The organism is Achromobacter sp. T5-5, assembly GCF_055397965.1.
Genome location: NZ_AP027919.1, coordinates 4,510,220 through 4,735,673, shown reverse-complemented (window position 1 = coordinate 4,735,673; position 225,454 = coordinate 4,510,220). Strand labels below are relative to the sequence as shown.

The 225,454-nt window shown below is 66.3% G+C and carries 207 protein-coding genes, 4 tRNA genes and 1 other RNA gene (2 of these 212 cut by a window edge); 142 read left to right on the top strand and 70 right to left on the bottom strand.

Annotated elements, in window-relative coordinates:
• From ACZ50Q_RS21515 to ACZ50Q_RS21500, 4 genes are all read left to right on the top strand, one after another.
• Window positions 1–32: the 3' end of a DUF3649 domain-containing protein gene (locus tag ACZ50Q_RS21515; protein ID WP_076519471.1), read on the top strand. The gene continues 250 nt to the left of window position 1, outside the view; the window shows 32 of its 282 coding nt (coding positions 251–282); the start codon falls outside the window, past its left edge; it ends in the stop codon at window positions 30–32.
• Window positions 29–1,765, top strand: coding sequence for a PepSY-associated TM helix domain-containing protein (locus ACZ50Q_RS21510; protein ID WP_464079500.1), 1,737 nt, complete (start codon window positions 29–31; stop codon window positions 1,763–1,765). The genes ACZ50Q_RS21515 and ACZ50Q_RS21510 overlap by 4 nt, the downstream gene beginning before the upstream one ends.
• Window positions 1,762–2,085 (top strand): DUF3325 domain-containing protein, encoded by a 324-nt coding sequence (locus ACZ50Q_RS21505; RefSeq protein ID WP_464079499.1) that lies wholly within the window; start codon window positions 1,762–1,764, stop codon window positions 2,083–2,085. The genes ACZ50Q_RS21510 and ACZ50Q_RS21505 overlap by 4 nt, the downstream gene beginning before the upstream one ends.
• A gap of 67 nt (window positions 2,086–2,152) precedes the next feature.
• Window positions 2,153–3,508, top strand: coding sequence for a tryptophan--tRNA ligase (locus tag ACZ50Q_RS21500; protein ID WP_464079498.1), 1,356 nt, complete (start codon window positions 2,153–2,155; stop codon window positions 3,506–3,508).
• A gap of 69 nt (window positions 3,509–3,577) precedes the next feature.
• Here the strand turns inward: ACZ50Q_RS21500 and ACZ50Q_RS21495 are convergent, their stop codons facing one another.
• Both ACZ50Q_RS21495 and tex read right to left on the bottom strand, forming a co-directional pair.
• Window positions 3,578–4,084 carry a TMEM165/GDT1 family protein gene (locus ACZ50Q_RS21495; protein ID WP_092577934.1) on the bottom strand — a complete coding sequence of 169 codons (507 nt, stop codon included), beginning with the start codon at window positions 4,082–4,084 and terminating at the stop codon, window positions 3,578–3,580.
• 342 nt (window positions 4,085–4,426) lie between these two features.
• Window positions 4,427–6,799: an RNA-binding transcriptional accessory protein Tex gene (tex, locus tag ACZ50Q_RS21490; RefSeq protein WP_092577936.1), complete on the bottom strand. Its 2,373-nt coding sequence runs from the start codon at window positions 6,797–6,799 to the stop codon at window positions 4,427–4,429.
• Window positions 6,800–7,037: 238 nt separating this feature from the next.
• Between tex and ACZ50Q_RS21485 the strand changes: the two genes are divergently transcribed.
• Window positions 7,038–9,128: an ATP-dependent DNA helicase gene (locus tag ACZ50Q_RS21485; protein ID WP_076519483.1), complete on the top strand. Its 2,091-nt coding sequence runs from the start codon at window positions 7,038–7,040 to the stop codon at window positions 9,126–9,128.
• Window positions 9,129–9,238: 110 nt separating this feature from the next.
• Here the strand turns inward: ACZ50Q_RS21485 and ACZ50Q_RS21480 are convergent, their stop codons facing one another.
• Entirely contained in the window at window positions 9,239–9,997 is a 759-nt protein-coding gene (locus tag ACZ50Q_RS21480) for an outer membrane protein assembly factor BamD (RefSeq protein ID WP_254791946.1), read from the bottom strand.
• Window positions 9,998–10,134: 137 nt separating this feature from the next.
• On the opposite strand from ACZ50Q_RS21480, the gene ACZ50Q_RS21475 reads away from it, so the two are divergent.
• The 10 genes from ACZ50Q_RS21475 to ACZ50Q_RS21430 all read left to right on the top strand — a co-directional run bounded on the left by ACZ50Q_RS21475 (window position 10,135) and on the right by ACZ50Q_RS21430 (window position 19,528).
• Window positions 10,135–11,133, top strand: coding sequence for an RluA family pseudouridine synthase (locus tag ACZ50Q_RS21475; RefSeq protein ID WP_464079497.1), 999 nt, complete (start codon window positions 10,135–10,137; stop codon window positions 11,131–11,133).
• Window positions 11,121–11,885: a peptidoglycan editing factor PgeF gene (gene pgeF, locus ACZ50Q_RS21470; protein WP_092577941.1), complete on the top strand. Its 765-nt coding sequence runs from the start codon at window positions 11,121–11,123 to the stop codon at window positions 11,883–11,885. The genes ACZ50Q_RS21475 and pgeF overlap by 13 nt, the downstream gene beginning before the upstream one ends.
• 124 nt (window positions 11,886–12,009) lie before the next feature.
• Window positions 12,010–13,641, top strand: a complete 1,632-nt coding sequence (gene phaC / locus ACZ50Q_RS21465; protein ID WP_092577942.1) for a class I poly(R)-hydroxyalkanoic acid synthase — start codon at window positions 12,010–12,012, stop codon at window positions 13,639–13,641.
• Between the two features lie 77 nt (window positions 13,642–13,718).
• Complete coding sequence (gene phbB / locus ACZ50Q_RS21460; protein WP_076519492.1) at window positions 13,719–14,456, top strand: acetoacetyl-CoA reductase; 738 nt, start codon at window positions 13,719–13,721, stop codon at window positions 14,454–14,456.
• Window positions 14,457–14,573: 117 nt separating this feature from the next.
• Window positions 14,574–15,140 (top strand): polyhydroxyalkanoate synthesis repressor PhaR, encoded by a 567-nt coding sequence (gene phaR, locus ACZ50Q_RS21455; RefSeq protein ID WP_076519493.1) that lies wholly within the window; start codon window positions 14,574–14,576, stop codon window positions 15,138–15,140.
• Window positions 15,141–15,376: 236 nt separating this feature from the next.
• Entirely contained in the window at window positions 15,377–15,913 is a 537-nt protein-coding gene (locus ACZ50Q_RS21450) for an iron transporter (protein WP_008161772.1), read from the top strand.
• A gap of 2 nt (window positions 15,914–15,915) precedes the next feature.
• The gene (locus tag ACZ50Q_RS21445; protein WP_464079496.1) at window positions 15,916–16,269 is read left to right on the top strand and encodes a cupredoxin domain-containing protein; all 354 of its coding nucleotides are present in this window, start codon (window positions 15,916–15,918) and stop codon (window positions 16,267–16,269) included.
• 14 nt (window positions 16,270–16,283) lie between these two features.
• Entirely contained in the window at window positions 16,284–17,132 is an 849-nt protein-coding gene (locus tag ACZ50Q_RS21440; RefSeq protein ID WP_092577943.1) for an FTR1 family iron permease, read from the top strand.
• Between the two features lie 42 nt (window positions 17,133–17,174).
• A complete protein-coding gene (locus ACZ50Q_RS21435; RefSeq protein ID WP_464079495.1) occupies window positions 17,175–18,581 on the top strand; it encodes a 4Fe-4S binding protein in 1,407 nt (468 codons plus the stop codon).
• Between the two features lie 74 nt (window positions 18,582–18,655).
• A complete protein-coding gene (locus ACZ50Q_RS21430; RefSeq protein WP_464079494.1) occupies window positions 18,656–19,528 on the top strand; it encodes a PhzF family phenazine biosynthesis protein in 873 nt (290 codons plus the stop codon).
• Between the two features lie 97 nt (window positions 19,529–19,625).
• On the opposite strand, the gene ACZ50Q_RS21425 is transcribed toward ACZ50Q_RS21430, so the two are convergent.
• From ACZ50Q_RS21425 to cphA (ACZ50Q_RS21405), 5 genes are all read right to left on the bottom strand, one after another.
• Window positions 19,626–19,964 (bottom strand): BON domain-containing protein, encoded by a 339-nt coding sequence (locus tag ACZ50Q_RS21425; protein WP_092577946.1) that lies wholly within the window; start codon window positions 19,962–19,964, stop codon window positions 19,626–19,628.
• An 84-nt stretch (window positions 19,965–20,048) separates the two neighbouring features.
• Complete coding sequence (locus tag ACZ50Q_RS21420; protein WP_006389411.1) at window positions 20,049–20,213, bottom strand: DUF1328 domain-containing protein; 165 nt, start codon at window positions 20,211–20,213, stop codon at window positions 20,049–20,051.
• A gap of 27 nt (window positions 20,214–20,240) precedes the next feature.
• A complete protein-coding gene (locus tag ACZ50Q_RS21415; protein ID WP_008161759.1) occupies window positions 20,241–20,441 on the bottom strand; it encodes a CsbD family protein in 201 nt (66 codons plus the stop codon).
• 616 nt (window positions 20,442–21,057) lie between these two features.
• A complete protein-coding gene (gene cphA / locus ACZ50Q_RS21410) occupies window positions 21,058–23,628 on the bottom strand; it encodes a cyanophycin synthetase (protein WP_076519501.1) in 2,571 nt (856 codons plus the stop codon).
• Window positions 23,629–23,690: 62 nt separating this feature from the next.
• Window positions 23,691–26,306 carry a cyanophycin synthetase gene (cphA, locus tag ACZ50Q_RS21405; RefSeq protein WP_464079493.1) on the bottom strand — a complete coding sequence of 872 codons (2,616 nt, stop codon included), beginning with the start codon at window positions 26,304–26,306 and terminating at the stop codon, window positions 23,691–23,693.
• Window positions 26,307–26,566: 260 nt separating this feature from the next.
• Between cphA (ACZ50Q_RS21405) and ACZ50Q_RS21400 the strand changes: the two genes are divergently transcribed.
• A complete protein-coding gene (locus ACZ50Q_RS21400) occupies window positions 26,567–28,852 on the top strand; it encodes a cyanophycin metabolism-associated ABC transporter (protein ID WP_464079492.1) in 2,286 nt (761 codons plus the stop codon).
• Window positions 28,853–28,879: 27 nt separating this feature from the next.
• Window positions 28,880–29,350, top strand: coding sequence for a cyanophycin metabolism-associated DUF1854 family protein (locus tag ACZ50Q_RS21395; protein ID WP_076519506.1), 471 nt, complete (start codon window positions 28,880–28,882; stop codon window positions 29,348–29,350).
• A gap of 97 nt (window positions 29,351–29,447) precedes the next feature.
• Here the strand turns inward: ACZ50Q_RS21395 and ACZ50Q_RS21390 are convergent, their stop codons facing one another.
• Window positions 29,448–30,578, bottom strand: coding sequence for a GNAT family N-acetyltransferase (locus ACZ50Q_RS21390; RefSeq protein ID WP_092577951.1), 1,131 nt, complete (start codon window positions 30,576–30,578; stop codon window positions 29,448–29,450).
• A gap of 179 nt (window positions 30,579–30,757) precedes the next feature.
• On the opposite strand from ACZ50Q_RS21390, the gene ACZ50Q_RS21385 reads away from it, so the two are divergent.
• The 5 genes from ACZ50Q_RS21385 to ACZ50Q_RS21365 all read left to right on the top strand — a co-directional run bounded on the left by ACZ50Q_RS21385 (window position 30,758) and on the right by ACZ50Q_RS21365 (window position 35,031).
• Window positions 30,758–31,558 (top strand): ferritin-like domain-containing protein, encoded by an 801-nt coding sequence (locus tag ACZ50Q_RS21385; RefSeq protein ID WP_092578065.1) that lies wholly within the window; start codon window positions 30,758–30,760, stop codon window positions 31,556–31,558.
• A 13-nt stretch (window positions 31,559–31,571) separates the two neighbouring features.
• Window positions 31,572–32,288 carry an MOSC domain-containing protein gene (locus tag ACZ50Q_RS21380; RefSeq protein WP_464079491.1) on the top strand — a complete coding sequence of 239 codons (717 nt, stop codon included), beginning with the start codon at window positions 31,572–31,574 and terminating at the stop codon, window positions 32,286–32,288.
• Window positions 32,285–33,496 carry a lytic murein transglycosylase gene (locus ACZ50Q_RS21375; RefSeq protein WP_464079490.1) on the top strand — a complete coding sequence of 404 codons (1,212 nt, stop codon included), beginning with the start codon at window positions 32,285–32,287 and terminating at the stop codon, window positions 33,494–33,496. Before ACZ50Q_RS21380 ends, ACZ50Q_RS21375 begins: the two co-directional genes overlap by 4 nt.
• Window positions 33,497–33,612: 116 nt before the next feature.
• Window positions 33,613–34,026: a YidB family protein gene (locus ACZ50Q_RS21370; protein ID WP_076519513.1), complete on the top strand. Its 414-nt coding sequence runs from the start codon at window positions 33,613–33,615 to the stop codon at window positions 34,024–34,026.
• 15 nt (window positions 34,027–34,041) lie between these two features.
• Complete coding sequence (locus ACZ50Q_RS21365) at window positions 34,042–35,031, top strand: DUF4434 domain-containing protein (protein ID WP_464082025.1); 990 nt, start codon at window positions 34,042–34,044, stop codon at window positions 35,029–35,031.
• A 16-nt stretch (window positions 35,032–35,047) separates the two neighbouring features.
• On the opposite strand, the gene ACZ50Q_RS21360 is transcribed toward ACZ50Q_RS21365, so the two are convergent.
• The 11 genes from ACZ50Q_RS21360 to wecB are packed head-to-tail and all read right to left on the bottom strand — an operon-like array spanning window position 35,048 to window position 50,239.
• The gene (locus ACZ50Q_RS21360; RefSeq protein WP_464079489.1) at window positions 35,048–36,178 is read right to left on the bottom strand and encodes an acyl-CoA dehydrogenase family protein; all 1,131 of its coding nucleotides are present in this window, start codon (window positions 36,176–36,178) and stop codon (window positions 35,048–35,050) included.
• 10 nt (window positions 36,179–36,188) lie between these two features.
• Window positions 36,189–36,863, bottom strand: a complete 675-nt coding sequence (locus tag ACZ50Q_RS21355; protein ID WP_464079488.1) for an alginate O-acetyltransferase AlgF — start codon at window positions 36,861–36,863, stop codon at window positions 36,189–36,191.
• Window positions 36,860–38,332: an AMP-binding protein gene (locus ACZ50Q_RS21350; RefSeq protein WP_464079487.1), complete on the bottom strand. Its 1,473-nt coding sequence runs from the start codon at window positions 38,330–38,332 to the stop codon at window positions 36,860–36,862. The genes ACZ50Q_RS21355 and ACZ50Q_RS21350 overlap by 4 nt, the downstream gene beginning before the upstream one ends.
• A 25-nt stretch (window positions 38,333–38,357) precedes the next feature.
• Window positions 38,358–38,597 carry an acyl carrier protein gene (locus tag ACZ50Q_RS21345; RefSeq protein WP_464079486.1) on the bottom strand — a complete coding sequence of 80 codons (240 nt, stop codon included), beginning with the start codon at window positions 38,595–38,597 and terminating at the stop codon, window positions 38,358–38,360.
• A gap of 26 nt (window positions 38,598–38,623) precedes the next feature.
• Window positions 38,624–40,204, bottom strand: coding sequence for an MBOAT family O-acyltransferase (locus ACZ50Q_RS21340; protein WP_464079485.1), 1,581 nt, complete (start codon window positions 40,202–40,204; stop codon window positions 38,624–38,626).
• Window positions 40,205–40,213: 9 nt separating this feature from the next.
• Window positions 40,214–41,323: an alginate O-acetyltransferase AlgX-related protein gene (locus tag ACZ50Q_RS21335; RefSeq protein WP_464079484.1), complete on the bottom strand. Its 1,110-nt coding sequence runs from the start codon at window positions 41,321–41,323 to the stop codon at window positions 40,214–40,216.
• A gap of 4 nt (window positions 41,324–41,327) precedes the next feature.
• Window positions 41,328–42,341 carry an alginate O-acetyltransferase AlgX-related protein gene (locus ACZ50Q_RS21330; protein ID WP_464079483.1) on the bottom strand — a complete coding sequence of 338 codons (1,014 nt, stop codon included), beginning with the start codon at window positions 42,339–42,341 and terminating at the stop codon, window positions 41,328–41,330.
• A 35-nt stretch (window positions 42,342–42,376) separates the two neighbouring features.
• Window positions 42,377–45,127, bottom strand: coding sequence for an NfrA family protein (locus tag ACZ50Q_RS21325; RefSeq protein WP_464079482.1), 2,751 nt, complete (start codon window positions 45,125–45,127; stop codon window positions 42,377–42,379).
• On the bottom strand, window positions 45,124–46,818 hold the full coding sequence (locus tag ACZ50Q_RS21320; protein WP_464079481.1) for a glycosyl transferase family protein: 1,695 nt from the start codon (window positions 46,816–46,818) through the stop codon (window positions 45,124–45,126). The genes ACZ50Q_RS21325 and ACZ50Q_RS21320 overlap by 4 nt, the downstream gene beginning before the upstream one ends.
• Window positions 46,819–46,837: 19 nt before the next feature.
• Complete coding sequence (locus ACZ50Q_RS21315; RefSeq protein WP_464079480.1) at window positions 46,838–49,051, bottom strand: hypothetical protein; 2,214 nt, start codon at window positions 49,049–49,051, stop codon at window positions 46,838–46,840.
• 36 nt (window positions 49,052–49,087) lie between these two features.
• Window positions 49,088–50,239, bottom strand: coding sequence for a non-hydrolyzing UDP-N-acetylglucosamine 2-epimerase (gene wecB / locus ACZ50Q_RS21310; RefSeq protein WP_464079479.1), 1,152 nt, complete (start codon window positions 50,237–50,239; stop codon window positions 49,088–49,090).
• A gap of 471 nt (window positions 50,240–50,710) precedes the next feature.
• Between wecB and ACZ50Q_RS21305 the strand changes: the two genes are divergently transcribed.
• Entirely contained in the window at window positions 50,711–50,959 is a 249-nt protein-coding gene (locus ACZ50Q_RS21305; protein WP_092577977.1) for a hypothetical protein, read from the top strand.
• 93 nt (window positions 50,960–51,052) lie between these two features.
• On the opposite strand, the gene ssrA is transcribed toward ACZ50Q_RS21305, so the two are convergent.
• The 5 genes from ssrA to ompA all read right to left on the bottom strand — a co-directional run bounded on the left by ssrA (window position 51,053) and on the right by ompA (window position 55,262).
• Window positions 51,053–51,441: a transfer-messenger RNA gene (ssrA, locus tag ACZ50Q_RS21300) on the bottom strand.
• Between the two features lie 86 nt (window positions 51,442–51,527).
• The gene (locus tag ACZ50Q_RS21295; RefSeq protein WP_464079478.1) at window positions 51,528–52,706 is read right to left on the bottom strand and encodes an MFS transporter; all 1,179 of its coding nucleotides are present in this window, start codon (window positions 52,704–52,706) and stop codon (window positions 51,528–51,530) included.
• A gap of 428 nt (window positions 52,707–53,134) precedes the next feature.
• Window positions 53,135–53,809, bottom strand: a complete 675-nt coding sequence (locus tag ACZ50Q_RS21290) for an HAD-IA family hydrolase (protein WP_076519546.1) — start codon at window positions 53,807–53,809, stop codon at window positions 53,135–53,137.
• Window positions 53,806–54,534 (bottom strand): bifunctional 2-polyprenyl-6-hydroxyphenol methylase/3-demethylubiquinol 3-O-methyltransferase UbiG, encoded by a 729-nt coding sequence (gene ubiG, locus ACZ50Q_RS21285; protein WP_092577980.1) that lies wholly within the window; start codon window positions 54,532–54,534, stop codon window positions 53,806–53,808. The genes ACZ50Q_RS21290 and ubiG overlap by 4 nt, the downstream gene beginning before the upstream one ends.
• A 146-nt stretch (window positions 54,535–54,680) precedes the next feature.
• A complete protein-coding gene (gene ompA / locus ACZ50Q_RS21280; RefSeq protein WP_076519549.1) occupies window positions 54,681–55,262 on the bottom strand; it encodes an outer membrane protein OmpA in 582 nt (193 codons plus the stop codon).
• Between the two features lie 412 nt (window positions 55,263–55,674).
• Between ompA and gyrA the strand changes: the two genes are divergently transcribed.
• The 15 genes from gyrA to cysM all read left to right on the top strand — a co-directional run bounded on the left by gyrA (window position 55,675) and on the right by cysM (window position 72,379).
• Entirely contained in the window at window positions 55,675–58,335 is a 2,661-nt protein-coding gene (gyrA, locus tag ACZ50Q_RS21275; protein WP_076519551.1) for a DNA gyrase subunit A, read from the top strand.
• A complete protein-coding gene (gene serC / locus ACZ50Q_RS21270; protein WP_175493111.1) occupies window positions 58,335–59,465 on the top strand; it encodes a 3-phosphoserine/phosphohydroxythreonine transaminase in 1,131 nt (376 codons plus the stop codon). Before gyrA ends, serC begins: the two co-directional genes overlap by 1 nt.
• Window positions 59,458–60,543 carry a prephenate dehydratase gene (gene pheA, locus ACZ50Q_RS21265; RefSeq protein ID WP_076519555.1) on the top strand — a complete coding sequence of 362 codons (1,086 nt, stop codon included), beginning with the start codon at window positions 59,458–59,460 and terminating at the stop codon, window positions 60,541–60,543. The genes serC and pheA overlap by 8 nt, the downstream gene beginning before the upstream one ends.
• A gap of 14 nt (window positions 60,544–60,557) precedes the next feature.
• Window positions 60,558–61,679 (top strand): histidinol-phosphate transaminase, encoded by a 1,122-nt coding sequence (gene hisC / locus ACZ50Q_RS21260; protein WP_464082024.1) that lies wholly within the window; start codon window positions 60,558–60,560, stop codon window positions 61,677–61,679.
• Window positions 61,676–62,578 (top strand): prephenate dehydrogenase, encoded by a 903-nt coding sequence (locus tag ACZ50Q_RS21255; protein ID WP_464079477.1) that lies wholly within the window; start codon window positions 61,676–61,678, stop codon window positions 62,576–62,578. Before hisC ends, ACZ50Q_RS21255 begins: the two co-directional genes overlap by 4 nt.
• 5 nt (window positions 62,579–62,583) lie before the next feature.
• The gene (gene aroA, locus ACZ50Q_RS21250; RefSeq protein WP_464079476.1) at window positions 62,584–63,906 is read left to right on the top strand and encodes a 3-phosphoshikimate 1-carboxyvinyltransferase; all 1,323 of its coding nucleotides are present in this window, start codon (window positions 62,584–62,586) and stop codon (window positions 63,904–63,906) included.
• Window positions 63,907–63,927: 21 nt separating this feature from the next.
• Window positions 63,928–64,632, top strand: coding sequence for a (d)CMP kinase (gene cmk, locus ACZ50Q_RS21245; RefSeq protein ID WP_464082023.1), 705 nt, complete (start codon window positions 63,928–63,930; stop codon window positions 64,630–64,632).
• 257 nt (window positions 64,633–64,889) lie between these two features.
• Entirely contained in the window at window positions 64,890–66,602 is a 1,713-nt protein-coding gene (gene rpsA / locus ACZ50Q_RS21240) for a 30S ribosomal protein S1 (protein ID WP_008164031.1), read from the top strand.
• 3 nt (window positions 66,603–66,605) lie between these two features.
• Window positions 66,606–66,968, top strand: coding sequence for an integration host factor subunit beta (locus ACZ50Q_RS21235; RefSeq protein WP_076519561.1), 363 nt, complete (start codon window positions 66,606–66,608; stop codon window positions 66,966–66,968).
• Window positions 66,969–67,178: 210 nt separating this feature from the next.
• Window positions 67,179–67,493 (top strand): LapA family protein, encoded by a 315-nt coding sequence (locus tag ACZ50Q_RS21230; protein WP_076519563.1) that lies wholly within the window; start codon window positions 67,179–67,181, stop codon window positions 67,491–67,493.
• 48 nt (window positions 67,494–67,541) lie between these two features.
• Complete coding sequence (lapB, locus tag ACZ50Q_RS21225; protein ID WP_092577987.1) at window positions 67,542–68,756, top strand: lipopolysaccharide assembly protein LapB; 1,215 nt, start codon at window positions 67,542–67,544, stop codon at window positions 68,754–68,756.
• Window positions 68,753–69,694 carry a D-glycero-beta-D-manno-heptose-7-phosphate kinase gene (gene rfaE1 / locus ACZ50Q_RS21220; RefSeq protein WP_464079475.1) on the top strand — a complete coding sequence of 314 codons (942 nt, stop codon included), beginning with the start codon at window positions 68,753–68,755 and terminating at the stop codon, window positions 69,692–69,694. Before lapB ends, rfaE1 begins: the two co-directional genes overlap by 4 nt.
• Entirely contained in the window at window positions 69,691–70,680 is a 990-nt protein-coding gene (gene rfaD / locus ACZ50Q_RS21215; protein WP_076519570.1) for an ADP-glyceromanno-heptose 6-epimerase, read from the top strand. Before rfaE1 ends, rfaD begins: the two co-directional genes overlap by 4 nt.
• Before the next feature lie 170 nt (window positions 70,681–70,850).
• Window positions 70,851–71,390: a ComEA family DNA-binding protein gene (locus ACZ50Q_RS21210; RefSeq protein WP_464079474.1), complete on the top strand. Its 540-nt coding sequence runs from the start codon at window positions 70,851–70,853 to the stop codon at window positions 71,388–71,390.
• Between the two features lie 80 nt (window positions 71,391–71,470).
• On the top strand, window positions 71,471–72,379 hold the full coding sequence (gene cysM, locus ACZ50Q_RS21205) for a cysteine synthase CysM (protein ID WP_464079473.1): 909 nt from the start codon (window positions 71,471–71,473) through the stop codon (window positions 72,377–72,379).
• A 122-nt stretch (window positions 72,380–72,501) separates the two neighbouring features.
• On the opposite strand, the gene mltB is transcribed toward cysM, so the two are convergent.
• The gene (gene mltB, locus ACZ50Q_RS21200) at window positions 72,502–73,662 is read right to left on the bottom strand and encodes a lytic murein transglycosylase B (RefSeq protein WP_092577994.1); all 1,161 of its coding nucleotides are present in this window, start codon (window positions 73,660–73,662) and stop codon (window positions 72,502–72,504) included.
• A 10-nt stretch (window positions 73,663–73,672) separates the two neighbouring features.
• Here mltB and ACZ50Q_RS21195 point away from each other — a divergent pair, with 10 nt between their 5' ends.
• From ACZ50Q_RS21195 to ACZ50Q_RS21120, 16 genes are all read left to right on the top strand, one after another.
• Window positions 73,673–74,596, top strand: a complete 924-nt coding sequence (locus ACZ50Q_RS21195) for a histone deacetylase family protein (protein ID WP_464079472.1) — start codon at window positions 73,673–73,675, stop codon at window positions 74,594–74,596.
• Window positions 74,597–74,668: 72 nt separating this feature from the next.
• A complete protein-coding gene (locus ACZ50Q_RS21190) occupies window positions 74,669–75,418 on the top strand; it encodes an electron transfer flavoprotein subunit beta/FixA family protein (RefSeq protein ID WP_092577995.1) in 750 nt (249 codons plus the stop codon).
• 1 nt (window position 75,419) lies between these two features.
• Window positions 75,420–76,349, top strand: a complete 930-nt coding sequence (locus tag ACZ50Q_RS21185) for an electron transfer flavoprotein subunit alpha/FixB family protein (protein WP_076519574.1) — start codon at window positions 75,420–75,422, stop codon at window positions 76,347–76,349.
• A gap of 179 nt (window positions 76,350–76,528) precedes the next feature.
• Window positions 76,529–78,220, top strand: a complete 1,692-nt coding sequence (gene aspT, locus ACZ50Q_RS21180; RefSeq protein ID WP_464079471.1) for an aspartate-alanine antiporter — start codon at window positions 76,529–76,531, stop codon at window positions 78,218–78,220.
• Between the two features lie 105 nt (window positions 78,221–78,325).
• A complete protein-coding gene (locus ACZ50Q_RS21175) occupies window positions 78,326–80,176 on the top strand; it encodes a bifunctional aspartate transaminase/aspartate 4-decarboxylase (RefSeq protein WP_464079470.1) in 1,851 nt (616 codons plus the stop codon).
• 24 nt (window positions 80,177–80,200) lie between these two features.
• Window positions 80,201–81,901, top strand: a complete 1,701-nt coding sequence (gene aspT, locus ACZ50Q_RS21170) for an aspartate-alanine antiporter (protein ID WP_464079469.1) — start codon at window positions 80,201–80,203, stop codon at window positions 81,899–81,901.
• 191 nt (window positions 81,902–82,092) lie between these two features.
• Complete coding sequence (locus ACZ50Q_RS21165; protein ID WP_076519581.1) at window positions 82,093–82,734, top strand: peroxiredoxin; 642 nt, start codon at window positions 82,093–82,095, stop codon at window positions 82,732–82,734.
• Between the two features lie 213 nt (window positions 82,735–82,947).
• On the top strand, window positions 82,948–83,997 hold the full coding sequence (locus ACZ50Q_RS21160) for a sulfate ABC transporter substrate-binding protein (protein WP_464079468.1): 1,050 nt from the start codon (window positions 82,948–82,950) through the stop codon (window positions 83,995–83,997).
• 24 nt (window positions 83,998–84,021) lie between these two features.
• Complete coding sequence (gene cysT / locus ACZ50Q_RS21155; RefSeq protein WP_464079467.1) at window positions 84,022–84,912, top strand: sulfate ABC transporter permease subunit CysT; 891 nt, start codon at window positions 84,022–84,024, stop codon at window positions 84,910–84,912.
• Entirely contained in the window at window positions 84,909–85,808 is a 900-nt protein-coding gene (cysW, locus tag ACZ50Q_RS21150; protein ID WP_464079466.1) for a sulfate ABC transporter permease subunit CysW, read from the top strand. The genes cysT and cysW overlap by 4 nt, the downstream gene beginning before the upstream one ends.
• Before the next feature lie 27 nt (window positions 85,809–85,835).
• A complete protein-coding gene (locus ACZ50Q_RS21145; RefSeq protein WP_464079465.1) occupies window positions 85,836–86,900 on the top strand; it encodes a sulfate/molybdate ABC transporter ATP-binding protein in 1,065 nt (354 codons plus the stop codon).
• Window positions 86,897–87,643: a phosphoadenylyl-sulfate reductase gene (locus tag ACZ50Q_RS21140; RefSeq protein ID WP_464079464.1), complete on the top strand. Its 747-nt coding sequence runs from the start codon at window positions 86,897–86,899 to the stop codon at window positions 87,641–87,643. Before ACZ50Q_RS21145 ends, ACZ50Q_RS21140 begins: the two co-directional genes overlap by 4 nt.
• Before the next feature lie 38 nt (window positions 87,644–87,681).
• Window positions 87,682–88,590, top strand: coding sequence for a sulfate adenylyltransferase subunit CysD (gene cysD, locus ACZ50Q_RS21135; protein ID WP_076519593.1), 909 nt, complete (start codon window positions 87,682–87,684; stop codon window positions 88,588–88,590).
• Window positions 88,591–88,631: 41 nt separating this feature from the next.
• Window positions 88,632–89,930, top strand: coding sequence for a sulfate adenylyltransferase subunit 1 (locus tag ACZ50Q_RS21130; RefSeq protein ID WP_464079463.1), 1,299 nt, complete (start codon window positions 88,632–88,634; stop codon window positions 89,928–89,930).
• A 211-nt stretch (window positions 89,931–90,141) separates the two neighbouring features.
• Window positions 90,142–91,578, top strand: a complete 1,437-nt coding sequence (locus tag ACZ50Q_RS21125) for a PA0069 family radical SAM protein (RefSeq protein ID WP_464079462.1) — start codon at window positions 90,142–90,144, stop codon at window positions 91,576–91,578.
• Window positions 91,579–91,654: 76 nt separating this feature from the next.
• Complete coding sequence (locus ACZ50Q_RS21120) at window positions 91,655–92,119, top strand: hypothetical protein (RefSeq protein ID WP_464079461.1); 465 nt, start codon at window positions 91,655–91,657, stop codon at window positions 92,117–92,119.
• 27 nt (window positions 92,120–92,146) lie between these two features.
• On the opposite strand, the gene ACZ50Q_RS21115 is transcribed toward ACZ50Q_RS21120, so the two are convergent.
• A complete protein-coding gene (locus ACZ50Q_RS21115; protein WP_076519601.1) occupies window positions 92,147–93,019 on the bottom strand; it encodes a DMT family transporter in 873 nt (290 codons plus the stop codon).
• 350 nt (window positions 93,020–93,369) lie between these two features.
• On the opposite strand from ACZ50Q_RS21115, the gene rplS reads away from it, so the two are divergent.
• Both rplS and ACZ50Q_RS21105 read left to right on the top strand, forming a co-directional pair.
• Complete coding sequence (gene rplS, locus ACZ50Q_RS21110; protein WP_464079460.1) at window positions 93,370–93,750, top strand: 50S ribosomal protein L19; 381 nt, start codon at window positions 93,370–93,372, stop codon at window positions 93,748–93,750.
• A gap of 123 nt (window positions 93,751–93,873) precedes the next feature.
• Window positions 93,874–94,605: a CoA pyrophosphatase gene (locus ACZ50Q_RS21105; protein ID WP_076519603.1), complete on the top strand. Its 732-nt coding sequence runs from the start codon at window positions 93,874–93,876 to the stop codon at window positions 94,603–94,605.
• Between the two features lie 3 nt (window positions 94,606–94,608).
• Here ACZ50Q_RS21105 and rsgA read toward each other — a convergent pair whose 3' ends face one another.
• Complete coding sequence (rsgA, locus tag ACZ50Q_RS21100) at window positions 94,609–95,511, bottom strand: ribosome small subunit-dependent GTPase A (protein ID WP_092578016.1); 903 nt, start codon at window positions 95,509–95,511, stop codon at window positions 94,609–94,611.
• Complete coding sequence (locus ACZ50Q_RS21095; protein ID WP_464079459.1) at window positions 95,508–96,758, bottom strand: M48 family metallopeptidase; 1,251 nt, start codon at window positions 96,756–96,758, stop codon at window positions 95,508–95,510. Before ACZ50Q_RS21095 ends, rsgA begins: the two co-directional genes overlap by 4 nt.
• A 60-nt stretch (window positions 96,759–96,818) precedes the next feature.
• Between ACZ50Q_RS21095 and orn the strand changes: the two genes are divergently transcribed.
• Together orn and ACZ50Q_RS21085 are read left to right on the top strand one after the other, a co-directional pair.
• Entirely contained in the window at window positions 96,819–97,364 is a 546-nt protein-coding gene (orn, locus tag ACZ50Q_RS21090) for an oligoribonuclease (RefSeq protein WP_076519609.1), read from the top strand.
• A gap of 72 nt (window positions 97,365–97,436) precedes the next feature.
• Window positions 97,437–98,078 (top strand): NAD(P)H-hydrate epimerase, encoded by a 642-nt coding sequence (locus ACZ50Q_RS21085; protein ID WP_464079458.1) that lies wholly within the window; start codon window positions 97,437–97,439, stop codon window positions 98,076–98,078.
• Window positions 98,079–98,113: 35 nt separating this feature from the next.
• Here ACZ50Q_RS21085 and paaX read toward each other — a convergent pair whose 3' ends face one another.
• Window positions 98,114–99,043: a phenylacetic acid degradation operon negative regulatory protein PaaX gene (gene paaX, locus ACZ50Q_RS21080; RefSeq protein ID WP_092578020.1), complete on the bottom strand. Its 930-nt coding sequence runs from the start codon at window positions 99,041–99,043 to the stop codon at window positions 98,114–98,116.
• 172 nt (window positions 99,044–99,215) lie between these two features.
• Between paaX and paaA the strand changes: the two genes are divergently transcribed.
• The 9 genes from paaA (at window position 99,216) to paaK (ending at window position 107,475) form a co-directional block, all read left to right on the top strand.
• Window positions 99,216–100,205: a 1,2-phenylacetyl-CoA epoxidase subunit PaaA gene (paaA, locus tag ACZ50Q_RS21075; RefSeq protein WP_464079457.1), complete on the top strand. Its 990-nt coding sequence runs from the start codon at window positions 99,216–99,218 to the stop codon at window positions 100,203–100,205.
• Between the two features lie 193 nt (window positions 100,206–100,398).
• Window positions 100,399–100,683: a 1,2-phenylacetyl-CoA epoxidase subunit PaaB gene (gene paaB, locus ACZ50Q_RS21070; RefSeq protein ID WP_006388300.1), complete on the top strand. Its 285-nt coding sequence runs from the start codon at window positions 100,399–100,401 to the stop codon at window positions 100,681–100,683.
• A 16-nt stretch (window positions 100,684–100,699) separates the two neighbouring features.
• On the top strand, window positions 100,700–101,464 hold the full coding sequence (gene paaC / locus ACZ50Q_RS21065) for a 1,2-phenylacetyl-CoA epoxidase subunit PaaC (RefSeq protein WP_464079456.1): 765 nt from the start codon (window positions 100,700–100,702) through the stop codon (window positions 101,462–101,464).
• Entirely contained in the window at window positions 101,461–101,967 is a 507-nt protein-coding gene (gene paaD, locus ACZ50Q_RS21060) for a 1,2-phenylacetyl-CoA epoxidase subunit PaaD (protein WP_092578070.1), read from the top strand. The genes paaC and paaD overlap by 4 nt, the downstream gene beginning before the upstream one ends.
• Window positions 101,968–101,981: 14 nt before the next feature.
• Entirely contained in the window at window positions 101,982–103,070 is a 1,089-nt protein-coding gene (gene paaE / locus ACZ50Q_RS21055; RefSeq protein WP_076519619.1) for a 1,2-phenylacetyl-CoA epoxidase subunit PaaE, read from the top strand.
• Window positions 103,071–103,117: 47 nt separating this feature from the next.
• A complete protein-coding gene (gene paaN, locus ACZ50Q_RS21050; RefSeq protein WP_092578022.1) occupies window positions 103,118–104,782 on the top strand; it encodes a phenylacetic acid degradation protein PaaN in 1,665 nt (554 codons plus the stop codon).
• A gap of 16 nt (window positions 104,783–104,798) precedes the next feature.
• A complete protein-coding gene (gene paaG, locus ACZ50Q_RS21045; protein WP_464079455.1) occupies window positions 104,799–105,587 on the top strand; it encodes a 2-(1,2-epoxy-1,2-dihydrophenyl)acetyl-CoA isomerase PaaG in 789 nt (262 codons plus the stop codon).
• On the top strand, window positions 105,587–106,057 hold the full coding sequence (gene paaI, locus ACZ50Q_RS21040) for a hydroxyphenylacetyl-CoA thioesterase PaaI (protein ID WP_076519624.1): 471 nt from the start codon (window positions 105,587–105,589) through the stop codon (window positions 106,055–106,057). Before paaG ends, paaI begins: the two co-directional genes overlap by 1 nt.
• Window positions 106,058–106,158: 101 nt before the next feature.
• Complete coding sequence (gene paaK / locus ACZ50Q_RS21035) at window positions 106,159–107,475, top strand: phenylacetate--CoA ligase PaaK (RefSeq protein ID WP_464079454.1); 1,317 nt, start codon at window positions 106,159–106,161, stop codon at window positions 107,473–107,475.
• A gap of 62 nt (window positions 107,476–107,537) precedes the next feature.
• Here paaK and ACZ50Q_RS21030 read toward each other — a convergent pair whose 3' ends face one another.
• The 6 genes from ACZ50Q_RS21030 to radC all read right to left on the bottom strand — a co-directional run bounded on the left by ACZ50Q_RS21030 (window position 107,538) and on the right by radC (window position 113,660).
• Window positions 107,538–108,938 (bottom strand): MATE family efflux transporter, encoded by a 1,401-nt coding sequence (locus ACZ50Q_RS21030; RefSeq protein ID WP_092578026.1) that lies wholly within the window; start codon window positions 108,936–108,938, stop codon window positions 107,538–107,540.
• Window positions 108,935–110,665 carry an ArnT family glycosyltransferase gene (locus ACZ50Q_RS21025; protein WP_092578028.1) on the bottom strand — a complete coding sequence of 577 codons (1,731 nt, stop codon included), beginning with the start codon at window positions 110,663–110,665 and terminating at the stop codon, window positions 108,935–108,937. Before ACZ50Q_RS21025 ends, ACZ50Q_RS21030 begins: the two co-directional genes overlap by 4 nt.
• Before the next feature lie 127 nt (window positions 110,666–110,792).
• Window positions 110,793–111,059, bottom strand: a complete 267-nt coding sequence (locus ACZ50Q_RS21020) for a type B 50S ribosomal protein L31 (RefSeq protein WP_076519632.1) — start codon at window positions 111,057–111,059, stop codon at window positions 110,793–110,795.
• 210 nt (window positions 111,060–111,269) lie between these two features.
• Window positions 111,270–112,118: a tryptophan 2,3-dioxygenase gene (kynA, locus tag ACZ50Q_RS21015; RefSeq protein ID WP_076519634.1), complete on the bottom strand. Its 849-nt coding sequence runs from the start codon at window positions 112,116–112,118 to the stop codon at window positions 111,270–111,272.
• Window positions 112,119–112,263: 145 nt separating this feature from the next.
• Window positions 112,264–112,890, bottom strand: coding sequence for an arylformamidase (kynB, locus tag ACZ50Q_RS21010; protein WP_076521980.1), 627 nt, complete (start codon window positions 112,888–112,890; stop codon window positions 112,264–112,266).
• 92 nt (window positions 112,891–112,982) lie between these two features.
• A complete protein-coding gene (gene radC, locus ACZ50Q_RS21005; RefSeq protein ID WP_076519635.1) occupies window positions 112,983–113,660 on the bottom strand; it encodes a RadC family protein in 678 nt (225 codons plus the stop codon).
• 49 nt (window positions 113,661–113,709) lie between these two features.
• Here radC and ACZ50Q_RS21000 point away from each other — a divergent pair, with 49 nt between their 5' ends.
• From ACZ50Q_RS21000 to maiA, 3 genes are read left to right on the top strand one after another with little or no spacing between them, the layout of a single operon-like run.
• Window positions 113,710–114,186 (top strand): FKBP-type peptidyl-prolyl cis-trans isomerase, encoded by a 477-nt coding sequence (locus ACZ50Q_RS21000; RefSeq protein ID WP_092578030.1) that lies wholly within the window; start codon window positions 113,710–113,712, stop codon window positions 114,184–114,186.
• Entirely contained in the window at window positions 114,186–115,163 is a 978-nt protein-coding gene (ispH, locus tag ACZ50Q_RS20995) for a 4-hydroxy-3-methylbut-2-enyl diphosphate reductase (RefSeq protein ID WP_076519640.1), read from the top strand. The genes ACZ50Q_RS21000 and ispH overlap by 1 nt, the downstream gene beginning before the upstream one ends.
• 49 nt (window positions 115,164–115,212) lie before the next feature.
• Entirely contained in the window at window positions 115,213–115,857 is a 645-nt protein-coding gene (gene maiA, locus ACZ50Q_RS20990; protein ID WP_076519642.1) for a maleylacetoacetate isomerase, read from the top strand.
• A gap of 13 nt (window positions 115,858–115,870) precedes the next feature.
• Here the strand turns inward: maiA and ACZ50Q_RS20985 are convergent, their stop codons facing one another.
• From ACZ50Q_RS20985 to ACZ50Q_RS20970, 4 genes are all read right to left on the bottom strand, one after another.
• On the bottom strand, window positions 115,871–117,316 hold the full coding sequence (locus ACZ50Q_RS20985; RefSeq protein ID WP_092578033.1) for a DegQ family serine endoprotease: 1,446 nt from the start codon (window positions 117,314–117,316) through the stop codon (window positions 115,871–115,873).
• 63 nt (window positions 117,317–117,379) lie between these two features.
• Window positions 117,380–118,708: an ATP-binding protein gene (locus ACZ50Q_RS20980; RefSeq protein ID WP_464079453.1), complete on the bottom strand. Its 1,329-nt coding sequence runs from the start codon at window positions 118,706–118,708 to the stop codon at window positions 117,380–117,382.
• Window positions 118,705–119,364, bottom strand: a complete 660-nt coding sequence (locus ACZ50Q_RS20975) for a response regulator (protein ID WP_076519648.1) — start codon at window positions 119,362–119,364, stop codon at window positions 118,705–118,707. Before ACZ50Q_RS20975 ends, ACZ50Q_RS20980 begins: the two co-directional genes overlap by 4 nt.
• A 119-nt stretch (window positions 119,365–119,483) precedes the next feature.
• Window positions 119,484–119,559 (bottom strand) — tRNA-Thr (locus ACZ50Q_RS20970).
• 215 nt (window positions 119,560–119,774) lie between these two features.
• On the opposite strand from ACZ50Q_RS20970, the gene ACZ50Q_RS20965 reads away from it, so the two are divergent.
• From ACZ50Q_RS20965 to ACZ50Q_RS20955, 3 genes are all read left to right on the top strand, one after another.
• Window positions 119,775–119,850, top strand: a tRNA-Asn gene (locus tag ACZ50Q_RS20965).
• A gap of 111 nt (window positions 119,851–119,961) precedes the next feature.
• On the top strand, window positions 119,962–121,029 hold the full coding sequence (locus ACZ50Q_RS20960; protein ID WP_464079452.1) for a CobW family GTP-binding protein: 1,068 nt from the start codon (window positions 119,962–119,964) through the stop codon (window positions 121,027–121,029).
• Between the two features lie 102 nt (window positions 121,030–121,131).
• Complete coding sequence (locus ACZ50Q_RS20955) at window positions 121,132–122,037, top strand: LysR family transcriptional regulator (protein ID WP_464079451.1); 906 nt, start codon at window positions 121,132–121,134, stop codon at window positions 122,035–122,037.
• An 882-nt stretch (window positions 122,038–122,919) separates the two neighbouring features.
• On the opposite strand, the gene ACZ50Q_RS20950 is transcribed toward ACZ50Q_RS20955, so the two are convergent.
• Window positions 122,920–122,996 (bottom strand) — tRNA-Met (locus tag ACZ50Q_RS20950).
• A 63-nt stretch (window positions 122,997–123,059) separates the two neighbouring features.
• Here ACZ50Q_RS20950 and scpB point away from each other — a divergent pair.
• From scpB to typA, 8 genes are all read left to right on the top strand, one after another.
• A complete protein-coding gene (gene scpB / locus ACZ50Q_RS20945) occupies window positions 123,060–124,289 on the top strand; it encodes an SMC-Scp complex subunit ScpB (protein ID WP_464079450.1) in 1,230 nt (409 codons plus the stop codon).
• 17 nt (window positions 124,290–124,306) lie between these two features.
• Window positions 124,307–126,127: a 23S rRNA pseudouridine(2605) synthase RluB gene (gene rluB / locus ACZ50Q_RS20940; protein WP_464079449.1), complete on the top strand. Its 1,821-nt coding sequence runs from the start codon at window positions 124,307–124,309 to the stop codon at window positions 126,125–126,127.
• Between the two features lie 475 nt (window positions 126,128–126,602).
• Window positions 126,603–127,103 (top strand): ribosome maturation factor RimP, encoded by a 501-nt coding sequence (gene rimP, locus ACZ50Q_RS20935; RefSeq protein WP_092578040.1) that lies wholly within the window; start codon window positions 126,603–126,605, stop codon window positions 127,101–127,103.
• Entirely contained in the window at window positions 127,100–128,578 is a 1,479-nt protein-coding gene (nusA, locus tag ACZ50Q_RS20930; protein ID WP_076519655.1) for a transcription termination factor NusA, read from the top strand. Before rimP ends, nusA begins: the two co-directional genes overlap by 4 nt.
• Before the next feature lie 96 nt (window positions 128,579–128,674).
• Complete coding sequence (gene infB / locus ACZ50Q_RS20925) at window positions 128,675–131,740, top strand: translation initiation factor IF-2 (RefSeq protein ID WP_464079448.1); 3,066 nt, start codon at window positions 128,675–128,677, stop codon at window positions 131,738–131,740.
• Window positions 131,741–131,764: 24 nt separating this feature from the next.
• A complete protein-coding gene (rbfA, locus tag ACZ50Q_RS20920; protein ID WP_076519658.1) occupies window positions 131,765–132,166 on the top strand; it encodes a 30S ribosome-binding factor RbfA in 402 nt (133 codons plus the stop codon).
• Window positions 132,167–132,205: 39 nt separating this feature from the next.
• Complete coding sequence (gene truB, locus ACZ50Q_RS20915) at window positions 132,206–132,958, top strand: tRNA pseudouridine(55) synthase TruB (RefSeq protein WP_464079447.1); 753 nt, start codon at window positions 132,206–132,208, stop codon at window positions 132,956–132,958.
• Entirely contained in the window at window positions 132,955–134,778 is a 1,824-nt protein-coding gene (typA, locus tag ACZ50Q_RS20910; protein WP_076519662.1) for a translational GTPase TypA, read from the top strand. The genes truB and typA overlap by 4 nt, the downstream gene beginning before the upstream one ends.
• Before the next feature lie 91 nt (window positions 134,779–134,869).
• Here the strand turns inward: typA and ACZ50Q_RS20905 are convergent, their stop codons facing one another.
• Window positions 134,870–135,268, bottom strand: coding sequence for a tautomerase family protein (locus tag ACZ50Q_RS20905; protein WP_092578043.1), 399 nt, complete (start codon window positions 135,266–135,268; stop codon window positions 134,870–134,872).
• 106 nt (window positions 135,269–135,374) lie between these two features.
• Between ACZ50Q_RS20905 and ACZ50Q_RS20900 the strand changes: the two genes are divergently transcribed.
• Window positions 135,375–136,238 carry a LysR family transcriptional regulator gene (locus ACZ50Q_RS20900; RefSeq protein WP_464079446.1) on the top strand — a complete coding sequence of 288 codons (864 nt, stop codon included), beginning with the start codon at window positions 135,375–135,377 and terminating at the stop codon, window positions 136,236–136,238.
• A gap of 70 nt (window positions 136,239–136,308) precedes the next feature.
• Here ACZ50Q_RS20900 and ACZ50Q_RS20895 read toward each other — a convergent pair whose 3' ends face one another.
• Window positions 136,309–136,989, bottom strand: coding sequence for an LOG family protein (locus ACZ50Q_RS20895; RefSeq protein ID WP_464079445.1), 681 nt, complete (start codon window positions 136,987–136,989; stop codon window positions 136,309–136,311).
• On the opposite strand from ACZ50Q_RS20895, the gene polA reads away from it, so the two are divergent.
• The 3 genes from polA (at window position 136,988) to ACZ50Q_RS20880 (ending at window position 141,564) form a co-directional block, all read left to right on the top strand.
• Window positions 136,988–139,705, top strand: coding sequence for a DNA polymerase I (gene polA, locus ACZ50Q_RS20890; RefSeq protein WP_464079444.1), 2,718 nt, complete (start codon window positions 136,988–136,990; stop codon window positions 139,703–139,705). The two genes, ACZ50Q_RS20895 and polA, sit on opposite strands and share 2 nt — an antisense overlap.
• Window positions 139,706–139,879: 174 nt before the next feature.
• Window positions 139,880–140,719, top strand: coding sequence for a ZIP family metal transporter (locus ACZ50Q_RS20885; RefSeq protein ID WP_464079443.1), 840 nt, complete (start codon window positions 139,880–139,882; stop codon window positions 140,717–140,719).
• Window positions 140,720–140,775: 56 nt separating this feature from the next.
• Entirely contained in the window at window positions 140,776–141,564 is a 789-nt protein-coding gene (locus ACZ50Q_RS20880; RefSeq protein WP_464079442.1) for a dienelactone hydrolase family protein, read from the top strand.
• Window positions 141,565–141,693: 129 nt separating this feature from the next.
• Here the strand turns inward: ACZ50Q_RS20880 and ACZ50Q_RS20875 are convergent, their stop codons facing one another.
• Window positions 141,694–143,355: a Na/Pi cotransporter family protein gene (locus tag ACZ50Q_RS20875; protein ID WP_464079441.1), complete on the bottom strand. Its 1,662-nt coding sequence runs from the start codon at window positions 143,353–143,355 to the stop codon at window positions 141,694–141,696.
• A 173-nt stretch (window positions 143,356–143,528) separates the two neighbouring features.
• On the opposite strand from ACZ50Q_RS20875, the gene ACZ50Q_RS20870 reads away from it, so the two are divergent.
• The gene (locus tag ACZ50Q_RS20870) at window positions 143,529–144,920 is read left to right on the top strand and encodes an L-serine ammonia-lyase (RefSeq protein ID WP_464079440.1); all 1,392 of its coding nucleotides are present in this window, start codon (window positions 143,529–143,531) and stop codon (window positions 144,918–144,920) included.
• A 73-nt stretch (window positions 144,921–144,993) separates the two neighbouring features.
• Here the strand turns inward: ACZ50Q_RS20870 and htpX are convergent, their stop codons facing one another.
• Window positions 144,994–145,875: a protease HtpX gene (gene htpX, locus ACZ50Q_RS20865; protein WP_076519676.1), complete on the bottom strand. Its 882-nt coding sequence runs from the start codon at window positions 145,873–145,875 to the stop codon at window positions 144,994–144,996.
• Window positions 145,876–146,029: 154 nt separating this feature from the next.
• On the opposite strand from htpX, the gene ACZ50Q_RS20860 reads away from it, so the two are divergent.
• Complete coding sequence (locus ACZ50Q_RS20860) at window positions 146,030–146,884, top strand: DMT family transporter (protein WP_464079439.1); 855 nt, start codon at window positions 146,030–146,032, stop codon at window positions 146,882–146,884.
• A 41-nt stretch (window positions 146,885–146,925) separates the two neighbouring features.
• Window positions 146,926–147,777, top strand: a complete 852-nt coding sequence (locus tag ACZ50Q_RS20855; RefSeq protein ID WP_464079438.1) for a sulfurtransferase — start codon at window positions 146,926–146,928, stop codon at window positions 147,775–147,777.
• A 58-nt stretch (window positions 147,778–147,835) separates the two neighbouring features.
• Here the strand turns inward: ACZ50Q_RS20855 and ACZ50Q_RS20850 are convergent, their stop codons facing one another.
• Both ACZ50Q_RS20850 and ACZ50Q_RS20845 read right to left on the bottom strand, forming a co-directional pair.
• On the bottom strand, window positions 147,836–148,405 hold the full coding sequence (locus ACZ50Q_RS20850) for a phosphonate degradation HD-domain oxygenase (protein ID WP_092581698.1): 570 nt from the start codon (window positions 148,403–148,405) through the stop codon (window positions 147,836–147,838).
• Between the two features lie 53 nt (window positions 148,406–148,458).
• Window positions 148,459–149,322 carry a LysR family transcriptional regulator gene (locus tag ACZ50Q_RS20845; RefSeq protein WP_076519682.1) on the bottom strand — a complete coding sequence of 288 codons (864 nt, stop codon included), beginning with the start codon at window positions 149,320–149,322 and terminating at the stop codon, window positions 148,459–148,461.
• A 144-nt stretch (window positions 149,323–149,466) separates the two neighbouring features.
• On the opposite strand from ACZ50Q_RS20845, the gene ACZ50Q_RS20840 reads away from it, so the two are divergent.
• The 5 genes from ACZ50Q_RS20840 (at window position 149,467) to ACZ50Q_RS20820 (ending at window position 155,547) form a co-directional block, all read left to right on the top strand.
• Entirely contained in the window at window positions 149,467–150,540 is a 1,074-nt protein-coding gene (locus ACZ50Q_RS20840) for a putative 2-aminoethylphosphonate ABC transporter ATP-binding protein (RefSeq protein ID WP_076519683.1), read from the top strand.
• Window positions 150,518–152,338, top strand: a complete 1,821-nt coding sequence (locus ACZ50Q_RS20835) for a putative 2-aminoethylphosphonate ABC transporter permease subunit (protein ID WP_464079437.1) — start codon at window positions 150,518–150,520, stop codon at window positions 152,336–152,338. Before ACZ50Q_RS20840 ends, ACZ50Q_RS20835 begins: the two co-directional genes overlap by 23 nt.
• An 18-nt stretch (window positions 152,339–152,356) precedes the next feature.
• Window positions 152,357–153,187 (top strand): phosphonoacetaldehyde hydrolase, encoded by an 831-nt coding sequence (phnX, locus tag ACZ50Q_RS20830; RefSeq protein WP_464079436.1) that lies wholly within the window; start codon window positions 152,357–152,359, stop codon window positions 153,185–153,187.
• A gap of 117 nt (window positions 153,188–153,304) precedes the next feature.
• Complete coding sequence (locus ACZ50Q_RS20825) at window positions 153,305–154,327, top strand: putative 2-aminoethylphosphonate ABC transporter substrate-binding protein (protein ID WP_076519687.1); 1,023 nt, start codon at window positions 153,305–153,307, stop codon at window positions 154,325–154,327.
• An 89-nt stretch (window positions 154,328–154,416) separates the two neighbouring features.
• Complete coding sequence (locus ACZ50Q_RS20820; RefSeq protein WP_464079435.1) at window positions 154,417–155,547, top strand: TIGR03364 family FAD-dependent oxidoreductase; 1,131 nt, start codon at window positions 154,417–154,419, stop codon at window positions 155,545–155,547.
• A gap of 92 nt (window positions 155,548–155,639) precedes the next feature.
• Here the strand turns inward: ACZ50Q_RS20820 and ACZ50Q_RS20815 are convergent, their stop codons facing one another.
• The 3 genes from ACZ50Q_RS20815 to ACZ50Q_RS20805 form a co-directional block, all read right to left on the bottom strand.
• On the bottom strand, window positions 155,640–156,785 hold the full coding sequence (locus ACZ50Q_RS20815) for an aromatic ring-hydroxylating oxygenase subunit alpha (RefSeq protein ID WP_464079434.1): 1,146 nt from the start codon (window positions 156,783–156,785) through the stop codon (window positions 155,640–155,642).
• 289 nt (window positions 156,786–157,074) lie between these two features.
• Window positions 157,075–158,085, bottom strand: coding sequence for an acyltransferase (locus tag ACZ50Q_RS20810; RefSeq protein ID WP_464079433.1), 1,011 nt, complete (start codon window positions 158,083–158,085; stop codon window positions 157,075–157,077).
• Window positions 158,086–158,310: 225 nt separating this feature from the next.
• Window positions 158,311–159,279 (bottom strand): Bug family tripartite tricarboxylate transporter substrate binding protein, encoded by a 969-nt coding sequence (locus ACZ50Q_RS20805; protein WP_464079432.1) that lies wholly within the window; start codon window positions 159,277–159,279, stop codon window positions 158,311–158,313.
• Window positions 159,280–159,446: 167 nt separating this feature from the next.
• Between ACZ50Q_RS20805 and ACZ50Q_RS20800 the strand changes: the two genes are divergently transcribed.
• The 12 genes from ACZ50Q_RS20800 to ACZ50Q_RS20745 all read left to right on the top strand — a co-directional run bounded on the left by ACZ50Q_RS20800 (window position 159,447) and on the right by ACZ50Q_RS20745 (window position 169,562).
• A complete protein-coding gene (locus ACZ50Q_RS20800) occupies window positions 159,447–160,301 on the top strand; it encodes an IclR family transcriptional regulator (protein ID WP_076519695.1) in 855 nt (284 codons plus the stop codon).
• A gap of 83 nt (window positions 160,302–160,384) precedes the next feature.
• Window positions 160,385–160,651 carry an exodeoxyribonuclease VII small subunit gene (locus ACZ50Q_RS20795; protein WP_076519697.1) on the top strand — a complete coding sequence of 89 codons (267 nt, stop codon included), beginning with the start codon at window positions 160,385–160,387 and terminating at the stop codon, window positions 160,649–160,651.
• Between the two features lie 7 nt (window positions 160,652–160,658).
• Complete coding sequence (locus ACZ50Q_RS20790; protein ID WP_076519698.1) at window positions 160,659–161,570, top strand: polyprenyl synthetase family protein; 912 nt, start codon at window positions 160,659–160,661, stop codon at window positions 161,568–161,570.
• Window positions 161,571–161,621: 51 nt separating this feature from the next.
• Window positions 161,622–163,484: a 1-deoxy-D-xylulose-5-phosphate synthase gene (gene dxs / locus ACZ50Q_RS20785; protein ID WP_464079431.1), complete on the top strand. Its 1,863-nt coding sequence runs from the start codon at window positions 161,622–161,624 to the stop codon at window positions 163,482–163,484.
• Between the two features lie 196 nt (window positions 163,485–163,680).
• Window positions 163,681–164,478: a GTP cyclohydrolase FolE2 gene (folE2, locus tag ACZ50Q_RS20780; protein WP_464079430.1), complete on the top strand. Its 798-nt coding sequence runs from the start codon at window positions 163,681–163,683 to the stop codon at window positions 164,476–164,478.
• Window positions 164,479–164,484: 6 nt separating this feature from the next.
• Window positions 164,485–165,408 carry a DUF817 domain-containing protein gene (locus ACZ50Q_RS20775; protein WP_464079429.1) on the top strand — a complete coding sequence of 308 codons (924 nt, stop codon included), beginning with the start codon at window positions 164,485–164,487 and terminating at the stop codon, window positions 165,406–165,408.
• A 194-nt stretch (window positions 165,409–165,602) separates the two neighbouring features.
• A complete protein-coding gene (gene rpsF, locus ACZ50Q_RS20770) occupies window positions 165,603–165,977 on the top strand; it encodes a 30S ribosomal protein S6 (protein WP_076519704.1) in 375 nt (124 codons plus the stop codon).
• A gap of 51 nt (window positions 165,978–166,028) precedes the next feature.
• Window positions 166,029–166,352, top strand: coding sequence for a primosomal replication protein N (gene priB / locus ACZ50Q_RS20765; RefSeq protein WP_092581689.1), 324 nt, complete (start codon window positions 166,029–166,031; stop codon window positions 166,350–166,352).
• Window positions 166,353–166,472: 120 nt separating this feature from the next.
• Window positions 166,473–166,745: a 30S ribosomal protein S18 gene (gene rpsR / locus ACZ50Q_RS20760; RefSeq protein ID WP_006218308.1), complete on the top strand. Its 273-nt coding sequence runs from the start codon at window positions 166,473–166,475 to the stop codon at window positions 166,743–166,745.
• 14 nt (window positions 166,746–166,759) lie between these two features.
• Entirely contained in the window at window positions 166,760–167,215 is a 456-nt protein-coding gene (gene rplI, locus ACZ50Q_RS20755; protein ID WP_076519707.1) for a 50S ribosomal protein L9, read from the top strand.
• Window positions 167,216–167,343: 128 nt separating this feature from the next.
• The gene (locus tag ACZ50Q_RS20750; RefSeq protein WP_092581688.1) at window positions 167,344–168,183 is read left to right on the top strand and encodes an RIO1 family regulatory kinase/ATPase domain-containing protein; all 840 of its coding nucleotides are present in this window, start codon (window positions 167,344–167,346) and stop codon (window positions 168,181–168,183) included.
• Complete coding sequence (locus ACZ50Q_RS20745) at window positions 168,180–169,562, top strand: replicative DNA helicase (RefSeq protein WP_076519712.1); 1,383 nt, start codon at window positions 168,180–168,182, stop codon at window positions 169,560–169,562. The genes ACZ50Q_RS20750 and ACZ50Q_RS20745 overlap by 4 nt, the downstream gene beginning before the upstream one ends.
• 72 nt (window positions 169,563–169,634) lie before the next feature.
• Here ACZ50Q_RS20745 and ACZ50Q_RS20740 read toward each other — a convergent pair whose 3' ends face one another.
• The 5 genes from ACZ50Q_RS20740 to ACZ50Q_RS20720 form a co-directional block, all read right to left on the bottom strand.
• Entirely contained in the window at window positions 169,635–170,612 is a 978-nt protein-coding gene (locus ACZ50Q_RS20740) for a bile acid:sodium symporter family protein (RefSeq protein ID WP_076519714.1), read from the bottom strand.
• Between the two features lie 136 nt (window positions 170,613–170,748).
• Window positions 170,749–171,729 (bottom strand): 4-hydroxythreonine-4-phosphate dehydrogenase PdxA, encoded by a 981-nt coding sequence (pdxA, locus tag ACZ50Q_RS20735; RefSeq protein WP_464079428.1) that lies wholly within the window; start codon window positions 171,727–171,729, stop codon window positions 170,749–170,751.
• A gap of 68 nt (window positions 171,730–171,797) precedes the next feature.
• On the bottom strand, window positions 171,798–172,106 hold the full coding sequence (locus ACZ50Q_RS20730) for a hypothetical protein (RefSeq protein WP_083714273.1): 309 nt from the start codon (window positions 172,104–172,106) through the stop codon (window positions 171,798–171,800).
• 84 nt (window positions 172,107–172,190) lie between these two features.
• Window positions 172,191–172,649, bottom strand: a complete 459-nt coding sequence (locus ACZ50Q_RS20725; RefSeq protein WP_076519719.1) for an Lrp/AsnC family transcriptional regulator — start codon at window positions 172,647–172,649, stop codon at window positions 172,191–172,193.
• An 84-nt stretch (window positions 172,650–172,733) separates the two neighbouring features.
• The gene (locus tag ACZ50Q_RS20720) at window positions 172,734–173,339 is read right to left on the bottom strand and encodes a hypothetical protein (RefSeq protein WP_076519720.1); all 606 of its coding nucleotides are present in this window, start codon (window positions 173,337–173,339) and stop codon (window positions 172,734–172,736) included.
• Window positions 173,340–173,543: 204 nt separating this feature from the next.
• On the opposite strand from ACZ50Q_RS20720, the gene ACZ50Q_RS20715 reads away from it, so the two are divergent.
• Both ACZ50Q_RS20715 and ACZ50Q_RS20710 read left to right on the top strand, forming a co-directional pair.
• Window positions 173,544–173,789: a hypothetical protein gene (locus ACZ50Q_RS20715; protein ID WP_076519722.1), complete on the top strand. Its 246-nt coding sequence runs from the start codon at window positions 173,544–173,546 to the stop codon at window positions 173,787–173,789.
• Between the two features lie 278 nt (window positions 173,790–174,067).
• The gene (locus ACZ50Q_RS20710) at window positions 174,068–174,301 is read left to right on the top strand and encodes a hypothetical protein (RefSeq protein WP_092581685.1); all 234 of its coding nucleotides are present in this window, start codon (window positions 174,068–174,070) and stop codon (window positions 174,299–174,301) included.
• A gap of 14 nt (window positions 174,302–174,315) precedes the next feature.
• Here ACZ50Q_RS20710 and ACZ50Q_RS20705 read toward each other — a convergent pair whose 3' ends face one another.
• Together ACZ50Q_RS20705 and ACZ50Q_RS20700 are read right to left on the bottom strand one after the other, a co-directional pair.
• Window positions 174,316–174,879 (bottom strand): DedA family protein, encoded by a 564-nt coding sequence (locus ACZ50Q_RS20705; RefSeq protein WP_464079427.1) that lies wholly within the window; start codon window positions 174,877–174,879, stop codon window positions 174,316–174,318.
• Window positions 174,876–176,315: an aminotransferase-like domain-containing protein gene (locus ACZ50Q_RS20700; RefSeq protein ID WP_464079426.1), complete on the bottom strand. Its 1,440-nt coding sequence runs from the start codon at window positions 176,313–176,315 to the stop codon at window positions 174,876–174,878. Before ACZ50Q_RS20700 ends, ACZ50Q_RS20705 begins: the two co-directional genes overlap by 4 nt.
• Window positions 176,316–176,484: 169 nt before the next feature.
• On the opposite strand from ACZ50Q_RS20700, the gene ACZ50Q_RS20695 reads away from it, so the two are divergent.
• The 4 genes from ACZ50Q_RS20695 to ACZ50Q_RS20680 all read left to right on the top strand — a co-directional run bounded on the left by ACZ50Q_RS20695 (window position 176,485) and on the right by ACZ50Q_RS20680 (window position 179,123).
• On the top strand, window positions 176,485–176,865 hold the full coding sequence (locus ACZ50Q_RS20695; RefSeq protein ID WP_464079425.1) for a hypothetical protein: 381 nt from the start codon (window positions 176,485–176,487) through the stop codon (window positions 176,863–176,865).
• A 20-nt stretch (window positions 176,866–176,885) separates the two neighbouring features.
• Window positions 176,886–176,962, top strand: a tRNA-Met gene (locus ACZ50Q_RS20690).
• A gap of 224 nt (window positions 176,963–177,186) precedes the next feature.
• A complete protein-coding gene (locus ACZ50Q_RS20685) occupies window positions 177,187–177,531 on the top strand; it encodes a hypothetical protein (RefSeq protein WP_076519728.1) in 345 nt (114 codons plus the stop codon).
• A 356-nt stretch (window positions 177,532–177,887) separates the two neighbouring features.
• Complete coding sequence (locus ACZ50Q_RS20680) at window positions 177,888–179,123, top strand: TIGR03862 family flavoprotein (protein ID WP_464079424.1); 1,236 nt, start codon at window positions 177,888–177,890, stop codon at window positions 179,121–179,123.
• A gap of 49 nt (window positions 179,124–179,172) precedes the next feature.
• Here the strand turns inward: ACZ50Q_RS20680 and ACZ50Q_RS20675 are convergent, their stop codons facing one another.
• Both ACZ50Q_RS20675 and ACZ50Q_RS20670 read right to left on the bottom strand, forming a co-directional pair.
• The gene (locus tag ACZ50Q_RS20675) at window positions 179,173–179,580 is read right to left on the bottom strand and encodes a hypothetical protein (RefSeq protein ID WP_464079423.1); all 408 of its coding nucleotides are present in this window, start codon (window positions 179,578–179,580) and stop codon (window positions 179,173–179,175) included.
• A 65-nt stretch (window positions 179,581–179,645) separates the two neighbouring features.
• Window positions 179,646–179,918 carry a hypothetical protein gene (locus ACZ50Q_RS20670; RefSeq protein WP_254792087.1) on the bottom strand — a complete coding sequence of 91 codons (273 nt, stop codon included), beginning with the start codon at window positions 179,916–179,918 and terminating at the stop codon, window positions 179,646–179,648.
• Between the two features lie 277 nt (window positions 179,919–180,195).
• Between ACZ50Q_RS20670 and ACZ50Q_RS20665 the strand changes: the two genes are divergently transcribed.
• From ACZ50Q_RS20665 to ACZ50Q_RS20645, 5 genes are all read left to right on the top strand, one after another.
• Complete coding sequence (locus ACZ50Q_RS20665; protein ID WP_076521982.1) at window positions 180,196–180,330, top strand: entericidin A/B family lipoprotein; 135 nt, start codon at window positions 180,196–180,198, stop codon at window positions 180,328–180,330.
• Window positions 180,331–180,459: 129 nt separating this feature from the next.
• Window positions 180,460–180,891, top strand: coding sequence for a BPTD_2524 family lipoprotein (locus tag ACZ50Q_RS20660; protein ID WP_076519732.1), 432 nt, complete (start codon window positions 180,460–180,462; stop codon window positions 180,889–180,891).
• A gap of 3 nt (window positions 180,892–180,894) precedes the next feature.
• Entirely contained in the window at window positions 180,895–181,305 is a 411-nt protein-coding gene (locus tag ACZ50Q_RS20655; RefSeq protein WP_092581680.1) for a hypothetical protein, read from the top strand.
• Between the two features lie 101 nt (window positions 181,306–181,406).
• On the top strand, window positions 181,407–182,699 hold the full coding sequence (locus tag ACZ50Q_RS20650) for an aspartate carbamoyltransferase (RefSeq protein ID WP_076519734.1): 1,293 nt from the start codon (window positions 181,407–181,409) through the stop codon (window positions 182,697–182,699).
• 124 nt (window positions 182,700–182,823) lie between these two features.
• Window positions 182,824–184,257, top strand: a complete 1,434-nt coding sequence (locus ACZ50Q_RS20645) for a diguanylate cyclase (RefSeq protein ID WP_464079422.1) — start codon at window positions 182,824–182,826, stop codon at window positions 184,255–184,257.
• A gap of 53 nt (window positions 184,258–184,310) precedes the next feature.
• Here the strand turns inward: ACZ50Q_RS20645 and ACZ50Q_RS20640 are convergent, their stop codons facing one another.
• On the bottom strand, window positions 184,311–185,210 hold the full coding sequence (locus tag ACZ50Q_RS20640) for a recombination-associated protein RdgC (protein ID WP_076519736.1): 900 nt from the start codon (window positions 185,208–185,210) through the stop codon (window positions 184,311–184,313).
• 150 nt (window positions 185,211–185,360) lie between these two features.
• Here ACZ50Q_RS20640 and ACZ50Q_RS20635 point away from each other — a divergent pair, with 150 nt between their 5' ends.
• Entirely contained in the window at window positions 185,361–185,570 is a 210-nt protein-coding gene (locus ACZ50Q_RS20635) for a hypothetical protein (protein WP_008164281.1), read from the top strand.
• A 375-nt stretch (window positions 185,571–185,945) separates the two neighbouring features.
• On the opposite strand, the gene ACZ50Q_RS20630 is transcribed toward ACZ50Q_RS20635, so the two are convergent.
• The 3 genes from ACZ50Q_RS20630 to ACZ50Q_RS20620 all read right to left on the bottom strand — a co-directional run bounded on the left by ACZ50Q_RS20630 (window position 185,946) and on the right by ACZ50Q_RS20620 (window position 189,981).
• Complete coding sequence (locus ACZ50Q_RS20630) at window positions 185,946–187,607, bottom strand: MFS transporter (RefSeq protein ID WP_464082022.1); 1,662 nt, start codon at window positions 187,605–187,607, stop codon at window positions 185,946–185,948.
• A 195-nt stretch (window positions 187,608–187,802) separates the two neighbouring features.
• Window positions 187,803–189,179, bottom strand: a complete 1,377-nt coding sequence (locus ACZ50Q_RS20625) for a sensor histidine kinase N-terminal domain-containing protein (protein ID WP_464082021.1) — start codon at window positions 189,177–189,179, stop codon at window positions 187,803–187,805.
• A 112-nt stretch (window positions 189,180–189,291) separates the two neighbouring features.
• Complete coding sequence (locus ACZ50Q_RS20620) at window positions 189,292–189,981, bottom strand: response regulator transcription factor (RefSeq protein WP_006225021.1); 690 nt, start codon at window positions 189,979–189,981, stop codon at window positions 189,292–189,294.
• Window positions 189,982–190,304: 323 nt separating this feature from the next.
• Between ACZ50Q_RS20620 and recA the strand changes: the two genes are divergently transcribed.
• Window positions 190,305–191,366 carry a recombinase RecA gene (gene recA / locus ACZ50Q_RS20615; protein ID WP_063952854.1) on the top strand — a complete coding sequence of 354 codons (1,062 nt, stop codon included), beginning with the start codon at window positions 190,305–190,307 and terminating at the stop codon, window positions 191,364–191,366.
• A gap of 134 nt (window positions 191,367–191,500) precedes the next feature.
• Window positions 191,501–192,205 (top strand): recombination regulator RecX, encoded by a 705-nt coding sequence (recX, locus tag ACZ50Q_RS20610; RefSeq protein ID WP_464079421.1) that lies wholly within the window; start codon window positions 191,501–191,503, stop codon window positions 192,203–192,205.
• A gap of 47 nt (window positions 192,206–192,252) precedes the next feature.
• Here recX and ACZ50Q_RS20605 read toward each other — a convergent pair whose 3' ends face one another.
• The gene (locus tag ACZ50Q_RS20605; RefSeq protein ID WP_092581676.1) at window positions 192,253–193,170 is read right to left on the bottom strand and encodes a LysR family transcriptional regulator; all 918 of its coding nucleotides are present in this window, start codon (window positions 193,168–193,170) and stop codon (window positions 192,253–192,255) included.
• Window positions 193,171–193,371: 201 nt separating this feature from the next.
• On the opposite strand from ACZ50Q_RS20605, the gene metE reads away from it, so the two are divergent.
• The 14 genes from metE (at window position 193,372) to ACZ50Q_RS20535 (ending at window position 206,848) form a co-directional block, all read left to right on the top strand.
• The gene (metE, locus tag ACZ50Q_RS20600) at window positions 193,372–195,669 is read left to right on the top strand and encodes a 5-methyltetrahydropteroyltriglutamate--homocysteine S-methyltransferase (RefSeq protein ID WP_464079420.1); all 2,298 of its coding nucleotides are present in this window, start codon (window positions 193,372–193,374) and stop codon (window positions 195,667–195,669) included.
• A gap of 254 nt (window positions 195,670–195,923) precedes the next feature.
• On the top strand, window positions 195,924–196,526 hold the full coding sequence (locus ACZ50Q_RS20595) for a DUF2889 domain-containing protein (RefSeq protein ID WP_076519742.1): 603 nt from the start codon (window positions 195,924–195,926) through the stop codon (window positions 196,524–196,526).
• A 10-nt stretch (window positions 196,527–196,536) separates the two neighbouring features.
• On the top strand, window positions 196,537–197,697 hold the full coding sequence (gene sucC, locus ACZ50Q_RS20590) for an ADP-forming succinate--CoA ligase subunit beta (protein ID WP_076519743.1): 1,161 nt from the start codon (window positions 196,537–196,539) through the stop codon (window positions 197,695–197,697).
• Between the two features lie 21 nt (window positions 197,698–197,718).
• On the top strand, window positions 197,719–198,600 hold the full coding sequence (gene sucD / locus ACZ50Q_RS20585; RefSeq protein ID WP_076519744.1) for a succinate--CoA ligase subunit alpha: 882 nt from the start codon (window positions 197,719–197,721) through the stop codon (window positions 198,598–198,600).
• Window positions 198,601–198,864: 264 nt separating this feature from the next.
• A complete protein-coding gene (locus tag ACZ50Q_RS20580) occupies window positions 198,865–199,563 on the top strand; it encodes a TerC family protein (RefSeq protein WP_076519745.1) in 699 nt (232 codons plus the stop codon).
• A gap of 113 nt (window positions 199,564–199,676) precedes the next feature.
• On the top strand, window positions 199,677–200,396 hold the full coding sequence (locus ACZ50Q_RS20575) for a TerC family protein (RefSeq protein ID WP_092581674.1): 720 nt from the start codon (window positions 199,677–199,679) through the stop codon (window positions 200,394–200,396).
• Window positions 200,383–200,505, top strand: a complete 123-nt coding sequence (locus tag ACZ50Q_RS20570; RefSeq protein ID WP_042792647.1) for a hypothetical protein — start codon at window positions 200,383–200,385, stop codon at window positions 200,503–200,505. The genes ACZ50Q_RS20575 and ACZ50Q_RS20570 overlap by 14 nt, the downstream gene beginning before the upstream one ends.
• A 9-nt stretch (window positions 200,506–200,514) precedes the next feature.
• On the top strand, window positions 200,515–201,459 hold the full coding sequence (gene hemC / locus ACZ50Q_RS20565) for a hydroxymethylbilane synthase (RefSeq protein ID WP_464079419.1): 945 nt from the start codon (window positions 200,515–200,517) through the stop codon (window positions 201,457–201,459).
• On the top strand, window positions 201,459–202,277 hold the full coding sequence (locus ACZ50Q_RS20560; protein WP_464079418.1) for a uroporphyrinogen-III synthase: 819 nt from the start codon (window positions 201,459–201,461) through the stop codon (window positions 202,275–202,277). Before hemC ends, ACZ50Q_RS20560 begins: the two co-directional genes overlap by 1 nt.
• A gap of 37 nt (window positions 202,278–202,314) precedes the next feature.
• Window positions 202,315–203,505, top strand: coding sequence for a uroporphyrinogen-III C-methyltransferase (locus ACZ50Q_RS20555; protein ID WP_076521984.1), 1,191 nt, complete (start codon window positions 202,315–202,317; stop codon window positions 203,503–203,505).
• 5 nt (window positions 203,506–203,510) lie between these two features.
• Window positions 203,511–205,133 carry a heme biosynthesis HemY N-terminal domain-containing protein gene (locus ACZ50Q_RS20550; protein WP_464079417.1) on the top strand — a complete coding sequence of 541 codons (1,623 nt, stop codon included), beginning with the start codon at window positions 203,511–203,513 and terminating at the stop codon, window positions 205,131–205,133.
• Between the two features lie 29 nt (window positions 205,134–205,162).
• Window positions 205,163–205,693, top strand: coding sequence for an inorganic diphosphatase (ppa, locus tag ACZ50Q_RS20545; RefSeq protein ID WP_076519750.1), 531 nt, complete (start codon window positions 205,163–205,165; stop codon window positions 205,691–205,693).
• 287 nt (window positions 205,694–205,980) lie between these two features.
• Window positions 205,981–206,676 (top strand): fumarylacetoacetate hydrolase family protein, encoded by a 696-nt coding sequence (locus tag ACZ50Q_RS20540; RefSeq protein ID WP_092581671.1) that lies wholly within the window; start codon window positions 205,981–205,983, stop codon window positions 206,674–206,676.
• A gap of 40 nt (window positions 206,677–206,716) precedes the next feature.
• Complete coding sequence (locus tag ACZ50Q_RS20535) at window positions 206,717–206,848, top strand: entericidin A/B family lipoprotein (protein WP_008164311.1); 132 nt, start codon at window positions 206,717–206,719, stop codon at window positions 206,846–206,848.
• A gap of 84 nt (window positions 206,849–206,932) precedes the next feature.
• On the opposite strand, the gene ACZ50Q_RS20530 is transcribed toward ACZ50Q_RS20535, so the two are convergent.
• Genes ACZ50Q_RS20530 through ACZ50Q_RS20520 form a run of 3 tightly spaced genes read right to left on the bottom strand, consistent with a single transcriptional unit; the run spans window position 206,933 to window position 209,618 of the window.
• Complete coding sequence (locus ACZ50Q_RS20530; RefSeq protein WP_464079416.1) at window positions 206,933–208,639, bottom strand: PhoH family protein; 1,707 nt, start codon at window positions 208,637–208,639, stop codon at window positions 206,933–206,935.
• Between the two features lie 56 nt (window positions 208,640–208,695).
• Complete coding sequence (locus ACZ50Q_RS20525) at window positions 208,696–209,160, bottom strand: peroxiredoxin (RefSeq protein ID WP_076519753.1); 465 nt, start codon at window positions 209,158–209,160, stop codon at window positions 208,696–208,698.
• Window positions 209,157–209,618: an Mth938-like domain-containing protein gene (locus tag ACZ50Q_RS20520; RefSeq protein ID WP_076519754.1), complete on the bottom strand. Its 462-nt coding sequence runs from the start codon at window positions 209,616–209,618 to the stop codon at window positions 209,157–209,159. Before ACZ50Q_RS20520 ends, ACZ50Q_RS20525 begins: the two co-directional genes overlap by 4 nt.
• 233 nt (window positions 209,619–209,851) lie before the next feature.
• Here ACZ50Q_RS20520 and alaC point away from each other — a divergent pair, with 233 nt between their 5' ends.
• The 4 genes from alaC to ACZ50Q_RS20500 all read left to right on the top strand — a co-directional run bounded on the left by alaC (window position 209,852) and on the right by ACZ50Q_RS20500 (window position 214,433).
• On the top strand, window positions 209,852–211,039 hold the full coding sequence (alaC, locus tag ACZ50Q_RS20515; protein WP_175493234.1) for an alanine transaminase: 1,188 nt from the start codon (window positions 209,852–209,854) through the stop codon (window positions 211,037–211,039).
• 167 nt (window positions 211,040–211,206) lie between these two features.
• Window positions 211,207–212,511: a homoserine dehydrogenase gene (locus tag ACZ50Q_RS20510; protein ID WP_076519756.1), complete on the top strand. Its 1,305-nt coding sequence runs from the start codon at window positions 211,207–211,209 to the stop codon at window positions 212,509–212,511.
• A gap of 111 nt (window positions 212,512–212,622) precedes the next feature.
• Window positions 212,623–214,032, top strand: a complete 1,410-nt coding sequence (thrC, locus tag ACZ50Q_RS20505; RefSeq protein WP_464079415.1) for a threonine synthase — start codon at window positions 212,623–212,625, stop codon at window positions 214,030–214,032.
• A 179-nt stretch (window positions 214,033–214,211) separates the two neighbouring features.
• Window positions 214,212–214,433 (top strand): YgdI/YgdR family lipoprotein, encoded by a 222-nt coding sequence (locus ACZ50Q_RS20500; RefSeq protein WP_056567306.1) that lies wholly within the window; start codon window positions 214,212–214,214, stop codon window positions 214,431–214,433.
• A 100-nt stretch (window positions 214,434–214,533) separates the two neighbouring features.
• Here the strand turns inward: ACZ50Q_RS20500 and ACZ50Q_RS20495 are convergent, their stop codons facing one another.
• Both ACZ50Q_RS20495 and pepN read right to left on the bottom strand, forming a co-directional pair.
• Window positions 214,534–215,565, bottom strand: a complete 1,032-nt coding sequence (locus tag ACZ50Q_RS20495) for a class 1 fructose-bisphosphatase (RefSeq protein WP_076519758.1) — start codon at window positions 215,563–215,565, stop codon at window positions 214,534–214,536.
• Window positions 215,566–215,575: 10 nt separating this feature from the next.
• Entirely contained in the window at window positions 215,576–218,281 is a 2,706-nt protein-coding gene (gene pepN, locus ACZ50Q_RS20490; RefSeq protein ID WP_464079414.1) for an aminopeptidase N, read from the bottom strand.
• A 147-nt stretch (window positions 218,282–218,428) separates the two neighbouring features.
• On the opposite strand from pepN, the gene ACZ50Q_RS20485 reads away from it, so the two are divergent.
• Window positions 218,429–219,064 carry a DUF4136 domain-containing protein gene (locus ACZ50Q_RS20485; protein ID WP_464079413.1) on the top strand — a complete coding sequence of 212 codons (636 nt, stop codon included), beginning with the start codon at window positions 218,429–218,431 and terminating at the stop codon, window positions 219,062–219,064.
• A gap of 88 nt (window positions 219,065–219,152) precedes the next feature.
• Here the strand turns inward: ACZ50Q_RS20485 and ACZ50Q_RS20480 are convergent, their stop codons facing one another.
• Complete coding sequence (locus tag ACZ50Q_RS20480) at window positions 219,153–219,536, bottom strand: H-NS histone family protein (protein WP_076519761.1); 384 nt, start codon at window positions 219,534–219,536, stop codon at window positions 219,153–219,155.
• An 832-nt stretch (window positions 219,537–220,368) separates the two neighbouring features.
• Between ACZ50Q_RS20480 and tldD the strand changes: the two genes are divergently transcribed.
• The 4 genes from tldD to ACZ50Q_RS20460 all read left to right on the top strand — a co-directional run.
• Window positions 220,369–221,829 (top strand): metalloprotease TldD, encoded by a 1,461-nt coding sequence (gene tldD / locus ACZ50Q_RS20475; RefSeq protein WP_076519762.1) that lies wholly within the window; start codon window positions 220,369–220,371, stop codon window positions 221,827–221,829.
• A 268-nt stretch (window positions 221,830–222,097) separates the two neighbouring features.
• Window positions 222,098–223,171, top strand: coding sequence for a 3-deoxy-7-phosphoheptulonate synthase AroG (gene aroG, locus ACZ50Q_RS20470; RefSeq protein WP_076519763.1), 1,074 nt, complete (start codon window positions 222,098–222,100; stop codon window positions 223,169–223,171).
• 102 nt (window positions 223,172–223,273) lie between these two features.
• Window positions 223,274–224,683, top strand: a complete 1,410-nt coding sequence (locus tag ACZ50Q_RS20465; protein ID WP_076519764.1) for an FAD-binding oxidoreductase — start codon at window positions 223,274–223,276, stop codon at window positions 224,681–224,683.
• 180 nt (window positions 224,684–224,863) lie between these two features.
• Window positions 224,864–225,454, top strand: the 5' end (the start) of a protein-coding gene (locus tag ACZ50Q_RS20460; protein ID WP_076519765.1) for an FAD-linked oxidase C-terminal domain-containing protein. Its footprint extends 909 nt past the window's final position; 591 of the gene's 1,500 nt are visible here — the first part of the coding sequence; it begins with the start codon at window positions 224,864–224,866; the stop codon falls past the right edge of the window.

Sequence of the window (225,454 nt, the reverse complement as noted above, 5' to 3'; positions counted from 1 at the left end):
TCCTGGCCCATCGCCTGGCGGCGGCCGCATGAAGGCCGCCCAGCCCAAGGCGCCAGGCGAAGAGGGCCTGCGCCAGTCCATGTCCTGGCTGCACACGTGGGCGGGCCTGATCTTCGGCTGGGTGCTGTTCGCCATGTTCCTGACCGGCTCGCTGGCCTTTTTCCGGCCCGAGATCACGCGCTGGATGCAGCCCGAGATCCAGGTGCAGCCGGTCCCTGCCGTCCAGGCGGTCGAGACGGCGCAGCGCTATCTGGCGGACCATGCGCCCGACGCCAGGCGCTGGTTCATCACGCCGCCCTCGGATCGCGAGCCGCTCATCCAATTGCTGTATCAGACGCCCAAGCCCAAGCCGGGCGAACGCGGCTTCGTGCGCGTGAAGCTGGACCCGGCCACCGGCCAGGCCGTGACGGCGCGGCAGACGCGCGGCGGCGACTTCTTCTACCGCTTTCATTTCGAGCTGGAAACCGCGTTTCCGTGGGGACGCTGGCTGGCCAGCATCGCGGGCATGTTCATGCTGGTGGCGATCATCAGCGGCATCATCACGCACAAGAAGATCTTCGCCGACTTCTTCACCTTCCGGCCGAAAAAGGGCGGCCAGCGCGCCTGGATGGATGGCCATAACGTGTTGTCGGTGCTCGGCCTGCCGTTCCACCTGATGATCACGTTCAGCGGCCTGGTGCTCTTCATGGTGATGCTGATGCCCGCGGGCATCCTGGCCGTGTACGACACGCCGCGCGACTACACGAACGAGGTCTTCAAATCCTCCCGGGTCACGCCGCCGCAGAACCGGCCCGCGCCGTTGGTTGCCATCGCCCCGCTGGTGGAACAGGCGCAGCAGCATTGGCAGGGACGGCTCGGCCGCGTGACCGTCAATAACCCAGGCGACGCGGGCGCCACCATCACGCTCGTGCGCAGCGTGAGCGATGGGGTGTCGTACGGCCTGTTGGCGCCCTATATGCGTTTTGACGGCGCCACGGGCGCGCTCCAGGAGGCCCAGGACGAACGCAGCGCCACCGCGGCGACGGCGGGCGTGATCACCGGCCTGCATCTGGGCCTGTTCGCCGAACCCGTGCTGCGCTGGTTGTATTTCCTGGTCAGCCTGGCCGGCACGGCCATGGTGGCGACGGGCCTGGTGCTGTGGATCGCCAAGCGTCGCCAGAAGGCGCGGCCGGGCGACGCGCGCGAAGCGTTCTCGCTGCGCCTGGTGGATGGCCTGAACGCGGGCACCATCGCCGGCGTCGTGTTCGGCGTGGCCGCGGTGTTCCTGGCCAACCGGCTGCTGCCGGCCGACATGCCTGGCCGCCAGGTCTGGGAGGTTCGTGCTTTTTTCCTGGCCTGGGGCGGGTCCCTGGTCTACGCCTTCCTGTTCCCGCGCCGCAAGTGGCGCGACCTGCTGGCCGTTGCCGCGGCCGCACTGGCCCTGGTGCCGGTGGTCAATGCGCTGACCACGAACCGGCACCTGGGCGTCTCCTTGCCGCAAGGGGACTGGGTGATGGCGGGTTTTGACCTGACCTGCCTGGCGAGCGCCCTGGTGTTCGGCTGGATGGCGCGCAGGGCAGCCATGGCGCGCCAGGCGCCCGCCAGGACGGCGGGCAAGCCGCGCGCCGCGCGCAGCGAAACGGTCAAGGCCGCCGTTGCCGCCGCGGCTCCTGCTGCGACCCCTGCTGCTTCCTCCGCAGCCGCCGTTTTCCCAGCCCCGCACGAACCGGCCGTCCCGGCTGCGCGGCCGCAGACCCCACTTGAACCGCGAGGTGAGACGCCATGACGCTGGCCGCCTTCTGCCTGGCCTACGCGGGGTTTTCCGCGCTGTGCCTGGGCATGGACCGTCACTACGAAGACCTGTTCGACCGGGCCCTGCCGCGCCGCCATCGGGTGCCGCTGCGGCTGTTCGGCTGGGGCGCGCTTGCGCTGTCCTTGTGGGCGTCGGCGGCGGTCTGGGGGTGGAGCTACGGGACGGTCGAATGGATCGGCATCCTCAGCATCGCGGGCCTGCTGCTGATCTGGTTCCTGACGTTCCGGCCGCGTGCGGCGCTGACCGCCGGCGGCCTGTGCGCGCTGGCCGCGCCGGTGCTGGCGGTGTGGTAGGCGGCGGGGCCGCCGCGCCGCGGCACGTTACACTGACGGCTTCCCCAGCAAACCGCCATTTCGCCTCATGAATACCCGCGTCCTTACCGGCATCACCACCACTGGCACTCCCCATCTCGGCAACTACGCAGGCGCGATCCGCCCGGCGGTCCAGGCCAGTACGCAACCCGGCGTGGACGCATTTTTCTTCCTGGCGGACTACCACGCGCTGATCAAATGCGACGACCCGGCGCGGGTTGCCCGCTCGCGCCTGGAGATCGCCGCCACCTGGCTGGCGGTGGGCCTGGACCACGAGCGTGTGACGTTCTACCGCCAATCGGACATTCCCGAGATCCCCGAACTGAGCTGGCTGCTGACCTGCGTGACGGCCAAGGGCCTGATGAACCGCGCGCATGCGTACAAGGCCTCGGTGGACCAGAACGTGGCCAAGAGCGTCGATCCGGATGACGGCATCACCATGGGGCTGTTCTCGTACCCCATCCTGATGGCCGCCGACATCGTCATGTTCAACGCGAACAAGGTGCCGGTGGGCCGCGACCAGATCCAGCACCTGGAAATGGCCCGCGACATCGCCCAGCGCTTCAACCACCTGTACGGGCGCGATTACTTCACGCTGCCCGAAGTGGTCATCGAGGAAGACGTGGCGACCCTGCCGGGCCTGGACGGCCGCAAGATGTCCAAGAGCTACAACAACACGATTCCCCTGTTCGAAGGCGGCGCCAAGGCCTTGCGCGCTTCCGTGATGCGCATCGTGACCGACTCGCGCGAACCCGGCGAGCCCAAGGACGCCGAGTCCTCGCACCTGTACACGCTGTACCGCGCGTTCGCCACGCCCGCGCAGTCGGCGGCGTTTCGCAAGCAGCTCGAAGAGGGCATGGGCTGGGGCGACGCCAAGCAGGCGCTGTATGAACACTTGGAAACCCTGCTGGCGCCCATGCGGGAAAAGTACGTCGAACTGATCGCCAATCCCGGCCGCATCGAAGACATTCTGCAGGCCGGGGCGGCCAAGGCCCGCAAGCTGGCCGTGCCGTTCATGCAGGAACTGCGCGAAGCCGTGGGCCTGCGCAATCTGGGCGCGGGGGCGGTGGCGGGCAAGGGCGCCCCGGGCAAGAAAGAAAAGTCCAAGGGCGCGCGCTTCGTCAGCTTCCGCGACGAGGACGGCGGCTTCCGCTTCCGCCTGCTGGCGGCCGACGGCGAGGAATTGCTGCTGTCGCAACGCTTTGCCGATCCCAAGCAAGCCGGCGCCGTGATGCGCCGTCTGCAGTCCGAGCCCGCCGACAGCGTGCTGCAGGCCGATGCGCAAGGCGTCGGCGCGGTGGTCGATGGCGTGACCGTGGCCACGGCGCCTGCCGGCGCCCAGGGCGAGCCCGCCACGCTGCTGGCGCGTACGCGCGACGCGCTGCTGTCGCTGTCGCAGGAATAACCGTACGGAACGGGGCGGCGCGCGCCATGCGCGCGCCAGTTGCGGCCTGCGCTTCGCGCAGCCGCGCCCCTAGTTCAGGCGCGCGCTGGCCACGATGCGGCCGTCGCGCACCTGGAAGCGCTGCACGTGGCCCTGGCCCGCGATTTCAAGCAGATCGCCCTGCGAATAGCCCGTGACATTGGGGCAGTCCAGCCATTCCGGATTGATGAACGGAAAATACTTGAGCGTGCCGCTGCCCTGGCTGGCGAAATCGAACGTGGTGTTGGCGACGACTTCCGGGTCCCATTGGCTGGCGTCGTAGGTCAGCACGCATCCGGTGCCGATGCGGTAGACGATGCTGGCGCCCATGCTGGCAAAGCCCAGCGCGCCGACATGCAATTGCGCCTGGTTGCGCAGTTCGATGACCCGGCTGCCCAGGCGTTCCAGCGTGACGTGCTTGAAGGTCACGTTGGCGCCGTCGACGATCAGGTGCGAGTACTGCCCCAACGTGACGTCGCCGTACACGCCGCTGGGCGCGGCTTCTTTTTCGGTAATGATTGCGGTTTCGTTGGCGGCAAGCGTAATGGTGCTGAGCATGGCGGACGGATCTCCGGTCTATCAGGGGGGCGCGCTCTTGTTCTGATGCTGCTACCCGATAGACGTTTCGCGCCGCAACTCGCCTGATCGTGGATTTTTGCGTCGCCGGAAGGAAGGTCATCCGGTTCTCACCCTTGCGTGTGATTTTTATTATTTGGACACAATTCGATATTTTCACTTATTTTTGGAACGTCGAATTGAGCGAACGCAACGAAAGCGGGCGATTTACGGGAAACCCCTAGGTGCTGCGGCGTGGCCGGGGCGAAAAAAAACCGGTGCGCGAGGCACCGGTTTTTTGCGGAAGGTCGGACGCCGGAGCGTCGGAACCCATGGATCAGCGGATCAGCGCTTGAGCTTGGCGAACGCGTCGGCCATGGCGCTGTTCATCGACCCCGCGGCTGCCCCCGCCCCGCGGCCGCCGTCGCCCTGGCGGCGCGGACGGTCGCCGCCCTTGGGGGCGTCGCCGCTGCGGCGGGCCGGCGCGGCGGTGTCGTTCAGGCGCATGGTGAGGGCCACGCGCTTGCGCGCCGCGTCCACTTCCAGCACTTTGACGCTGACGGTCTGGCCCACGCGCACCACATCGCGCGGATCCTTCACGAACTTCTCGGCCAGCGCCGAGATGTGAACCAGGCCGTCCTGGTGCACGCCGATGTCGACGAAGGCGCCGAAGTTGGCCACGTTGGTCACCACGCCTTCCAACACCATGCCCGGGTACAGGTCGTTCAGCGTTTCCACGCCTTCCTTGAACTGCGCCGTCTTGAATTCCGGACGCGGATCGCGGCCGGGCTTTTCGAGTTCGGCGAAGATGTCCTTCACCGTGGGCAGGCCGAAGCGTTCGTCGGTGAAGTCCGACGGCGACACGCCCTTGAGCGCTTCGCGCTGGCCGATGATCTGCTGCACGTCGGCCTTGATCTTGGCGACGATGCGCTCGACGACGGGATAGGCCTCGGGGTGCACGGCCGATGCGTCCAGCGGGTTGTCGCCGTTGGGAATACGCAGGAAGCCGGCGGCCTGCTCAAACGCCTTGTCGCCAAAGCGCGGCACCTTGCGCAGGATCTCGCGCGTGGGGAAGGCGCCGTTTTCGTCGCGGAAGGCCACGATGTTCTTGGCCAGCAGCGAGTTCAGGCCCGACACCCGTGCCAGCAGCGCCGCCGACGCCGTGTTCACGTCGACGCCCACGGCGTTCACGCAGTCTTCGACCACGGCGTCCAGCGAGCGCGCCAGCTCGCGCTGGTTGACGTCATGCTGGTACTGGCCCACGCCGATGGCCTTGGGGTCGATCTTGACCAGTTCGGCCAGCGGGTCCTGCAGGCGGCGGGCGATGGACACGGCGCCGCGCAGGGTCACGTCCAGGTCGGGGAATTCCAGGGCGGCGGTTTCCGAGGCCGAATACACCGAGGCGCCCGCTTCGGACACCACCACGCGGGTGACCTTTAGGTCGGGGAAGCGTTCCATCATGTCGCCCACGAGCTTTTCGCTTTCGCGCGAAGCCGTGCCGTTGCCGATGGCGATCAGGTCCACGTTGTGGCGTGCGACCAGCGCGGCCAGCGTGTTGATCGTGCCTTCGCGGTCGCGGCGGGGTTCGAACGGGTAGACGGTGGTGGTGTCGACGACCTTGCCGGTCTTGTCGATGACCGCGACCTTGCAGCCCGTGCGGATGCCGGGGTCCAGCCCCAGCACGGCCTTGGGGCCGGCGGGCGCGGCCAGCAGCAGGTCTTTCAGGTTGGCCGCGAACACGCGGATCGCCTCGGCTTCGCCGCTTTCGCGCAGGCGGCCGATCAGTTCGCTTTCAAAGGCCGTCAGCAGCTTCACGCGCCAGGTCCAGCGGCAGACCTCGCCCAGCCAGCGCGCGCGCGGCGGTGCATCCAGGGCGAACAGGCCGTTGCCCAGCTTCAGGAAATTGGCGATGCGGGCCACGCACGGGTGCGGGGTCTGGGCCTCGAGGTCGGCTTCCAGGCCCAGGCGCAGTTCAAGCACGCCTTGCTGGCGGCCGCGCAGCAGCGCCAGGATGCGGTGCGAGGGCAGGGTGCGCAGCGGCTCGTTGAAGTCGAACCAGTCGCGGAAGTTGGCGCCTTCGGTTTCCTTGCCCTCGATCATCTTGGAGTAGAGCAGGCCCGTGGACCACAGGTGCTCGCGCATGTCGGCCAGCAGGTCGGCGTTTTCCGCGTAGCGTTCAGCCAGGATGTCGCGCGCGCCGTCCAGCGCCGCCTTGGCGTCGTTGATGGCGGCTTCGGGATTCAGGTATTGCGCGGCCAGCGCGGCGGGATCGCAGGCGGGATCGTCCAGGATGGCGTCGGCCAGGGGCTCGAGGCCGGCCTCGCGGGCAATCTGGGCGCGCGTGCGGCGCTTGGGCTTGTACGGCGCGTACAGGTCTTCCAGGCGCTGCTTGGTGTCGGCGGCGGCGATTTCCTGCTGCAGCTCGGGCGTCAGCTTGCCTTGCTGGGAAATGGACTCCAGGATGGCGCCGCGGCGCTCTTCGAGTTCGCGCAGGTAACCCAGGCGGACTTCCAGGTTGCGCAGCACGGTGTCGTCCAGGCCGCCGGTCGCTTCCTTGCGATAGCGGGCGATGAAGGGCACGGTTGCGCCGTCATCCAGCAGTTCCACCGCCGCAGCGATCTGGGAGGCGCGCGCGCCCAGCTCGGTGGCGAGCTGCGCGACGATGCGGGCGTTGTCGACGCCGGCGGCGACGTTCGTGATAGTGGAAGTTTCAGACATCTCTATACGACGGCAAAAAGGGAAAACGAGGGGCGGATTGTGCCATAAGCCGTTGTTACAGAACGTGCCCGGAGGGACCGATCTGTCCCTCTGGCAACGGCCTTGCGGTAGCCCGCAAGCCGAAAAGCGCGGCGGCAGCGGGTATCATTTGGGTCCTTCCCAATTCAGTGTCTGGCGCCCGAACCGATCGTCCCGGCACCGGTTCACCCCATCCTCCGACCGACACTAGGCTGCTGTAATGCTGGACCTGGACATTTCCGAATTCTTCGACGACGACGGGCCGCTGGCCACCGCCATGCCCGGCTACAAGCCGCGTCCTTCGCAGGTGGAGCTGTCGCAGGCCATCGGCCAGGCCATCCAGGACCGCGCCACGCTGGTGGCCGAGGCCGGGACCGGCATCGGCAAGACCTGGGCCTATCTTGTACCCGCGTTCATCCAGGGCGGCAAGGTGCTGATCTCCACCGGCACGCGCACCCTGCAGGATCAGCTCTACACGCGCGATCTGCCGCGCGTGCGCGCGGCGCTGGGCGCGCCCGTGACCGCCGCGCTGCTCAAGGGCCGCGGCAATTACGTCTGCCACTATCACCTCGAACGCCTGCAGGGCGACGAGCGCGCGCTGAAGTCGCGCACCGAGATCCAGCAACTGCGCCAGATCCAGGTGTTCGCGGGCATCTCCAAAACCGGCGACCGCGGCGACCTCGCGCAGGTGCCGGAAGACGCCGACATCTGGCAGCGCGTGACCTCCACGCGCGAGAACTGCCTGGGCCAGGAGTGCCCGCGCATCCGCGATTGCTTCGTCGTCAAGGCGCGCCGCCAGGCACAGGAGGCCGACGTGGTGGTCGTCAACCACGCGCTCTTCATGGCCGACCTGATGCTGCGTGAAGAAGGCGTGACCGACCTGCTGCCCGAAGCCGACACCGTCATCTTCGACGAAGCGCACCAATTGCCCGACACCGCCACGCGCTTTCTGGGCAGCAGCGTGTCCACGCACCAGTTGATGGACTTCGGCCGCGCCCTCGAAGTGGCGGGGCTGGCCTATGCGCGCGAAGCGGCCAAATGGAGCGACGTCAGCCGCCACCTGGAAACCGCCGCGCGCGAATTGCGCCTGGTCTGCGCGCCGCTGGACAAGATGCCGGGCCGCAAGGCCACCTTCGAGGCCATTCCCAATCCCGAGGAATTCGACGAGGCGCTGCTGGCGCTGCGCGAAGCCGTGGACGGTGCCACCAAGGCGCTGGGCGCGGTGGCTGAAAAACACCCGGACCTGCTCACGGCCGCGCGCATGGGCGCCGAAATCTCGGTCAAGCTCAAGCGCTGGGCGACGCCCGGACGCGGCGGCGCCGCGCTGGACGACGAAGGCTGGGGCCGCGACGACCAGGCGCCCGCGCAGGACGCGCTGGGCGACGGGCCGTCCACGCCGGCCGCCCTGCTGGAAGGCGCCGCGCTGGCCGAGCAATGGACCGGCCCGGCGGTGCGCTGGGTCGAGCACGGCCTGCATCACGTGCGCCTGCACTCGGCGCCGCTGTCGGTGGCGCAGGCCTTCTCCAAGTTCCGCAAGCCTGGCCAGGCCTGGATCATGACCTCGGCCACGCTGTCGGTGAATGGCGAATTCACGCACTTCACCAGCCAGCTCGGCCTGGACCGCGCGCGCACCGGCAAGTGGGAGTCGCCGTTCGACTACCCCGAGCAGGCGCTGCTGTTCGTGCCGCGCGGCATGCCCGAGCCCCAGTCCCCGCAATTCCTGGACCGCTTCGTCCAGACCTTGATGCCGCTGCTGGAAGCCAGCCCCGGCGGCACGCTGGTGCTCTGTACCACGCTGCGCGCGGTGGACAAGGTGGCGAACCTGCTTGCCGACGCCTTCGACGACGCGGGGCACGACTGGCCGCTGCTCAAGCAGGGCGAGGGCACCCGCCGCGATCTGCTGGACCGCTTCTGCAAGCTCACGCATCCGGTGCTGGTGGGCAGCGCAAGCTTCTGGGAAGGCATCGACCTGCCGGGCGACGTGCTGACGCTAGTGGCGATCGACAAGCTGCCTTTCGCGCCGCCCGACGATCCGGTCATCGAGGCGCGTCTGCGCGCCTGCCGCGCGCAGGGCGGCAATCCGTTCGCGGAATACCAGCTTCCCGAAGCCGCCATCTCGCTCAAGCAGGGCGCGGGCCGGCTGATCCGCACGGAATCCGATTGGGGCGTGCTGATGGTGGGCGACGCGCGGCTCGTCGAAAAGCCCTACGGCAAGCGCCTGTGGCGCGGTCTGCCGCCGTTTGCGCGCACCCGCGAACTGGAAGAGGTGCTGGCGTTCTACCGGCGCAAGCGCGGTTCCGACGACGCTTGAAGCCAAGCCAAGCCAAGCCAAGCCAAGCCGGACCGGGTCGGCTGGGCGCAGGCAAAAAAATGGCCCTTCCGAAGAAGGGCCATTTTCTTTCCCATGCGGGCGGGATCCGATCAGTTGAACGGATTCCACCAGCTCTTGTCGGCCTTCAGGCCCTTGGTCCGGAACTCGCTGTTCGGGTAGTTCTTTTCGTACACGCGCTGGGCGTCGTTCTTCAGTTCCGTCATATTCAGTTTGTCGTACGACTCGACCATCAGGTAGAGCGCCTCTTCGGTGGCGGGCGCGCCCTCGAAATCGGTGATCACCGTCTGCGCGCGGTTGGCCGCGGCCACGTAGGCGCCGCGCTCGTAGTAGTAGCGGGCGACGTGGACTTCGTTCATGGCGATGGTGTTGACCAGCCACGCCACGCGCTTTTCGGCGTCGACGCTGTACTTGCTTTCCGGGTAGCGCTTGATCAGCTCGGTGAAGGCGTCGTAGGACGCGCGCAGCCCCTTGGGGTCGCGCTCGGCCGGGTCCTGGCCGGTGATGTTGCTCATGAAGGCGCTGGCCGGCGTGAAGTTGATCAGGCCCTTCAGGTACAGCGCGTAGTCGGTGCCGGGGTGATTGGGATAGAGCTGCTGGAAGCGGTCGATGGCCGCCAGCGCCTGCTCGTTTTCACCGTCCTTCCAGTTGACGTAGGCCAGCTCGAGCAGCGCCTGCTGCGCGTACACGCCGAAGGGGTAGCGGCTCTCGATGGCGGTCAGGCGTTCGCGCGCTTCTTTCCAGCCGCCCGACGACATTTCAGCCTTGGCGTCCGCGTAGAGCTGTTCTGCGCTCCAGTTGGTGGTCTTGTCGTACTTGCTGTCCGTGCCGCTGCAACCGGCGATGACCATGACGGCAAGTAGCGCAAGAACCACGCGCAAAACCGGCCCGCTGCGGGAGGCGGGGTTCGAGGGAGCTGCAGGGTGGTGAATCACGAGAATCGTATCCTTGGTGGTAGCATGGCAGGCTGATTATATGATTTGTCTCCATGTCTGATACAGCCGCCCGCGCAGATCTTGTTTCCGACGATAGCGCCGACGAAAATCTCGACGAAACCAGCCGCGGCGAGCCGCAATTTGTAACCGTGCCGTCCGCCACGCGCGCCGACCGGCTGGACAAGGTGCTGGCGGGCCTCTTGCCCGACCACTCCCGCAACCGCCTGCAGGGCTGGATCGAATCCGGCAACGTCCTGGTCAACGGGGCGCCTGGCAAGATCCGCCAGACGGTCGGGCCGGGGGACGAACTCACCATCTGGGCGCAGCCCGCGCCGGACGCGCTGGCCTTCACCGCGGAGCCCGTCGAATTCGGCGTCGTCGCCGAAAGTCCCGACTGGATCGTCGTCGACAAGCCCGCCGGCCTGGTCACCCATCCGGGGGCCGGCAACTGGAGCGGCACGCTGCTCAACGGCCTGCTGCATCGCTATCCTGAACTCGCCCACGTTGCCCGCGCCGGCATCGTGCACCGGCTGGACAAGGATACGTCCGGGCTGATGGTGGTGGCCCGCAACGACACCGCGCAGACCCACCTGGTGCGCCAGCTCCAGGCGCGCAGCATGGGCCGCGAATACGTGGCGCTGGCGCATGGCTGGGTGGCCGCCGCCGGCAAGGTCGACCGCGCCATCGGGCGCGATCCCCGCGTGCCGGTGCGCATGAGCGTCGAGCGGCCCGTGGCGCCCAAGCCGGCCATTACCAATTACGCACCGGGCCGCCGCGGCATGGTGGAGCCGGGCGGCCGGGTGACCGAAGTGGTGTGCCGCCTGGAAACCGGCCGGACCCACCAGATCCGCGTGCACATGGCCAGCCTGGGGCATCCGCTCTTGGCCGACACCCTCTATGGCGGCAAGAACATCGCGGGGGCGCTGCGCCAGATGCTGCACGCCCGCGCGCTGCATTTCGACGATCCGGGCGGCCAGGGCGAGGTCCGGTTTGCCGCGCCGGTGCCCGCCGACATGGCGCAGGTCCAGGAGAACATTGCATGGAACGCCTGATCGCGGGCCTGCCCGTCGTCACGGGACCCGAATGGCAAGGGGTGAACTACTTCTGCACGACGCGGTCGGGCGGGGTGGGGGTGGCGCCGCACGACACCCTGAATCTTGGGCTGCGGGCCGAGGACAACCCCGAGGCCGTGGCGGAGAACCGCCGCCGCGTGCGCGCGGCCGTGCCGTCCGCGCCCCTGTGGCTGCGCCAGGTCCATGGCAGCGAGGTCGTGGACGCCGACCGGCCCGACGTGCCTGCCGAACCCGCGGCGGACGCCAGCGTCACGGCGCAGCCCGGACGGGTGCTGGCCGTCATGGTGGCCGACTGCCTGCCGGTCGTGATCGCCGATGCCGAGGGCAAGGTACTGGGCGCGGCGCATGCCGGCTGGCGCGGGCTGGCGGGCGGCGTGCTGGAACGGACGCTGGCCGCCATGCAGGCCAAAGCCCCGCAGGCGGACGGTTGGCGGGCCTGGGTCGGGCCGGGCATCGGTCCGCGGCACTTCGAGGTCGGGCAAGACGTGCTGGACGCCTTCACGGGCGACGATCCGGCCACGGCGCGCTTTTTCGCGCCCCGTCCCGGCATTGCGGGCAAATGGCTGGCGGACCTCGCCGGATTGGCGGATTTCCGGCTGCGGCGCGCCGGGGTACAAGAGGTGGTGCTCAGCGGCGAATGCACGGTGACGCGCGCGGACCGGTACTTTTCCTACCGCCGCGACGGGGTGACCGGACGCATGGCGATGCTGGCCTGGCTAGCCCCGGTTTGATCTCGCGCAAAGGCCCGGGCTGGCCTTGCGTCCTACTCTTGCAGCCCTCCTTGTATACCCGCATTGACAGTCCTGGACCCGGAATGCAACATCAATCGCGAAGTTTCGATAACAAGGTGTCGAAGTGAATGCCAATCTCTCCGCAGGTCCCATTCCGGTGAGCGTGGCACCGGAAGTCCTGGCTGACATCCAGGCTGAGTTCTCTCGTGAATGGCAACGCATTTGCGACGATGCCCGGCGCGGCGCGCTCGCGCCGCCGTCCGATCGCCGCTTTTCCGGCGAGGCCTGGGCCGCCAACGCGTCGCATCTGCTGCTGGCGCACACCTATCTGTTGTCAGCCCGCGCCATGCAGCGCATGGTCGACGCCGCCCAGGTCAGCGAACCCATGCGCGACCGGCTTCGGTTCTCGATCATGCAGTGGGTCGACGCGCTGTCGCCGTCCAACTTCCTGGCGCTGAACCCCGACGCCCAGCGCTCCATCGTCGAAAGCGCGGGCCGCGCCCTGAACGAAGGCCTGGCGAACCTGCTGGGCGACGTGCAGAAGGGCCGCATCACGCAGACCGACGAATCCCAATTCGAGATCGGCCGCAATGTGGCCACGACGCCTGGCGACGTCGTCTTCGAAAACAAGCTGTTCCAGCTCATCCAGTACGCACCCTCGACCGCCACCGTCCATGAGCGGCCGCTGGTCATCGTGCCGCCGAACATCAACAAGTTCTACATCCTGGACCTGCAGCCGGAAAACTCCTTCGTGCGCCATGCCGTGGAGCAGGGCTACACGGTCTTCCTGATTTCCTGGCGCAATCCGGTCGCCGCCGACACCGACGGCGTGGACCGCGCCACCTGGTCCGACTACCTGGACGATGCCGTGCTGCAGGCGCTGCGCGTGGCCAGCGACATCACCGGGCAGCCGCAGGTCAACGCGCTGGGTTTCTGCGTGGGCGGCACGATGCTGGCCTCCGCGCTGGCGTTGGCCGAGGCGCGCGGCGAGCATCCGGTGGCCTCGCTGACCCTGCTGACCTCGCTGCTCGATTTCCACGACACCGGCGTCCTGAAGGTCTTCGTCGACGAAGCGCACGCGCTCATGCGCGATCACCAGTTGGGCAACGGCGGACTGATGCCGGGCCGCGACCTGGCCACCACGTTCTCGTTCCTGCGCCCCAACGAGCTGGTCTGGAACTACGTGGTCGGCAATTACCTGAAGGGACAGAAGCCGCCGGCCTTCGACCTGCTGTTCTGGAACGGCGACAGCACGAACCTGCCGGGCCCCTTCTTTTCCTGGTATTTCCGCAATACCTACCTTGAGAACAATCTCAAGGTGCCGGGCCGCGCCCAGGCTGCCGGCATGCCGCTGGACCTGACGCGGCTGAAAATGCCGGCCTATATATTCGGATCGCGCGAAGACCACATCGTGCCCTGGGTGTCGGCCTACGCGTCCACGCAGTTGCTGCGCGGACAGCAGCGTTTCGTGCTGGGCGCATCGGGCCACATCGCCGGTGTGGTCAATCCGCCCGCCAAAAAGCGCCGCAGCTACTGGTCGGCCGACGCACTGGAGCAGGCCGGCCCGCTGCCGGGCGACCCGAATGCCTGGTTCTCGCAGGCGGTGGAGCACCCGGGAAGCTGGTGGCCCGACTGGGCCGCCTGGCTGGCCGGACATTCCGGCAAGCAGGTCAAAGCAAGGACGAAGGCAGGCAATGCCAAGTACCGGCCCATAGAGCCGGCTCCTGGCAGGTACGTGAAGGTCCGGGCGGCATAGACCGCGATTCGCGATCGATCCCCGGTCATGAAGAAAGTTAATCAACGAGGCGTCCGTCGCACACAGGAGGAAGTCCAATGAGCGGAAAACTGGCTTACGTAACAGGCGGGATGGGCGGGATTGGCACCTCTATTTGCCAGCGCTTGGCCAAGGATGGCTTTCGCGTGGTGGCAGGTTGCGGCCCCAGCCGCAATTACCAGCAATGGCTGGATGAGCAGGCCGCGCAGGGCTTTACGTTCCACGCGTCGGTGGGCAACGTGTCCGATTGGGACTCCACGGTTGCCGCATTCGAAAAGATCACCAACGAGCTCGGGCCGGTCGACGTGCTGGTCAACAACGCGGGCATCACCCGCGACGGGCTGTTCCGGAAAATGAGCGCCGACGATTGGCGGGCGGTCATCGACACCAACCTGAACAGCCTGTTCAACGTGACCAAGCAGGTCATCGACGGCATGGTCGAGCGTCAGTGGGGGCGGGTCATCAACATCAGCTCGGTCAACGGCCAGAAGGGGCAGTTCGGCCAGACCAACTACTCCACGGCGAAGGCCGGCATCCATGGCTTCACCATGGCGCTCGCGCAGGAAGTGGCCAGCAAGGGCGTGACCGTCAACACGATCTCGCCCGGGTATATCGGCACCGACATGGTCCGGGCCATCCGCCCGGACGTGCTGGAGAAGATCGTCGCGACGATTCCGGTGCGCCGCCTGGGCACGCCCGAGGAAATCGCATCCATGGTCTCGTGGCTGGCTTCGGACGAATCCGGCTTTTCGACCGGCGCGGACTTCTCGCTGAACGGCGGCCTGCACATGGGCTGACGCGGCCGGGCCGCCCGTAGGCGGCCCCATGGCGCCGGACGGCCTCGGCCAGAGGGCCGTCCGGCATTACACTCACCTTATCGAAAGCCTAAGAGATCGCCCGATCCGGGGACAACCATGACGCAAGCACAAACCGGCGCCAGCCTGCGCCTGATTAAAAAGTACCCCAACCGTCGCTTATACGACACCCGGACCAGCACCTACATCACCCTGGCAGATGTCAAGCAACTGGTCCTGGCCAACGAGGAATTCCAGGTCGTCGATGCCAAGAGCAGCGAAGACCTGACGCGCAGCATTCTTTTGCAGATCATCCTTGAAGAGGAGAGCGGCGGCATGCCCATGTTCTCCTCCAACATGCTGTCGCAGATCATCCGTTTCTACGGCCATGCCATGCAAGGCATCATGGGTTCCTACCTTGAAAAGAACATCCAGGCCTTCATGGAGATCCAGCAGCGCATGGCTGAACAGTCCAAGGGCCTGTACGGCAGCCAGTTCGGTCCGGAAGCCTGGACGCAATTCATGAACGTGCAGACGCCCATGCTGCAGAACATGATGAACAACTACATCGACCAGAGCAAAAACCTGTTCGTGCAGATGCAGGACCAGATGCAGGACCAGACGCGCGCGATGTTCTCCACCTTCCCGTTCACGCCAGGCGGCACGCCGGGCGCGGGGCGCAAGTAAGGGCGGATTCACGCGATTCGCTGCGGCCCCTCGCGGGGGCGCCAGGACAGCCAGCCGCCTCGGCATCAGCCCGGGCGGCTTTTTCTTGCTTGACCCAACGCAATGATCCGGCACTTATCGTGCGCCAAGGTTCAGGGATGTGTCAGCAAAATCCTCTAAATTAATGAAAACGGTTCTTGTTTGTGTTTTGAGAACCGCTGTTTTCGTTTGTGTTTGTGTTTCGAGGATTAATGCACATGATCAAGAAAGCCTTGGCGCTGGCCATTGTCGCGTTGAGCGTGTCCGCCGCCCATGCGGCCGAATACCCCATCGGCAAGCCGGTCGAGAAGGGCGGCATGGAAATCGGTGCGGTGTACCTGCAGCCGATTGAAATGGACCCGCCCGGCATGATGCGTCCGGCCAAGGATTCCGACGTGCACCTGGAAGCCGACATCCACGCCACCGCCGGCAACAAGACGGGCTTTCCGGAAGGCGAGTGGGTGCCTTACCTGGTCGTGAACTACGAGATCCAGAAGGTCGGCAGCCAGAATGTGCAGAAGGGCACGTTCATGCCCATGGTTGCCAACGACGGTCCGCACTATGGCGAGAACGTCAAGCTGGAAGGTCCCGGCAAGTACAAGCTCAAGTACTCGATCCTGCCGCCGACGGCGAACAAGATGAGCCATTTCGGCCGCCACGTCGATAAGGAAACGGGCGTGGGCGAATGGTTCGAACCGTTCGACCTGGAATATGAATTCGTCTACGCCGGCACCGGCAAGAAGGGCGGGTATTGATCGTGCGCCGCCTGCTTCGCGTTCTTGCCGCACTGCTGATCGGCCTGGCCGGCGTGGCGGGCATAACGCCCGCGCAGGCGGCCGATCTGCCCACGTTCACGTTGACATTCAAGCCGGACGGCACGTTTGAGCCCGCCACGCTGGAAGTCCCCGCGGGCCGGTTCAAGATCGAACTGATCAACGAAAGCAATGAGCCGGTGGAATTCGAAAGCATTCCGCTGCGCAAGGAAAAAGTCCTTGGGCCGGGCGTGAAATCCTTTGTGGTGATCACGATCTCGCGGCCGGGCGAGTATCCCTTTTTTGACGACTTTCACCAGAGCGTGAAAGGCACCTTGGTCGTCAAGCCCAAGGAATAAAGCGGCATCCAAGCATGGAACAGGTACTTTTCATCGTCTGGCGCGAAAGCGTCGAAGCCCTGCTCGTGGTGGGCATCCTCTACACCTGGCTGCGCGCCACGCCGGAAGGCAAGCGCGGGCTGCCCTACCTGTGGGGCGGCGTCGCGGCCGGCCTGGCGCTGGCCGTGGCGCTGGCGCTGGTGCTGCTGGGCGTGTCGTCCTGGCTCAGCGACGAGGGGCAGGAATGGTTCCAGGCCATCATGTCGCTGGCGGCGTGCGCGCTCGTGGTGCAGATGGTCGTCTGGATGAAGAAGCACGGCCGCACGCTCAAGGGCGAACTGGAAAGCGGCGCGCGCGCCTCCGTGGCCAGCGACAACTGGTGGGGCCTGCTGGTGCTGGTCGCCATCGCCGTCGCCCGCGAAGGCAGCGAGACCGTGGTGTTCCTGTACGGCACGGTGTCGGCGGGGCAGGGCGGCAGCGACATGCTGATGCTGGCCCTGGCGGGCGTGGCGGGCTTCGCCGTGGCGCTGCTGACGTTCTGGCTGCTGCAACTGGGCGGCAAGCTCATCACCTGGCGCCGCTTCTTCCTCGTGACCGAAATCCTGCTGCTGCTTCTGGCCAGTTCGCTGCTGGTGGGCGGCCTGGATCACCTGATTTCGCTGGACGTGCTGCCGACCATCGTCGACCCGGTCTGGGACAGCTCCTGGCTGCTCAGCGATAGCACCGGCCTGGGCAAGGTGCTGGCCGACTTCGCCGGCTACCGCGCGCTGCCGGCGCTGACCTCGGTGCTGCTGTGGGTGGCGTACTGGATCGTCGTCTGGGCGCTGCTGCGCTGGGTGGGCAGCAAGCCCGCGCCGGTGGCCGCCGCCCGGGGGGCATCCTGATTCCGGTCTGTCCCGCCGGACTGAATATTTGAAGGTTTGACCATGGCTGCTGCAATCGGGAGGGCGACCTCCCGCATCGCCGACTTCCTCCGAGACCATGCCCCGCTGTTGCGCAAGCTGCAGTGGGGCATTGTCGCGTTGTACGCGTTCCTCCTGATCGTGCCCGCGCTGCTGCCGTTGCCCGACAACGCCGCCTCGGTATTCAACAATCTGACGGTCGTGGCGCAGTTTGCGTTCTGGGGCGTGTGGTGGCCGTTCGTGCTCATCTCCATGCCGATCCTCGGCCGCGCGTGGTGCGGCTGGCTGTGTCCGGAAGGCATGCTGACCGAATGGGCCAGCGAGCGCGGACAGGGCCGCGCCATCCCAAAGTGGATGCGCTGGGGCGGCTGGCCGTTCGTGGCGTTTGCGCTGACGACGATCTACGGACAGCTCGTCAGCGTCTATCAATATCCGCTGGCGGTGCTGGCCGTGCTGGGCGGGTCGACCGTGGCGGCCATGATCGTCGGCTGGCGCTACGGCCGCAGCAAGCGGGTGTGGTGCAAGTACCTGTGCCCGGTGAACGGCGTGTTCAACCTGCTGGCCAAGCTGGCGCCCTGGCATTTCAAGGTCGACGAGGAAAAGTGGCGCCATCCGGTCATCCGCATCGAACCCATCAACTGCGCGCCGCTGGTGCCGCTGCGCCACATGAAGGGCGCGGGCGACTGCCACGTCTGCGGCCGCTGCAGCGGCTATCGCGGCGCCATCGCGCTGACGCCGCGGTCGCCGGAAGAAGAAATCGTGCACGTCGCCGACGGCGACCCCTGGCAGACGGCCTTGCTGTGCTTCGGCCTGATGGGCATCGCGATCGGCGCATTCCTCTGGAGCGCCAGCCCGTGGTACGTGACGGCCAAGCAATGGGCCGCGACCTGGCTGGTCGAGCGCGACATCCTGTGGCCGCTGATGGACAACGCGCCCTGGTTCATCCTGACGCATTACCCGGATGTGAATGACAGCTTCTCGTGGCTGGACGGCGCGGGCATCCTGCTCTTCGTCGTCGGCGCCACGGTGTGCGTGGGCGGCGCGGCGTTCCTGTCGCTGTGGATCGCCGACCGGCTCGCGCCGGCCGCTCCGGCCGCACCGGCGCCGCATGCGCCCGCGTCGCGCTGGGGACGCCCGGGCCTGCACAAGCTGGCCCAGGCCCTGATCCCGTCGGCCGGCATCGGCGTGTTCCTGGGCCTGTCCGCCACGACGATCACGCTGCTCAAGCATGAAGGCGTGCAGGCCGCCTGGGCGACGCCCGTGCGGTTCACGCTGCTGACGCTGGCGGTGCTCTGGACGTTGCGCCTCTATGCGCGCCTGCTCAAGCCGCGTCCGGTGGGCATGGCCCGCAAGCTGGGCGCGGGCCTGGTGCTGGCGGCGGGATTGGCGCCGTTCTGCCTGGCCTGGGTGCTGTTCTTCGCCATCTGGTAGTCCGGCTTCGCGCGCATTGCGATAAAGTGGGGACCGCGCCGGCGCCGCCGGCATTCCCTCATTTTCGTTTCGCCATGGCCACCTACGCGTTCCGTCTGCTCAACGTTTTCGCTTCCTCCACTTTCAGCGGCAATCAGCTTTGCGTATTCGAAGATGCGCGGGGCATGGACGACGCCACCATGCTGAACCTGGCTGCGCAGTTCAACCTGTCCGAGACCACCTTCATCCTGCCCTCGGACCGCGCAAGCGCACGGGTGCGGATCTTCACGCCGGGCTACGAGATGAAGTTCGCCGGCCATCCCACCATCGGCACCTCGCAGGTGGTGCGCGACCTTCTGCAAACGGGCGACGCGCTCACGCTGGAATTCAAGGCGGGCGTCGTTCCCGTGGTGGCCAATGGCGATGCCTGGACGTTTACTGCGCCATGCCCCGACGGGGTGCGAACCGCCAGGCCCGAGCTGGACGGCGCCGAGATCGCGGGGCTGGTCGGATTGGATCGCGATGACCTGCTGGCCGAGCCCATCTGGGTCGATACCGGCGCAGACCAGTTGCTGGTGCCGCTTGCCAGCGTGGACGCCGTGCGCCGGGCCGCGCCCGATGCCGCCAAGCTGGCGCGCTGGCAGGCCAGCAGCCTGGGACGCAAGACGCTTTATGTATTTGCCTTTGACGAAGGCAGGCTGCAAGGGGGGCGCCAGGTCGTGGTGGCCAGGTATTTCTTCGCCAAGGCGGGCGGCGGCGTCGACGAAGACGCGGGCACCGGGTCGGCCTGCGCCAACCTGGGCGGTTGGCTGCAGCACCGCGGCTACCCCTTGCCGGCCAGCATCCTGGTCGAACAGGGCGACCAGATGGGCCGGCCATGCCGACTGCTGCTGGAGGTCCTGGCCGACGGCCGGATCCAGGTGGGAGGCCGCGCGCTGGAGATCGGCCGCGGCGCCGTGACGATCTAGCGGGCTATCCCCCCGGAATTTGCGGGCATGAAAAAGCGGCGCCGAGTTGCCTCAGGCGCCGCTTTGTATTCAGGCGTGGATCTTGACGATCCTGCCCTTACTTGCGGTTCTTGGCCGGATCAACCTTGATGTTGTTCTTGACCTGCTTGACGCCTTCGACGCCTCGGGCGACCTTGGCGGCGTGATCCGCTTCGGCTGCGGTACCCACGGTGCCGGTCAGCGTGGCGACGCCGTTGTTGGTTTCGACGGCGATTTCCAGGGCGCTCAGTTCCTTGTCGGCCACGAAAGCGGCCTTGACCTTGGTGGTCACGGTGGCGTCGGACGCGTATTCACCCACGGACTGTTTCGGCTTGCCGTCATCGGCGGCAAAAGCCATGGAAGTGAAGACAGCGCCCGTACCCAGTGCGGCGGCGGCGATCAGCTTGCGAATTTCCATAGTAATGCTCCTTTTTATTGGTGTTCAGCGCGTTCTAGACGCAATGACGATATGAGATGGCTCAGTGGTTCTATTTCGCTGGTGCTATTTCTTGCGGAAGGCGCCGCCCAGGATGGACAGCAGTGCCAGGACCAGAAAAACGAAGAACAGGATCTTGGCAATCCCCGCGGCGCCGGCGGCGATGCCGCCGAAACCCAGGACAGCCGCGATGATGGCGATAACGAAGAAAACTACGGCGTAATGCAACATGTCAGCTTCTCCTGGTTGTTATGGGTATCAGGGATTGCGGTCGAAGAAATCCCGGACTTCCTTTTGCGCCTCTTCCTTGGTCTTGCCATAGCGCTCCTGGATCAGGCCTGCCAGGCGTTCGGCGTTGCCTTCCGTGCGCGTCAGTTCGTCGTCGGTGAGCTCACCCCAGGCCGCCTTGGCCTTGCCCGTCAGTTGCTTCCACTTTCCGGCGATGATGTCGTTGTTCATGGTGACCTCTCTCTGGTTGCTTGCGGCGGCGGGTTTATGGCCTATAAACCTGCCGTTTCGCGGTGTGTTGGGCACTGATCAGCTAGCCTCTAACGTACGAGTCGGCCTCAGGGGGTGTCAAACGACGCTGTGGAGAAATGTAACGGCGCCGATGCGGGAAAAACCGGCGGTTTGAGACGAGAAATCCGCCTCAAATTACCTCAGGGTCGAGTTACATTTGAGCAACGATTTGACCCCTTTTGAGCGCGGCTCGTAACCGATCCGCTCTATGGCAGGCGCTGGCGCGGGTGGCCGGCGGCAAGGCATGCCGGTATAGTCCAGACGGAACCGGCTGGCGGTTCGACACGTAACGGGAGAAAAACTCGCATGACGAAACGACTTTGCAGCGCCATCTTGCTGGCGCTCGGCGCCATGGCGGCCATGGGTTGCACGCACGTGACGGACCGGTATCAGGCTTCGGCGGCCGACGTGGCGCCGCGGGGCTAGGGGCGCGGACGATCGGCCGCGGATAGCGCTGCGGGGTGCCGCGCGCCCGCGCCTGCGGATACGCGTGCACCACGCCGGTAAAAAAAACGGGGCGCCGTGAAGCGCCCCGTTTGCGTTCCCGCCGCCCCGATCAGGGCTGGGCGATGCGCGCCGCGATGTGCGCCAGCGCCTCTTCCACCTGGTCCACCAGGATCAGGCACAGATCGCCGGGATTCAGGCGCGCCAGCGCCGTATCGATGGCCAGGAATTCGCCGTGGATCTCCTCGATGTGCGTCGTGCGGCTGGCGCCCACCAGGCCTTGCTGCAGCAGGGCCAGCACTTCGCCGTCTTCGCGGCCGCGCTGGCATTGGTCCTGGTAGAGCAGCACGTCGTCGAACGCCGCGCCCAGGATCTCCGTCTGCATGCGGATGTCTTCGTCGCGGCGGTCGCCCGCGCCGCTGATGACCACGACGCGGCGATGGGACGGCATGGCGTCCACCGCGCGCACCAGGGCCTGGATGGCGTCCGGATTGTGGCCGTAGTCGGCGATCACCGTGGCCCCGCGATAGTCGAACACGTTAAAGCGCCCGGGAGCGGTCTGCGCGTCGTTGACGAAGGTGGCCAGGCCGCGGCGGATGACGTCCCAGCCCAGGTCCAGCGCCCACGCCGCGGCGATGGACGCCATGGCGTTCTCGACCTGGAATGTGATCGTGCCGCCGCGCGTGAGCGGAATCTGCGCCAGCGGGAAACGAACCTCGTCCGCGCCCTGCGCCGCGACGATTGCGTCGCCGTCGCGATAGACCGCGCGCTGGCCCTGCGCGCGGTGCGTGACCAGCACGGGATGGTTGCGGTCTTCGGCGAAGTACGTGACCGAGCCGGGGCAGCTGGAGGCCATCTCGGCGACGATGGGATCGGCGGCGTTCAGCACCGCCATGCCCGACGGATGCACGTGCTGGACGATGACGCGCTTGACCACGGCCAGGTCCTCGACCGTGCTGATGTAGCCCAGGCCCAGATGGTCGCCCATGCCGATGTTGGTGACGATGGCGACGTTGCAGCGGTCGAAGGCCAGGCCCTCGCGCAGGATGCCGCCGCGCGCCGTTTCGAACACCGCGGCGTCCACGTCGGGGTGCATCAGCACGCTGCGCGCGCTGCGCGGACCGCTGCAATCGCCGGTGTCGATGCGCAGGTTGTCCACGTAGACGCCGTCGGAATTCGTCATGCCCACGCGGTTGCCGGCCACCCCCAGGAGGTGCGCGGTCAGGCGCACTGTGGTCGTCTTGCCGTTGGTGCCCGCGACCGCCACCACCGGGATGCGGCCGTCGTCGCCATCCGCGTACATGTTGGCGATGATGGCCTCGCCCACCGCGCGGCCCTTGCCGAACGAGGGGTTCAGGTGCATGCGCAGGCCGGGCGCGGCGTTGACCTCGACCACGCCGCCGTGCTGGTCTTCCAGCGGGTGGTGCACGCTTTCGGCCACCACGTCCACGCCGCAGATGTCCAGGCCGATCATGCGGGCCGCGGACACCGCGCGCGCCGCCATTTCGGGATGGACCTCGTCCGTCACGTCCGTGGCGGAACCGCCGGTGCTCAGGTTGGCGTTGTTGCGCAGGAAGATCAGCGTGCCGGCGGGGGGCACGGAATCGGCGTCAAAGCCCTGTTTTTTCAGCGTCGCCAGCGCGATGTCGTCAAAGCGGATCTTGGTGAGCGAGGTGGCATGGCCGTCGCCGCGCAAGGGGTCGGCGTTGACCTGGTCCACCAGCTGGCGAATGGTCTGCTGCCCATCGCCCGTGACCTGCGGCGGATCGCGGCGCGACGCCGCGACCAGCGCGCCGCCGACGACCAGCAGGCGGAAGTCGTGGCCCGGGATATAGCGTTCGACGATGACTTCCGAGCTGATCTCCTCGGCCACTTCAAAGGCCTGGATCACGCGCTCGCGGGTTTCGATGTTGACCGCGACGCCGCGGCCCTGGCTGCCATCGCGCGGCTTGACCACGACAGGGCCGCCCAGTTCCTGCGCCGCTTCCCAGGCCTCTTCGGCGCTGGTCACGGAGCGGCCCTTGGGCACGGGCACGCCGGCGGCGTCCAGCAGCATTTTGGTCAGGTCCTTGTCCTGGGCGATGGATTCCGAGATGGCGCTGGTCAGGTCGGTTTCGGCGGCCTGGATGCGGCGCTGCTTGCTGCCCCAGCCGAACTGCACCATGCTGCCCTGCGTCAGGCGGCGGTAGGGAATGTTGCGGGCGGTGGCGGCGTTCACGATGGAGCCGGTGCTGGGGCCCAGGCGCACGTCCTCGTCCAGTTCGCGCAGGCGCTTCAGGGCGTCGGCGATGTCGAACGGCGTGTCGTCGAGCGCGGCGCGCACCAGTTGCTGGGCCAGGTCCATCGCCAGCCTGCCGACTTCTTCTTCGCTGTACTCGACCACCACCTGGAACACGCCCGGCTCGATCGTGGACGCGGTGCGCCCGAACGTGACGGGGCAGCCGGCGTGCGCCTGCATCGTCAACGCGACGATCTGCAGCACGTGGGCGATGGACACCGCGTCCTGGTGGCCTTCGGGGCGCAGCAGGCCAGTCTGCGGCAGGCGCGCGCGCAGGCGCGCTTCGAATTCGGGCAGGTTGTCGATGGAGCATTCGGCGTCGGCGCACGACACGATGGCCTCGATCGCGGTGTTCTTGCTCCACAGATTGGGGCCGCGCAATGCTCGGATACGGGAGACTTCCATGGCAGGGATTCCTGTCGTCTGGCGCGCGTCCGCGGTAGGGGGCGGGCGCGCGCGCGAATGTGTCAGTGTTGTTGGATCCAGCGGCGGACCAGGTCGATGGTCGGGCCGGAGAAGGCTTCGTCGGATTGCAGCAGGACGAAGTCCCCGGACGCGATGCCGTCCAGTACGCCCCCGATGGCCGTGCCGTGGTCGGGCTCTTCCTGGATGTCCTTGACGCGGCTGCCTTGCGCCAGGCCCTGGCGCAGCAGCGCGCGCGCCTCGCCCGCGGGGCGCTTGCTGCGCACGGTCGCGTCGTCATAGAGGACCACGCGATCGAAGGCGTCTCCGAGCAGCTTGCCCTGTTCGATCAGGTCCGCGTCGCGGCGGTCGGCGCCGGCCGAGTAGACCGCGGTTCGCGTCTGGGACGAGAACTGATCGATGGCCGTGATCAGCGGGCGCAGTGCCGAAGCGTTGTGCGCGTCGTCCACCACGACGGTGGCGTCGTTGCGTTCGAACAGCGTGAACTGCCACGGGGCATCCGCCTGGTCGATGTCGAAGGTCTCGATGCCGGCGCGGATCAGTTCCACCGGGATGTCCAGCGCCCAGGCCGAGCCCACGGCCGCCAGCACGTTCTCGACCTGGAAGGCCACGCGCCCGCCATGCGTCAGCGGGATGGCGGCCACGTCGGCCAGCCGTTCTTCGTGCGCGCCGCGCGCCAGCATGATGCTGCCGTCGCGCACGAACACGGCGCGGCCGTCCTGGGCCAGGTGTTGCGCGATGGCGGGCAGGGCGGGGTCGACGCCGAAGAAGATGACGGCGCCGTCGCAGAGTTCGGCCATCTCGACCACGCGCGGATCCCGCGCATTGAGCACGGCGACGCCGTCCGGCAGGACCACGTCCACCTGCGTACGGAACACGTTGAACAGGCGGTCCGTTTCGTTGATGTCGAAATCGCCGAGATGGTCGCCGTCGTCGATGTTGGTGACCACGCCGACCTGGCAGCGGTCGTAGGCCAGGCCCTGGCCGAGGATCACGCCGCTGTCGTTCTCGATGACGGCGGCGTCCACGTTGCGGTTCATGAGCAGCCGCGTGCCCGAGGCGAAGTCGGCGCGATCGCCCTTTTGCACGAGACGGCGGTCCAGGTAGAGGCCTTCGCTGCACGCCAGACCCGTGCGCTTGCCCGACAGGTGCAGCAGGCGCGCCACCAGGCGGGCGACGACGGTCTTGCCGTTGGTGCCCGTCACCCCCACGATGGGAATGCGGCCCGCGTCGCCGTCCGGGAACAGGTGGTCGACGATGGCGCGGCCCACGGGTCGCGGCGCGCCGTCGGCCGGCTTCAGGTGCATCAGCAGTCCGGGCCCGGCGTTGACTTCGACGATGGCGCCGCGCTGTTCGTCCAGCGGGCGCGAGATGTCCTCGGCCACCAGGTCCACGCCGGCAATGTCCAGGCCGACGATGCGCGCGGCCAGGGTGACCGTGGCCGCCACGCTGGGATGCACGCGGTCGGTGACGTCGAACGCGACGTTGCCGCTGCGCTGGACCAGCACGCGCTGGCCTTCGGGCGGAATGCTGTCTTCCGTCAGGCCCTGGCGCGCGATCTCCAGCCGGGCGGCGGAGTCCAGGCGCACGAAATTGAGCGGGTGGTTTTCGGTGCGGCCGCGGCGCGGGTCGGTGTTGATCTGGCTGTCGATGAGCTCGGTGATGGTGGACGTGCCGTCGCCCGTCACCCAGGCCGGCTCGCCGGCGGCGGCGGCGACCATCCGGTCGCCCACCACCAGCAGGCGGTGTTCGTTGCCCAGCACGAAGCGTTCGACGATGACGCCGCTGCCTTCGTCCACGGCGACGCGGTAGGCGGAGACCACTTCTTCGCGCGTCGTCAGGTTGGTGAAGACGCCGCGGCCATGGTTGCCGTCGTAGGGCTTGACCACCACGGGCAGGCCGATGTCCTCGGCGGCATCCCAGGCGTCTTCCTCGCTTTTGACCAGGCGCCCTTCGGGCACCGGCACGCCGCAGGTGGACAACAGCTCCTTGGTCAGGTCCTTGTCGCGCGAAATGCCTTCGGCGATGGCGCTGGTGCGGTCGGTCTCGGCCGTCCAGATACGGCGCTGCGCGGCGCCGTAGCCGAACTGGACGAGGTTGCCCTCGAAAAGGCGGATGTAGGGGATGTCCCGGTCGTCGGCCGCGTCCACGATGCAGGCGGTGCTGGGACCGAGGCAGTGGCGGTCGATCAGGCTGCGCAGCTTGGCGATGGTGGCGGGCACGTCGAACGGCCGGTCCTCGATGGCGGCCATGACGAGGTCGCGCGCTTCGTTCAGGGCGGTGCGGGTGACCTGTTCCTGCCAGGCGCGCACGACGACCTTGTAGACGCCGCGCTGGGAGGTTTCGCGCGCCTTGCCGAACCCGCCGCGCAGGCCGGCCAGGTTCTGCAGTTCAAGCGTCACATGTTCAAGAATGTGGCCGGGCCAGGTGCCTTCTTTCAGGCGGGCCAGAAAACCGCCGCGCACCCCGGGGCTGCAGCGGTGCTCGATCAGGGTTGGCAGCCATTCGGTCAGCCGTTCATAGAATCCGGGAATCGTGTTGGAGGGGTAGTCCTCCAGTTCGCCGATATCCACCCATGCTTCAAGGACCGGGCGATACGTCCAAATGTTCGGGCCGCGCAAAGCCACGACATCGATAAATTCAATGTCTTTCTTTTTCATGTTTTAATTTGCTCGAGAAGCAGGTTGGCACGCGCGGACGCCCCTATGCTAGACCGCGAGTTTATTGGGGTTGCGCCTTAAGAATAATGCCAACGAGTCGGGGGATCCCAGATATTCCTAATTAGAAAAATCGGCTGCTACTATACGACGCCTTCAAGGCGTGAATTCGTTGTGTTGTAAGGAAGGGACACGTTTGCCGCCGCTGGCGTCGAACCGGTTGCCGCCTAGTAGGGCAGAGTCCTGGCCCGGTATGCGTTCCAATGAAAAAACCAAACCTGCTTTCCGGCCTTGCCGACGCATTTCCTGCCCGCTGGCGGGATGAGATCCGCACCGAACTGGCGGATGACGAAACCCTACTGGCCTGGGTCGAGATAGACCTCGATCAGCGGCTGAAATTCCATCCCGGCCTAGTCGCCGTGACCGATAAACGGCTGATCGCGCGCCTTCCTGACAATTCCGGTTGGGAATCCTGGCCATATGGCCCCCAATTAAAGCTATCCCTTAGCGACCATGCCGGCGCCGCCGTGCTGGAGCTGCACGACGACGCCGGGCGCCTTGCCGCCTGGCGTCTTACGTTGGCGTGCAACCCGGCTGCGCTGCGCCTCCTGGCCCAGTTCGAAACGCAGCAGTCCATCCGGCTTTCCGGCAAACCGCCCGAAGAGCTGTCGGAACGCACCTGCACCATCTGCAATAACGTCATCCCCGCGGGCGAGGAAGAATGCCCGACATGCAACCAGGAACAGGCCGCGCCGTCGACCACCTGGGCGCTTCTGCGGCTGTGGCGTTTTGCGCGGCCCTACCGCGGCCCGCTGTTCGCCGGCTTTCTGTTGACGCTGCTGGGCACCGCCGCCACCCTGGTGCCGCCGTACCTGACGATGCCGTTGATGGACGATGTGCTGATTCCGTTCCAGAACGGCGCGCCCATCGATTACGGCCTGGTTCGGCTGTATCTGGGCGGCCTGCTGGGGTCGGCCATCCTGGCCTGGGGGTTGGGCTGGGCGCGGACCTACATCCTTGCCTGGGTCAGCGAACGCATCGGCGCCGATCTGCGCACGACCACCTATGCGCACCTGCAGCAACTCTCGCTTGAGTATTTCGGCGGCAAGCGCACTGGCGACCTGATTTCGCGCATCGGCAGCGAAACCGACCGCATCTGTGTGTTCCTGTCGCTGCACCTGCTGGACTTCGCCACCGACATCCTCATGATCGCCATGACGGCGGTCATCCTGATCAGCATCAATCCCTGGCTTGCGCTGGTCACGCTGGTGCCGCTTCCCTTCATCATCTGGATGATCCATGCGGTGCGCGACCGCCTGCGGCATGGCTTCGAAAAGGTCGACCGCATCTGGTCCGAGATCACCAACGTGCTGGCCGACACCATCCCCGGCATTCGCGTGGTCAAGGCATTCGCCCAGGAAAAGCGCGAGGTCGCGCGGTTCCGCGAAGCCAACAACCGCAACCTGGAAGTCAACGACCGCGTCAACACCACCTGGTCGCTGTTCTCGCCCACCGTCACCTTGCTGACCGAGGTGGGCCTGCTGGTGGTGTGGATCTTCGGCATCTGGCAGGTGTCGCAGCGGCAGATCACGGTAGGTGTGCTGGCGGCGTTCCTGGCGTATATCGGCCGCTTCTACATGCGCCTGGATTCCATGAGCCGCATCGTGTCGGTCACGCAGAAGGCCGCGGCGGGCGCCAAGCGCATTTTCGACATCCTGGACCACGTGTCCAGCGTGCCCGAACCGTTGAATCCGGCCAAGCTGCCGCACATCAATGGCCGCATCGAACTGCGCGACGTGGGGTTCCGCTACGGCAACCGCCAGGTCATCCGTGGCCTGAACCTGACCATCGCGCCCGGCGAGATGATCGGCCTGGTGGGGCACAGCGGATCCGGCAAGAGCACGCTGATCAACCTGATCTGCCGGTTCTACGATGTGTCCGAAGGCGCGGTCCTGGTCGATGGCGCCGACATCCGTTCGGTGCGGGTGGCGGACTATCGGCAAAACATCGGCCTGGTGCTGCAAGAGCCGTTTCTGTTTTTCGGCACCATCGCCGAGAACATCGCCTACGGCCGGCCCGACGCGACGCGCGACGAGATCGTGGCCGCGGCCCGCGCCGCGCATGCGCACGAGTTCATCCTGCGCCTGCCGCATGGCTATGACTCGCTGGTGGGCGAGCGCGGCCAGGCCTTGTCCGGCGGCGAGCGCCAGCGCATTTCGATCGCGCGCGCGCTGCTGATCGACCCGCGCATCCTGATCCTGGACGAAGCGACGTCGTCGGTGGACACCACGACCGAAAAGGAAATCCAGAAGGCCCTGGACAACCTGGTGCGCGGCCGCACCACGATTGCCATCGCGCATCGACTGAGCACCCTGCGCAAGGCCGACCGGTTGGTGGTCCTGGATCGCGGCCAGATCGTGGAGCAGGGGCCGCACGAAGCATTGATGGCCCGCGAGGGCGCCTACTATCGCCTGTACCAGGCGCAGGCGCGCCAGGCCGAAGCCGACGCGCAGGCGTCGGGCAGCGAAGACATGGCCGCGGTGGCCTGACGCCCGGACGCCCAGACGGAACCCATCATGACCTTGCCGTTCTTTCAATTGCGCCGCAATGCCTTCGGGCGCCTGGAATTCCAGTCCGCCGACGGCGAATCGCACGAAGGCGTCATTCCGGTGCGCGCCTTTCCCATCAGCGAAGCGGGGCGCGGCCTGTCGCTGGTGACCAGCGACGGGCACGAGCTGCTCTGGATCGAACACCTGTCCGACGTGCCGGCCGAACCGCGCGCCCTGATCGAAGAAGAACTCGCGAGCCGCGAATTCATGCCCGAGATCCGCAAGCTGTCCAGCGTCTCGACCTACGCCACGCCCAGCGTCTGGAAGGTCGAGACCGACCGCGGCCCGACGTCATTCACGCTGCGCGGCGAAGAAGACATCCGCCGCCTGTCGGCGCAGACCTTGCTCATCGCCGACAACCACGGCATCTTCTATCTGGTGCGCGACATCCAGGCGCTGGACAAGCACAGCCGCAAGCTGCTGGACCGCTTTCTCTGACACCCGGCAGCGGTCGGTGTCTGACACCCGACAGAGATTGCCGTCAGCTTGCTCGTGCGTTTCGCGGGTGTCAGACACCCCCCAGTGCCCCTGACACCTACGAAGCGCCCTTGAACGGCGTATGCGATTCCAGTTCGCCCAGGTAGTCCGTCACGGCGGCGGTTTCCTCGTCCAGGAAATTCTGGATCGCTTCGGCGAATCCGGGGTGGGCCACCCAATGTGCCGACCACGTCGGCGTGGGCAGCAGGCCGCGCGCCATCTTGTGCTCGCCCTGCGCGCCGCCCTCAAAGCGCGCGATGCCATGCGCGATGCAGTAGGCGATGGCCTGCATGTAGCAGGTCTCGAAATGCAGCCCAGGCACATATTCCGTCGCGCCCCAATAGCGGCCATATAGCGCATCGCCGCCGGCCAGGTTGAGTGCGGCCGCCACCGGCTCGCCATCGCGTTCGGCCAGGATCAGCACGAAGGCCTCGGGCTGGTCGCGGTGCGCGCGCTCGAAGAACGCGCGGCTCAGGTAGGGCGGGTTGCCGTGGTCGAAGTAGGTGCGGCAATAACAGTCGTAGAAGAACGCCAGCTCCTGCGCGCCGATCTCGGCCCCGCGCAGCCAGCGGAACGCAAGGCCGGCCGCGGCGACCTTCTTGCGGTCCTGGCGTATCTTCTTGCGCTTGTCGTGGCTCATGGCGGCCAGGAATGCGTCGAAATCCGCGTAGCCGGCGTTGGTCCAGTGGAACTGCACGCTCTCGCGGATCATGAAGCCGGCCTCCCGCAGCACGCGCACGTCGGCGTCGTCGGGAAAAAGCAGATGCAGGGACGACACGTTGATCTCCTGCGCAAACGCCACCAGCCCGCGCACCAGGGCGTCGCGGTCTTCGTCGTTGGCCGCCAGTAGCCGGGGGCCCGTGACCGGCGTGAACGGGATGGCCGACAGCAGCTTGGGGTAGTAGCGCATGCCGTGCCGCTGGAAGGCGTCGGCCCACGCATAATCAAAGACGTATTCGCCGCGCGAGTGCGATTTCAGGTACAGGGGCGCCGCGGCCGCGAGCGCGTCCCCTCGCCACAGCGCAAGAAAGTGGGGCGCCCAGCCGGTGCGCGGCGATGCGCAGCCCGTTTCGTGCAGGGCGAGCAGGAAGGCATGGCGCAGAAAGGGCTGGTCGCCCGCGAGCGCGTCCCATTGCCGGGCGTCGATGCGGGACAGATCGGTTTCTAGAGTCAGGCGCAGGGAATCCATCCGCGAATGATAAAGTCTTCGGGTGCGCCTGGTGTCCGGACCACGGCGCTGGAAGGGATTTGAAGCGGGCTTTGAAGCAGGATTTGAAGCAGTATTTGATGCAGGAATACAGGCAGGATTCGAAGCGGCCGCGCGCGGCCCGGGACGACGGCAACATGAACACCAGCAGGACAGCCCCGATGGCACAGGGGGACGAGGCGCTCGGCATGCGTGCGCAGGCGCTGGCGGCGCTGGCCGCCACGGCATGGCCCGACAAGCTGGCGCGGGTGCGCGCCATCGCGGACGACGCCAGACTGGATTGCGAGCGGGTCTTCGCGCCTGTCGACGGATTGCCCGGCCGTCCGGCGCGGCCTGCGCTGGTCGCGCCCGCCGAGGTCAGCCAGCGCTCCATGGCCACGCAGGAGGGCAGGGCGGCGCTGCTGCACGCCCTGGCCCACATCGAGTTCAACGCGGTGAACCTTGCGCTCGACATCATGTGGCGCTTTGCCGGCATGCCCGAGGCCTTCTACCGGGACTGGCTGCGCGTCGCGCGCGAAGAGGCGCTGCACTTCGACCTGCTGCGCCAGCGCCTGGACGCCCTGGGCTATGCCTACGGCGATTTTCCCGCGCACAACGGGCTGTGGGAAATGGCCGAAAGAACCCGCGACGACCTGCTCGCCCGGCTGGCGCTGGTGCCGCGCACGCTGGAGGCGCGCGGACTGGATGCCTCGCCCATGATCCGCAACAAGCTGGCCGGCGCGGGCGACGCGCAAAGCGCGGCCATCGTCGACATCATCCTGCGCGACGAAATCGGCCACGTCGCCATCGGCAACCACTGGTACAAGCAGCAGTGCGCGCTGGCGGGCAAGGAACCGGTGGCCTGCTATGCCGAACTGGCCAGGCAATATGACGCGCCGCGTCTGCGCGGCCCCTTCAACCTGGAGGCGCGGCGCGCCGCCGGCTTCGACGACGACGAGCTTGCCGCGCTGCAGGCCGGCTGAGGAAGGCATCCAGATGGACATCACGATCGACGCGCTGCTGACGGGCACGGTCCGCCCGCTGGGCGATTCGGGGCGCGACAGCGGCATCGACAAGCATCCCGTGGCCGAGCGGCGCTGGCTGGGGCCGGAAGGGCTGGGCGGAGACGAACAGGCGGACCGGCGCTTTCATGGCGGCCCGGAAAAGGCGCTGCATCATTACGCGCGCGAGCACTATCCGGCCTGGCTTGCGGCGCTGGGCGAGCGGACGGTGCTGCGCGCGCCCGGGGCCTTCGGCGAAAACATCTCGACCACCGGCATGACGGAGCGCGACGTGTGCGTGGGCGACATCTACCGCGCGGGCGCCGCGCTGATCCAGGTGTCGCAGGCGCGCCAGCCGTGCTGGAAGCTGGATCACCGGTTCCAGCACAAGGGCATGGCGGCGCAGGTGCAGGCCAGCGGCATGACCGGCTGGTACTACCGCGTGCTGCAGGCCGGCTGGCTCGCGCCCGGCGACACGCTGTCGCTGCAGGAGCGGCCGCATCCGCAATGGACGCTGGCGCGCGTGCAGGACATCCTGAACCGCCGCGTGCTCGAGCCGGACGTGCTGCGCGCGCTGGCGGCGCTGCCCGAACTGTCGCCCAACTGGCGCACGCTGTTTGAAAAGCGTGCGCGCGCCGGCGAAGTCGAAGACTGGACGCGGCGCCTGCAAGGCGACGCCGCGATCGCACCTCCCAAGGAATTTCAAGCATGACCTCCCTGTTGATCCGCGCGCTGGCAAGCGCCGCGCTGGTCCTGCCGGCGTCCGCGGCGCTGGCCGCCGACCCATTTGCCGCCTGCCTGTCGCAGTTGCGCGGGCCCGCCTTGAAGGCCGGCGTCGCGGCCGCGACCTTCGACACGCATACCGCCGGGCTCGCGCCCGACATGGCGGTGATCGACCTGCTGGATGCGCAGCCCGAATTCAAGACGCCCATCTGGGACTACATGGCGGGCCTGGTGGACGACGAGCGCGTGGCGGACGGAAAGGCCGGCATGGCGCGCTGGCAGGCCGAGCTGGAGCGCGCATCGCTGCGCTATGGCGTGGACCCGGCCACCATCGCCGCGGTGTGGGGCGTGGAAAGCAACTTCGGCCGCACCTTGGGCGGCCGGCCGCTCCTGACGTCCCTGTCCACGCTGTCGTGCTTCGGCCGGCGCCAGGCGTATTTCCGGGGCGAATTCTTCGCCACGCTCAAGATCATCCAGGACGAGCACATCGCGCCCGACCGCCTTGTCGGCTCCTGGGCGGGCGCGTTCGGCCAGACGCAGTTCATGCCGTCCACCTACCTGCGGCTGGCGGTGGACTTCGATGGCGACGGCCGCCGCGACCTGGTCGACAGCGTGCCCGACGCGCTCGCGTCCACCGCCAACTTCCTGAAGCGCGCGGGCTGGAATCCGGCGCTGGCCTGGGGCTACGAGGTCAGGCTGCCCGCCGGGCTGGACACTGCCGGCGCGGGCCGCAAGAACAAGCGTCCGATGTCGTCCTGGGTAAAACAGGGCGTGACCCGCGCCGACGGCCAGCCCTTGCCGGCCGGCGACACGCCGGCCGGCCTGCTGCTGCCCGCGGGCCGCGGCGGCCCGGCGTTCCTGGTCACGCGCAATTTCGACGCGCTGTATTCCTACAACGCCGCCGAAAGCTATGCGCTGGCCATCGCGCATCTGTCCGACCGCTTGCGCGGCGGCGGTCCGTTCGTCCAGGCCTGGCCCACGGACGACCCGGGCCTGTCGCGCGCCGAACGGCGCGAACTGCAGCGCCTGCTGATCGCCCGCGGCTATGACGTGGGCGAGCCCGATGGCATGGTCGGCGCCCGCACGCGCCAGGCCCTGCAGGCCGCGCAGCGCGAATTGGGCTTGCCGGCCGACGGGCGCGCGGGCCAGAAGGCGCTGAAGGCGCTGAGGGCATCGACGACCCCGCCGAAAGGATGAGCCGCCCGGCCTGATTTACAACTTTTGCAAAGTCGAGCCCGGCGGCAGGCGCATCGGCGCGCGCGACGCTTTTCGTCGGCCTATACTGGTTTTCCGACTTTTCCAGGAGCGCGGCAATGAGCCTATTGGACACTTTGGCCTCGATGGCCGGCGGCGGTCAGCAGGGCGGATCGGCCTCGCTGTTGCCTGCATTGATTGAGCAACTGAACAAATATCCCGGCGGGCTGACCGGCCTGATCGCCAGCTTCCAGAAGGGCGGGCTGGGCGAGATCGTGGCTTCCTGGGTGGGAACCGGCCAGAACCTGCCCGTCAGCCCCAGCCAGCTCGGCGCGGTGCTGGAACCCGGCGTCGTGGACGAACTGGCCGCCAAGACCGGGCAGGACACCACTTCCGTGCTGGATTCGCTGTCGGCCCTGCTGCCGCAGCTGGTCGACAAGGCCACGCCGGAAGGCGCGGTGCAGCCCGGCCAGCAATTCAATCCGGCGGACCTGCTCGGCTCGCTGTCTGGCCTGTTCGGCAATCGCGGATAAGGGCAGGGCAGTCTCCTGGTACATCCGCAGATCAAGTCCCGCCTGCGCCGGCGCCTGTTCCAGGCGCTGGCCCTGGGCGCGCTGGCGCCGCTGGCCGCCTGCTCGCCGCCGCTGTCCCTGAACGCCACCTTCCTGCAGCTCTGGCGCAGCCACGCGGACCTGACGCCCGACGATTGGCGGCTGCGTCTGCGCAGCTTCCGGCGGCTGGGCTGCCGCGAGATCTTTCTGCAATGGACCGGGCTGGAAGGCGGGCGCCCGGACGACTGGATGGCGCCCGGGACGCTGCTGGACACGCTGTTCGATGAAGCCGCGCGCCAGGGGCTGGGCATCCACGTGGGCCTGCCCTACGACCAGCGCTGGTGGGACGTGCTGGCCCGCGCGGACACGACGTCGCTGGCCGCCTACCTGGACCAGACGCGCGCGCGTGGCATCGCCTACATGCAGCAATCCGGCTGGAACGAGCGCCGCGCGTTCCGCGGATGGTATCTGCCGTATGAGCTGGAGCAGTACAACTGGGCGGCCGCCGAACGCCAGGCGCTGCTGGTGCCGTGGCTGGACGCGCTGTCGCGCGCGGCCCAGGCCACCAGCCGCGGAGTGCCCTGCATTTCCACGTATCACAGCCGGTTGCCGGGCGAGGGATCGCTGGCGACGCTGTGGAGCCATATCCTGGATCGCGTGGCCATCCATCCGATGATCCAGGACGGCGTGGGCGTGGCGGGCCTGGCCAACCTGCGTGCGCTGGCGCCGCTGCACGACATGCTGCGGGCCCGCCACGCCTCGTTCGACCTGATCCTGGAACTGTTCGAGGAACTGCCCTCGGGCGCCACCGATGGCTCGACCTTCAAGGCGCGCTCGGCCGACTTCGAACGCGTGCGCGAGCAATGGGAAGTGGCCCGAGGCTATGGCGCCAAGCGCATCGTGGCTTTTGCGCTGGACCCCTGGGTCATCGACGACACGCCCGAGGCGCGCGCGCTGATGCGGGCCTGGATGGACGCGCGGATCTGAAGCCGGCCGCGCAGCGTCAGTGAAAGCTGCGGCCGATGATCTCCAGCATGACCTCGTTGGTGCCGCCGAAGATGCGCAGCGCGCGCGCGTCGGCCCATGCGCGGCCGATGCCGACCTCGGCCATGTAGCCATAGCCGCCATAGAGCTGGAGCAGGTCATCCAGGATGCGGCCCTGCATCTCGGTGGCATTGAGCTTGGCGATCGCGGCCGTCGTGGCGTCCAGCTCGCCGTCCAGCATGCGCGCCAGGCAGTCGTCCAGGAAGACGCGCAGCATGGCGCTCTGGGCCCTTGCGTTGGCCAGCTTGAAGCGCGTGTTCTGATAGTCGATCACGCGGCGTCCGAACACCTTGCGGTCGCGGGTGTATTGCGCGGCCTGTTCCAGCATGCCTTCCTGCGAGGCCGCCGCGCGCAGCGCGATCGCCAGTCGCTCGCGCGCCAGTTCGCGCGTCATGATCTCGAACGCGGCATTGGGCGGGCCCAGCAGGCAATCGGCCGGCACGCGCGCCTCATTGAAGAACAGCTCGCAGGTGTCCTGGCTGTGCTGGCCGATCTTGGCCAGCGGCGCGCCCTTCGTATAGCCGGGCAGGCCTTCCTCCACGCAGAAGAGCGACAGCCCGCGGGCGCCCAGGTCGGGATCGGTGCTGGCCAGCACGATGGCCAGTCCGGCGTTGACGCCATTGGTGATGAAGGTCTTCTGCCCGCTGAGCACGTAGTGGTCGCCGTCGCGCCGCGCACGCGTGCGCACCGCCTTCAGATCGCTGCCTGCGTCCGGCTCGGTCAGCGCGATCGCGCCGATCGTCTCGCCGCGCGTCATGGCCGGCAGCCAGCGGGCCTTCTGCGCGTCGGTGCCGACGTTCAGCAGGTACGGCGCGACCATGTCGGAATGGATCGAAAAGCCGATGCCCAGGAAGTTCGCGCGGGCCAGTTCCTCGATCACCACGGCGGCGTGGCCGAAGTCGCCGCCCGGCCCATAGGGATCCGGCAGCGCGCAATTGAGGAGTCCTTCTTCGCCCGCCCGCCGCCATAACGCGCGCGGCGTCACGCCGGCCTGCTCCCACTCGGCGTAGTGGGGAGCGATTTCGCTGGCGATGAAGCGCTTGACCTGGTCGCGGAAAAGTTCGTGGTCGTCCCGGAATACGCGGCGCATGAGAGTCTTCCTATTTCTTGTAAGGGTCCGTGTCGCTGGCCTGGCCTTTCAGGACGGGCGCCTGCGGCGTGCCGGTGAGGAACAGGCTGTAGTGGTCGCCTGGCTGCAGGGCGGGCAGGGCAAGGGCTGGCGACACGGCCGCGCCGCAGCCGGCGACCAGCGTGGCGCTGACCGGGTTGATGGCGCGCGCGGCGGAACCGCCAGGATCGACGTCCTTGAACAGGACGGGGCCCGGCGGGCTGACCGACAACTGTCCGGCGCCGCAGTCCGCCGCGAGGTTGTAGAAGCGCAGTTCCGCCTTCAGCGCATCCATCGCGCCGGCGCTGTCGTCGATGACGCTGAAGGACAGCCTGCCGCCGTCGCGCCGCGGAACCAGTGTGCTGAACGTATCGGGCGCGACCTGCAGCGTGCCCGCGAGCTTGCCGTCGATGCGCACGTCGAAGGGCTGGTTGCCCTTCACGATGGCGTAGGTGGTGGCCTGCCTGTCAGGGCCGATCTCCTGGACCGGACCCTGCGCCACCTGCGCCTGCAGCGGATGCACGTGGGGGTTGACCACACGCACGAAGGACGAGCCGGCGGGCGGGCGCGCGGCATAGAGTTGCGCCAGCACGCCTTCGGCGGCGGCGCTGGCGCAGGCGGCCGCCAGGGCGATAGCGAGGGCGAGGTGATGGGTCGTGCGTGTCATGCTTGCTGCTCCGGTTTCTTGCTGAGGCGCGCTTCGAGGTACAGGCGTTCAAGCTGCTTGCGGTCCGCCTTGTCCGTGCTGGTGGTGGGGAAGCGCTGGCAGGCCAGCAGCTCGGAAGGAATCATGTAGGGGGGCAGGCGCCGGGCCAGCGTGTCTTTCCAGTCGGCGAGGTGCGCGGGCAGGGGCTGCAGGCCTGCCGGACCGCTCGCGGCCGGTTCCACGAACCCGATCAGCCGGACGATGGCCCCGTCGGGCCGGCGCAGCGCCACCGTCGCGCCGGCCCGCGCGCCGGGCAGGGCGGCAAGAGCGGCATCGATCTCGGCCAGCTCGATACGGTAGCCGTGCAGCTTGATCTGGTCATCGATGCGTCCGCGGAAGGTGACCCGTCCCTGCGCGTCCATCTCGCCCAGGTCGCCGCTCCGGTAGCCGCGCTTGCCGTCGCGCGTGAACATGCGCGTCGCGTTCAGGTCGGGACGGTTCAGATAGCCCCGCATGACGTGGTCGCCGGCGATGCAGATTTCGCCGTTCTCGATGAAGACGTCGGCGTAGGGCTTGGCGCGGCCGATCGGAAAAGGATTCGGCGCCGCCGAGCGCAGCGCCGGGTCGATCTCGACCCAGGTCGTGGAGCAGGTGGCCTCCGTCGGGCCATAGGAATTGACGATGCGGACCTGCGGAAACCTCTGCCAGATTTCCTCGGCCAGGGCCGGCGTGAGCGACTCCGCGCCGAAGACGAACACGCGCAGGTCTGGCAGGTGGACGTGGTCGAAGTCGGGATTGAAGAGCTGCTGCCGCACGAACGAGGGCGTGGACGCCCAGACGCCGATGCGCGTGCCCGCCAGGTACTGCACGAAGCGGTCCCGCTGCGCGATGGTCTCGCGCGGGCACAGCACGCAGGCGCCGCCCAGCGCCAGCGCGCCGACCCAGTTGAACAGCGAGAAATCGAAGCTGAACAGCATCTGGTCCATGAACACCGGCGCGGGGCCCAGCGCAAGGCAATCGCGTATCCACCCGGCAAAAAGCGCCACGCTCTCGCGGCCGATCTGCACGCCCTTCGGATCGCCCGTGCTGCCGGACGTGAACATGATGTAGGCCAGGCCGGTTTCGGCCAACGGGGAAGCGTCGCCCGCGGGAATGAAAGACTGCGCCTGCGCGTCGTAGCGCAGGCCGGCGCGGACCAGCTCGCCGATGCGCGCGATGCGCTCGGGCGGGTTGATCACGTCCACCGGCACGAAGGGCACGCCCAGGCGCAGGCAGCCCAGCATCGCCACCAGGAAGGCGGTCTCCTTGTGGCCGGAGATCACCAGCGGGACGTCGGACTGCGCGCCGGCGTCGCGCGCGGCCTTTTCCCACGCTTCGGTGGCCGCGCGCAGCGCGCCCCACGAGGTCGCGCCGCGCGCGTCCACCACGGCGATGGCGTCCGCGCCGCCCTGCGTGTCCACGAAATCGCAGGCATTGAAATCGAAACGCATGGTCCGGCCCTCCGCTCGGCGCGCGCTAGGCGCGGCCGTGCTGCGCGATGAAGGCGGCCAGCGTGTGCACCGATTCCAGGTGCACGTCGATCTCGGTGGGCGGGATCTTGCAGCCGAACTCACGCTCCACGGCGAGCGCCACGTCGACGGCGGCCAGCGAGTCGACCAGGCCCGATTCGATCAGCAGCGTGTCGGGGTCGACCTGGGTGAGGATGATGCCTTCGACGAGTTGCGCCACTTTGGCTTCGATAGCGTTGATGTCCATGGAATGCTCCGCGACCGTGTGTGCGGTCAGAATTGGAAGTAAAGGAACCGGGTTTCCTTGTGCAGGTTGACCAGGCAGAAAACCAGCAGCGCCAGCATGACCGCCATCCAGGCGAGGTTGGGGCGCCAGCGCATGAAGGCCTGCGGGGCCTCGTGCGGCTTGAAAAGGGCGGGCGACCAGCGGCCCAGGATCTGGTGCGAATTGGGCGTGAACCACGCGATGCCCAGCAGCACGGCGGCGTAGATGAACTGCAGGTGATGGCCGGCGACGAGGCGCCACGCATCGCCTGCCGCCAGGCCCGAGACATGCGTGGACAGGTCCAGCGCTTCCAGGCCGCGCGCGCCCGCCATGCCCTGCAGCAGCAGCACCGCATCGCCCACCCCGTGGGCGCGGAAAAACGCCTGCGCAACCAGCACCGCGACAAAGGTCACCAGCACGCAGAGCGCGCGCGTGGCCGGATGGGTGTTGCGCGCCGCCGCGGGCTTGCGGCCCACCACGAAGATGCGCCACGCATGGTTCACCGACAGGTACATCGCGTGCAGCAGGCCGAACACGACAAACTGGAAGCCCGCTCCGTGCCACACGCCCGCCAGCGTCATCGTGAAGAGCGTGGGCAACGCGATGCTGCCCGCAAAGCCGCCCGGCGTCTTCAGGCCCGCCGAGCCCACCGGCAGGTTGCGGTTCGTGCGCCACTTGTTCACGGCCACCGCTACCGGGTAGTACAGATAGGCGGTGATGTAGCGCGTCAGCGTCATGTGCCAGCGTGCCCAGAATTCGATGATGTTGCCGGCCTTGTAGGGCGAATTGAAGTTCAGCGGGAAGCGGATGCCGAACATCTTGGCCAGGCCCAGCGCCATGTCCGAATAGCCCGAGAAATCGAAATAGAGCTGCAGCGCATAGCAGAGGCTGGCGCCCCACGCGCCGAAGAACTGCAGCTCGCCCGGCGCCGCGAACCCGGCATCCGCATACGGCGCGATGCCGTCGGCCAGCAGCACCTTCTTGGCCAGCCCGATCACGAACAGCATCGCGCCCACCGAGAGGTTTTCGGCCCGGAACCGGTAATTCTCCGGCTGCGCGAACTGCGGCATCATCTCTTTGTGATGCAGGATGGGGCCGGCGATCAGGTGCGGAAAGAAGGTCACGAAGAGCACGTAGCTCAGCAGGCTGCGTTCCTTCACCACGCCCGCCTTGCAGTCCAGCAGGTAGCCGATCTGCGTGAACGTGAAGAACGAAATGCCCAGCGGCAGGATGATGTCGTCCGCCGTCGATGCCGTCATGCCCAGGTCGTTCAGGAAGTTCAGCAGCGTCGCGAAATACTTGTAGTGAAACAGCAGCGCCAGGTCGGCGCCCACGCCCAGGCCCACGATCAGCCCTTGCAGCCGGGGCCGCCCGGCGAAGTGCAATATCAATTGGCTGACGATGTAATTGAAGGCGATGGAACCGGCCAGCAGCACGACGAACTGCGGATTCCACCAGCCATAGAAGACCAGCGAGGTCAGGCACAGCCACAACGCCGCCAGCCGCACGTTCAGCGGCCCCAGCGCGTAGTACGCCGCCAGCGTGACGGGCAGGAAGATGAACAGGAACAGGTAGGAATTGAATAGCATGTCGGTTCGCTACGGGATGCGGGCCAGCAGGGCGATTTCGTCCGCGGTCAGCGGCAGCGACAGGGCGTTCTCCGAGAACTCCCAGATCACGAGCTTCAGGCTGGCGGGCCACTGCGCGCGCTGGTTCAGCGCCATCGTCAACGCGCCCGAGAACTGTCCGCCGTCCAGGCTCATGTTCCACACCTCGCGGCCCAGCCCCATGCCCAGGCGTTCGGCGAACTGGCTGCGGCGGCCGTTCGAGGTGCCCGCCAGCAGCACGTCCACCGGCGCCGGCTCGTCCAGCAGGCCGCCGCCGCGCACCGGCTCGATCTTCGCTTCCGACACCTGCTCCAGGTCGGGCCGCCAGCCGGGCGGCGCGCGCTCCAGGCCCGCCAGCACGATCAGGTCTCCCATGCGCGGCTGCGGCGCGGGCGCCGGATCGGTCTTGAACGCCTGCGTGCCCGCGCCGCCCAGCAGGGGCAGCGCCGCCTCGGCCACCCGCGCGGCGGCGGCCTGCGCGCCCTGGGCGTTCATGTGCACGTCGGTGCGGAAAAAGCGGGGCGCGGGGGCCGCCCGCAGCGCCTCGCGCAGGTCCACGAAGGGCACGCCGTCCGCGCGCAGCGCCGCCTGCCAGTCGTCCAGGACCTGGCGCATCGGTTGCGACACCGGCAGGCCGCAAAGCTGGCCGGATTCGATGCGCGACTTGTCGGGCACCGCGACGACCAGCACCTGGACCTGCTTGGCGCGCAGTTCCCGCACCCAATGCCGCATCAGCCGCAGACGTTCATTGAAGACGTGCACGCCGGGCGGGGGCCGCAGGCCGTCGCGGTAGAACAGCCATTGCGGGCAGCCCATCGCAACCTGATCGCCCAGGTCGCCCAGGAGCCGATAACGCAGCGCGGCGTTCCAGGTGTCGACGTCGGCCTGGCGCGGCAAGGCCAGCGCCCGGTTCAGCACGGCGCCCGCCGAACCGTCCAGCCAGGCGGACGGCGCCACGTCGGCCCCCGAGAGGCGGGCCTGCGCCAGCCGCCAACCGCCCCAGCCCAGGCCGGCCGCCAGCAGGATGGCGACGACGCAGGCGGTAAGACGGTGGCCGGCGTCCGGGCGGCCGGCAGTGTCCGGTTGGTCCGACGGTTTCACGCGCCTATTTCCCGAGCGCCGCTTTCATGCGGGCGCGCCAGGCGTCGGCGCTCATGAGGGAGGCGTTGTCCCACAGCCCGCGGGCGTCCGGGCCCTGCGCGTAGGTGGGCTCGAACATCTGCCAGACCAGCACCTGGGGCTTGTTCTGCTTGAACGCCGGCGACTCCAGGTACTCCAGCAGCATGACCCAGTGGCCCACGTTGCCGGGCTTCCAGTTCACCGACACCGGGCGGTCCAGGGCATTGGACAGCTTCTGCGGAAAGCCGAAGTAGGGCTGCACCATGCTGTGGCCGGTGACATGCACGGGCGCCGGCGTGTCGTCCAGCAGGCTCTGGCCCTCGGCCTGGCGCCGCACCGTGAAGGTTTCGCGGCCTGCCTGCTTGCGCTGGTCCGGCGTGAGAAAGAGCTCGGCCAGATCGCCATAGCGGCGCTCGTTGACGACGCTGCCCAACTGCATGCCCGTGCCGGGCTTGCCGGCTAGCGTCTTCACGTCCTGTTCGATACGCTGCGCCATCGCTTCGGCGGTGGCGTCGGCGGCCGCCTGCGTCCAGTGCTGGTCGGTGCGGTAGAAGACGTCCTGGCCGCCGTTCTTGACCCGCTGCAGCACCGCCTCGTCGTCGATGGTGGAAATACCGGCCTGCCGGAGCTTGTCCTGGATGGTCTGGTAGCGCTTCTTCACGTCGGCGCTGAGCGCCTTGCCGTCCGGCAGCTTGTCCTGATAGAACAGCGTCTTGTCCGGCAGCACCAGCACTTCGAGCTGGATGCCCCTGGCCGCCAGCGCGTCGCGCGTCTCGCGCACGAGCTGCGTGGACGCGTCGATGCCGCGCATGTCCACCTGCGTCAGGCTGCCCCAGCCGGGGAATAGCCAGTTGTCCTTGCCCTGGATCACGATGGACGATGCCTGCGGGGCCTGCTGCGCCTGCGCGGCGGCGGCGCAGGCCGCCATCAGGGCGGCCGACGCCAGCGCGCGGGCCAGGCCGGGCAGGGCGCGCTTCGGGAGGCGGTTTGCGAGGTGCATGCGAAGACTCTCCTTTGATGCGGGTCGGTGTGCCGTCAGTACGACAGGGTCAGATTGATGAACAGGCCCTTGGCCCGGTCGGCCTGCCCGCCGCCGATGTTGAAACGGTATTGGGTCGTCAGGTCCAGATAGGACATGGGCGCGGTGTAGTGGTCTTCCCGGAACCAGTAGCGCAAGTTGAAGCCCGGGCCGGCGCCCATCGACCACGAGGCGTTGTCGCCCAGCAGCCGGTAGGAGTCGGAACCGTCGATGTCAAAGCCCGTCACCCGGTTCTTGTTCCACAGCCAGTCCGCGCCGATCACCGCGTACGGAAAGAACACCAGGCGTTCGCTGATCGCGTCCACGCGGTAGCTGCGGCCCACGCGCAGTTCGCCGGCGCCGAAGGCCTGGTCGCGCTTCAAGCGGCCCGACGACTTTTCTCCGTCCACGCCCGTCGCGTTGTCGCGCAGCCAGAACTTCGCGGGCATGTCCTGCCACGAATAACCGGCCTGGACGTAGCCCTCCATCGTGAACCAGTCGGGACGGTCGATGCGCAGCGTGGTGCCTTCATAGAGTCCGTAGGTCACATAGGCCAGCCAGCCGCCGCTGCCGGCATCCGTCTGGTAGTGCGCGGTCTGGTTGTCGCGGTTGAGCGCGCAGCGCAGCGCCGCCGGGTCGGGGCTGAACGTGCCGCGGCGCGTGGCGCTGCCCAGGTTGAACTGGCGCTCCAGACCGAACGTCACGCCCACTTCGGTTGACGGGGTGAATCGCATGCCCAGCGAGCCGATGGTCGTGGGAATGCCGGAGATGCCCTGGTTGGTGGCTTCCTGGATGTCGACGGTGCCGCCGCACGGATCGGACACGGTCTGGCTGGCGGTCCTGCCGCCCTTGTCGTACAGGGTATTGGACAGGCGGCCATAGAGTTCGAAGGTGCGCGTCGACGAATTCAGGAAATCCGACGGCCGCCAGAAGATCTCGGCGGTGCTGAACACGGCGTCCCCGGGCACCGTGATGGCCGCGCCGCCCAGCCCGGACGACGCCGGCCGCGCGCCGCGGTAGCCGGCCGAGAAATAGCCGCCCCATTCGCGCGCCAGGCCGCCGATGGCATTGCGCGTATCGAATCGCTGCTGGGGCGTCAGATCGAGCTTGCCCGCATCGTTCTCGTCGATGGCTTCCTTGAGCCGATCCACGGCGCCCCGCTTGTCGCCCGTGCCGGCCAGCGCATAGCCTTCGTCCAGGATCACCGTGGGCGGGGCCTTGCCGGTGGCGCGCGCGGCCTGGAAGTCCTGCAGCGCCAGTCCGGGCTGGCGCATGCGCTGGTGCAGGTAGCCGCGCTGCATCAGCAGCGCGGGATCGTCGGGCTGCGCGGCCAGGGCCTCGCTCATGCGGGCATTGGCCTCGGCCAGCTGCGCGGGGCTGCCGGCCGCCAGCGTGGTGGTCAGCAGGCGCTGGTACTCCTTGTTGGCGGGGTCCTGCTCGACCGCCTTGCGCGCCTGGCGGATCGCTTCCGGGTAATCCTCGCGCGCATAGGCGGCATAGGCCAGCGACGCGGGACCGCCGCTGCCCGCGGCGTCCGACGGCAACAGCTCGCAGGACGTGCCGTAGGGCGTGTCGCGGCAGTCCTGCACCGGGGCGGGATAGTTGGCCAGCGTCAGGGTGGCGGGAATGGCGGGGCGGGCGCGCGCGCGTTTGATGCGCTGCGCCGCCGCCTCATCCTTGCCGCCCAGCGGTTCGACCAGCGCCAGCGCGCGCGCGTTTTCGCCGGCCGCCAGCGCCGCGTCGGCCGCGATCAGGCGCACGTTGCGCCGCTGTTCGTCGTCCAGCCAGTCCTGGCCGAGCGCCGCGTCGAAGTCCGCGTCGGCCTCTTGCGTCTTGCCCTGGCGCTGGCGCAGATAGCCGCGCATCAGCAGCGCGACCGTATTCTCGTCGTCCTGCAGCATGGCGTCCGTGGCGGCCCGCTCCGCCGCGTCGAGCTGGTTGTCCAGCATGAGGGCGGTGATCAGCAGCAGGCGGTGGCTGGGACTTTCCGGAGCCAGCGCGACGGCCTGCCGCGCGAGCGGCACGGCGTCGCCCGGGCGGTTGGCGATCAGCGCCTGGTAACCCGCCTCGGCCGGCTTGACCGCCATCCGGCGCTTGAGCGTCTGCTGGCGCGCGGCCAGGTCATTCCGGTTGGGCGCGCCCAGCGCCAGCGCCCGGGCGGCCGCCGCCTCGGCCTCGGCGTATTTGCCTTGCGCTTCCAGCGCGTCCAGCCACAGCATGGCCCAGGCGCCTTGTTTGGGATCGATCCGGAACGCGCGTTCGGCGCCGTGCTCGGCCGCGGGGTAGTCCGCGCGGTTGTAGTCCGCGTAGGCGCGGGTGGCGATCGGAAAGCCGCGCTGGTAGGCGCTGGCAGGCCTGGCTGCGGCGGCCGGTCGGGCCGCGTCAGGCCGCGCCACGTCAGGCCGGGCCGCGGCGGGCCGCAGGTTGGCGCGCGCCTGGCGCAGGGCGGGCGTGTCCAGGCCGCTGGCGATGGCGTCGGCGGCCGCCTTGTCGGCTTCCTGGATCTTGCCCTGCTTCTGCAGGGAATAGATCAACAGCAGCCGCAGGCGCTCGACGTCGGGGCGCAGCACGATGGCCGATTCGGCCTGCTGCTGCGCCAGCGCATAGTTGCCCGCGTCGTAGTTCTTGTAGCCCTCGTCGGCGAACTGCCACGCGGCGCCTTCCAGCGGCGCTTCGGTCCTGGCCTGGGCCTGGACGCCCGCAGGCGCCGCGGCCCAGGCACAGGCCAGGGCGGCGGACAGAACGAGCGATCGGGGAAGAGACATCATGGCGCAGCGGGTTTGGTGCCGGGGGCGGCGGGCGGTTCGCCTTGTCCGGCCTGTTGGAACTGGATGGCTTCGTGCAGCGTGCCTTCGTCCAGCCAGCCTTGTTCGGTCAGGATCTGGCCCAGCGGCTTGTTCTCGCGGGCCTGGATCTCCAGCGCCCGTTCCAGCGTGGACTGGTCGATCGCCTGCCAGGACAGCAGCAGCTCGCCCAGCCGCTGGCGCTGCTGCGCGAGCTGGTCCGTGGACGGGAAGTCGTGCATGGTCTTGTCCCACGCCAGCCGCTTGCCCGTGATCAGGTGGCCGATGAACAAACGCCAGGCCCGCGCCGCCGCCATGGCGTTGATGAAGTTGCCCACGATCATCCGGGGAATCGACAGCAGGGCATGTTCCCAGCCGTACATCCGCCCGACGAAATAGGCGCGCTGCACCACGCGCAGCAGCAGCGCGACGGCATTGGCCCACATCAGCGTCACCAGCCAGCCGCCGGGCCGGAAGTAAGAGGGGTAGTACACCGTCCACCAGCCAAACAGGTCGGCCAGGTAAAAGACAAAGAAATTGGCCAGCAGCACATAGGCCAGGATCGCAATAAAGGACGTGACCAGGCCCTTGCGGTCGCGGAACAGCAGGTACCGGGTCGCGAGCGATCCCGTCCATCCCACCTGCTGCCAGCCTTGCAGGCCGATCCCCAGCGTCCAGCGCGCCTTCTGCCGGTAGGCGGTACGGAACGTGTTGGGAAAATACTCGCGCACGCCCAGCGGCATGCGCAGGGGCGCGACGCGTTCCTTGCCCATGCCGAACCAGGACTGGCGGCGCGTCACGTATTCGACGGGGAATTTGCCGAAGATCTGGCGCATGCCGCGCTGGGCCAACCGCGCGCCGATGTCGTAGTCCTCGGTCAGCGTGTCCGTGTTGAACGGTTGGTTGTTCGTCTCGGCCGCCAGCTCCAGCAGCGCGCGGCGCGAAAAGCACGTGCCCACGCCCGCGGACGGCACCATCTTGGACAGGCTCTCGCGCACCACCAGGTCCTTGGTGTGCCATTCCGCGAACTCGTCCATGTAGGTGCCCGCCACCAGCTCGTACCAGTGCCGCTCCAGCGACGTCACGGGAAGCTGGATGAAGTCGATGCGCGGCAGCAGGTAGTTGTAGTACTTGAGTTCCAGCGGGTGCAGCACGTCCTCGCTGTCGTGCAGGATCACGCCGGCAAACGGCACGGGCTGCTTGGCATCCTGCGCAAAGATCGCCTGCACGATCCAGTTCAGGCAATCCGCCTTGCAGGTCGGGCCGTCGTGCGGCACTTCCACGCGGACCAGCTGGCGGTAGCGCCGCCGCATCCGCTCCACTTCCTTGATCGTGCGCTCGTCGTTCCGGTAGGTGCCGGCAAAGATCATGTAGTTCTTGTATTCCAGCGTCGACACCATGGTCTCCAGCATCGACGCGATCACGTCGTATTCCAGCCAGGCCGGCACCATGATCGCGAGCGGCTGCTCTTCCTTGGCGCGAAGCTGCGCGGCGGTCAGCGGCGTGTAGCGGCGCTTGATGGTCAGCGACCGCCACAGCTCGCGCACCCAGTACCAGCCGTCGATGAACAGATCATCCAGGCTGGACAGCAGGATGATCACGCCCACCACGGCGGTGACGACCTCCAGGCCGCGGTAGTAGTCCGCGATCAGGTAGGGCCAGTAAAGCGAGGACATGGCGCCTGGTCCTTTCGGATTACCGGGGTTCCTTCTTCTTCCTGCGGCTCACGCGCATCGCCAGGATCAGGATCAGCAGCAGCACCAGCAGGCTGATGCTGACGGCCGGCACGCTCCACGAGATATAGCGGCGCCACTCGAAAAAGGCGGTCTCGCCCGCGCCGGGCGGATGGCTCGCGTCCGGGTTGGCGCTGTCGATCCACGCCACCGGACCCGCCGCGCCGATGAGCGCGATGTTGCCGCGATTGAGCACGAAGGGGGCGTCCGTCATGCCCGGCTGCTGCCCCAGCGTGTGCCACAGGATGCCGTCCTGGCCGCCCGCGCTGACCACTTCGGCGGTGCTCAGGCGGGTGAGGCCGGCAATGTCCAGCCACGTCGTGTCCTTGCCGGCCACCTGCAACTGCTTGCGCTCGGTGACCTGGACCGCGGCCTTGGCGCCTTCCACCGGCAATTCCATCGCCAGGAAGGGGCGCGCCGGTTTGACCGGCTGGCCCGCGGGAGAGACCGACAGCTCGGCGCGCGTGGCCGATACGCCGCTGGCCGCCGCGATGCCGATCACGCGCTTGATGTTGTCGGGCGCGTCGGCCAGATAGCTGTCCGGAATCAGCACCTGGGGCGAGCCGGCCATCAGCGGCAGCAGGCCCACGAACGTGCCGTCCGGCTGCGCCTTCCCCGGCTTCACATAGCTGGTCGGCAGCACGTTGACGGGAAAGCCCTGTGGAATCTCATTGCAGTCCACGGACACGGGCTGGCGCTGGAAGGTCACGCGCACGGTGTTGGTTACGCCCAGCGCATAGGCGGGCACACGCGCGGTCAGGCGTTCCGGCTGCCCGTCGGCTTCCAGTTGCCGGGCGCCCAGCAGGATGCCGTTCCAGAACACGGACGCCACCGGACGCGTCGACGATGCGCCGGGCGCGGCCGCCACGTCCATGATCAGCTCGTCCGGCACGCGGCCGGCGGCGGTCACGGCGGCCAGCGGGAAAGCCGCGTTCCAGTCGCCACGCGCCACCACGTCAAAGCTCGCCGACGAGCCGCCCAGGCTGGACAGGCGCACGCCGCCGTCCGGCATCGATTGCGGCGGTGTGGCCGTCTGCACCTGCACCTGGCGGCTGGCCAGGATGCGGCGCCAGGCGGTGTCGAACACGCCCGCGCCCTGCGCGCCCGCGTCGGGCGCCACGGCGATCACCGCCTGCCCGCCCAGGGGCGCAAGGCGGATCGTTCGGGACGGCAGTGCGGCGCCCGCCAGCGGCATGCGCTGCTGGCGCCACGCCTTGAAGGCGTCCGCGGCGTCAGCGTCCGAGGCAAGCTGCGCCTGCAGGGCGTCCAGCGCCTCGTTGTATTTCGTGCCGAGCGCGGCATCGGCAATCACCACGTCGCCGGCCACGGACGGCGCGCCCATCACCAGCAGGGCGCCGATTTCCGCAGGGTTGGCGAGCGTGTGCGTTTCTTTGCCGGCCACCGCGGCAAACGCCGGCACCTGCGCCAGCCCCGCGGGAACCTGCAGGCCGCGCGTGTCGACCTCGTCGCCTACCGACGGGAAGGCCTTGACCGCCACCCGCTTGCCGCCGCGCTCCATCGCCACGCCCAGGCGCCAGGCGCTGTCGAAGGCCTGCTGGTCCAGCTTGCGGCCGGCGACCATGAGCACGGGCCGGGCGGGCAGCGAGCCCCAGGCATCGTCCAGGCTGTGGATCGCGGAGGCGTCGTAGCGGTAGCTCAGCCGCGTCTGCGGCGAGATCGTCAGCGCATTGCCCGTGGCGCGGTTGCTTTCACATTGGCGCCGCGCGATGTCGGATTGCCAGTCCACGCCCACGCGCAGAAAACCCGATTCGCGGATACGGGGGGCGACGCGCAAGGCGCGGCTGGCCGACCCGTCGCCATCCGCGATGCGCTGCGCAACCTGAGGCACGCCGTCGAGCCACAGCACCATGCTGGTCCGGCCCGGTTCGCCCTTGGTGTAGCGCGCATCGAAATCCAGCGTGGCATCCGCGATCGGCACGCCGCGCGGCACCGGCAGATAGAACTCCTGCCGCGCATCGCTGTTGCTCAGCACGACGGGCTCGGTGATGCCCAGGTCTTCCAGCGTGGCGCTGCGCGTCACCAGGACGTCGCTTTGCAGGCGGCGCAAGGCGTCGCCGGCCGGACTGGCAAGCGCGCCCAGCGGCGCCAGCAGTCCAGCCGCGGCCAGGGCGAGGCACAACGCGCGAAGGTCGGAGGCTCGTGAAGAGAGGGGCATGAAGGCTCCAGGCAGGAAAGGCGTCGCGGCAGGGGTTCAGACAGGCGGGGTGGCGTAGGGATCGAATTCCGCCACGGGGCGCGCGCAGAGCGCATCCACAATGCGCTGGCTGGCCTTGCCGTCGCCATACGGATTGATCCGGCGCGAAAAGGCGCCGTGCAGCGCGGGGTCATCGAGCAGCCGGCCGACCTCGCCGACGATGCGGCGCACATCGGTGCCCACCAGCGCCACCGTGCCGGCCCGCACCGCTTCGGGCCGCTCCGTGACGTCGCGCATCACCAGCACCGGCTTGCCCAGGTAGGGCGCCTCTTCCTGCACGCCGCCGGAATCGGTGAGGATCAGGTGGGACCGCCGCATGAACCAGACGAAGTCGAGGTAATCCAGAGGCTCGATCAGGTGCACGTTCGGCCGTCCGGACAACTCGCTCATCACCACGCCGCGCACCTGGGGGTTCAAGTGGACCGGATAGACGATCTGCAGGTCCGGCCGCCGGGCCAGTTCCGCCAGCGCCGCGCAGATGTTGCGAAACCCCTCGCCGAAACTCTCGCGCCGGTGTCCGGTCACCAGCAGCAGCCGCCGGCTCGGGTCCAGCCAGGCGTACCGGGTCCGCAGCGCATGGTCCAGCGCGCCGCCGGCGGTCAGCTTGGCGCAGGTCATCGCCAGCGCGTCGATCACCGTATTGCCGGTCACCGTGATGCTCCCGGCCAGGTTCTCGCGCAGCAGATTGCCGCGCGATTCCGCGGTCGGCGCGAAGAGCAGGTCGCCCACCGCATCGACCACGCGGCGGTTCATTTCCTCGGGGAAGGGCATCGCCAGATTGCCCGTGCGCAGTCCCGCCTCCACGTGCCCGATGCGCACGCGCCGGTGAAACGACGCCAGCGCGCAGGCCGACGCCGTGCTCGTGTCGCCATGCACCAGCACGCAATCGGGCTTCTCCGCTTCCAGCACGCCGTCGACGCGGCTGATCAGGCGGGCATACAAGCCGTTCAGCGACTGGTTGGGCACCATGATGTCCAGGTCGTGCTGCGCCTTCAGGTCAAATAGCGTCAGCACCTGGTCCAGCATCTCCCGATGTTGTCCGGTCACGCAGACCACGCTATGGATCGTCGGCTCGCGCTGCAGCGCCGTGACCAGCGGCGCCATCTTGATGGCCTCCGGGCGCGTGCCAAATATCGACAGGACTTTCATAGCGCGAACGGGCCTCCAGCGCCGGTGGCATTTTTGGCGTTCATTGTGTCTTGAAAGCATTCGTAATATGTGTCGGATTATGTCGAGCCATTCCATGGACTGGTCCGTCTCCCTGACTCAGGCCGCCTTTCGGTTTCCCAATGCCCATGCGGGTTTGGCGGCCAAATTCGGGGTCCGATCAGCGGCGCGGCGTTACCGCGAGGAGGGCTGATGGCGTGAAACAACCTATTTCAGTTGCATCGGGTCGGGGCTTAGGCCGCAATGGGCCTTCCCCGGTCGCGTTGCGTATCCTGGCCGGCGCGGGCCGGTGAAATACTGATACAGACGGCGGTCGGTCCGGCCGGGCCATTTGTGGTCGACGCGCCACAGGGACGGGGCGCCCGCAGGGCGCCCGATTGCGAGTAAGGTTAAGGGTAGCGGCCTAGATTGCCCGGCACCCCGGCCCGTGCCGCCAGCAGGAACCCGAACACCATGAAGACTCCCCACGTAGCGCTGCGGCTGGTCCTCGCCATCGCGGCATTCGCCTCGATCACCGCCTGCGCCGACACGCAGCCCCAGCGAACCGACCTGGACTACCGCAGCCGTCCCCTGGACTCGCCCCCGTCCGCCACCAACCCCAATCCCTCCGGCCAGCGCCTGACCATCCAGTCCGGAGAGGGCGAACGGCTGAACCTGCCGTGGTTCATCGAAGGCGCACAGGATTGGGTCAACCGGCAATGACTGCGGGGCTGCGGCCCGCCGGGACGAAAAAAATCCTCAAGGATTTGCATCCTTGAGGATTTCTTGTTTCAGCTGACGTTGCTGAACGGAATTTGGTGGAGCCGGGGGGAATTGAACCCCCGTCCGCAAGCCCTCCGCAACCAGTTCTACATGCGTAGTCGATTTATTTGGTTTTAACTTTGGACTTAGCCAACCGACAGGCCGGACCAAAGCGATTCACGTAATTTAAATCTGAGCCGTGTGACCCCAGCGCAGACCGATTCCTTGTGAATGTCGCTGCTGCGGTTCGAGGGTTACCCCCCTAGGAAGTTGCCTTCCTCCGCCTGACCCAAGGACAGATCAGTGCAGCGGCTCACCGCTTAAGCGGCGAGAGCGAAACGCTCGTCGTTGGCGTTTGTAGTGTTCCAGTGGTTTAACGAGCGTACTGGTGCTCGGCATGCCCTGAGTTGTTTCGCGACCCACGTCGAATCCGGATCGGCCCCAAGAACTTCTATTGTACTGGCAAACGCAATAGCCCGCCATGGGCGCGGCCCATCATTGCCGGTGTGGCGCGGGTGAGGCGTCCGGTTCAGGCTGCATTCGCGCACTCGGCCTTGGATGGCCGGCCGGCGCGCGACGCCGCCATCATCAGCGCCGCCAGGGCCACGGACATGCCCACGATCGCAGCGGCGGCCCAGCCCAGAGTCGCCAGCCCGTACTGGTCGATCACATGCCCGCCCACGACCGCGCCCAGCCCGATGCCGATATTGGCGCCGGAAATGTTCAGGGATGCGGCAAATGCGGGCGCGTCGGGGGCGGACTTCATCAGCCGTACGTGGCACACGATGAATAGCGCGGCCTGCGCAATGCCCCAGATCCCGAGCGCCACGGCGAGCAGGCCGGGCGACTGCATGACCGGCGCGACGAACGCCAGACCCACCGCCATCAGCGCCGAGAACAGGCTCGTGGCGCCCAGCGGGCTGCGGTCCACGATCCGCCCGCCCAAAGTGTTGCCGACCAGGCCGACCGCGCCAAACGCCATCATCGTCCAGCCCACCGTCTCGCCGTCAAAGCCAGCCAGCCGTTCCAGCATGTCCGCCAGATACGTGTAGGCCGTGAACATGCCCGTGAACACCAGCAGCGACAGCAGCACGTGGCCCACCACCATGGGGTTGCGCAGGATGCGCACCTGCGTGACGAGGCGCACATTCTCGGTGCGGACGCGGGTTTTGGGAAAGGCGACGAGCAGCAGCAGGGCTTTGGCGAATGCCACGACCGACAGCACCCAGAACGCGGCGCGCCATCCGAATGCGTCCGAGATCAGGACGCCGATGGGAATGCCGAACACCGTGGCCGCCACGATGCCAAAGGCGACCGTCGAAATGGCCCGTCCGGCCCGCGCCGGTCCGACGATTTCCACCGCGGTGGCGCTGGCAAGCGACCAGAACACCGGCAGAGCCAGCGCCGGCACGAAGCGGGCGATCGCCATGACCCAGATGTTGGGCGCCACGGCCGCCAGGGCATTGGACAGGCCAAACAGCGCAAGCACGCCAATGAAGAGGCGCTTGCGTTCCAGGTTCGCCATCAGGGCGGTCAACAGGGGGCCGGTCGCCGCGACGGTGAAGGCAAACAGGGTCACCAGCAAGCCGGCCTGGGAAACCGTCACGTCCAGGTCGCGGGCCAGGGCGGGCAGCAGCCCCACGATCAGGAATTCGGTGGTCAGGATGGTGAAGCCGGCAGCGGACAGAAGCAAGATAGGCAAAAGCATGGGCATTCCTAGGACGCGACGCCGAATGGCGCCGCGCGGTCAGGGAGGTGGAGTGTGTGGTCCAGCGGTCAGAGAGGTGCGCCGCCTGGCGATGGCGGGGCAGGGGCGGCAGGCGCAGGGCCCGCCGGCATCGAATTCGTTGCGGCCTGGAAAAGCCGCAACGCCGGCACGGGCCGGTAAGCATGCAATCCGGGAAAATCCGGAGCGCCATGCACGGTTCACACTGTAGGGGACATGGGCTGCCGGATAAACCCTCGGCATCCGGATAGATTAGTCGGCCCGAAGCGCTAATCGGCCTGGACAATCCGAGGCGGCACAGACGCCCCACGGCGAAAAGAGGTGGGGCCGCAAGGAAGGCGGATCGTCGCGGACGAAGCCGACACGCCGGCGCCGCACCAGGCCGCCAGGGGGCGGGCCTGGGGTGCGCGTCAGCGCAGGTCGCGCGGCAGCAGCGGTTCGATGGCGGACCACAGGTCCGCGGGCGAGTGGGCGCAGGTTTCCGCCTGCCACGCAATGACGTCGTCGTCTTCGCCGACGTAGCCGTAGGCGGCCGCCACGGCCGGCATGCCCGCGGCGTGCGCGGCCTGGATGTCGCGCAGGTCATCGCCGACGTAGACACAGCGATCGGTCGCAAAGCCCGCCTCGCGCGCGGCGTGCTGCAAAGGCAGGGGATGCGGCTTGGCGTGGGCGGTGGTGTCGCCGCAGACCAGCACGGCGCTGTCGCGCGTCAGGTCCAGGAATTCGACGATGGGCAAGGTCAGGTAGGTGACCTTGTTGGTGACGATGCCCCAGGACATGCCGCGGCCGCGGATGTCGGCCAGCAGGTCTTCGATGCCAGGAAAGAGCTTGCTGTGCACCGTCGAACTGGCGGCGTAGTCTTCCAGGAACTGCAGCCGCGTCGGCTCGTAATCCGGGTCGCCGGGCTGCAGGTCGAGCGCCACCCGCAACAGCCCGCGCGCGCCCTGCGAGGCCACGGGCCGCAGCGCCTCGTAGGCCATCGGCTCCAGCCCGCGACGGGTGCGCTGGCGGTTTGCGGCGGCGGCCAGGTCGGGGGCGGTGTCGGCCAGGGTGCCGTCGAAATCGAACAGGATCAGGGCGCTCATTTGCGGGTAGCCATCAGGTAGTTGACCGACGTGTCGGACGACAGTGTGTAGATCTGGGTGATCGGGTTGTATTCCATGCCGCGCATGCTTACTGGTTCCAGGCCCGCGCCGCGCGCCGCCGCCGACAGCTCGCTCGGCTTGATGAACTGGTCGTAGGTGTGCGTGCCACGAGGCAACAGACGCAACACGTATTCCGCACCGATGATCGCAAAAAGGAACGACTTCGGGTTTCGGTTCAGCGTCGAAAAGAAGACCCAGCCGCCGGGTTTGACCAGCGTGGCGCAAGCGCGCACGATCGAGGCGGGGTCCGGCACATGCTCCAGCATTTCCATGCAGGTCACCACGTCGTATTGGCCGGGCTGCTCGACAGCCAGTTCCTCCACGGGCACCTTGCGATACTCCACCTTCACGCCGGATTCCAGGCCATGCAGGCGTGCGATCTTCAGGGACTTGTCGGCCAGGTCGATGCCGGTCACGTCGGCGCCGCCGCGGGCCATGGATTCGGACAGGATGCCGCCCCCGCAGCCCACGTCCAGCACCTTGCGTCCGGCAAGGCTGCCCGCGCATTCCTGGATCCATTCCAGCCGCAGCGGATTGATCGCATGCAGCGGCTTGAACTCGCTTTCGGGGTCCCACCAGCGGCTGGCCAGGGCGCTGAACTTGTCGATTTCAGCCTGGTCGGCGTTGATGGAGGCTTGCGCGGTGTCGTGAGATTGCGTGTTCATGGGCAGTCCGGCGTAAGGCAGCTCTATATATAGAGGGGTCCAGCGCACAAGGCGAGGAGGGCGCGGCATTGCACCAGTTGGGTGCATTGCCGGCGAAAAAAAGGGCCTCGCTATGCGAGGCCCCCTTATTGTAGCTAGTCCGGCAATTACTTGCGGCTACCCACGATTTCGATCTCAACGCGACGGTTCTGGGCGCGACCTTCCTTCGTCTTGTTGGAAGCGATCGGCTGCAGTTCGCCCTTGCCTTCCGTGTAGATACGGTTGGGGTCGATGCCGAGGCTGACCAGGTAAGCCTTGACCGAAGCGGCGCGGCGCTCGGACAGCTTCTGGTTGTACTGTTCGGTACCGATCGAGTCGGTGTGGCCGACGGCGATGATGGTTTCCAGATCGATCGTGCGAACTTGCTGAGCGACTTGCTGCAGCAGTTGGCGACCTTCAGGCTTCAGGACCGACTTGTCGAAGTCGAAGAACGTGTCAGCATTGAACACGACCTTTGCCGCCATCGGGGCCGGCTTCGCCTTCTGTTGGGCAACCGGGACGCCGTCGCAGCCGGGGATGCCGGTGGCCGGGGTCCAGAAGGCATCGCGCCAGCACAATTCGTTCGTGCCGTTCTTCCAAACGTCACCGAACGGGTTGCGCCAGTTGTCCACGGTTTGCGCGGAAGCTACACCAGAGGCCGTGACGGCGGCGAAGGCGAGCGCCAGAGCGAATTTGGAGGGTTTGTTCATGTTTCTCCTCGTTGAGCTTGAAGCTGGATAAGTGACTCGCAGCGAACCCCCGCCGCATATCAGGAAAACGGGGCCAGTATAGCAACGCCAAGAGCTGGTTCAAAGGAATAGCTACTGGGTTTCCTGCGTGCTGGAAACAATCTTAAGGCATTTGGGGGGCTTTGGCTTCCCTGGACAGGCGCATTAATGCTGGATATGACGTTTTCGGCGCTCCTTCCGTTTCCCATGTTGGTTTTTGACAACAGGCCCTTGGGGCTTGGGTGGGCGTGGCCGGGCGGCGCTTCCGGTCGCCCCGTTCCGGCCCGGTTGAGACGCGTTCACGTCGGCCTTCAGGTCGCCCCGCCAATCGAATGATAGAATTTCCTGTTTACCCGGCCCGGGTTCCTCCTTACACGATTCTGTCGTTATATATATGGATTCCTTTGCCAAGGAGACGCTTCCGGTATCGCTGGAAGAAGAGATGCGCCGCAGTTACCTCGATTACGCAATGAGCGTGATCGTCGGTCGGGCGCTACCGGATGTGCGGGACGGCCTCAAGCCCGTCCACCGGCGCGTGCTCTACGCGATGCACGAGCTGAACAACGACTGGAACCGCGCCTACAAGAAGTCCGCGCGTATCGTCGGGGACGTCATCGGTAAGTACCACCCCCACGGCGACCAGTCCGTCTACGACACGATCGTCCGCATGGCGCAGGATTTCTCCATGCGCTACATGCTGGTCGACGGCCAGGGTAACTTCGGTTCCATCGACGGCGACAACGCCGCGGCGATGCGTTACACCGAAATCCGCCTGGCCAAGATCGCCCACGAGCTCCTGGCCGACATCGACCAGGAAACCGTCGACTTCGGCCCCAACTACGACGGCAGCGAGCAGGAACCGTTGCTCTTGCCGTCGCGCCTGCCCAACCTGCTGGTCAACGGCAGCTCGGGCATCGCGGTGGGCATGGCCACCAACATTCCGCCGCACAACCTCCAGGAAGTGGTCGACGGCTGCCTGTATTGCCTGCGCAATCCGGCGTGCACGGTCGATGAGCTGATCGAGCTCATCCCGGCGCCGGACTTCCCCACGGGCGGCATCATCTACGGCATGTCCGGCGTGCGCGAAGGCTATCGCACGGGTCGCGGCCGCGTCATCATGCGCGCCAAGACGCACTTCGAAGACATGGAGAAGGGCAATCGCCAGGCGATCGTCATCGACGCGATTCCCTACCAGGTCAACAAGAAGACCCTGCAGGAACGCATCGCCGAGCTGGTCAACGACAAGAAGATCGAAGGCATCTCGGATATCCGGGACGAATCCGACAAGGATGGCATGCGCCTGGTCATCGAGCTCAAGCGCGGTGAAGTGCCTGAGGTCGTGCTGAACAACCTCTACAAGAATACGCAGTTGCAGGACACCTTCGGGATGAACCTGGTGGCGCTGGTCGACGGCCAGCCCCGCCTGCTCAACCTGAAGCAGATGATCGACTACTTCCTGCAGCATCGCCGGGAAGTCGTCACGCGCCGCACCGTGTTCCAGTTGCGCAAGGCTCGCGAGCGCGGCCACGTGCTGGAAGGCCTGGCGGTGGCGCTGGCCAACATCGACGATTTCATCGCGATCATCAAGGCGGCGCCGACGCCGCCGGTCGCCCGTCAGGAACTGATGGCGAAGTCCTGGGATTCGTCGCTGGTGCGCGAAATGCTGTCGCGCGCCGATGGCGACACGCCCGGCGGCCGCGCGGCTTTCCGACCGGACGACCTGAGCGCCGAATTCGGCCTGCAGGGCGATGGCCTATATCGCCTGAGCGACACGCAGGCGCAGGAAATCCTGAACATGCGCCTGCAGCGCCTGACCGGGCTGGAACAGGACAAGATCGTCGGCGAATACCGCGACATCATGTCCACGATCGCCGACCTGCTGGACATCCTGGCCCGCCCCGAGCGCATCACGACCATCATCAGCGACGAACTGCAGGCCATCAAGGCCGAGTTCTCGACCGGCGCCAAGGATTCGCGCCGTTCGGAAATCGAACTGAACGCGACCGAGCTCGACACCGAAGACCTGATCACGCCGACCGACATGGTGGTCACGCTGTCGCACGGCGGCTACATCAAGAGCCAGCCGCTGTCCGAGTACCGCTCGCAAAAGCGCGGCGGTCGCGGCAAGCAGGCGACGGCCATGAAGGAAAACGACTGGATCGACCAGCTCTTCATCGCCAACACGCACGACTTCCTGCTGTGCTTCTCCAACCGCGGCCGCGTGTACTGGCTGAAGGTCTGGGAAGTGCCGCAGGGCACGCGCAATTCGCGCGGCAAGCCCATCGTCAACATGTTCCCGCTGGCCGAAGGCGAGAAGATCACGGTGGTGCTGCCGGTCAAGGAATTCAGCGAAGACCACTATGTCTTCATGGCGACCTCGCGCGGCACGGTCAAGAAGACCCCGCTGTCCGACTTCTCCAACCCCCGCAAGGCCGGCATCATCGCCGTCGACCTTGACGATGGCGACTACCTGATCGGCGCCGACCTCACCGACGGCAAGCATGACGTCATGCTGTTCTCGGACGCCGGCAAGGCCGTGCGCTTCGACGAGAACGACGTGCGCCCGATGGGCCGCAATGCGCGCGGCGTGCGCGGCATGATGCTCGAAGACACGCAGACGGTGATCGCGCTGCTGGTGGCTGGCGACGAGACGCAGACCGTGCTGACGGCCACTGAAAACGGCTATGGCAAGCGCACGCCGATCGCGGAGTACACCCGCCACGGTCGTGGCACCAAGGGCATGATCGCCATCCAGACTACCTCGCGCAACGGCAAGGTGGTGGGCGCGGTGCTGGTCATGCCTTCTGATGAAATCATGCTCATCACCACCGGCGGCGTCCTGGTGCGCACCCGCGTCGCGGAAATCCGCGAAATGGGCCGTGCGACGCAGGGCGTCACGCTGATCAACGTCGACGACGGCAGCACGCTGTCCGGCGTGCGCCGCGTCGTGGAAAGCGATGCGGACGACGATGGCGAACTGGACGAAGACGGCCAGCAAGCCGGTGGCGACGACAGCAGCGACGCAGCGGATTCGACGGAACCTACGGAGCAATAATGGCCCGCCCCTGGAACTTCTCGGCAGGCCCCTCGGCCTTGCCCGAGGTGGTGCTGCAGCAAGCCGCTGCAGAAATGTTGGATTGGCACGGCAGCGGCATGTCCGTGATGGAAATGAGCCATCGCGGCAAGCACTTCGTGCAGATCTGCGACGAAGCAGAATCCGATCTGCGCGAACTGCTGGGCCTGCCGGCGGACTACGCCGTCATGTTCATGCAGGGCGGCGGTTCCGGGGAAAACGCCATCGTCCCCATGAACCTCATGGGACGCCGCGGCGCGCCGGCCGCGGATTTCGTCGTGACGGGCCATTGGTCCAAGCGTTCCTACAAGGAAGCCGGCCGCTACGGCAGCACGCACGTGGCCGCCAGCAGCGAGCAGGCTGCCGTGATCGACGGGCGCGAGCAGGCGCCGCTGACCTGGGTGCCGCCGGTGGAAACCTGGCAGGTGCGCAAGGAATCGGCCTACCTGCACCTGTGCAGCAATGAAACCATCGGCGGCGTCGAGTTCATGGACTGGCCCGACACCGCCGACCTCGGCGCGCCCGACGTGCCGCTGGTTGTGGACGCCTCGTCGCATTTCCTGTCGCGTCCGATGGACGTGTCGCGCTGCGGCATGGTGTATGCGGGCGCACAGAAGAACGCCGGCCCCGCGGGCGTCACCATGGTCATCGCGCGCCGCGACCTGATCGGCCAGGCGCTGCCGATCTGCCCGTCCGCCTTCGACTACGCCAACGTCGCCGCCGAGCATTCGCGCTACAACACGCCGCCCACCTTCGCGATCTACATCGCGGGGCTCGTGTTCAAGTGGATCAAGGCCAATGGCGGCGTGGCCGGCATGGAAGCGGCCAACAAGGCCAAGGCCGAGCTGCTGTACGGCTACCTGGACGGCACCGACTTCTACGCGAATCCCATCCACAAGCCCGTGCGTTCCCGCATGAACGTGCCGTTCGTGCTGCGGGATGAGTCGCTCAACGACGCCTTCCTGAAGGGCGCCGAGGCGGCCGGCCTGACGCAGTTGAAGGGCCACAAGAGCGTGGGCGGCATGCGTGCCTCCATCTACAACGCCGTGCCCATGGAAGGTGTGGCGGCGCTGGTCGAGTACCTGAAGGAATTCGAGCGTCGCCATGGCTGATGAGCTGCAGCGCAAGCTGCTCCCCCTGCGCAAGCGCATCGACGAGCTCGATGCGCAGATCCTCGATCTCCTGTCTCAGCGCGCCCGCGCCGCGCTGGAAGTGGGCGAGGCCAAGCATGCCGTCCAGGCCGACGGCCCGGTGCTGCGCCCCGAGCGTGAGGCCGAAGTCATCCGCCGTCTTCAGCAGATCAATCCCGGGCCGTTTCCCAATGCCGGCGTGGCCTCGGTCTGGACCGAGATCATCTCCGCCTGCCGCGGCCTGGAACGCGGCATGACGGTGGCATTCCTGGGACCGCAGGGCTCGTTCTCCGAGCAGGCTGCCCTGGAGCATTTCGGCCACGCGGTGCAGAAGCTGCCTTGCGCGTCGTTTGACGAGGTCTTTCGCGCGGTCGAAGCCGGCCAGGCCGACGTAGGCATGGTGCCGGTGGAAAACTCCACCGAGGGCGCCGTCAACCGCAGCCTGGACCTGCTGCTCAATACGCCGCTCAAGATCCTTGGCGAGCGTTCGCTCGTCATCCGCCATTGCCTGATGTCGCAATCGGGCAGCATGGACGGGGTCCGGACGATCTCCGCGCATCCGCAGGCGCTGGCCCAGTGCCAGGGCTGGCTGACGCGCAACTATCCCGACGTCGAACGCGTGGCCGCTTCCAGCAATTCCGAAGCCGCGCGCGCCGCGGCGGGCGATCCGAGCATCGCCGCGATTGCGGGCGAGGTGGCCGCGCCCGCCTGGAACCTGCAGATCATCGCTGCGGGCATCCAGGACGATCCGCACAACCGTACCCGTTTCCTGGCGATCGGCAACATCGAGCCGCTCGCCAGCGGCAAGGACAAGACCAGCCTGATCCTGGCCGTGCCGAACCGCGCGGGCGCCGTCTATGAAATGCTGGCGCCGCTGGCCGCCAACGGCGTGTCGATGACGCGCTTCGAGTCGCGTCCCGCGCGCACGGGCCAGTGGGAATACTATTTCTACGTCGACGTCCTGGGTCACCAGGGCGATCCGAATGTCGAGCGCGCCCTGGCCACATTGCAGGCGCAGGTTGCCTATCTGAAAGTGCTGGGCTCGTACCCGGCGCAGTGACATCCCACACCATGATGACCAACGCATCCAAGCCCCTCGTCGCCCCCGCGCACGTCAGCGCCATCGCGCCCTATCAGGCAGGCAAGCCGATCGAAGAACTGGCCCGGGAGTTCGGGCTGGATCCGGCCACCATAGTCAAGCTGGCCTCCAATGAAAACCCCTTGGGCATGCCCAAGTCGGCGCGCGCGGCCATGCTGGCCGCGGCCGAATCGCTGGCGCGCTATCCCGATCCCAACGGCTTTGACCTGAAGGCGGCGCTCGCCGAGCGTTACGGCGTGCCGATGAACTGGATCACGCTGGGCAACGGGTCCAACGACATCCTGGAAATCGCGGCGCTGGCGCTGCTGGAGCCGGGCACGTCGGCGGTCTATGCGCAGCACTCGTTCGCGGTCTATCGCCTGGCCACGCAAGCGCGCGGCGCCCGCCACATCGTGGTGCCCGCCGTGGACTACGGCCACGATCTGGATGCGATGTTCGACGCGATTGCCGATGACACGCGTCTCGTGTTCATCGCCAACCCGAACAACCCGACCGGCACCTTCGTGCCCGGCGACAAGGTGGCCGAATTCCTGGAGCGTGTGCACGCCGCGCACGGCGACCGCGTCACGGTCGTCCTGGACGAGGCCTACAACGAATACCTGGATCCGGAATTGCGCTTTGACAGCACCGCGCTGGCGCGCCGCTATCCGAACCTGATCGTCTCGCGCACCTTCTCCAAGGCCTACGGCCTGGCGGGCCTGCGAGTCGGATTCTCGGTCGCCCAGCCCGGCCTGACCGACCTGCTGAACCGCGTGCGCCAGCCGTTCAACGTCAACACGCTGGCCCAGGCCGCGGCCATCGCCGCGCTGGGCGACGCCGCCTATCTCGAAGAAGCTTACGCGTCCAACAAGGCGGGCAAGGCGCAGCTCTGCGCCGCCTTCGAAAAGCTGAACCTGCGCTACGTGCCCAGTTTCGGCAATTTCGTGCTGGTGCACGTTGGCGACGCGCCGCGGATCAACCTCGAACTGCTCAAGCGCGGCGTCATCGTGCGGCCGGTGGCCGGAGACGGCCTGCCCGAGTGGCTGCGCGTGTCCATCGGACTGCCGCAGGAGAACGCCCGCTTTATCGACGCCTTGACCGCCATCCTGTCCGCATGAACGACGCGTTGCCTTCTTCCAATCAGGGGGCCGCGGGCCCCCTGATTCCTGTATTGGCGGTGGTTGGCGTGGGCCTGATCGGCGGCTCCTTTGCCGCGGCCTTGCGGCAGGCGGGGCAGGTCGGCCGGGTGCTGGGCGTGGGGCGCAATGCGCAATCGCTGGCGCGCGCCGTGGAGCTGGGCCTCATCGACGAAGCCGTGACGGCCGAAGCGGCCGCGGCCCGGGCGGACCTCATCATGCTGGCCACGCCCGTGGGCGGGTTGACGAACGTGCTTTCGCAAATGCGGCCGCACCTGGGCCCCGGCACGGTGCTGACCGATGGGGGCAGCACGAAGGCTGAGGTGGTCCTGGCCGCCCGCGACGCGCTGGGCGATCGCATCGGGCAGTTCGTGCCCGGCCACCCGATCGCGGGCGCCGAACGCACCGGCCCCGAGGCCGCCGACGCCAGCCTGTACCGCGGGCGCACCGTCATCCTCACGCCCATGCCGGAAAACGGCGCGGCGGCCACGACGCTCGTGCGCCAGGCATGGCAGGCGTGCGGCGCGGACGTCAGCGGCATGGACGCCGAGGCGCACGACCGTGTGCTCGCCTCGGTCAGCCATCTGCCGCACCTGCTGGCGTCGGTCTATATGGAGCAGGTGGCCACGGCCGCCGATGCCGCGACCCGGCTTGAGCTGGCGGGCAGCGGCTTTCGCGACTTCACCCGCATCGCCGCCGGATCGCCCGAGATGTGGCGCGATATCTTTCTGTCCAACCGTGACGCGATGCTGGCCGAGCTGGCCGCCGTGCGCGGTGTGCTGGACCGTGCCGAGCGCGCCATCGCCGATGGCGACGGCGAGGCTTTGCTGACGCTGCTGGACACGGCGGCGCGCGCGCGCCGCGCCTGGCGCAAGGAGTAGCTGACATGGGCAATTTGCCTTACCTGGACCTGCCGCGCGTGCGGCGCGCGCAGGGCACGATGGCCCTGCCGGGCTCCAAGAGCATTTCCAACCGCGTGCTGCTGCTGTCGGCCATCGCCGAGGGCGAGACGGCCATCACCGGCCTGCTGGATTCCGACGATACGCGGGTCATGCTTGCCGCCTTGCGGCAGTTGGGCGTGCAAGTGTCCGAACTGGACGCGGGCCGGGTCACCGTGCAGGGAGTGCGGCGCTTTCCCGTGGAAGGCGCCGACCTCTTCATGGGCAATGCCGGCACCGCGATCCGGCCCCTGACCGCCGCGCTGGCGCTCATGGGCGGCGACTACCGCCTGTCCGGCGTGCCCCGCATGCACGAGCGTCCCATCGGCGACCTCGTCGACGCCCTGAACGCGCTGGGCGCGCGCATTGATTACCTAGGCCAGCCGGGCTATCCGCCGCTGCACATCGGCCGCGGCGATATCGCCGAGAACGCCGTGACGCGCGTGCAGGGCTCGGTGTCCAGCCAGTTCCTGACGGCCTTGCTGCTGGCCGCGCCGCTACAGGCCGCGCGCAGTGGCCGGCCGGTGACCATCGAGGTGGCGGGCGAGCTGATTTCCAAGCCCTACATCGAGATCACGTTGAACCTCATGGCGCGTTTCGGCGTGCTGGTGCAGCGCGATGGCTGGAGCCGGTTCGTGATCGAGGCCGGCGCCGCCTATCGCAGTCCGGGCCAGATCGCCGTGGAAGGGGACGCATCGACAGCGTCCTATTTCCTGGCGCTCGGCGCCATCGGCGGCGGGCCTGTGCGGGTAACTGGCGTGGGCGCGGACAGCATCCAGGGCGATGTGGGCTTTGCCAGCACGCTTTCCGACATGGGCGCCCGGGTCACCTACGGGCCCGACTGGATCGAAGTCTCGGGCGTGGAGGTTGCCGACGGCGCCCGGCTCAAGGCCTTCGACACCGATTTCAACCTGATCCCGGACGCCGCCATGACGGCCGCCGCGCTGGCGTTGTATGCGGATGGCCCCTGCAGGCTGCGCAACATCGGCAGTTGGCGCGTCAAGGAAACGGATCGCATCCACGCCATGCAGACCGAACTGGAAAAGCTCGGCGCGCAGGTCGAATCCGGCCCCGACTGGCTGCAGGTGACGCCTCCCGCGCAGGGCGCGTGGCGCGACGCGCACATCGGCACCTGGGACGACCACCGCATGGCGATGTGTTTTTCGCTGGCAGCTTTTGGCCCGGCGGCGGTCCGCATTCTTGATCCCGGCTGCGTCAGCAAGACGTTCCCGGGTTATTTTGACGTCTACGCCGGCCTGGTTTCGGCCTAGCGCTGCATCGCATCTATGACTTTGACTGCTTCGAACTCCGCGACTTCCGCCCCGGTCATCACGATCGACGGCCCCACCGCATCCGGCAAGGGCACCGTGGCTCACCGCGTCGCCAAGGCGCTGGGCTGGGCGGTGCTGGACAGCGGCGCGCTGTACCGGCTGACCGCCCTGGCCGCCATCAACCGCGGCATCGCGGCCGAGGACGAACCCGCCGTGGCGCGCGTGGCCGAGACGCTGGACGTGCGCTTCGAGGGGCCCCACGTCTACCTCGAGGGCGTGGACGCCGGCCACGACATCCGCCGCGAGGAAGTCGGCAACTTCGCGTCCCGCGTGGCCGCCTTCCCCGGCGTGCGCCAGGCCCTGCTGGCGCGCCAGCGCGCCTTCCGGCTGCCGCCCGGCCTGGTGGCCGACGGGCGCGACATGGGCACCGTGGTGTTCCCGGATGCGTCCCTGAAGGTCTTTCTGGTCGCCGACGTCGTCGCCCGGGCTGAGAGGCGGCGTAAGCAGTTGATCGAAAAGGGAATTTCTGCTAATCTAGACGACCTTTTGCGGGACATGCGCGAACGTGATGCGCGCGATACCGGGCGCGCTGCCGCGCCACTTGCTCCCGCAACAGATGCGCACGTGCTGGATTCGTCGAACCTGACGATTGCGGAAACGGTGCAGGCAATACTGGATCTCTGGCAACAGGCGCAGGCCGGGCACCAGGCGCCAGAGCGGGGCTGAAGCCCGGGGCCATCCCCGAAGCGCTACCCCGACAAGCCTGGGCAGACCCGCCGGTCCTTGACGGAATCCGCCGCAGCGCAGCTCAAGGCAGTTTTGAGTTTTTGTTTTTTTGATTAGGCCCTGCTCAAGCCAGGCGACACCCCCACGGGCCACCCCGCAAGGGTAAGCCAGCAGGCAGGTATTTTGACTCCACTGTGGCGGGCAATCCGCTGCGGTGTGTTCTTAACGGCCATTTCGGCCCAATGGATTTCAACCCCATGTCTTCCGTTTCCACTACCGCCACCGGCGGCGAAAGCTTCGCCGACCTTTTCGCACAAAGCCTCAAGAGCCAGGACATGAAGTCCGGCGAGGTCATCAGCGCCGAAGTCGTGCGCGTCGACCACAATTTCGTCGTCGTCAACGCCGGCCTGAAGTCCGAAGCGCTGATCCCCCTGGAAGAGTTCCTGAACGACCAGGGCGAGCTCGAAGTGCAACCTGGCGATTTCGTCTCGGTGGCCATCGATTCCCTGGAAAACGGCTACGGCGACACCATCCTGTCGCGTGACCGCGCCAAGCGCCTGTCGGCCTGGCTGCAGCTGGAAAAGGCCCTGGAGAACGGCGAACTGGTTACCGGCACCATCACCGGCAAGGTGAAGGGCGGCCTGACCGTCATGACCAACGGCATCCGTGCGTTCCTGCCGGGCTCGCTGGTCGACCTGCGTCCGGTCAAGGACACCACCCCGTACGAAGGCAAGACCCTCGAATTCAAGGTCATCAAGCTCGACCGCAAGCGCAACAACGTCGTGCTGTCGCGTCGCCAGGTGCTGGAAGCCAGCATGGGCGAAGAGCGCCAGAAGCTGCTCGAAACCCTGCACGAAGGTGCCGTGGTCAAGGGCGTGGTCAAGAACATCACCGACTACGGCGCGTTCGTCGACCTGGGCGGTATCGACGGCCTGCTGCACATCACCGACATGGCCTGGCGCCGTGTGCGTCACCCCTCCGAAGTCCTGCAAGTGGGTCAGGAAGTCGAAGCCAAGGTGCTCAAGTTCGACCAGGAAAAGAGCCGCGTCTCCCTGGGCGTCAAGCAACTGGGCGAAGATCCGTGGGTGGGCCTGGCTCGCCGCTACCCGCAAGGCACCCGCCTGTTCGGCAAGGTCACCAACCTGACCGACTACGGCGCGTTCGTTGAAGTCGAAGCCGGCATCGAAGGCCTGGTCCACGTGTCCGAAATGGACTGGACCAACAAGAACGTCGATCCGCGCAAGGTTGTCACCCTGGGCGAAGAAGTCGAAGTCATGGTCCTGGAAATCGACGAAGACCGTCGTCGCATTTCGCTGGGCATGAAGCAATGCCGCCAGAACCCGTGGGAAGAGTTCGCCACGAACTTCAAGCGCGGCGACAAGGTCCGCGGCGCCATCAAGTCGATCACCGACTTCGGCGTGTTCGTCGGCCTGCCCGGCGGCATCGACGGCCTGGTCCACCTGTCCGACCTGTCCTGGACGGAAGCTGGCGAAGAAGCCGTGCGCAACTTCAAGAAGGGCGACGAGATCGAAGCCGTGGTCCTGGGCATCGACACCGACAAGGAACGCATCTCGCTGGGCATCAAGCAGCTGGAAGGCGACCCGTTCAACAACTTCGTCGCCACGTTTGACAAGGGCGCCGTCGTTCCGGGCACCATCAAGTCCGTCGAAGCCAAGGGCGCTGTCGTCACGCTGTCCGTGGACGTCGAAGGCTACCTACGCGCTTCCGAGATCTCCTCGGGCCGCGTCGAAGATGCCACCACCGTCCTGACCGCCGGCGAGAACATCGAAGCCATGATCGTCAACATCGACCGCAAGACGCGTTCGATCCAGCTGTCGATCAAGGCCCGTGACAACGCCGAAACCGCCGACACGATCCAGCGCATGTCCGACGCCAGCGCTTCGTCCGGCACCACCAACCTCGGCGCGCTGCTGAAGGCCAAGCTGGACCAACAGCGCAACGACGGTTAATTCGTGACCAAGTCGGAGCTGATCGCCGCCTTGGCGGCCCGCTATCCTCAGCTGGCCGCCCGCGACACGGACTTCGCGGTCAAGACCGTACTGGATGCAATGACCCAGGCCCTGGCCTCGGGTCAGCGCATCGAGATCCGCGGTTTTGGCAGCTTTTCGTTGTCGCAGCGGTCTCCCCGTGTCGGGCGCAATCCCAAATCCGGCGAGCAGGTGCTGGTACCTGGCAAACAGGTGCCGCACTTCAAGGCGGGCAAGGAATTGCGCGAACGGGTGGACCTGGTCGGCGGCAATGACGAGGACGCTCAATCCTCTGGATCGAGCGAGTCGATGTCGTCGTCCATGGCAGGTTTGCACGCCATGCATTGACGCGTCGGCCAGGCAGGGCTGCCTTCGGGCAGATCGGACCGCGAACACAGCCCCTTGAGCAATCAAGGGGCTTTGTTTTTGCGCCGCCGTTTCGTGCCGCGCGTCGTCGGCCCCGCGAGGCTGCGCCCGCGTCGCCTCCGGGCTTTTTTTTCTCTGGCCGCTAAGACGTCGCTTACAATTGACGGTCTCGAATCATCTGGAGCATGCGCCATGCGCTATCTCGTCTGGGCCCTGCGATTGCTCGTGTTTGTTGCGGTGTTGATGTTCGCCTTGAAGAACACCGACCCCGTCGCGGTGAAGTTCTACGCCGACTACGTCATCCAGGACGTTCCGCTGATCGTCGTCATGCTGGTGGTGTTCGTGCTGGGCGCCGTGTTCGGGCTGCTGCTGACCGTGCCCGCCGCGCTGCGCCGCCGCCGCGAGGCCATCCGCCTGCGCCGGGAACTGGATCGTATCCAGGCCGCCGCCAGTGGAAACGCTCCGGTCGTGCCGCCGGAGGCCGTCGCCCCCATGTCGCCGCTGTGATCTCGCGCCGCCCCTTTTTTGCACCGAATTACTGCATGAGTCCGAATAGTGGATTTTGAACCTTGGTGGTTGATTTTCGTGCCGGTGCTGTTTGCGCTGGGCTGGCTGGCCGCGCGCTTCGATATCCGGCAGATGCTGCGTGAAACGCGCAGCCTGCCGGACTCTTATTTCCGCGGATTGAACTTCCTGCTCAACGAAGAGCCGGACCGCGCCATCGACGCTTTCGTCGAAGTCGCCAAGCTGGACCCCGAAACCACCGAGCTGCATTTCGCGCTGGGCAGCCTGTTCCGGCGCCGCGGCGAAATGGAGCGCGCCATCCGCGTGCACCAAAGCCTGCTGAACCGCTCCGACCTGCCGCAGGCCGAGCGCGAGCACGCGCAGCATGAGCTGGCGCAGGACTTCCTGAAGGCCGGGATGCTGGACCGCGCCGAGAGCGGCTTCGAACAGTTGAAGGACACGCGCTACGCCTTGCCGGCGCTGCGTTCGCTGATCCGCATCTACGAATCCGAACACGACTGGCCGCGCGCCATCGAGGCCGTCAAGACGCTGCAGGGCCTGGTCGACGAGCCTGTCCCCCAGATCGTGCACTACTACTGCGAGCAGGCCCAGTCCGCCCTGGCCGCCAAGCCCGCCGACGTCGAGGCCGCGCACAAGGCGCTGGATGCCGCGGACCATGCCCTGGCGACCACCGACACCGCGTCCAGCAAGGGCGCCATGGTGCGCACGGCCATGCTGCGCGCGCGGCTGGCCCTGATCGAGCAGGATCCGAAGCGCGAACGGCTGTACCTGGAATCGGTCATGACCGACGCGCCCGAGTACGCCGGACTGGTGGCCGATCAATTGCTGGCCAACTATCGCAACGCCAACCAGGCCGCGGCGGGGCTGGAGTTCCTGCAAAAGCAGTACAGCCGCCATGCGTCGCTGGACCTCTTCAACGTGGTGTTCAGGGAACTGCGCGTGCAACAGGGCGCGGCGCCGGCCTGGGCCTTCGCCCGGGGCGCCTTGCGCAGCCATCCTTCGCTGCTGGGCCTGGACCGCCTGCTGGAGGCCGAACTCGCCAACGGCGAGGGCGATGCCGACCATGGTCCGGTGCCCGGCGCCGACCTGACCCTGCTGCGCAGCCTGATCCACAAACATACGCAACGGCTCGATCGCTATGCTTGCCGCAGTTGCGGTTTTCAAGCGCGTCGCTTTTACTGGCAATGTCCGGGCTGCAACGCCTGGGAAACCTATGCGCCGCGTCGTCTGGAAGAACTTGAATGAACTCTTTTCCCGCCGAAGCCATTTCGCGTAGCCGCGTGCTCGTGGTTGGCGACGTGATGCTGGACCGCTATTGGTTCGGCGAAGTGGAGCGCATCTCGCCCGAGGCGCCCGTGCCCGTCGTGCGTGTCGCGCGCCGCGAGGACCGCCTGGGCGGCGCCGCCAACGTGGCGCGCAACGTCGCGGCGCTGGGTGGCCATGTCACCCTGGTCGGCGTGCTGGGCCAGGACGAGGCGGGCGACAGCGTGCGCCGCCTGGCCGCCGAAGCCGGCATCCAGGGCGACCTGATCGCCGACGAGCAGCTTCACACCACCCTGAAGATGCGCGTGCTCGGACGCCAGCAGCAGTTGCTGCGCGTGGATTTCGAACAGCATCCTTCCCAGGCGTCGCTGGATGCCGTGGACGCCGCGTTGGCCCGCCACATGGCCAACCACGATATCGTCGTGCTGTCGGACTACGCCAAGGGCGTGCTTGCCCGCGTCGAATCCCTGATTGCCCTGGCGCGCAATGCGGGCATCCCGGTGCTGGTGGACCCCAAGGGCGACGATTACTCGCGTTATCGCGGCGCGACGCTGGTCACCCCCAACCGTTCGGAAATGCAGCAGGCCGTCGGCCGCTGGAATTCCGAAGCCGAATTGACCGATCGCGCGCAGCGCCTGCGTGCCGAACTGAATCTGGAAGCCTTGCTCGTGACGCGGTCCGAGCAGGGTATGACTTTGTTTTCCGATGCGGGCCGCGACCACACCGATGCGCAGGCGCACGAAGTGTTCGACGTGTCCGGCGCGGGCGACACCGTGCTCGCGACGCTGGCCGTCACGCGCGCCATCGGCCTGCCGTGGGCCGATGCCATGGGCTGGGCCAACAAGGCCGGCGGCATTGCGGTGGGCAAGCTGGGCACGTCCGTCGTCACCGCAGCGGAATTGGCAGGAGAAACCTCATGATCGTCGTTACCGGAGCCGCGGGCTTCATTGGCAGCAACCTGGTTCGCGGGCTCAATCGCCGTGGCATCGAGGACATCATCGCCGTCGATGACCTGACCGAAGGCGACAAGTTCGTCAACCTCGTCGACTGCAAGATCGCCGATTACATGGACAAGGACGACTTCCGCCGGCGCGTCGCCGACGGCAGCCTGACCGACGTCCGCGCCGTGCTGCACCAGGGCGCATGCTCGGATACCACCGAGCGCAACGGTCGCTACATGCTGGACAACAACTACCGCGTGACGCTCGAACTGTTCGAGTTCTGCCAGGCGCGCCGTATTCCCTTCCTGTACGCGTCCTCCGCCGCCGTGTATGGCGGCTCGACGACGTACGTCGAGCATCCCGACAACGAAGGCCCGTTGAACGTCTACGGCTATTCCAAGCTGCTGTTCGACCAGGTGCTGCGCAAGCGCATGGACAGCCTGACGGCGCAGGTCGTGGGCCTGCGCTATTTCAATGTCTACGGCCCGCATGAGCAGCACAAGGGGCGCATGGCCTCGGTGGCCTTTCACAACATGAACCAGTTCCTCGAGCACGGCCACGTGCGCCTCTTTGCGGGGTGGGACGGTTATGTGGATGGCGGCCAGAGCCGCGATTTCATCTCGGTCGAGGACGTGGTCGCCGTCAATCTGCACTTTCTGGACCATCCCGAGCAATCCGGCATTTTCAATTGCGGCACGGGCAAGGCGCAGCCCTTCAACGACGTCGCGGCAGCCGTGGTCAACACGCTGCGCGCCGAGCGTGGCGAGGCCGAGCTGTCGCTGGCCCAGTTGGCCGAGCTGGATCTGATCCGCTATATCCCGTTTCCGGACGACCTGAAGGGCCGCTACCAGAGCTACACCCAGGCGGACGTCACCCAGCTTCGGGCGGCGGGCTTTACGTCGCCGATGCGCGACGTGCAGACCGGCGTGGCCGAGTACGTGCGCTATTGGCGCGCCCGGAAATAATCCGTCTCCCGGGCATCCGATCAGGCCACCGCAATCCGGTGGCTTTTTTTCGCCCGCGTGATTGCCGGGGTGGATGTTTTGGTTCACCGGCCGGGCGCCGGGCCTGGCCGCCCGCGATGATGGAAACGTGGCGCGGCAACCGTCGCGTCCGGACTTGTCAGGAGAGCCCCATGAATCCGTTCGTCCATTCCACCGTCGCCCGCCACCTGCCGCTGGCGCAATGGCGCGGGCCGCGCCGCGCCCGCACACCCGGCGGCCCGCACGCTGCCCGGCTCGCACTGCGGCGGGCAATCGGCGCGTTGTTGTTGACCGCCGGCCTGGGCGTGGCCGCGCCGCCCGCCCATGCGGTGGACATCAACCAGGCCACCGCGGCCCAACTGGAAAGCGTGCGCGGCATCGGCCCGCGCACCGCCGAAATCATCGTGCGCGAGCGCGAACGCGGCGGCAGTTTCGAATCGCTCGAAGACCTGAGCGAACGTGTGCGCGGCATCGGCCAGAAAAAGGCTCAGGCGCTGCAGGCGGCGGGGCTGACGATCGGCGGCGCGGCCGCGCCCGAAGCAGGCGCGTCGACCGCGGCCCGCCCGGCGCCCGGCAAGCCGGCCGCGGGCAAGCCGGCGGCGTCGGGGGCCTCGGCGTCAAGCGCCCGGCCGGCGGCGACGGGGGCATCGGCCACCCCGGCCGCATCCGCGCCGGCCCGCGCCCGGCCCTGAGCCGGCGCGGCCGCAGGAACCCCTGGCGCGGGCGCGGCTTTTGACGCCGGCCGGCGCCAGGCAGAGTTATGATCGACCGCATGACTACTACCTACCCCACTATCGAGCAGACCGTCGGCAACACGCCCCTGGTGCGCCTGCAGCGCATTCCGGGAGCGGCGGGCGACGCGCGCGGCAACGTCATCCTGGCCAAGCTGGAAGGCAACAACCCGGCCGGTTCCGTGAAGGACCGCCCGGCCTTGTCGATGATCCAGCACGCGGAAGAGCGCGGCGACATCAAGCCGGGCGATACCCTCATCGAAGCCACCAGCGGCAACACCGGCATTGCGCTGGCCATGGCGGCCGCCATGAAGGGTTACCGCATGATCCTGATCATGCCGGACAACCTGTCCGTCGAGCGCCGCGCGGCCATGGCGGCCTACGGCGCCGAACTCATCCTGACGCCCGCCGACAAGGGCGGCATGGAGTATGCCCGCGACCTGGCGACCGAGATGCAGGCCGATGGCCGCGGGCTGGTGCTGGACCAGTTTGCCAATCCCGACAACCCCCGCGCGCACGTTGAGACCACGGGGCCGGAGATCTGGAATCAGACCGACGGACGTGTCACGCATTTCGTGAGCGCCATGGGCACGACGGGCACGATCATGGGCGTGTCGACCTACCTGAAGTCGCGCAACCCTGCCGTGCAGGTGGTGGGCGCGCAACCGGCCGAAGGATCGCAGATCCCGGGCATCCGCAAATGGCCCGAGGCCTACATGCCCAAGATCTTCGACCGCAGCCGCGTGGACGCCTATGAATCCATCCAGCAGTCCGAGGCCGAAATCATGGCGCGCCGCCTTGCCGCCGAAGAAGGCATCTTCGGCGGGATTTCGTCGGCGGGCGCGCTGGTCGCGGCGCTGCGGGTCGCGGAACGCGTGAACGATGCGACCATCGTGTTCATCGTGTGCGACCGCGGCGACCGCTACCTGTCCACGGGCGTGTTCAACTAGCGCGAGCCGGGCGGCGGCCGCGCGCCGTAGCGGCCGCGCAGGCTGCGACAGCTTGCCTCACACAACAAGACGCCCCGGCGGATGCCTTCCGCCGGGGCGTCTTCCTTTCTTCCAGTCTGATTTCAGCGTGCCACGCGGGATTCGATCTCCGCGGCCAGGTCGGCCACCGACGTCGCGTAGAAATAGCTGCGGTTGTACTTGGTCAGCGCAAAGAAGTTGGGAGTGCCGACGCGGTACTGCGCCGTGCCCCGCGCCTCTTCGACCAGGTCCACCACGCCCAGCGGCTGGCTGATCCAGCCGTCGCTGGACGCGCCGGGCGCAAGGCGCGAGCCGGCCGCCGACAGCGTGCTCCAGCTCTGCTTGGGCTCCAGGCCGCCGTCCACCAGCGCCGTGGGATCGGCAGGCAGCGCGACGGGCGCGAACACCGGCAGGCCGCGTTGCCACCCGTGCTGCGCCAGGAAGCTGCCCACCGACATGATCGCGTCCTGCGTATTGTTGGTCAGGTCGATATGCCCGTTGCTGTCGCCGTCCACCGCGTAGTGCATCACGCTGGTGGGCATGAACTGCGGCATGCCGATGGCGCCCGCATACGAGCCTTTGGTTTCCAGTTCCAGTTTGTCCTTCATCACCAGCGTCAGGAAGTCCGCCAACTGGTTGCGGAACATCGTGGCGCGTTCCGGCTTGGCGGGATCCGGATAGTCGAAGGCCAGGGTCGCCAGCGCATCGAGCACGCGGAAATTGCCCATGTTGCGGCCGTACAGCGTTTCGACGCCGATGATGGATGCGATGATCGGCGCCGGCACGCCAAAGCGCTGCGCGGCCTGGTTCAGCAGGTCGCGGTTCTCGTTGTAGAACTCGACGCCCCAGGCGATGCGCTTGGGTTCGACAAAGCGCGACCGGTAGGTCAGCCAACTGCGCCAGATCTTCTTGCCCGGCGGGGAGGGGGCGATGAGCCGGGCCACCGTGGCGTTGTAGCGCGAGCTTTCCAGCGCGGACACCATCGGCGCGAGCGGAAGCTGCCGCTCGGCGGCCAGATCCTCGACAAAGCTGCGGACCTCGGGACGCAGCGCGCCGGACGGCGTCAGCGCGGCGGGCGCGTCGTCGGCCAGTTCCGGGCCGGGGGGCGGCGCGCTGGGCCCGATGCGGATGGGCGTGGTCCCTGAAGCCTGGGCGGTTTGCGAAGCAAGAGAGGGGGAGGGTGCTGCTGTGGGGGCGGTGGTGGAGCACCCCGCCAGCAGGGCAGAAAGTGCGCCGAGTTGCAGTATTCGCCGACAGATGAACATAATCTTCCTTATGGAGACCATGTATCTTACCCACCCGGCATGCCGCTTGCATGAAATGGGAAGCTGGCATCCGGAAAGCCCGCAGAGGCTGGACGCCATCTCCGACCAGTTGCTCGCAAGCGGTTTGATGCCGTACCTGCATGATCGGCAGGCGCCGCAAGCGTCCCGCAGCGACCTGCTGCGCGTGCACACTGTCCAGCATCTGGACACTTTGCAAAAACATACCCCCGACCAAGGGTATTACCCTATCGATCCCGACACCCTGATGAATCCCCATACCTACGAGGCCGCGCTGCATGCGGCGGGGGCAGGGGTGGCGGCGGTGGACGCGGTGCTGGGCGGCGAGGCGCGCACGGCCTTCTGCGCCGTGCGTCCGCCAGGGCATCATGCGTGCCGTTCGCAGGCGATGGGCTTCTGCTTTTTCAATAACGTCGCCATTGCGGCGCAGCATGCCATGGACGTGCATGGCCTGACGCGCGTGGCGATCGTGGATTTCGACGTCCATCACGGCAATGGCACCGAGGACATATTCGCGGGCGACGACCGGGTGCTGATGTGCAGCTTCTTTCAGCATCCGTTCTTTCCCAACAGCGGCGCCGACCAGACGGCTGCGAACATGCTGAACGTGCCCGTGCCGGCCTATACCGCGGGCGCCGCGGTCAGGACCATCGTCACGGACAAGTGGCTGCCGCGGCTGGAAGCGCATCGTCCGGAGCTGATCCTGGTGTCGGCCGGCTTTGACGCCCATCGCGAGGACGACATGGGCCAGATGGGCTTGGTCGAAGCGGACTATGCCTGGATCACCGAGCAGCTCGTTGACGTGGCCGACCGCCACTGCCAGGGCCGGATCGTGAGCACGCTCGAGGGTGGTTACAACTTGTCAGCCTTGGGCCGCAGCGTGGTCGCCCACATACGCGCGCTGGCGAAGCTGTAGAATCAGGAAAAAATTGTGCAATGCGATCCCGGCGCATGCCGGGTTCATTATTTTCCATTTGGAGGCAGCGGGATGAAGGTGTTGGTACCTGTCAAGCGCGTCGTTGACTACAACGTCAAGGTGCGCGTCAAGTCTGATCAGACCGGCGTGGATATCGCCAATGTGAAGATGTCCATGAATCCCTTTGACGAAATCGCCGTCGAGGAAGCGACCCGCCTGAAGGAAAAGGGCGCCGTCGCTGAAGTCGTGGCGGTTTCTTGCGGCGTTGCGCAATGCCAGGAGACGCTGCGCACCGCCATGGCCATCGGCGCCGATCGCGGCGTGCTGGTCCAGACCGATGTCGAACTGCAGCCGCTGGCCGTGGCCAAGCTGCTCAAGGCGCTGGTGGACAAGGAACAGCCGCAGCTCGTGATCCTGGGCAAGCAGGCCATCGATGACGACGCCAACCAGACCGGCCAGATGCTGGCCGCGCTGCTGGACTGGCCGCAAGCCACGTTCGCCAGCAAGGTCGAACTGGCTGACGGCAAGGTCACCGTGACGCGCGAAGTGGACGGCGGCCTGGAAACGCTGACGCTGAAGCTGCCGGCCATCGTGACGACCGACCTGCGCCTGAACGAGCCGCGCTACGTCACGCTGCCGAACATCATGAAGGCCAAGAAAAAGCAGTTGGACACCGTCACGCCGCAGGACCTGGGCGTGGATCCCGCGCCGCGCCTGAAGACGCTGAAGGTCAGCGAGCCGCCCGCCCGCAAGGCCGGCATCAAGGTGGCCGATGTCGCGGCCCTGGTGGACAAACTCAAGAACGAAGCGAAGGTGGTCTGACATGACGACGCTGGTTATTGCCGAACACGATAACGCCCATCTCAAGGGCGCAACCCTGAACGCCATCGCCGCCGCCGCCAAGATCGGAGGCGACGTGCACGTGCTGGTCGCCGGCTCGAACGCTCGCGCCGTGGCCGACCAGGCCGCCCAGGCCGCCGGCGTGGCGAAGGTGCTGCTGGCCGATGCGCCGCAACTGGCCGATGGCCTGGCTGAAAACGTGGCGGCTCAGGTGCTGGCCGTGGCCTCGAGCTACAGCCACATCCTGTTCCCGGCCACCGCCTCGGGCAAGAACGTGGCGCCGCGCGTCGCGGCCAAGCTGGACGTGGCGCAGATCTCGGACATCATCGGCGTCGAATCCGCCGATACGTTCCAGCGCCCGATCTACGCCGGCAACGCCATCGCCACCGTGCAATCGGCCGACGCCGTCAAGGTCATCACCGTGCGCACGACCGGCTTTGACGCCGTCGCCGCCCAAGGCGGTTCCGCCTCGGTCGAAGACGCGGCCGCCGTGGCCGATTCGGGCCTGTCCACGTTCGTGGGCCGCGAAGTCGCCAAGAGCGACCGTCCCGAACTGGCCGGCGCGCGTGTCGTGGTGTCGGGCGGCCGCGGTCTGGGCAGCGCCGAGAACTTCAAGATCCTGGATCCGCTGGCCGACAAGCTGGGCGCCGCACTGGGCGCCTCGCGCGCCGCGGTCGACGCCGGCTACGCGCCGAACGACTGGCAGGTGGGCCAGACCGGCAAGATCGTCGCGCCGCAACTGTACGTGGCCGTCGGCATCTCCGGCGCCATCCAGCATCTGGCCGGCATGAAGGACTCGAAGGTCATCGTCGCCATCAACAAGGATGCCGAGGCGCCGATTTTCGGCGTGGCCGATTACGGCCTGGTCGGCGACCTGTTCACCGTCGTGCCTGAACTGACCAACGCGCTGTAAGTCGCAGCGGGAACGTCACAGAAAAAGCCGCGGGCCTCAAGCCCGCGGTTTTTTTTTGTACGCGCACAACGCGCAACCCAAGATTTTCGAAATCGTTTGATTTTAAGAAATACTCTGATATGGTATTTCGCGCGCTACCCCGATTGTGCTTGACCTGTACAGAACGAAGGAGATTCGTGATGGAATGGTTCTTTGACACGCTACGGAAGTACCCGGAACTGGCCATTTTCTTGACCCTTGGCCTTGGTTACTGGATAGGAGCGAAGAAGATCTTCGGCTTCAATCTGGGCGCAGTGACAGGGACATTGTTGGTAGGCGTGCTGGTCGGCCAGCTCAACATCACGATTGCTCCAATTCTCAAGCAGGTGTTCTTCCTGCTTTTTCTTTTTGGTCTCGGCTACGGCGTCGGACCGCAATTCTTCCGCGGCATGAAAAGCGACGGCCTTCCCCAGGTCATCTTCGCGGTCATCATTTGCGTCATCTGCCTGCTGGTCACGTGGGGGACCGCCGTGGCGTTCGGCTTCGATGCCGGCACCGGAGCCGGGTTGCTGTCCGGCGCGCAGACCATATCGGCGGTCATGGGGGTGGCGACCGACACGATCAACGGCCTGTCCATCGACGCGGCGACCAAGAAACAATGGATCGACAGCATTCCCGTGGCCTATGCCGTCTGCTACATCTACGGCACGGTCGGCAGCGCCTGGCTGCTTGCGTCTTTGGGACCGAAGCTGATGCGCGTGGACATCGTGAAGGAGTGCCAGGAGTACGAGGCGAAGATGTCCGGCGGGGCCGACTCGATGGAACTGTCCGGCTACCGCAAGTTCACGGCGCGGGCCTACCGGTTGGACAACGCGGACTACGTGGGCAAGACGGTGGGCGATCTGGAGGCGAAGTTCGTGGACGCGCGCGTCTTTGTCGAACGCATCCGCCGCGGCGACCAGATCATCGATGCCGACTCCACCACCGCGCTTCAGGCTGGCGACGTGCTGGGCGTGACCGGCCGGCATGACGCGCTGGTCCTGCAGGCTTCCGGCCTCATCGGCACCGAGGTCGAGGACCGCGATGTCATCAACTTGCCTGCGGAAGTCGTCGAGGTCGTGCTGACCAACAAGAACGTGGCAGGCAAGACGCTCAAGGAACTTGCCGACAATGAGACCGTGCGCCAGTTGGGTCGGGGCGTGTTCCTGCGCAAGGTCATGCGCGGTGGGCACGAGATGCCGGTCAACTGGGGCCTGAAGCTGGACCGCGGCGACCGGCTCTTCATCGTGGGCGCCAAGCGCGACGTCGAACGGGTGGTGGGCAAACTGGGCTATGTGGATCGCGCCACCAACCAGACGGACATGGTGTTCGTCGGCTTCGGCATCCTGCTGGGCGGCCTGTTCGGCACGCTGGTGCTGACCGTGGGCGGCATTCCCATCACGTTGTCCACCTCTGGCGGGGCGCTGATTTCCGGCCTGGTCTTCGGTTATCTGCGGTCAGTCCATCCGACGTTCGGCCGCGTGCCCGAGCCCGTGCACTGGTTCCTGACTTCGGTCGGCCTGACCGCCTTCGTCGCCGTGGTGGGGATCGTATCGGGACCGGGCTTCGTGCAGGGCTTCCAGCAGCTCGGCGCAAAGCTCTTCATCGCGGGCGTCATCGCCACCAGCATCCCGATGATCCTGGGCGTGTTCATCGCGCGATATGTCTTCAAGTTCCACCCCGCCATCGCGCTTGGCGTCTGCGCGGGCGCCCGCACCACCACCGCGGCCATCGGACAGATCACCGAGACGGCGAAAAGCCAGGTTCCCGCGCTTGGCTACACGGTTCCTTATGCCATTGGCAACACCCTGCTCATCATCTGGGGGATAGTCATCGTCATGCTCATGGCTTAGCAGCAGGGTCCGCAGGCCCACGGACCTGCGGACTGAATAAACGCGGCAACCCAATGGCGCGAGGCTGCACAGCGCCTGTCATAACGAACCCCTGGAGTACAAAACATGGCTTCCACCGCTCCCGCCACTCCCGTCACCGTCAGCCTGGCCTCGGCCTTGAAAACCACGCGTTCCCATCAGCGCGACCTGGAACAGCTCTCGCCGTTCGAACTGAAGGACTACCTGATCACGTTGGCCAAGGACAATCAGCAGGCGTCGGTGTCGACCATGCTGAACGCTGGCCGCGGCAACCCCAACTGGATCGCCACCGAACCGCGCGATGCGTTCTTCCTGTTGGGACGGTTCGCCATGAAAGAGGCGCGCCGCGTGCGCGACGACGGCATCCTGGCCGGCATGCCGGCCAAGAAAGGCTGCGCCGACCGGCTGCGCAAGTTCCTTTCCAAGCACAAGAGCGAGGACGGCTACGACTTCCTGGTCGGCGTGCTGGAATACGGCGTGAAGATCAAGGGCTTCGACCCGGACGAATGGATCCACGAACTGACCGACAGCATCATTGGCGACCACTACCCCGTGCCGCCGCGCGCGCTGGTGCATATCGAGCAGATCGTCCACGACTACCTGGTCAAGGAAATGTGCGATGGGCGCCCACCCAAGGGCAAGTTCGACCTCTTTCCGGTGGAAGGCGGCACGGCGGCCATGTGCTACATCTTCGACTCGCTGATGACCAATGGCCTCCTGAAGCAGGGCGACACCATCGCGCTGTTCCTGCCCACGTTCACGCCCTACATCGAGATCGCGCATCTGGAGCGCTTCCAGTTCAACATCGTCGCGATCAACGCCAGCAGCATGCGCGCCGACGGCACGCACGACTGGCACTATCCCGCGTCGGAAATCGCCAAGTTGGAGGATCCCAAGATCAAGCTGGCGGTCACGGTCAATCCCAGCAACCCGCCGTCGGTGGCGTTCAGCCCGGTCGAAATGAAGCAGATCGTGCGCCTGATCCGCAAGAATCCCGACCTGGTGCTGGTGACCGATGACGTCTACGGCACCTTTGTGCCGAACTTCCGGTCGCTGATGGCGGAAGTGCCGCAGAACACGATCTGCGTGTACTCGTTCTCGAAGAACTTCGGCTGCACGGGATGGCGCCTGGGCGTGATCGCCACGCACGAGACCAACACGATGGACCGGCGCATCGCCGAACTGCCGGCCGCATGGAAGAAGCGGCTGGACAAGCGATACGGCGCCATGACGATGGAGCCCGAGAAGCTGAAGTTCATCGACCGCCTGGTCGCCGACAGCCGCGACGTCGCGCTGAACCACACGGCGGGGCTGTCATTGCCGCAACAGGTGCAGATGGGACTTTTCGCGCTGTCCCACCTGCTGGACCTGAAGGACGCCTACAAGCACCTGACCATGCAGATCGTGCGCGGCCGCCGCGACGCGCTGTGGCGCGGCCTGGGCATCCCCATGCCGCCCGAAGACCCGATGCGGGCCTGGTACTACGTGGAACTGGACTTCATGGTCTGGGCCAAGGTCATGTACGGCGACGCCTTTTGCAAGTACATGATCGATAACTACGAGCCGGTGGACTTCCTGTTCCGGCTGGCGGAAAAGACGGGGGTGGTGCTGATGGACGGCGGAGGCTTCGGCGGCCCGCCGTGGTCGATCCGCATCTCGCTGGCCAATCTGGACGACGGAGACTACGCCAAGATCGGCAAGTACATGGTCGAGTCCGCGACCGAGTACGTCGAGGCGTGGAAGGCGTCCGAACTGGTGCTTTCCGGCCCGACCGCCGGCAAGGGCCAGACCGTCAAGGCATCGGCCGCCAAGAAGCGCACGGCCACCGGCAAGACGGCGGCCAAGAAGGCCGTGAAGAAGGCGGTCAAAAAGGCCGTGAAGAAGGCGGACACGGCGGCCAAGTCGGCCCATGCGGCCAAGAAGGCATCGGCAAAATAAGCCATCACAGGGCGGCGCGCACTCATGACGTGTACGGTCGGATTTTTCAATAGCGTTCCCATCGCGGTGCTGTTCGTCACGGTGGGGTTGGGCTATCTGATCGGCAAGCTGAAGGTCGGGCCGATACAGCTGGGCGGGGTGTGCGGAACGCTCATCGTCGCCCTGCTGATCGGCCAGACGGGCTGCCAGATGCGCGGCGACCTGAAGGAGGTGGCGTTCGCCCTCTTCATCTTCGCCATGGGTTACTCCGGCGGCCCGCAGTTCTTCGCCAATCTCAACCGGTCCAGCCTGCGCTATGTCGTGCTGCCGCTCATCGAGGCGGCGCTGGTGCTTGGCATCGTGCTGGCGGCGGTGCCGCTGTTCGGGCTGGATGCCGGCACCGCCGCGGGCCTGGCGGCGGGCGCGGCCACGGAATCGGCCGTGGTGGGCACGGCGGCCGAGGCCCTCAAGCACCTGGGCCTGCCGGACGCGGAAGTCCAGCGCATGGAGGCCAACATCGCCACGGCCTACACACTGACCTACCTGGTCGGCCTCATCAGCATCGTCTTTTTCACCAGCCAGGTGGCGCCCGCGCTGCTGCGGATCAATCTGCGCGAGGCGTCCAAGGCGCTGGAGGCGAAGCTGGGCGCCTCGCCTGGCGACAACGATGAAGCCAGCCTGCCGACGCTGCCGCGCCTGGTGGGGCGCGCCCATGTGGTCAAGGACGTGGACGGTTGGCGCGTGGGCGACGTGGAGGCGCAGTTGGGCGGCCGAACCGTCATCAGTCGTGTCCTGCGCGACGGCGAGGCGGTCGACGCCATGCCCGAGTACGTGCTCGCCACCGGCGACGTCGTGGTCGTGCTGGGCCCCCGCCGCTTCGCGCTGCGGGCCGGATCGGTCATCGGCCCGGAAATCCAGCTCCCCGAGGCGCACGCGGACGACCTGCAGCTCAGCGAGCGGCAGGTTGTCGTCAGCCAGAAGTCCGTCAACGGCCATACCGTGGGCGAGCTGGCCCTGCGGCCCAACGCGCGGCGCGCGCGGGGCGTGTTCCTGCAATCCATTTCACGGTCCGGGCACGTGCTGCCGATCACGCCCGCGACCGTGGTGCAGTATGGCGACCTGGTCACGCTGGTGGGCGCGGAACCCGAGCTGTCGGAGGCGATGGCCGCGCTGGGTTCCGAACTGCGCCGCAGCGGCGTGACCGACCTGGTCTTCCTTGCGTTCGGCATTCTTGCCGGCCTGATGCTGGGCAGCCTGGGGGCAAGGCTCTGGGGGATCCCGGTGTCGCTGGGCAGCGGGGGCGGGGCGCTGGTCAGCGGCCTGGTCTGCGGCTGGATCAATGCCAAGCGGCCGTCGATCGGCCATATGCCGGCCCATGCGGTGCAACTGCTCAAGGACCTGGGGCTGGCGATCTTCGTGGCCTGCGTGGGGCTGTCGGCCGGGCCCGACGCGCTGTCGCTGATCCGCGAGCACGGCGCGGTGTTGCCGCTGATCGGACTGCTGGTGTCGCTGGGACCGGCCTGCCTGTCGCTGTGGGTGGGCCACAAACTGCTGAAGATCGAAGGTCCGCTGCTGGTGGGCGCCATCGCCGGCCAGCACGTCAGCACCCCTGCCATCAGCGCCATCCTGACGGCCAGCGGCAGCTCCGTGCCGCTGCTGGGTTACACGGTGACGTACGCCATTGCCAACGTGCTGCTGCCGGTGCTGGGGCCGATCATCGTGTCGCTGGCCTACCATTTGAGCTGAGTCCGGCGGGTTGGCAAAGCCTCTTCGAATATTGCATAAGGTTATATGACTTGCGTATTTCCTCACGTAAAGGTTTGATGGAAGAATCGTTTCATGCGCGGCAAATTGCGCCAGGAAACGCTCCCGCTGCGCGGCGGTCCCAGCAGGTCCGCCTGCCAGCCCCATCAACTGAATCCCGTACAGGAGACACCATGAGTCAACTACGCCTGGGCGATACCGCCCCTGATTTCGAGCAGGAATCCTCGGCTGGCCCCATCCGCTTCCATGAGTACCTGGGCAACAGCTGGGGGGTGCTGTTCTCGCATCCGGCCGACTTCACGCCCGTCTGCACGACCGAGCTGGGCTATACGGCCAAGCTGGCCGACGAATTCGCCAAGCGCAATGTGAAGGTCCTGGCCCTGTCGGTTGACGGGACCGACTCGCATACCAAGTGGATCGAGGACATCAACGATACACAGTCGACGACGGTCAACTTCCCGATCATCGCCGACAAGGACCGCAAGGTTTCCGAGCTTTACGACATGATCCACCCGAATGCCAGCGCCACGGCGACCGTGCGCTCGGTGTTCGTCATCGATCCGAACAAGAAGGTGCGCCTGACCATCACGTATCCGGCCAGCACCGGACGCAACTTCAACGAAATCCTGCGCGTCATCGATTCCCTGCAACTTACCGACAGCCATAGCGTGGCCACGCCGGTGAACTGGGAAGACGGCGACGACGTGATCATCGTTCCGTCCCTGCAGGACGAGGCGGTCATCAAAGAGAAGTTCCCCAAGGGCTACAAGGCCGTGCGTCCGTACCTGCGCATCACGCCGCAACCGAATAAGTAAATTCCAAAAACAGGGGGTTGTTCCCCCGGTTTCCAAGCGGCTCCAGGCCGCCAGGACCGCCGCAATTCCCATAGAGGATTGCGGCGGTTTTTCGTTGTTGGGACGCCCGTCCTATATGCCTGCCAGCGATGAGCAATCAAAAAATGATTCGTTCCGTTCAGATCGGCCAGCCCGCACACTTGCCTCCACATTGCAGAATTCAGGGAGCAAGGGATGTCTTTCAGGAAAGCCGGTTGGTTGGCGGCGTCGGCCGCGTTGGCCGCGGTGACGGTGTCGTTTGCCGCGTTGTCGCCCGCGCAGGCGCAGGCGCAGGCGCCGCAGAAGCAGACGCTGCTGAACGTGTCCTACGACCCGACGCGCGAGCTCTACCGCGCCATCGATGACGCCTTCGTCAAGCACTACAAGGAAAAGGCCAATGTCGACCTGACGATCCGCCAGTCGCACGGCGGTTCGGGCCGCCAGGCGCGCTCGGTCATCGACGGGCTGGAAGCCGACGTGGTGACCCTGGCGCTGGCCTACGACATCGACGCCATCGCCGACCGCGGCCTGCTGCCCGAGAACTGGCAGGCCCGCCTGCCGCAGAACAGCGCGCCCTACACGTCCACTATCGTGTTCCTCGTGCGCAAGGGCAATCCCAAGCAGATCAAGGACTGGGACGACCTGGTCAAGGACGGCGTGCAGGTCATCACCCCCAATCCCAAGACCTCGGGCGGCGCGCGCTGGAACTACCTGGCGGCCTGGGCCTATGCGCTGGACAAGAACGGCGGCAGCGAGGACAAGGCGCGCGCCTTCGTCGGCGACCTGCTCAAGCACGTGCCGGTGCTGGACACCGGCGCGCGCGGCGCCACCACCACGTTCGTGGAGCGCGGCGTGGGCGACGTGCTGCTCGCCTGGGAAAACGAGGCCTTCCTGGCGCTGGAAGAACTGGGTCCGGACAAGTTCGACATCGTGGTGCCATCGCTGTCCATCCTGGCCGAGCCGCCGGTGGCCGTCGTCGACAAGGTCGTGGACAAGAAGGGCACCCGCGCCGCCGCGCAGGCCTACCTGGAGTTCCTGTACACGCCGGCCGCGCAGGAAATCATCGCCAAGAACTACTACCGGCCCCTGGACAAGACCGTCGCCGCCAAGTACGAGGCCAAGTTCCCCAAGGTCAAGCTCGTCACCATCGACGACAAGATCTTCGGCGGATGGCGCAAGGCGCAGAAGGACCACTTCAGCGACGGCGGCACGTTCGACCAGATCTACCAGCCTCAGAAAAAGTAATTGCATAACGTTCGGACGACGGCCATGACTTCAGCCTCGAACCCGGCGGCAAACGGCGCGCAAGCGCCTTTTTCCGCGCGGCGCAACAGCCCGGGCGTGCTGCCCGGATTCGGCATTTCCATGGGCTACGCGGTGCTGTATCTCAGCGTGCTCGTGCTGATCCCGCTGGCCGCCTTGCCCATCAAGAGCGCGGGGCTGGGATGGCAGGGCTTCTGGGACGCGGTGACCGCGCCGCGCGTGCTCGCCTCGTACCAACTGACGTTCGGCGCGTCGTTCATCGCGGCGCTGGTGAACCTGGTGTTCGGCACCGTCGTCGCGTGGGTCCTGGTGCGCTACCGCTTTCCCGGCAAGAAGATCCTGGATGCGTTGGTCGACCTGCCGTTCGCGTTGCCGACGGCCGTGGCGGGCATCGCCCTGACCGCGCTGTACTCGCAAAAGGGCTGGCTGGGCGGGCCGCTGTCCGAATGGTTCGGCCTGAAGGTGGCGTTCACGCCGCTGGGCATTGTCATCGCGCTCATCTTCATCGGCGTGCCGTTCGTGGTGCGCACGGTGCAGCCGGTGCTCGAAGACGTGGAGCGCGAAATCGAAGAAGCCGCCGCCAGCCTGGGCGCCGACCGCTGGCAGACCTTTCGCCGCGTGCTGCTGCCTACGATCATGCCCGCCCTGATGACGGGGTTTGCGCTGGCGTTCGCCCGCGCGGTGGGCGAGTACGGGTCGGTGGTGTTCATCGCCGGCAACATGCCGATGGTGTCCGAGATCACGCCGCTCCTGATCATTTCCAAACTGGAGCAGTTCGACTACGCCGGTGCGGCCGCCATTGCGACCGTGATGCTGGTGCTGTCGTTCGTGCTGCTCCTCATCATCAATCTGTTGCAGGGCTGGCAGGCGCGCCGCGGCCTGGGGAGACTGTCATGAGCGCAGCGGAGTATCCGGCTCACCTGACCGAGCCGCGCTGGGTGCGCGGCGTCCTGCTGTTCATCGCCTTGGGATTCCTGGCGCTCTTTCTGCTGGTGCCGCTGGCGGCGGTGTTCGCCGAGGCCTTCAGGAAGGGATGGGCGCTGTATCTGGACGCCATCGTCGAGCCCGACGCCTGGGCCGCCATCCGGCTGACGCTGCTGGTCGCGGCTATTGCGTTGCCCGTGAACCTGGTGTTTGGCGTTGCCGCCGCCTGGGCCATCACCAAGTTCCAGTTCCGCGGCAAGCAATTCCTCATCACGCTGATCGACCTGCCGTTCTCGGTGTCGCCCGTGGTGGCGGGGCTGGTGTTCGTGCTGCTGTTCGGTTCGCAGGGCTGGTTCGGCGAATGGCTGCAGGCGCACGACATCAAGATCGTCTACGCGGTGCCCGGCATCATCCTGGCGACGCTGTTCGTGACCTTTCCGTTCGTGGCGCGCGAGCTCATTCCGCTGATGCAGGCGCAGGGCAGCGAGGAAGAGCAGGCGGCGCTGACGCTGGGCGCCAGCGGCTGGCAGATTTTCTGGCGCGTCACGCTGCCCAACATCAAGTGGGGCCTTCTGTACGGGGCCATCCTGTGCAATGCGCGGGCCATGGGTGAATTCGGCGCGGTGTCGGTGGTGTCGGGCCAGATCCGCGGGCTGACCAACACGATGACGCTGCACGTCGAGATTCTCTACAACGAGTACCAGTATTCCGCGGCGTTCGCCGTCGCCTCGCTGCTGGCCCTGCTGGCGCTGGTGACCCTGGTGGCGAAGAACGTGGTCGAGTGGCGCAACGCGCGCCTTCTGCAGGGCGCGGACCAGCCGGTGGAGTATCCCGGCCCCGCGGCATCCATCAAGCCGGCGGTCGCCTGACGCGACGCACTGGCCAAGGAGACAGGCATGAGTATCGAAGTACGCAATCTATCCAAGCGGTTCGGCCAGTTCCGCGCGCTGAACGATGTGTCGCTGCACATCGAGACCGGCGAGCTGGTGGCGCTGCTGGGACCGTCGGGCTGCGGCAAGACGACGCTGCTGCGCATCATCGCGGGGCTGGAGTCGGCAGATTCCGGCAGCGTGCTGTTCGCCGGCGAGGACGCCACCGCGGTGGACGTGCGCCAGCGCCAGGTCGGGTTCGTGTTCCAGCACTACGCGCTCTTCAAGCACATGACGGTGTTCGAGAACGTGGCCTTCGGCCTGCGCGTCAAGCATCGCTCGCAGCGCCCATCCGAGGACCAGATCCGGCGCAAGGTGCACGACCTGCTGGGGCTGGTGCAACTGGACTGGCTGGCCGACCGCTATCCGGCGCAACTGTCGGGCGGGCAGCGCCAGCGCATCGCCCTGGCGCGCGCGCTGGCGGTCGAGCCGCGCGTGCTGTTGCTGGACGAACCCTTCGGCGCGCTGGACGCCAAGGTGCGCAAGGAACTGCGCCGCTGGTTGCGGCGGCTGCACGACGAACTGCACGTGGCCAGCGTGTTCGTGACGCATGACCAGGAAGAGGCGCTGGAAGTGTCCGACCGGGTGGTGCTGATGAACGCCGGCCGCATCGAACAGGTAGGCACGCCGCGCGAAGTCTGGGAAGGCCCGGCCACGCCGTTCGTCTATGGCTTCCTGGGCGACGTGAACCAGCTGCAGGGCACGGCCGCGCGCGGCGTGTGGGAAGGCGCCGGGCTGTCGCTGCCGGCCCCGGACCTGGCGCAGCCCGATGCGCAGCGCGCCACCGCATATGTGCGGCCGCACGAATTCGAGGTCGAGCGTTATCGCGCCGGCGCCGACGGCATTCCGGTGCGCCTGTCGCACGCCTATCTGGCCGGCCCCAGCGCCTATCTCGAACTGGCGCGCCAGGACTCGGACGCCATCATCGAGGCCGAGGTGCCGGAATCGCTTTATCAGGAACTGAATCTGCAGGATGGCGAGATCCTGCTGGCGCGTCCCCGGCGCGCTCGTATTTTCGCGGTGCAACCATGACGACTCTCTCCACTGAATCTACTGAACTCGAACCTGCCTTGGCGGCGCGCTGGCGCGAGCTGATCTCGCGGCTGCAGGATGTCCGGCGGCGCTACCCGGACGCCGCGCTGGCGTCTTCGCTGGCGGCCGAAGACATGGTGCTGACCCACGCCATCTACGACTCGGGCCTGGACCTGGAAGTCTTCACGCTGGACACGGGCCGGCTGCACGCCGAAACGCTGGGCGTGCTGGACGCGGTGCGCGCGCGCTACGGGCGCGAGGTCACGGTGTACCGCCCGGTCGCGGCGGCGGTCGACGCGCATGTGGCGGCGCATGGCGCCTACGCCTTCTACGAAAGCGTGGAACTGCGCAAGGCCTGTTGCCAGATCCGCAAGGTCGAGCCGCTCAAGCGCGCGCTGGCGGGGCGCGGCGCCTGGATCACCGGCCAGCGTCGCGCGCAGTCGACCACGCGCGGGGAATTGCCGTTCGAAGAAGACGACAAGACCTTCGGCCTCTACAAGTTCAACCCGCTGGCCGAATGGAGCGAGGAAGACGTCTGGGCCGTCATCCGGACGCTCGGCATTCCCTACAACCCGCTGCACGACCAAGGCTATCCGTCCATCGGTTGCGAACCCTGTACGCGCGCGATCCGGCCCGGCGAGGACCTGCGGGCAGGGCGCTGGTGGTGGGAGTCGTCCGATTCCAAGGAATGCGGACTGCATGCGGGCAACCGGGTCATCAACATTGCGGCGCGCGCCGACTGACGCGGCCATGAATTCAAAATCGTTTTAGGGGAATACCTATGTCTGCTGTGATCCAACGCAGCCACCTGGATTGGCTGGAATCGGAAGCGATCTTCATCCTGCGCGAAGTGGCCGCCGAATGCGAAAAGCCCGTCCTGCTGTTTTCGGGCGGCAAGGACTCCGTGGTGCTGCTGCGCCTGGCCGAAAAGGCTTTCCGCCCGGGACGCTTTCCGTTCCCGCTGATGCACATCGACACCGCCCACAACTTCGACGAAGTCATCGCCTTTCGCGATGCGCGCGCGGCCGAACTGGGGGAGACCCTGATCGTGCGCAGCGTCGAAGACTCGATCAAGCGCGGCAGCGTCGTGCTGCGCCGCGAGACCGACTCGCGCAATGCGGCGCAGGCGGTGACGCTGCTGGAGGCCATCGAGGAGTTCGGCTTCGACGCCTGCATCGGGGGCGCCCGCCGCGACGAGGAAAAGGCGCGCGCCAAGGAGCGCATCTTTTCGTTCCGCGACGAGTTCGGCCAGTGGGATCCCAAGGCCCAGCGGCCCGAGCTCTGGAACCTGTTCAACACCCGCGTGCATCGCGGCGAGAACATGCGCGTCTTTCCGATCTCGAACTGGACCGAACTGGACGTCTGGCAGTACATCCAGCGCGAGCAGCTGGCGCTGCCGTCGATCTACTACGCCCATGAGCGCGAGGTCGTGCGCCGCAAGGGGCTGCTGGTGCCGGTCACGCGCCTGACGCCGCCGGCGGACGGTGAACAGGTCGAGCGCCTGTCCGTGCGGTTCCGCACGGTGGGCGACATTTCCTGCACCTGCCCGGTCGCATCCGATGCCGCCGACACGCTGGCCATCATCGCCGAGACGGCGGTGACCGACATCACCGAGCGCGGCGCCACGCGCATGGACGACCAGACTTCCGAGGCCTCGATGGAGCGCCGCAAGAAGGAAGGCTATTTCTGAATGCAAGACGCGCCGGCCCAAGCCGGCGCCTGGGGAACCACATGAACGCACTGAACGATTCCTTTCTTTCCGGCGCCGACAACGGCGTGCTGCGCCTCATCACGGCGGGCTCCGTCGACGACGGCAAGTCCACATTGATCGGCCGCCTGCTGTATGACAGCAAGGGGGTCTTTGCCGACCAGCTGGACGCAATCTCGCGCGCCAAGCACAAGCGGGTGGCTGGCGATGGCATCGACTTCTCGCTGCTGACCGACGGCCTGGAGGCCGAGCGGGAGCAGGGCATCACCATCGATGTCGCCTACCGCTACTTTTCCACGCCCACGCGCAAGTTCATCATTGCCGATGCGCCCGGTCACGAGCAGTACACGCGCAACATGGTGACCGGGGCGTCGACGGCCGACGTCGCCGTCATCCTGATCGATGCGACCCGCGCGGCCGACGGCAAGCTGCTGCCGCAGACCAAGCGGCACAGCACCATCGCGCGCCTGCTGGGCATACGCCACATCGTCGTCGCGGTGAACAAGATGGACCTGGTCGACTGGGACCGCGCGGTGTTCGAGCGCATCCGCGATGCGTACGCGGACCTGGCGGGCAAGCTGGGCATCGCGCATTTCGACGCGCTGCCCTTGTCGGCACTGGGCGGCGAGAACGTCGTCACGCTCTCCGGCAAGACGCCGTGGTACGAGGGCCAGCCGCTGCTGGCGCTGCTGGAATCGCTGGACCTGTCGGGCGATGGCCGGGCCACGCCGCTGCGCTTTCCGGTGCAGTGGGTGGCGCGCCACGGCGGCGATCGCACGGACGATTTCCGCGGCTACGCCGGCCGGGTGGCCAGCGGCGTGGTGCGCCCTGGCGACGCGGTGACGGTGCAGCCGTCGGGCGTGAGCGCGGTGGTGCAGGAGGTCCGCGCGTTCGATCGCGCGCTGGATGAAGCGGTGGCGGGTGATTCGATCACGCTGGTGCTGGACCGCGACGTCGACGTCTCGCGCGGCGACGTGATCGTGCACACGGCCGCGCCGGCCCAGGTGTCGCGCGAGTTCGAAGCCGAGCTGTGCTGGCTGGACGCGCAGGCCTTGAATCCCGCGCGCAAGTATCTGCTCAAGTCCGGCACGCGGCTCACGTCGGCGAAGGTGCGCGCGGTGTTGTCGCATCGGGACATCCATGAGTTGCAAGAGGTCGAGAACACCGAAGGCACCTTGCGCATGAACGACATCGGCCGCGTGACGCTCACCACGCGCGAGTCGCTCGCGGTCGATCGGTACGACGATGTCCCGGCGACCGGCGCCTTCATCCTGATCGATGAAGCCACGCATCAGACGGCTGCCGCAGGCATGCTTCGGTAGCCCGCAAGCGGGCTGGAAATCGCCCTTCCAGCCCGGGAATTTCGTGTTGTTTTTCGTCCAAACCCAATGCTGGCAAGGGTTTGCGGGCGATATCGCAAGATGAAATCGAATTGTTCAGACGATGTCTTCTTCTTGCGGTAAAGTTGGACTGTCTTACGAAAAGGGCTTTTGGTGCTTGTCAAAACCACTGTGTTTTTGTACAGTAGTTTTTATGGCACGCACCGATCATTCTTTTCTCGCCGGTTCTGGGTCCCCGGCTGCCGCCCCCGCCGCCTTGCGCGGTCGGGGTGCGGTTACTAATGTTCGGCATCGCTTCCAACGCGATGACCGTGTGCAGGTCGACGATGGCTGGTCCGCTTCCGGCCTGCCTGCCGATTTCGTGGATTCCGTCCCCGATTCTGCCGCCGATTCTTTCCCCGATTTTGTCCCCGATACTTCCCCGGTTGCCGGCGCCGTCGCCGGCTCTCCGGTCATTCCCATCCTGCCCGACACCCGTTCCGCGCCGCCTGCGCCCAAGACCACGGTCACCGCAGAAGAGGCGCGCAAGATGCTGTCGCGCAACGATTCGCCCGATATCCCCTTTGACGTGGCCGCCAACCCCTATCGCGGCTGCGAGCATGGCTGCGTGTATTGCTATGCGCGGCCCACGCATTCCTACCTGGGCTATTCCCCCGGGCTGGACTTCGAAACGCGCCTCGTCGCCAAGGCCAATGCCGTGCAGGCGCTGCGCACGGAGCTCGCGCGGCCCGGCTACAAGCCGTCGCCGATCAATATCGGGTCGGCCACCGACGCCTACCAGCCCATCGAGCGCGACTGGCGCCTGACCCGCGGCATGCTTGAACTCATGCTCGAAACCCGGCATCCGGTCACCATCGTCACCAAGAACGCCCTGGTCGCCCGCGACCTGGACTTGCTGGCGGCGCTGGCCCAGCAGAACCTCGTGGTGGTCTACGTCAGCATCACCACGCTGGATGCCGGCATGGCGCGCACGCTGGAGCCCCGGGCGGCCGCCCCGTGGCGTCGCCTGGAAGCCGTGCGCAGCCTCACCGACGCCGGCGTGCCGGTGGGCGTGCTGGTGGCGCCGGTCATTCCCTTCATCAACGACGAATCCCTGGAACACATCCTCCAAGAGGCCAAGGCCGCCGGCGCCCACTACGCCAGCTACACCGTCCTGCGCCTGCCCTGGGAGGTCAAGACCCTGTTCGAAGACTGGCTCAACGCCCACTACCCGGACCGCGCGCAGCGTGTCCTGCACCGCATCGAAGACCTGCGCAACGGCCGCCGCAACGATCCGAATTTCGGCTCGCGCATGCGCGGAACCGGTATCTGGGCAGACCTGCTGCGTCAGCGCTTCGAGGTCGCCACGCGCAAGCTCGGGCTCAACCGTACGCGCCTGTCGCTCGATTGCAGTCGCTTCCAGCCGCCCGCCGGGCGGGGCGCCTCGGCCTCCTTGTTCGACGGCGGGGCTGGCGGTTCGCCTGGCGCTGTCCATGGCAATGCCGCTTCCGATTTCCCATCCCCGGTTGGCGCGAAAGCGTCTTCAGGGGTCCCTTTTCCTGGTGGTTTGCCTGCGGTCAGCGGCGCATACGGGCGCGGCGAGCGCCAATTGCGCGCCATGGCTGCCGGCCAATTGTCCTTGTTCGATTGACCGCAGGCTGCCGTTGCCTCGGGTGCATGCCAGGGCGATCCGCCTCGGCGTTGGAACGTTACTCCAAGGAGTTCCCATGAACACCGCTGATATTTCCGTCCTGCAGGATGAGCTTGCCGTCTCCCTGAACCCGCTGCGCCGCGGCTCGAACCGCGCCCGCGCGTTTTGCGCCCGCTTGAGCGGATTGGCCATGCCCTGGGGCGCCACCGCGTCTAGCCCCCGCTCGAGCGCCGCCCGCTGGCCGTTCCCGCCCGCACCGACCCCGGATGAAGCCTCGACCGCCATGCCGACGCGCGCTCCCGCGCCCGCCATCGCGCCGAGCGCGCCTGTCGCGCCGGCGGCAACGGCGCGCGACCACAGTCCGAGCGCGGCCGCCGCGTCCGCAGCAACGGCGCGCGACCACAGCATTGGGGACGCCAAGGTTCAGCCGGCGGCCAACCAACTGACCATGAAAGCCATGGTCACGGACGTGTTGCTGGTGCTGGCCTGGGGCGCGATGATCCCCGGCCTGATGTGGTTGGGCGTTGCGGGCGGATTCTGATCGGCGGTCTGCGACCGCCGTGCGCCGTCAACTGGCGCCGAGCAAAATCACCCCCGCCAGGATCGACACGCAGCCGGCCAGCCGGCCGATGCCCACCTTTTCCCGAAGCAGGAACATGCCCGCCAGGGTGCCCAGCATCATGGACATTTCCCGGGCCGGCGCGACCAGGCTGAGCGGCGCGCCGTTGCGCAGCGCATACAGCACAAGGATGTACCCCAGCGGCGACAGAAATCCCACGGCCAGGGCCAGATGCCAGTGGCCGCGCATGGATTCCCACGAGTGCGCGGGGCGGCGCAACATGTGCGGCGTCATCATCGCGGTGCGGGTCACACAGGTGAACCAGTCGAACAGCACCGGGCTGATCAGCAGCACTTTCACGCCGTAGGCGTCCACCACCGTGTACGCCGCAATGAACAAACCGATTACCACGCCCCAGCGCACGCCCACCCACGCCTGGGCCTGCTGAAAGATGGCAAGCCGTCCCTGGGTGGCGATGAGCAGCACCCCGGCCACCACGCACAACATGCCGGCGATGCCGGTGCTGGTGGCGGGCTCACCCAGCAGCAGGAAGGCGCCCGTGGTGGAAAGCAGGGGGCCGGTGCCCCGGGCAATCGGATACACCACCGACAGATCGGCCACCTGATAGCCGCGCTGCAGGCACAGGCTGTAGCCTAGATGCAACAGGCTGGATGCCAGGATCGCCCCGACGACGGGCCAGGTCCACGTCATGCCGTCGTGCGCCAGCACCCAGATTACCCACGGCGCATAGAGCACCGAGGCACAGAGGCCGTAGGCAAAGACGAAGGGCGCGCCCACCATGGCCGCGCGCTTGGCAATGAGGTTCCACGTGGCGTGGGCCATTGCCGCCAGGACGACCAATATCAGGGACGAGTACGACATGGGGGAACAGCGTCAGATGACGTGTTTGTTACAGGAAGATGGAAGGGTACCGCAAAGCTGGCTCGCGCCGCACATGTTACCCGAGGCGACTCGGAATTTTTGGTGTAGAATCATTGGTTTGCCAAATCTCATCCTCTGCTTGCGGCATGGCAACGCAACCCGAGCAAGCCGGAAATCCGCCTGTCGGATCTTCCTGAAAGCCGGTTGCAATGCGCACGCATTTGGCTGGATCGACCTGGATGCTGATATCGGAATCGATATCGTCGCCTGGGCCGCATGACAGCTACGCGTGAACAACATCGAACGGCAAAAGTCTTAGCCCGCAAAGGCATGATGATCTAGGAGTTCTCATGAACCTCATCGCTATCCTGGAACAGGAAGAAATTGCCCGTCTGACCGGCGGTCAAGCCAAGCCTGAATTTGCTCCTGGTGACACCGTCATCGTGAGCGTCAACGTCGTTGAAGGCACCCGCAAGCGCGTGCAGGCTTTCGAAGGCGTTGTGATCGCCAAGCGCAATCGCGGCCTGAACTCCGCGTTCACCGTGCGCAAGATTTCGTCGGGTGAAGCCGTGGAACGTACGTTCCAGCTCTACTCGCCGCAAATCGCCAGCATCGAAGTGAAGCGCCGCGGCGACGTGCGCCGCGCCAAGCTGTACTACCTGCGCTCGCGCTCGGGCAAGTCGGCTCGCATCAAGGAAAAGCTGGTCAGCAAGCAAGCCACCGCGGCTTGATCGCTTATCGGTACACGGCCCTGCCAGTGTCGGACGTTCACGCCAATCCGCGTTTCCGTCCGGCACGGGTTTCCGGGTTAAAAAGGCACCTGCGAGGGTGCCTTTTTCTATTTTCTGAGCCGAATGTCTGATACCTCGTCTTCCGCGCGGCCTCGAAGGCCGCTGGCACGTCCCGGATTCGACCCGGCGACGCAGCCGTGGGTGGTGGCCAACGAATCGCTGCCTCCCGTGCCCACCAGTCTGCTCACGCCGGATTCGCTGCGGGGCACGCTGAGCCAGCCCTCCACGTGGACGCTGGAGCTTTCACGCGACAACGATCTGCGCTACCCCGGCCGCGAAGGCACGCCGGTGCCGGCCGCCGTGCTGATTCCCCTGGTGACGCGAGACGAGGGCGTGCACATCATGCTGACGCAGCGCGCCGCGCACCTGCATGATCACGCCGGCCAGATCAGCTTTCCGGGTGGCCGCATCGAGACCAGCGACGCCACCCCCGTCGCAGCGGCGCTGCGCGAAGCCCAGGAAGAAACCGGCCTGCCGGCCAACCACGTGGAAGTGCTGGGCAGCATGCCGCCGTATCTGACGGCCACCGGCTTTTCCATCATTCCCGTGGTGTCGCTGGTGCGTCCGGGTTTCGAGCTGGCGCCCGATGCGTTCGAGGTGGCCGAGGTCTTCGAGGTGCCGCTGTCTTTCCTGATGGATCCGGCCAATCATCGCCTCTATGAAGCCAGGCTCGATGACGGCCGGGTGCGCCAGTATTACGGCATGCCGTATGGCAAATACTTCATCTGGGGCGCGACCGCCGGCATGTTGCGCAATCTGTATCACCTGCTGCGCCACGGGTTCACGCCGCGCTAGGCGTCAATAACGCTGCTGGCCAGCCAGGTTTTCTTCCAGGATGCGCTGGTACAGCGCGTAGCGCGCCGGATCGATGGTGCCCGCCTGCAGGGCAGCCACCACACCGCAGCCGGGTTCGTGGCGATGCGTGCAGTTGTAGAAGCGGCATTGCTCGATGGGCTGGGTGAACTCCGGAAACCCGCGGATGATGTCTTCGCGGGTAAGGTGCTGCAGCCCGAAGGCCTGGAATCCGGGCGAGTCGATCAGGTCGCCGCCGGGAGCGGGCAGGTGATAGAGGCGGGTGCTGGTCGTGGTGTGCTTGCCCATGTCCAGCGCCGTCGAATGCTCGCGCGTGGCCGCGGCGGCGTCGGGCACCAGTGCGTTGAGCAGCGTGGACTTGCCCATGCCGCTCTGGCCCAGCAGCAGGCTCGTGCGTCCGGCCAGGCGCGGGGCCAGCAGCGTCTGCACGTTCTGGGGCTCCAGCGCGCTCAGTTCTATCACGTCCACCCCCAGCGCGGCGATCGGGGCCAGGCGCGCGCGGGCGGCCGGCAGTTCGTCGGTCAGGTCGGTCTTATTCAGGATGATGAGCGGCGAGATGCCCGCGCTCCACGCGCCCGCCAGCGCGCGGCCGGTGAGGTCGTCCGAAAAGGTGGGCCGCACCGCGATGACGATCAGCAACTGGTCTACATTGGATGCGAACTGCTTGGACCGCATCTCATCGGACCGATACAGCAGATTGCTGCGCGGCAGGATGGCGTCGATGGCGCCTTCGTCCTTGCCCTGCGGCGTGATCCTGACGCGGTCGCCCACCGCGGCCCCGGCTTTCTTGCCGCGCGGAAAACATTTGCGCAGGGCGCCGTCCGCCAGTTCCACCGTGTAGTGGCGGCCATGGGCGGCAATGATGCGGCCTTCCAGGGGGGCGCTCATGCGGCGGCCGCCATCAAGTGGCGGATGCGCACGGCGGCGGGGGGATGGCTGTCGTAAAAGGCGGAATGCACGGGGTCGGGTGTCAGGGTTGCAGCGTTGTCGTCGTAAAGCTTGACCAGCGCGGAGACCAGGCGGTCCGGCGAACTCTGTTCGGCGGCATAGCGATCCGCTTCGAACTCGTCGCGGCGCGAATACCAACTGGCCAGCGGGGTCAACATGAAGGTAAATACGGGGATGACCAGGAAGAACAGCAGCAGCGCCATGGCGTCGTTGCGCCCGCCCAATTGCGGCAGCACGCCCAGGCCCACATAGAACCACGGCTGTTGGGCGATCCAGCCCAGGATCGCAAAGAACGCCAGCGCGGCGCCAAAGCTGAAGATGACGCGCTTGATGATGTGGCGCTTGGCGAAATGCCCCAGCTCGTGCGCCAGCACCGCCTCGATTTCGTCGGGGTTCAGGCGGGCCAGCAGGGTGTCGAAGAACACGATGCGGCGCGACTTGCCAAAGCCCGTGAAATAGGCGTTGCCGTGGGCCGAGCGGCGCGAGCCGTCCATCACGAAGAGGCCATTCAGGGCAAAGCCGCAGCGCTGCGCCAGGCGCTGGATGCGGCCGGCCAGTTCGGGATCGGACAGCGGCGTGAATTTATTGAATAGGGGCGCAATGAACATCGGGTAGATGATCAGCAGCGCCAGATTGAACGCCGTCCACAGCGCCCATGCCCAGACCCACCAATAGGCGCCGGCGCTGCCCATCAGCCACAAGACCGCGGCTGCCAGCGGCAAGCCCAGCACTGCCGCCACCAGCAGCCCCTTGGCGGCGTCGGCCACGAACAGGCCCGGCGTCATGCGGTTAAAGCCAAAGCGCGCCTCCAGCTTGAACTGGCGCCACAGCGTGAAGGGCAGGCCCAAGAGGCCCAGCACCAGCGCTACCACGACCAGCAGCAGCATCTGGCGCACGAAGTCGTTGCTGGTAAGCTGGCTGACCATCAGGTCGATCCATTGCAGTCCGCCCAGCAGCGTCAGCGCCACCAGCACCAGGGCGTCATAGGTCCGCTCCAGCATGCCCAGCCTGACTCGCGCCACGGTGTAGTCGGCCGCCCGCTGATGGCTGGTCAGCCCGATGCGATGGGAGAATTCCGCAGGCACCTGGTCGCGATGGCGGGCGACGTGGCGGATCTGCCGGGACGCCAGCCACATGCGCACGGCGATATCGGTCAGCAGGAAGGCAACGAACAGCAGTGTGAACATGGGCAATGCGTCTGCTCAAGAAGGGATGTGCGAAAATCGCGTGTTTTATAGGCAAATTATATGGCTGCGAACGAAAATCGCCTGATCTGGCTCGACATGGAAATGACCGGGCTGGACCCTGAAAAAGAACGGATCATCGAAGTCGCCGTCGTGGTGACCGAGCCTGACCTGACGGTCGTGGCCGAGGGGCCGGTGATCGTGGTGCACCAGCCCGACAGCCTGCTCGACGCCATGGACAGCTGGAACAAGTCCACCCACGGCAAGAGCGGCCTGATCGACAAGGTCAAGGCGTCCACGGTGACCGAGGCGCAGGCAGAGGATACGCTGTTGGCGTTTCTGGCGCAGCATGTGCCGGCCGGCAAGTCGCCGATGTGCGGAAATACCATCAGCCAGGACCGGCGTTTCATGTTTGCGTACATGCCGCGCCTGGAGCAGTTCTTCCATTACCGCAACCTGGACGTCAGCACGCTCAAGGAGCTGGCGCGCCGCTGGGCGCCCGCGGTCTACAAGGGCTTCGAGAAAAAGAGCCGCCACGAAGCGCTGGCCGACATCTACGAGTCCATCGATGAGCTCAAGTATTACCGCGAGCACTTCCTGAAGGTCTGAGTGAGCGCCTGAGCGTCGCGGCGTACACTCGGCATCAGACCGTGTCCTGGGCGAGTGGCCGCCCCGATCCTCATGCCGTCCTATTCCGTCCCGCAAATCCGCTTGGCCGAACAGCGCGCCCTGGCGTCGGGGCGCGCCTTGATGCCGCTGGCCGGCGCGGCGGCGGCGGCATTCGTCACGGCGCGGCTTCCCGCCTCGGCGTCCATCCTGGCGCTGGCCGGTCCCGGCAACAATGGCGGGGACGCGCTGGAAGCCGCGGCTTTGTTGCTGCGGCAGGGCTTTGACGTCCACGTGGTGCTGCCTTCCGGGCCGGCCAGGCTGCCCGCCGACGCCGCCCGCGCCTGGACCGGCTGGCTGGCCGCTGGCGGGCAAGCCCGCACCCACGCCGCGCTACCGCCTGGACCGCCGCCAGGCCTGGTCATCGACGGCCTCTTCGGCATCGGTCTGAACCGTCCCCTTGATGCTTCCTGGCAATCGCTGATCGATGCCGTCAACGCCATGCACACGCCGGTGCTGGCCCTGGATGTGCCCAGCGGCATCGACGCCGATTCCGGCGCGGCGCTGGGCCGGCCGATCCGGGCCCGGTGGACGCTGTCTTTCATCGCGGCCAGCCGCGGACTGGCGCGCCCGGGACCCGGGCGCGACGCGGCGGGGGAATGCCACGTCGACACCCTGGGCGTGGCCATGCCCGCCGAGCCAGATCCTCAGTCCTGAAGCCGCGCCGCGGATGGCCCGCGCGCGTGGCCGCGTCAGGCCGGCCGTCCGCCGAACCGCGACTCGACCTCGGCCGTCAGGGGCGTGTAGCGTTCGTTGTCCTGCCCGGCCAGCGCATCCAGGTGGATTTCGGAAGGCGTGAATACTTTCCAGTAGAGCCGCCCGCACAGGTCGCGCGCGGCGTGGCCGGGCCAGTTGTCAGGCAGCATGGGGGCGGGCAGTTGCGGATCGTGCAGCACGATCCGGCGCCAGTTGTGCAGCACCATGACCCGCACCATGAAGGCCTCGGCGGGCGAGGGCGCTTCTTCCAGCAGCTTTTCCAGCGGGCCGAAATTGCGCGAGAACAGCCGGTACTGCTCGGCCACGTCGTCCAGGTTCCAGCATTGGCTGGCCAGGCTGGCGATGGGCAGCCCGCCCGCGCCGGCCAGGTCGCGGGCCGACAGCACCAGGGCGCGGTCCGGAATGCCCAGCTTTTCGAGGATGTCGTGCGCGGCGCGCGCCTCGGTGTGCGGATGGGCGAACAGGCCAGGCGCGATCATCCCGAAACCTTCCCACGTGAGCTCGCGGCGCAGTTCGCCGCGCTCTGCCAGGCCGTTGCCCGTGCGCGGCAGCGCAACCAGCGTCCATTCCCCGTTCCAGTCTTGGGCCGCCCCTTCGTAGATGCGCTGCGACGCGTGCGAGGTATGGCGCGCGCCCTGTTCCGAAATCAGGTACAGGCTGCGCCGGCCGTGGCGTTCGGATTGCAGCCAGTTCTGCGCCACCAGGCGAAAGACGCTGGTGCGCAGCAGGCGTTCATTGATGCCCAGGGGAGCCAGCAGCTCGATCAGGCTGCCCAGCCAGATGGCGCCGCCATGCGGGGCCAGCGCATCGCCCAGCACACTGACACACAGCGATTTTGCGCGAGGCGGATCGCTTTTCAATAAGCGGGACAGCGTGCGTTCCAGGGGCGACTGAGGGTTTGCCATAAGAGGGGCCGGAGACGGCCGATATCGGGATCCTGGATATGATACATAAATCCAATGTGATACAGATTTGAGTTTGACAATGAATTTTTTGTATTAAATAATCCGCCTATGACATGACGGCACTGCGCAGCGTTTGCCTTGCGTTTTCGCAAACCGTCTCAAGGAGACAACCATGTACGCTCAACTCGTCGAAACCGGCGTCAAGCAGGTCAAGACCGCGGACCAGCTCGAAGGCCTGGAACAGACGTTCCAGCGGCGCATCGACGACGGCGTTCGCATCGAGGCCAAGGACTGGATGCCGGAGGCCTACCGCAAGACGCTCGTGCGCCAGATCTCGCAGCACGCGCACTCCGAAATCGTGGGCATGCTGCCCGAAGGCAACTGGATCACCCGCGCGCCGTCGCTCAAGCGCAAGGCCATCCTGCTGGCCAAGGTGCAGGACGAAGCGGGCCACGGGCTCTATCTGTACAGCGCCGCCGAAACCCTGGGCGTGTCCCGCGACGACCTGATCGACGATCTGCACGCCGGGCGCGCCAAGTACTCCAGCATCTTCAATTACCCCACGCTCAGCTGGGCCGACATCGGCATGATCGGCTGGCTGGTCGACGGCTCCGCCATCATCAACCAGATCCCGCTGTGCCGCTGTTCCTATGGCCCGTACGCGCGGGCCATGGTGCGCGTCTGTAAGGAAGAGTCCTTCCACCAGCGCCAGGGCTATGACCTGCTCATGCAGATGTGCCTGCACGGCACGCCCGAACAGAAGGCGATGGTCCAGGACTCGCTCAACCGCTGGTGGTGGCCGGCGCTGATGATGTTCGGCCCGTCGGACGCCGATTCGCCCAACAGCGCCCAGTCCATGGCCTGGAAGATCAAGCTCTTCTCCAACGACGAGCTGCGCCAGAAGATGGTCGACCAGACCGTTCCCCAGGCCGAATACCTGGGCCTGACCGTTCCCGATCCCGAGTTGAAGTGGAACGCCGAGCGCGGGCACTACGACTTTGGCGAAATCGACTGGAGCGAGTTCTACGCCGTGCTCAAGGGCAATGGTCCGTGCAACCGCGAGCGCCTCGCGGCGCGCGTCAAGGCGCACGAGGAAGGCGCCTGGGTGCGCGACGCGCTGGTCGCCCACGCCGATAAACAGTCCGCGCGGAAGGCGGCTTAGAGGTCCCCCCCCGGAGCGCTGCGCGCTTCCCCCCCAGGGGGGCGCCGCAGCGGACCGGCGGAGCCCGGATCCGCGCGGCCCCGCTGGCCCTCGCTGGCGCGTCGGGGGATGACGATTTTTTGAGCGACTTCTAACTATTCATTTATTGCAGACCGGTCGCGCCCCGCGCGCCCGGCATTTGAGGAAATCCATCATGAGCAAAGACTGGCCTCTGTGGGAAGTCTTCATCCGCAGCCAGCACGGCCTGGCGCACAAGCATGTGGGCAGCCTGCACGCTCCGGACGCCGAAATGGCGATCAACCATGCCCGCGACGTCTACACGCGCCGCAATGAGGGCCTGAGCATCTGGGTCGTGCGCGCCTCCGACATCTCGGCCAGCAGTCCGGGCGACAAGGATCCGCTGTTCGAGCCGGCCAACAGCAAGGTCTACCGGCATCCGACCTTCTTCCCGATGCCCGAAGAAATCAAGCACATGTAAGGCGGGCGGGGGAGACATGGACAAAGCACTCTTTGAATACCTGCTGCGCCTGGGCGATACGTCGCTCATCCTGTCGCAGCGCCTGGGCGAATGGACCGGCCACGGTCCCATCCTGGAAGAGGACCTGGCGCTGACCAACACCGCGCTGGACCTGCTGGGCCAGGCCCGCATGTGGCTGACGCTGGCCGGCGAGGTCGAGGGCGCCGGGCGCGACGAGGACGCGCTGGCTTATCTGCGCGACGCGCACGAGTTCCGCAACGTGCTGCTGGTCGAGCGCGACAACGGCAACTATGCCGACACCATGGCGCGGCAGTTCCTGTTCGACGTCTGGCATTACTTCCTGCTGCAGCGCCTGGAGCAGTCTTCCGACGAACGTGTCGCCGCCATCGCGGCCAAGTCGCTCAAGGAAGTGACCTACCACGTGCGCCGTTCCTCCGACATGGTGGTGCGCCTGGGCGACGGCACGGCCGAGAGCCATGCCAAGATGCAGGCCGCCATCGACGACGCCTGGCGCTTCACGGGCGAGCTGTTCGCCGACGACGCCATCGACCTGGACATCGCCTCGCGCGGCATCGGCTGTGAATTGTCCGCGCTGCGCCAACCCTGGCTCGCGCACGTGCGGGAAGTGCTGGAAGAAGCCACGCTGACCGTCCCCGACGAAGCCGCCGCGAATCATCTGGCGCACCGGGGCGGCCGCCAGGGCAGGCACACCGAGGCCCTGGGTTACGTGCTGGCCGAAATGCAGTACCTGCCTCGCGCCTACCCGGGAGCGACGTGGTGAACGCCCACGCGCCCATTGCCGCCGACCAGGTCTACGCCTGGCTGCAGGAGGTCCCCGATCCGGAGATTCCCGTGCTGTCCGTGGTGGACCTGGGCGTGGTGCGGGACGTCTCGTGGGACGGCGACGCCTGTGTGGTCGTGATCACGCCCACGTATTCCGGCTGCCCGGCCATGCGCGAAATCACACAGGACATCCGCCAGACGCTGGAACGCCACGGCGTCGCCCAGGTCCGCGTGGAAACGCGCCTGGCGCCGGCCTGGACGACCGACTGGATGAGCGAGAAGGGCCGAGAGGCGCTCAAGGGCTACGGCATTGCCGCGCCCGCCGAACGCGCCATCGATATCTCCGGCATCAGTCGCCGTACGGCCGGCCCGGCCATCGCGTGTCCGCGCTGCGGCTCGCGCGACACGCGCCTGGTCAGCAATTTCGGATCGACCTCGTGCAAGGCGCTGTACCGCTGCGTGTCCTGCCACGAGCCCTTCGATTACTTCAAGACTCACTAAAGCGTGGTTTCGAGATGAGCCAGAACCAATTCCATGCATTGAAGGTGGCGTCGGTCGCGCGCAATACGCGCGACGCCGTGGTCGTGACCTTCGACCTGCCCGAGGCGTTGGCGGATGAATTCGCCTTCCTGCCCGGCCAGTACCTGACGCTGCGCACGCAGCTCAACGGCGAAGAACTGCGCCGGTCGTATTCCATCTGTTCGGCGCCGCACGACAAGCTCTTGCGCGTGGCGATCAAGAAGGTCGACGAGGGCGCTTTTTCCAGTTGGGCCAACCACGAACTGCAGCCCGGCCAGACCCTCGAGGTGATGGCGCCCGCGGGCAATTTCACGGTGGATTTTTCGCCCGAGAACGCGCGCCATTACGTCGCCTTCGCCGTGGGCAGCGGCATCACCCCCGTGTTTTCCCTGGTCAAGACCGCCTTGTCCACCGAGCCGCGCAGCAAATTCACGCTGTTCTTCGGCAACCGCGCCTCGTCCGCGGTGCTGTTCCGCGAAGAAATCGAAGACCTGAAGAACCTCTACATGGACCGGTTTTCGCTGGTCTATGTCATGAGCCGCGAAACCCAGGACATCGAGCTCTTCAACGGCCGCCTGGACGGCGACAAGGTCGACCAGCTCATGTCGGCCTGGATGAGCCCGGAGGATATCGATTACGCTTTTGTCTGTGGTCCCCAGACCATGACGGAAAGTGTGGTCGAACGGCTGCAGGCCCGCGGCATCCCGAAGGCGAACATCAAGTTCGAACTCTTCGGCGCGCCCAAGGGTCCGCGCGCGTTGCGCACCGGCCAGGACGCGCGGCAGGCGCCCGGCAAGGGGCAGTGCGAGGTCACCGTGGTGCAGGACGGACATAGCCGCATGTTCGTCATCGACAAGAACAAAGACAGCGTGCTGGATTCCGCGCTGGCGCAGGGCATCGAACTGCCGTACTCGTGCAAGGGCGGGGTGTGTTCCACCTGCCGTTGCAAGGTGATCGAAGGCGAAGTGGACATGGATGCCAACTTCGCCCTCGAAGACTACGAAGTCGCGCGCGGATTCATCCTGAGCTGCCAGAGCTTCCCGGTCAGCGACCGGCTGGTCATCGACTTCGACCAGGAAACCTGACCCGGCGCGCGCCAGGCAAGCATTCAAATCTTATTGGAGAGACGAGCGTGTCCCAGAAATTCTTCGAACGCCACCAGCCCCTGCTGGAACAATCCCTGGCAGCCGCCGCGCTGCGCGGCTACTGGAGCCCGTTTGCCGAGTCGCCCAGCCCGCGCAACTATGGCGAGACCGCCAACGACGAAGGCCGCGCCGCCTTCGAAGCGCTCAAGGGCAAGCCTTTTCCGTTGAACCTGCATGACGCCGACGGCGTCGTGGGCGGCGAGAAGTCCCCCTATGGTTTCGACCTGGGCATCACGTATCCGCGCGTGCCGGCCGACAAGCTGATCGCCGCCTCCAAGCGCGCCCTGGAAGACTGGCGCCGCGCCGGTCCGCGCGCCTGGGTCGGCGTGTCGCTGGAAATCCTGGCGCGCCTGAACAAGCTGAGCTTCCAGATCGCCTACGCGGTCCAGCACACCACCGGCCAGGGCTTCATGATGGCCTTCCAGGCGGGCGGCCCGCACGCGCAGGATCGCGGCTTTGAAGCCGTCACCTATGCGTGGCAAGAGATGTCGCGCATCCCGGGCATCGCCGTCTGGGAAAAGCCGCAGGGCAAGAATGATCCCATCCGCATGGAAAAGCAGTTCACCGTCGTGCCGCGCGGCGTCGCGCTGGTGATCGGCTGCTCGACCTTCCCCACCTGGAACGGCTATCCGGGCCTTTTCGCCAGCCTGGCCACGGGCAACACCGTCATCGTCAAGCCGCATCCGGGCGCGATCCTGCCGCTGGCCATCACCGTGAAGGTGGCGCGCGAAGTGCTGCAGGAAGCGGGCTTTGATCCCGACGTGGTGCAACTGGCCGCGCACGAGGCGGGCGACGACACCGCGCAGAAGCTGGCGCTGGACCCGGCCGTCAAGATCGTCGACTTCACCGGCAGCACCGCCAACGGCAACTGGCTCGAAGAAAATGCGCGCCAGGCCCAGGTCTACACCGAGAAGGCGGGCGTGAACCAGGTCATCATCGATTCGACCAACGACCTGAAGGGCGTGGCGCGCAACCTGGCGTTCTCGCTGGCCCTGTATTCGGGCCAGATGTGCACGGCGCCGCAGAACATCTACGTGCCGCGCGACGGCATCAACACCCCGGAAGGCCGCGTCAGCTTCGACGACGTGGCGGCCGCGCTGGGCGTGGCGCTGGAAAAGGTCGGCGCGGATGCCGCCAAGGCCGTCGAACTGACGGGCGCCATCCAGAACGACGGCATCGTCGAGCGCATCGAAAAAGCGCGCGCCCTCGGCCTGCCCGTCGTGGCGGACAGCAAGGCGCTGGCCCATCCCCAATTCGAGAACGCCCGCGTCCGCACGCCGCTGCTGTTGCGCACCGAGGCCGGCAATGCGGCCCTCAGCCAGGAATGGTTCGGCCCCATCGCCTTTGTCGTGGCCACCGATTCCACCGCCCACAGCATCCAGCTCGCGCGCGACAGCGTCATCCAGCATGGCGCGCTGTCCCTGTCCGCCTACACGACGGACGACCGCGTGGCCGAGCAGATCCAGGATGCCGCGGAAGTGTCGGGCGTGTCGCTCTCGCTCAACCTGACCGGCCCGGTGTTCGTCAATCAGACCGCCGCCTTCAGCGATTTCCATGGCACCGGCGCCAACCCGGCGGCCAATGCGGCGCTGTCGGACACGGCGTTCGTCTCGAACCGCTTCCGCGTGGTGCAAACCCGCCGTCACATCTAAGCCCGGGCGATCGCACATGAGCTATCAGGATATCCAATTCGACCTGTCCGGCGGCATCGCCCGCCTGACGCTGAACCGCCCGGACAAGCTGAACAGCTTCACGGCCAACATGCATGCCGAAGTGGCCGATGCGCTGACCCGCATCGAGACCGAAGGCGCGCGCGTGCTGGTGCTGACCGGCGCAGGGCGCGGCTTCTGTGCCGGCCAGGACCTGAGCGAGCGCAAGCCCGCGCCGGACGGCACGCCGCCCGACCTGGGCGAGACCGTCGACAAGTTCTATGCGCCGCTGGTGCGCCGGATCAACGCCTTGCCCATGCCGGTGGTGGTGGGCGTGAACGGCGTGGCGGCGGGGGCGGGGGCCAATCTGGCCTTCGCGGGCGACATCGTCATCGCCAAGGCTTCGGCCAGCTTCATCCAGTCGTTCTGCCGCCTGGGCCTCATCCCCGACACGGGGGGCACGTTCGCGCTGCCCCGTCTGGTGGGCCGCGCCCGGGCCATGGGCCTGGCCATGCTGGGCGACAAGCTGAGCGCCAAGCAGGCCGAGGACTGGGGCCTCATCTGGCAATGCGTGGCCGACGAGGAATTCGACGCCACGCTGGAGCGCCTGGCCACGCATTTCGCGGCCGCGCCCACCAAGGGCCTGGCCTTCACCAAGCGGGCCCTGCAGGCCAGCCTGGGCAATGACCTGTCCACGCAACTCGACCTGGAACGCGACATGATGCGCGAACTGGGCCGCAGCGCGGATTACGCGGAAGGCGTCGCCGCCTTCCTGGGCAAGCGTGAACCGCAATTCAAGGGGCAATGATGAGCGTGCACGTTCCCCCCGTTGAAGCGCCGTCCGATCCCCAGGAACTGGCGCAGGCCGTGGGCTCGGTGATGTATGCCGGCGACGCGGCCTCGCAAGGCCTGGACATGAAGGTCGAGGAAATGGCGCCGGGCTATGCGCGGCTGACCATGCGCGTGCGGCCCGACATGCTGAACGGCCACAAGACCTGCCATGGCGGCTTCATCTTCGCCCTGGCCGACAGCGCGTTCGCGTTCTCCTGCAACTCCCGCAACGTCAGTACCGTGGCCTCGGGCTGCACGATCGATTATCTGGCGCCGGGATTCGAAGGCGACCTGCTGACAGCGGTGGCGCAAGAGCGATCGCTTGCCGGACGCACGGGCGTCTACGACGTCACCGTCACCAACCAGGACGGCCGCAACGTGGCCTTGTTCAGGGGCCGTTCCTATCGCATCAAAGGCCAGATCGTCGGGGTGCCCACGGACGCCTGACCACACAGCCGAACCAAAGAGCAGGACCCGGGCCGGAGCATGCGCCGCACGCGGCGCGCCGCCCGAGCCGGGGCGCAGAGAATTTCAGGAGAGACATCATCATGCCCAACACCATGAGCAAGCCGGGACTGGATCCCATCGAGCATGCCAGCCAGGACGAGCTGCGGGCCCTGCAGCTGGACCGCTTGAAGTGGACCCTCAAGCACGCCTACGAAAACGTCCCGCACTACAAGAAGGCGTTCGACGAGGCCGGCGTGCATCCGGACGACCTGAAGCAGTTGTCCGATATTGCGAAGTTCCCGTTCACGACCAAGAAGGAACTGCGCGAAAACTATCCGTTCGGCATGTTCGCCGTGCCGCGCGAGCGCATTTCGCGCATTCACGCCTCCAGCGGCACGACGGGCAAGCCGACCGTGGTGGGCTACACCAAGGGCGACCTGGACAACTGGGCCAACCTGGTGGCGCGTTCCATCCGTGCGGCGGGCGGCAAGCCCGGCGATACGGTGCACGTGGCGTACGGCTACGGCCTCTTCACGGGCGGCCTGGGCGCGCACTACGGGGCGGAGCGCCTGGGTTGCACGGTCATTCCGATGTCGGGCGGACAGACGGAAAAACAGGTTCAGCTGATCAGCGATTTCCGGCCGGACATCATCATGGTCACGCCGTCCTATTTCTGCAACATTCTGGAGGAGCAGCGCCGCCAGGGCATTGATCCGCGTCAAAGTTCGCTGCGCATCGGGATTTTCGGCGCCGAGCCCTGGACGGGCCAGATGCGCGCCGACATCGAGGCCGAAGCCGCCATCGACGCCGTCGACATCTATGGCCTGTCCGAAGTGATGGGCCCGGGCGTGGCGAGTGAATGCGTCGAGACCAAGGACGGCCCGGTGGTGTGGGAGGATCACTTCTACGCGGAGATCATCAACCCGGAAACGGGCGAACCCGTGGCCGACGGCGAACCCGGCGAGCTGGTCTTCACGTCGCTGACCAAGGAAGCGATGCCCATCGTGCGCTACCGCACGCGCGACCTGACCCGCCTGCTGCCGCCCACCGCGCGCAGCATGCGCCGCATCGGCAAGATCACCGGCCGCAGCGACGACATGCTGATCGTGCGCGGCGTGAACATGTTCCCCACGCAGGTCGAAGAGCTGGTCCTGAAGATCGCGCAGTTGGCGCCGCACTACCAGTTGGTGCTGTCCCGCACGGGCAACATGGACGAACTGGAGATCCTGACCGAAGTGCGCGCGGAGTTCTCGGGGCTGTCCGATGCCGAACGCGCCAACCTGGGCAAGCAGTTGCAGCACGCGGTCAAGACGCACATCGGCGTCAGCGCGCGTATCCAGGTGTCGGATGCGGGCCATGTCGAGCGCACGCTGACCGGAAAGGCGCGCCGTGTGATCGACAGGCGGCCGAAGTCCTGAAGCCTTGCGCGCGCCATGAAAAAGGCAGCCCCGCGGGCTGCCTTTTTTCATTCCGGACGCCGCTAGCGCCCCACCGTCCGCAGGATGCGCCGGTACCAGTAATGGAGCAGGGCGGCCGACAGCGCCAGGCCAAGCATGGCCATCAGCCACATGCTGCCCGCGCCCTGCGGCGAGCCGGGCACGAGCAGGTCGCGTAATCCGTCCAGGCCGCCTTTGCCGGGACCAAAGCCGAACCACCAGCCGCCGACCAGGCCCACGCCGGCCAGCGCGACCGTCTGCAGGATCAGCGGCACCACGGCGATCTTGTAGGCGCGCAGCAGGTACGAATTGATGCACTGCATGCAATCGAAGAGATGGAACAGCGGCAGGACGGCCAGCAGCGTGGTCGCCACCGCGGCGACCGCGGCGTCATCCGTGTAGGCCGCCAGGATCAGCGGACGGCCGGCCAGCAGCACCGCCGCCGTCAGCAGCGCGCCCATCAGGCCCAACGCCAGTCCCGCCATGCCGGTGCGGTGGGCGCGCGCGTAGTCGCCCGCGCCGATCGCCTGCGCCGTCAGCGACGCGGTGGCCACGCCCAGCGCCATCGGCATCATGTAGCAGAGGGCCGCCAGGTTCGACATGATCTGGTGTCCCCCCGTCACGAAGGTGCCCTCGCGCGCGACCAGCAGCGCCATGAACGTGAACGCCGACACCTCCACGAGGTACGAACCGCCCATGGGAATGCCCAGGCGCAGCAGCTCTTTCAGCGCCTGCCAGTCGGGCTTGCCGATGCGAAGCTGGAAGCGCCGGTAGTAGCGGTCATGCGTGATGACCCACAACCCCAGCCCCAGGCTCATCCATGACACGACGGCGGTCGCCAGGCCCGCGCCGGCCGCGCCCATCGCGGGCAGGCCCAGCTTGCCGTAGATGAAGATCCAGTTGAACAGCGCCTTGAAGCCGATGATCGACAGGTTGATGGCCATGACGAGCTTGGGCCGCGACACGGCGGTGCCCAGCGCGTAGATGGTGCGGAACACCAGCGCGGCGGGCAGGGCCAGCACCAGCGCCTGGAGGTAGGACGCGATGCGGTCGCGCACGGCGGGGGCGACGTCCCCGGACATGAAAAGCCACATGTCCGGAAACAGCATCAACACCGCGCCCACGAGCGACAGTCCCAGCGCCAGCCACACGCCCTGGCCCCAGCTTTTGCCGACTTCGAGGTTGTTGCCGGCGCCGAACTGCTGCGCCAGGATCGGAATGAGGGCGTGCACCACGCCCATCAGGCCCACGAAGATGGTGATGTAGATGGAGGCGGACAGGGCCATCGCCGCCAGGTCGTCCGGGCTGGAGTGGCCGGTCATGGCGGTGTCCAGCACGCCGAACGAAATGCCGGCCCACTGGCTGATCAGCACGGGCCAGGCTTGCTTGGTGATGCCGCGCAGGGTGGCGCCGAAACTCGTCGGCGCCGGGGAGGCTGCCATCATGGCTTGGAGCTGGTGCGCAACAGGCGGAAGACTTCGGAACGGTCAGCGCGGCGGCCGCCCTGCCACAGGACCTGCACCCCTTCGCTGTAGGCGGCGGTGCCGTCGCGCAGACTCTGGTTGGTGGTCTGTTGCAGGACCAGCGTGCAACGCGTGTCGAACGGGAACGACAGGTTGTTGAAGATGAGGAACGACGCGCGCTGGCCGCTACCCAGGCTCAGGCCGCGGACGCACTCGCCGGGACGCTTGTGCTGCGCGATCGCCTGGGCCAGCTGGCCCGACATGGTGCGATAGCTGCGGGCGTAGTCGACCGCGGGCTGCCACAGCAGAACCAGCAGGATCCAGGTCACGGTCAGCCCGCCGGCGGACAGCACCGTGCCGCGCCAGAGCGCCTGGGGGCGCACGCGCAGGCGCCACACGACCAGGGCGATCCACGCCAGCGTGAAAACGACGGCCAGGGCAAAGGCCACCCAGGAGATGACGGGCTCGTAGCCGGTGGTCTGGCGGCCGATGTTGCGGGAGATCTGCGCGGGCCACTGGAAGTGCAGGGCCACCCAACCGAGCCAGGCCGTGGCGGCGGTCAGCGAAAAGCACATGACGGCGAACCAGTCCAGCGTGTTCACGACGCCGCGGCGCAGGGTCGGCAGCGAGAACGCGCCCAGCACGGCGCATGGCACGGCCAACAGCACGAATTCAGAGTCCGAGGCTTCATCCAGGAAAAAGAGGATCAGCGCCGAGCAGCTCAGCAGCATCAAGGGCAGCCAGATGTGCGGGGCGTAGATCCATGCGCGCCAGCGCCAGATGGCCAGCAGCGCCAGCGGCCAGGTCGGCCACAGATACCAGGGAAGGTCGCGCAGCGTGCGTCCCGCATCGTGCAGGCTGGGCATGGCGAACGAGGACAGATTCCAGGCCTTCCAGTTGCGGATCCAGTATTCGCTGCCCTGGGTGGCGGGAATCCACCAGGCCAGGATCAGGCCGGCGGCCAGGACGGCGGCCCAGAGCATCCAGCGCTTGCATTTCCATAGCTGGCTGCGGGGGTAGAAGGCAAGCGCGGCGCCGGCCATGATGGGCAGGGCGCCCACCCAGCCGCGCGTCAGGAAGCTGGCGGCCAGAGCGATGCCCAACGTGGTGGCGCCCGTGACGGGCCGGTCCACCGTGCGCGCCAGCGAGTAGAACGCCAATGCCTGGCAGGCCATGATCGCGGGCACGACCGTCGTTTCATGCGTGCGCTGCAGGATGCCGACCGTGGCGAGCAGCAGCAGGAGGGCGGCATCGGCCAGCATGCGGCCGTAGTCGCGCGGTTCGGGCTCGCCGCCGAAGGGCAGCGCGAGCGGCTGGGCTTCGGCGCGGCGGCCCAGCAGGTACGTGCCGTACCACACGCTGGACGCCGTGATGCCGAACCACAGCAGATTGGGCAGCCGCCCCGCCGTGATGTCGCCGATGAAGGGGCCGAACAGCCAGATACTGATCGCGCCAACCCACGTGATCAGCGGCCCTTCCTCGGCGTGGGCCAGGTGCCCCACCTGCGGCAGCAGCCAGGTCAGGCCGCCTTCGCGGATGGCGGTGATCATGGTCGCCAGTCCGACCGCGTCGTCGGTTTTCCACGGGTCGCGCATGAACAGCCCGGCCACGATATAGGCCAAGGACAGCCCCAGCAGGATGAGGCGGGGCAGTTTTGCGGTGGCCACCGACGTCAGCCGGGCCGGGGTGGAAATGGAAAGTGGGGACACGGGCGTTAATGTAACCGAGTGGTCGGAATGCGCCACCCCCTCGCGGGGAAAAAACGACTGCCGAGGAGGGAAAAAAAAGCAGCCCGAAGGCTGCCTTTTTGCTGTGACTCCCGCAGGAGCGACAGGATCAGGAAGCGGACTTGACCGTGCCAGCCGTGCGGGCGAAACGGGCGCGGAACTTTTCCACGCGGCCGGTTTCGACGATGCGGGTCTGGGCGCCCGTGTAGAACGGGTGCGATTCGGAGGTCACGTCGCACTTGAAGAGCGGGTACGTCTTGCCATCGAGTTCGATGGATTCGCGAGTCTGGACGGTCGAACGGGTGATGAACTTGCTGCCCGTTTGCAGGTCGGCGAAGACGACTTCGCGGTATTCGGGGTGAATGCCTTCTTTCATGGTGCTTTCCTAGGGCTCGATCGAGCCTCTTTCAGGTTGTTAGGGTCGCCAGCCAAGCTGCCAGGGATCGCCGCCAGGGGGCGGGGCGAAAGGCGCTAGCCACGTATCCAAAAAGTAACCCCGCATTCTAGCATGCGATCAAGCCGTCAGGCCAGCCGGAAATCGGCCCCCGGGCCGCGAGGCAGCCCGGGTTTTACAGCGGGTCGGGATTCAGAGATCCGTGCGCAGCTTCCAGATTTCCGGGAAAAGCACGACTTCCAGCATGCGCCGCAGGTAATCCACCCCAGACGTGCCACCCGTGCCGCGCTTGAAGCCGATGACCCGTTCGACCGTCGTGACGTGGCGGAAGCGCCACAGTCGGAAGGCGTCCTCCAGGTCGGTGAGCTTCTCGCCCAGCTGGTAGAGCTCCCAGTAGCGGTCCGTGTCGCGGTAGACCGTCAGCCAGGCGGCTTCGACGGCGGCCGAGGACGAGTAGGGCAGCGTCCAGTCGCGCTCCAGGTGGTCGGCGGGGATGTCCAGGCCATGGCGGGCCAGCAGGCGCAGCGCCTCGTCATACAGCGACGGGGCCTCGTAGGCGCTCTGCACCTGGGCCAGCAGGTCGGCGCGGTGCGAGTGGGGCTTGAGCATGGCTGCGTTCTTATTGCCCAGCAGGAATTCGATCTGGCGGTACTGATAGCTCTGGAACCCGCTCGAGCGCGCCAGGTACGGTCGCAGCGCGGAGTATTCGGGCGGGGTCATGGTCGCCAGCACGTCCCAGGCGTGCACGAGCTGCTCCATGATCTTGCTGACGCGCGCCAGCATCTTGAAGGCGGGCTGCAGGCGGTCGGCCGCCACGCTGGCGATCGCTGCGCGCAGTTCATGCAACATCAGCTTCATCCAGAGTTCGCTGGTCTGGTGCTGGATGATGAACAGCATTTCGTTGTGCTCGGGCGACAGCGGGTGCTGGGCGCCGAGCAGTTCGTCCAGGTGCAGGTAGTCGCCGTAGGTCATGTCGCGCGTGAAGTCGAGCTGCGCTTTTTCCTGGCGGACGATGTCTTCGGGGCGTTCGGACTGGCTCATGCGCGGTCTCCCTGGCAGGGCGGAGCGGCGCGGCGGGCGGATGCAGGCAGGGCGCGCCAATGGGGCGCAATGGGGTATTCCATGGTCGTTTCTCTAAGCGGGGGCGGCCGAAACGGGTCGGCCGCGCCCGGGCCGGCGAAACAGCCTACAGTTCGCGCAGGACCGCGCGGACCGGGCTGGCATCGGCCTGGACCAGCGCCAACGGCAAGGCGATCAACTCGTAATCGCCTTCGGGCACGTCGTCGAGCACCAGGTTCTCCAGTACCCGCATGTCGTGCCGCAAGATCGTATGGTGGCTGTCCAGGGTCTTGCTGGAAGCGGGGTCGATGCTGGCGGTATCCAGACCGATCAGCATGACGCCGCGTTCAGCCAGCCATTCGATCGTCTGCGGCGCGTAGGCGGAGAAGTCATCCGTCCACCATTCCTGCGCGGCATGCTTGGCGGTGCGCACCAGGACGCGAGGCGGCAGGTTTGCCGCCGCGTGGGCCAGGTGTTCGGGCGTGATGAGCGGGCCGCAGTCGATCGCGTGGATGACGCGACAGGGGCCGAGAAAGGGTTCCAGCGAGACCGCGCCGATAGCCGCGGCGCCGTTTTCGTAGTGCAGGGGGGCGTCGGCATGCGCGCCGATGTGGGGCGACAGCGTGATCTCGCTTACATTGACCGGACAGCCGGGCGCGAGCGACCACTTCCATTGCTGGCGGTACGGCGTGTCGCCCGGAAAGACGGGCGAAGCCGTCGAGACGGGCGGGGAAATGTCCCACAGGCGTTTCATGGCGGGCAAAGCGGGGTCGCGAGGGCCGGAATTAGGTTAAGCCTAAAGCAATATTGGCCGGTAGTCTAACGGAATTCTGGCGCCTGCCGCCGTCAGAGGCAGCCCAGCTCGGCCAGCGACACGGCCGTGCCGCCGGCCACGATCAGGTGATCCACCAGCCGGATGTCCACCAGCGCCAGCGCTTCCTTCAGGTGCCGGGTGAAGCCGTGGTCGGCGGCGCTGGGCGCCGCCACGCCGGACGGATGGTTGTGGGCGACGATCAGGGCGGCCGCGTGGTGCCGCAAGGCCTCGCGCACGACCTCCCGCGGGTAGACGGCGGCCTGCGACAGGGTGCCGCGCGCCAGTTCGCCGGTGGCGATCAGGCGCAACTGTGCGTCCAGGTAGAGCGCGATGCAGTATTCCACCTGGCGATGCGCCAGGGCCGCCTTGCAATATTGTTTCACCCGGGCGGGATGGTTCATCGGGCTTTCCCGCGTGAGGTCCTCTTCGAGGGCCCGGCGGGCCAGTTCCAGCAGGGCGGCCAGGGTGCAGGCCTTGGCCGCCCCCAGCCCGGTGACGGTCATCAGCTCTTCGGGCGGCGTGCCGAGCAGGCCGCGCAGGCCCCCGAACCGGTCCAGCAACTGGCGGCACAGATCGACCACATTCAGGCCCGGCACCCCCGTGCGCAGGGCGATGGCCAGCAGTTCCGCGTCCTGGATCGAGGCCGGCCCATGGCGCATGAGGCGCTCTCGGGGACGCTCTTGTTTCGACAGCCGGGCGGACAATTTCATAAGAGGCTCTAAAATCAGGGTTTACTCAAATTCCATACGGTGGCAGATCGTGAGCATCGCCTCTAATGAAGTGAACGTTTTGGTCCGTCCGGATTCCTACCTGACGCTGCATTACCGGATCACGCTGGCCTCCGGGCCCGGCGAAGGTTCGGTGTTTGCCGACACCTTCGACGGCCGGCCCGGCACCCTGCAGATGGGCGGCGGCCAGTGGGCGCCCGGCCTGGAAGCGGCCTTGGTGGGCCGGGCGGAAGGCGAGAAGTTCAGCGTCACCATCGCGCCGGCCGACGCCTATGGCGACCGCAACCCCGAACTCATCCAGCGCGTGACGCGCGCCATGCTCGCCGAACACGCGGGCGCCGACGCCACGTTCGAACCCGGCGACCTGGTGGAATTCACCGCGCCCAATGGCGGGCGCTATTCGGGCGTCCTCAAGGAAATCAACGACGACTCCGCGCTGTTCGATTTCAACCACCCGCTGGCGGGCATCAGCCTGAAGGTGGATGTGGCGCTGCTGGGGGTTCTTTGATGAGCCAGGTCGTCACCGCGTCCGACGCCGAAGTCCTGTTGGCGCAACCGCGCGGCTTCTGTGCCGGCGTGGATCGCGCCATCGACATCGTCGAGCGGGCCATCGAGCTGCACGGCGCGCCCATCTACGTGCGCCACGAGATCGTCCACAACCGCTATGTCGTGGAAGACCTGCGCGCCAAGGGCGCCATCTTCATCGACGAGCTCGAGGACGCGCCGGCGGGCGCCATCGTGGTGTTTTCGGCGCACGGCGTGTCCAAGGCCGTGCGCGCCGAAGCGGAATCGCGCGGCCTGCAGGTGTTCGACGCCACCTGCCCCCTGGTTACCAAGGTGCATATCGAAGTCGCGCGCATGCGCGCCGCCGGCCGCGAGATCATCATGATCGGCCACAAGGGGCATCCCGAGGTCGAGGGCACCCTGGGCCAGGCGCAGGGCGGCATGTACCTCGTTGAAACCGTCGACGACGTGGCCAGCCTTGCGGTCACGGATCCCGAAAACCTGGCCTATGTGACGCAGACCACGCTGTCCGTGGACGACGCGGCCGCGGTGGCGCAGGCGCTCAAGGCGCGGTTTCCCAGCATCGCCGAACCCAAGAAAAGCGACATCTGCTATGCCACGCAGAACCGTCAGGACGCGGTCAAGGTCATGGCGCCCGAATGCGATCTGGTCCTGGTCGTGGGCAGTCCGAACAGCTCGAACTCCAATCGCCTGCGCGAAGTCGCCGAGCGCAAGGGCGTGGCGTCGTATCTCATCGATGGCGCGGACTCGATCGATCCGGCCTGGCTGGCCGGCCGCAAGCGCATCGGCGTGACCGCCGGCGCCTCCGCGCCCGAGGTCCTGGTGCAGCAGGTGATCTCGCGCGTCAAGGAACTGGGCGCCGTCTCGGTGCGCAAGATGCCCGGGCTCGAAGAGAACGTGGCGTTCCCGCTGCCCAAGGGCCTGTCGCGCAAGGCGGCCAAGACCGAATCGCTGGAATGAACAAGCGCCGCCCGGCTGGGCGGCGCCAGAAAAACACCGAGGAGACTCCATGCAGCTCTACAGCTACTTCCGCAGCTCGGCCGCGTACCGGGTGCGCATTGCCCTGAATCTCAAGGGACTGCCGTACGACTATGTGCCCGTGCATCTGCTGAAGGACGGCGGCCAGCAACTCTCCGTCGACTACCGCAAGGTGAACCCGACTGCGCTGGTGCCCACCCTGGTCGATGGCGATGCCGTGATCGGCCAATCGCTGGCGATCATCGAATACCTGGAAGAAACGCATCCCGAGACGCCGCTGCTGCCGGCCGACGCCATCGGCCGCGCGCGGGTGCGCGACCTGGCGCTGGGCATTGCCTGCGACACGCATCCGCTGAACAACCTGCGCGTGCTGAAGTATCTGAAGCACACGCTGGGCGTGGACGAAGCCGCCAAGACCGCTTGGTACAAGCACTGGGTTCATCAGGGGCTCGAGGCCCTGGAGGCCCAGTTGGCAAACTCCAGCGCCACCGGCAAGTTCTGCCATGGCGACACGCCCACCATCGCCGACCTGTGCCTGGTGCCGCAAGTGGCCAATGCGCAGCGTTTCGAGTGCGACCTTTCGGCCATGCCCAATGTGCTGCGCATCGATGCGGCGTGCCGGGCCCTGCCGGCGTTCGAAGCGGCCGCGCCGGGCAAGCAGCCCGACGCGGAGTGAGCCGAAGGGCGGATCAGCCGACCTGCACCGGCACGAAGATCTTGTCTTCGCCGCGCTGCACCAGCAGGGCAACGGTCTTGCCCGCCTTCGACAGTTCGGCCTTGACCTGGCCGATGTTGTGCACCGGTACGCCATTGAGCGACAGCAGCACGTCGCCGGGCTGAATGCCGGCCTTGGCGGCGGGGCCGACCGACCGCTCGATCAGCAGGCCTTCCGAGCCGGACGCCTGCTGTTCCTGCGGGCTCAGGGGGCGCAATGCCAGGCCGAGCTGGCCGCGTTGCACTTCCTGGCCGTCCGCCGACGCTTCCGACTTGTCCTTGGGCATCCCGCCCAGCGTGGCGACGAGCTCCTTCTGCCCGCCATTGCGCCACACGTCCAGCTTGATCTTCTCGCCGGGGGCGGCCATGGTGATGGTCGAAGCCAGGTCACCCGATGACACGATGGTCTTGCCGTCGATCTTGCGCACCACGTCGCCCGGCTGCAAGCCGGCCTTGGCGGCCGCGCTGCCCTTCTCGACGCTGGACACCAGCGCGCCCGACGGCGAATCCAGCTTGAACGAATCGGCCAGGTCCTGGTTCACTTCCTGCACCGTCACGCCCAGGCGGGCATGCTGCACCTTGCCGTGCTCCAGGATCTGGTCCTTGATCTTATAGGCCAGGTCGATGGGGATCGAGAACGACAGGCCCTGGAAGCCGCCGGTGCGGCTGTAGATCTGCGAGTTGATGCCCACCACTTCGCCGCGGTCATTGAACAGCGGGCCGCCCGAGTTGCCCGGGTTCACGGCCACGTCGGTCTGGATGAAGGGGACGGAGGTGTCGTCCGGCAGCGAACGGCCCTTGGCGCTGACGATGCCCGCGGTGGCCGTGTTTTCCAGGCCGTAGGGCGAGCCGATGGCCAGCACCCATTCGCCCACCTGCAGCCGGTTGACGTCGCCCACCTTCACCACCGGCAGGTTCTTCGCTTCGATCTTGATCACGGCGACGTCGGTCTGCGGATCGGCGCCCAGGACCTTGGCCTTGTACTCGCGGCGGTCGGTCATCTTCACGGTCACTTCCTTGGCGTCCTGGACCACGTGCGCATTGGTCAGGATGATGCCGTCGGGGCTGACGATAAAGCCCGAACCTTCGCCGCGCATGGGCACTTCACGGGCCGGCGCGCGGCCTTGGTAACCGGGGATCTGCCCGAAGAACTGCGCGAACGGATCGTCGCTGTCCTCGGCGGACACCTTGCGCGTGCCGCTCACGCTGATGTTGACGACGGCCGGGCCGAAATCGCGCGTGATCTGCGCGAAGTTGGGCGGCACGGATGCGCTGATCGGCTGGGAAACAGCGGCGGCGGCGGGGGCGTCGGCGGCCATCGAGACGCCGCCGGTCAGGGCGGTTGCGCCCGCACCGCCAATGGCGCCGGCGGCCAGCAGCGCCAGGACGAGGCGCGAGGGTTTGATTTGCGTGGTCTTCATGTCGGCTCCTGCGATCATGTTGGGAACATGGCGCTATCTTCGGGCCTGACACTTAGGTGAAACTTAAGCGGGAAAATCCACGCGGGCGCGCAGGCCATGGCCGGCGGGCGCGTCTTCAAGGGTGATGGTCGCGCCATGGCGGTCGGCGATGGTGCGTGCAATGGCCAGCCCCAGGCCGCTGCCGTGCTCGGTGTTGCCCTCGGCGCGGTAGAACCGGTCGAACACGCGTTCCCGCTCGTGGGCGGGGATGCCGGGCCCCTCATCGTCGATCAGCAGCGAAACCCGGTTCGCCTTGTGGTCCACGCGCATGCCGATGCGCCCGCCGGCAGGCGAGTGCTTGATTGCGTTGTCCAGCAGGTTGCGCACCAGCAGCACCAGCGCATCGCGATCGCCCTGCACCTGCGCATGCGCATCGTCCTCGAGTTCGATGTCGATCGACCTGGCGTTCGCCTGTGGCAGGGTTTCGGACAGGGCCTGGCGCAGTACGTCGGTCAGTTCCACGGGCGCGAGCGGTATCCGCTCCTGCGCGCCTTCCTGACGGGCCATCGACAGCAGTTGTTCCACCAGGCGCGTGGCGCGGTCGATGCCCGCCGTCAGGCGCTGTTCGGCAAGCTGGCGGGCATCGGGGGCGGCTGCGCGTTGCAGCGCCTGCATTTGCAGGCGCAAAGCTGCCAGCGGGGAGCGCAGTTCGTGCGCCGCGTCGCCCACGAACTGCTTCTGCTGCGCAAACGCGCCCCGCATGCGCTCGAGCAGCAGGTTCAGCTCCTGCACCAGCGGGCGGATTTCATCGGGCAGTCCTTGCACGCTCACGGGCGACAGGTCTTCGGGCTGGCGTGCGGCCAATTGCGCGCGCGCCCGCTTGACCGGGCGCAGCGACCAGCTTACGACGCACCAGATGATCAGCATCAGCAGCGGGGCCGCCGCGGCAATCGGCGCGACGGTGCGCAGCGCCAGGGCGCTTGCCATGTTCTTGCGCACGCGCATGTCCTGCGCGACCTGGATCACCTGGAAGGGCGTGGCCAGCGAATACACGCGATAGGTTTCGCCTTCGAGGCGGGCGTCGGAGAAACCCAGCACGATCTGGCTGGGCAAGCGCAGGCGCGAGCGCGAATTGAAGACGCGCAGGCCGTCCGGCGTCCAGATCTGGATGATGAGGTCGTCGGCGACCGGCGAGGCCGACCCGCGCGCGTGGGTCGGCCCTGTGCTGAGCAGGCCGTCGCCCGTGCCCAGCGACAGCGCCGTGCGTTGTAGCAGCGAATCGAAGATGTCGTCGGCTTGCGCCAAGGTGCTGCGGTAGGCAATCGTGCCCTGCACCAGTGCGCCGACCGCGATTGCCGCCAACAGAAAGAAAAGCAGCCTGGCTCTCAGTGAGTAGCTAAGCGGAATGCTCATGCTTTGGGAATGACATAGCCGACGCCTCTGACGTTCTGGATCAGGTTCGGACCCAGTTTCTTGCGCAGGCCATGAATATAAACCTCAACCGCATTGCTGCTGATGCTGTCTTTCCAGCTATAGAGCTTTTCCTCGAGCTGGGCGCGCGAAAAAATCATGCCGGGGCGCGCGATCAGGGGCTCGAGCACGGCCCATTCGCGGGCGGTCAGCGCCACCGGCGCGCCATCGACCATGGCGGCATGGGACTGCGGGTCGATCGTGATGCCGTCGTGCTCGAAGATGGGTTCGGCCCGGCCCGCGCTGCGGCGGATCAGGGCGCGCATGCGGGCCAGCAGTTCGTCCACGTCATAGGGTTTGACGATGTAGTCGTCCGCGCCCGCGTCCAGCCCGGCAATACGGTCGCTGACCGCGTCGCGCGCCGTGGCGATGAGCACCGGCGTGCGGTCCTTGCGCGCGCGCAGGTCGCGCAGCAGGGTCAGGCCATCGCGTTTGGGCAGGCCCAGGTCGAGCAGGACGAGGTCGTAGGGATCGGTGCGAAGCGCCGAATCGGCCGCGCTGCCGTCCTTCACCCAGTCGACGGCGTAGTGTTCCGCGCGCAGGCAGTCCAATACGCTTTCGCCGATCATGATGTCGTCTTCCACGAGAAGAATGCGCATGGTGGTTTCCGCAGGGGTGGTCCAGACGGTTGGACGCGCGGCGATCGGCGCGAGTTCCCCGCCTGCGGTGGTCCGCGGAAACGAAAAAAAGCAGCCCGAAGGCTGCTTTTTTGGAATTCTGGTGCCGGCAATAGGAGTCGAACCTACGACCTTCGCATTACGAATGCGCTGCTCTACCAACTGAGCTATGCCGGCAAGACCATTTGCTTTGGTTTCTGGACCAGGCCGGAAAGCGCTAAGCAAAACATCTTTTTCTTTCCCGGTTCGTTGCCTTTTTTGGGGCCCGATCTGGAAAGACCGAAATCATATCAGAATTTTTTGGCGATGGGCAAAGCGCGCCTGAAAAAAGTTGGAAAAATATCGGATTTGCATCCGCCAGAATTTTCGTTCATAATTTCGGTCTTGGCAGATCCCCGATAGCTCAGTCGGTAGAGCGACGGACTGTTAATCCGCAGGTCGCTGGTTCGAGCCCAGCTCGGGGAGCCAAAAAAATTTTTGGGCCGCTCACGCAAGTGAGTGGCCCTTTTGGTTTTTGGGGTTTTTGCGCTTTTTTACATGCACCCGCGCCTTTGCGCGGCATCGATGGGATCGATCGGCATGAACGACGATGACGACAAGGGTGTCCAGGATCGCCGCAATGAGGGCGCGTCCGGCCAGAAGGCGGCCGCGCAGGACAAGCGCATCGGCGTCACGGTGATCTCCGGATTCCTGGGCAGCGGCAAGACCTCGCTCCTTAACCGCCTGCTGCAAGAGCCGGCCTATGCCGATGCGGTGGTCATCGTCAACGAATACGGCGATGTCGGTGTCGACCACCATCTGGTGCGGCTCGCGCCCGACAGTGTGGTGCTGGTCGAGGGCGGCTGCCTGTGCTGCGTGGTCAGCGGGTCGGTCGTCGACACCTTGCGCGACCTTTTCATGCAGGCCCTCGGTCGCAAGATCAAGCCGTTCCGGCATGTGATCATCGAGACGAGCGGTCTGGCCGATCCCGCGCCCATCCTCTTCACCCTGAAACATGACAGGTTCCTTGCCGAACGGTACGCCTACCGGGGCGCGGTCGTCGTGGTGTCGGCTTCGCATGGCGCCGCGCAACTCGATGCGCAGCCCGAGGCGGCCCGGCAGCTAGCGCTTGCCGACATCGTGGTGATCAGCAAGTCCGACCTGGTCGATGCGGCGCAACTGCATGATGTCCAGGCGGCGGTGGCTGCGGTCAATCCTGGCGCCTGGCGCTGCGTGCAGCGTCCGGATACGCCGCTGGCCGCCCCGCTGCGCGACGGCCCGGACCTTCTTGCGCGGCGGGATGGGGCGGGCACGTCGCAATGGCTGCGTGCCTTTTCCACGCGCACCACGGTGCGGCATGCGGACGTCAGCAGTTTTTCGGTCGAACTGGAGACCGCGCTGCGCCGGTCTGTGTTTCTTGCGGGAATTGCTCGTATCCAGGAGCGTTACGGGCAGGGTGTGCTTCGGATCAAGGGTCTGGTCTGCTTCGAAGGCGAACCGCTGCCTTGCGAGGTGCACGGGGTGCATGGCGAGCTCTACCCGCTGCGGTCCTTGAGCGAGTGGCCGGATGATGAACGCGCCTCGCGGCTGGTTTTCATCGTTCGCGGACTGCCAGCGCCGGAAGTGGCTGCCGCCGTGCGCAGCGCGCTGGGTCAGTTGCCTGACTGATCCATTCCGAAGGACCCCGTTTCATTGGCCGATATTCCGTTGCTGATGCGCCGCTGAAATACGGTATAACCGGTACGGTCTGATGCACGTACCGAGACAATCATGGACCGTCTGAAAGCCATGCAGGTGTTCGTCGAGGTCGCCGACCGGGGTAGCCTGTCGGCGGCTGCCGTCCATCTGGACATGTCGCGCGCCATGGTGTCCCGCTACCTGGCCGAGATGGAGCAATGGGTCGGCGTGCGTCTGTTGCATCGCACCACCCGGCGCTTGAGCCTGACGCCTGCTGGTGGCGAAACCTTGCCCCGCTGCCGCCAGATGCTCGATATGGTCGGCGATCTGCACAGCGCCGTGGCCACCCCGGAAGACACGCCGCGCGGCCTGCTTCGCATCACCACGAGCATGTCGTTCGGCGCGCGTCTTCTGGCTCCCGCCGTGACGGACTACGTCAAGCGGCATCCGGGCACGTCGGTCGACCTGATGCTGGTCGAGCGTGCGGTCAATCTGGTGGAAGAGCGCGTCGACCTGGCAGTGCGCATCACGAACGACCTGGATCCCAACCTGATCGCCCGCAAGCTGGCGGTCTGCCGATCGGTCGTTTGCGCGTCGCCCGAGTACCTGGCGCGCGAGGGCGCGCCGGCGCGCATCGAAGACCTGTCGTTGCGCAACTGTCTCACCCATTCGTACTTCGGCAAAAGCCTGTGGCGTTTCGAGCGCGACGGCGAGCCGGTCGATGTGCCTGTCAGCGGAAGCATCAGTGCGAACGAGGTGTCGGTATTGTGCAGCGCCGCGGTGGAGGGCGCCGGCATTGCCATGCTGCCCACCTACTATGCGGCGCAATACATCGCGTCCGGCAAGCTGCAGGTGATTCTGCCCCAGTGCAAGCCGCCGGAACTCGGTATCTATGGCGTCTACGTCTCGCGTCGCCAGATGCCGCTGATTCTGCGGTCGATGCTGGATTTTCTGGTGGAGCGGCTTGGATCCGCGCCGTGGGACAAGCCGGCGGGCTAGGTTTCCCGGCTTGGCGCGGCTTGAGGGGGGAATATAAGGCGGTATAATTTGCCGCAGTTTTTGGCGTGTCTGGCCAGGCCGGGCGCTCGGGAAATTCCTTTGAAGGGTTTTGCTTTGAAGGCGGTTTCTTTGAAGGCGCATTGCGGCAGGCCCTTTCGCGCCAGCATTCGACCTTAGAAAAACCTAACAAACGTTCCGGCCTGGTGGCAGGCCGGCGCAATGCGGAGCCGGGCTCCGCCTGTGCGAGGGGGGCGTGTCGGTCTTGCAGGCGGCGTTTTCCGCCGCGCCGCGGTGGCCGATGCCTGTTGGTTCTAGTCTTTGCGATCAATTTCCGCGGAATTGAATTGGCGCCGGAGGTTCCGGCGTGTTCCGCAGCCATATTGGCAATTCGCGTCAGCATTGCTGGCGCCAGCTTTTCCAGAATTTGCTCAGACGTTTGCCGCAGCAGCGCTGCCGCGGCAGGCGTTCCGCCTCACGGGCGTCGGCGCGGCAGGTTCGCGCATGGCCGCTGCATGATGGGGCGGGCGCGTCGGTGAAACAGGAACCCAGTGATAAGTACGCAAACCAACATCGATTGTTGCGGCACCGCTCATGCGGTGGCCGCGGTGTTTGCGGATGGGTTGTATGCGCATGGGTGGCGGGATGGCCCGCGCCTCGGGCAGGGCGGGGCGGATGCCGGCGCGGTCCGAGGTGAACGCGGGATTTCTTTCGAAACTGAGCGCCCCTCGGGGGCTTGTGTTTTGTCGCATGGCGCTGCCGGCGGCATCGATGCTGGCCGCCGTCGCTTCTCTGGCGTTCGCGCTGTCCGCGTGCTCGCCACGCATCGACTCTTCGCCGGCGCAAATGAAAAAGGCCCGGCGAATCGCCAGGCCTTCATCAATTTGGTTGCGGGGGCAGGATTTGAACCTACGACCTTCGGGTTATGAGCCCGACGAGCTGCCAGACTGCTCCACCCCGCGTCTGAGAAAAGAATATTAACCCTATTTCCAACCTAGCGCAAGTTAGCCCCTTTTTGAATTTGGATGTCGATGAACGATAGCGAGGCAATACTCGTGCTGGAAACCGCGCTGCTTTGCGCGGTGCAGCCGATGCAGATTTCCGATATGCGCAAGCTATTCGGGGATGATGAACAATTCGACCACGCCACCGTGCGCAGGCTCCTGGAGACGCTGCAGGGCAACTGGGCCGATGCTGGGCTGGAGCTCGTGCAGCTCGCCTCCGGCTGGCGTTTCCAAAGCCGCCCCGCCATGCAGCGTTACCTGGAGCGGTTGAGTCCCGAAAAGCCGCCCAAGTATTCGCGCGCAGTCATGGAAACCCTGGCCATCGTGGCGTGGCGCCAGCCCGTGACGCGCGGCGACATCGAAGACATTCGCGGCGTGACGGTCTCGTCGCAGATCGTGAAGGCGCTCGAGGACCGGGGCTGGATCGAAGTCATCGGCCACCGCGACGCGCCGGGGCGTCCGGCGCTGTTCGGCACGACGCGCCAGTTCCTGGATGATTTGGGATTGCGCGCGCTGGATGAGTTGCCGCCGCTGGAAACCGCCCACGCCGCCGCCGCGCTGGCAGGCCTGGATCTGGGCGAAGTGCAGCAGGTGCTGGGCGAGGCGCCGGCGCCGGGGCAGGGCGAGGGCGGCGAGCAGGACGATGTCGCCCCTGAATCAAGCGTTCCCGATCTCGAGGCGGCCGGGCAAGGCCCGGACGGCGAGCCGCAACCGGCCCTCCAGGACGGCGAAAATGCGCCTTCCGAGGCCCCGGGCGCGGAAAGCGGCGAAAACTTCTCCGTTGCGGAATTGTCTGTTTCGGAAGATGATGCCCCCATAGCTGCCATCGATAGCGTAGAATCGCTGCTTTCGCGCACAGAAGAAGGCGCGGATCCCGCAGACGAATTCACCGTCCGGGAGCAAGCCGAAGGCTTGTCCGATACGCCGCCCTCGTCCGATCTTCCTGACGACAGGGCTGGCAACGACATTTCCAATATGGCCGCCGATGCCTTTGAGGCAGGTGCTGCAGAGGAAAGAGTCGAGAACGCAAAACACGCGGAACCGACTGACCCGACTGACAAGACCGATACCGTGGCCCCTGGCGACGCCAGGCGTGAGCCCGTTCACGGTCTTGGCAATCCCGTTCAGCCTGACCCCGATACCGCTACCGCGGCCTCGGAAGAGGCGGACCCCGAGCGGTCCGGGTCGGGTCACGATTCGGCGTCCCCAGATGATGACGTGCCTGCTCCCGGCAGGCCTACCCAAGTTTGAAATTCGGAGCTGTCCCAGTGACAACGAATACAGCAATTCAGGACGACACCCCCCGCTCGGATGACGCCGTTGCCGGCGCGCAGCCGGAATCCTCCGCCGCACGCGAACCGGCCGTCGAAGGCGATGCCGGCGCCCGCGGCCGCGGACGCAAGCTGAGGACGCCGTTCCGCCGCCGTCGGGGCGATGCCGCCGCCGAGCAGGCTCCCGGCGCCGAAGGGCAAGCCGCCGCGCCGGCAGCCCCGGCCGAGTCCGCGGACTCCCGTGGCGGTGAGCAGGAAGCCGAGCAGGCCCTGGCCTACCTGGACACGGCCGATCGCATGGAGCAGCGGCTGGGCAAGTACCTGAACAGCGAAGCTGTCATGCCCAAGCTGCACAAGGTGCTGGCTGATGCGGGCATCGGTTCGCGCCGCGAAATGGAAGAACTGATCGTCGCCGGCCGGGTGTCGGTCAACGGCGAGCCGGCGCATATCGGCCAGCGCGTCGGTCCGAACGATCAGGTGCGCGTCAATGGCAAGCCCATCATGCGCACGAACACCAAGAAGCCGCCGCGTGTGATCCTGTATCACAAGCCCGCCGGCGAAATCGTCAGTCACGACGACCCGGGCGGCCGCGCCAGCGTCTTCGCGCGCTTGCCCAAGCTGCGCACGGGCAAGTGGCTGTCGGTCGGTCGCCTGGACCTGAACACCGAGGGTCTGTTGATCTTCACGACCTCGGGCGACATGGCCAACCGGATCATGCATCCGCGCTACGGCACCGAACGCGAATACGCGGTCCGCGTCTTGGGCGAAATGGACGAGGCGACGCGCCAGTCGCTGGTGGACGGCATCGAACTCGAAGACGGCCTGGCCGCGTTCGGTTCGCTGGACTACCTGGGCGGCGACGGCAGCAACCGCTGGTATCGCGTCACGCTGCAGGAGGGCCGCAATCGCGAAGTCCGCCGCATGTTCGAAGCGGTCGGCGTCACGGTCAGCCGCCTGATCCGCACCCGCTTCGGCGATGTGGTCCTGCCGCGCACGCTGCGCCGGGGCCGCTGGGACGAATTGGACGCTTCGCTGGTGACGGCGCTGATGGTCCAGCTGGGATTGTTGCGTGAAGACGACGACGCGTCGGGCAACCGCCGCCGCTCCAAGCAGCCGCAGTCGCACGACAGCGCTCTGCCTCCGGGCTTCGGCACGCTGGACCGCAATGGCATGAACGGCGCCCGTATCGGCCGCCGCGGCAAGCTGCAGGGCGGCGGGCCGGGCAGCGCGGGCCAGACGCTCGCTTGTCCGTCCGATCCCTTTGGCACGGGCCTGATGATCGCTGGCGGTTATGCCAACGGCCATCCCATCTCGGGCGAAGGCGGCCTGGGTAATCGCAAGGGCAAGGCCGGACCCCGCGCCGCGGGCGGCGGCAAGTCCGGTGGAAAGGCGGGCGGACGTCCCGGCGGCAAGCCGCGCGGCCCGCGCGCCGCGGCGAACGCGCCGGCCGGCAATGTGGTGTCCCCCAACGTGGCGGCCGGTAGCCCGGCCGAGGCTCCTGCCGGCGCAGGGCGCCGGCCCGGCGGTAAGTCGGGCGGCAAGCCCGCTGGTGGTAAGCCGGCGGGCGCGCGCGGCGGCAATGCCGGCCGCGGCGCCAAGCCGGCAGCGGGCGGCCGTGGCGGCAGCAAGGCCGAGGGCGCGCGCACGGGCGGCAACAAGGGACCGGGTGCGGGCGGCAAGCCGCGCACGCCGCGCGGCGGCGGTTCCTCCCGTGGCGAGGGGTCGCAACGTGGCGACGACTGGCAGCCCCGCAGCGCTTCCGCGCACGAGTCCCGCCTGGGCGTCGTGGGCGGCGGCCGGGGGCGTCAGGGACGCTGATCCCTGCGGGGCGGTAGTGCAAACGCGCTGGCCGCATCGGACGCATCCCCGTGGATGCGTCCCATATAAACGTAAGCCCGTGACGAATCAGGCGTTTTTCCAGTTTATCTGGTAAAATCAATGGTTTTCATGGCTTCGCGTCATTTGCTTTTTGCCGGATGCACGGGTTTTTGCAGTGCGCTTTACCGCAAAAGGCACGTCGGCGGCGTTTCTGCCGGCCGGGCGCATCGCTGTTGTGCTGGCATGTTTGCCGGGCGCTGTATGCAGCAGTCTCCTTGGCGCGGCCGCAATCTGCGGGCGGCGCACAGGCTCCGCGGCACCCCGGACTTACGTCGGGCAGGCAGGGCGGCGCAAGCCAAAAATTAGGTCGCAATATAGGGCGCTGCCCAGCATTGCTCCTTACGTGCAGTAGGGAAGCGGCTGGGCTCTGTGCAATATCGGTGGGCTGGGCGTGCAGCCCATTTTTTTTGAGTATATGGCTGATTTATTCGCATTGACCGAAGAGGCTCTGGCTGGCATGGACGTCGAACTTGTCGACGTCGAGCGTGCCGCCCTGGGCCTTTTGCGCGTCACGATCGATCGGGTCGGCGGTGTGCGCATCGAAGACTGCGAGCAGGTTTCCCGCCAGTTGTCGCGGGTCTATGAGGTCGAGAACATCGACTACAAGCGGCTGGAAGTCGGTTCGCCGGGCGTGGACCGCCCGCTGCGCAATGAGGCTGAATTCCGCCGCTTCGCAGGTGAGCGCATCGAAATCAAGCTGCGCGAGGCATTGGACGGCCGCAAGGTCTTTTCGGGCACGCTGACCGTGCCGGAAGACGGCGCCGCAGCCTCCGACGCTGCAGGAATGCACAAGACCGTGTTCGGTCTCGAATTTGAGGCAAAAAAGAACGAAGTCCAGGTGTTGAACTTCACGGTCGATGACATCGAGCGTGCAAAACTGGATCCCGTTCTGGATTTCAAGGGCAAAAAGCGATGAGTCGCGAAATTCTTCTGTTGGTCGATGCCTTGGCGCGTGAAAAGAACGTCACGCGTGACGTCGTGTTCGGCGCTCTCGAAAGTGCGCTGGCCTCGGCCATGAAAAAGCGCTTCAAGGATGATGCGGACATTCGTGTTTCCATCGATAGGGAAACCGGTGACCACGAAGGCTTCCGCCGTTGGCTGGTCGTGCCCGACGAGGCTGGCCTGCAAGAGCCCGACAAGCAGGAAATGCTGTCGGACGCGGTCGAAATCGTTCCCGGCATCAAGGAAGGCGAGTACATCGAAGAGCCCCTCGAACCCATCGAGTTCGGCCGTATCGGCGCGCAGGCGGCCAAGCAGGCCATCCTGCAGAAGATCCGCGATGCCGAGCGCGAGCAGGTGCTGAACGACTTCCTGGACCGCGGTGAAACCATCGTGTCCGGAACGATCAAGCGCATGGACAAGGGCGACGCCATCGTCGAAACGGGCAAGATCGAAGCGCGCTTGCCGCGTTCCGAAATGATCCCCAAGGAAAACCTGCGGGTGGCCGACCGCGTGCGCGCCTTCGTGTTGCGCGTGGACCACGCCGCGCGTGGCCAGCAGGTGATTCTTTCGCGCACCTCGCCCGAATTCATCCGCCAGCTCTTCGAGAACGAAGTGCCCGAGATCGAACAAGGTCTCCTGGAGATCAAGGCTGCCGCCCGCGACGCCGGCGTGCGTGCGAAGATCGCTGTCGTGGCATACGATAAGCGTATCGATCCCATCGGGACGTGCGTGGGCATGCGCGGTTCGCGCGTGACCGCCGTGCGCAATGAACTCGGCGGCGAGCAGGTCGATATCGTGCTGTGGTCGGAAGACCCCGCGCAGTTCGTCATCGGCGCCCTGGCGCCGGCCAATGTCGAGTCCATCGTCGTCGACGAAGACAAGCACGCCATGGACGTCGTGGTGGACGAGGAAAACCTGCCCAAGGCGATTGGCGCCAAGGGCCAGAACGTGCGCCTGGCATCAGAACTGACCGGCTGGCAGATCAACATCATGACGCCGGAAGAAAGCCTGAACCGCCAGGAAGTCGAGCGTTCGGGCCTGCGCACCACGTTCATGAGCAAGCTGGACGTCGATGAGGAAGTCGCTGACATCCTGATCGATGAAGGTTTCACCGGTATCGAGGAAATCGCCTACGTTCCCATGCAGGAACTGCTGGAAATCGAGGCGTTTGACGAAGACACCATCAACGAGTTGCGCGCCCGTGCCCGCAATGCGCTGCTGACCGAGGCAATTGCCCAGGAAGAGCGCCTTGAGACCGCACAGGATTTGCTTGAACTCGAAGGCATGACGCCGGAACTGGCCGCCAAGCTGGCCGAGCGTCAAGTGCATACGCGTGATGATCTGGCCGAATTGGCCACGGACGAACTGGCGGAAATCGCCGGTCTGACCGAAGAGGAAGCCAGCGATCTCATCATGCGTGCCCGTGCCCATTGGTTCGACGAAGAATAACCATAAGGACACGGATCTGCGGTGGAGGAAGCCTTGCATCGTCCACCGCAAGTTCACGTTGTTTGTAATAGCTGCCTATAGGGAAGAGAGAGCCTAATGTCGAGTAATACCGTCGCCCAGTTCGCTACCGAGCTGAAAATGCCTGCCAATGTGCTGCTGGATCAGCTGCGCTCGGCTGGCGTTGACCTCAAATCGGTTGACGACTCCGTCACCGACAGCGACAAGGCGAAATTGCTCGAATCGCTGCGTCGCGCACACGGCGCAACCGAAGGCAAGAAGATCACGCTGACGCGCCGCCAGACTTCCGAGATCCGGCAGGCCGATGCCACGGGCCGCTCGCGCACGATCCAGGTCGAAGTGCGCAAAAAGCGCGTGTTCGTCAAGCGCGACCCGTCCGAACTCGCCCTGGAGCAGGCTGCCTCCGCCCGTCCCGAAGAAGACGTGGCGGCGGAAGCCGCGGCGCAGGTCTCGGCTCCGGCCGAGCCGGCAGCCCCGGAGGCGCCTGTCGCCGCCGAGTCCCGCGAAGCGGCACCTGTGACCGCCGAAGCGCCTGCTCCCGCAGTCGCGCCGGCCCAAGAGCCTGCCGTAGAGGCTGCTGCGCCGGTCGAAGCGCCCGCGGCAACCGAATCCGTCGCGGCCGAAGCGTCCGCCCCCGTCGAGGCCCAAGCGCCTGAAGTCCAGGCCCAGCCTGAACCCGAACCGACGCCGGCGCCTGCTCCTGCCGAGCCCGTGGCCGAAGAGGCCAAGCCCGAAATCAAGACTGAACCCACCGAGCCCAAGGCTGAAGAAGCCAAGCCGGAACCTGCTGTGCTAGCCAATAAGTCCGAAACATCTTCCTCCCAGGCCGCCGCGCCTGCCGCCCAGGCCCAGCCTGGCGCGAAGTCCGAACCCGTGAAGCCCGCAGCGAAGCCCGAGGCTGCCGCGCCGGTGGCCGCCCCCAGGGTCGGCAACCGCGCCGACAACCGCCGTGCTGGTCCGCCGCTCGCCGCATCCGCCGCGCCGGCCGCCCGTGACGAGGCCCGCCGGGCCGCCGAGGCCGAAGCCGCCGCGCTGCGTGAAATGCTGAACCGTCCCCGCAAGGTGCTGCGCGCGCCCGAGCCGGAGGCGCCTGCCGCCGCGCCGATCTCCGGCACGCTGCATAAGCCGGCCGGCAAGCCCGGCGCCGCGCCTGCGGCCAAGAAGGACGCCAAGCCGGCCGCTCCCGGCGCCAAGAAGACCATCAAGACCGCCGAAGTCGCTTCGACCTGGTCCGATGACTCCTCGCGCAAGAAGCCTGCCGACAAGCCGGCCGCGCCGGCCAGCCGTGACGGCTGGCGTGCGGGCGGCAAGGGCGGTGGCAAGTCCGGCGGCCGAGGCGGCCGCAACCAGCAGAACGATCGCCGCAACGAGCCGGCGCCGCAGGAATTCATCGCACGCGAAGTCCACGTGCCGGAAACCATCAGCGTGGCCGACCTGGCCCACAAGATGTCCGTCAAGGCCGCTGAAGTCATCAAGCAACTGATGAAGCTTGGCCAGATGGTCACCATCAACCAGGTGCTGGACCAGGAAACGGCCATGATCGTGGTCGAGGAACTGGGCCACGTGGCCATCGCCGCCAAGCTGGACGATCCGGAAGCGTTCCTGGACGAATCCGCCACGCAATCCGAAGCCGAGCAGCTGCCGCGTGCGCCGGTCGTGACCGTCATGGGCCACGTCGACCACGGCAAGACCTCGCTGCTGGACTACATCCGCCGCGCCAAGGTCGCCGCGGGCGAAGCCGGCGGCATTACGCAGCACATCGGCGCCTATCATGTCCGCACCGAGCGCGGCATGGTGACCTTCCTTGACACCCCGGGCCACGAGGCGTTCACCGCCATGCGTGCCCGCGGCGCCAAGGCGACCGACATCGTGATCCTGGTGGTTGCCGCCGACGACGGCGTGATGCCGCAGACGCGCGAAGCCATCCACCATGCCAAGGCCGCGGGCGTGCCCATCGTCGTGGCCGTGACCAAGATCGACAAGCCCGCCGCCAACCCGGAACGCGTCAAGCAGGAACTGGTTGCCGAACAGGTCGTGCCGGAAGAATACGGCGGCGACGTGCCGTTCGTGGGCGTGTCGGCCAAGACCGGCCAGGGCATCGACGATCTCCTCGAAAACGTGCTGCTGCAAGCCGAAGTGCTGGAACTGAAGGCGCCGGAAGACGCGCCCGCCAAGGGCCTGGTCATCGAAGCCCGTCTGGACAAGGGCCGCGGCCCGGTCGCGACGATCCTGGTGCAGAGCGGCACGCTCAAGCGCGGCGACGTCGTGCTGGCCGGCGCAAGCTTTGGCCGCGTGCGCGCCATGCTGGACGAAAACGGCAAGCCGATCCAGTCGGCCGGCCCCTCCATCCCCGTCGAAATCCAGGGCCTGACCGAAGTGCCGGCCGCCGGCGACGAGCTGATGGCGCTGTCCGACGAGCGCAAGGCGCGCGAAATCGCGCTGTTCCGCCAGGGCAAGTTCCGCGACGTCAAGCTGGCCCGCCAACAGGCCGCCAAGCTGGAATCGATGTTCGACAACCTGGGCGAAGGCACCCAGACGCTCACCCTCATCGTCAAGACCGACGTGCAGGGTTCGCAGGAAGCGCTGGTGCAGTCGCTGGTCAAGCTGTCCACCGACGAAGTCCGCGTGCAGGTCGTGCATGCGGCCGTGGGCGGCATCTCGGAAACCGACATCAACCTGGCCATCGCCTCGCGTGCCGTCGTCATCGGCTTCAACGTGCGGGCCGACGCCAGCGCCAAGAAGCTGGCCGAAAACAACGGCATCGACGTGCGCTACTACAACATCATCTACGACGCCGTGGATGAAGTTAAGGCGGCCATGTCGGGCATGCTGGCGCCCGAGAAGAAGGAAGAAATCATCGGCCTGGTCGAGATCCGCGAGGTGTACAGCATCTCCCGCCTCGGCAACATCGCGGGTTGCATGGTGCTCGATGGCATCGTGCGGCGCGATTCCCAGGTCCGCCTGCTGCGCAACAACGTGGTTCACTGGACGGGGCATCTCGATTCCCTGCGCCGGTTCAAGGACGACGTCAAGGAAGTCAAGTCGGGCTTCGATTGCGGTCTGACGCTGCGCGGCAACAACGACATCCAGGTGGGCGACCAGCTGGAAGTCTTTGAAATCAAGGAAATCGCGCGCACGCTGTAAAGCAGGCGCCAGGCATTATTTCTAATGAGCCGTCACAAGTCCAAAGCCATTCCCGGCCGCAATTTGCGGCTGGCCGACCAGATCCAGAAGGATCTGGCCGGGATCATCCAGCGCGAAATCGACATGAGTCGCGCTGGACTGATCACGATCTCAGGTGTGGAACTGTCGACCGACTACGCGCATGCCAAGGTGTGGTTTACGGTTTTGGGCGCCGAGCCCGAAGCCGCCACCACCTTGCTGAACGAGAAGGCCGGCTGGCTGCATTCGCAGCTCTACAAGCTGTTGCACATTCACACCGTCCCCACTTTGCGCTTTTTCCACGACGAGCAAGTCGCCCGTGGCATCGAGATGTCGATCCTCATCGACCGCGCAAACCGCCCCGGCCCGCATTCGGGCGTTCCCGACGAGCCAGAAGACCAGTCCTGACCGGGCTGTCGTCACTGCTTCATTTTCCGGATTTCGACGATGGCTAAACGACGCGGGCTTGCGCTCGACGGTGTGCTGTTGCTCGACAAACCCGTGGGTTTGTCGAGCAATCACGCCTTGCAGCGCGCCAAACGCGCCATGGACGCGGCGAAAGCCGGCCATACCGGCACACTGGACCCTTTCGCCACCGGCCTGCTGGTGTGCTGCGTGGGACGTGCGACCAAAATTTCCGGCGCGATGCTTGACGCCGACAAGGCGTATCGCGCTACGCTGCAATTTGGATCGGAAACCGATTCCGGCGACCTGACGGGCAACGTCACGGCGACCGCCGAACCGGGTTTCGTCGTCGAGGAACAGGCGCTGCGCGATGCGCTGTCACGTTTCTCGGGCACCATCGAGCAGATTCCGCCGATGTATTCCGCGCTCAAGCGCGACGGCAAGCCCCTGTACGAGTACGCGCGCGCCGGCATCGAGCTGGAACGGCCGCCGCGCCAGATCACGATTTACCGCATCGAGCTGTTGTCCCTGAGCGGGACGCAGGCAGAGATCGATGTGGCTTGCAGTAAAGGCACATACATCCGGACACTGGCCCAGGACATCGGGCGCGTGCTGGGCTGTTTCGCCCACCTGACGGCGCTGCGGCGCACGCACGTCGGGCCATTTTCTCTGGATCGCGCCGTTGAACTGGAAGCCTTGCAGGCCATGCCAGATCCCAAGCAGGCATTGCTTGCACTGAACGAATTGCCGGAGGGCTTGCTGCCCTCCACCCTGACCTTAAAGGACTCGCTATGACTCGCGCCTTGCGCAACGTCGCCATCATCGCCCACGTTGACCACGGTAAAACCACCCTGGTCGACCAGCTGCTGCGCCAATCCGGCACCTTCCGCGAAAACCAGGCGCTGACCGAACGGGTCATGGACTCGAACGACCTGGAAAAAGAACGCGGCATCACGATTCTGGCCAAGAACTGTGCCGTGGAATACGAAGGCACCCACATCAACATCGTCGACACCCCGGGACACGCGGACTTCGGCGGTGAAGTCGAGCGCGTGCTGTCCATGGTCGACGGCGTGCTGCTGCTGGTGGATGCCGTCGAAGGCCCGATGCCGCAGACGATTTTCGTGACCCGCAAGGCGCTGGCCCTGGGCCTGAAGCCGATCGTCGTGGTCAACAAGGTCGACCGTCCCGGCGCTCGCCCGGACTTCGTCATCAACGCCACGTTCGACCTGTTCGACAAGCTGGGCGCCACCGACGAACAACTGGACTTCCCGGTGGTGTACGCCTCGGGCCTGTCGGGCTACGCCGGCCTCACCCCGGACGTGCGCGAAGGCGACATGCGTCCGCTGTTTGAAGCCATCCTGCAGCACGTGCCGCAGCGCGACGACGATCCCAATGGTCCGCTGCAGATGCAGATCATCTCGCTGGACTACAACAGCTACGTCGGCAAGATCGGCGTGGGCCGCATCAACCGTGGCCGCATGCGCCCGGGCATGGAAGTGGCCTACAAGTTCGGTCCCGAAGGCCAGGGCGGCCGCGGCCGCATCAACCAGGTCCTGAAGTTCCACGGCCTGGAGCGCGTCGTCGTGAACGAAGCCGAAGCCGGCGACATCGTGCTGATCAACGGCATCGAAGAACTGGGTATCGGTTGCACGGTGACCGACCCGGTCACCCAGGATCCGCTGCCGATGCTGCGCATCGACGAGCCGACGCTGACCATGAACTTCATGGTGAACACCTCGCCGCTGGCCGGCCGCGAAGGCAAATTCGTCACCAGCCGCCAGCTTCGTGACCGCCTGGATCGCGAACTGAAGTCCAACGTGGCGCTGCGCGTGCGCGACACGGGCGACGACACCGTGTTCGAAGTGTCGGGCCGCGGTGAACTGCACCTGACCATCCTGCTGGAAACGATGCGTCGTGAAGGCTACGAGCTGGCCGTGTCGCGTCCGCGCGTCGTGTTCAAGGAAGTCGACGGCGTGAAGTGCGAGCCGTTCGAGTCCCTGACCGTCGACGTGGAAGACGCCCACCAGGGCGGCGTCATGGAAGAGCTGGGCCGCCGCAAGGGCGACCTGCAGGACATGCAGCCGGACGGCCGTGGCCGTACCCGCCTGGAATACCTGATCCCGGCCCGCGGCCTGATCGGCTTCCAGAACGAATTCCTGACGCTGACGCGCGGCACGGGCCTGATGAGCCACATCTTCCACGAGTACGCGCCCATCAAGGAAGGCTCGATCGGCGAACGCCGCAACGGCGTGCTGATCAGCCAGGACAACGGCGACGCCGTGGCCTACGCGCTCTGGAAGCTGCAGGATCGCGGCCGCATGTTCGTCAATCCGGGCGATGCGCTGTACGAAGGCATGATCATCGGCATCCACAGCCGCGACAACGACCTGGTCGTGAACCCGATCAAGGGCAAGCAGTTGACCAACGTGCGCGCCTCGGGCACCGACGAGGCCGTGCGCCTGGTTCCGCCGATCCAGATGTCGCTGGAATACGCCGTGGAATTCATCGACGACGACGAACTGGTGGAAATCACCCCGAAGTCGATCCGCCTGCGCAAGCGCTACCTGCTCGAAAACGAGCGCAAGCGCGCCGCGCGCGAAGCCGCGGTCTGAGCCTGACGGCGTCAGGCCGGGGACATCCCGGCCGACAGACAAAAAGCCGCGCATCCTTCAGGATGCGCGGCTTTTTCTTTTGGGGCGCGGCTTACGCGGCGCCGTGCTGGTGGCGATGCTCCTGCGTCAGCCCGCCATAGCCATAGGCGGCCGCGCGCGCGTCGATGACGTGCACGTACGAGCACTCGTGCAGCTCGCCCAGGATGTCCTGGAATGCGCCGTAGATCGCCTTGATGAAGCGCGCCTTCTCGGCCTTGGTATTGGTTTCGTCGGTCACGCTGATGTCCAGATGGAACGCGTTCCTGCCAAGCGCCGACAGGGGTTGGCCGCCGATGTACCACTGGTCGTGCGCAATGTGCTGGAGCGTGATCGCGATGACGGGCAGCTTCTTGCCCAGCACCGATTGGGTCAGACCGGCCACGGCATCGACGATGCGGCGGTTGATGGCGGGGTCCGGCGCGCCGGAGACGTGGATGACGATGTGCGGCATGAGGGGGCTCCTGGTTGAGTGGCACACCGCCAGTCTAGGGAGCCCGTTGACATCGGAAAAGCGGGATTTTACGATTCCATCCATCGACAAAGCCGTTGGATAAATCATGCCGGGATTCGATCTGGACCAGCTGCGGACGCTGGTGGCGGTGCTGGATGCAGGCAGCCTGACGGCGGCCGCGCCCAAAGTGTTCCTGTCCCAGTCGTCAGTCAGCGAACAGATGCGCAAGCTGGAGGAACGCGCCGGCCAGCCGCTGCTGGTGCGCGGCAAGGCCGGCGTGCACGCCACGCCGGCGGGCGAGCGCCTGCTGGCGCACGCGCGCCGCATCCTGGCGCTGAGCGACGAAGCCTGGCGCGACCTGCGCGGCGTGGCGCTGCAGGGCGAACTGAGGCTGTGCATCACCGACTACTATCGGCCCGGCGACGTGGCGCGCATGTTGCGGCGCTTGAACGAGCAGTATCCGCGGGTGCGCCTGCACGTCACCATCATGAAGAGCGGGGCGATCGAGGCCGCCTATGAGCGTGGCGAGATCGACGTGGGCATTTCGATGGTCATCCAGGAGCGCGGGGGGACGCGTGGCCGGGCGCAAGGCGCGTTGCTGCGCCGCGAGCCGCTGCTGTGGATGGCGGCGCAAGGCGCGGCGGCTCCTGCGGCCGATCCGCTGCCGCTGCTGGTGCTGCCGGAGACCTGCGCGCTGCGCCAATACGTGGAGCGGCTGTTGTCGCGGCGCGGCCAGGCGTATTCGGTGGCGCACGTGGCGTCAGGCGTGGCGGGGCTGCAGCTTGCCGTGGCGGCCGGCCTGGGCGTCGCCTGCCTGAACGAATCCGCGCTGGGGGCAGGGATGGCGAGGTTGCACGAGCCCGGCCTGCCGGCGCTGCCGTCAGTGGAATTCCGGCTGCTCGCCGCCCGCCCCGGCGAAAGCGAATTCGTGGGGCTGGCGCGCCAGGCCATCGTGACGGCGATGTCGTAGGCGCGTGGCCGGAGGCGGCGCGCAGGCGGGCGTTGAAGGACGTTCGCGCCCGCGCCGCGGCCAGGGCCGTTCAGGCGGGCATGGACGGGGCGTACTGTTCGTCCGACGTGACCCGCTCGTGGAATTCAACGACCTTGCGCACCACCTTGACCGGATCGTCTTCGATGATGAAAAGATCCAGGTCGTGCGCGGCGATCATGCCGTTTCCGAGCACCTGGTCGCCCAGCCATTCGGCCAGTCCCGACCAGTATTCGCTGCCGACCAGCACGATCGGGGCAGGCGGGACCTTGCCCGTCTGGATCAACGTCAATGCTTCGAAGAGCTCGTCCAGGGTGCCGAATCCGCCCGGCATCGCCACATAGGCGAAGCTGTGCATGAAGAACGCCGCCTTCCGAGGAAAGAAGTATTCGAAGGACAGGCTGATGGTCTGGTATTCGTTGTTGTGCGCTTCGTGCGGCAGGCTGATGTTCAACCCGACGCTCGTGCCTCCTGCTTCAAACGCGCCCTTGTTCGCGGCCTCCATGATGCCGGGGCCGCCGCCCGCGATGATGGCGAAACCGGCTTCGGCCAGGGCTGCGGAAATTGCGATGGTGGTTTCATAGTACGGAGAATTGCGGCTGACTCGTGCGCTGCCGAAAACGCTGACCGCGGGCCCGATGTGGGCGAGCTTGTCTGCCGCCGTCCGTATCTCTGACATAATCAGCGGAATTTGTTTGCCGGCGGGTGTATCCATATCTGCCTTTGTAACCATGAAAAAAACCTTATTACTGGTCGACGGTTCAAGTTACTTGTACCGCGCTTTCCACGCTATGCCTGATTTGCGCAACGCGCAAGGCGAACCTACGGGTGCGCTCTATGGCGTGGTCAATATGCTGCGCAAGCTTGTATCTGACCATAAGGCAGAGTATGCCGCATGTATTTTCGATGCTCGCGGCAAGACGTTCCGGGACGACCTGTACCCGGACTACAAATCGCAGCGTCCCCCGATGCCCGATGACCTGGCGGCCCAGATCGAGCCCATTCACCGCGCCGTGCGCGCGCTGGGCTGGCCTGTGCTGGCGATCGAAGGCGTCGAGGCGGATGACGTGATCGGCACGCTGGCGCAGCGCGCCGCCCAGCAAGACGTGCACACCATCGTCTCCACCGGCGACAAGGACCTGGCGCAGCTTGTGAACAGCCACGTCACCCTGGTCAACACCATGAGCGGCGAAGTCCTGGACGAGGCCGGCGTCGTCAACAAGTTCGGCGTGCCGCCCGACCGTATCGTGGACTACCTCATGCTGGTGGGCGATACGGTGGACAATGTGCCCGGCGTCACCAAGGTGGGACCCAAGACGGCCGCCAAATGGATTACGGAATTCGGCTCGATCGACAAGCTGGTCGAAGGCGCCGACGGCATCAAGGGCGTGGCCGGCAACAACCTGCGCGAAGCCATACCCAAGTTTCCGCTGACGCGCCAGCTCCTCACGGTCAAGTGCGATTGCGACCTGACCGGACACGTGGACAGCGTGGATGATCTGGCGCCGCGTCCGCGCGACGACGCCACGCTCACCGAACTGTACGAGCGCTACGGGTTCCGCACGTGGCTGCGCGACCTGACCGGCGATGCCGAGCGCGTGCCCACGGGCGATGCGCGCATCGCGCACGAAGCGCCGGCCGCGCCCGCCACCACCGATTACCGCATCATCTCCGACTGGACCGCCTTTGACGCGTGGATGACGGCGATGGGCGAGGCGTCGATCGTGGCCCTGGACACCGAGACGACGTCGCTGGACGAGATGCAGGCCCGGCTGGTGGGCCTGTCGATGTCGGTCGCGCCGGGCGTGGCCTGCTACATCCCGGTCGCGCACCGCGGTCCGGATGGCGCCGTCCAATTGCCCAAGGACGAGGTGCTGGCGCGGCTCAAGCCCTGGCTGGAAGACCCGGCGCGCGCCAAGCTGCTGCACCACGCCAAGTACGACACGCATGTGTTCGCCAATGAAGGCATCCGCCTGGCCGGCGTAGCCGAGGACACCATGCTGCAGGCCTACGTGCTGGAGTCCCATCGCGGCGTGGGCCTGAACGACCTGGCGCAACGCTACCTGGGCCGCAGCGGCGTTTCCTACGAAGACCTCTGCGGCAAGGGCGCCAAGCAGATCGGCTTTGACGAAGTGGCGGTGGACAAGGCGGGGCATTATGCCGCCGAGGACGCCGATTTCACGCTGCAACTGCACCAGGTGCTGCGTCCGATGGTCGCCGCCGATGCCGGGCTGGAACGCATCTATCGCCTGGAAATGCAGGTGTCGGCCGTGCTGACCACCATCGAACGCAACGGGGTGAAGGTCGACGCCGCGGAACTGGGCCGCCAGAGCAACAAGCTCGGCCAGGAGATGCTGCAACTGGAACAGAAGGCCTACGAGCTTGCGGGCCAGCCGTTCAACCTGAATTCCCCCAAGCAACTGGGCGAGATCCTGTTCGGCCGCATGCAGCTTCCCGTGGTGCGCAAGACCGCCAGCGGCGCGCCGTCGACCGACGAGGAAGTGCTCAGCAAGCTGGCGCTGGACTATCCGCTGCCGCAGGTGCTGCTGGAATATCGCGGCCTGTCCAAGCTGAAGTCGACCTACACCGACAAGCTGCCGCGCATGATCAATCCGGCGACGGGCCGCGTGCATACGCACTATTCGCAGGCGGCCGTGATCACGGGGCGTCTTGCCTCGTCGGATCCGAACCTGCAGAACATCCCGGTCCGCACCGAGGCCGGCCGGCGCGTGCGCGAGGCGTTCATCGCCGAGCAGGGCATGCTGCTGTCGGCCGACTATTCGCAGATCGAGCTGCGCATCATGGCGCACGTGTCGGACGACGCCAACCTGCAACGCGCCTTCGCGGCCGGCGAGGACATCCACCGCGCCACCGCGTCCGAGGTGTTCGGCGTGCCGCTGGAAGGCGTCACCACGGAACAGCGTCGTGCCGCCAAGGCCATCAACTTTGGCCTGATCTACGGCATGGGGGTGTTCGGCCTGGCGTCCAACCTGGGCATCACGCGCGACGCCGCGCAGGCCTACATCGACCGCTACTTCGCGCGCTATCCGGGCGTGGCCATGTACATGGACAACACGCGGCGTCTCGCGCGCGAGCAGGGGTACGTGGAAACGGTCTTCGGGCGGCGGCTGCAGTTGCCGGAAATCCGGGGCGCTTCGGGCCCGCGCCGGCAAGGCGCCGAGCGGGCGGCCATCAATGCGCCCATGCAGGGCACCGCGGCCGACCTCATCAAGATGGCCATGGTGGCGGTGCAGGATTGGCTCGATGCCGAGAACCTGAAGACGCGCATGATCATGCAGGTGCACGATGAACTGGTGCTGGAAGCGCCTGACGACGAGCTGGAGGTGGTCAGGGAAGCCCTGCCGCGTCTGATGTGCAACGTGGCGACGCTGCGCGTGCCGCTCGTGGCCGAGGTGGGCGTCGGCAAGAACTGGGAGCAGGCGCACTAGGTCCGCACTGCGGGCCGGCTTGCCGCCCATTTGGGGCAGGGCAAGCCTGGGTCTGCGGGCCGCCGCGCCTGGTTCGCGCATGCCGATGGGCCGCCCTGGGGCGGCCCATTTCCGCTTTTCAGATTGCAACAATATAATGTTGCGCTTTCCCCGCCCTTTTTTCGCCCCCCCTCCATGTTGCTGCTCTGGGTCCTGCTTGCCACCATCACCGGCGGCCTGATTGCCGTCCTTATCGCGAGCTGGCTCGCGTACAAGGTTTTTGCCAAATACCTGCATCACATGGTGAGCCTGTCGGTGGGCGTGCTGCTGTCGGTGGCCCTGCTGCATCTGCTGCCCGAGGCCTTCGAAACCGGCGTCGGCAATGCCCACGTGCTGTTCGGGCTGATGCTGGCGTCGCTGATCGGCTTTTTCGTGCTGGAGAAGATCGCGCTGCTGCGCCACAGCCATCACCACGAAGGCGACGGCCATCACCACCACAAGGGGCACGACCGTCACGAGGCAGGGCGGGGCGGGGTGCTGATCCTGATCGGCAGTTCGCTGCACAACCTGTGCGATGGCGTCCTGATCGCCGCGGCGTTCCTGACGGATCCGTTGCTGGGCGTGTTGACGGCCGCATCGATCATCATCCACGAGGTGCCGCACAAGCTGGGCGATTTCGTGGTGCTGCTGAACGCCGGGCTGCGCCGCCGCCGCGCCTTCGCGCTGATACTCTTCACCAGCTTGTGTTCAGCGGTGGGCGGCATAATAGGGTACTTCGTGCTGCAGCAGGCGCAGGACTGGGTGCCGTACATTCTGGTGGTGGCCGCAAGCAGCTTCCTGTATATCTCGGTGGCTGACCTGATGCCGCAAATGCACGAGCGGGTATCCCTTTCCGATGCCGTTCCGCAACTGCTGCTGGTCGGAATCGGCGTGGCGCTGATCTACAGCGTCACGACCCTGATGCATCACGGGCACGAACATGGCGCGCATGAGGACCATGGCGCGCCCCATGCGGAGCACGGCCACTCGCACTAGCGCCGACGGGGCGGTGAGGGATGGCCGGTTTCGTCCACCCCTCAAAGGAGTTCTCCATGAGTTTTTCCGCCGCCGCCGGCAATGTCGCCGCCACCGTCATCCACACCGATACGCAGGGACTCGTCCACGGGGATTTCCAGCTTCCCGTGACGGACGGCCCGATCGACGCCTACTATGCCGCGCCGCAGGGCCAGCGCGATCTGCCGATCGTGCTGGTGATCCAGGAAATCTTTGGCGTCCACGAACACATCAAGGACATCTGCCGCCGCCTTGCCAAGTCGGGCTATCTGGCGGTCGCTGCCAATCTCTACCAGCGCCAGGGCGACGCGTCGGCGTATACCGATATTCCCAAGCTCATTTCGGAACTGGTCAGCAAGGTGCCGGACGAACAGGTGTTCGGCGACCTGGACGCCAGCGTGGCATGGGCCGCGGCCAATGGCGGAGACGCGCGCCGTGTGGCCGTGACGGGCTTTTGCTGGGGCGGAAGGCTGACCTGGATGTACGCGGCGCACAATCCCGACGTGAAGGCCGGCGTGGCCTGGTACGGCAAGCTCAGCGTGGGCCATGGCCCCCTCATCAAGCGCGTGGCGTTCGACGTGGTCGACGAACTGCAGGGCCCCGTTCTGGGCCTTTACGGCGGCCGCGATGCCAGCATCCCGCTGTCCGACGTCGAAACCATGAAGGCCAAGCTGGCCGCCGGCAACGCCGCGGCAAAGCTGTCCGAGATCGTCGTCTACCCCGAGGCCGACCATGCTTTCCTGGCGGACTACCGCGCCAGCTACCACGCCGAAGCCGCCCAGGATGGCTGGAAGCGGATGCTGGAGTGGTTCAAGCGGTATTTGTGAGCCAGGCAGGGTGAGGCGGCAATGCTGAGCCAACAATCCTGAGCCAATAATGCTGAGCCAATAATGCTGAGCCCGGAAACAAAAAGCCGATCCTGGGATCGGCTTTTTTTCGCGTGAAGGCTAGGGCTGTCAATTGCCGGCTTCGCGCAGCCGGCTCGGCAGCAGCTCGCCGTGACGCGCCAGCAAGGGATAGGCGGCGGCGCCCACCAGATGGGAATTGATGCCCTTCATGTCCCGCAGGATGTCCAGGTACAGCGCGCCGACTTCGGCGGCATCGACTTCGCCGGACTTGATCTTCTGCAGGTGCGTATCCGCAGCCTGCGTCTCGATGCTGCGGAACCGCGCCTTCTCGCCGGCCAGCGCGCGGGCCTGGCGCAGGTCGTCGTTGACGAAGAGCGCGGCGGCCGTGCGCTGGTTCGCGATGAGCTGGCCCAGCGTGTCGTCCAGGCTGGCGCGCTGCTCGGGCGAGAAGACCCAGCCCTGCTTGCGCAGCTTGGCGACGTGGCTGAGGAGCCCGTGGTGGGCGATGTCGCCCGCATGCCCGATGTTGCTGGTGAAGGCCAGGATGTCGTCCAGCCGTTGAATGTCGTCGCGCGTCATGTTTTCCTGGTCCAGGGTGGCCAGGTAGGTGGTGATGGCGTTCTCCAGCTTGTCCAGCGCGCCGTCGAGCTGGCGCGCCTGCACCATGCGGTGGCGGTTGTCGCGCTTGAAGCCGGCCCGCGCGTAGAGCAGCAGCGTCTGCAGCATGTCGGCCATGCGCAAGGCTTCGCGCGCGGCGTTGCCCAAGGCCACGGCCGGCACATCGTGGGCCCATTCGTCCAGGTATTGGGGGCGGGACGGGTCGTTCGGATCGGCGCGCTTGGGCAGCCAGCGGGTGAGCAGGGCGGCGTAAGGCGTCAGGATCGGCAAAAAGACCAGGGCGATGACCGCGTTGAACAAGGTGTGGAAGTTGGCGACCGCGCGCGCGGGATCGTTCGCCATCCCGGTCATCCACGGTTGCAGGAAAGGCAGCAGCATCAGCCCGGCCAGCACGCCCAGCACCCGCGTCAGCAGGTTGCCCAGCGGCAGGCGGCGGGCCGCCGGGTCGTCGCCCGTCACGCCTTCGATCATCGGGTTGATCGCGGTGCCCAGGTTGGCGCCCAGCACCAGCGCGAACGCCACGTGCGGCGCCACCATGTTGTGGCTGGCCAGGGACATCACCAGCACCACCACGGCCACGCTGGAATGGGCCGCCCACGTGAACGCCGCGGACAGCAGCACCGCCGCCACGGGCTGGGTGGCCAGGGCATCCAGCATCACCCCCAGCATCGGGGCGGTCTGGAACGGGGCGAACAGCTCCACCAACTGGTGCAGCGACAGCAGCAACAGGCCCAGCCCGATGAATACCCGGCCCAGGTCGCGCGTGCGGCCTGGCGGATAGCGCCGGAACATCCAGACGCCGGCGAGAATCAGGATGGGCGCCAGTTCGGTCAGGTCGAAGGACAGGAGCTGCACGATCAGCGTGGTGCCCACGTTGGCGCCCAGCATGGCCGCCAGGGCCGGCGCCAGGCCGACGACCCCGCCAGCGGCGAAGCCCGTGATCATGAGCCCGGTGGCGGTGCTGCTCTGCAGGGCGGCGGTGATTCCCAGGCCCGCCCCGAATGCGCGCAACCGCGTGCCCAGGGCGCGTCCGAGCGCGGCGCCGAGCGCCGCCCCGAAAGCGCGCTGCACGCCCGTTTGGACCATATGCACGCCCCAGAGGAGCAGCGCCACGTAGCCGGCGAAGTCAAGCAGGGTAATGAGTCCAGACATCCAGGCGTAGTTCCGTTCTTTTTATGACAAGTAATAATTCTGTAATGATCGCACGCCCCGGCGGCCTTTGACACCCGGCGGGAAGAGACAGGATACCCCCGGGGGGCTTTGCTGCGTGCGCCCTGGGCTGCGCGTATCATTGCCTCATCACCGTGGATGTACTGGAGTTTTGCGTGGCCGTTTCCGTTTTCGATCTGTTCAAGGTAGGCATAGGCCCATCCAGTTCCCACACGGTGGGCCCGATGCGCGCGGCGCTGCTGTTCGCCCAGGGGCTGGAGCGTGACGGCCTGATTCCGCGCGTCGCCAGCGTGCGGGCCGAACTCTACGGGTCGCTGGGCGCCACCGGCAAGGGGCACGGCACCGACAAGGGCGTGCTGCTGGGCCTGATGGGCGAGGCGCCAGACACCGTCGATCCCGCCGCCATCGCCGGCATGGTCGCATCCGTGCGCGCCAGCCGCCAATTGCCCCTGCTGGGCAAGTACCCGCTGCCCTTCGTGGAGAAGGACCACCTGATGTTCTACCGCCGCGAAGCGATGGCTGAACACCCCAACGGCATGAAATTCCACGCGTTTGACGCCGACGGCCAGACGCTGCGCGAATCGCGTTACCTGTCGGTGGGCGGCGGCTTCGTGGTCACCGCGGGCGCATCCAACAGCCAGGTCATCGCGGCGCACGACCAGTTGCCGTATCCGTTTCGCATGGGCCGCGAATTGCTGGCCATGTGCCAGGAAAACGGCATGACCGTCGCCGGCATCATGATGCAGAACGAGCTGACCTGGCGCGAGGCGTCCGAAGTGAATGCGGGCCTGGACCGCATCTGGCAGGTCATGCAGGACTGCGTGGCGCGCGGTTGCGGCATCAACTATCCCGAGGCCGATGGCGAACTGCCCGGTCCGCTGCGGGTGCGCCGCCGCGCGCCCGAGCTGTACCGCAACCTGACGCAGCGCGCGGAACGCACCCTGTCCGACCCGCTGTCGGTCATGGACTGGGTCAACCTGTACGCGATGGCCGTGAACGAAGAGAACGCCGCCGGCGGCCGCGTGGTCACGGCGCCGACCAACGGCGCGGCGGGCATCATCCCGGCCGTGCTGCACTACTACGACCGCTTCGTGCCCGGCGCCAACCGCGAGGGCGTGCGCGAATTCCTGCTGACCGCCGGGGCCATCGGCCTGCTGTACAAGTACAACGCCTCGTTGTCCGGCGCCGAGGTGGGCTGCCAGGGCGAGGTGGGCGTCGCCTGTTCCATGGCCGCCGGCGGACTGGCCGCCGCCCTGGGCGGCTCGGTCGAGCAGGTGGAAAACGCGGCCGAGATCGGCATGGAACACAACCTGGGACTGACCTGCGACCCCGTGGGCGGCCTGGTGCAGATACCCTGTATCGAGCGCAATGCGATGGCGTCGGTCAAGGCGGTCAATGCCGCCCGCATGGCGCTGCGCGGCGACGGGCAGCACTATGTGTCGCTGGATTCGGTCATCAAGACCATGCGCGAAACCGGCGCCGACATGAAGACTAAGTACAAGGAAACGGCCCGCGGCGGCCTGGCGGTGAACATCGTCGAGTGCTGAGCGGCAGAATCGCCCACCCCCAATGAAAAAGCCCCTCTTGCGAGGGGCTTTTGCTGCCGGGGCCGAGGGCCGATCAGATCACGCGGGCGTTCTGCAGGGCGGCGATGCGGGCCGGGATCGGCGGGTGCGAGGCGAACATGGCCGCCAGGCCGCCCTTGCCGGTGATGCCGGACGCTTCGAACGACTTGGGCAGTTCGCCCGGCTCCAGGCCGCCCAGGCGGGCCAGAGCGCGGATCATCGGTTCGCGCGCGCCCATCAGGTGGGCCGAACCCGCGTCGGCGCGGTATTCGCGCTGGCGCGAGAACCAGGCCACGATGATGGAGGCCAGGACGCCGAAGATGATTTCACAGACCAGCACGGTGACGAAGTAGCCCGGGCCGATGCCGCGCTCGTTCTTGAACACCACGCGGTCGATGAAGTAGCCGACCACGCGCGCCAGGAAGATGACGAACGTGTTCACCACGCCCTGGATCAGGGTCAGGGTAACCATGTCGCCGTTGGCGATGTGCGCGACCTCGTGCGCCAGCACGGCGGCGACTTCTTCCTCGGTCATGCTTTCGAGCAGGCCCGTGGAGACGGCGACCAGCGAGTCGTTCTTGAAGGCGCCCGTGGCGAACGCGTTGGGCGCGCCTTCGTAGATGGCGACTTCGGGGCGGCCGATGCCGGCGCGATCGGCCAGTTGGTGGACCGTGTCCACCAGCCAGGCCTCGCGCTGGTTGCGCGGCGCGTTGGGGTCCAGCACCTGGGCGCCGGTGCTCCATTTGGCCATCGGCTTGCTCATGAGGAGCGAGATGATGGCGCCGGTAAAGCCCACCACGACCGAGAAGATCAGGAGGGCGTTGAAGTTGATCCCGTTGGCCGTGATGATGCGGTCCACGCCCAGGATGCGCAGCGTGGCCGACAGCACCAGCATGACGGCCAGGTTGGTAATGACGAACAGAACAATGCGTTTCATGTTTTTTTATTCCTCTGCGAGCGGCAAATACGCGGAATTCGACATGGCGGGGCCTCGCCAGTTCCCCGACTCGCCGGCTCCGCTACCGGTGACGGAGAGTATAGTATCGCTTTCCCTTATTCCTCCCCCCACTTTTCCCTTAGCGTAGACCCGCATGCAGGCTCTTTGGATGTTGCTGGCGTCCGCCATGTTCGCCATCATGGGGTCGTTCGTGAAGCTCGGCACCGAGCACGGCGCCTCGCTGCCCCAGATTGTGCTCTTTCGCGGCCTGCCCTCGGTGATCCTGTTGCTGATCTGGGCGCGCGCCGGCCGCCAGTCCATCATTCCCACGAGCTGGAAGCTGCACGTCTGGCGCAACCTGTCCGGCGTGACGTCGATGTGGCTGGGTTTTTTCGCCATCTCCCATCTGCCGCTGGCCACCGCCACCAGCCTGAACTACACCGCGCCGCTCTTCATTGCCTGTTGGATGCTGGGGTGGGGCGGGGCGCAGCGCGATCCCGTGCGGATCCTGGCGGTGGCGCTGGGATTCCTGGGCGTGATCGCCGTCCTGCGGCCCAGCATCACCGAAGACCAGTGGCTCGCGGCCCTGCTGGGCATGGGCGCCGGCGCCATGTCCGCGATTGCCATGATGCAGATCCGCGAGCTCGGTCGCATCGGCGAACCCGAATGGCGCACCGTGCTGTTCTTTTCGGTGGCCGTGTGCGCGTCCAGCGGCGCGGGCCTGGCTATCGAAGGCTGGGGCACGGCCGACTGGACCGGGTACTTGTCGCTGCTGGGCGTTGGGCTGGCCGGGCTGTTCGGCCAGCTCGCCATGACCCGGGCGTTCGGCATGGGGTCGGCGCTGCTGACCGCCGCCTTGCAATACAGCACCATCATCTTCGCGGCGCTGCTGGGCATGGGCTTCTGGGGCGACCATCTGGACGCCCTGGCCTGGGCCGGCATGGGCCTCATCATCTTCGCGGGCCTGCTGTCGGTGTGGCGCACCATGCGCGACCCCAAGCCGGCCTGAAAGCCGGCGCCCGCCGCCATCCCGACCAGGAGCCCCCCTGAATGACGACGACACTGATTTCCGCCGCCGATCTGGCCGCGCGCCTCGACACGTCCGACGTGCGCGTGTTCGACGTGCGCCATGACCTGACCAATCATTCGGCGGGCCGGCAGGCCTACGACGCGGGCCACATTCCCGGCGCCCGCTACCTGGACCACGAAACCGAGCTGGCCGCCGCCCGCACGGGCAAGAACGGCCGGCATCCGCTGCCGGACCGGGCGCAATTCGGCGCCCTGATGGCCGCGCACGGCGTCACGCCGCAAACGCTGGTGGTGGCCTACGACGCAAGCGGCGGCATGTACGCCGCGCACCTGTGGTGGATGCTGCGCTGGCTGGGCCACGACCGGGTCGCCGTGCTGGACGGCGGCTGGCAGGCCTGGACGGCCGCCGGCCTGCCGGTCAGCCACGAATCCGCGCCGGCCGTGCAGCCGGGCCAGCCGGTCGAGCCGGGCGCCGCGCTGGCCGGCGCCGTGGATGCCCAGGCGGTGCTGGCCAACCTCTCGCAGCCGTCCTTTACCGTGATCGATGCGCGCGCGGCCAACCGCTATCGCGGCGAGGTCGAACCCATGGACCCGGTGGCGGGCCATATCCCGGGCGCGCTGAACCGGCCGAACGGCGAAAACCTCCAGCAGGACGGCCGATTCAAGACGGCCGAGCAGCTGCGCGAGGAATTTTCCCGCCTGCTGGCGGGGCGCGAGCCGGCTTCCATCGTGCACCAGTGCGGCTCGGGCATTACGGCCTGCCATAACCTGCTGGCCATGGAAATTGCGGGCCTGCCGGGCTCGCGCCTCTATCCGGGCTCCTGGAGCGAATGGTGCAGCGATCCCGCCCGGCCGGTGGCCAAGGGCGAGTGAACGAAAGCACAGGCCAGGACATCGCGTCCTGGCTTTTTTCATGGACGCCGGGCTGCCGCTACCAGACGGCGGCCAGTTTGACCCGCCCGGACACGCTTTCGGCGATCTCCAGAAAGTGGTCCAGCGGCGGCGTGGCCAGGCCCGGCACCTTGGCCATGTCGTCCCAGCGCCGCAGGCGGATCGCATCGGGCGCGCCGGGCATGCTGGCGAAATCGACCGCCTGGCCGGCGTCGAAACTGCCGCCCTGCAGCGCCAGGCTGCGCCGCGAGTCCTCCGACAGCGTGGCCTCGTAATGCGGCTCGACGTAGCAGAGGTAGCGCTTGGCTTCCACGTGCAGCCGGATCGGGTCCAGCACGGCGGCGCTGAACAGGCCGCGCAGGAAGGGCAGCACGAAATACTGGTGCTTGTCGTCGAGGCCGCGCAGCGTGGGCGTGCCGGGCCGGTCGGCGATCAGGTGGCCCAGGTCGTGCAACAGGCAGGCCGTGATGAGATGGGCATTGGCGCCGTGCCGCTCGGCCAGGGTCGCCGTCTGCAGCGCGTGGCGCAGATGGCTGACGGATTCGCCGTCATAGGAACGGTGTCCGCGTTCCAGGAAGATCTGTTCGATATCCTGCAGGGTCAAGGCCATGGTTGTCTCCTGAGTGGCCGCAAGGGGAAGAGGCGGGCAGTGGCCGCGAAAGGTCAGCCGGCTGCCGGCGCCATCTCCAGAAAGCGCGCGATGAGCTGCACCGGTTGGCGCTCGCGCAGGCAGTACAGGTATTCATTCATCACGATGTCGGCGTCCTGGATGTCCAGGGCGGCCAGGTCGGGATGGGACGGGATCTCGCGGGAGGGGATCAGGCTGATCCCGAGCTCGCACAGGATGGCCTGCCGGATCGATTCGCGGCTGCCGATTTCCAGCGTGCGGCGCACGGTGACGCCGGCCGCGGCCAGCGCCTCTTCGGTGAGCTGGCGCGTCATCGAGCCGGGCTCGCGCAGCAGCAGGGCGTGCTCGGCCAGGTCGGCCAACCGGACCTGTCCCCGCCGGGCCAGCGGGTGGGCGCGATGCGCCACGACGCGGATCGGGTCCGCCGCGATCTTGCGCCGGTACACGTGCTTGTCATCCATCAGAAAGGAAGACGTGGCAATCTCGATGCGGTAATCCTGCAGCGCCTGGAGCATCGATTGCGAGTTGCCGATCGTGACGGTCAGGTCGATGCCGGGATAGCGCTGGTTGTAGCGGCGCACGGTATCCATGATGTAGTAGGGACCCGTCGCCCCGATGCGCAGGTTGCCTTCGCGCAGATCGCTGGCGTCGCGCAGCCGGAAATCGATTTCGGTCTCCTGCTGCACCAGCTTTTCCACCATGGGCATCAGGTTTTGCCCCGCGTCCGACAACCGCATGCCCCGCCCTTGTCGGTGGAACAGTTCGATGCCGTAGCGCGATTCGAGCTGGCGCAGTTGCCCCGTCACGGTGGGCTGGCTGACGCCCAGCTGGGCGGCGGCCTTGGTGACGGTGCCGCAGCGGGCCACGGCGTAGAAGGATTTGAGTTCGGCGACAAGCACGGTCGGAGCGATGGTTGGACGCAATGCGCAAGACCGCCAGTACACCAAAATAATTTGATGTTTTTATTACTGCATTTGCGCGAAGTGTCATAAACGCTCAATACGCGGCTTCCATACTGCCTTCGTTCCCAGACCGGAGGCCCCATGGCCCAACGCGATACCGCCTTTCTATCCGTGCAGAATCTCGTGAAGCGATTCGGCAGCCACACGGCGCTGGCCGACGTTTCCCTGGATATCCGTGCCGGAGAGCTGGTGTGCCTGCTGGGGCCCTCGGGCTGCGGCAAGACGACGCTGCTGCGGGCGATCGCGGGGCTGGAGCGGCAGGACAGCGGAACCATCGTGCTGTCGGGCCGCGACATCTCCCATGCCGAGCCGCAGGCGCGCGACTACGGCATCCTGTTCCAGTCCTACGCGCTGTTCCCGAACCTGACGGTGGCCCAGAACGTGGCCTACGGGTTGAGCGGCAAGCGCGCGCATCGCAGCCACGTCGCCAGCCGCGTCGAGGAAATGCTGACGCTGGTCGGCCTGGCCGGCGCGGCGCAGAAATACCCCGGGCAGATCTCCGGCGGCCAGCAGCAGCGCGTGGCGTTGGCGCGCGCCCTGGCGCCGTCGCCGTCCCTGCTGTTGCTGGACGAGCCCATGTCGGCGCTGGATGCGCGGGTGCGCGAACACCTGCGGATCGAGCTGCGCGCGCTGCAGAAGCGCCTGTCCATCACCACGCTGATGGTGACGCATGACCAGGAAGAAGCCATGGTGATGGCCGACCGCATCGCGGTCATGAATGGCGGCGTCATCGAACAGTACGGCACGCCGCGCGAGCTGTATCGCCAGCCGGGCTCGGCTTTCATCGCCGATTTCGTGGGCGAGGCCAACTGGCTGCCGTTCGAACGCATCGACGCGCACCGGGCGCGCGTGGGCCGCCAGGAACTGGCGGTGGACGCCGCGCTGGAGGCAGGCGCCGGCAAGCTTTTCGTGCGGCCCGAGGCCGTGCGCGTCAGCATGGCCAGGCCCGAAGCGTCCAACGCCATGCTGGCCGACGTGCTGGACGGCGTGTTCCTGGGCCGCAGCTATCGCCTGGCCTTGCGCCTGGAGGGCGTGCCCGGCGCCACCATCCACTCCATCGTGCCCCCTGAAACCGGAGACGCCCTGCTGGGCCCTCACGCCGCCAGCCGCTGCTGGGTGGAGCTGCCGCGCCATGCGATACGCGCCTACGCTTGATCCGGCCATGAACGATTCCCGCGCCATGGCCCAGCCAGCCCCGATTTCCGCCTCCGCCGCCCGGCCCGCCACCCTGGCCGCGTCCGCGCCGCTGCCCGCGCTGGGACGGCGCCCGCTGCCCGCCTGGATCGGCGCGCTGGGCCTGACGCTGGGGCAGGGCGGCCTGGCGCTCGGCCTGCTCATATTCCTGGCGCTGCCGCTGGCGGCGATCCTGGTCAAATCCGTCACCGATGCCGAAGGCGGCTGGGCCGGCCTGTCGGTCATCGCGGGCATCATCGGCGCCGACGGCTTCCTGGCCATGGTGGGACGCAGCCTTGCCGTGGGCGTGGTGACGACCTTGCTGGTCGTGCCCTGCGCCTATGCGTTTGCCTATGCGCTGACCCGCACCCGGCTGCCGGGCAAGGGCATTCTGCGCACGATCGCGCTGCTGCCGTTGCTGGCGCCTTCGCTGTTGCCCGGCATCGCGCTGGTCTATCTGCTGGGCAACCAGGGCCTGCTCAAGGGGCTGACCGGCGGCGCCACCATCTACGGCTTCTGGGGCATCGTCGTGGGCGAAGCGTTCTACACCTTTCCCCACGCGCTCATGATCCTGCTGACCGGCCTGGCGCTGGCGGACGGCCGCCTCTACGACGCGGCGCGCGCCATGGGCGCGGGACCGTGGCGCACTTTCCTGACCGTCACGCTGCCGGGCACGCGCTACGCGGTGTTTTCGGCCTGCTGCGTGGTGTTCACCCTGACCGTCACCGATTTCGGCGTGCCCAAGGTGGTGGGCGGCGACTACAACGTGCTGGCCATGGAAGCCTACAAGGCGGTGGTCGGCCAGCAGAACTTTCCCAAGGGGGCGGCGATCGGCATCCTGTTGCTCCTGCCGGCGCTCCTGACCTTCGTGCTGGACCGGCGCCTGCGTGCCCGGCAGGGCGCGCAGATGAGCGGGCGCGCGCAGGCTTACGCGGCGGCTCCGAACGGCCGGCGTGATGCGGCGTTCCTGGTGCTGGCCGGGGTGATGGCCGCCTTCCTGCTGATCATCATTGGCGTGGCGGTCTGGGCCTCGTTCGTGAAAATGTGGCCGTACAACCTGTCGATGTCGCTGCGCTCGTACGATTTCGACAACATGGACGGCGGCGGCTGGCTCGCGTGGCGCAACAGCCTGCAGCTTGCGTTCTGCACGGCGCTCGTGGGCACCGTCGTGGTCTTCGCCGGCGCGTGGATGATGGAGAAAGTGCCCGCCCGCGGCGCGACGGCCCGCGGCCTGCGCGGCATGGCTGGCATGCTGGCGCTGATGCCGATGGCCGTGCCGGGACTGGTGCTGGGCCTGGGCTACATCTTCTTCTTCAACAGCCCCGCGAATCCGCTGAACGTGCTGTACGGAACGATGCCGCTGCTGGTGCTGTGCACGGTCGTGCATTTCTACACCAGCGCCCACCTGACCGCCGCCACCGCGCTCAATGCGCTGGACCCGGAATTCGAGGCCGCCTCCGCGTCCCTGAAGGTGCCGCGCCTGACGACCTTCCTGCGCGTGACCCTGCCCATGTGCCTGCCTGCGGCGCTGGACGTGGCCCGCTACCTCTTCGTTTCCGCGATGACCACCGTGTCCGCCGTGGTGTTCCTGTACAGCCCGTCCACGGTGCTGGCCGCCGTCGCCGTGCTCAACATGGACGACGCCGGTTTCATCGGACCGGCCGCCGCCATGTGCACGGTCATCATGGCCAGCTCGGCCGCCGCCGCGCTGCTGCTGTACCTGGCAAGCCGCGCCCTGGTGGCGCGCAGCCAGGCCTGGCGACAGCCCGCGGCCCGTTGATCGACCCCTTTTTCCAGGATGATTTCCATGACTGTTCAACCCTTGCCCGTCCGTCTCGAGGCGGTGATATTCGACTGGGCCGGCACGCTGGTCGATTTTGGCTCCTTCGCGCCCACCAAGGTGTTCGTGGATGCGTTCTCGCAATTCGGCATGGACGTGTCCCTGCAGGAAGCCCGCGGCCCGATGGGCATGGGCAAGTGGGACCACATCCGGACCCTGTGCGACCAGCCGGCCATCGCCGCCCAGTACCAGGCCCGCTTCGGCCGCCTGCCGAGCGATGACGACGTGACCGCCATCTATGAACGCTTCCTGCCGATGCAGCTGGAAAAGGTCGCGCAGTACTCCGCGGCCATTCCGGGCGCCGCCGACGTGTTGCACGCCTTGCGCCAGCGCGGCCTGAAGATCGGCTCGTGCTCCGGCTATCCGGGCAGCGTCATGCTGCGCGTCGTCGAGCGCGCCGCCGCCGAGGGGTTGACCCCGGATTGCATCGTGGCCAGCGACGAGGTGCCGCGCGCGCGTCCCGCGCCCGCCATGGCCCTGAAGAACGTGGTGGAGCTGGGCCTGTCCGACGTGGCCGGCTGCATCAAGGTCGACGACACCGCGCCGGGCATCGAAGAGGGCCGCCGCGCCGGCATGTGGACCGTGGGCCTGCTCCTGTCGGGCAACGCCGCCGGCCTGACGCTGGACGAGTACCTTGCCCTGGACGAGCCGGCCCGCGCCGCGGCGCGCGCCGCCGCCCGCGAAGTGCTGGCGCCCGTTTCTCCGCATTACCTGATCGACACGGTGGCCGACCTGCCGGCCGTGGTCGACGCTATCGAAGCCCGTCTGGCGCGAGGCGAACGCCCTTGATCTAGACGCACGCCGCCCGGCGCACCGGGCCACCCCTGATTCCCTGCTCCGCAGCCGGCACCCGCCGGCCGTGGGGACCTCGTTCACCCTGTTTTCCGCTCACCCACGGAGTTGTTCATGAATCGCTACAAGCTGCTTGCACTGGCCGCCGCCCTGACGGGCGTGATGGGCGCCGCCTCGGCCGAGACCACGCTGACCGTCTACACCGCGCTGGAAGCCGACCAGATCAAGGCCTACCAGGCCGCGTTTGAAAAGGCCAATCCCGACATCAAGATCCAGTGGGTGCGCGACTCCACCGGCATCATCGCCGCCAAGCTGCTGGCCGAGAAAAACAATCCCAAGGCCGACGTGATCTGGGGCCTGGCCGGCACCGCGCTGGGCCTGATGGACAAGGAAGGCATGCTGCAGCCCTACGCCCCGAAGGGACTGGACCAGATCGCCGCCAACATGCGTGACGCCAAGGCCGTACCCGCGTGGGTCGGCATGGACGGCTACGCCGCCGCCATCTGCTTCAACACGATCGAAGCCGACAAGCAGAAGCTGCCCAAGCCCACGTCGTGGCAGGACCTGACCAAGCCGGTGTACGCCGGCAAGATCGTCATGCCGAACCCGGCGTCCTCGGGCACGGGTTTCCTGGACGTGAGCGCCTGGCTGCAGATGTTCGGCGAAGAGAAGGGCTGGGCCTACATGGACGCCCTGCACAAGAACGTGGGCTCGTACACGCACTCGGGCTCCAAGCCCTGCAACATGGCCGCCGCGGGTGAATTCCCCATCGGCATTTCTTTCGACTACCGCGCGGCCAAGCTGAAGGCCGACGGCGCGCCCGTCGAGGCCGTGTTCCCGTCCGAGGGCCTGGGCTGGGAAGTGGAAGCCACCGCCATCATGAAGGGCACCAAGAACCTGGACGCCGCCCGCAAGCTGGCCGACTTTTCGGCCAGCCGCGAGGCCAACGAGCTGTACAAGGCGAACTTCGCGGTGCTGGCGATCCCGTCGATCGCGACGGCCAACCCCAACCTGCCGGCCGACCTGACCTCGCGCATGATCAAGAACGACTTCACCTGGGCCGCCACGAACCGCGACCGCATCATCGCCGAGTGGACCAAGCGCTACGACGGCAAGTCCGAGCCCAAGAAGAAGTAAGTCCGTGACCCATGCGGCGGCGACGAGCCGCCGCGCACCGGGAGGCCCGCGACGGGCTTCCCCGTTATCCCTCTTGCAGTATTCCGAAGATGAGAACATTCGACGTAATCGTGGTGGGCGCGGGCATGCTCGGCATCGCGCATGCCTGGGCCGCCGCCAAGCGCGGCCAGTCCGTGGCCGTCATCGAGCGCAGCCGCCAGGCGCATGGCGCCACGATCCGCAATTTCGGCCAGGTCATCGTGACGGGCCAGGCGCCCGGCACCATGCTGTCGCACGCGCAGCAGTCGCGCGAGCTATGGCTCGACTTGGCCGGCAAGGCGGGCTTTCACGTGCGCGCCAACGGTGCGCTGGTGCTGGCCCGCAACGCCGACGAGGCCGACGTGCTGCAGGAATTCGCGGACACGCGGCTGCGGCAGGACGGGTATCGCGCCGAGCTGATGTCCGGGCGCGAGGTGGCGGGCCTGTACGGCGGCCAGCTCGCGCACCACTGCATGGCGCTGCGCGGCCTCGACGACCTGCAGATCTATTCGCGCGAGGCGCTGCCGGCCATCACGCATTACCTGCAATCCACGCTGGGCGTGGCCTTCATCACGGGAACGCTGGCGCGCGCGGTGGAGAACGGCGAAGTCAGCACCACGGCGGGCGACTTCAAGGCATCGCATGTGTTCGTCTGCCCCGGCCACGACTACCTCACCTTGCTGCCCGAACGCTTCGCGCCGCTGAACCTGGAGGTCACCCGCCTGCAGATGCTGCGCGCGGCCTTCGACACCCATCCCATCGCGCTGGACCGTCCGCTGCTGACCGGCTTGTCCTGCGTGCACTACGGCGCGTTTTCGGACCTGCCGTCCGCGCAGGCGCTGCGCGACGTGATCCAGGCGCGCACGCCCATGCTGCTGGAAAACGGCATCCACCTGCTGATCAGCCCCACGCCCTACGGCGAACTGATCATCGGCGACTCGCACCGCTATGGCCAGGACGCGTTGCCGTTCAACGACGAGGCCGTCGACAACGCCATGCTGGATCTCGCGTCCCAGGCGCTGGGCGCGCGGCTGCGGGTGATCGAGCGGTGGCAGGGCGTCTACGGCGCGCATGGGCCGGCGCCGTTCTCGGTCATGCCGGTCGATGCGGCGACGACCGTTGCGGTCATGCATTCCGGCGTCGGCATGACGGTGGGCCTGGCGATCGGCGAACGGACCGTCGCCGGCGTGATCGGGCGCTGAAGCCCCCCCGCGGCTTGCAGACGAAAAAAGGGCCTCGCGAATCCGAACGGATTTCGCGAGGCCCTTTGTCATGCATGCGGGGAGCAGGGGACCTACACCTCTTGCATGATGCGGCGGTACCACTCATGGAAATGCTGCATGCCGTCTTCCATGGGCGACTGGTAGGGACCGGTCTCGTTCACGCCGCGCAGCATCAGGGCCTTGCGGCCCGCATCCATGCGTTCGGCGATCTCGTCGTCCTCGATGGCCGTTTCCATGTAGGCCGCGCGCTGCGCCTCGACGAACTCGCGCTCGAAGGCGGCGATTTCCTCGGGGTAGTAGAACTCGACGACGTTGACCGTTTCCTGCGGACCCTTCGGGTACAGCGTGGACAGCACCAGCACGTGCGGGTAGAGCTCGATCATGTGCGTCGGGAAATACGTGACCCACACGGCGCCGAAGTCCGGCGCGTCGCCTTCGCGGAACGACAGCAGGCGGTCGTGCCACTGCTTGTATACGTCGGAACCCGGCTGCGCCAGCGCATTGTGCACGCCCACCTTCTGCAGGCTGTACCAGTCATTGAACTCCCAGGTCAGGTCGTCGCAGGTGACGAAGCGCCCCAGTCCCGGATGGAACGGGCCGACGTGGTAGTCCTCGAGGTAGACCTCGATGAAGGTCTTCCAGTTGTAGTTGCACTGATGGACCTCGACATGGTCCAGCACGTAATCGCCGAAGTCGAACTCGGGCCGCGCGAACAGCGGCGCCATGTCGGTGGCCGGATCGCGCGGGCCTTCGAAGAGCAGCCCGTGGCAATCGCGCAGGCGGTACTTCTGCAGGTTCATGCAGGGCGTGGTCTCGAACTGCGGCGCGCCCAGCAACTCACCCCGGTTGTTGTACGTCCAGCGGTGCAGCGGGCAGACGATGTTCCCGCCCGTGGCCTTCAGGTTGCCGTGCGTGTTGCAGTTGCCGGCCACGTTGCCGGCTTCGCCGCCAAGCATCAATGCCTGACGGTGGCGGCAGACATTTGAGATGAGATCGACGCCGTGCTGGTTGCGAACCAGCGTGCGCCCTCCGTTTTCCTGGACCAACGTACGCCAATCCCCGATTTCGGGCACCAATTTCTGGTGGCCGACGTAGAGCGAGGATTGCTTGAAAATGAGTTCTTGCTCGCGGGCAAAGAGGGCTTCGTCAAAATATGCGCTGACGGGTAGCTGGGTGCGAGCTGGCACGACATGTGCCATCCGACCGATGTCGGTCATGATTCCCTCCGCTCGGATGAAAAAGCCAGGACGGTTTGAGCCTTGCCAGGCGCTTTTGTTCAAGTCCAGGTATTCCCCCGCTGGCGTGCGAAGGCCTGTTCATGAATTCGAGCCTGGCTAAATCCGTTCTGGCGCGAAGAAAAATCGGTGTCTGGCCGATCAAATAAGCCGTGAATTGTACCCCAAGGGCTTGTGCGCCGCCCGCCCGGATCGGCGCGCCTGCTTTGGAAAATCCCCCGGCGGTCTGGCGCCGGCGTAAACCGCGATCAACCTTGGCGCCGTAGGCCCTTCAGACGAGGCGGCGCGTGGCCGGATGGCGCCTGAGCAACCAGCTGCTGGCGGCCGACAGCGCGAACACCGCCATCGTGAGCAAGGGCAAGGTCCACGCGTCGCGGTCGTCGCCGGAAAAGGCGCCGGCGCGGCGCGCGATGTCCAGGAACACCGGATGAATGAGGTATACGCCAAACGTCAGCGGCGCCAGCGCCGCCAGCCTGGGCAATCGGGGCGAGGACACGATCCACTGGAATGCGGCCAGCGACATGAATGGCACCGTCAGGCTGAAGTAATCGTAGAAGTAGGTGTCCAGCACGTGGCCGTTGGACATGACCGTGACGCCCAGCGCGGTCGCGGCCACGGTCGCGGCCAGCATCAGGCCGGGGCGCGGAATCCGCATCTCGCCGTCGAAAATGAGCCGTCCCGCCACGAAGTAGCCCAGGTAGGGCAGGAACCAGGTCAAAAAGAAACCATGCGGCGCGCCCAGCGCGCGGCGGTACAGGGCGTCCAGGATCGCCACGCCCAGGATGCCGACCACCCACAGCGCGCGCGCCCGCGGCGTGCTGCGCGAATAGAGCACACGGACCAGCGGCGCGAACAGGTACAGACCCACGATCATGTACAGGTACCACAGGTGATAGTAGGGCTCTCCCTGGACGACCTTGCGCGGCCAGAACGAGAAATCGATGCGGCCGTCGTCCCACCAGTCCAGGCCCGTGCGCCATGTCAGGTAGAAGATCGTCCAGAACAGCAGCGGTGCGCAGATCCGCGCCATCCGGCGGCTGTAGAAGCGCCTGGCGTCCTGCGGCTTGCCGGGATCGAGGAGCAGCGCGCCGCTCACCATCACGAAGACGGGCACGCACCAGCGCGCGGCGGAATCGTAGAGATTGGCGGCCAGCCATGCGCCGCGGCCATGCGCGCCGGGATCGCTCACGACGAGGGCGGCGCTGTGCAGCAGAACGACGGCCAGCGCAGCCAGCCATCGGGCTGAGTCCAGGCGGGCATATCGGTCTTCGGGTTGAGGCATCGGGCTCCCGGGGATGTTGGCGGATTGGTCGGCTTTTCCGGCCTTACCTTATCAGCGGGGGCGAGACGATTTCTGTATCCAGGGGTTAGGCCGCGCGTAAAAAACCGACAGGGCCAAGGCGGCGCTGTCGGGGAAAAGGCCTGTTCGCGCCGGGGCTGCGGACAGGCCGATCGCGGGCCGGCGGTCCGCGAACGTTTTGTCACGAAACCGGGCGGGCGTGCACGCTCATTGCAGGACGATGTTGGCTTGCTTGATGAGCTGCGACACGATGGGCTGTTCGGTCTTGATCTGCTTGTCCAGTTCCGCCGCCGTGCCGGAACGCGGATCGATGCCCATGTCCAGCAGGCGCTTCTTCACGGCTTCGTCCTGCAGGGTCTCGGTCAGCGCGGCCTGCAGGCGCTCCACGACCGGAGCGGGGGTGCCCTTGGGTGCCACGAAACTGAACCAGGCGGTCATGTCGAACGAGGGATAGCCTTGTTCGGCCAGTGTGCTCACGTTGGGCTGCGTCGCCAGGCGCGTGGGGCTGGTGATCGCGAACACCTTCACCTTGCCGGCCTCGGCCTGCGGCATGCCGGTGGCGACCATGTCGAAGAACAGGTCCACGTCGCCGCTGATCAGGGCCGGCAGGGCCTGGGTGGCTCCCTTGAACGGCACGTGCAGGATGTCGATGCCCGCGCGCGACTTGAACAGTTCGCCGGCCAGGTGCGAAGACGTGCCGGGGCCGAAGGTGGCAAAGGTCAGCTTGCCCGGGTTCTGCTTGGCGTAGGCCACGACGTCCTGGGTGCTGTTGAAGGGCCGCTTGGGCGAGGACAACAGGACGAGCGGACCAATGCCCACCATGCCGATCCTGGCGAAGCTGTCCGGGTCGTAGGGCAGTTCCTTATACAGATAACGGTTGGTCACCAGCGTCGAGTTGGTGGCCATCAGGATGGTGTAGCCGTCCGGGTTTTCACGCGAAACGTAGGCCGCGCCAATGGAGGTGCCCGCGCCGGCCTTGTTTTCGACGATCATGGGCTGGCCCAGGTTCTTGGCCATCCGCTCGGCCAGCACGCGCGTCAGCACGTCGGTGGCGCCGCCGGCCGGGAAGGGCGAAATCACCTTGATCGGCCGTGAGGGATAGGTATCGGCCTGGGCTCCCAGCGCGGCGGCGCTGAGCATCAGGGTGGCGAGCAGTTTGAAGCTGTTGCGAATCATGTTTTCCCCTTGAAATCGCATGGTCGGAGTGGATCGCCGGGCCTGGCTTGGCGGGTGCGATGCCGCGCGTCGCGTCGCTTGCCAGGTCTCCTTGGATGGTTTAAATTCCGTTATATGGAATTTAATTTTGTCATTCGAAATAAACTATAAAAACGAAGCGAATAGAAATGCAATCATTTTCTGACCCCAGGCGCACCGCCCATCCCCCCTCCAAGCCCGACGAGAAGCTCGAACTGAGCCTGCCCGCGCGCCGTAAACGGGGCGCTGGCGCGGGGGGCGGCGCCCAGTCGCCGGATTTCATCACCGCGCTGGCGCGCGGGCTGGATGTGCTGCGGTGCTTTCGGCACGGCGTGACCGCCCTGGGCAACCTGGACCTGGCGCGCCTGACCGGCCTGCCCAAGCCCACCATCAGCCGCATCACCTACACGCTGACCGAACTGGGCTACCTGCGTTATCACCCGGACACCGGCAAGTACTCGCCCGGATACGGCGTCCTGGCCCTGGGGTTCGGGCTGCTGGCCGGGCTGGAGGTCCGCGAACTGGCCAAGGCGTCGATGACCGATCTGGCCCGCGAGACCGGGGGCGCCGTCGCGCTGGGGGCGTTCGACGGCGATGCCATGACCTATGTCGAGGCCATTCACGGCTCGTCCGCGCTGTATCTGAGGCTGCCGGTCGGCTACCGCGCCACGCTGGACAGCGCCATGGGCCGGGCCTACCTGGCCAGCCTGCCCGAGCAGGAATGCGAGGCCGTGCTGGCGCGCCTGGGAGAGGGGGCGCCGGCGCCCGAGGCCATCGCGCGGGCCCGTGCGGAACTGGCCCAGGAGGGCTGCTGCTTCGCCATCGGGGAATGGCAGTCCGGCATCAATGCCGTGGCGGTGCCTTTCACGTCCATCACGGGCGAGGGCGTCTTCGTCATGAGCTGCGGCGGACCGGCCAGCCTGCTCGAAGCGTCGCATCTGCGGGCCCGCGTGGCGCCGGCGCTGCTGGCCGCGGTGGCAGGCCTGGCGGGGGCGCCAGCCTGAGGCGCGGGTTGCATCCGGTCCGCGCATGGCTATCTCGTACAATTCACGGATTAATCCACCCCTAGTGCCCCCGGAGGCCCCGTTTGGCCAATCCCATTCCCGCTGATCCGCAGAACGACGATCGTCCCTTGCCCCAGGATTTCGAAACGGCGCTGGCCGAACTGGAATCGCTCGTGGCGGCCATGGAAGACGGCTCGCTGCCGCTTGAGCAATCGTTGGCCGCCTACAAGCGTGGCGTGGCGCTCACGCGGGTCTGCCAGGAGCGCCTGGCGCAGGCCGAACAGCAGGTGAAGGTGCTCGAGGGCGACCTGCTCCGGCCCCTGGATCCCGCGGCGCTGGACGACGAATAAAAATCCGATGAAGCAAATTCAACTCGCTTTTCCCGAGTGGCTGCAAGGCCGTGCGCGGCACGTCGAAGACGTGCTCGACGACCTCCTGCCGCCGGCGGACCAGGCGCCAGCCCGCTTGCATGAGGCCATGCGATACGCTGTGCTCGGCGGCGGCAAGCGCGTGCGCGCCGCCCTGGTTTATGCCGCAGGACAGGCCTGCCCCGTGAGCGGCAGCGTGCTGGCCATCGAAGCCTCGCTCGACCGCGCCGCCGCGGCCGTCGAACTGATCCATGCCTATTCGCTGGTGCACGACGACCTGCCCTGCATGGACGACGACACCCTACGCCGAGGCCGGCCCACCACGCATGTGCAGTTCGACGAGGCCACGGCCATGCTGGCGGGCGACGCCCTGCAGCCGCTTGCCTTCGAACTGGTGGCGTCCATGCCGATCGCGCCGGCGCTGATCGTGCAGGCCACGCAGTCGCTGGCGCGCGCCGCCGGCAGCCAGGGCATGGCGGGCGGCCAGGCTATCGACCTCTTCAGCGTCGGCCGCGCGTTGTCGCGCGACGAGCTGCAGATGATGCATGGCATGAAGACCGGCGCCATGCTGGCTTGCAGCGTGGCCCTGGGCGGCATCGTGGCGGGCGCAAGCTCGGCGTCGCGCCAGGCGCTCGATGCCTACGCGCAGGCCATGGGGTTGGCGTTCCAGGTGGTCGACGACATACTCGATGTCACCGCCGACAGCGCCAGCCTGGGCAAGACGCCAGGCAAGGATGCCGCCGAAAACAAGCCCACCTATGTGTCTTTGCTGGGGCTGGCCGACGCCCGGGCCTTCGCCGAGGAACTGCGCGTGGCGGCCCTGGCTGCGCTGGCGCCGCTGGGCGACGCAGGCGCGCGCCTGGCCCAGCTTGCCGACTTCATCGTTCTTCGAGACCGCTGATCCGTGATCAGCCCGGCCCGCGCAGGCCGGGCCAACGAACCACATAAAAGCATGACGACAGATTTACTGGACCGCATTCAATCGCCGGCTGACCTCAAGCGCCTGGATCGTCGCGAGCTTAAAAAGCTTGCCGACGAACTGCGCGGCTTCGTGCTGGAGTCGGTATCCAAAACGGGCGGACACCTGTCGTCCAACCTGGGCACCGTCGAGCTCACGCTGGCGCTGCACCAGGTGTTCGACACGCCGCACGATCGCATCGTCTGGGACGTGGGGCACCAGTCCTATCCGCACAAGATCCTGACGGGGCGCCGTGCCGGCATGGCCAAGCTGCGCCAGCAGGGCGGAATTTCCGGGTTCCCCAAGCGCAGCGAATCCGAGTACGACGCGTTCGGCACCGCGCATTCGTCCACGTCGATCTCCGCGGCCCTGGGCATGGCGGTCGCGTCGCGCAATGCGGGCGTGCAGCGCCAGCACATCGCCGTGATCGGCGACGGCGCCATGTCGGCCGGCATGGCCTTCGAGGCCATGAACAACGCGGGCGTCACGCCCAACATCAACCTGCTGGTGATCCTGAACGACAACGACATGTCGATCTCGCCGCCGGTCGGGGCGCTGAACCGCTACCTGGCGCGCCTGATGTCGGGTCGCTTCTATGCCGCGGCCAAGAACGTGGGCCGCGCCGTCCTGCAGCATGTGCCGCCTGTGCTCGAACTGGCCCGCCGCTTCGAGGAACATGCCAAGGGCATGGTCACGCCGGCCACGCTGTTCGAGGAATTCGGCTTCAATTACGTCGGTCCCATCGACGGCCACGACCTGGATGCGCTGGTGCCCACGCTGCAGAACCTGAAGGCCCTCGAAGGGCTGCAGTTCCTGCATGTGGTCACGCGCAAAGGGCAGGGCTACAAGCTCGCCGAGGCCGATCCGGTGCTCTATCACGGCCCCGGCAAGTTCGATCCGGCGGTCGGCATCCAGCAGTCCAAGGCGCCGGGCAAGCGCACGTTCACCCAGGTGTTCGGCAAGTGGCTTTGCGACACGGCCCAGCAGGACACGCGCCTGGTCGCCGTCACGCCGGCCATGCGAGAGGGCAGCGGGCTGGTGGAGTTTGAACAGCGCTTTGCGCAGCGGTACTTCGATGTGGGCATCGCCGAACAGCATGCCGTCACGTTCGCCGCGGGCGTGGCGTGCGAAGGCCAGAAGCCGGTTGTCGCCATCTACTCCACGTTCCTGCAGCGCGGTTACGACCAGTTCATCCATGACGTCGCGTTGCAGAACCTGGACGTCACGTTCGCGCTGGACCGCGCCGGCATCGTGGGCGCGGACGGCGCCACGCACGCGGGCAACTACGACATCGCCTTCCTGCGCTGCGTGCCGAACATGGTGGTCGCCACGCCGTCCGACGAAAACGAAACCCGTCTGCTGCTGTCGACCTGTTATCAGCATCCCGGCCCCGCATCGGTGCGCTATCCGCGCGGCGCGGGCTGCGGCGCGGCGGAAGGCGAGGGCCTGGACACGGTCGAACTGGGCAAGGGCGTGATCCGGCGCGAAGGCAAGAAGATCGCCATCGTGGGCTTCGGTACGCTGGTCCAGGCGGCGCTGGGCGCCGCCAACAAGCTGGACGCCACCGTGGCGGACATGCGCTTCGTCAAGCCGATCGACCGCGACCTGATCCTCGACCTGGCGAGCCGCCACGATGCGCTCGTCACCCTGGAAGACGCCTGCATCATGGGCGGCGCGGGCAGCGCCGTGCTGGAAGTCCTGAGCGCCGCCGGTGTGCTGATCCCCGTGCTGCAACTGGGCCTGCCGGACGAGTTCATCGACCATGGCGAGCAATCGGCCCTGCTGGCCGGACTGGGGCTGGATGCGGCCGGCATCGAGCAGTCGATCCGCACGCGCTATGCCGCGCTGCTGAAGTGACTTCGGGTTCATCCTTGAGGTCGAGGGCGCACGCTTTCGGCCGCAAGGATGAAACACACTGTTCCGGCCGCGCCGGCATGTGATCCGAAGGGTTACCTCGTCCGATCGCGCAAGCGTGGGCGATAATGAGCGCCTTTCTAGACAACTGGGCCTGCCCGTTTTCGCGCGGCAGACTGGCCCGGACAGGTAAGCCGAAATGAATTCTCCGATCGACCCCGCCATCGTGATGCCCGACGTGCAGAGCGCCACGGATACGCGGCACATCCCGATCCAGCGCGTCGGCATCCGCGGCGTGCGTCACCCCATGCTGGTCCAGAGCGGCGATGGCTCGGTCCAGTGCACCGTGGCCAACTGGACGTTGACCGTGGCCCTGCCGCCCGAGGAAAAGGGCACGCACATGTCCCGCTTCGTGGCCCTGCTCGAGCGGTATCGCAGCACGCCCATGACGCCGGCGGCGTTTCGCGCCATGGCGGGCGACATGCTGCCGCTGCTGCATGCCGAGCGCGGCGACATCACCGCGACGTTCCCGTACTTCATCAACAAGTCCGCGCCGATCTCCGGCGTGCAGAGCCTGCTGGACTACGAGGTCCAGTGGATCGCCCGCGCGCAGGCCGGCCACGTCGAGTTCGAACTCGTCGTGCAGGTGCCCGTCACCAGCCTGTGCCCGTGTTCCAAGGCCATTTCCGAATACGGCGCGCACAACCAGCGCTCGCACGTCACCGTCTCGGCCATCCTCGATGAAGATATCTCGATGGACGGCGTGATCCGCCTGGTCGAGGACGAGGGCTCCTGCGAATTGTGGGGGCTGCTCAAGCGGCCCGACGAAAAGTTCGTGACCGAACGCGCCTACGACAATCCCAAGTTCGTCGAGGACCTAGTGCGCGACGTGGCCGCCCGCCTGAACGCGCATCCCGGCATCGCGCGCTATCGCGTCGAAGCCGAGAACTTCGAATCCATCCACAACCACTCGGCCTACGCCGTCGTCGAAGGCTGAGCGCCCATGCGCCATCCGGCGGCCAGCGACTGGCCGCTCATCGCCGGCCTGCAGCAGTGGGAAACGCGGCTGGCCGGCAACCTGGCCAGCCGCGGGCGTTTCGGCGTCGCGCTCTACGAGTTTTTCCGCTTTGGCGTAAAGCAGGCCTGGGCATGCCTTTTTGGCGGGCTGATGTGCGCGCTGCTGCTGGGCACGCACTGGTGGTATCCCAAGGACGCGTTCCTGGCGCGCTACGACTTCCTGACGCTGGCCGCGCTGGGCATCCAGGCCGCGCTGCTTGCGCTGCGCATGGAAACCTGGGGCGAGGCCCGCGTGATCCTGATGTTCCATGTCGTCGGCACCTGCATGGAAATCTTCAAGACCGCCGCCGGTTCGTGGATCTACCCCGAGCCGAGCGTGCTGCGCATCGGCGGGGTGCCGTTATTCACCGGCTTCATGTATGCCGCGGTGGGCAGCTATCTCGCCCGCGTGTGGCGCCTCTTCGATTTCCGCTTCCGGGCGCATCCGCCGCTTGCCGCCACGGCGGCGCTTTCGGTGCTGATCTACCTGAACTTCTTCGCGCACCATTACGTCATGGATTTGCGCTGGGTGTTGTTCGCGATGACGGCGCTGCTGTTCGCGCGCACCTGGGTGTACTTCCGCATCTGGCAGGTCTACCGGCGCATGCCGCTGTTGCTGGGTTTCGTGCTGGTGGCGCTCTTCATCTGGTTCGCCGAGAACATCGGCACCTTCGCCAATGCCTGGCGCTATCCCAACCAGTCGCAGGTCTGGCAGCTCGTGTCCATCGCCAAGCTGGGTTCCTGGTTCCTGCTGATGATCATCAGCTATGTCATGGTGAGCGCCGTCAACCGGCCGCGCGCCATCGAGGCGGCCGATCTGCCGGCCGCGCCTGCCGCCGTGCCCGCAAATAACGCGTCCCTCATTTCCTGACGCGCCATTTTTTGCTGCTTGCAAGCGTTTGCCCAATCGGCGATAATCGAGAGCTTTCTTGCTCGACCACCCATGGTTTTTTGGGTAGCGGGCTGCCCCTTGCGGCGATCGTCTCCAAGATGAAAATCCACCCATGATGGAAAGCGCGGGTGCAAGACGGCCGGCCGGCAAGACATCCTCAAGGAGTTTTATCCATGCGTCACTACGAAGTAGTGTTTATCGTTCACCCCGACCAGAGCGAGCAAGTGCCCGCCATGGTCGAGCGTTACCAAGCGCTGGTCACGGGCCAAGGCGGCTCGGTCCACCGCCTGGAAGACTGGGGTCGCCGTCAACTGGCCTACCCGATCCAGAAGCTCGTCAAGGCTCACTACGTGTGCCTGAACATCGAGTGCGGCCAAGCCACGCTGGATGAGCTGGAACACTCGTTCCGCTACAACGACGCCGTTCTGCGTCACCTGGTCATCAAGACCAAGAAGGCCCAGACCGCTCCGTCGATCATGATGAAGTCGGTCGAACGCGAAGAAGCCCGCAAGGCTTCGGCGGAAGCTGCCCCGGCTCAGGCCGAGTAAGCAGGGCTCACGCAGAGCTCATTGTCTCAAGTCCCCTCGGTGCCTGGCAGGATGAACAAGCTGGAACTCAGCGCCCGCGTTCTCGAATGCGAGCCTTTGCGCCACACGCCCGCCGGTTTGCCAGCGCTGGAAATGCTGCTGGCGCACGAGTCGGAGGTCATCGAAGCCGGCCACCCGCGCCGTGTCGAATTGACGATCGCCGCCGTGGCACTGGGAGATCTGGCGCTGCTCTTGAGGAACACCGCTTTAGGGTCCGAATTGCTGGTGCAGGGGTTTCTGGCTCCCACCCGCAAGGACTCGGTGAAGATCAAGCTGCATTTGCAGCAGGCGCGCAAGATTGGCGGAAGCGCTGGAAGCGATCCGCAGGTAGCTTGAAGGGAATGAGTCCAAGGGTGCGAGAGCGCCTTCTGAATACGGATAGGTTACGGGGAGTTGGGCCCGGTCATTGAAGAACCCGGTTATGACCCAGTCCCCTCAAACATAAAGGCACATATCATGGCTTTCTTCGGAAAACGCAAAGAAAAACGCAAATTCACGCAGCAGAACCCGCTCTTCAAGCGTCGCAAGTTCTGCCGCTTCACCGCAGCCGGCGTCGAAGAGATCGACTACAAGGATCTGGACACCCTGCGCGACTTCGTGCAAGAAAACGGCAAGATCATCCCGGCTCGCCTGACCGGCACCAAGGCAATCTACCAGCGCCAGCTGGACACCGCCATCAAGCGCGCGCGCTTCCTGGCCCTGTTGCCTTACACCGACAACCACAACTAATCCGGGGCACTGAAATGCAAGTTATTCTGCTCGAAAAAGTCCTGAATCTGGGCAACCTGGGTGAAGTCGTGCGCGTGCGCGATGGCTACGCCCGCAACTTCCTGATTCCCCAGAAGAAGGCCCGTCGCGCAACCGACGCCGCCCTGAAGGAATTCGAAGCCCGCCGCGCCGAGCTGGAAAAGGCCCAGGCTGAAAAGCTGGCCGCCGCCCAAGCCCTGGGCGAGCGCATGAACGGCTACCAGTTGAAGATCAGCCAGAAGGCTGGCGTCGACGGTCGCCTGTTCGGTTCGGTCACCAACGCCGACATCGCCGAAGGTCTGAAGAAGGCTTCGTTCGAAGCCGTCGAAAAGGCTCAGGTGCGTCTGCCCAATGGCCAACTGAAGGCCATCGGCGAGTACCCGGTCCAGGTCGCCCTGCACGCCGATGTCGTCGTTGACGTCACGGTCGTGGTCGAAGGCGAACTGTCCTGATCCGGCAGTCGCGGTAAAAAGAAGCCGGCCCGCGCGCCGGCTTTTTTTCTTTTTTGGGGCGCCGCGCCCGGTCCGCCCCGACCCGGCGACGCCCGCCGCCCGTTTCACGCTGTCATCCAGAGGACCTCTTGACTCATCCGCCTGTCCATCACAACGCGCCGCCCGGCCTGCGAGCCTGGCTCGACAGCGTGGATGCGTCGCGTGAACCTTCGGTGCGGGATGTGAAGATAGACGGCGTGCGCTGCATCATCAAGCGGCGCCGGCCCGGCATCCTGCGAGGCGTGAGCTACGTGCTGCGCTACGTGCGCGCCTTGTTCCTCGCCGTGGGATGCAAGATTTTCCTGGGCGAGTTTCCGCGGCCCGGCGTACTGCTGCGCAATGGCCTGGCCCATGAAGCACGGCGCCTGTCGCAATTGCTGGAGGCCGGCTGCCGTGTCCCCGAGGTCTGGTGGCAGGAGCAGAACCTGCTCGTGCTGGAGTTCGTGGGCGAAGACCTGGCGGACCTGATCCGCAAAGAAGACTCCACCTCGCGCCTGTGGCTGACGCGCGCGGCCGCGGCCGACCTGGCGGCCTTTCATGCTCGCGGCATGTGGCACGGCGGTGCGCAGATCCGAAACCTGACGCTGCGCGATGGCGAGATCTGGCGTATCGACTTCGAGGAAAACATCGGCGCGACACTGTCGCGCCCGCTGGCGCAGGCCTATGACATGTTCCAGATGCTCGCCTCGCTGGTGTCCCTGCGCAAGCTGGGCGACCGCGACGCCAGGACGCTGGGCAAGCTGGCGCTGGACGTCTACCTGGACAGCAACCCCGATCCCGAGGTCAGGGCGTGCCTCAGGCGCCTGGCGCGCGTGCTCTGCGCCTTTGCGATGCCGTTGCGCCCCATCCTGAGCCGCTTCCCCTCGCGCGATATCCAAGGGTTTTTCCGCGTCGCGGATATCCTGCAGCCGTTACTATTGAAGCCATGACCACACCCGCCGATTCCCAGCTCGAATACCTGCGCGTCCCTCCCCATTCCATCGAGGCGGAACAGTCGGTCCTCGGCGGACTGCTGCTGGACAATGCGGCATGGGACCGCATCGCGGACGTGCTGATCGAAGAGGATTTCTACCGCCACGACCATCGGCTGATCTGGCACCACATCGCTCGCTTGATCGGCCTGGCGCGGCCGGCCGACGTGATTACCGTGCACGAGTCGCTGGTCAGCGCGGGCAAGGCCGACGACGCCGGCGGGCTGGCCTATCTGAATGCGCTGGCGCACAACACGCCGTCGGCGGCCAACATCCGGCGCTACGGCGAGATCGTGCGCGAGCGCGCCATGCTGCGCAAGCTGGTGTCCATCGCCGACGAAATCTCCTCGGCGGCCATGAACCCGCAGGGCAAGGAGGCGCGGCAACTGCTGGACGAGGCCGAATCCAAGGTCTTCCAGATCGCGCAGGAAGGCGCGCGCGGCGCCGCGGGCTTCCAGGAGATCCAGCCGCTCCTGACCCAGGTGGTCGAGCGTATTGACGAGCTCTATCACCGCGAGGGCACCTCCGATGTGACGGGCGTGCCCACGGGCTTCACGGACCTGGACAAGATGACGTCCGGCATGCAGGGCGGCGACCTGATCATCGTGGCCGGCCGCCCGTCCATGGGCAAGACTTCATTCTCCATGAACATCGGCGAGCACGTCGCCATCGAAGAAGGCTTGCCCGTGGCGGTGTTCTCCATGGAAATGGGCGCCGTGCAGCTTGCCATGCGTATGCTGGGTTCGGTGGGCCTGCTGGACCAGCACCGGATGCGTACCGGCAAGCTCATCGCCGAAGACTGGCCGCGCGTCACGCACGCCGTGCAGCTCATGCAGGATGCCCAGGTCTACATCGACGAATCGCCGGCGCTCAGTCCCATGGAAGTGCGCGCGCGCGCGCGCCGTCTGGCGCGCCAGTGCGGCCAGCTCGGGCTCATCATCATCGACTACCTGCAGCTCATGTCAGGCAACGGTTCCGGTGAAAACCGGGCCACCGAAGTGTCTGAAATCAGCCGTTCGCTCAAGGGCCTGGCCAAGGAGCTGAACTGCCCGCTGATCGCGCTGTCCCAGCTCAACCGAAGCCTGGAACAACGTCCCAACAAGCGTCCCGTGATGAGCGACCTGCGCGAATCCGGCGCTATCGAACAGGACGCGGACGTGATCCTGTTCATCTACCGCGACGAGGTCTACAACCCCGATTCGCCGGACAAGGGCACGGCCGAGATCATCATCGGCAAGCAGCGTAACGGCCCCATCGGAACCGTGCGCCTGACGTTCCAGGGATCCAGCACGCGCTTTTTGAACTTCTCCGGCGCGCAGCCGCGGGACATGTACTGATCCCGCCTCGGCGGCGCCCAATAAAAAACCGCGCTTCATGTGTGAAGCGCGGTTTTTTTATTGCGGACCCGGTCAGTGGGTGGTTTCCGGCCGCTTGCCATAGCGCGCGGCGAGGACGCCGCAGACCATGAGCTGGATCTGGTGGAACAGCATCAGCGGCAGCACCACCGCGCCCACGGCGTGGCCGGCGAACAGCACCTGGGCCATGGGAATGCCGCTGGCCAGGCTCTTTTTCGAGCCGCAGAACAGCAGCGTGATGCGGTCCTCGATCTTGAACCCGAAGACCCTGCCCGCCAGGGCCGACAGGCCCAGCGCCAGCGCCAGGATGACGCAGCAGCTCACGACCAGGCCGACCAGCGCGGGGATGGGCGTGCTGCTCCACAAGCCCTCGTTGATGGCTTCGGAGAAGGCCGTGTAGACCACCAGCAGGATGGAACCCTGGTCCACGAATTTCAGCATCGCCTTGCGCTTGTGCACCCAGGCGCCAATCCAGCGGCGCGCGAACTGGCCCAGCACGAAGGGCAGGAGCAACTGCAGCATGATCTTGCCGACCGCGTCGAAGGAGATCGGCGCACTGCCGGCGTTGGCCACGACGGTGCCGACCAGAAGCGGCGTGATGAAGATGCCCAGCAGGCTGGAGGCCGAGGCGCTGCACACCGCGGCGGGGACATTGCCGCGCGCCATGGAAGTGAACGCGATGGCCGACTGCACGGTGGCCGGCAGGCAGCACAGGAACAGGATGCCCAGATAGAGCTCGGGCGTGACCAGCGGTTCCAGCACCGGCTTGAGCGCCAGGCCCAGCAGCGGGAACATCAGGAACGTGGCCGAGAAAATGGTCAGGTGCAGCTTCCAGTGCGTCAGACCCGCAATGATGGCCTCGCGGGACAGGCGCGCGCCGTGCAGGAAGAACAGGAGGCCGACGGCGACGTTGGTGATCCAGCCGAAGACGACCACGCCTTGCCCGTGCGCGGGCACGATGCTGGCGATGATGACGGTGCAGATCAGATAGAGGGTGAAGCGGTCGGGCAGGAGTCGAACGAGGCGGGACATGAGGATGGAAGGGAAGACAGAAAGCGGCGGCGCGGGGCGCCGGAAACGGGGCGTATTGTAGACCCGGGGCGGCGCGGCCCGCGCTGCGGCGGCCCTCAAGCGTCCAGGCGCCGAGGCAGGCAGCAGATGTGTCGGGTCAGGGCGTCATCGCCAGCGCCAGGTCAAACGCCGCGACCAGCGAGGCGTGGTCCGCCAGCCCCTTGCCGGCGATGTCGAACGCGGTGCCGTGGTCCACGCTGGTGCGCACGAAGGGCAGCCCGACGGTCACGTTCACGCCGTGGTCCAGGCCCAGGTACTTCACGGGGATGAGGCCCTGGTCATGGTACTGGGCGACGACGATGTCGAATTCGCCGCGGCGGGCGCGCATGAAGACGGTGTCGCCCGGCCAGGGGCCGCTGGCGTCGATGCCTTCGGCGCGCGCGGCGGCGATGGCCGGTTCGATGATGTCGACGTCTTCGCGGCCGAACTTGCCGCCTTCGCCCGCATGCGGATTCAGGCCGGCGACGGCGACGCGCGGGTGCGCGATGCCCATCTGCCGGCATGCGCGGTCGGCAAGGCGCATCGCGGTCAGTTCGGCCTGGGGCGTGATGCGCGCGATGACGTCGGCCAGCGCGACGTGGATGGTCACCAGCAGCACGCGCAGCTCATCGTTGGCCAGCATCATGGCGAAGTCCTGCGTGGCCGAGCGGTCCGCCAGGATTTCGGTGTGGCCCGGAAAGTCGATACCGGCCTCGTGCATGGACTTCTTGTTCAGGGGCGCGGTCACGATGGCGCGGATGCGCCCGGCAAGCGCGTCGTCGATGGCGGCGCAGACGTAGTCGTAGGCGGCGCGCCCCGCCAGGGCGCTGACCTTGCCCAGGGCCAGGTCGGCGGGCAGGACAGGGCTGCAGGCCACCACCTGGATGCAGCCCGGATCGGGCCACGCCTGGTCGATGCTGGCGATTTCGGCGATGTCCAGTCGGGCGCCGAGCTGGGCCGCCGCCCGTCGCAACGCGCCGGCATCGCCGTACACCACGCAGGGCGCATTCAAGCCATGCGCGTAGGCTTTGACGACAATTTCGGGACCGATGCCGGCGGCATCGCCCATGGTGATGCCCACGGGTTGGGGAGTGTTCACGGTGCAGGCAAGAGGGCTAAAGGGATGCGGACAATGCTACACCCGATCCCGGGCAGGTCCGCGCGCGCTTACTGGGCCGCGTTCTTGGGCGGATCGATGGCCGCGCATTCGAACGTGACGGTGGCGCGCTTGGAGCCCAGGCCCGTCGCGTGATTGGACGTCACCTTGGGCTTGACCAGCTTGCGGCCCAGCGACTGGCAGTATTGGTCGGCGCGTTGCAAAGCCTGGTTCTTGATTTCGACCCAGCTCAGCAATTGCGTGCCCGAGCTGTAGGTGACGCTGTAGAGGTCCTTGTCGACGGACGTGACTTCGCTCATGCTGGAACAAGCGGTCAGCAGGGCGAGGAGGGCGGCGGCGGGGGCAAGGCGTGCAAGCATGAAAAGTCCAGGATTCGCGACAGGCCCCATTACACCACCATGTCGCGCCAGCGGGAAAGGCGGGCCGGGCCGAAGACCGCCGTTTCAGGGCGCGCCGACCGCGCTGCGGCGGTCGACCTTGCGGCTGAGCACGATGGACGTCTGCGTTTGCTTGACGCCGTCGATCAGGCCGATGCGGTCCAGCAGCGCATCCAGTTGTTCGTGCGTTTCGCAGCGCAGGAAGATCAGGTAATCGTAGGGGCCGCTGACCGACGACACTTCCTCGACCTCGGGCATTTTTTCCAGCTCCCGGATCACCGCCGCCGGCGTCTTGGGCAGCACGCTGATGAAGCAATAGGCGCGCACCGCGGCCTCTTCCAGCCGCCGCCCCAGGCGCACGCCATAGCCCGCCACGATGCTCTCGCGCTCCAGGCGCGCGATGCGCGCGACCACCGTCGTGCGCGCCAGGCCCAGCTTGCGCGCCAGGATGGCGGCGGGTTCGCGCGCATTGGCCTGCAGCAGGCTGAGCAATTGCCGGTCGATGTCGTCGAGTCGTTCGTTCATGCGCGGAGGCGGTGGCGGTGGCGTTGGGCCGGAGGGCGAAGTGGCGACGGTACAGGCGCCGGCCTGCCGGCGTCAATGCGGCGGCTAGCCGTCCGACTCGGGCGGGATGCCGCCGTGATAGATGCGGCCGTCGAACTCGAAGCGCGTGATGGTCTTGTGCGCGGCATCGAAGATGCGGTCGCGGCTGGCGTCGTCCAGGCCGTCGTGGTCCGCGAAGCTGAAGCGGCACAGGTCGATGTCGCTGTCGTAGAACGCGCTGTGCACGAAGCGGCTCACGTCCGCCTCGTGCGCGAAATGCGCGAACTCGCGCAATTGCTCCATCTCGTGGAACGAGCCGTTGCGGCTGACCAGCAGCATGCCGAACTTGCGCTCTTCGTCCGCCATCGGCTCCGGCGGCGGCGGGGCGTCGTTCGCCTGTGCGTCCTTGCAGTCGAAGTGCGCGCCGGCTTCGCGCATGGCGTCCAGCACCCGCTGCCATTCCTGATCCTCCAGCGTCAGGCGGGCCATCATGTAGAAGAGACGCTGCCGCCCCAGCGTGCGCGGCTCCGGGCCGCCCACGAAGCTGGGCCAAGGGGTCGATGCGTCCAGCCCGGCCAGCTCGGCCATCCTGGCGTCACTGAAGCCCAGTCTGTCCTGGAGCCGCCGCAGCGACTGGGCGTTGGGCGGGACGTAGTTCTGGATCGTTTTCATGACTGCGCTCCGGTTGTGCCGGGCGCCCCGAAGCAGCGCCGGCGGCATGCGCCGCGGTGCCCGTGCGGCTACGCTTCATGCTAGCGCCGCCCCCGGCGCTTGCCTAGCCGCCCGGGGCCGATCGCGGCCGGGCGGGCAGGCCTGGCGGCGCCGGAGCGCCATGCTAGGATTTGCGCCGTCATTCAATGCCAGGAGGCTTACATCATGGATATCCAGGAACAAATCGCCGTCGTCGTGCACACCATCTCGCACCAGGGCGGCCGCATCGATGCGCTCAATTCCACGCTGGTATCGATGCTGCATCTGGTGAAGGGCTCACCGGGCCTGCGCGAAGCCATCGAAGCGCAGTTGGAGCAGAACTATTCCAGCCTGCTGGCGCGTTCCGAGAATCCGCAATATGTCGCGGGTTTCGAAAGCGTGCGCGACATGATCGTGGCCGCCCTGAAGTGATTGGGCTGTGAGGCGGGCTGTGATGCGGGCTGTGATGGCTCCGGCCCCAACGTGACGCGGGCGGTCCCAGTTACCCACAGCTTCTGTGGACAAGCCTTGGGATAGTCCGGGCATAGATGCACAAATCCCTTTGATTACAAGGGCTTGGCCGGAGCGGTCAAAGGCCGCTCCCTGAGCTCCGCGGCGAACGCATGCCGCGCGGCGCCACGGGACGCCAAGCCCGGGTAATATGCGCCCCCATGCGGAATCAGTATTCATTGGAAGGCCGGAACCTCGTCTTGAAGGCGCGTGTTTCGGAAGCGGCAAAGCTGGCGGCGTTCGACCCCGGCAGGCTCTCGCCCGAGGCGCGCGAGAGCTGGGAGCGCATGGGGCATGGCTTCAAGGCGTGGCACGACTTCGACCAGCGGCACCCGATCCTGCGTCGCTTCGCGCGGCTGCCGTTCATTGGCGCCCTGTATCGCAAGGCGCGCCGGCGGCACGTATTGCGGGCGAGCGGCAAGCTGGTCTTCTGAAAGCGCGGCCTGCGTTATTGGCGCCGGCGCGCGTGGAACCAGTAGGCCAGCCAGACCAGGATGCCCAGCGCGGCCGCGATGGCCAGTTTGATTTCCACGCCTTGGATGCGTCCGAGCAACGCCTCGATCGTCCGCCCGAACACATAGCCCAGCAGGCTGAAGCACGCCGCCCAGATCGCCGCGGCCACGGCATTAAGTACCAGATAGCGCAGTGGCGACACCCTGGATACGCCCAAGGCCACGGGTCCGACCGTGCGCAAGCCGTACAAAAAGCGCAGAGTCAGGATGAAGCCGTTCGGATAGCGGTCGATGGCCGCCAGCGCCTTGTCGAAGGCGGGCTTTTCGCGGATGCGCCGCACGTAGCGATGATCGCGGTAGCGACGGCCCACATAAAACAGCAACTGGTCCGCCAGGAACGACCCGGCGAACGCGCAGAGCATGACGTGGGGCAGGAGAAACAGCCCCTGGTGCGCCAGGAAGCCGGCGAACACCACAACGCTCTCGCCTTCCAGGAAGGTGCCGCCCAGTACGGCCCACAAGCCGTAGTCGGCGATGAACTGATGCAGGGCCGGATTCATGCTGTCCGTTCTTCCACGATACGCGCCAGCGTCACCAGCGCGCGCGAGACCTCGGGTGTGATGCGTTGCCCGCAACTGATGCGCAGGAAATGGTCGTACCGCGTGCCATTCGAAAACATGGCCCCGGGCGCCACGCGTATCCCTTGCCGCAGCCCGGCCTCGAAGACCTCCATTCCCGACACGCCTTCGGGCATCTCCACCCAGAGCAGCATGCCGCCTTGCGGCACGCTCAGGCGCGTGCCCCGTGGAAAATGCGCGGCGATCGCCTCCGCGGTCAGGTCGCGCTGCGTCTTCAGTTCCCGCCGCAGCCGCGTCAGGTGACGGTCATAGGCGCGCGAGCCCATGAATTCGGCCACGGCGATCTGCGCCAGCGGTTCATTGGGGCGGCTCTGCGCGAACTTGAGCATGGCAATGCGGGCCTTCCAGCGGCCGCCCAGCAGCCAGCCCAGCCGCATCCCGGGCGCCAGCGTCTTGTGCATGGACGAGCAGTAGATGACGTTGCCGGTGGCGTCCCAGGACTTGGCGGCCGCCAGGGGCGCGTCGTCGTCGGTCAGGGCGCCGTAGGTGTCGTCCTCGATGAGCGGCACCTGCTGGCGTTCGCACAGCGCCACGAGCCGCGCCTTGTGGCCGTCGGGCATGACGCACCCCAGCGGATTCTGGAAGTTCGGCACCACGACCACGGCGCGGATGTTGCCGTGGGTCTGGAAAGCCAGGTCCAGGGCTTCGATCGACAGTCCATGCTGAGGGCTGGTGGGAATCTCGAGCGCGCGCATGCCCAGGCTTTCCAGGATCTGCAGCAGGCCGAAATACGCGGGCGATTCCACGGCGATGGTGTCGCCGGGCCGCGCGACCGCGCGCAGCGCCAGATTCAGGGCCTCGATGCAGCCATGCGTGACGATCACGTCGTCGGGCGTCGCGTTGATGCCGTTGGCGAGCGCCCGGCGGGCCAGCACGCCGCGCAGGTCGGGATGTCCTTGAGGCGGCACCGGGCTCACCAGCACCTCGGGAGACTGCCGCAGGGCGCGCGTCATCGCCTGCTTGAGCGCGTCCATCGGATAGGCCTGCGGCACGGCCGCCGCCAGGGCGAAGTTGGCGCTGACCGGGTGCGCCTCGCACTTCGCGATGAAGTCCGAGACGCGGTCGTGGATGCCCACGTACTGCGCCGCGCCGAGCGTCTGGCGGATGTCGGGCTCGCCGACGGGCGGAATGCTGTTGCGCCGAGGCTTGAGGACGAAGTATCCCGAGCGGGGCCGGGCCTCGATCAGGCCGTCGTCCTCCAGTTGGCGGCAGGCCTGCAACGCGGTGGACAGGCTGACGTGATGGGTGCGCACCAGCGTGCGGACCGAAGGCATGCGTTGGGCCGGGGCAAGGACGCCGGTCTGGATTGCCCGCCGGTAGTGATTGGCCAGGCGTAGGTACAGGGGTTGTGCTTCCATGCGCCGATCTTGCTCCCCGGGGTTGGGCTGTGGGTAGGCACAGATGCAGGCAAAGTACACCATAACAGCGGCAAAATCGAGTCTCTGCATCGGTACAGAAAGCCGGCTTGTGTGGCTGTTGCGCAAAGCAGGGCGCGCGTAGCCTGTGAGGGTCTGTTTGGAGATGACCATGACCCCCCACACCGCCCCCGACACCCCTGGACTGCGCCTGGATCTTCCCTCCGGCGCCAGCCGCCTGTGCGCCCTGCGTGCCGGCGCCACCTTGATCTGCACGTCAGGCAGCATGCGCGTCGAAGAAGCTGCCAATGGCTGCGAGGCCGCAGGAGGACTGCATCGCGTGGTGTCGGTCCGTCTCAATGCGGGGGAAGCCCACGGGGTGTCGTACGGCGGCGCGGTGCGTCTCACGGCGATCGGCGGCGCGCAGGTGATATGCCTGGACGCGGCCGGCCCCGTGACCTCATTCCTGCGCCGCGGCGGCGCCTTTTTTCATCGAATTTTGTCGAAAACCGGAAACATCCGCGTGGGTGCGCTGCACAAGATTTCAAAATGATGTATGATTCACACATCAGACGCGGGGTGGAGCAGTCTGGCAGCTCGTCGGGCTCATAACCCGAAGGTCGTAGGTTCAAATCCTGCCCCCGCAACCAGTTTCAAGCAGTACCGGATCTGCCGGCGCATGTGTTTCAAGCGCAGCCGGGCAGACCCCGCCAAAAAAGCCGCGACACTGTCGCGGCTTTTTTTCGTCCGTCGGTTGCGCTGGGTCATCCCGCCCCGTCGTCCGGAGTTTCCCGGGGTGCGGCGGACGCACACGTGCGCAACGCTGCGCTACCATGGGTCACGCGCGCTACGTTGCCGCACCGAAGGAGTGTCCATGGGAACCGCAAAATACGATCATCCCGGCTATGTTGCCGACACGGGCGCCGACGGCCAATACCACGTGGGCATCTGGTGTCCGCACGGCTATCCTGCCCATATCCATATCGGCCGACCGGCTGACCGCGGTGATCCCCATGCCCTGTTGCGGCTGCGTATCCCGGACGGCGTGTTCCAGTCCCTGCCGGACGATCCCGAAACCCTGTGCCGCCGTGCGCTGGGGCAGGCGCTCAATGCCGGGCTGCTGCGCACCGTCGCGGTCGATGGCGAGTACCAGGAGCTGCGCTTCCAGCTCGACGCCGAACCCTGGTCCGGGCCGATGCAGGCCGCCGAGCGCGCCTGAGGCGCTCGGCAAGGGGAAGGGCAGTTACTCACAGGGATTGTGGAAAAGCCTTGGGATAGTTGCTGCGTATATTCGATTTCCCCTGTAAATACAAAGACTTGGCGCCTGCGGTCATTAATTGGCCGGCGCCGGTCTTTTTTGGGTCCGCATCCTGGCGTCCGCACCAGGGTGTTCACGTCCCTGTTACCCCCACTTCGTGACCACGCCCCGCGTATCCCTGCCGCCGCCCGGCCGGGGCCGCCGTGAGACAATCAGCGTCTTGTGGCCCGAGCGCCTGTTCGCCCCCTCTTGTCCCGATTCCTCCCCATGCATTTCGCTTCACCCGTTCCTTGTCCCGCCATCAAGGCGAAGGCGCCATGAGCCTGGCGGACCGACGCGTTGCCGTCATCGGCGGCGGCCCCGCCGGCTTGATGGCGGCGGAAAAGTTGAGCGAGGCGGGGGCGCAGGTGGACGTGTTCGACGCCATGCCCTCGGTCGGCAGGAAATTCCTGATGGCCGGGCGGGGTGGCCTGAACCTGACGCATAGCGAGTCCGCCGGGCCGTTCCTCGCCCGCTACGGCGACCGTGCCTCGGCCGTGGCGCCGTGGCTGCGCATGATGGATGCCACCGGCCTGCGGGACTGGGCGCATGAATTGGGCATCCAGACATTCGTCGGCTCGTCGGGCCGGGTGTTTCCACAGGAAATGAAGGCGGCGCCGCTGTTGCGGGCCTGGCTGGCCCGGCTGCGCGGGCAGGGCGTGCGCTTTCACATGCGGCACCGGTGGCTGGGCTGGCGCGATGACGCGCCGGGCGCGCAGGCGCTGCGATTCGACACGCCCGCCGGTCCGGTCTGCCACGCCGCCGACGCCGTCGTCCTTGCCTTGGGCGGCGGCAGTTGGGCCAAGCTGGGGTCGGATGGCGCCTGGGCGCCAGGATTGCAGGCGCTCGGCGTGCCCGTCGCGCCGCTGCGGCCGGCCAATTGCGGTTTCGACGTGGACTGGTCCGATCATTTCCGCAGCCGCTTTGCCGGGCAGCCGGTCAAGTCCGTGTCCATGGCCTGCGGCGGACCGGGGCGGCAGGGCGAGTTCGTCGTTTCCGGGACCGGCATTGAAGGCAGCCTCGTCTATGCGCTGTCCGCGGTCCTGCGGGACCGCATCGAGGCCGATGGCAGGGCAGTGGCCATGCTCGATCTTGCGCCGGATTGGTCCGACGAGAAGGTGATGGCCGCGGTGACGCATCCGCGCGGCGCGCGGTCCATGTCCAGCCATTTGCAGAGCAGACTGGGACTTACGGGTGTCAAGGCGGGCCTGCTGCGAGAATGCGCCAGCGCCGACGACTTCAAAGACCCGGCGCGCCTGGGCCGGCGGATCAAGGCGCTGCCGCTGACGCTGCGGCGGCCCCGGCCGATCGATGAGGCAATCAGCACCGCCGGCGGGGTGTCGTTCGACGGGCTGACCGCCGGCTTGATGCTCGCGGCCGTGCCGGGCGTCTTCTGTGTCGGGGAGATGCTGGATTGGGAGGCGCCGACGGGCGGCTACCTGTTGACGGCCTGCATGGCCAGCGGCGCCTTTGGCGCGGCCGGCGTCATCGATTTCCTGAACGGGCGCCCGTAATCGGAGACCCTGCGCGGGCCGCCCTACGCGGGCCGCCGCACTGGGGGCGTCACGAGCCTGACGGATGCGGCGCCATGGTGGCCATCGGCGCCCGCGGCGCGAGGTCGCCGACGACGTGGCCTACAACCGGGGGCGTGCCCTCCGGCTGGGAGATGATGCCGATGACGCGGGTGATGGCGCTGGCCGGAACGGCCGTGCCGTGCGCGGGATCCTGCACCAATTGCCAGATCGTGGCGTTGGCCATGCCGGTGTCGCCCTCGGTGAGATCGAGGTTGTCCAGGCAGTTGCGCGCAAAGGACGACCAATCCGAGGCGCTACACGGCAGTCCGTGGGACGTGGCCAGGCGCGCGAGAGCCAGCGGCGCGTCAGCCTGACTGGCGGCGTGCTGCGCGGCGGTGCCCAGCGTAACGTCCAGGGACAGCAGGCGGAGAAACTCTACGACGTTATCCGTGCTCATCTTGTGGTCTCCTTCGGGGGGCTGTTCTGATCGATCGCCGGTGAGGGGGGCTGATTGCCTGGTGTTCAACCGGGACCTTGTCCCAGCATCGACACCAGCGATTGCTTCAGGCGCGGCGAAAATATCGGCACCGTATGCGCGACGCCGCTGCGGTCGACGCCTTCTTTGAGTTGGACTGACTGCCCAAGGAAAATATCCGGCGCGGCGGCGGTTTCGTTATACCGCGCCAACAATTCATTGACCTGTTCCTGCGCGTCTTCGAGGGTGCTGCTGTCAGCCAGCTTGCCCGCGGCATGCGCCTGCAGAATGCGATGCAGGTCGTCGATGAACAGCGCCAATGCGGCCTGTCCGCGACATTGCGGCTGCTCCCAGCCCCAGCGTTGCGGGCCGGCGCCGGCGGTTTGCGATGCGTGTGTCTTCGTCATGTGCGCATCCTAATCCATTGGCGGCAAATGCGCGACAGGCGGAAATGCCACTTTTGTGTGACCGGCGCGTAAGGGTGGTGACGGTTTTCCTTCGGCGTTGTTACAGGTTTCGGCCCGTCCCGGCATCTGCGCAAATCGCGGCCCTTGAGGTATGCTGGGCTTCGGTTCCATGCCCAGACAGGAGAAGTCCATGAAGAACAGAGTCTTTCTCGTCATGTTGCTTTCGATTGCTGCGCTTTCGGCGGGATGCAATACCGTCGCCGGCGCCGGAAAAGATATCCAGCGTGGCGGAGAAAAGATCGAACAGGCTGCTGAAAAGAAGTAGGGCGGCGCACGCCGCTGCCGCCATGACGGCCCCAGGCCACGCGAGAAATGTAAACGGCATTTCGGGCGTGGCCTTTTTGCAGCCGCTGGCATAATCGCGAAAGTCCGAATAGCAATGGCGGGAAGAATCATGCGCAAGTCTGTGTGGGTGGGTGTAACGTTGGCGGCCATGCTGGCCGGTTGCGCCAGCACCGGGGTCTACGAGTCCGAAACCGCAAAGAAGGAAACCTTCAGCGTCGACACCAATTACCAGGCGGCCTTCCGCCGCGCCGGTGAATACGTGCGCGCGTGCCACACGCAGGTCCAGCACCCCTATGGCGTGTCCTATGCATGGCGCCACACCCTGGGCGAGAAAGGCGCGCCGGACGAAATCCAGCTCTACAAGGTCGGCCAGCCCGCCACGGTGCTGGAGCTGATTTCGGCGGAGGCCGATGGGCCCGCCAACGCCAAGGTCACGGTGACGGTGCTGGGCGAAGGGCGCTGGGACGAGGCCGAGATCGAAGCGGCGCGCAAGTCGATCCAGAGCGCCACGCCGGTTTGCCGTAGCGCCCGCGGCGGCTGACCCATGGATCCTCGCACCCAGCAGATCCGCGCCAGCGGCATGGCTTTTGCGCTGTTTTCGGGTGCGTTCCGGTTTCTCGGGTGGCTGAACGGGGGCGCAGCCCTGATCCTGGTCGGATTTTCATTGGGGATCGTGGGCGCCGACATCGCCGCGCCCGACCTGCAGATTCCCCTGCTGCTCTTTCTGGCCGGCCTGCTGCTGGCCTGCCTGGGCGTGGTGTTTGCCTATCTGGCGCAGGTCAGCCTGTTGCGTCAGGGCTACACCGGACACCTGACGCGCGGCCATTGGCCTGCGCAGCTGTTGGCCGTGCTGTGTTACCTGGCAAGCGCGCTGGCGTTCTGCGGCGCGTGCTGGCTTGCGGCCGGGCAGGCGGTTACGGATGCGCCGCAGGCTGCGGTGTACGCGCAACGCTGAAAATACTCGGGTTAACCCGAGTGCGCAAAATTGTTGGACTTGTGTAGTTGCACGGAATAATATGCGCACTGCGTATATAACTCCTCTTCTTGGGGCCCGTCATGAGCATCTCCCAGCAAGCCTTTCTGCGCGACGCCATGCGCCGCCTCAACCTCACCCGCGACGTGTTCGCGACCCGCATCGGCGTCAAGCGCCGCGCCCTCGATACCTGGCTGTTGCCAGAGGGCTCGCAGGAGTTCCGCGCCATGCCGGAAGTGGTGCAGCGATTCGTCAGTGAGATCGTGCAGAACGGCGTTTTGCTGGAAAAATATACGCAAAGCGTACAAGACGGTCCCCTGCGTGACCGCATTGCCGTCGAAGGCAAGCACCAATTGCTGTCGGTGGACCAGTTCACGCGCGATTCCGTGGAAGACCTGTTCCGCGTGGCCGACATGATGCAGCCCATCGCGCGCCGCCAGAAGGTGTCGCGCGTTCTGGAAGGCGCCGTGCTGGGCAACCTGTTCTTCGAGGCCAGCACCCGCACGCGGGTCAGCTTCGGATCCGCATTCTGCCGCCTGGGCGGTTCCGTCTGCGACACGACCGGCTTCACGTTTTCCTCGATGGCCAAGGGCGAGTCCATTTACGACACCAGCCGCGTCATGAGCGGCTACGTCGACGCCATGGTGATCCGCCACCCCGACCAGGGTTCGGTCGCCGAATTCGCTCGGGCAACGAACATTCCCGTGGTCAACGGCGGCGACGGCCCCGGCGAGCACCCCAGCCAGGCCCTGCTGGATCTCTACACCATCCTGACCGAGTTTTCGCGCCTGGGTAAGTTGCTGGACGGCGCGCACATTGCCATGGTCGGCGACCTGAAGTATGGCCGCACCGTGCACTCGCTCATCAAGCTGATGGCGCTGTACAAGAACGTGAAATTCTCGCTGGTGTCGCCCAAGGGCCTGGAGATGCCGACCTACGTCGTCGAGCAGGCCAGCCGCAACGGCAACATCATCGAACAGAAGTCCTCCCTGGCCGAAGGCCTGGCGGGCGCCGACGTGATCTACGCGACGCGCGTGCAGAAAGAGCGCTTCGCCAACGAAGAGAATGAAGGCTACACGCCGGACTTCCAGATCAACCGCGCCATCATCGACGCCTATTGCAGCCCCGAGACGATCGTGATGCATCCGCTGCCGCGCGACAGCCGGCCGGGCGCCAACGACCTGAGCGTGGACCTGAACCATGATCCGCGCCTGGCGATCTTCCGCCAGACCGACAACGGCATTCCCATCCGCATGGCGATCTTCGCGGTGCTGCTGGGCGTGGAGGGCCTGGTGCAGCATTCGCTGCGCGACGTGACTTGGCAACATCCGTCGCACATCGGCCCGGATGATTCCGTCTTCCACGGCCTGGATTGACGGGGTCCGCCCGTGACGCGGCCGCGCCAGCGGCCTCGCCACGGAGAATTCAAGCATAATCCGCCCTGGTTTTCAGGCGCGTGCCCCAACCGCGCGCGCAGGCAGTTCTTGGGCGGATGAGCTTATGTCTTCGAGCAGTACCGGTGTTCCTCCTTCTCCGGCCGGCGTCGCTGCGCCCAGCGGCCAGGATTGCTACCTGAGCGCGTCCAACGCGCAAGCCTGGGAAGCCGTCTATCAGTCGGTCGATCCTTATACGCGCGGGCAGGTCGCGGCGGTGGTGGCCGACAGCGCGACGCAACTGGTGGACGCCTTTTATTCCACCTTGCTCGCCGATGCCGAGGCGGGGCCGCGGCTCTCCCATGAAATCGTCTCGACCCGCCTGCACAGCGGGATGAAGCATTGGCTGCACGGCCTGCTCTGTGTGCGCGACCAGGGCGATATCGACGTCCTGATGGCCACGCAGAAGAAGGTCGGCGAGGTCCATGCGCGCGTCCACATTCCGATCCATCTGGTGATGGCCGGCGCCCGCGTCCTGAAGAACGAGATCGCTCAACGCCTGCGCGCCAGCGACCTGGACGGCAAGGCCGCATCCGTGGCGACGCAATATGTCTGCAATCTCTTCGACCTCGCGATCGAGCAGATGAGCCGCGCCTTCATGCGCGACATCAACCGCGGGGCCCGCAACGACGAGGCCTATCGGCTCTTCGCGTTGGGACAGAACATATCTACCGAGCGGGAACGGCAACGGGCCGCGCTGCTCGAATGGAGCCAGGCGGTGCTGATCGCCCTGCATTACCGGACGCCCGAGCAGGCGCTGCCGCGCCTGGCCGCATCCGAATTCGGCCTGTGGCTGCAGCACAAGGGCGCGGTGCTCTTCGAGAGCGCCCCGGCCCTGCGCCAGATCATGGACGCCGTGGCTCGCCTGGACGACACGGTGCTGCCCCGGATGATGCACGGCGACGCGCCGGGGCAAGGCTCGCTGCCGGACCAGGTGCGGGAACTGCAGGAGCTGGTGGCGCGCATCAAGCATCTGCTCAATGGTCTGTTCGACATGGTGGCCGAGATCGAAAGCGGCAGCGATCCGCTCACCAACGTGCTCAACCGGCGTTTCCTGCCGTCGGTCATCGGGCGCGAGATCTCGATTGCGCGGCGCCAGCGCTCGGACTTTTCGGTGCTGTTGCTGGACATCGATCACTTCAAGGCCATCAACGACGAGTACGGCCATTCGGGCGGCGACCAGATTCTGCGCCAGTTCGCCGAGCTGGTGCACCAGACCTGTCGCTCGAGCGACTTCGTGTTCCGATATGGCGGCGAAGAGTTTCTCGTCGTGCTGGTGGACACCGGAGGAGAGGCGGCGCTCGCCGCCGCCAAAAAGCTCAACGCCGAGATCCGTCGGCACCGCTTCACGATTGCCGAGTCTGGCGCGCTGCCCGTGACGGCCAGCATTGGCGTGGCGACTTTCGATGGGCATCCCGACTACGCCTATCTGATCGATCGCGCCGACCAGGCGCTGTACCGCGCCAAGCAGGCCGGCCGCGACCGCAGCGTCGCCGCATGAAGAAGGGCCGCCCCGAAAAGGGCGGCCCTGTGCATGTCCACGCGGGGGAAGGATCAGACCTTCTTTTCGCCGCCCAGCGCTTCGACCAGCTCGGCCATCATCTTGGCCAGCTCGCCGGTCATGAGCATCATGTCGGAATCGAACTTCTCGTCGTCGTTCGCGGCGATGCCTTCGTTGCCTTCCTTCAGCACGTCCAGCGGCGCAACGCGCTTGACGTCCAGTCCCTCGGTCAGCACGAATGACACGCGGTCGGCCCAGGTCATGGCCAGGCGGGTGCACTGCTTGCCCGACTGGATGTGACGGCGCACGTCATCGGCATCGATGGAGTGCTTGACGTAGCGGATCGCCGCGCCGCTTTCGCCGGACGAGCGCAGTTCGGTGTCCTGGTCGATGGTGAAGTTGGTCGGGGCCTCGTCTTCGGCCAACCAGCCGGTCATGGCCGAGGCGGGCGATTGGGCCACGTACAGGTTTTCCAGCGGGAAGGGATCGACGCACTTGGCCAGCAGGCCGATGACTTCGTCGGCCTTGGCCGAGGCGGCCGCGTCGATGACCAGCCAGTTGTTCTTCGGGTCGATCCACACGCGCGTGTCGCGATACACGCTGAAGGCGCGCGGCAGGAGCTCGTCCGTGACGCGTTCCTTGATTTCCTTCATCTGCTTGCGGCCCGGCTTGTAGCCTTGCTGCTCTTCGATCTCCTGGGCGCGCGCCTTGGCGACCTGGTTGATCACGGTGCCGGGCAGAAGCTTCTTTTCCGCGCGCAGACTAAGCAGTATCTGGCCATTGACCTCGTGGGCAAGCCCGCCGTTTTCGCGCGGAGGAACCCATCCGAGGCTTTGCATTTCCAGGTTGTTGCCGGCTTGGTAGGCATGCCGCGCCAGCGTTTCTTCAAGCTGTTCGCCCGTCAGAGTCCAGGGCGAGGAGAGGCGATAAATCTTGAGATTCTTGAACCACATGAGCGTCGGCCAAAAGGGTTGATTCTATACGACGCGGCCGCTTTGCCGAAGCGGCTTGACGCGTCGGCAACAGGCGACACGTTCTGTCACTGACACGGGTCGGCCTATCCGGTAATGTCCGGCGCACCAGCGTGCACTTGGAGAGAAAACATGAAAATCATTGGCGCGATCCTGATCGTCCTGGGCGTGGCCGCCCTGGCGTACAAGGGCTTCAGCTACAAGTCCGAGGAAACGGTCCTGCAGATCGGTTCCGTGAAGGCAACCGCGGAAACCGAGAAGTCGGTGCCGATCCCGACCTGGGCAGGTATTGCCGCCATCGTGGCGGGCGTGGTGGCGATCGGCGTGGGCATGCGTCGATGATCGACACCGGCCGCCAGGCCGGCTGCGAGGATCGAGGCTAGATGGTGGCGGCTGCGTTTGCGGCCGCCATTCTTTTGCGCGGGCCAAAAAAAGCGGCCCGGCTCAGTGAAGAGTCGGGCCGGTACGGGAGCACGCAATACCGCGTCATAAAAGGCTCGCGGGGAACGCGGTATCGGTGTCAGAACACCAGCCCTGCAATCGTCTGACAGGGGGATCAATCGTCAGGCAATCTTGCGCAAGGCCGTAATCTGAGCGCTCAGTCTACCGGCGCCGGTCTGACATGGTCCTGAAAGTGGGGCGCAAAAAAAAAGCTCCATAAGGAGCTTTTGAAAGGCCGGGCAGGCGCAGCAGTCCCGCCCGGCGGGGGATGGTCTATCAGGTGTTGATGTCGTTGTCCTTGGATTCGCGCACGAAGAGCGTGCCGATGACCAGGGTCATGACCGCGATGATGATCGGATACCACAGGCCATCGTAGATGTTGCCGGTGGCCGCCACCACCGCGAATGCGACGGGAGGCAGGAAGCCGCCGAACCAGCCGTTGCCGATGTGGTACGGCAGGCTCATCGAGGTGTAGCGGATGCGCGTCGGGAACATTTCGACCAGCATGGCGGCGATGGGGCCGTACACCATGGTCACGAACAGGACCAGGATGGTCAGCAGCACCACGACCATGACGCTGTTGGTCTGGGCGGGGTCGGCCTTGGCCGGGTAGCCGTGGCTGCGGATGGCTGCCGTCAGCGCCTTGTCGAGTTCAGCGGCCTTGGCCTTGAATTCGGCCGGGGCCATCGATTTGCCGTCGAACGACGCGAACTCATCGTTGCCGATCTTCACGCGCGCCACCGAGCCGGCGGGGGCCGCTTCGTTGCGGTAGTTCACCGAGTTGCGGGCCATGAACGACTTGACCACGTCGCACGAGCTGGTGAACGACGCCGTGCCCACCGGGTTGAACTGGAACGAGCAGGTGCTGGGATCGGCGATCACCGTGACCGGCGCGGTGGCTTGCGCCTTTGCCAGCGCCGGATTGGCGAAGTGCGTGAGGCCCTGGAAGATCGGGAAGTAGGTCGCTGCGGCGATCAGGCAGCCCGCCATGATGATGGGCTTGCGGCCGATCCTGTCGGACAGCGCGCCGAACACCACGAAGAACGGCGTGCCGATCAGGAGCGCAATGGCGATCATGATGTTGGCGGTGTTGGCGTCGACCTTCAGCGTCTGCGTCAGGAAGAACAGGGCATAGAACTGGCCCGTGTACCAGACCACGGCCTGGCCGGCGGTCAGGCCAAGCAACGCCAGCAGCACGACCTTCAGGTTCTTCCATTGGCCGAACGATTCGGCGATCGGCGCCTTGGAGCCCTTGCCTTCTTCCTTCATGCGCTTGAAGGTGGGGGATTCGTTCAGTTGCAGCCGGATCCACACCGAGATGCCCAGGAGCACCACCGAGATCAGGAACGGAATGCGCCAGCCCCAGGCCTTGAACTCGTCTTCGCCCATGAACGTGCGGATGCCCAGGATGACCAGCAGCGACAGGAACAGGCCCAGCGTTGCGGTGGTCTGGATCCACGACGTGTAGAAACCGCGGCGTCCGTGCGGGGCGTGCTCGGCGACGTAGGTGGCCGCGCCGCCGTATTCGCCGCCCAGTGCCAGGCCTTGCAGCAGGCGCAGGATGATCAGGATGGCGGGGGCCGCCAGGCCGATGCTGGCGTAGCTGGGCAGGATGCCCACGAGGAACGTGGACAGGCCCATGATCACGATCGTGACCAGGAAGGTGTACTTACGTCCGACCAGGTCGCCGAGCCGGCCAAACACCAGCGCGCCGAAAGGACGCACCGCGAAACCGGCCGCGAAGGCCAGCAGCGCGAAGATGAACCCCGCGGTGGGATTTACGCCAGAGAAAAAGTGTTGGGCAATGATGGCCGCGAGCGAGCCATACAGATAAAAGTCATACCACTCGAACACCGTGCCGAGCGATGACGCGAAGATGACCTTGCGCTCCTCCTTGGTCATCGGACGCGGTTCCGCGGATGGACCGCGGCCTGCCATGGTAGTTGTGCTCATGATGTCTCCTCGTTTTTGGCCGGCGGTTTTCCGCCGTGCATCACCCTCCGCCGGCGGGGCCGACATCGAGCTATGCGTCACATTGCGGGGCGACGCTGACGAGGTTCTGACGGGACCCTTACTTGAATCTTAAAATTGAAACAAATAGTAAGCTTCCCTGGGGAGGGCTAGGGATAGTCCTTAGCCTTCCAGCGGCTCGGAAGCGGGGGAGTACAGGGGGAAAGCGACCCGGATCCGGGTCCCGGGCAGGTCGGAATATTCGGTGGGATGGTCGCCGATCACAACCGTCGCCCGGTGCTTCTGGGAGATCTCGCGCACGATGGCCAGGCCCAGGCCGCTGCCATCGGACGACGTGCCCAGCACGCGATAGAAGCGGTCGAACACGCGCTCGCGCTCGTCGGGCGGGATGCCCGGGCCCGAGTCCTCGACCTCGAGCACACCCTGGCCCTCGGCCTGCAGCACGCGCACGGTGATGTGGCCGCCGCTGGGCGTGTAGCGCAAGGCGTTGTCCACCAGGTTGTTGAGCAGTTCGGCCAGCAGCAGGGGGTTGCCATTGATTTCGACCGGGGTATCCGAGCCCTCGAAGCCCAGATCGGTGCTGAGCGACAGCGCCAGCGGGACCCAGTGCATGGTCTGTTCGTAGGCGATGGCGTTGATGTCGGTGCGCGTCAGGCCGATGGCGCTGGGATTTTCTGCGCGCGCCAGCAGCAGCAACTGGTTGACGAGCCGCGTCGCGCGTTCCGAGCCGGTCACCAGTTGGCGCAGGCTGGATTGCATTTCCTCGGGGCTGGCATCGCGCAGCGCCAGTTCGGCCTGCGTGCGCAATCCGGCCAGCGGCGTTTTCAGTTGGTGCGCGGCGTCGGCCACGAAGCGGCGCTGCGCCTGCACGTTGGCGGACAGGCGGTCCAGCAGGTCGTTCATGGCCGCGACCAGCGGCGCGATCTCGGACGGCGCGGCGCGCTCGTCAATGGGCGAGAGGTCGTCGGGCCGCCGCGCCCGCAGCCGCTGCTGCAGCGCATTCAGTGGCGCGACCCCGCGCGACAGGCCGAACCAGACCAGCAGCACGGCGATGGGCAGCACCACGAACTGCGGAATGATCACGCCCTTGATGATGTCGTTGGCCAACTGCGTGCGCTTTTCGACGGTCTCGGCCACGATCAGCAGCGCGGGCTGCGTGCCGGGCAGGTGCAGGTCCACCCACGTGAACGCAAGCCGGATGCCGAAGCCGCGCAGCGTGTCGTCTTCGTACTGCACCTCGCCCGGCCTGGGCTGTCCCACGGTGGTCGGCAAGGGCAGCGCGCGGTCGCCGCCCAGGTATTCGCCCCGGCTGCCCAGCGCCAGCCAGAACACGCTGTCGGTCTCGTCGGCGCGCAACACGTCGCGCGCGGCATCGGTCATTTTCAGCACCGCGCGCCCGTCCTGGGCGTGGACCTGCCGGGTCAGGACGTGCAGGTTGTTGGCCAGCGCGCGGTCATACGGGACGTTGGCGATGTTCTGCGCGACCACGTACGTGATGGCGACGCTCATCGGCCAGAGGAGAAACAGGGGCGCCAGCATCCAGTCCAGGATCTCGCCCAGCAGCGAACGCTGCGGGGGCGCGAAGCTCGGGCCCTTGGACCCGGCTTGCATGATATCCAGGGCTTCCTGGTTGAGCGGCTCCGGCGAGGGCTCAGCTTGCGAGGTACGCCGCACCCTGGTCCCGCTCAAGACAGTAGCCCAGGCCGCGCACGGTGACGATCTTCACGCCGCTGGGTTCGAGCTTCTTGCGCAGGCGATGCACGTAGACCTCGATGGCGTTGGTGCTGACTTCCTCTCCCCACTCGCAGAGGTGGTCCACGAGCTGGGTCTTGCTGACCATGCGACCGCTGCGGGTCAGGAGGATTTCGAGCAGGCTGACCTCCCGCGCCGACAGGTCCAGCGTCTGGTCGTCCACGATGGCGACGCGGCCGGTCTGGTCGAACAGCAGTCGGCCGTGCTTGATCATGGTGGCGCCGCCGCCCGCGCCGCGCCGGGTCAACGCCCGGACGCGGGCTTCGAGCTCGGACAGCGCAAAGGGTTTGGCCATGTAGTCGTCCGCGCCCAGGTCCAGGCCCTTGACGCGCTGCTCGATGCTGTCGGCGGCGGTCAGGATGAGGACGGGCAGGGCGGAATTGCGGGCGCGCAGGCGGCGCAGCACTTCCAGTCCCGCCAGTTGCGGCAGGCCGAGATCCAGGATGAGCAGATCGAAGGCCTGGGCGGCCAGCGCGGAATCCGCGGCGAGCCCGTCGCGCACGGCGTCGACGGCATAGCCGTTGTGGCGCAACGAGCGGGACAGGCCGTCGGCCAGGATGCTGTCGTCTTCGGCGATCAGGATACGCATGGGCTGCTGCAAGAATGAAACCCGCCGCGCTTTCCGCCGCTGGGCGGCGCGCTTTCCGCCTGGGGCGGCCCGGCGGCGGAAAAAGGGGAAAATACCGGGATCGCTCTGGATTCTGTCATATGGCGCGGGGCTTGCCACTCAGGGTATACGTGCAAAAGACTGGCACACTGGGTTTTTGTCCAGTACAATCCGATGCCATAATCTGATCCGTAGCTCAAGGCGCCGACGGAACCGTCCGCTCCGGCCGCCAGATTCGACCGTCTGACTTCGCTGTCAGAACCGCATTTTCCCGACTTCCAGATACGTTACAGACAGGACTCCTCATGGACGACAAAACCACCAAGGCCGCCGCTTCGGAAAAGGCCAAGGCGCTTGCCGCGGCGCTTTCGCAGATCGAAAAGCAGTTCGGCAAGGGCTCGATCATGCGCTACGGCGACAACGAGGTCTCGCACGACATCCAGGTGGTCTCCACGGGCTCTCTCGGTCTGGACATCGCGCTGGGCGTCGGCGGCCTGCCGCGCGGCCGTGTGGTCGAAATCTACGGTCCGGAATCGTCGGGCAAGACCACCCTCACGCTGCAGGTGGTCGCCGAAATGCAGAAGCTGGGCGGCACCTGCGCCTTCGTCGACGCGGAACACGCCCTGGACGTCCAGTACGCCTCCAAGCTGGGCGTCAACCTGGCCGACCTGCTGATCTCGCAGCCGGACACGGGCGAACAGGCGCTGGAAATCACCGATGCGCTGGTGCGCTCCGGTTCGGTCGACCTGATCGTCGTCGACTCGGTGGCTGCCCTGGTGCCCAAGGCTGAAATCGAAGGCGAAATGGGCGATTCGCTGCCCGGCCTGCAGGCGCGCCTGATGAGCCAGGCGCTGCGCAAGCTCACCGCCACCATCAAAAAGACCAACTGCATGGTCATCTTCATCAACCAGATCCGGATGAAGATCGGCGTCATGTTCGGCAACCCCGAAACCACCACCGGCGGCAACGCGCTCAAGTTCTACGCGTCCGTGCGCCTGGACATCCGCCGCATCGGCTCCATCAAGAAGGGCGATGAGGTCGTCGGCAACGAAACCCGCGTCAAGGTCGTCAAGAACAAGGTCGCGCCGCCGTTCAAACAGGCCGAGTTCGACATCATGTACGGTGCCGGCATCTCGCGCGAAGGCGAAATCATCGACCTGGGCGTGGCCGCCAACGTGGTCGACAAGTCCGGCGCCTGGTACAGCTACAACGGCAACCGCATCGGCCAGGGCAAGGACAACGTCCGTGAATACCTGAAAGAGCACAAGGACATGGCCATCGAAATCGAAAACCGTGTTCGCGAAAACCAGGGCATTGTCAGCCGCGCCGCCGAATTCGTGCCCACCGCGGAAGACGCCGCCGAGTAACCGGGGCGCTTCACCGGCCGCAAGCCCGCTTGCGGCCGAGACCCCTTGCCGTTCCTCATGCGGGATCGGCGAACTGCGGCAGGCGCCTGGACGGGCCTGCCGTTTTGCATTGTGTACAGCAAGCAGGAACGCGCATGAGCTGGAAATCGACTCCCGCGTCAGCCGAGCGCCTACGCGCCAAGCTGGATGACGAATTCGAAACGGTCGCCAAACCGCAAGGCTTGCGGCGCACCTCCGATGCGCGTCTGCCGCGCGAGCCCGCCGTTGTGGCGGACGACGCTGCCGATGATTGCGCCCCTGTCTGGCAACGCAGCTCCGAACAACGCAGCGCAGGTCGTCCGCGACGCGCCGAGTCGGACGGCGACGACGCGACACCCGCTGACGGCAGGCCGGCCCGCAAAGGGCCATCGCTGAAGATGCGGGCGGTGGGCTATCTGTCGCGGCGCGAACATGCGCGCGAAGAACTGGCTCGCAAGCTTGCGCCCCACGCTGAAGATCCCGATGAAGTCGCCACCGTGCTCGATGCGCTCGAAAAAGAGGGCTGGCTGTCCACTGAACGCTTCGCGCAAAGCCTGGTCCATCGGCGCGCTTCGCGCCAAGGGGCGGCGCGCATCGTGCAGGAACTGCGCCAGCACGGCGTCGATGACAACCAGGTCGCCGAACTGCGCGACCAGCTTCGCGCCACCGAATACGACCGGGCGCTGGAAGTCTGGAAAAAGCGCTTCGGCGCCAAGCCCGACGACCGCACGGCCTACGCCAAGCAGGCGCGGTTTCTGGCCAGCCGCGGTTTCGCGCACGACGTGATCCGGCGCATCCTGGGCGAGGGCGACGAAGACTGACGCCGGCTCCCGCATGGGCCGGCGCCCGCAGGCCGAAGCAAGTCCCGCTATTTCGCCGACTTGATCCCCGACAGGGTCTTGAAGCACACGTCGCGGGTGATGGTCAGGAACTCGTCGATGTACGAGGCATCCGTGTCCTCGCTGCGCACGGTGGCATACAACGTGCGCCACACGCCCTGCGGGCCCAGGCGGCAAAGCCGCAGCCATCCCTGGTTCATGTATTCGGTGAGCGCCCAGTTGGGCAGGGCCGCCACGCCCCGGTTACTGGCGACGAGCTGCGCGATGATGGGCGTCAGCTCCGCCTTGCGGATCGCGGCGGGCTCCACGTCCGCCGGGTCCAGGAAGGCCGTGAAGACGTCCAGGCGCTGCTTGTCCACCGGGTAGGTGATCAGCGTCTGGTCCGCCAGTTGCTCCGGCATGACGAACTTGCTGGCGGCCAGCGGATTGGATTCGGACACCGCCAGCACCAGCTCGTACTTGAAGAGCGGCAGGTATTCCACCGCGTCCAGCGGTTGCGGGTCCGACGTGATGACCAGGTCCAGGTCGCCGCGCACCAGCGCGGGCAGCGGGGCAAAAGAGAACGCCGCGGACAGGTCCAGGGCCACATCGGGCCATTGGACGCGAAAGGCGTCCAGCGCCGGCATCAGCCACTGGAAGCAGGAATGGCAATCGATCGCCAGGTGCAGCCGTCCGGTGCGCCCGGCCGCCAGGCGCTGCAGGTCGCGTTCGGTGGCGCGGATGCGGGGGAGAACCTCGTCGGCCAGAGCCAGCACGCGCAGGCCGGCGGTGGTCAGCCGCGCTGGGCGGGTCCGGCGATTCAGCAAGGGCGTGCCCAGCCGGGTTTCGAGGTCGCGCAGTTGGTGGGATAGGGCCGATTGCGTCAGGTGCAGGCGCTCGGCGGCTTCCTGGAGACTGCCGCCTTCGCGGATGGCGGTCAGCGTTTCGAGATGGCGGACTTCTAGCATGAGGGTGCGATCATTTCGGGCGTTCGAACCGGATCCCGGCAGGGGAGGGAGGCTGCGGGCTCCGGGCCAGGACAGGTTGGCGTTCTCGCTAGTTTATGAGATTTTTTCATCTTATGAATGTAGACATTGATTTTGATTCATTTTGATTTGGCCTCAGAATGATCGTCACTTGAACAAAATTTGTCGAATGGCGGTATTCACATGACTACGATTCATAATTTGGGGTTCCCCCGCATCGGCGCCCAGCGCGAACTCAAGCGCGCGGTCGAGGCCTACTGGGCTGGCAGGCAGAGCGCCGAAGCGCTGGAAGAAACGGGCCGCGAATTGCGCGCCCGGCATTGGAAGCTGCAGGCCGCCACCGGCATGAAGTTCGTGCCGGTGGGCGATTTCGCCTGGTACGACCAGATCCTGGAGTGGACGACGCTGCTGGGCGCGGTGCCCGCGCGCTTTGGCCAGAAAGACAATGAGCCGGTCTCGCTGGATACGCTGTTCCGCATGGGCCGCGGCCGCGCCCCGTCCGGCAACCCGGCCGCCGCGTGCGAAATGACGAAGTGGTTCGACACCAACTATCACTACATCGTCCCCGAGCTGGTGCCCGGGCAGACCTTCCGCATCGCGCGCGAATCCCTGTTTGAACAGGTCAATGAAGCCCGGGCGCTGGGGCTGGAGGTCAAGCCGGTGATCCCCGGACCTCTGACCTGGCTGTATCTGGGCAAGGGCGACGCCTTTGCCGATGGCGCCGCCGACGCCGGCAAGCTGCAACTCCTGGCGACGCTGCTGCCGGTGTATGAGGAAGTGCTGGCGCGCCTGGGCAAGTTGGGCGTGCAGTGGGTGCAGATCGACGAGCCCATCCTGGCGCTGGACCTGCCGCAGGCCTGGCGCGAGGCGTTCCTGCAGTCCTATGCCACGCTGTCCGCAAGCCCCGTGAAGCTGCTGGTCGCCACCTACTTCGACGGCCTGAAGGACAACCTGTCGACGGCGCAGGCCCTGCCGGTGGCCGGTCTGCATGTGGACCTGGTGCGCGCGCCCGAACAATTGGCTGAGGTGGTTGCCGGTCTGAATGACGGGCAGGTCCTGTCCGCGGGCATCATCAATGGACGCAACATCTGGCGCACCGACCTGGACGCCGCCATCGCCACGCTGGCGCCGATCGCACGCCAGTTGGGCGACCGTCTGTGGCTGGCGCCTTCTTGCTCGCTGCTGCATGTGCCCGTCGACCTGGACAACGAAACCGAGCTGGACGCCGAGCTCAAGAGCTGGCTGTCCTTTGCCACCCAGAAGCTGGATGAACTGAGCCTGCTGGGCCGTGCGCTGGCCAACGCCACCGATCCGTCGGTGCAGGAGGGCCTTGTCCGGCAGCGCGCCGCCCTGGCCGCCCGCCGCGCCTCCACCCGCATCCATAATCCGGCCGTCGCGCAGCGCATGGCCGCGGCCGCGGGCGTGTCGCGCGACCGCGCGCCGTTCGCCGCCCGCATCGCTCACCAGCAAGCGCAACTGGGCCTGCCGGCCTATCCGACCACCACGATCGGCTCCTTCCCGCAGACCGCCGAGATCCGCGCGCTGCGCCGCGACTGGAAGGCTGGCGCGCTGACCGATTCCGCCTACGAGAGCGCGATCCGCAAAGAGATCGAGGAAGTCATCCGCTTCCAGGAGAAGGTGGGCCTGGACGTGCTGGTCCACGGCGAACCCGAGCGCAACGACATGGTGGAGTATTTCGGCGAGCTGCTGGCCGGTTTCGCCTTCACCAAAAACGGCTGGGTGCAGAGCTATGGCTCGCGCTGCGTGAAGCCGCCGATCATCTTCGGCGACGTCGCCCGGCCCGCGCCCATGACGGTGGGGTGGTCGTCCTATGCGCAATCGCTGACCGACAAGCCGGTCAAGGGCATGCTGACCGGCCCGGTCACCATCCTGCAGTGGTCCTTCGTGCGCGACGACCAGCCGCGCGAGCAGACCTGCCGGCAACTGGCGCTGGCCCTGCGCGATGAGGTGATTGACCTGGAAGCTGCCGGCATCAGCGTGATCCAGATCGACGAGCCCGCCATCCGCGAAGGCCTGCCGCTGCGCCGCGCCGATTGGCAGGCCTACCTGGACTGGGCCGTGGACTGCTTCCGCCTGTCGACCGCCGGCGTGCGCGAGGAAACGCAGATCCACACCCACATGTGCTATTCGGAGTTCAACGACATCATCGAATCCATCGCGGCGATGGACGCGGACGTGATCACGATCGAAACGTCCCGCTCCAACATGGAGCTGCTCAAGGCGTTCGAGGACTTCCGCTACCCGAACGACATCGGTCCGGGGGTGTACGACATCCATTCGCCGAACGTACCCGAGGTGAGCTGGATGGTGGACCTGATGAACAAGGCCGCCGCCCGGCTGCCCAAGGAGCGTCTGTGGGTCAACCCCGACTGCGGCCTGAAGACGCGCGCCTGGCCCGAAACGCAGGCCGCGCTGATCGGCATGGTGCAGGCGGCCCGCGCACTGCGCGAAGCGGCCTGACGCTCGTCCGGCCCCGGCCCGGCGCCCGAGCCGGGCATCCCAACCCCGACGGCCGCCCCCGACGGCCCACCCAGAAACCCGGCTCGCGCCCCAGGCGCCAGCCGGGTTTCGCGCCATGGAACCGTATCCGGGCCGCCAGGAAACACCGGCCGGCCAATTAATACGATTGTTGCGTGGCGGCCTGCGCTATACTTTGAAGGTTTTGTTGCCGCGCACCATTTGCGCAGGCCATCTTTGCCCCGCAGGCCCCACGCATGCCCTTGCCACCGCCGGATTGTCCTCGCCAACCGCTGCATACGCGTTCCATACGTGTGCAGTCGTACGCGCGCGATGACGGCAACTGGGATCTGGAAGCCGAGCTTATCGACGTCAAGGCGTACGATTTTCCCAAGCGCGACGGCGAGATGTTCAAGGCCGGGCAACCCATCCACCACATGCTCCTGCGCATCACTATCGACGAGGAATTCTCGATCGTGGCGGCCCAGGCCGTCTATGACGCGGCGCCTTATGGCGAGCATTGCAAGGCCATCGAGCCGGCGTACACTGACCTGATCGGCATGAACCTCCTCAAGGGGTTCCGTCGCCAGGTCAAGGAGCGGTTCGGGCATGTGGAAGGCTGTACGCACATGACCGAACTGTCGCAGGTGCTTCCCACCGCGGCGGTCCAGACCATGGCCAACCGCCGGCGGCAGGAAATCAACCCGAACCGGCGTCCATTCCAACTGGACGGCTGCCATGCGCTCAGCACTGGCGGCCCTGTGGTGGCTGAGCATTATCCCGAGTGGTACACCGGGGGTAGCGCTGAGGCATCGGCCGAGTCGTCCTCCGATTCACCTTCTTTTTCTCATACGTCCTGACAGGTAACACATGAAAATCCACGAGTATCAAGGCAAGGAACTGCTGAAGCAATTTGGCGTCCCCGTGCCGCGCGGGATCCCCGCTCTTTCCGTCGACGAGGCCGTGGCTGCCGCTGAAAAGCTGGGTGGACCGGTCTGGGTCGTCAAGGCACAGATCCACGCTGGCGGCCGCGGCAAGGGCGGCGGCGTCAAGCTGGCCCGCTCGCTGGATGACGTCCGCAAGCTGGCATCCGAAATCCTGGGCATGCAGCTGATCACGCACCAGACCGGCCCCGAAGGCCAGAAGGTCCGTCGCCTGTACATCGAAGACGGCGCCGACATCCAGAAGGAATACTACGTTTCGCTGGTCACCGACCGCGCCACGCAGAAGGTCGCCTTCATCGCCTCCAGCGAAGGCGGCATGGACATCGAGGAAGTGGCTCACTCCACCCCCGAAAAGATCATCACCGAATACATCGACCCGCTGACCGGCCTGTCCGCCGAGCAAGCCACCAAGATCGCCAACGCGATCGGCCTGCCCGCCGACTCGACCGCCCAAGCCGTGGACGTGTTCCAGAAGCTCTACAAGTGCTACATGGACACCGACGCCTCCCTGGTCGAAATCAACCCCCTGAACCGCGACAGCAAGGGCAACATCATCGCCCTGGACGCCAAGTTCAACTTCGACTCCAACGCCCTGTTCCGTCACCCGGAAATCGTCGCCTACCGCGACCTGGACGAAGAAGATCCCGCTGAAATCGAAGCCAGCAAGTTCGACCTGGCCTACATCCAGCTCGACGGCAACATCGGCTGCCTGGTGAACGGCGCCGGCCTGGCCATGGCCACCATGGACACCATCAAGCTGTTCGGCGGCGAGCCGGCCAACTTCCTGGACGTCGGCGGCGGCGCCACGGCCGAGAAGGTCACCGAAGCCTTCAAGATCATGCTGGCCAACAAGAGCGTCAAGGCCATCCTGGTCAACATCTTCGGCGGCATCATGCGCTGCGACGTCATCGCCGAAGGCGTGATCACCGCGTGCAAGGCCGTGAACCTGAACGTGCCGCTGGTCGTTCGCATGAAGGGCACGAACGAAGAACTCGGCAAGAAGATGCTGGCCGATTCGGGCCTGCCGATCATCAGCGCCGACACGATGGCCGAAGCCGCCACCCGCGTCGTAGCCGCCGTCAAGTAAAGAGAAAATCAAGGATTCACAATGTCGATTCTGATCAACAAGGACACCAAGGTCATCACCCAGGGCATCACGGGCAAGACGGGCCAGTTCCACACCCGCATGTGCCGTGAGTACGCCAATGGCAAGGCCGCCTTCGTGGCCGGCGTGAACCCCAAGAAGGCGGGTGAAGACTTCGAAGGCGTGCCGATCTTCGCGTCGGTCAAGGAAGCCAAGGCCGACACCGGCGCCACCGTGTCCGTCATCTACGTGCCGCCCGCGGGCGCTGCTGCCGCCATCTGGGAAGCTGTCGAAGCCGAACTGGACCTGGTGATCTGCATCACCGAAGGCATTCCCGTCCGCGACATGCTGGAAGTCAAGAACCGCATGAAGGCCAAGGGCAGCAAGACGCTGCTGCTGGGCCCGAACTGCCCGGGTCTGATCACCCCCGACGAAATCAAGATCGGCATCATGCCGGGTCACATCCACCGCAAGGGCCGCATCGGCATCGTCAGCCGTTCGGGCACCCTGACGTACGAAGCCGTGGCGCAAGTCACCGAACTGGGCCTGGGTCAATCCAGCGCTGTCGGTATCGGCGGCGACCCCATCAACGGCCTGAAGCACGTCGACGTGCTCAAGCTGTTCAATGACGATCCCGACACCGACGCCGTCATCATGATCGGCGAAATCGGCGGCCCGGACGAAGTCAACGCCGCCGAGTGGGCCAAGGACAACATGAAGAAGCCGGTCGTCGGCTTTATCGCTGGCGTCACCGCGCCTCCCGGAAAGCGCATGGGCCACGCCGGCGCGCTGATCTCCGGCGGCGCCGACACGGCCGACGCCAAGCTGGAAGTCATGGAAGCCTGCGGCATCCGCACCACGCGCAACCCCTCCGAAATGGGCAAGCTGCTCAAGTCGGTGCTGTAAGTTTCAGCATTGCGCTGCAAAAAGCCCGCTTCGGCGGGCTTTTTTTCGTCTGGATTTTTTAGCTTTTCCTAGGGTAATCCCGCGTCCAGGACGCGGTCGGGCCAATCATACGGAAAGCTGAACGAAACTATAATGAAAGAAATTTCGCACGTACCCAGCAAGAATGCCGTCGGGCTCGCACCAAGACGGTCAGTACGTTGTTTTCTTCATTTCATCCATTAATTTGGTTTTGTCCTAGGGGGATCACACCTAGGAAAGAGAGGCATGGAACTCAGTTCAGCGGCATTCTGGATCGCGTTGCTCCAGATCATTTGGGTCAACATTCTGCTATCAGGCGACAACGCCGTGGTTATTGCGCTGGCGGCGCGTTCACTGCCTCCGGCGCAACAGAAAAAAGCGATCGTGGTCGGTTCCGCCGCAGCGATCATCATGCGTATCGTGCTCACGCTCGTCGCGGCCAAGCTGTTGCTGCTGCCGTGGCTCAAGCTGATCGGCGCGCTGCTCCTGGTCTATATTGGCGTGACCTTGCTGCTGCCCGAAGGAGAAGAAGACGGTGCCGGCAAGTCGCATGGCAACCTGCTCACCGCCATCCGCACCATCATGATCGCCGACCTGGTCATGAGCCTGGACAACGTGGTGGCAGTGGCCGCCGCGGCAATGGGTGACACGACCTTGCTCGTGCTTGGTTTGGCAATCAGCATTCCCCTGGTTATCTTTGGCAGCACGTTGCTCTTGAAAGTCATTGAACGCTTCCCGCTCATCGTCTGGGTCGGCGCGGCGCTGCTGGGCTTCATTGCAGGCGAACTGCTGGTGGGCGATCCCGCATTGCAGGAACCCGTGGCGCGCATCGATGCCGCGTTGGGTGTGACACAGCACAGTTTCGCGCTGATGTCGGGCGCATTGGGTGCGGTGATGGTCCTGTTGATTGGTAAAGTTTTGCTGATGCGTCAGAAAGCTGACTGAAAGCTGAACTACAATAATATGTTTTTCTGAAATTTCCTGCCGTGCGCAAGCACGGCAGGAGCGGCCGGGCCGGGACCGGCCACTCTTTTTATAAATGCCTTCGGGGGTTCAAAGTGCTTGAGTTTTTCCAGACGCTGAGTTGGGCAGCGGTATTCCAGATCATCCTCATCGACATCCTGCTCGGCGGCGACAATGCCGTCGTGATCGCGCTGGCTTGTCGCAACCTGGCGCCCAAGCAGCGGATGCAAGGCATCCTGTGGGGCACCGCGGGTGCGATCCTTCTGCGTGTCGTCCTGATCGCCTTTGCCCTGACGCTCCTGTCCATCCCGTTCCTGAAGGTCGTGGGCGGCCTGTTGCTCGTCTGGATCGGCGTCAAGCTCCTCGTTCCCGAAGACGATGCCCATGGCAACGTGAAGGGCGGAACATCCATCGCCGCGGCCATCAAGACCATCATCATCGCTGACTTCGTGATGAGCCTGGACAACGTCATCGCCATTGCCGGCGCGGCCCAGAACGCCCACGCCGACCACCAGATCGGCCTGGTTGCCTTCGGCCTGATCGTCAGTGTGCCGATCATCATCTGGGGCAGCACGCTGGTGCTCAAGCTCATCGACCGCTATCCGCTGGTCGTCACGTTCGGCGCTGCGCTCCTGGGCTGGATCGCCGGCGGCATGCTGATCACCGACGTCATTGTCGAACGTCAATTCGGCGTTCAGCCGACTGCGGTTAAAATCGGCGCAGAAATCATTGGCGCCTTGCTGGTTGTTGTCCTTGGACGGTGGCTTGCAAGCCGCAAGAACGCTTCCAAGGAATCAGCACATGAGTCTGCGTAGATCCACCGATCCCCAGCAATCCGAATCGGGCCTTAGCCTTCTTCAAGGCCTGTTCGTGCTGGCCATCCTCGGGGTAGTCGCGACGGTCATCGTCTCCAACTTCGTTTGATGGCGTCACGTGTCTCTACCGCAACGCCTGGTCATCGCGACCCGCGCCAGCCGGCTTGCCCTGTGGCAAGCCGAGCATGTGCGCGATCGGCTGCGCACGCTGTACCCAGCGTGCGCGGTTGAACTTCTTACCCTGACGACCCGAGGCGACCAGATCCTCGACCGCACGCTGTCCAAGGTGGGCGGCAAGGGTCTGTTCGTCAAGGAACTCGAAACCGCGCTGCTCGACGGGCGCGCAGATCTCGCCGTCCACTCCCTCAAGGACGTGCCGGTTGAGCTGCATGCCCCGTTCGAGCTTTGCGCCGTCCTCGATCGCGCGGATCCGCGCGATGCCTTCGTATCCAACCGCTATGCCTCGCTGGCTGACTTGCCCGCGGGCGCCGTCGTCGGCACGTCCAGCCTGCGCCGCGAATCCCAGATCCGCGCCCGGTTCCCCGCCCTGGTGGTCAAGCCCCTGCGCGGCAACCTGGATACGCGCCTGGGCAAGCTCGACAAGGGCGACTACGACGCCATCGTGCTGGCGGCGGCGGGCCTGGACCGATTGGGCCTGGGCGAGCGCATCCGCAGCCTGCTGGACCCCGCCGACAGCCTGCCGGCCGCCGGGCAGGGCGCCTTGGGCATCGAAATCCGCGACGACCGCGACGATATGCGCGCCTGGTTGGCGCCGCTCGTCAGCCCGGACACGACCTCCTGCGTGCTGGCCGAGCGCGCCGTGTCGCGCAAGCTGGGCGGTTCGTGCCAGGTGCCCCTGGCGGCGTTCGCCCAGATTTCCGGCGACACGTTGTCGCTGCGCGCCCTGGTGGCTTCACCCGATGGCGCCCGTATCGTCCGGGCAGTCCGCACGGGTCCTGTCAGCGAGGCCGAGGCCATCGGCGAAGCTGCCGCCAACGAATTGCTGGACGGGGGCGCGCAGGCCATTCTTCGCGACTTGCTCCATCCCGACGGACCCGGCTGATGGGCCCGGCGTTTGCAGCCGCCCCTGGGCCGCGCATCGCCGTACTGACGCGGCCCGCCGGGCGCAACGAAACGCTTGCCGACCGCTTGCGCGGCGCCGGTTGGCAGGCCTCTATCCTGCCGGCCCTCGAAATCCATCCCCTGTCCATTGCGTCCGAGGACTTGCCGCGGCCTGCCGACTACGACCTGGTCGTGTTCGTCAGCGGCAATGCGGCCCGCCAGTATCTGGACCAGATCGTCCTCGTGGACGGCGCCATCGCCTGGCCTGAGCACGTGGCCGCAGCCACCGTGGGCCCCGCCAGCGCGCAGGCGCTGCGCCAGACCGGTCATTTTGGCGCGAATACAACAGTACTGCACCCCGACGAATCCGCGCCCAGCCACGATTCCGAAGCCCTGTGGCGCGTGCTGCAGGCGCAGCCGAGCCTGCCCGCCCGCGTGCTGCTGGTGCGCGGCACCCAGGGCCGCGACTGGCTGGGCGACACGCTCCAGGCGCATGGCGTCAGCGTCACGCGCCATGCCGCGTACCAGCGGCGGCCGGCCGCATGGACGCCCGCCCAGCTTGACGCCCTGCGCCACTGGGCGGATGCGGGCGTCGCCGTCACCTGGCTGGTCACCAGCGGGGAGGGCGCCGATGCCATCCGCGGCCAGCTCGACTCCGCGGGTCTTGCCGACTGGTGGGGGCGCTGCCGTTTCGTGCTGACGCATCCCTCGCTGGCGCGGCGCGTGCCGCAGGCGGGCGATGGCGCGGGCGGTCCGGCGATGGTAAAAATCTGCTTGCCCAACGACGAGTCGATATTCCAGGCTTTTGTTGCTGCTTGATTCGTTGGTTCGGACTGACACCGAATACAATCGCGTCATGACAGACAAGACTCCCGCTACCGATCCGGCCGTTCATCCGGCCGCCCCGGACGCAAGCGCGTCCGCATCGGCCCCGGCCGACTCCGTCAAGGCCCGTCCGGCCAAGCGCCGCAGTGGCCCGATGGTCACCGCCCTGATAATCGTCATCCTGCTGGCCGTGGGCCTTGGGTATGCGTTGTGGAAGCAGCGCACCCAGTTCGTATCCGCCGGCCGCGAAGTGGCCACCCGCATCGACACGTTGAGCGCTGACGTGGCCCAAGCCCGCAAGGACACCCGCGAAGCCCTCGCCCTTGCGCAGGCGCAGGCGGGGCGCGTGGCGGAACTCGAAGACACCCTGCGCGAAACGCAAAGCCAGTACAACGCCCTGCAGCAGGCCTGGCAGAACTTCAACGACAGCGCCAGCGACGAGCTGCTGGCCAACGATGTCGAGCGCCTGCTGACCATCGCCAACCAGCAACTGCGCCTGGCGGGCAACGTTTCCAACGCCATCGTTGCCCTGGAAACCGCCCAGTCTCGACTGGCGCGCGCGGACCGTCCGCGGTTCTCCAGCCTGCAGCAATCCATCAACGGCGACCTGGACCGCCTGCGCGCCGTGTCCACCGTGGACATCCCGGCGCAATCCGCGCGCATCGAACGGCTGGTTGCCCTGGTCGGCAAGGCGCCGCTGCTGGTGCCCGATGCCGTGTCCCCGGGCGTGGCGCCGGTTGGCCAGGCCCAACCGCCTGCGCCGGCCCCCGCCGTCGATCCCCAGGCCGACCTGCCTGCCGATGCGCCCTGGTGGCAGCGCTGGCGCGCCGAGGTGGCCTCCTGGCCCGGCCGCGCGGGGTCCGCGCTGGCCCATGAACTCGGCGGGCTCATTACCATCCAGCGCGTGGACGAGCCGGCCGCGCTGCTGCTGTCGCCCGAACAGGCCGACCAGGTGCGCGGCACGCTGCGCCAGCGCCTGCTGACGGCGCAACTGGCCATGCTGATGCGCCAGCCCTCGGTCTGGAAGAGCGAACTCGACAACGTCGGCTCCACGCTCTCCAAGTATTTCGATGGCCGCTCGCCCGACACCGTCGCCGCCCAGAACCTGGCGCGCGAACTGGCCCAGACCGACATCGCCGTGCGCATGCCGGACGTGGCGGACAGCCTGAACGCCGTGGCCGCCTTGCGGGCCGCCGGCTTCAAGACCAGCGATCAGGACTGAGGCTTATGCGTACCTGGTTCTGGACCCTTCTGCTCGCCGTCGTCGCCGTCGCCCTGGCGGTGGTGCTGCGTTCGCATTCGGGCAACGTGCTGTTGCTGGTGTGGCCGTGGCGCATCGACATGTCGCTGACGCTCGCTGTCCTGCTCATCGTCGCGACCTTCGTCATCCTGTACGTGGGCTTGCGCCTGCTGGCCTGGCTGCTCGCCATCCCGGACCGTGTCCGGGCCTGGCGCGGCAAGCGTGCGCAGGCGCGCGACCACGAATTGCTCGAACGCGGCTGGATCGGCCTGCTCGAAGGCCGCTACACCCACGCCGAAAAAGACCTGACCAAGCTGCTGGACCAGACCAAGGTGCGCACGCGCCGCGTTCTGGCGGCCTTGTCGGCGGGCCGCGCCGCCCACGGCCTGGGCGAATTCGACCGGCGCGACCGCCTGCTGGCCACCGCCCAGGAGCAGGCCGGCACGGATCCCGGCTTGGTCGAAGCCACGGCCACGGTGTCGGCCGACATGCTGCTCGACCAGGGCCGCGCCGAACGGGCGTTGACCGTGCTGGCGCCCCTGGCCGACGGCGGCGCACGCCACCTGCACACGATGCGCCTGCTGCTGCGGGCGCATACCGCGCTGAATCACCCCGAACAGGTCTTCACGTTGGCGCGCGGGCTCCTGCGCCGCAACGCGATGGGCCGCCACGAAGCCGATCTCCTGATCGACGCCGCCGGGTCCGCGCGCCTGCGCGCCGCCGCGGGCAGCGATGCCTGGCGCGCCATCTGGAAAGACCTGAAGGCCGAGGAACGCCTGTTGCCCGAGATCGCCCTGGCGGGCGCGGCGGCGTTCGAAGCCGCGGGCGAAGCCAACGAAGCGGCCCGCGTCCTGGAATCGGCCGTCGCGGTCAAATTCAATCCCGCCCTGGTGGCTGCCTACGCGCGCTGCGAAGTCGAGCAGGTGTCGCGGCGCCTTGCCAAGGCCGAGACCTGGCTGCAGCAGCGTCCGACCGATCCCGATCTGCTGACCGCCCTGGGCATGCTCTGCCTGAACGGACAGCTCTGGGGTCAGGCCGAACGCTACCTGCTGCGCAGCCTCGCGCGGCGCAGCGATGCGCAGACGCACGCGTTGCTCGGCAGTCTTTATGATCGGCTCGACCGTCCGGCCGATGCGGTCCGCCACTGGCGCCTGGCAACGGCCGCCAGCATGGCCCTGCCGGTGCTGGCCTCGGACGCGGCGCTGCCTGCCGCCGATACGGGTTCGGATCCCTACCGCGTGGATGCCGAAGGCGGCTATGCCGTGGGCCTGTCCGATACGGACACCGATGCGGACGTCGGCGGCGACTACCCGTCCCTGCCGCCGGCCGTCGCGGCGTCCGCCTCCGACTACGTGCTGGACCCGGACGCGCGCGTCAGCAACGCGCAGCGCGACCGCGCCCTGGCCCCCGAGGACGCCCCGCTGGCCCGCGGCACGTCCGACATCGAAGAGTATTTCGACAGCGCCCCGATTCCCGCGGCCGCTTTCGATGAGCCGGTGCCCACGTACTCGCCCGCGCCGGCCCCTGCGGCGCCCGCTCCCAAGCCCACGCCGCCCGCGGCGCCCGTGCCGACCACCAAGCCGCCGTTCAAGGACGACGGCTCGATTTGAATATCCTTTCAGACAAACAAGGTTGAACCATGAGTCTTGATCGCGTCTCCCCTGGCAAGAAGCTGCCGGAAGACTTCAACGTCATCATCGAAATCCCCATGAACGCCGACCCGGTGAAGTACGAGGTCGACAAGGATTCCGGTGCGATCTTCGTTGACCGCTTCATGCTGACGGCCATGCACTACCCGTGCAACTACGGCTACATTCCCCAGACCCTGTCCGAAGACGGCGACCCCGCCGACGTGCTGGTCCTGACCCCGTTCCCCATCCAGATCGGCGCCGTCGTGCGCTGCCGCGCCATCGGCGTGCTGGAAATGGACGATGAGTCGGGTGGCGACGCCAAGCTGCTGGCCGTGCCGATCGAAAAGCTGTACCCCCCGTACCGCAACATCAAGTCCTATGAAGATCTGCCGGCGGAAGACATCTCCCGCATCCAGCACTTCTTCGAGCACTACAAGGACCTGGAAAAGGGCAAGTGGGTCAAGGTCAAGGGCTGGAAGGGCGTCGATGCCGCGCACGAGGAAATCGTGCGCAGCGCCGAGCGCTACGCGAAGGGCTGATCGTGATCGGGCCGTGCCGGTATTGCGCCGGCCGGCCATGCGAAGCGGCGCGGCCGCGACGGCTGCGCGCCGGTCGCCGCCGCGCCGTTGTGTTGTGGGCGCCGACCTCATCCGGTCCGCGCACGCGGCGCAGAAAGGGATACACTCGCGAGTGCTTTTCAAACGCCCGGCCGCCCAAGAACAACAACGCCCCTATCGCGGGGTGACAGGGCATGCCAAGCGCGCGGCGTCGGGGTAACATGTTTCGCCGGTTTTCCGGTCACGTATTTGTCATAGGTTGATAGCTCATGGACTACGTTTTACCTCCCCAGCCCCCCGTCGCGGTTCCCGTTGCCGGCAGCGCTGCGCTGTTCCCCGTGCGTCGCGTCTACTGCGTGGGCCGCAACTACGCCGAGCATGCCAAGGAAATGGGATTCACCGGCCGCGAGGACCCGTTCTTCTTCTGCAAGCCCGCCGACGCCGTGTTGTTCGTGGCCGACGGCGAGACCGGCAAGATGCCGTATCCGCCCAAGACCTCCAACCTGCACTACGAGATGGAACTGGTCGTGGTGCTGGGCAAGGGTGGCCGCGACATCCCCGTCGAGCAGGCCAATGAATGCGTGTGGGGCTACGCGCTGGGCCTGGACATGACCCGCCGCGACCTGCAAGGTGAAATGAAGAAGCAGGGCCGTCCCTGGGAAATCGGCAAGGCGTTCGACCAATCCGCGCCGCTGGGCCCCATCCATCCGCGCAGCGTCGTCGGCACGCTCGACAAGGGCGCCATCTGGCTGGACGTCAACGGCGAGCGCAAGCAGTCCAGCGATATTTCGCAGATGCTGTGGAACGTGCCGGAAAGCATTTCGTACCTGTCGGGCCTGTTCGAGCTGCAGCCCGGCGACATCATCTTCACCGGCACGCCCGAAGGCGTGGGCGCCGTGCGCCAGGGTGACGTGATCACGGGCGGCGTCGAGGGGCTGGGCGAACTGCGCGTGCAGATCGCCTAGGGCCGGGCGTCTTCATTTTTTTTCATTCAGGAGCTACAGCATGCGCGGCAAGATCGTGCTGACTGCCTTTGTCGTGTTCGGCTTCGTGCTGGCCGGTTGCAATACCGTGGCCGGCATGGGCAAGGACATGTCCCGGGCGGGCAATGCCATCACCAACGCGGCCGACAAATAATCGGCTCGCCGCGGTAAGAAAAAGCCCCTTGAGCGATCAAGGGGCTTTTTCGTTGCCGAAGCGATGACGGGTGCGGGCCTGGACCTACAGCACGTCGCCCGCGTAGTCGGCCAGGCGAGACCGTTCGCCGCGCTGCAGCGTGACGTGGCCCGAGTGCGGCCAGCCCTTGAAGCGGTCGACGACGAACGTCAGGCCCGAGCTGCCTTCCGTCAGATAGGGCGTATCGATCTGGGCGATGTTGCCCAGGCAGATCACCTTGGTGCCGGGGCCCGCGCGGGTCACCAGCGTCTTCATCTGCTTGGGCGTCAGGTTCTGCGCCTCGTCGATGATCAGGTACTTGTTCAGGAAGGTGCGGCCGCGCATGAAGTTCAGGGATTTCACCTTGATGCGCGAGCGGATCAGGTCCATGGTGGCCGCGCGGCCCCAGTCCCCGTTGCCTTCGCCGTCGCCCATGTTCAGCACGTCCAGGTTGTCTTCCAGCGCGCCCATCCAGGGCAGCATCTTTTCTTCTTCGGTGCCGGGCAGGAAACCGATGTCTTCACCGACAGGCACCGTGACGCGCGTCATGATGATCTCGGTGTAGCGCTTGGTCTCCAGCACCTGCGTGATGCCCGCCGCCAGCGCCAGCAGCGTCTTGCCCGTGCCGGCCTGGCCCAGCAGCGACACGAAATCGCACTCCGGGTTCATCAGCAGGTTCATGGCGAAGTTCTGCTCGCGGTTGCGCGCCGTGATGCCCCAGACATTGTTCTTGCCGTGGGTGTAATCGCGCAGCGTGGCCAGCACCGCCATCTTGCCGCTCACTTCGCGCACCTGCGCGTACAGCGGCATCTGGCCTTCGAAATAGACGAACTGGTTGACCACGAACTGTGAACACAGCGGGCCGTGGATGCGGTAGAAGGTGGTGCCGCCCTGTTGCCAGGATTCGACGTCCTTGCCGTGCTTGTTCCAGAAGTCCTCGGGCAGTTGCATCACGCCCGAATACATCAGGTCCGAGTCTTCCAGCACATGGTCGTTGAAGTAGTCTTCGGCGGCCATGCCCAGCGCGCGGGCCTTCAGGCGCATGTTGATGTCCTTGGACACCAGCACCACTTCGCGCTGCGGGTATTTTTCCTGCAGCGCGCGCACCACGCCGAGGATCTGGTTGTCGGCCTTGCCCATCGGCAGATCCGAGGGCAGGGTGCTGTGGATGGCCGTGGTCTGGAACATCAGGCGCCCGGTGGCGTCCTTGTTGCCCAGCTTGGCCAGCTCCAGGCCTTCGTCCAGGTGCGTGGCGTCCTGCACCAGCGAGTCCAGGGACCGGCTGACCTGGCGCGCATTGCGCGCCACTTCGGACATGCCCTTTTTCTGGTGGTCCAGCTCTTCCAGCGTCATCATCGGCAGGAAGATGTCGTGTTCCTCGAAGCGGAACAGCGAGCTGGGGTCGTGCAGCAGCACGTTCGTGTCCAGCACGAACAGCTTGCGCGGGGCGTTCTCGGCGCGGGCCTTGCCGCGCTTGGCGGGCGCCGGCGCGGTCTTGGCCTGTTGGCGGGCGGGCGCGCGCGCGGCCGGCGTGGCCGGCGCGGGCGGCGGCACCTCGCGAGCGGGGGATGGCGCGTGGGCCTTGCGCGCCGGCGCGGCCATGCCATCAAGTTCTGGCTGGACCAGCAGTTCGTCCTCGTCTTCGGCGAGGGCGGCCTGGGTGTTGGACCGCGCAGCGGCAGTCTTGGTGGTGCGGGCCTGCGCCCGGGCGGAGTCGCCCGAGGGGAAGGTCAGGATGGCTGCGGGGCGGGTAGGCAACTTCGGAAGCGGCATATGCGTCACTCTCCTGTTTGGGCCGGCTATAGCGCCTGACGGGTATTCCTGTGCGGCTAACCGATGCTTTTGGCGGCTTGCAGGACTTCCTTGGCGTGGCCCGGGACCTTCACCCCGCGCCACTCCTGCACCAGCACGCCATAGGCATCGATCAAGAAGGTGCTGCGTTCGATGCCGCGCACCTGCTTTCCATACATGTTCTTTTGCTTGATGACGCCGAACAGATTGCAGACGGTTTCGTCGGCGTCGGAGATGAGAGGGAAGGGAAGCTCGTACTTGGCCTTGAAATTCTCGTGCGACTTCAGCGAGTCGCGCGAGATGCCGATCACGATCGCGCTGGCCGCCAGGAACTCGGCGTGCAGGTCGCGGAAGTCCTGGCTCTCGGTGGTGCAGCCGGGCGTGTTGTCCTTGGGGTAGAAATACAGGATTACCGCCCGCCCCTGGCACTGCTCAAGGCTGATGGGGCCTATGGTGCTTTCGGCGGTGAACAGCGGGGCGGGTTTGCCTATGCTCGGCGTCATTGACTGGTTGCTCCATTGGGAGGGATGAGGGCGACGACCACGCGCCGGCCCTCAGCCATCAGGATGTTGTAGGTGCGCGAGGCGGCGTGGGTATCCATCGTTTCCACGCCGATGCCCACGGCCAATAGGGGACGTAATACTTCGGGACGCAGGAACCGTTGCTTGCCGCCGGTGCCCACCAGCAGGACCTCGGGCGCATTGGCCGGTCGGCTGGGCGAGGATTCCGGGGCGTCCAGGAAATCCATGGGGTCGCGGGCGGGCTCGGACAATCCGGCTGCCTGGAGCAAGAGGGAGGAGGTGATGTCGGCCGGCGACTCAACGGGCCAGACGGTAACTTCGCCTTCGGGGCCAAACGCGACCGACGAAGAAAAACGTACCTGGTTGACCTCGATGTAGCCATCGCCATAAGCGGTGACAGTGTTAAGAGCGGCCGTCGCAGGATCGGTATGCAGCTTCAATAAGAACTCCGGCTTTACGTGCTTGATAATAGCGCATAGGACACGCCGCATGTTGCAACGTATCCACGAGGGGAAAGTGGCTTTTTTTGCCTCATTTGCCGCCCGGGCGTCGTTGCGCTAGATTACAGGGTTTTGCTGCGCTGCAAACGTGTGCCGGCGCGGCTTTGAGCCCCTTTCCCTTCGCGCGACCGCGCCCTGGTCTTTTTGCCTTTTCGCCCCTAAGGATTCCCATCATGAGGAAGTTCTCTCGCATCGAGCGTTTGCCCCCGTACGTTTTCAACATCACCGGCGAGCTCAAGATGGCGGCGCGTCGGCGCGGCGAAGATATCATCGACATGTCGATGGGCAATCCGGACGGCGCAACGCCCAAGCACATCGTGGACAAGATGGTGGAGGCGACCTGCCGCCCCACCACGCATGGCTATTCCGTTTCCAAGGGCATTCCGCGCCTGCGCAAGGCGATCTGTGACTGGTACCAGCGTCGCTACGCAGTCGAATTCGATCCGGATTCCGAAGCCATCGTCACCATCGGTTCGAAAGAGGGCCTGGCCCACTTGATGCTGGCCACGCTGGATCGCGGCGACACCGTGCTGGTGCCCAACCCCAGCTACCCGATTCACATCTACGGCGCGGTCATCGCGGGCGCCAACATCCGCTCCGTGCGCATGACGCCGGGCGTGGATTTCTTCGAGGAACTGGAACGCGCCGTGCGCGAATCCATCCCGAAGCCCAAGATGATGGTGCTGGGCTTTCCCAGCAACCCTACCGCGCAATGCGTGGACCTGTCGTTCTTCGAACGCGTGGTGGCGCTGGCCAAGGAACACGACATCCTCGTCGTGCATGACCTGGCCTATGCCGACATCACCTTCGACGGCTACGTGGCGCCCTCCATCATGCAGGTTCCCGGCGCGCGCGATGTCGCGGTCGAGTTCTTCACGATGAGCAAGAGCTACAACATGGCGGGCTGGCGCATCGGCTACATGGTCGGCAACCGCGAGCTCGTCAACGCGCTCGCGCGCATCAAGAGTTATCACGACTACGGCACGTTCACGCCGATCCAGGTGGCTTCCATCGCCGCGCTGGACGGTCCGCAGGACTGCGTGAACGAAATCGTGGCGCAGTACCAGAGCCGCCGCGACGTGCTCGCGCGCGGCCTGCACGAAGCAGGTTGGAATGTGGAGATTCCCAAGGCGTCCATGTACATCTGGGCGCAGATCCCCGAACCCTACCGGGCGATGGGCTCTTTGGAATTTGCCAAGCGTGTCCTGTCGGATGCGAAAGTGGCCGTTTCCCCCGGGATCGGCTTCGGCGAGTATGGCGACGATTACGTGCGCTTCGCGCTCATCGAAAACGAGCAGCGCACCCGCCAGGCGGTGCGCGGCATCAAAGATATGTTCCGCAAGGACGGACTGCTGAAATAGGGCCCCCCCGCAGCGCTGCGCGCTTCCCCCCAAGGGGCGCCGCAGCGGACCGGCGAAGCCGGCTCCGCGCGGCCGCGCTGGGTGCTGCCAAGTAGGGTGTCCCTTGCACAGCATTATGGAGAACTGAAATGAATTCCCCTCAACGCCCGCCCGCAGAGGGCGGCGCGATGAACCCCATGAAAGTGGGCCTGCTGGGTCTTGGCGTGGTGGGTGGCGGCACGTGGACCGTGCTGTCGCGCAACGCCGAGGAAATCGCCCGCCGCGCCGGCCGCCGCATTGAAGTCACCCGCGCCGCCGTGCGCGACGTGGAGAAGGCGCGTGCCCGCGTGGGCGACTCCATCCTGGTCGATACCGACGTGCATGCGCTGGTGCGCGATCCCGAGATCGACATCGTGGTGGAACTCATCGGCGGCGATACGCTGGCGCGCGATCTGGTGCTCGAAGCCATCGCCAACGGCAAGCATGTGGTCACCGCCAACAAGGCGCTCCTGGCCAAGCACGGCAATGAGATATTCGCCGCCGCCTCCGAACGCGGCGTGATGGTGAACTTCGAAGCCGCCGTCGCCGGCGGCATCCCCATCATCAAGGCGATCCGCGAAGGCCTGACGGCCAATCGCATCCAGTGGGTTGCCGGCATCATCAACGGCACCACGAACTTCATCCTGTCCGAGATGCGTTCGCGCGGGCTGCCGTTCGCCGACGTGCTGGCCGAAGCCCAGCGCCTGGGCTACGCCGAAGCCGATCCGACCTTCGACGTGGAAGGCGTGGATGCCGCGCACAAGCTGACGCTGCTGGCCTCGCTGGCCTTTGGCGTGCCGGTGCAATTCGATCGCGCCTACATCGAGGGCATCTCTCAACTGGCCGCCGAAGACATCGAGCATGCCGAACGCCTGGGCTATCGCATCAAGCTCCTGGGCATCACCAAGCGCCGCCCCGACGGCATCGAATTGCGCGTGCATCCGGCGCTGGTGCCCGCCGAGCGCCTGCTGGCCAATGTCGAAGGCGCGATGAACGCCGTGCTGGTCAAGGGCGACGCGGTCGGCCCGACGCTGTACTACGGACAAGGCGCGGGCGAAGAACCCACCGCCTCGGCGGTCGTGGCCGACCTGGTCGACGTGACGCGCCTGCATACCGCCGATCCCGGCAACCGCGTGCCGCACCTGGCGTTCCAGCCCGATGCCATGTCGGATACGCCGATCCTGCCGATCGAACAGGTCAGCACGTCGTACTACCTGCGCCTGCGCGTGGACGACCAGCCTGGCGTGCTGGCCGACATTGCGCGCCTCCTGGCCGACCGTTCCATCTCCATCGGTTCGATGATCCAGCAGCCCTCGCACATCGGCGGCGCCGACATCATCTTCCTCACGCATGAGGCGGTGGAAGGCAACGTCAACCAGGCCATCGAGCGCATCGAATCGCTGCCCTTCGTGCGGTCCAAGGTCACGCGCCTGCGCGTGGAGAACCTGACGTGAGCAAGACCGACTCCGGAGCGCCTCTGGCGCTTTCCGCTGGGCGGTCCCCCTTCAAGGGGGCCTGCGCGCGGACCGGATCCGGCAAGGCTGGCGCATCGTGGAGCAATTGACATGAAATACATCTCGACGCGCGGCGGCATGGCCGCGCAGGAATTTTCCGACATCCTGCTCGAAGGCCTGGCGCCCGACGGCGGCCTGGCGGTGCCGCAGACGCTGCCGCAGGTATCGGCTGAAACGCTGGAATCCTGGCGCGGCCTGTCGTACGCCGACCTGGCTTTCGAGGTGCTGTCGCTGTTCGCGACGGACATCCCCGCGCAAGACCTGCGCCGCCTGACCCGCGCCGCCTACACGCCGCAGATCTTCAACAGCGAAGACATCGTCCCCCTGCGTCCGCTGGATGGCGGACTGTCGTTGCTGGGCCTGTCGGAAGGTCCGACGCTGGCCTTCAAGGACATGGCCATGCAGTTCCTCGGCCAGGTGTTCGAGTACGTGCTCGCCAAGCGCGGCACCACGCTCAACATCGTGGGCGCCACGTCCGGCGACACCGGCTCGGCGGCGGAATACGCCTTGCGCGGCAAGAAGGGCGTGGCGGTGTTCATGCTGTCGCCCCATGGCCGCATGAGCGCCTTCCAGCGCGCGCAGATGTACTCCCTGCAGGACGAGAACATCCACAACATCGCCGTGCGCGGCGTGTTCGACGAAGCGCAGGACATCGTCAAGGCGCTGGCCAGCGACCTGGCCTTCAAGACCCGTTACCGCCTGGGCGCCGTGAACTCGATCAACTGGGCGCGCATCGCCGCCCAGGTCGTGTACTACTTCCACGGCTGGCTGCGCGCCACCGAACGCGCCGGACAGCAGGTGTCGTTCGCCGTGCCGTCGGGCAACTTCGGCAACATCCTGTCGGGCCACATCGCGCGCAGCATGGGCCTGCCCATCCGCCGGCTCGTGCTGGCCACGAACGAGAACAACGTGCTGGAAGAATTCTTCCGCACCGGCGTGTATCGCCCCCGTCCGGCGGAACAGACCTACGCCACGTCCAGCCCGTCGATGGACATTTCCCGCGCCTCCAATTTCGAACGCTTCGTCTTCGACCTGGTGGGCCGCGACACGGGACGCGTGAAGGAATTGTGGACGGCGTTGGTGCGCGACGGGTCGTTCGACCTGTCCGAGCTCAAGGACCAGTTTGAATCGCGGTACGGCTTCGTGTCGGGCGCCAGCTCGCACACGGATCGTCTCGCCACGATCCGCGCCGTGTACGACGCGACCGGCGTGCTGGTCGATCCGCACACCGCCGACGGCGTGAAGGTCGCTCGCGATTTCGTCGAACCCGGCGTGCCGATGCTCGTGCTGGAAACCGCCTTGCCGGCCAAGTTCTCCGAGACCATCGAAGAGGCGCTGGGCCGTCCCGCCACCCCGCCGGGCAATCTCGCCGACCTGGAATCGTTGCCGCAGCGCGTCGAAATCATGGACTGCAATATCGAGTCTGTGCGTCGTTTCATCGAGGCCAACGCCAAGGTGTAAATCGCGCTTGCCGCATGTATTCGGTTGCAACCCCTCCCAGGCCCGCCCTGCGAGGGGTTTTTCGTTATTGGGGTCGGGGCCGATTACGTTCTTATGCATTTTGCCGACAACCCGACACGATTTCGGGGCCGGATTCCGATAGAGTGAAATCACCTATTCAACACTCGGAGAACACGACCATGAACCTGAAGACCATGACGTTGGCCCTGGTGATGACCGGAGTTGGAGTGCTGGCCGGATGCTCGTCGCCCTCGGTTATCAACCAACGCGACGGCTCTTCGACCGTAGCGCCCGATGAGCCCGAATACGACAAGAAGTCGGGAATGTACGAATACGAACAGAATGGCAAGAAGGTTCAGATCAACAAGGACGACGTGAAGTCCATCGAAGAGGTCAAGTAAGGCGCGCGGCAGCCTGATCAAACTGAACAGCCTGAAAGTAAAAAGCCCCGGCCAGTTTTGAACTGGCCGGGGCTTTTTGCTTTTGCGTCGGGGCTGGTAATCAGCCCGCGGCCTTGCTGCCTGCGTCTTCGGCGTGATAGCGGCCCACGCGTTCGACTTCGTTCTTCGAGCCCAGGATGACGCTCACCCGCTGATGCAGCTTCTCGGGCTGGATGTCCATGATGCGCTGCACGCCATTGATGGCCGCGCCGCCCGCCTGTTCGATCAGGAAGCTCATGGGGTTGGCTTCGTACATCAGGCGCAGCTTGCCGGCCTTGCCCGGTTCGCGGGCGTCCCACGGGTACATGAAGATGCCGCCGCGGGTCAGGATGCGATGCACGTCCGCCACCATCGAGGCGATCCAGCGCATGTTGTAGTCCTTGCCCAGCGGGCCGGTCGAGCCGGCCAGGCAGTCGTCGATGTAGCGCTTGACCGGGGCAGCCCAGTGGCGCTGGTTCGACATGTTGATGGCAAATTCCTTGGTGTCTTCCGGAACGCGGATGTTCTCGTGCGTGAGCACCCACGAGCCCATTTCCCGGTCCAGCGTGAAGCCCACCACGCCATTGCCGATGGTCAGCACCAGCATCGTCTGCGGACCGTAGACGGCGTAGCCGGCCACGACCTGCTTGTTGCCCGGCTGCAGGAAGTCCGCTTCGCAGACCGGCGCGCCCGACACATTGTGCGGAGCCTGCAGCACCGAGAAGATGGTGCCGATGGACACGTTCACGTCGATGTTCGACGAGCCGTCCAGGGGATCGAACAACAGCAGGTATTCGCCCTTGGGATAGCGGTTCGGAATCAGGTGGATGGTCTCCATCTCTTCCGAGGCCATCGCGGCCAGGTGGCCGCCCCATTCGTTGGCTTCCAGCAGGATTTCGTTGGACAGCACGTCCAGCTTCTTCTGGACTTCGCCCTGCACGTTCTCGCTGTCGAGGCTGCCCAGGACGCCGCCGAGCGCGCCCTTGCTGACGGCATGGCTGATCGCCTTGCAGGCGCGCGCCACGACTTCGATGAGCAACCGGACTTCCGGCGCGAGGGCTTGGGCGGAGCGCTGTTGCTCCACCAGGTATTGAGTCAGTGTTTTACGTTTCAAAAGGGTCTCCCTATGCAGCAAATTCTAAAGCCTTGGATACGATTTCCTGGACGTTGCGCGACAGGCCGTCGTGCTGGCGCACTTTCTCAAGCGCGGCCTGCATCGGCGCGCGCAGGGCAGGCACGAAGCGCGACCAGTTGTCCAGGGCGCGCGCCAGGCGCGCGGCGATCTCCGGATTCAACGCATCCAGCGCCAGCACCTGTTCGGCCCAGAAGGCATAACCCGAGCCGTCCGGATGGTGCATGCCGCGGGCGTTGTTCAGGCAGAACTGGAAAATCAGCGCGCGGGCGCGATTGGGATTGCGCAGCGTGAACGCCGGATGCTTCATCAGCTCGCGCGCGGTCTGCACCGTGGTCGAGCGGGCCGCGGCCTGCAGCGCGAACCACTTGTCCACCACCAGGGGATCGGCGCTCCACTTCGCGTAGAAGGCGGCCAGCGCGTCTTGGGGGAAGTCGCCCTGCCCAAAGTTGATCAGCGCCGACAGCGCGGCCATGCTGTCCGTCATGTTGCCGGCGTTGGCATACTGCTGTTGCGCCAGCTGCTGGGCCTGCGGTTCGCCCGCCGCCATCAGGTGGCTGAGCGCCAGATTCTTCAGCGCGCGCTTGCCCGCGGGCACGGGAGCGGGGCTGTATTCGCCCGGCGTCTGGTTGTCGTCGAACGCGTGGCGCAACTCGGCTTGCAGCTGCCGGCCGAGCTCCGCGCGCAGGAAGTCGCGCGCCACGGCCAGCGCGGGCGGATCGACCTGCTGCATGCGCTCGGCCAGGGTCTTTTCCGACGGCAGCGCCAGCGCGCGTGCGCGGTAGGCGGCGTCGAGCGCGGGATCGGTGAGCAGCGCGCGCCACGCCTGGATGAAGGCGTCATCGGCGTGCAGCGTGCGTCCGGCCTGGCGGGCTTGCGCCAGGGCCAGGATCTGGCGCGTGGCCAGTTCCTGGCCGGCTTCCCAGCGGGCGAAGGGGTTGCCGTCGTGCGCGGACAGCAGCGCCAATTCCTCGTCCGACCAGTCGTAGTCCACGATGACGGGCGCGGAAAAATCGCGCAACAGCGACGGCACGGGGCGCTCGGCGATATCGTCGAACACCCATTGCTGGCTTTGCGTCGTCAGTTCCAGCAGGGCGGTGTCGACGACGGCGCCTTCGTGGCGCAGCGGCAGGGCATTGCCTTCGTGGTCGAGCAGGCCGATCGCAAAGGGAATGTGGAAGGGCGCTTTTACGTAATCGGCGCCGGCCTTCTTTTCCACGCCGACCGGCGGGCAGGACTGGGTGAGCGTCACCGTGCAGCGGCGGGCGGCGGCGTCGTGTTCCAGTTTGACCGAGACGCGCGGCGTGCCGGCCTGGCGATACCAGCGGCGGAACACCGACAGGTCGCGGCCGGGATGCTGGCGCTGGTAGACCGATTCCATGGCGCCGACAAAATCGTCGCACGTCACGGCCTGGCCATCATGGCGGCGGAAATACTCGTCCATGCCGGCGCGAAAGCCTTCCTCGCCCAGCAGCGTGTGCTGCATGCGGATGACTTCGGCGCCTTTCTCGTACACGGTGGCCGTGTAGAAATTGCCGATCTCCTGGTAGCTTTCCGGGCGGATCGGATGCGCCATGGGGCCAGCGTCTTCGGGGAACTGGGCCGCCCGCAACGCCACCACGTCGTCGATGCGCTTGACGGCCCGGGCGCTGGCCGCGGCGTCCGCGTCCATGCCGTGCGCCATCATGTCGGCGCTGAACTCCTGGTCGCGAAAGACCGTCAGGCCTTCCTTGAGACTGAGCTGGAACCAGTCGCGGCAGGTGACCCGGTTGCCCGTCCAGTTGTGGAAGTATTCATGACCGATGACGGATTCGATGCCTTCGTAGTTCGCGTCGGTGGCCGTGTCGGCGTTGGCCAGCACGTAGGCGGCATTGAAGATGTTCAGCCCTTTGTTCTCCATGGCTCCCATATTGAAGTCATGGACGGCGACGATCATGAAGCGGTCCAGGTCCAGCTCGAGCCCGAAGCGGCTTTCGTCCCAGCGCAGCGCGCGCACCAGGGAATCCAGCGCCCATTCGGTCCTGGTTTCGGACCCCGGATCGCTGTAGACCTGCAGCAGCACCTCGCGGCCGCTGGCGGTGCGGACCTTGGTTTCACGGTGCGTCAGGTTGCCGGCCACCAGCGCGAACAGGTAGCAAGGCTTGGGGAAGGGATCTTCCCATTCGACCTCGTTGCGGCCGTCGGGCAACTGGCGCGAGGCGATCAGATTGCCGTTGGACAGGAGAACGGGGTATTCGGGGCGGGCGCGCAAGGTCACGCGATAGCGCGACATGACGTCGGGACGGTCGGCAAACCAGGTGATGCGCCGAAAGCCCTCGGCCTCGCATTGCGTGAAGAAATTGCCGCCCGATACGTACAGCCCCATCAGCGTGGAGTTGGCCGATGGCTTGCAGCGGCTGACGATTTCGACCGTGGCATCGGCTGGCAGGCCCTGCAACGTGAGGGTGTGGTCCGACAACTGGTAGCGGGCGGCGGGCAGCGGTTCGCCATTCACGCCTACCGACACGAGTTCCAGCTCTTCTCCGTCCAGGATCAGGGCGGCGTCGGGTCCGGCTTCGGGCCTGCGCCGCACGTGCATCGTGCAACGCACTTCGGTCGCGTCGGGCGCGAGGTCGAAGGCCAGGGCGACTTCGGGGATTTCGTAGGGGTAGGGCTGGTAATCCTTGCGGTATACGGTAACGGGTGTTTCGGTGCGCATGGGATTTGCAGTCCTGTATGAACAATGCGCCTATTGTAGTGGTTGGCCGCTGGCCACACCCCCGGGCTTACGGGCTAGCCTTAAACTTTTGGCAAGCGCGTATGTCAAAGCTCGGTATCATGCGCCGTCGCGCAAAAGGAGCCGCAAATGTCCAGCACGTCGTTGTTCAGCAGTCTCGGCCGGTGGGCCGGTATATTGGCCGTGCTGGGCGCATTGACCTTGACGGGCTGCGCCGCGCCGACCGTATCGGCCAGAGTGACGTCGTTCCAGCAATGGCCAGCGGGCGTCGAGGGCCAGACCTATCAGTTCGTACCGGCCGATTCCTCGCAAATCAATAATCTGGAATACCAGTCCTTCCAGGACATGGTGCGTGCCGGCATCGGCGCCACGGGCCTGGTCGAAGCCCGGTCCGGCGCAAAAGGTCGTTTCGACGTGTCGTTCCGCTATGGCAGTTCGCAGACCCAGGTGATGGTGCGCCGTCCCTATGATCCGTACTTCTACGGCGGTTATGGCGGTTTCTATGGGCCAGGGCCCTGGGGCATGGGCGCGGGATTCTGGGGGCCGGACTGGGTGGACGTGCCCATGGTGGTCCAGCGCAATTCTTTGTCGCTTTTCATTCGCGACACGCAGCAGGGCGGCGCCGAGGTATACCGTTCGACCGCCTTCATATTGAGCGAGCGTGACGATTTGATCCGCACGATGCCGTATCTGGTGCGTGCCATATTCGACAATTTCCCGGGCAATAATGGCGCGGAGCGCGAGATTCAATTCCCGCTGCGCTGAGTCCTTCGCGCGCGCGGCGCGCATTCTTAATATAAAAGCGGCGCACCATCATGGTGCGCCGCTTTTATTTCTTACTGCAGAATAGGTTTTATTCTTTGATAAGAAAACTCTCGCGGGTGGCGCCGCCAGCCTCTTCGGCGGCGAGCCAGCGCGGCGCCTTGCCGCGGCCGCTCCAGGTTTCGCCGGTTTGCGGATGGCGGTACTTGGGCGCAACGGCGCGCTTGGCGGTGGCGCCTGCGCGGGCGGGGGCGCTGGCCTTGCGGCGGCCGCCCGTGGCGGCGCGGGCGGGCTTGCCGGCGCCGTAGGCTGCGATGATTTCTTCGGGGGTGATGTCGTACTCGCGCATCGACGTGATGATCGACGTGATCACGGGTTTGCGGCGCTTCGTCTGGAGGACTTCAGCCTTCTTTTGGAGCTTGTTGATTTCCTTTTCGATCTTTGCTTGCAGAGCTGCGTAGGTTTCTCGGGCCATGGTTTATTCCTGATTATGGAACTGCTTTAATCGCCGGCGAAGTTATGTTTATTTGTTGTGCTTCGCATAATACAGAATTTGCGCGCGGGCTTTGTCACTTTCAGACTAATTACTTTGTATCAAAAGGGTTGTTAGCCTTTTGGCCGGTGGGTGGCCGCACTCTTCAAAACATGGGAAGGTAAATCTTAAATTTGGGACAAACTGAAACAAGCGCTTGCTTGGGCTGACAGGTCGGCAGGATGGGGATCGATTGTCTGACAACTGGGAGGCCGACGCCCAATGTTGGCGGGGCTTGCGCGCATGTCGAACGACCGCAGGGAAACCATTTAGGCGCAATGCCGTCTATATGCCAGCCATTACCACCACGCCGCCGAATTGCGGCCTATACGGTGCGCAGATGCCTGTATTCACGACGCAAAAACGTGCGTCATGCATTTTGGCATTCTCATCCTCCGGGAATGATATGGTCGACTTGCCGGCGCTCCGTCCCCGACATTTCATTTTTTTGTCAGGTCGTGTGACGACCTGGAAAAAGACCTGGAAAAGACCCGGAAACGACTGGAAAGCGACCGGGAAACGACGTGGGTGCGGTTTGCCGCCATCCCCACAAATACTTAACTTGATACCCAATGTACCGTCCCCACGTGTATGGGAAAGATAATGCGCGGCCAATGCCCGTCCGATGCGAGACCATTTTGTCCTGCCATGGCGGATGCGGGCGCCCGTAACTTTTGCCGCCTGTCGGGACGCCGGAGCCTGGTCGGCGTTACGATACGGTCTTGAGCGCCATCGCGCGCATGCGCGGCCCCGCTGCCGTTCCTGAACTGAGCCTATGAAAATCATCGATCCCGCCATTGCATCCCTGGCCACCGCCAAATCCCTTCTGCTCGACCCCTGGGGCCTTACCGAAGCGGACATGGCGCGGGCACTGGGTGAAATCTTCACCCACAAGGTCGATTACGCCGACCTGTACTTCCAATACACGCGCAGCGAAGGCTGGAGCCTGGAAGAAGGGATCGTCAAGACGGGCAGCTTTTCCATCAGCCAGGGTGTGGGCGTGCGGGCCGTCAGCGGAGAAAAAACCGCGTTCGCCTATTCGGATTCCCTGTCGCCCGAGGCGCTGCTGTCCTCGGCGCACGCCGTGCGCGGCATCGCCCGTCGCGGCGCCGGCAAGGTCAAGGTGGCTGCCCACGTCGAGGCCGAGATCGGCCGCAGCCTTTATGCGGACATCGATCCCGTGGCCAGCCTGAGCGCGCCCGAGAAAGTCGCGCTCCTGGAGCGCGTCGAGCGCATGGCGCGAGCGCGCGATCCGCATGTGATCCAGGTGATGGCCGGGTTGGGCGCGGAGTATGACGTGGTGCTCGTCGCGGGCAGCGATGGCCGCCTGGCCGCCGACGTGCGCCCCTTGGTGCGCCTGTCGCTCACCGTGATCGCCGAGCGCAATGGCCGTCGCGAAATGGGCCACGCGGGCGGCGGCGGGCGGCTCGGGCTGGCGTACTTCACCGACGACATGCTGCAGGGTTATGTTGAGCGGGCAGTGCACGAAGCGCTGGTCAATCTTGAGGCGCGTCCGGCGCCTGCCGGCGAAATGACCGTGGTCCTGGGCTCGGGCTGGCCCGGCATCCTGTTGCACGAAGCCGTCGGCCATGGCCTTGAAGGCGACTTCAACCGCAAGGGTTCCAGCGTGTTCTCCGGCCGCATCGGCGAGCGCGTGGCGTCCAAGGGCGTGACGGTGGTCGACGATGGCACCATCCCTGATCGCCGCGGTTCGCTCAATATCGACGACGAGGGAAATGCCACCCAGCGCAACGTGCTCATCGAAGACGGCATCCTGCGCGGCTACATGCAGGACACGCTCAACGCCCGTCTGATGAAGACCGCCGCCACCGGCAACGGCCGCCGCGAATCCTTTGCGCATCTGCCCATGCCGCGCATGACCAATACCTACATGCTGGCGGGCGACAAGCCCGCCGATGAGATCGTGGCCTCGGTCAAGCGTGGCCTTTATGCGGTCAACTTCGGCGGCGGTCAGGTCGACATCACCAACGGCAAGTTCGTGTTCTCGGCTTCCGAGGCTTACATGATCGAAGATGGCAAGGTGACCTATCCGGTCAAGGGCGCCACCCTCATCGGCAACGGCCCCGATGCCATGAACCGCGTCACCATGATCGGCAATGACCTGCAGCTCGACTCCGGCGTGGGCACTTGCGGCAAGGACGGCCAGAGCGTGCCCGTCGGCGTTGGCATGCCCACCGTCCGCATGGAAGGACTGACGGTCGGCGGCACCGCCTGAAGCGGTCCAAAGTGTCCTGAAGCGGTAAATAGGGGGCGGCACGCGGCAAAATTGCCAGCGTGACGCCCTCAAAAAATTGTGCTAGAGTCTTTTCCCATGAAATTCGCGTCCCCCGCCTTTTATTTTTATTTTTTTGGTTTTCTGAAGCCGCTGGCGGAGGAAGGGACGCGCTCAATCTGAAGTTTGGAAAGAATCCCCCCCAAAAAAGCCGCCAGCAAACTGGCGGCTTTTTTTGTGCCGCCGTGGCGGGCAAACCAGGAGCAGTACCGTGTCACACAACACCGACGATCTTCGCATTCGAGAAATCAAGGAACTGAACCCGCCCTCGCACGTCATGCGCGAGTTCGCCTGCACCAAAGAGGCGTCCGAGACCGTGTTCGCCGCCCGGCAGGGCATGCACCGCATCCTGCACGGCATGGACGACCGCATGATCGTCGTGATCGGTCCTTGCTCCATCCACGACACGCGCGCCGCGATCGAATACGCCAAGCGTCTCAAGCCGGTGCGCGACCGCCTGAGCGCCGACCTGGAAATCGTGATGCGCGTCTACTTCGAGAAGCCGCGCACCACCGTCGGCTGGAAGGGCCTCATCAATGATCCCGATCTGGACGGCAGCTTCGACATCAACAAGGGTGTGCGCGTGGCCCGCGAGCTGCTGCTGGACATCAACAGCATGGGCTTGCCGGCGGGATGCGAGTTCCTGGACATGATTACCCCGCAATACATCGCGGATCTGGTCTCCTGGGGGGCGATCGGGGCACGCACGACGGAAAGCCAGGTGCACCGCGAGCTGGCTTCGGGCCTGTCGTGTCCGGTGGGGTTCAAGAATGGCACGGACGGCAATGTGAAGATCGCGGTCGACGCGATCAAGGCGGCTTCGCAGCCGCATCATTTCCTGTCGGTGACCAAGGGCGGGCATTCCGCCATCGTGTCCACCGCCGGCAATGAGGACTGCCACGTGATCCTGCGTGGCGGCAAGACGCCGAACTATGACGCAGCCAGCGTCGATGCGGCTTGCCAGGACGTGTCCAAGGCCGGTCTCGCGCAGCGCATCATGGTCGATGCCAGCCACGCCAACAGCAGCAAGAAGCCCGAGAACCAGCCGCTGGTCATCGAAGACGTCGCGCGGCAGATGGAAGCGGGCGACGCCCGCCTGATCGGCGTCATGGTCGAAAGCCACCTGCTGGGCGGCCGCCAGGACATGGTGCCGGGACAGCCGTTGGTGTACGGCCAGAGCATCACCGACGGCTGCATCGACTGGGACGCATCGGTGGCCGTGCTCGAACGCCTGGCGCAGGCCGTGCGTGAGCGCCGCCGGGTGGCGCTGACCTCCGGCAAATGAGGGGGATGCGCGCCGCGGACCGCCTGCCTGGGGCGGTGTGCGGCGCAGCATGCGGGGCGGCGTAGAATATTCGGATTATCGAACCCCGGGAACTCCTAGATCATGAACGCTCCCTTGCACGCCGAAACGTTGCGCCGCGCGGTGCCCGCCGCCTGTCTGGATGCCTTGCGCGCGCGCTTTGGCGACCGCCTGTCGGAAACGGCCGCCGTGCGCGAACACCACGGCCGCGATGAATCGCCTTATCCCGCCATGCTGCCCGATGCCGTGGTCTTTGCGCAGTCGACGGAGGATGTCGCGTACGTCGCCAAGGTGTGCAATGAACATCGCGTTCCCTTGATTCCCTACGGTGCCGGCTCGTCGCTGGAAGGCCACATCCTGGCGATCCAGGGGGGCATCAGCCTGGACCTGTCGCAGATGAACAAGGTTCTGGCCATCAACGCAGAAGACCTCACCGCCACGGTGCAGGCGGGCGTGCTGCGCAAGCAGCTCAACGAAGAAATCCGCAACACGGGCCTCTTCTTCCCGATCGATCCCGGCGCGGACGCCAGCCTGGGCGGCATGGCCGCCACCCGCGCCTCGGGCACCAACGCCGTGCGCTACGGCACGATGCGCGAGAACGTCATGTCGCTGACCGTCGTCACCGCGGACGGCCGCATCATCCGCACCGCGGGCCGTGCGCGCAAGTCGTCGGCGGGCTATGACCTCACGCGTATTTTCGTGGGCAGCGAGGGCACGCTCGGCATCATCACCGAAGTCACCGTGCGCTTGTATCCGCAGCCTGAAGCCGTGTCCGCCGCGGTCTGCAATTTCCCCACGCTGGACGCCGCGGTCCAGAGCGTGATCGAGATCATCCAGATGGGCGTGCCCGTCGCGCGCGTCGAGTTCATGGATGCGGCCAGCGTGCGCGCGGTGAACCTGCACAGCAAGCTGAGCCTGCGCGAAACCCCGCTGCTGGTGTTTGAATTCCACGGCAGCCCCGCAGGCGTGCAAGAGCAAGCGGAAACCGTGCAGGCCATCACGGCCGAGCATGGCGGCATGGACTTCGAATGGGCCGAGCGTCCCGAAGACCGCAGCCGCCTCTGGACCGCTCGCCACAACGCGTATTTCGCGGGCCTGCAATTGCGCCCGGGCTGCCGCGCCAGCACGACCGACGTCTGCGTGCCCATCTCGCGCCTGGCCGATTGCGTGCGCGATACGGTCGAGGAACTGGATCGCGCCAGCTTTCCCTACACGATCGTGGGCCACGTCGGCGATGGCAATTTCCATGTGCTGATGCTGCTGGATGCCGATAACGCGCAAGAGTGGCAGGAATCCGAAACCATCAACCACAACCTCGTGCGCCGCGCCATCGCGGCCGACGGCACCTGCACGGGCGAGCACGGCGTGGGCCTGCACAAGATGCAGTTCATGGCGGAAGAACACGGCGAAGATGCGCTCGACCTGATGCGCAGTCTCAAGCACGCGTTTGACCCGAACAACATCCTGAATCCCGGCAAGATCGTGTCCTGGTAAGAAGCGGGCGGGACGGCTTGTCCCGCTTGCATTGCCGCTGGCTTGCGGCTTTTCTGCGACAGGCCGCTACGGGGTTTACGGCTGGTTACGTATGCGTCGGCCGCGATGCCCTTTAGCGCCTGGAAGGTGCGGGTAAATCCCGGCCTGTTTATCGTGGGCACACGCGCTATTGTTGCGCTCATGAATTCACTGGTCGAAACTGGCCTGGCACAAGTGCAGGCGCCTTATTCGCTGCAGCAGCTCGTCGAGGCGTTGTCGGCCGCGTTGCCCGCGCACTGTGTGCTCTATCGCGAAGAAGACACGCGTCCTTACGAGTGCGATGGCCTATCCCTTTACCGCGCGGTTCCCGCCGTCGTGGCCTTGCCTGAAACCGAAGAGCAGGTGCAGGCCGTCATGCGCATCTGCAAGCGGCTGAACGCACCCATCGTTGCGCGGGGCGCCGGAACGGGTCTGTCGGGCGGCGCCATGCCGCACACCCGGGGCGTGCTGCTCGGGCTGTCCAAGTTCAATCGCATCAAACACATCGATCTCGCCAGCGCGACCGCCATCGTGCAGCCCGGCGTGCGCAATCTTGCGATCTCGGAAGCCGTGTCGCCCTACGGCCTGTACTACGCGCCGGACCCGTCCAGCCAGATCGCATGTTCCATCGGCGGCAACGTCGCCGAGAACTCCGGCGGCGTGCATTGCCTCAAGTACGGCCTTACCGTGCACAACGTGCTGCGCGTGCGCGTGGTCACGATCGACGGCGACGTCGTCGAGCTGGGATCGGAG

Excerpts from the sequence above, each read along its gene's own strand:
- ACZ50Q_RS21510 (WP_464079500.1), top strand. The coding sequence starts at position 29 with ATGAAGGCCGCCCAGCCCAAGGCGCCAGGCGAAGAGGGCCTGCGCCAG.
- ACZ50Q_RS21505 (WP_464079499.1), top strand. The coding sequence starts at position 1,762 with ATGACGCTGGCCGCCTTCTGCCTGGCCTACGCGGGGTTTTCCGCGCTG.
- ACZ50Q_RS21500 (WP_464079498.1), top strand. The coding sequence starts at position 2,153 with ATGAATACCCGCGTCCTTACCGGCATCACCACCACTGGCACTCCCCAT.
- ACZ50Q_RS21495 (WP_092577934.1), bottom strand. The coding sequence starts at position 4,084 with ATGCTCAGCACCATTACGCTTGCCGCCAACGAAACCGCAATCATTACC.
- tex (WP_092577936.1), bottom strand. The coding sequence starts at position 6,799 with ATGTCTGAAACTTCCACTATCACGAACGTCGCCGCCGGCGTCGACAAC.
- ACZ50Q_RS21485 (WP_076519483.1), top strand. The coding sequence starts at position 7,038 with ATGCTGGACCTGGACATTTCCGAATTCTTCGACGACGACGGGCCGCTG.
- ACZ50Q_RS21480 (WP_254791946.1), bottom strand. The coding sequence starts at position 9,997 with ATGGTCATCGCCGGTTGCAGCGGCACGGACAGCAAGTACGACAAGACC.
- ACZ50Q_RS21475 (WP_464079497.1), top strand. The coding sequence starts at position 10,135 with ATGTCTGATACAGCCGCCCGCGCAGATCTTGTTTCCGACGATAGCGCC.
- pgeF (WP_092577941.1), top strand. The coding sequence starts at position 11,121 with ATGGAACGCCTGATCGCGGGCCTGCCCGTCGTCACGGGACCCGAATGG.
- phbB (WP_076519492.1), top strand. The coding sequence starts at position 13,719 with ATGAGCGGAAAACTGGCTTACGTAACAGGCGGGATGGGCGGGATTGGC.
- phaR (WP_076519493.1), top strand. The coding sequence starts at position 14,574 with ATGACGCAAGCACAAACCGGCGCCAGCCTGCGCCTGATTAAAAAGTAC.
- ACZ50Q_RS21450 (WP_008161772.1), top strand. The coding sequence starts at position 15,377 with ATGATCAAGAAAGCCTTGGCGCTGGCCATTGTCGCGTTGAGCGTGTCC.
- ACZ50Q_RS21440 (WP_092577943.1), top strand. The coding sequence starts at position 16,284 with ATGGAACAGGTACTTTTCATCGTCTGGCGCGAAAGCGTCGAAGCCCTG.
- ACZ50Q_RS21435 (WP_464079495.1), top strand. The coding sequence starts at position 17,175 with ATGGCTGCTGCAATCGGGAGGGCGACCTCCCGCATCGCCGACTTCCTC.
- ACZ50Q_RS21430 (WP_464079494.1), top strand. The coding sequence starts at position 18,656 with ATGGCCACCTACGCGTTCCGTCTGCTCAACGTTTTCGCTTCCTCCACT.
- ACZ50Q_RS21425 (WP_092577946.1), bottom strand. The coding sequence starts at position 19,964 with ATGGAAATTCGCAAGCTGATCGCCGCCGCCGCACTGGGTACGGGCGCT.
- ACZ50Q_RS21420 (WP_006389411.1), bottom strand. The coding sequence starts at position 20,213 with ATGTTGCATTACGCCGTAGTTTTCTTCGTTATCGCCATCATCGCGGCT.
- ACZ50Q_RS21415 (WP_008161759.1), bottom strand. The coding sequence starts at position 20,441 with ATGAACAACGACATCATCGCCGGAAAGTGGAAGCAACTGACGGGCAAG.
- cphA (WP_076519501.1), bottom strand. The coding sequence starts at position 23,628 with ATGGAAGTCTCCCGTATCCGAGCATTGCGCGGCCCCAATCTGTGGAGC.
- cphA (WP_464079493.1), bottom strand. The coding sequence starts at position 26,306 with ATGAAAAAGAAAGACATTGAATTTATCGATGTCGTGGCTTTGCGCGGC.
- ACZ50Q_RS21400 (WP_464079492.1), top strand. The coding sequence starts at position 26,567 with ATGAAAAAACCAAACCTGCTTTCCGGCCTTGCCGACGCATTTCCTGCC.
- ACZ50Q_RS21395 (WP_076519506.1), top strand. The coding sequence starts at position 28,880 with ATGACCTTGCCGTTCTTTCAATTGCGCCGCAATGCCTTCGGGCGCCTG.
- ACZ50Q_RS21390 (WP_092577951.1), bottom strand. The coding sequence starts at position 30,578 with ATGGATTCCCTGCGCCTGACTCTAGAAACCGATCTGTCCCGCATCGAC.
- ACZ50Q_RS21385 (WP_092578065.1), top strand. The coding sequence starts at position 30,758 with ATGGCACAGGGGGACGAGGCGCTCGGCATGCGTGCGCAGGCGCTGGCG.
- ACZ50Q_RS21380 (WP_464079491.1), top strand. The coding sequence starts at position 31,572 with ATGGACATCACGATCGACGCGCTGCTGACGGGCACGGTCCGCCCGCTG.
- ACZ50Q_RS21375 (WP_464079490.1), top strand. The coding sequence starts at position 32,285 with ATGACCTCCCTGTTGATCCGCGCGCTGGCAAGCGCCGCGCTGGTCCTG.
- ACZ50Q_RS21370 (WP_076519513.1), top strand. The coding sequence starts at position 33,613 with ATGAGCCTATTGGACACTTTGGCCTCGATGGCCGGCGGCGGTCAGCAG.
- ACZ50Q_RS21360 (WP_464079489.1), bottom strand. The coding sequence starts at position 36,178 with ATGCGCCGCGTATTCCGGGACGACCACGAACTTTTCCGCGACCAGGTC.
- ACZ50Q_RS21355 (WP_464079488.1), bottom strand. The coding sequence starts at position 36,863 with ATGACACGCACGACCCATCACCTCGCCCTCGCTATCGCCCTGGCGGCC.
- ACZ50Q_RS21350 (WP_464079487.1), bottom strand. The coding sequence starts at position 38,332 with ATGCGTTTCGATTTCAATGCCTGCGATTTCGTGGACACGCAGGGCGGC.
- ACZ50Q_RS21345 (WP_464079486.1), bottom strand. The coding sequence starts at position 38,597 with ATGGACATCAACGCTATCGAAGCCAAAGTGGCGCAACTCGTCGAAGGC.
- ACZ50Q_RS21340 (WP_464079485.1), bottom strand. The coding sequence starts at position 40,204 with ATGCTATTCAATTCCTACCTGTTCCTGTTCATCTTCCTGCCCGTCACG.
- ACZ50Q_RS21330 (WP_464079483.1), bottom strand. The coding sequence starts at position 42,341 with ATGCACCTCGCAAACCGCCTCCCGAAGCGCGCCCTGCCCGGCCTGGCC.
- ACZ50Q_RS21325 (WP_464079482.1), bottom strand. The coding sequence starts at position 45,127 with ATGATGTCTCTTCCCCGATCGCTCGTTCTGTCCGCCGCCCTGGCCTGT.
- ACZ50Q_RS21320 (WP_464079481.1), bottom strand. The coding sequence starts at position 46,818 with ATGTCCTCGCTTTACTGGCCCTACCTGATCGCGGACTACTACCGCGGC.
- ACZ50Q_RS21315 (WP_464079480.1), bottom strand. The coding sequence starts at position 49,051 with ATGCCCCTCTCTTCACGAGCCTCCGACCTTCGCGCGTTGTGCCTCGCC.
- wecB (WP_464079479.1), bottom strand. The coding sequence starts at position 50,239 with ATGAAAGTCCTGTCGATATTTGGCACGCGCCCGGAGGCCATCAAGATG.
- ACZ50Q_RS21305 (WP_092577977.1), top strand. The coding sequence starts at position 50,711 with ATGAAGACTCCCCACGTAGCGCTGCGGCTGGTCCTCGCCATCGCGGCA.
- ACZ50Q_RS21295 (WP_464079478.1), bottom strand. The coding sequence starts at position 52,706 with ATGCTTTTGCCTATCTTGCTTCTGTCCGCTGCCGGCTTCACCATCCTG.
- ACZ50Q_RS21290 (WP_076519546.1), bottom strand. The coding sequence starts at position 53,809 with ATGAGCGCCCTGATCCTGTTCGATTTCGACGGCACCCTGGCCGACACC.
- ubiG (WP_092577980.1), bottom strand. The coding sequence starts at position 54,534 with ATGAACACGCAATCTCACGACACCGCGCAAGCCTCCATCAACGCCGAC.
- ompA (WP_076519549.1), bottom strand. The coding sequence starts at position 55,262 with ATGAACAAACCCTCCAAATTCGCTCTGGCGCTCGCCTTCGCCGCCGTC.
- gyrA (WP_076519551.1), top strand. The coding sequence starts at position 55,675 with ATGGATTCCTTTGCCAAGGAGACGCTTCCGGTATCGCTGGAAGAAGAG.
- serC (WP_175493111.1), top strand. The coding sequence starts at position 58,335 with ATGGCCCGCCCCTGGAACTTCTCGGCAGGCCCCTCGGCCTTGCCCGAG.
- pheA (WP_076519555.1), top strand. The coding sequence starts at position 59,458 with ATGGCTGATGAGCTGCAGCGCAAGCTGCTCCCCCTGCGCAAGCGCATC.
- hisC (WP_464082024.1), top strand. The coding sequence starts at position 60,558 with ATGACCAACGCATCCAAGCCCCTCGTCGCCCCCGCGCACGTCAGCGCC.
- ACZ50Q_RS21255 (WP_464079477.1), top strand. The coding sequence starts at position 61,676 with ATGAACGACGCGTTGCCTTCTTCCAATCAGGGGGCCGCGGGCCCCCTG.
- aroA (WP_464079476.1), top strand. The coding sequence starts at position 62,584 with ATGGGCAATTTGCCTTACCTGGACCTGCCGCGCGTGCGGCGCGCGCAG.
- rpsA (WP_008164031.1), top strand. The coding sequence starts at position 64,890 with ATGTCTTCCGTTTCCACTACCGCCACCGGCGGCGAAAGCTTCGCCGAC.
- ACZ50Q_RS21230 (WP_076519563.1), top strand. The coding sequence starts at position 67,179 with ATGCGCTATCTCGTCTGGGCCCTGCGATTGCTCGTGTTTGTTGCGGTG.
- rfaE1 (WP_464079475.1), top strand. The coding sequence starts at position 68,753 with ATGAACTCTTTTCCCGCCGAAGCCATTTCGCGTAGCCGCGTGCTCGTG.
- rfaD (WP_076519570.1), top strand. The coding sequence starts at position 69,691 with ATGATCGTCGTTACCGGAGCCGCGGGCTTCATTGGCAGCAACCTGGTT.
- ACZ50Q_RS21210 (WP_464079474.1), top strand. The coding sequence starts at position 70,851 with ATGAATCCGTTCGTCCATTCCACCGTCGCCCGCCACCTGCCGCTGGCG.
- cysM (WP_464079473.1), top strand. The coding sequence starts at position 71,471 with ATGACTACTACCTACCCCACTATCGAGCAGACCGTCGGCAACACGCCC.
- mltB (WP_092577994.1), bottom strand. The coding sequence starts at position 73,662 with ATGTTCATCTGTCGGCGAATACTGCAACTCGGCGCACTTTCTGCCCTG.
- ACZ50Q_RS21195 (WP_464079472.1), top strand. The coding sequence starts at position 73,673 with ATGGAGACCATGTATCTTACCCACCCGGCATGCCGCTTGCATGAAATG.
- ACZ50Q_RS21190 (WP_092577995.1), top strand. The coding sequence starts at position 74,669 with ATGAAGGTGTTGGTACCTGTCAAGCGCGTCGTTGACTACAACGTCAAG.
- ACZ50Q_RS21185 (WP_076519574.1), top strand. The coding sequence starts at position 75,420 with ATGACGACGCTGGTTATTGCCGAACACGATAACGCCCATCTCAAGGGC.
- aspT (WP_464079471.1), top strand. The coding sequence starts at position 76,529 with ATGGAATGGTTCTTTGACACGCTACGGAAGTACCCGGAACTGGCCATT.
- ACZ50Q_RS21175 (WP_464079470.1), top strand. The coding sequence starts at position 78,326 with ATGGCTTCCACCGCTCCCGCCACTCCCGTCACCGTCAGCCTGGCCTCG.
- aspT (WP_464079469.1), top strand. The coding sequence starts at position 80,201 with ATGACGTGTACGGTCGGATTTTTCAATAGCGTTCCCATCGCGGTGCTG.
- ACZ50Q_RS21165 (WP_076519581.1), top strand. The coding sequence starts at position 82,093 with ATGAGTCAACTACGCCTGGGCGATACCGCCCCTGATTTCGAGCAGGAA.
- ACZ50Q_RS21160 (WP_464079468.1), top strand. The coding sequence starts at position 82,948 with ATGTCTTTCAGGAAAGCCGGTTGGTTGGCGGCGTCGGCCGCGTTGGCC.
- cysT (WP_464079467.1), top strand. The coding sequence starts at position 84,022 with ATGACTTCAGCCTCGAACCCGGCGGCAAACGGCGCGCAAGCGCCTTTT.
- cysW (WP_464079466.1), top strand. The coding sequence starts at position 84,909 with ATGAGCGCAGCGGAGTATCCGGCTCACCTGACCGAGCCGCGCTGGGTG.
- ACZ50Q_RS21145 (WP_464079465.1), top strand. The coding sequence starts at position 85,836 with ATGAGTATCGAAGTACGCAATCTATCCAAGCGGTTCGGCCAGTTCCGC.
- ACZ50Q_RS21140 (WP_464079464.1), top strand. The coding sequence starts at position 86,897 with ATGACGACTCTCTCCACTGAATCTACTGAACTCGAACCTGCCTTGGCG.
- cysD (WP_076519593.1), top strand. The coding sequence starts at position 87,682 with ATGTCTGCTGTGATCCAACGCAGCCACCTGGATTGGCTGGAATCGGAA.
- ACZ50Q_RS21130 (WP_464079463.1), top strand. The coding sequence starts at position 88,632 with ATGAACGCACTGAACGATTCCTTTCTTTCCGGCGCCGACAACGGCGTG.
- ACZ50Q_RS21125 (WP_464079462.1), top strand. The coding sequence starts at position 90,142 with ATGGCACGCACCGATCATTCTTTTCTCGCCGGTTCTGGGTCCCCGGCT.
- ACZ50Q_RS21120 (WP_464079461.1), top strand. The coding sequence starts at position 91,655 with ATGAACACCGCTGATATTTCCGTCCTGCAGGATGAGCTTGCCGTCTCC.
- ACZ50Q_RS21115 (WP_076519601.1), bottom strand. The coding sequence starts at position 93,019 with ATGTCGTACTCGTCCCTGATATTGGTCGTCCTGGCGGCAATGGCCCAC.
- rplS (WP_464079460.1), top strand. The coding sequence starts at position 93,370 with ATGAACCTCATCGCTATCCTGGAACAGGAAGAAATTGCCCGTCTGACC.
- ACZ50Q_RS21105 (WP_076519603.1), top strand. The coding sequence starts at position 93,874 with ATGTCTGATACCTCGTCTTCCGCGCGGCCTCGAAGGCCGCTGGCACGT.
- rsgA (WP_092578016.1), bottom strand. The coding sequence starts at position 95,511 with ATGAGCGCCCCCCTGGAAGGCCGCATCATTGCCGCCCATGGCCGCCAC.
- ACZ50Q_RS21095 (WP_464079459.1), bottom strand. The coding sequence starts at position 96,758 with ATGTTCACACTGCTGTTCGTTGCCTTCCTGCTGACCGATATCGCCGTG.
- orn (WP_076519609.1), top strand. The coding sequence starts at position 96,819 with ATGGCTGCGAACGAAAATCGCCTGATCTGGCTCGACATGGAAATGACC.
- ACZ50Q_RS21085 (WP_464079458.1), top strand. The coding sequence starts at position 97,437 with ATGCCGTCCTATTCCGTCCCGCAAATCCGCTTGGCCGAACAGCGCGCC.
- paaX (WP_092578020.1), bottom strand. The coding sequence starts at position 99,043 with ATGGCAAACCCTCAGTCGCCCCTGGAACGCACGCTGTCCCGCTTATTG.
- paaA (WP_464079457.1), top strand. The coding sequence starts at position 99,216 with ATGTACGCTCAACTCGTCGAAACCGGCGTCAAGCAGGTCAAGACCGCG.
- paaB (WP_006388300.1), top strand. The coding sequence starts at position 100,399 with ATGAGCAAAGACTGGCCTCTGTGGGAAGTCTTCATCCGCAGCCAGCAC.
- paaC (WP_464079456.1), top strand. The coding sequence starts at position 100,700 with ATGGACAAAGCACTCTTTGAATACCTGCTGCGCCTGGGCGATACGTCG.
- paaE (WP_076519619.1), top strand. The coding sequence starts at position 101,982 with ATGAGCCAGAACCAATTCCATGCATTGAAGGTGGCGTCGGTCGCGCGC.
- paaG (WP_464079455.1), top strand. The coding sequence starts at position 104,799 with ATGAGCTATCAGGATATCCAATTCGACCTGTCCGGCGGCATCGCCCGC.
- paaI (WP_076519624.1), top strand. The coding sequence starts at position 105,587 with ATGAGCGTGCACGTTCCCCCCGTTGAAGCGCCGTCCGATCCCCAGGAA.
- paaK (WP_464079454.1), top strand. The coding sequence starts at position 106,159 with ATGCCCAACACCATGAGCAAGCCGGGACTGGATCCCATCGAGCATGCC.
- ACZ50Q_RS21030 (WP_092578026.1), bottom strand. The coding sequence starts at position 108,938 with ATGATGGCAGCCTCCCCGGCGCCGACGAGTTTCGGCGCCACCCTGCGC.
- ACZ50Q_RS21020 (WP_076519632.1), bottom strand. The coding sequence starts at position 111,059 with ATGAAAGAAGGCATTCACCCCGAATACCGCGAAGTCGTCTTCGCCGAC.
- kynA (WP_076519634.1), bottom strand. The coding sequence starts at position 112,118 with ATGAGCCAGTCCGAACGCCCCGAAGACATCGTCCGCCAGGAAAAAGCG.
- kynB (WP_076521980.1), bottom strand. The coding sequence starts at position 112,890 with ATGAAACGCCTGTGGGACATTTCCCCGCCCGTCTCGACGGCTTCGCCC.
- radC (WP_076519635.1), bottom strand. The coding sequence starts at position 113,660 with ATGAAATTGTCCGCCCGGCTGTCGAAACAAGAGCGTCCCCGAGAGCGC.
- ispH (WP_076519640.1), top strand. The coding sequence starts at position 114,186 with ATGAGCCAGGTCGTCACCGCGTCCGACGCCGAAGTCCTGTTGGCGCAA.
- maiA (WP_076519642.1), top strand. The coding sequence starts at position 115,213 with ATGCAGCTCTACAGCTACTTCCGCAGCTCGGCCGCGTACCGGGTGCGC.
- ACZ50Q_RS20985 (WP_092578033.1), bottom strand. The coding sequence starts at position 117,316 with ATGAAGACCACGCAAATCAAACCCTCGCGCCTCGTCCTGGCGCTGCTG.
- ACZ50Q_RS20980 (WP_464079453.1), bottom strand. The coding sequence starts at position 118,708 with ATGAGCATTCCGCTTAGCTACTCACTGAGAGCCAGGCTGCTTTTCTTT.
- ACZ50Q_RS20975 (WP_076519648.1), bottom strand. The coding sequence starts at position 119,364 with ATGCGCATTCTTCTCGTGGAAGACGACATCATGATCGGCGAAAGCGTA.
- ACZ50Q_RS20960 (WP_464079452.1), top strand. The coding sequence starts at position 119,962 with ATGAACGACGATGACGACAAGGGTGTCCAGGATCGCCGCAATGAGGGC.
- ACZ50Q_RS20955 (WP_464079451.1), top strand. The coding sequence starts at position 121,132 with ATGGACCGTCTGAAAGCCATGCAGGTGTTCGTCGAGGTCGCCGACCGG.
- scpB (WP_464079450.1), top strand. The coding sequence starts at position 123,060 with ATGTCGATGAACGATAGCGAGGCAATACTCGTGCTGGAAACCGCGCTG.
- rimP (WP_092578040.1), top strand. The coding sequence starts at position 126,603 with ATGGCTGATTTATTCGCATTGACCGAAGAGGCTCTGGCTGGCATGGAC.
- nusA (WP_076519655.1), top strand. The coding sequence starts at position 127,100 with ATGAGTCGCGAAATTCTTCTGTTGGTCGATGCCTTGGCGCGTGAAAAG.
- infB (WP_464079448.1), top strand. The coding sequence starts at position 128,675 with ATGTCGAGTAATACCGTCGCCCAGTTCGCTACCGAGCTGAAAATGCCT.
- rbfA (WP_076519658.1), top strand. The coding sequence starts at position 131,765 with ATGAGCCGTCACAAGTCCAAAGCCATTCCCGGCCGCAATTTGCGGCTG.
- truB (WP_464079447.1), top strand. The coding sequence starts at position 132,206 with ATGGCTAAACGACGCGGGCTTGCGCTCGACGGTGTGCTGTTGCTCGAC.
- typA (WP_076519662.1), top strand. The coding sequence starts at position 132,955 with ATGACTCGCGCCTTGCGCAACGTCGCCATCATCGCCCACGTTGACCAC.
- ACZ50Q_RS20905 (WP_092578043.1), bottom strand. The coding sequence starts at position 135,268 with ATGCCGCACATCGTCATCCACGTCTCCGGCGCGCCGGACCCCGCCATC.
- ACZ50Q_RS20900 (WP_464079446.1), top strand. The coding sequence starts at position 135,375 with ATGCCGGGATTCGATCTGGACCAGCTGCGGACGCTGGTGGCGGTGCTG.
- polA (WP_464079444.1), top strand. The coding sequence starts at position 136,988 with ATGAAAAAAACCTTATTACTGGTCGACGGTTCAAGTTACTTGTACCGC.
- ACZ50Q_RS20895 (WP_464079445.1), bottom strand. The coding sequence starts at position 136,989 with ATGGTTACAAAGGCAGATATGGATACACCCGCCGGCAAACAAATTCCG.
- ACZ50Q_RS20885 (WP_464079443.1), top strand. The coding sequence starts at position 139,880 with ATGTTGCTGCTCTGGGTCCTGCTTGCCACCATCACCGGCGGCCTGATT.
- ACZ50Q_RS20880 (WP_464079442.1), top strand. The coding sequence starts at position 140,776 with ATGAGTTTTTCCGCCGCCGCCGGCAATGTCGCCGCCACCGTCATCCAC.
- ACZ50Q_RS20875 (WP_464079441.1), bottom strand. The coding sequence starts at position 143,355 with ATGTCTGGACTCATTACCCTGCTTGACTTCGCCGGCTACGTGGCGCTG.
- htpX (WP_076519676.1), bottom strand. The coding sequence starts at position 145,875 with ATGAAACGCATTGTTCTGTTCGTCATTACCAACCTGGCCGTCATGCTG.
- ACZ50Q_RS20860 (WP_464079439.1), top strand. The coding sequence starts at position 146,030 with ATGCAGGCTCTTTGGATGTTGCTGGCGTCCGCCATGTTCGCCATCATG.
- ACZ50Q_RS20855 (WP_464079438.1), top strand. The coding sequence starts at position 146,926 with ATGACGACGACACTGATTTCCGCCGCCGATCTGGCCGCGCGCCTCGAC.
- ACZ50Q_RS20850 (WP_092581698.1), bottom strand. The coding sequence starts at position 148,405 with ATGGCCTTGACCCTGCAGGATATCGAACAGATCTTCCTGGAACGCGGA.
- ACZ50Q_RS20840 (WP_076519683.1), top strand. The coding sequence starts at position 149,467 with ATGGCCCAACGCGATACCGCCTTTCTATCCGTGCAGAATCTCGTGAAG.
- ACZ50Q_RS20835 (WP_464079437.1), top strand. The coding sequence starts at position 150,518 with ATGCGATACGCGCCTACGCTTGATCCGGCCATGAACGATTCCCGCGCC.
- phnX (WP_464079436.1), top strand. The coding sequence starts at position 152,357 with ATGATTTCCATGACTGTTCAACCCTTGCCCGTCCGTCTCGAGGCGGTG.
- ACZ50Q_RS20825 (WP_076519687.1), top strand. The coding sequence starts at position 153,305 with ATGAATCGCTACAAGCTGCTTGCACTGGCCGCCGCCCTGACGGGCGTG.
- ACZ50Q_RS20820 (WP_464079435.1), top strand. The coding sequence starts at position 154,417 with ATGAGAACATTCGACGTAATCGTGGTGGGCGCGGGCATGCTCGGCATC.
- ACZ50Q_RS20815 (WP_464079434.1), bottom strand. The coding sequence starts at position 156,785 with ATGACCGACATCGGTCGGATGGCACATGTCGTGCCAGCTCGCACCCAG.
- ACZ50Q_RS20810 (WP_464079433.1), bottom strand. The coding sequence starts at position 158,085 with ATGCCTCAACCCGAAGACCGATATGCCCGCCTGGACTCAGCCCGATGG.
- ACZ50Q_RS20805 (WP_464079432.1), bottom strand. The coding sequence starts at position 159,279 with ATGATTCGCAACAGCTTCAAACTGCTCGCCACCCTGATGCTCAGCGCC.
- ACZ50Q_RS20800 (WP_076519695.1), top strand. The coding sequence starts at position 159,447 with ATGCAATCATTTTCTGACCCCAGGCGCACCGCCCATCCCCCCTCCAAG.
- ACZ50Q_RS20790 (WP_076519698.1), top strand. The coding sequence starts at position 160,659 with ATGAAGCAAATTCAACTCGCTTTTCCCGAGTGGCTGCAAGGCCGTGCG.
- dxs (WP_464079431.1), top strand. The coding sequence starts at position 161,622 with ATGACGACAGATTTACTGGACCGCATTCAATCGCCGGCTGACCTCAAG.
- folE2 (WP_464079430.1), top strand. The coding sequence starts at position 163,681 with ATGAATTCTCCGATCGACCCCGCCATCGTGATGCCCGACGTGCAGAGC.
- ACZ50Q_RS20775 (WP_464079429.1), top strand. The coding sequence starts at position 164,485 with ATGCGCCATCCGGCGGCCAGCGACTGGCCGCTCATCGCCGGCCTGCAG.
- rpsF (WP_076519704.1), top strand. The coding sequence starts at position 165,603 with ATGCGTCACTACGAAGTAGTGTTTATCGTTCACCCCGACCAGAGCGAG.
- priB (WP_092581689.1), top strand. The coding sequence starts at position 166,029 with ATGAACAAGCTGGAACTCAGCGCCCGCGTTCTCGAATGCGAGCCTTTG.
- rpsR (WP_006218308.1), top strand. The coding sequence starts at position 166,473 with ATGGCTTTCTTCGGAAAACGCAAAGAAAAACGCAAATTCACGCAGCAG.
- rplI (WP_076519707.1), top strand. The coding sequence starts at position 166,760 with ATGCAAGTTATTCTGCTCGAAAAAGTCCTGAATCTGGGCAACCTGGGT.
- ACZ50Q_RS20745 (WP_076519712.1), top strand. The coding sequence starts at position 168,180 with ATGACCACACCCGCCGATTCCCAGCTCGAATACCTGCGCGTCCCTCCC.
- ACZ50Q_RS20740 (WP_076519714.1), bottom strand. The coding sequence starts at position 170,612 with ATGTCCCGCCTCGTTCGACTCCTGCCCGACCGCTTCACCCTCTATCTG.
- ACZ50Q_RS20730 (WP_083714273.1), bottom strand. The coding sequence starts at position 172,106 with ATGCTTGCACGCCTTGCCCCCGCCGCCGCCCTCCTCGCCCTGCTGACC.
- ACZ50Q_RS20725 (WP_076519719.1), bottom strand. The coding sequence starts at position 172,649 with ATGAACGAACGACTCGACGACATCGACCGGCAATTGCTCAGCCTGCTG.
- ACZ50Q_RS20720 (WP_076519720.1), bottom strand. The coding sequence starts at position 173,339 with ATGAAAACGATCCAGAACTACGTCCCGCCCAACGCCCAGTCGCTGCGG.
- ACZ50Q_RS20715 (WP_076519722.1), top strand. The coding sequence starts at position 173,544 with ATGGATATCCAGGAACAAATCGCCGTCGTCGTGCACACCATCTCGCAC.
- ACZ50Q_RS20705 (WP_464079427.1), bottom strand. The coding sequence starts at position 174,879 with ATGAATCCGGCCCTGCATCAGTTCATCGCCGACTACGGCTTGTGGGCC.
- ACZ50Q_RS20700 (WP_464079426.1), bottom strand. The coding sequence starts at position 176,315 with ATGGAAGCACAACCCCTGTACCTACGCCTGGCCAATCACTACCGGCGG.
- ACZ50Q_RS20695 (WP_464079425.1), top strand. The coding sequence starts at position 176,485 with ATGACCCCCCACACCGCCCCCGACACCCCTGGACTGCGCCTGGATCTT.
- ACZ50Q_RS20685 (WP_076519728.1), top strand. The coding sequence starts at position 177,187 with ATGGGAACCGCAAAATACGATCATCCCGGCTATGTTGCCGACACGGGC.
- ACZ50Q_RS20680 (WP_464079424.1), top strand. The coding sequence starts at position 177,888 with ATGAGCCTGGCGGACCGACGCGTTGCCGTCATCGGCGGCGGCCCCGCC.
- ACZ50Q_RS20675 (WP_464079423.1), bottom strand. The coding sequence starts at position 179,580 with ATGAGCACGGATAACGTCGTAGAGTTTCTCCGCCTGCTGTCCCTGGAC.
- ACZ50Q_RS20665 (WP_076521982.1), top strand. The coding sequence starts at position 180,196 with ATGAAGAACAGAGTCTTTCTCGTCATGTTGCTTTCGATTGCTGCGCTT.
- ACZ50Q_RS20660 (WP_076519732.1), top strand. The coding sequence starts at position 180,460 with ATGCGCAAGTCTGTGTGGGTGGGTGTAACGTTGGCGGCCATGCTGGCC.
- ACZ50Q_RS20655 (WP_092581680.1), top strand. The coding sequence starts at position 180,895 with ATGGATCCTCGCACCCAGCAGATCCGCGCCAGCGGCATGGCTTTTGCG.
- ACZ50Q_RS20650 (WP_076519734.1), top strand. The coding sequence starts at position 181,407 with ATGAGCATCTCCCAGCAAGCCTTTCTGCGCGACGCCATGCGCCGCCTC.
- ACZ50Q_RS20645 (WP_464079422.1), top strand. The coding sequence starts at position 182,824 with ATGTCTTCGAGCAGTACCGGTGTTCCTCCTTCTCCGGCCGGCGTCGCT.
- ACZ50Q_RS20640 (WP_076519736.1), bottom strand. The coding sequence starts at position 185,210 with ATGTGGTTCAAGAATCTCAAGATTTATCGCCTCTCCTCGCCCTGGACT.
- ACZ50Q_RS20635 (WP_008164281.1), top strand. The coding sequence starts at position 185,361 with ATGAAAATCATTGGCGCGATCCTGATCGTCCTGGGCGTGGCCGCCCTG.
- ACZ50Q_RS20630 (WP_464082022.1), bottom strand. The coding sequence starts at position 187,607 with ATGGCAGGCCGCGGTCCATCCGCGGAACCGCGTCCGATGACCAAGGAG.
- ACZ50Q_RS20625 (WP_464082021.1), bottom strand. The coding sequence starts at position 189,179 with ATGCTGGCGCCCCTGTTTCTCCTCTGGCCGATGAGCGTCGCCATCACG.
- ACZ50Q_RS20620 (WP_006225021.1), bottom strand. The coding sequence starts at position 189,981 with ATGCGTATCCTGATCGCCGAAGACGACAGCATCCTGGCCGACGGCCTG.
- recA (WP_063952854.1), top strand. The coding sequence starts at position 190,305 with ATGGACGACAAAACCACCAAGGCCGCCGCTTCGGAAAAGGCCAAGGCG.
- recX (WP_464079421.1), top strand. The coding sequence starts at position 191,501 with ATGAGCTGGAAATCGACTCCCGCGTCAGCCGAGCGCCTACGCGCCAAG.
- ACZ50Q_RS20605 (WP_092581676.1), bottom strand. The coding sequence starts at position 193,170 with ATGCTAGAAGTCCGCCATCTCGAAACGCTGACCGCCATCCGCGAAGGC.
- metE (WP_464079420.1), top strand. The coding sequence starts at position 193,372 with ATGACTACGATTCATAATTTGGGGTTCCCCCGCATCGGCGCCCAGCGC.
- ACZ50Q_RS20595 (WP_076519742.1), top strand. The coding sequence starts at position 195,924 with ATGCCCTTGCCACCGCCGGATTGTCCTCGCCAACCGCTGCATACGCGT.
- sucC (WP_076519743.1), top strand. The coding sequence starts at position 196,537 with ATGAAAATCCACGAGTATCAAGGCAAGGAACTGCTGAAGCAATTTGGC.
- sucD (WP_076519744.1), top strand. The coding sequence starts at position 197,719 with ATGTCGATTCTGATCAACAAGGACACCAAGGTCATCACCCAGGGCATC.
- ACZ50Q_RS20580 (WP_076519745.1), top strand. The coding sequence starts at position 198,865 with ATGGAACTCAGTTCAGCGGCATTCTGGATCGCGTTGCTCCAGATCATT.
- ACZ50Q_RS20570 (WP_042792647.1), top strand. The coding sequence starts at position 200,383 with ATGAGTCTGCGTAGATCCACCGATCCCCAGCAATCCGAATCGGGCCTT.
- ACZ50Q_RS20560 (WP_464079418.1), top strand. The coding sequence starts at position 201,459 with ATGGGCCCGGCGTTTGCAGCCGCCCCTGGGCCGCGCATCGCCGTACTG.
- ACZ50Q_RS20555 (WP_076521984.1), top strand. The coding sequence starts at position 202,315 with ATGACAGACAAGACTCCCGCTACCGATCCGGCCGTTCATCCGGCCGCC.
- ACZ50Q_RS20550 (WP_464079417.1), top strand. The coding sequence starts at position 203,511 with ATGCGTACCTGGTTCTGGACCCTTCTGCTCGCCGTCGTCGCCGTCGCC.
- ppa (WP_076519750.1), top strand. The coding sequence starts at position 205,163 with ATGAGTCTTGATCGCGTCTCCCCTGGCAAGAAGCTGCCGGAAGACTTC.
- ACZ50Q_RS20540 (WP_092581671.1), top strand. The coding sequence starts at position 205,981 with ATGGACTACGTTTTACCTCCCCAGCCCCCCGTCGCGGTTCCCGTTGCC.
- ACZ50Q_RS20535 (WP_008164311.1), top strand. The coding sequence starts at position 206,717 with ATGCGCGGCAAGATCGTGCTGACTGCCTTTGTCGTGTTCGGCTTCGTG.
- ACZ50Q_RS20530 (WP_464079416.1), bottom strand. The coding sequence starts at position 208,639 with ATGCCGCTTCCGAAGTTGCCTACCCGCCCCGCAGCCATCCTGACCTTC.
- ACZ50Q_RS20525 (WP_076519753.1), bottom strand. The coding sequence starts at position 209,160 with ATGACGCCGAGCATAGGCAAACCCGCCCCGCTGTTCACCGCCGAAAGC.
- alaC (WP_175493234.1), top strand. The coding sequence starts at position 209,852 with ATGAGGAAGTTCTCTCGCATCGAGCGTTTGCCCCCGTACGTTTTCAAC.
- ACZ50Q_RS20510 (WP_076519756.1), top strand. The coding sequence starts at position 211,207 with ATGAACCCCATGAAAGTGGGCCTGCTGGGTCTTGGCGTGGTGGGTGGC.
- thrC (WP_464079415.1), top strand. The coding sequence starts at position 212,623 with ATGAAATACATCTCGACGCGCGGCGGCATGGCCGCGCAGGAATTTTCC.
- ACZ50Q_RS20500 (WP_056567306.1), top strand. The coding sequence starts at position 214,212 with ATGAACCTGAAGACCATGACGTTGGCCCTGGTGATGACCGGAGTTGGA.
- pepN (WP_464079414.1), bottom strand. The coding sequence starts at position 218,281 with ATGCGCACCGAAACACCCGTTACCGTATACCGCAAGGATTACCAGCCC.
- ACZ50Q_RS20485 (WP_464079413.1), top strand. The coding sequence starts at position 218,429 with ATGTCCAGCACGTCGTTGTTCAGCAGTCTCGGCCGGTGGGCCGGTATA.
- ACZ50Q_RS20480 (WP_076519761.1), bottom strand. The coding sequence starts at position 219,536 with ATGGCCCGAGAAACCTACGCAGCTCTGCAAGCAAAGATCGAAAAGGAA.
- tldD (WP_076519762.1), top strand. The coding sequence starts at position 220,369 with ATGAAAATCATCGATCCCGCCATTGCATCCCTGGCCACCGCCAAATCC.
- ACZ50Q_RS20465 (WP_076519764.1), top strand. The coding sequence starts at position 223,274 with ATGAACGCTCCCTTGCACGCCGAAACGTTGCGCCGCGCGGTGCCCGCC.